159 protein-coding genes, 5 tRNA genes and 1 pseudogene (1 of these 165 running past the window's edge) are annotated in these 183,471 nt (G+C 65.5%); 75 read left to right on the forward strand and 90 right to left on the reverse strand.

Annotated elements, in window-relative coordinates; translation table 11 throughout:
- The 25 genes from rpsS to ACQKIE_RS12970 all read right to left on the reverse strand — a co-directional run.
- A protein-coding gene (rpsS, locus tag ACQKIE_RS12850; protein ID WP_029213892.1) for a 30S ribosomal protein S19 crosses the window boundary here: on the reverse strand, positions 1–39 show its 5' end (the start). 234 nt of this gene lie to the left of the window's left edge; only the first 39 of its 273 coding nucleotides appear in the window; it begins with the start codon at positions 37–39; its stop codon lies off the left edge, out of view.
- Between the two features lie 12 nt (positions 40–51).
- On the reverse strand, positions 52–873 hold the full coding sequence (gene rplB, locus ACQKIE_RS12855; RefSeq protein WP_072322773.1) for a 50S ribosomal protein L2: 822 nt from the start codon (positions 871–873) through the stop codon (positions 52–54).
- Positions 874–891: 18 nt separating this feature from the next.
- Positions 892–1,185: a 50S ribosomal protein L23 gene (gene rplW / locus ACQKIE_RS12860; protein ID WP_046967254.1), complete on the reverse strand. Its 294-nt coding sequence runs from the start codon at positions 1,183–1,185 to the stop codon at positions 892–894.
- Positions 1,182–1,784, reverse strand: a complete 603-nt coding sequence (gene rplD / locus ACQKIE_RS12865) for a 50S ribosomal protein L4 (RefSeq protein WP_427459657.1) — start codon at positions 1,782–1,784, stop codon at positions 1,182–1,184. The genes rplW and rplD overlap by 4 nt, the downstream gene beginning before the upstream one ends.
- 11 nt (positions 1,785–1,795) lie before the next feature.
- Positions 1,796–2,437: a 50S ribosomal protein L3 gene (gene rplC / locus ACQKIE_RS12870; RefSeq protein ID WP_306849865.1), complete on the reverse strand. Its 642-nt coding sequence runs from the start codon at positions 2,435–2,437 to the stop codon at positions 1,796–1,798.
- Positions 2,438–2,457: 20 nt separating this feature from the next.
- Positions 2,458–2,769, reverse strand: a complete 312-nt coding sequence (gene rpsJ / locus ACQKIE_RS12875) for a 30S ribosomal protein S10 (protein WP_014402136.1) — start codon at positions 2,767–2,769, stop codon at positions 2,458–2,460.
- 916 nt (positions 2,770–3,685) lie between these two features.
- Positions 3,686–4,579, reverse strand: a complete 894-nt coding sequence (locus ACQKIE_RS12880) for a DUF6402 family protein (protein ID WP_427459660.1) — start codon at positions 4,577–4,579, stop codon at positions 3,686–3,688.
- A 642-nt stretch (positions 4,580–5,221) separates the two neighbouring features.
- A complete protein-coding gene (tuf, locus tag ACQKIE_RS12885) occupies positions 5,222–6,412 on the reverse strand; it encodes an elongation factor Tu (protein WP_427459662.1) in 1,191 nt (396 codons plus the stop codon).
- Positions 6,413–6,462: 50 nt separating this feature from the next.
- Positions 6,463–8,592, reverse strand: a complete 2,130-nt coding sequence (gene fusA / locus ACQKIE_RS12890; protein ID WP_427459664.1) for an elongation factor G — start codon at positions 8,590–8,592, stop codon at positions 6,463–6,465.
- A 26-nt stretch (positions 8,593–8,618) separates the two neighbouring features.
- A complete protein-coding gene (gene rpsG / locus ACQKIE_RS12895; RefSeq protein WP_036115503.1) occupies positions 8,619–9,086 on the reverse strand; it encodes a 30S ribosomal protein S7 in 468 nt (155 codons plus the stop codon).
- A gap of 16 nt (positions 9,087–9,102) precedes the next feature.
- Positions 9,103–9,477, reverse strand: a complete 375-nt coding sequence (gene rpsL, locus ACQKIE_RS12900; RefSeq protein ID WP_036115505.1) for a 30S ribosomal protein S12 — start codon at positions 9,475–9,477, stop codon at positions 9,103–9,105.
- Positions 9,478–9,649: 172 nt separating this feature from the next.
- On the reverse strand, positions 9,650–13,861 hold the full coding sequence (rpoC, locus tag ACQKIE_RS12905; RefSeq protein WP_427459667.1) for a DNA-directed RNA polymerase subunit beta': 4,212 nt from the start codon (positions 13,859–13,861) through the stop codon (positions 9,650–9,652).
- A 25-nt stretch (positions 13,862–13,886) separates the two neighbouring features.
- Positions 13,887–18,056 carry a DNA-directed RNA polymerase subunit beta gene (gene rpoB / locus ACQKIE_RS12910; RefSeq protein WP_427459669.1) on the reverse strand — a complete coding sequence of 1,390 codons (4,170 nt, stop codon included), beginning with the start codon at positions 18,054–18,056 and terminating at the stop codon, positions 13,887–13,889.
- A 234-nt stretch (positions 18,057–18,290) separates the two neighbouring features.
- Positions 18,291–18,665 (reverse strand): 50S ribosomal protein L7/L12, encoded by a 375-nt coding sequence (rplL, locus tag ACQKIE_RS12915; protein ID WP_427459671.1) that lies wholly within the window; start codon positions 18,663–18,665, stop codon positions 18,291–18,293.
- Positions 18,666–18,716: 51 nt separating this feature from the next.
- A complete protein-coding gene (rplJ, locus tag ACQKIE_RS12920; protein WP_427459673.1) occupies positions 18,717–19,241 on the reverse strand; it encodes a 50S ribosomal protein L10 in 525 nt (174 codons plus the stop codon).
- Between the two features lie 342 nt (positions 19,242–19,583).
- Entirely contained in the window at positions 19,584–20,291 is a 708-nt protein-coding gene (rplA, locus tag ACQKIE_RS12925) for a 50S ribosomal protein L1 (protein WP_427459675.1), read from the reverse strand.
- 3 nt (positions 20,292–20,294) lie between these two features.
- Positions 20,295–20,723: a 50S ribosomal protein L11 gene (gene rplK, locus ACQKIE_RS12930; RefSeq protein WP_045829444.1), complete on the reverse strand. Its 429-nt coding sequence runs from the start codon at positions 20,721–20,723 to the stop codon at positions 20,295–20,297.
- 204 nt (positions 20,724–20,927) lie between these two features.
- The gene (nusG, locus tag ACQKIE_RS12935) at positions 20,928–21,488 is read right to left on the reverse strand and encodes a transcription termination/antitermination protein NusG (protein ID WP_427459677.1); all 561 of its coding nucleotides are present in this window, start codon (positions 21,486–21,488) and stop codon (positions 20,928–20,930) included.
- Positions 21,489–21,496: 8 nt separating this feature from the next.
- A complete protein-coding gene (gene secE / locus ACQKIE_RS12940; RefSeq protein ID WP_427459679.1) occupies positions 21,497–21,892 on the reverse strand; it encodes a preprotein translocase subunit SecE in 396 nt (131 codons plus the stop codon).
- A 13-nt stretch (positions 21,893–21,905) separates the two neighbouring features.
- Positions 21,906–21,981: transfer RNA gene (locus ACQKIE_RS12945), tRNA-Trp, on the reverse strand.
- Between the two features lie 94 nt (positions 21,982–22,075).
- A complete protein-coding gene (tuf, locus tag ACQKIE_RS12950; RefSeq protein ID WP_427459681.1) occupies positions 22,076–23,266 on the reverse strand; it encodes an elongation factor Tu in 1,191 nt (396 codons plus the stop codon).
- Positions 23,267–23,330: 64 nt separating this feature from the next.
- Positions 23,331–23,406, reverse strand: a tRNA-Thr gene (locus ACQKIE_RS12955).
- A 26-nt stretch (positions 23,407–23,432) separates the two neighbouring features.
- Positions 23,433–23,506 (reverse strand) — tRNA-Gly (locus tag ACQKIE_RS12960).
- A 17-nt stretch (positions 23,507–23,523) separates the two neighbouring features.
- A tRNA-Tyr gene (locus tag ACQKIE_RS12965) sits at positions 23,524–23,609 on the reverse strand.
- A 118-nt stretch (positions 23,610–23,727) separates the two neighbouring features.
- The gene (locus tag ACQKIE_RS12970) at positions 23,728–24,213 is read right to left on the reverse strand and encodes an acyl-CoA thioesterase (RefSeq protein WP_427459683.1); all 486 of its coding nucleotides are present in this window, start codon (positions 24,211–24,213) and stop codon (positions 23,728–23,730) included.
- 100 nt (positions 24,214–24,313) lie between these two features.
- Between ACQKIE_RS12970 and ACQKIE_RS12975 the strand changes: the two genes are divergently transcribed.
- The 4 genes from ACQKIE_RS12975 to ACQKIE_RS12990 all read left to right on the forward strand — a co-directional run bounded on the left by ACQKIE_RS12975 (position 24,314) and on the right by ACQKIE_RS12990 (position 28,703).
- A complete protein-coding gene (locus tag ACQKIE_RS12975; protein ID WP_427459685.1) occupies positions 24,314–26,227 on the forward strand; it encodes a SpoIIE family protein phosphatase in 1,914 nt (637 codons plus the stop codon).
- Positions 26,208–26,627, forward strand: a complete 420-nt coding sequence (locus ACQKIE_RS12980; protein ID WP_427459687.1) for an ATP-binding protein — start codon at positions 26,208–26,210, stop codon at positions 26,625–26,627. Before ACQKIE_RS12975 ends, ACQKIE_RS12980 begins: the two co-directional genes overlap by 20 nt.
- On the forward strand, positions 26,624–27,007 hold the full coding sequence (locus ACQKIE_RS12985; protein WP_427459689.1) for an STAS domain-containing protein: 384 nt from the start codon (positions 26,624–26,626) through the stop codon (positions 27,005–27,007). The genes ACQKIE_RS12980 and ACQKIE_RS12985 overlap by 4 nt, the downstream gene beginning before the upstream one ends.
- A 139-nt stretch (positions 27,008–27,146) precedes the next feature.
- On the forward strand, positions 27,147–28,703 hold the full coding sequence (locus tag ACQKIE_RS12990) for a hypothetical protein (RefSeq protein WP_427459691.1): 1,557 nt from the start codon (positions 27,147–27,149) through the stop codon (positions 28,701–28,703).
- Positions 28,704–28,705: 2 nt separating this feature from the next.
- On the opposite strand, the gene ychF is transcribed toward ACQKIE_RS12990, so the two are convergent.
- From ychF to ACQKIE_RS13030, 8 genes are all read right to left on the reverse strand, one after another.
- Positions 28,706–29,797 carry a redox-regulated ATPase YchF gene (gene ychF, locus ACQKIE_RS12995; protein WP_427459693.1) on the reverse strand — a complete coding sequence of 364 codons (1,092 nt, stop codon included), beginning with the start codon at positions 29,795–29,797 and terminating at the stop codon, positions 28,706–28,708.
- A 33-nt stretch (positions 29,798–29,830) separates the two neighbouring features.
- Positions 29,831–30,409, reverse strand: a complete 579-nt coding sequence (gene pth / locus ACQKIE_RS13000) for an aminoacyl-tRNA hydrolase (protein ID WP_427459695.1) — start codon at positions 30,407–30,409, stop codon at positions 29,831–29,833.
- A gap of 43 nt (positions 30,410–30,452) precedes the next feature.
- Positions 30,453–31,091: a 50S ribosomal protein L25/general stress protein Ctc gene (locus ACQKIE_RS13005; RefSeq protein ID WP_427459697.1), complete on the reverse strand. Its 639-nt coding sequence runs from the start codon at positions 31,089–31,091 to the stop codon at positions 30,453–30,455.
- 81 nt (positions 31,092–31,172) lie between these two features.
- On the reverse strand, positions 31,173–32,129 hold the full coding sequence (locus tag ACQKIE_RS13010; protein ID WP_427459699.1) for a ribose-phosphate diphosphokinase: 957 nt from the start codon (positions 32,127–32,129) through the stop codon (positions 31,173–31,175).
- A 52-nt stretch (positions 32,130–32,181) separates the two neighbouring features.
- Positions 32,182–32,258, reverse strand: a tRNA-Gln gene (locus ACQKIE_RS13015).
- Between the two features lie 66 nt (positions 32,259–32,324).
- Positions 32,325–33,710, reverse strand: a complete 1,386-nt coding sequence (ispE, locus tag ACQKIE_RS13020; protein WP_427459701.1) for a 4-(cytidine 5'-diphospho)-2-C-methyl-D-erythritol kinase — start codon at positions 33,708–33,710, stop codon at positions 32,325–32,327.
- A gap of 150 nt (positions 33,711–33,860) precedes the next feature.
- Positions 33,861–34,478: a lipoprotein insertase outer membrane protein LolB gene (lolB, locus tag ACQKIE_RS13025; protein ID WP_427459704.1), complete on the reverse strand. Its 618-nt coding sequence runs from the start codon at positions 34,476–34,478 to the stop codon at positions 33,861–33,863.
- A gap of 116 nt (positions 34,479–34,594) precedes the next feature.
- Positions 34,595–36,250 (reverse strand): tetratricopeptide repeat protein, encoded by a 1,656-nt coding sequence (locus ACQKIE_RS13030; protein WP_427459706.1) that lies wholly within the window; start codon positions 36,248–36,250, stop codon positions 34,595–34,597.
- A 192-nt stretch (positions 36,251–36,442) separates the two neighbouring features.
- Here ACQKIE_RS13030 and hemA point away from each other — a divergent pair, with 192 nt between their 5' ends.
- The 3 genes from hemA to ppk2 all read left to right on the forward strand — a co-directional run bounded on the left by hemA (position 36,443) and on the right by ppk2 (position 39,776).
- Positions 36,443–37,714, forward strand: coding sequence for a glutamyl-tRNA reductase (hemA, locus tag ACQKIE_RS13035; RefSeq protein WP_427459708.1), 1,272 nt, complete (start codon positions 36,443–36,445; stop codon positions 37,712–37,714).
- A gap of 108 nt (positions 37,715–37,822) precedes the next feature.
- Entirely contained in the window at positions 37,823–38,905 is a 1,083-nt protein-coding gene (gene prfA / locus ACQKIE_RS13040) for a peptide chain release factor 1 (protein WP_427459710.1), read from the forward strand.
- Positions 38,906–39,005: 100 nt separating this feature from the next.
- The gene (ppk2, locus tag ACQKIE_RS13045) at positions 39,006–39,776 is read left to right on the forward strand and encodes a polyphosphate kinase 2 (RefSeq protein ID WP_427459712.1); all 771 of its coding nucleotides are present in this window, start codon (positions 39,006–39,008) and stop codon (positions 39,774–39,776) included.
- Here the strand turns inward: ppk2 and ACQKIE_RS13050 are convergent.
- The 7 genes from ACQKIE_RS13050 to ACQKIE_RS13080 form a co-directional block, all read right to left on the reverse strand.
- The gene (locus ACQKIE_RS13050) at positions 39,770–40,627 is read right to left on the reverse strand and encodes a cytochrome c oxidase assembly protein (protein WP_427459714.1); all 858 of its coding nucleotides are present in this window, start codon (positions 40,625–40,627) and stop codon (positions 39,770–39,772) included. The genes ppk2 and ACQKIE_RS13050 overlap by 7 nt on opposite strands.
- Before the next feature lie 4 nt (positions 40,628–40,631).
- Positions 40,632–42,485 carry a GldG family protein gene (locus ACQKIE_RS13055; RefSeq protein ID WP_427459716.1) on the reverse strand — a complete coding sequence of 618 codons (1,854 nt, stop codon included), beginning with the start codon at positions 42,483–42,485 and terminating at the stop codon, positions 40,632–40,634.
- Between the two features lie 2 nt (positions 42,486–42,487).
- Positions 42,488–43,222 carry an ABC transporter permease gene (locus tag ACQKIE_RS13060; RefSeq protein ID WP_427459718.1) on the reverse strand — a complete coding sequence of 245 codons (735 nt, stop codon included), beginning with the start codon at positions 43,220–43,222 and terminating at the stop codon, positions 42,488–42,490.
- Positions 43,219–44,151 carry an ABC transporter ATP-binding protein gene (locus ACQKIE_RS13065; protein ID WP_427459720.1) on the reverse strand — a complete coding sequence of 311 codons (933 nt, stop codon included), beginning with the start codon at positions 44,149–44,151 and terminating at the stop codon, positions 43,219–43,221. The genes ACQKIE_RS13060 and ACQKIE_RS13065 overlap by 4 nt, the downstream gene beginning before the upstream one ends.
- Positions 44,152–44,242: 91 nt before the next feature.
- Positions 44,243–45,649 carry a polyketide cyclase gene (locus ACQKIE_RS13070; protein ID WP_427459722.1) on the reverse strand — a complete coding sequence of 469 codons (1,407 nt, stop codon included), beginning with the start codon at positions 45,647–45,649 and terminating at the stop codon, positions 44,243–44,245.
- Between the two features lie 250 nt (positions 45,650–45,899).
- Complete coding sequence (locus ACQKIE_RS13075) at positions 45,900–46,541, reverse strand: response regulator (protein WP_045829465.1); 642 nt, start codon at positions 46,539–46,541, stop codon at positions 45,900–45,902.
- Positions 46,538–47,809 (reverse strand): sensor histidine kinase, encoded by a 1,272-nt coding sequence (locus ACQKIE_RS13080; RefSeq protein ID WP_427459725.1) that lies wholly within the window; start codon positions 47,807–47,809, stop codon positions 46,538–46,540. Before ACQKIE_RS13080 ends, ACQKIE_RS13075 begins: the two co-directional genes overlap by 4 nt.
- 190 nt (positions 47,810–47,999) lie before the next feature.
- Between ACQKIE_RS13080 and ACQKIE_RS13085 the strand changes: the two genes are divergently transcribed.
- The 5 genes from ACQKIE_RS13085 to ACQKIE_RS13105 are packed head-to-tail and all read left to right on the forward strand — an operon-like array spanning position 48,000 to position 51,010.
- Positions 48,000–48,596, forward strand: a complete 597-nt coding sequence (locus ACQKIE_RS13085) for a GNAT family N-acetyltransferase (protein WP_427459727.1) — start codon at positions 48,000–48,002, stop codon at positions 48,594–48,596.
- The gene (gene minC, locus ACQKIE_RS13090; protein WP_427459729.1) at positions 48,593–49,360 is read left to right on the forward strand and encodes a septum site-determining protein MinC; all 768 of its coding nucleotides are present in this window, start codon (positions 48,593–48,595) and stop codon (positions 49,358–49,360) included. The genes ACQKIE_RS13085 and minC overlap by 4 nt, the downstream gene beginning before the upstream one ends.
- A gap of 36 nt (positions 49,361–49,396) precedes the next feature.
- On the forward strand, positions 49,397–50,209 hold the full coding sequence (gene minD / locus ACQKIE_RS13095) for a septum site-determining protein MinD (RefSeq protein WP_427459731.1): 813 nt from the start codon (positions 49,397–49,399) through the stop codon (positions 50,207–50,209).
- A 2-nt stretch (positions 50,210–50,211) separates the two neighbouring features.
- The gene (gene minE / locus ACQKIE_RS13100; RefSeq protein WP_427459733.1) at positions 50,212–50,496 is read left to right on the forward strand and encodes a cell division topological specificity factor MinE; all 285 of its coding nucleotides are present in this window, start codon (positions 50,212–50,214) and stop codon (positions 50,494–50,496) included.
- A 7-nt stretch (positions 50,497–50,503) separates the two neighbouring features.
- Complete coding sequence (locus tag ACQKIE_RS13105) at positions 50,504–51,010, forward strand: hypothetical protein (protein ID WP_427459735.1); 507 nt, start codon at positions 50,504–50,506, stop codon at positions 51,008–51,010.
- Positions 51,011–51,035: 25 nt separating this feature from the next.
- Here the strand turns inward: ACQKIE_RS13105 and ACQKIE_RS13110 are convergent, their stop codons facing one another.
- Together ACQKIE_RS13110 and ACQKIE_RS13115 are read right to left on the reverse strand one after the other, a co-directional pair.
- Positions 51,036–52,646 carry a hypothetical protein gene (locus tag ACQKIE_RS13110; RefSeq protein WP_427459737.1) on the reverse strand — a complete coding sequence of 537 codons (1,611 nt, stop codon included), beginning with the start codon at positions 52,644–52,646 and terminating at the stop codon, positions 51,036–51,038.
- Between the two features lie 201 nt (positions 52,647–52,847).
- Complete coding sequence (locus ACQKIE_RS13115; protein WP_427459739.1) at positions 52,848–54,116, reverse strand: multidrug effflux MFS transporter; 1,269 nt, start codon at positions 54,114–54,116, stop codon at positions 52,848–52,850.
- A gap of 112 nt (positions 54,117–54,228) precedes the next feature.
- Here ACQKIE_RS13115 and crcB point away from each other — a divergent pair, with 112 nt between their 5' ends.
- From crcB to ACQKIE_RS13135, 4 genes are all read left to right on the forward strand, one after another.
- Positions 54,229–54,618, forward strand: coding sequence for a fluoride efflux transporter CrcB (crcB, locus tag ACQKIE_RS13120; RefSeq protein WP_427459958.1), 390 nt, complete (start codon positions 54,229–54,231; stop codon positions 54,616–54,618).
- Positions 54,619–54,637: 19 nt separating this feature from the next.
- On the forward strand, positions 54,638–55,762 hold the full coding sequence (gene cfa, locus ACQKIE_RS13125) for a cyclopropane fatty acyl phospholipid synthase (RefSeq protein WP_427459741.1): 1,125 nt from the start codon (positions 54,638–54,640) through the stop codon (positions 55,760–55,762).
- A gap of 65 nt (positions 55,763–55,827) precedes the next feature.
- Positions 55,828–57,267, forward strand: a complete 1,440-nt coding sequence (locus tag ACQKIE_RS13130; RefSeq protein WP_427459743.1) for an MFS transporter — start codon at positions 55,828–55,830, stop codon at positions 57,265–57,267.
- A gap of 119 nt (positions 57,268–57,386) precedes the next feature.
- Complete coding sequence (locus ACQKIE_RS13135) at positions 57,387–57,596, forward strand: hypothetical protein (protein ID WP_427459745.1); 210 nt, start codon at positions 57,387–57,389, stop codon at positions 57,594–57,596.
- On the opposite strand, the gene ACQKIE_RS13140 is transcribed toward ACQKIE_RS13135, so the two are convergent.
- From ACQKIE_RS13140 to recQ, 9 genes are all read right to left on the reverse strand, one after another.
- Complete coding sequence (locus tag ACQKIE_RS13140; RefSeq protein ID WP_427459748.1) at positions 57,571–58,008, reverse strand: hypothetical protein; 438 nt, start codon at positions 58,006–58,008, stop codon at positions 57,571–57,573. The two genes, ACQKIE_RS13135 and ACQKIE_RS13140, sit on opposite strands and share 26 nt — an antisense overlap.
- Before the next feature lie 150 nt (positions 58,009–58,158).
- Positions 58,159–60,594, reverse strand: a complete 2,436-nt coding sequence (locus ACQKIE_RS13145) for a GH92 family glycosyl hydrolase (protein WP_427459750.1) — start codon at positions 60,592–60,594, stop codon at positions 58,159–58,161.
- A 13-nt stretch (positions 60,595–60,607) separates the two neighbouring features.
- The gene (locus ACQKIE_RS13150; protein ID WP_427459960.1) at positions 60,608–61,975 is read right to left on the reverse strand and encodes a glycoside hydrolase family 125 protein; all 1,368 of its coding nucleotides are present in this window, start codon (positions 61,973–61,975) and stop codon (positions 60,608–60,610) included.
- 53 nt (positions 61,976–62,028) lie between these two features.
- Positions 62,029–64,653, reverse strand: a complete 2,625-nt coding sequence (locus ACQKIE_RS13155; RefSeq protein WP_427459752.1) for a beta-mannosidase — start codon at positions 64,651–64,653, stop codon at positions 62,029–62,031.
- Positions 64,653–67,289, reverse strand: coding sequence for a TonB-dependent receptor (locus tag ACQKIE_RS13160; protein WP_427459754.1), 2,637 nt, complete (start codon positions 67,287–67,289; stop codon positions 64,653–64,655). The genes ACQKIE_RS13155 and ACQKIE_RS13160 overlap by 1 nt, the downstream gene beginning before the upstream one ends.
- Positions 67,290–67,815: 526 nt before the next feature.
- The gene (gene zwf / locus ACQKIE_RS13165) at positions 67,816–69,558 is read right to left on the reverse strand and encodes a glucose-6-phosphate dehydrogenase (RefSeq protein ID WP_427459756.1); all 1,743 of its coding nucleotides are present in this window, start codon (positions 69,556–69,558) and stop codon (positions 67,816–67,818) included.
- Positions 69,555–71,378 (reverse strand): glycoside hydrolase family 15 protein, encoded by a 1,824-nt coding sequence (locus ACQKIE_RS13170; protein WP_427459758.1) that lies wholly within the window; start codon positions 71,376–71,378, stop codon positions 69,555–69,557. Before ACQKIE_RS13170 ends, zwf begins: the two co-directional genes overlap by 4 nt.
- Positions 71,379–71,470: 92 nt before the next feature.
- Positions 71,471–73,135: a YbaL family putative K(+) efflux transporter gene (ybaL, locus tag ACQKIE_RS13175; protein ID WP_427459760.1), complete on the reverse strand. Its 1,665-nt coding sequence runs from the start codon at positions 73,133–73,135 to the stop codon at positions 71,471–71,473.
- A gap of 52 nt (positions 73,136–73,187) precedes the next feature.
- Positions 73,188–75,002 carry a DNA helicase RecQ gene (recQ, locus tag ACQKIE_RS13180; protein ID WP_427459762.1) on the reverse strand — a complete coding sequence of 605 codons (1,815 nt, stop codon included), beginning with the start codon at positions 75,000–75,002 and terminating at the stop codon, positions 73,188–73,190.
- A 174-nt stretch (positions 75,003–75,176) separates the two neighbouring features.
- Between recQ and ACQKIE_RS13185 the strand changes: the two genes are divergently transcribed.
- The gene (locus ACQKIE_RS13185; protein ID WP_427459764.1) at positions 75,177–75,467 is read left to right on the forward strand and encodes a hypothetical protein; all 291 of its coding nucleotides are present in this window, start codon (positions 75,177–75,179) and stop codon (positions 75,465–75,467) included.
- A gap of 2 nt (positions 75,468–75,469) precedes the next feature.
- Here ACQKIE_RS13185 and ACQKIE_RS13190 read toward each other — a convergent pair whose 3' ends face one another.
- Positions 75,470–75,838 (reverse strand): MGMT family protein, encoded by a 369-nt coding sequence (locus ACQKIE_RS13190; protein ID WP_427459766.1) that lies wholly within the window; start codon positions 75,836–75,838, stop codon positions 75,470–75,472.
- Between the two features lie 77 nt (positions 75,839–75,915).
- On the opposite strand from ACQKIE_RS13190, the gene ACQKIE_RS13195 reads away from it, so the two are divergent.
- Complete coding sequence (locus ACQKIE_RS13195; protein ID WP_427459768.1) at positions 75,916–76,320, forward strand: hypothetical protein; 405 nt, start codon at positions 75,916–75,918, stop codon at positions 76,318–76,320.
- Positions 76,321–76,352: 32 nt separating this feature from the next.
- Here ACQKIE_RS13195 and ACQKIE_RS13200 read toward each other — a convergent pair whose 3' ends face one another.
- Together ACQKIE_RS13200 and ACQKIE_RS13205 are read right to left on the reverse strand one after the other, a co-directional pair.
- Complete coding sequence (locus ACQKIE_RS13200) at positions 76,353–77,477, reverse strand: inorganic phosphate transporter (protein WP_427459770.1); 1,125 nt, start codon at positions 77,475–77,477, stop codon at positions 76,353–76,355.
- 13 nt (positions 77,478–77,490) lie between these two features.
- A complete protein-coding gene (locus ACQKIE_RS13205) occupies positions 77,491–78,120 on the reverse strand; it encodes a DUF47 domain-containing protein (RefSeq protein WP_306849739.1) in 630 nt (209 codons plus the stop codon).
- 114 nt (positions 78,121–78,234) lie between these two features.
- Here ACQKIE_RS13205 and ACQKIE_RS13210 point away from each other — a divergent pair, with 114 nt between their 5' ends.
- Together ACQKIE_RS13210 and ACQKIE_RS13215 are read left to right on the forward strand one after the other, a co-directional pair.
- Positions 78,235–79,554: a hemolysin family protein gene (locus tag ACQKIE_RS13210; protein WP_427459772.1), complete on the forward strand. Its 1,320-nt coding sequence runs from the start codon at positions 78,235–78,237 to the stop codon at positions 79,552–79,554.
- Positions 79,555–79,610: 56 nt separating this feature from the next.
- Positions 79,611–80,222: an exopolysaccharide biosynthesis protein gene (locus ACQKIE_RS13215; RefSeq protein ID WP_427459774.1), complete on the forward strand. Its 612-nt coding sequence runs from the start codon at positions 79,611–79,613 to the stop codon at positions 80,220–80,222.
- Between the two features lie 11 nt (positions 80,223–80,233).
- Here the strand turns inward: ACQKIE_RS13215 and ACQKIE_RS13220 are convergent, their stop codons facing one another.
- A complete protein-coding gene (locus ACQKIE_RS13220; protein WP_427459776.1) occupies positions 80,234–80,998 on the reverse strand; it encodes an RNA methyltransferase in 765 nt (254 codons plus the stop codon).
- Between the two features lie 134 nt (positions 80,999–81,132).
- Here ACQKIE_RS13220 and ACQKIE_RS13225 point away from each other — a divergent pair, with 134 nt between their 5' ends.
- Together ACQKIE_RS13225 and ACQKIE_RS13230 are read left to right on the forward strand one after the other, a co-directional pair.
- Entirely contained in the window at positions 81,133–81,936 is an 804-nt protein-coding gene (locus ACQKIE_RS13225) for an inositol monophosphatase family protein (protein ID WP_427459778.1), read from the forward strand.
- A gap of 131 nt (positions 81,937–82,067) precedes the next feature.
- Complete coding sequence (locus tag ACQKIE_RS13230) at positions 82,068–83,111, forward strand: metallophosphoesterase (RefSeq protein WP_427459780.1); 1,044 nt, start codon at positions 82,068–82,070, stop codon at positions 83,109–83,111.
- On the opposite strand, the gene hda is transcribed toward ACQKIE_RS13230, so the two are convergent.
- Genes hda through ACQKIE_RS13245 form a run of 3 tightly spaced genes read right to left on the reverse strand, consistent with a single transcriptional unit; the run spans position 83,108 to position 85,968 of the window.
- Positions 83,108–83,818 carry a DnaA regulatory inactivator Hda gene (gene hda / locus ACQKIE_RS13235; protein ID WP_427459782.1) on the reverse strand — a complete coding sequence of 237 codons (711 nt, stop codon included), beginning with the start codon at positions 83,816–83,818 and terminating at the stop codon, positions 83,108–83,110. The two genes, ACQKIE_RS13230 and hda, sit on opposite strands and share 4 nt — an antisense overlap.
- Positions 83,815–84,972, reverse strand: coding sequence for an AI-2E family transporter (locus ACQKIE_RS13240; protein WP_427459962.1), 1,158 nt, complete (start codon positions 84,970–84,972; stop codon positions 83,815–83,817). The genes hda and ACQKIE_RS13240 overlap by 4 nt, the downstream gene beginning before the upstream one ends.
- A gap of 9 nt (positions 84,973–84,981) precedes the next feature.
- On the reverse strand, positions 84,982–85,968 hold the full coding sequence (locus ACQKIE_RS13245; RefSeq protein WP_427459784.1) for a DUF2066 domain-containing protein: 987 nt from the start codon (positions 85,966–85,968) through the stop codon (positions 84,982–84,984).
- Positions 85,969–86,106: 138 nt separating this feature from the next.
- Here ACQKIE_RS13245 and purM point away from each other — a divergent pair, with 138 nt between their 5' ends.
- The 3 genes from purM to ACQKIE_RS13260 all read left to right on the forward strand — a co-directional run bounded on the left by purM (position 86,107) and on the right by ACQKIE_RS13260 (position 88,574).
- Positions 86,107–87,144, forward strand: coding sequence for a phosphoribosylformylglycinamidine cyclo-ligase (purM, locus tag ACQKIE_RS13250; protein WP_427459786.1), 1,038 nt, complete (start codon positions 86,107–86,109; stop codon positions 87,142–87,144).
- A gap of 6 nt (positions 87,145–87,150) precedes the next feature.
- Complete coding sequence (purN, locus tag ACQKIE_RS13255; protein WP_427459788.1) at positions 87,151–87,801, forward strand: phosphoribosylglycinamide formyltransferase; 651 nt, start codon at positions 87,151–87,153, stop codon at positions 87,799–87,801.
- Between the two features lie 71 nt (positions 87,802–87,872).
- Positions 87,873–88,574 (forward strand): DUF3108 domain-containing protein, encoded by a 702-nt coding sequence (locus tag ACQKIE_RS13260; RefSeq protein ID WP_427459790.1) that lies wholly within the window; start codon positions 87,873–87,875, stop codon positions 88,572–88,574.
- A 64-nt stretch (positions 88,575–88,638) separates the two neighbouring features.
- Here ACQKIE_RS13260 and murA read toward each other — a convergent pair whose 3' ends face one another.
- Entirely contained in the window at positions 88,639–89,898 is a 1,260-nt protein-coding gene (murA, locus tag ACQKIE_RS13265; protein WP_427459792.1) for a UDP-N-acetylglucosamine 1-carboxyvinyltransferase, read from the reverse strand.
- Positions 89,899–89,950: 52 nt separating this feature from the next.
- Entirely contained in the window at positions 89,951–90,190 is a 240-nt protein-coding gene (locus tag ACQKIE_RS13270) for a BolA family protein (protein WP_427459794.1), read from the reverse strand.
- Positions 90,191–90,364: 174 nt separating this feature from the next.
- Between ACQKIE_RS13270 and ACQKIE_RS13275 the strand changes: the two genes are divergently transcribed.
- The 12 genes from ACQKIE_RS13275 (at position 90,365) to ptsP (ending at position 100,345) form a co-directional block, all read left to right on the forward strand.
- Positions 90,365–91,378 carry a KpsF/GutQ family sugar-phosphate isomerase gene (locus ACQKIE_RS13275; RefSeq protein WP_427459796.1) on the forward strand — a complete coding sequence of 338 codons (1,014 nt, stop codon included), beginning with the start codon at positions 90,365–90,367 and terminating at the stop codon, positions 91,376–91,378.
- 56 nt (positions 91,379–91,434) lie between these two features.
- Positions 91,435–91,983, forward strand: a complete 549-nt coding sequence (locus ACQKIE_RS13280) for a KdsC family phosphatase (protein WP_427459799.1) — start codon at positions 91,435–91,437, stop codon at positions 91,981–91,983.
- Positions 91,984–91,985: 2 nt separating this feature from the next.
- Positions 91,986–92,579, forward strand: coding sequence for an LPS export ABC transporter periplasmic protein LptC (gene lptC, locus ACQKIE_RS13285; RefSeq protein ID WP_427459801.1), 594 nt, complete (start codon positions 91,986–91,988; stop codon positions 92,577–92,579).
- Positions 92,542–93,129 carry a lipopolysaccharide transport periplasmic protein LptA gene (gene lptA / locus ACQKIE_RS13290; protein ID WP_427459803.1) on the forward strand — a complete coding sequence of 196 codons (588 nt, stop codon included), beginning with the start codon at positions 92,542–92,544 and terminating at the stop codon, positions 93,127–93,129. The genes lptC and lptA overlap by 38 nt, the downstream gene beginning before the upstream one ends.
- Positions 93,130–93,133: 4 nt before the next feature.
- Entirely contained in the window at positions 93,134–93,853 is a 720-nt protein-coding gene (lptB, locus tag ACQKIE_RS13295; RefSeq protein ID WP_427459805.1) for an LPS export ABC transporter ATP-binding protein, read from the forward strand.
- Between the two features lie 102 nt (positions 93,854–93,955).
- The gene (locus ACQKIE_RS13300; RefSeq protein ID WP_427459807.1) at positions 93,956–95,443 is read left to right on the forward strand and encodes an RNA polymerase factor sigma-54; all 1,488 of its coding nucleotides are present in this window, start codon (positions 93,956–93,958) and stop codon (positions 95,441–95,443) included.
- A 119-nt stretch (positions 95,444–95,562) separates the two neighbouring features.
- On the forward strand, positions 95,563–95,910 hold the full coding sequence (hpf, locus tag ACQKIE_RS13305; protein WP_427459809.1) for a ribosome hibernation-promoting factor, HPF/YfiA family: 348 nt from the start codon (positions 95,563–95,565) through the stop codon (positions 95,908–95,910).
- A gap of 100 nt (positions 95,911–96,010) precedes the next feature.
- Positions 96,011–96,961, forward strand: coding sequence for an HPr(Ser) kinase/phosphatase (gene hprK / locus ACQKIE_RS13310; protein WP_427459812.1), 951 nt, complete (start codon positions 96,011–96,013; stop codon positions 96,959–96,961).
- A 31-nt stretch (positions 96,962–96,992) separates the two neighbouring features.
- Positions 96,993–97,874: an RNase adapter RapZ gene (gene rapZ / locus ACQKIE_RS13315; protein WP_427459964.1), complete on the forward strand. Its 882-nt coding sequence runs from the start codon at positions 96,993–96,995 to the stop codon at positions 97,872–97,874.
- A gap of 36 nt (positions 97,875–97,910) precedes the next feature.
- Complete coding sequence (locus tag ACQKIE_RS13320; RefSeq protein WP_427459814.1) at positions 97,911–98,303, forward strand: PTS sugar transporter subunit IIA; 393 nt, start codon at positions 97,911–97,913, stop codon at positions 98,301–98,303.
- Positions 98,296–98,565: an HPr family phosphocarrier protein gene (locus ACQKIE_RS13325; RefSeq protein ID WP_427459816.1), complete on the forward strand. Its 270-nt coding sequence runs from the start codon at positions 98,296–98,298 to the stop codon at positions 98,563–98,565. The genes ACQKIE_RS13320 and ACQKIE_RS13325 overlap by 8 nt, the downstream gene beginning before the upstream one ends.
- Positions 98,566–98,596: 31 nt before the next feature.
- Positions 98,597–100,345, forward strand: coding sequence for a phosphoenolpyruvate--protein phosphotransferase (gene ptsP / locus ACQKIE_RS13330; RefSeq protein ID WP_427459818.1), 1,749 nt, complete (start codon positions 98,597–98,599; stop codon positions 100,343–100,345).
- Positions 100,346–100,354: 9 nt separating this feature from the next.
- On the opposite strand, the gene ACQKIE_RS13335 is transcribed toward ptsP, so the two are convergent.
- Positions 100,355–101,068, reverse strand: a complete 714-nt coding sequence (locus ACQKIE_RS13335) for a FadR/GntR family transcriptional regulator (RefSeq protein ID WP_427459820.1) — start codon at positions 101,066–101,068, stop codon at positions 100,355–100,357.
- A gap of 354 nt (positions 101,069–101,422) precedes the next feature.
- Between ACQKIE_RS13335 and ACQKIE_RS13340 the strand changes: the two genes are divergently transcribed.
- The 4 genes from ACQKIE_RS13340 to ACQKIE_RS13355 all read left to right on the forward strand — a co-directional run bounded on the left by ACQKIE_RS13340 (position 101,423) and on the right by ACQKIE_RS13355 (position 108,005).
- Entirely contained in the window at positions 101,423–102,604 is a 1,182-nt protein-coding gene (locus ACQKIE_RS13340; RefSeq protein WP_427459822.1) for a 1,4-beta-xylanase, read from the forward strand.
- Positions 102,605–102,642: 38 nt separating this feature from the next.
- Positions 102,643–105,459: a TonB-dependent receptor gene (locus tag ACQKIE_RS13345; protein ID WP_427459824.1), complete on the forward strand. Its 2,817-nt coding sequence runs from the start codon at positions 102,643–102,645 to the stop codon at positions 105,457–105,459.
- Positions 105,460–105,526: 67 nt separating this feature from the next.
- Positions 105,527–107,056, forward strand: coding sequence for an exo-alpha-sialidase (locus ACQKIE_RS13350; protein WP_427459826.1), 1,530 nt, complete (start codon positions 105,527–105,529; stop codon positions 107,054–107,056).
- Position 107,057: 1 nt separating this feature from the next.
- Entirely contained in the window at positions 107,058–108,005 is a 948-nt protein-coding gene (locus ACQKIE_RS13355) for a glycoside hydrolase family 43 protein (protein WP_427459828.1), read from the forward strand.
- Positions 108,006–108,092: 87 nt separating this feature from the next.
- Here ACQKIE_RS13355 and ACQKIE_RS13360 read toward each other — a convergent pair whose 3' ends face one another.
- From ACQKIE_RS13360 to ACQKIE_RS13370, 3 genes are all read right to left on the reverse strand, one after another.
- Positions 108,093–108,542: a hypothetical protein gene (locus ACQKIE_RS13360; RefSeq protein ID WP_427459830.1), complete on the reverse strand. Its 450-nt coding sequence runs from the start codon at positions 108,540–108,542 to the stop codon at positions 108,093–108,095.
- A gap of 410 nt (positions 108,543–108,952) precedes the next feature.
- Positions 108,953–111,424, reverse strand: a complete 2,472-nt coding sequence (locus ACQKIE_RS13365) for an acyl-CoA dehydrogenase (protein ID WP_427459832.1) — start codon at positions 111,422–111,424, stop codon at positions 108,953–108,955.
- 5 nt (positions 111,425–111,429) lie between these two features.
- Positions 111,430–112,329, reverse strand: coding sequence for an alpha/beta hydrolase (locus ACQKIE_RS13370; RefSeq protein WP_427459834.1), 900 nt, complete (start codon positions 112,327–112,329; stop codon positions 111,430–111,432).
- A gap of 140 nt (positions 112,330–112,469) precedes the next feature.
- Here ACQKIE_RS13370 and ACQKIE_RS13375 point away from each other — a divergent pair, with 140 nt between their 5' ends.
- The 5 genes from ACQKIE_RS13375 to ACQKIE_RS13395 all read left to right on the forward strand — a co-directional run bounded on the left by ACQKIE_RS13375 (position 112,470) and on the right by ACQKIE_RS13395 (position 117,032).
- The gene (locus ACQKIE_RS13375; RefSeq protein WP_427459836.1) at positions 112,470–113,060 is read left to right on the forward strand and encodes a TetR/AcrR family transcriptional regulator; all 591 of its coding nucleotides are present in this window, start codon (positions 112,470–112,472) and stop codon (positions 113,058–113,060) included.
- 97 nt (positions 113,061–113,157) lie between these two features.
- A complete protein-coding gene (locus ACQKIE_RS13380; RefSeq protein ID WP_427459838.1) occupies positions 113,158–114,948 on the forward strand; it encodes a phosphoenolpyruvate carboxykinase (GTP) in 1,791 nt (596 codons plus the stop codon).
- A 147-nt stretch (positions 114,949–115,095) separates the two neighbouring features.
- Positions 115,096–115,683: an RNA polymerase sigma factor gene (locus ACQKIE_RS13385; RefSeq protein WP_427459840.1), complete on the forward strand. Its 588-nt coding sequence runs from the start codon at positions 115,096–115,098 to the stop codon at positions 115,681–115,683.
- Entirely contained in the window at positions 115,680–116,099 is a 420-nt protein-coding gene (locus ACQKIE_RS13390; RefSeq protein WP_427459842.1) for a hypothetical protein, read from the forward strand. The genes ACQKIE_RS13385 and ACQKIE_RS13390 overlap by 4 nt, the downstream gene beginning before the upstream one ends.
- A 24-nt stretch (positions 116,100–116,123) precedes the next feature.
- Complete coding sequence (locus ACQKIE_RS13395) at positions 116,124–117,032, forward strand: DUF4097 family beta strand repeat-containing protein (RefSeq protein ID WP_427459844.1); 909 nt, start codon at positions 116,124–116,126, stop codon at positions 117,030–117,032.
- A gap of 110 nt (positions 117,033–117,142) precedes the next feature.
- Here ACQKIE_RS13395 and ACQKIE_RS13400 read toward each other — a convergent pair whose 3' ends face one another.
- The gene (locus tag ACQKIE_RS13400; protein ID WP_427459846.1) at positions 117,143–118,096 is read right to left on the reverse strand and encodes a hypothetical protein; all 954 of its coding nucleotides are present in this window, start codon (positions 118,094–118,096) and stop codon (positions 117,143–117,145) included.
- 264 nt (positions 118,097–118,360) lie between these two features.
- On the opposite strand from ACQKIE_RS13400, the gene ACQKIE_RS13405 reads away from it, so the two are divergent.
- Positions 118,361–121,255 carry a bifunctional diguanylate cyclase/phosphodiesterase gene (locus ACQKIE_RS13405; RefSeq protein ID WP_427459849.1) on the forward strand — a complete coding sequence of 965 codons (2,895 nt, stop codon included), beginning with the start codon at positions 118,361–118,363 and terminating at the stop codon, positions 121,253–121,255.
- 4 nt (positions 121,256–121,259) lie between these two features.
- Here ACQKIE_RS13405 and ACQKIE_RS13410 read toward each other — a convergent pair whose 3' ends face one another.
- The gene (locus ACQKIE_RS13410; protein ID WP_427459852.1) at positions 121,260–122,180 is read right to left on the reverse strand and encodes an Hsp33 family molecular chaperone HslO; all 921 of its coding nucleotides are present in this window, start codon (positions 122,178–122,180) and stop codon (positions 121,260–121,262) included.
- A 106-nt stretch (positions 122,181–122,286) separates the two neighbouring features.
- Between ACQKIE_RS13410 and mtgA the strand changes: the two genes are divergently transcribed.
- The 5 genes from mtgA (at position 122,287) to ACQKIE_RS13435 (ending at position 126,184) form a co-directional block, all read left to right on the forward strand.
- The gene (gene mtgA, locus ACQKIE_RS13415) at positions 122,287–123,027 is read left to right on the forward strand and encodes a monofunctional biosynthetic peptidoglycan transglycosylase (RefSeq protein ID WP_427459854.1); all 741 of its coding nucleotides are present in this window, start codon (positions 122,287–122,289) and stop codon (positions 123,025–123,027) included.
- Between the two features lie 8 nt (positions 123,028–123,035).
- Positions 123,036–124,010 carry a glycosyltransferase family 2 protein gene (locus ACQKIE_RS13420; protein ID WP_427459856.1) on the forward strand — a complete coding sequence of 325 codons (975 nt, stop codon included), beginning with the start codon at positions 123,036–123,038 and terminating at the stop codon, positions 124,008–124,010.
- Positions 124,011–124,084: 74 nt separating this feature from the next.
- Positions 124,085–124,870 (forward strand): formyltransferase family protein, encoded by a 786-nt coding sequence (locus ACQKIE_RS13425; RefSeq protein ID WP_427459858.1) that lies wholly within the window; start codon positions 124,085–124,087, stop codon positions 124,868–124,870.
- Positions 124,816–125,709, forward strand: a complete 894-nt coding sequence (locus ACQKIE_RS13430) for a polysaccharide deacetylase family protein (protein WP_427459860.1) — start codon at positions 124,816–124,818, stop codon at positions 125,707–125,709. The genes ACQKIE_RS13425 and ACQKIE_RS13430 overlap by 55 nt, the downstream gene beginning before the upstream one ends.
- A gap of 46 nt (positions 125,710–125,755) precedes the next feature.
- Positions 125,756–126,184: a CBS domain-containing protein gene (locus tag ACQKIE_RS13435; protein ID WP_427459862.1), complete on the forward strand. Its 429-nt coding sequence runs from the start codon at positions 125,756–125,758 to the stop codon at positions 126,182–126,184.
- On the opposite strand, the gene ACQKIE_RS13440 is transcribed toward ACQKIE_RS13435, so the two are convergent.
- The gene (locus tag ACQKIE_RS13440) at positions 126,181–127,473 is read right to left on the reverse strand and encodes an NTP/NDP exchange transporter (protein ID WP_427459864.1); all 1,293 of its coding nucleotides are present in this window, start codon (positions 127,471–127,473) and stop codon (positions 126,181–126,183) included. The two genes, ACQKIE_RS13435 and ACQKIE_RS13440, sit on opposite strands and share 4 nt — an antisense overlap.
- 179 nt (positions 127,474–127,652) lie before the next feature.
- Between ACQKIE_RS13440 and ACQKIE_RS13445 the strand changes: the two genes are divergently transcribed.
- Positions 127,653–128,981, forward strand: a complete 1,329-nt coding sequence (locus tag ACQKIE_RS13445) for a serine hydrolase domain-containing protein (RefSeq protein WP_427459866.1) — start codon at positions 127,653–127,655, stop codon at positions 128,979–128,981.
- Positions 128,982–129,032: 51 nt separating this feature from the next.
- Here ACQKIE_RS13445 and ACQKIE_RS13450 read toward each other — a convergent pair whose 3' ends face one another.
- The 3 genes from ACQKIE_RS13450 to gcvH all read right to left on the reverse strand — a co-directional run bounded on the left by ACQKIE_RS13450 (position 129,033) and on the right by gcvH (position 131,765).
- Positions 129,033–130,055 (reverse strand): energy transducer TonB, encoded by a 1,023-nt coding sequence (locus ACQKIE_RS13450; protein WP_427459868.1) that lies wholly within the window; start codon positions 130,053–130,055, stop codon positions 129,033–129,035.
- A gap of 257 nt (positions 130,056–130,312) precedes the next feature.
- The gene (gene metJ / locus ACQKIE_RS13455; RefSeq protein ID WP_427459870.1) at positions 130,313–130,936 is read right to left on the reverse strand and encodes a met regulon transcriptional regulator MetJ; all 624 of its coding nucleotides are present in this window, start codon (positions 130,934–130,936) and stop codon (positions 130,313–130,315) included.
- A 433-nt stretch (positions 130,937–131,369) separates the two neighbouring features.
- The gene (gene gcvH / locus ACQKIE_RS13460; protein WP_427459872.1) at positions 131,370–131,765 is read right to left on the reverse strand and encodes a glycine cleavage system protein GcvH; all 396 of its coding nucleotides are present in this window, start codon (positions 131,763–131,765) and stop codon (positions 131,370–131,372) included.
- A 296-nt stretch (positions 131,766–132,061) separates the two neighbouring features.
- Here gcvH and ACQKIE_RS13465 point away from each other — a divergent pair, with 296 nt between their 5' ends.
- Positions 132,062–133,264 (forward strand): DUF3103 family protein, encoded by a 1,203-nt coding sequence (locus tag ACQKIE_RS13465; protein ID WP_427459874.1) that lies wholly within the window; start codon positions 132,062–132,064, stop codon positions 133,262–133,264.
- A 72-nt stretch (positions 133,265–133,336) separates the two neighbouring features.
- Here the strand turns inward: ACQKIE_RS13465 and gcvT are convergent, their stop codons facing one another.
- Positions 133,337–134,443, reverse strand: coding sequence for a glycine cleavage system aminomethyltransferase GcvT (gene gcvT / locus ACQKIE_RS13470; protein ID WP_427459876.1), 1,107 nt, complete (start codon positions 134,441–134,443; stop codon positions 133,337–133,339).
- Positions 134,444–134,560: 117 nt separating this feature from the next.
- Between gcvT and ACQKIE_RS13475 the strand changes: the two genes are divergently transcribed.
- Genes ACQKIE_RS13475 through ACQKIE_RS13490 form a run of 4 tightly spaced genes read left to right on the forward strand, consistent with a single transcriptional unit; the run spans position 134,561 to position 138,055 of the window.
- Positions 134,561–135,703 carry an MlaE family ABC transporter permease gene (locus tag ACQKIE_RS13475; protein WP_427459877.1) on the forward strand — a complete coding sequence of 381 codons (1,143 nt, stop codon included), beginning with the start codon at positions 134,561–134,563 and terminating at the stop codon, positions 135,701–135,703.
- Positions 135,700–136,488: an ABC transporter ATP-binding protein gene (locus ACQKIE_RS13480; RefSeq protein ID WP_427459879.1), complete on the forward strand. Its 789-nt coding sequence runs from the start codon at positions 135,700–135,702 to the stop codon at positions 136,486–136,488. The genes ACQKIE_RS13475 and ACQKIE_RS13480 overlap by 4 nt, the downstream gene beginning before the upstream one ends.
- 2 nt (positions 136,489–136,490) lie before the next feature.
- A complete protein-coding gene (locus ACQKIE_RS13485) occupies positions 136,491–137,429 on the forward strand; it encodes an MlaD family protein (protein ID WP_427459881.1) in 939 nt (312 codons plus the stop codon).
- The gene (locus ACQKIE_RS13490; RefSeq protein WP_427459883.1) at positions 137,426–138,055 is read left to right on the forward strand and encodes an ABC-type transport auxiliary lipoprotein family protein; all 630 of its coding nucleotides are present in this window, start codon (positions 137,426–137,428) and stop codon (positions 138,053–138,055) included. Before ACQKIE_RS13485 ends, ACQKIE_RS13490 begins: the two co-directional genes overlap by 4 nt.
- Before the next feature lie 25 nt (positions 138,056–138,080).
- Here ACQKIE_RS13490 and ACQKIE_RS13495 read toward each other — a convergent pair whose 3' ends face one another.
- Positions 138,081–138,680, reverse strand: coding sequence for an alpha-ketoglutarate-dependent dioxygenase AlkB family protein (locus ACQKIE_RS13495; RefSeq protein ID WP_427459966.1), 600 nt, complete (start codon positions 138,678–138,680; stop codon positions 138,081–138,083).
- A complete protein-coding gene (locus ACQKIE_RS13500) occupies positions 138,677–140,077 on the reverse strand; it encodes an amidase (protein ID WP_427459885.1) in 1,401 nt (466 codons plus the stop codon). The genes ACQKIE_RS13495 and ACQKIE_RS13500 overlap by 4 nt, the downstream gene beginning before the upstream one ends.
- A 147-nt stretch (positions 140,078–140,224) precedes the next feature.
- On the opposite strand from ACQKIE_RS13500, the gene ACQKIE_RS13505 reads away from it, so the two are divergent.
- The 3 genes from ACQKIE_RS13505 to ACQKIE_RS13515 are packed head-to-tail and all read left to right on the forward strand — an operon-like array spanning position 140,225 to position 146,079.
- Entirely contained in the window at positions 140,225–141,832 is a 1,608-nt protein-coding gene (locus tag ACQKIE_RS13505) for an electron transfer flavoprotein-ubiquinone oxidoreductase (RefSeq protein WP_427459887.1), read from the forward strand.
- Positions 141,833–141,834: 2 nt separating this feature from the next.
- Positions 141,835–143,991, forward strand: a complete 2,157-nt coding sequence (locus tag ACQKIE_RS13510) for a hypothetical protein (RefSeq protein ID WP_427459889.1) — start codon at positions 141,835–141,837, stop codon at positions 143,989–143,991.
- 48 nt (positions 143,992–144,039) lie between these two features.
- A complete protein-coding gene (locus ACQKIE_RS13515; protein ID WP_427459891.1) occupies positions 144,040–146,079 on the forward strand; it encodes a glycosyltransferase in 2,040 nt (679 codons plus the stop codon).
- 349 nt (positions 146,080–146,428) lie between these two features.
- Here the strand turns inward: ACQKIE_RS13515 and ACQKIE_RS13520 are convergent, their stop codons facing one another.
- Positions 146,429–148,252 carry an LTA synthase family protein gene (locus ACQKIE_RS13520; protein ID WP_427459893.1) on the reverse strand — a complete coding sequence of 608 codons (1,824 nt, stop codon included), beginning with the start codon at positions 148,250–148,252 and terminating at the stop codon, positions 146,429–146,431.
- 162 nt (positions 148,253–148,414) lie between these two features.
- Here ACQKIE_RS13520 and ACQKIE_RS13525 point away from each other — a divergent pair, with 162 nt between their 5' ends.
- Genes ACQKIE_RS13525 through ACQKIE_RS13550 form a run of 6 tightly spaced genes read left to right on the forward strand, consistent with a single transcriptional unit; the run spans position 148,415 to position 153,568 of the window.
- Positions 148,415–149,161 (forward strand): electron transfer flavoprotein subunit beta/FixA family protein, encoded by a 747-nt coding sequence (locus tag ACQKIE_RS13525; RefSeq protein ID WP_427459895.1) that lies wholly within the window; start codon positions 148,415–148,417, stop codon positions 149,159–149,161.
- A 22-nt stretch (positions 149,162–149,183) separates the two neighbouring features.
- A complete protein-coding gene (locus tag ACQKIE_RS13530; protein WP_427459897.1) occupies positions 149,184–150,125 on the forward strand; it encodes an electron transfer flavoprotein subunit alpha/FixB family protein in 942 nt (313 codons plus the stop codon).
- A 47-nt stretch (positions 150,126–150,172) separates the two neighbouring features.
- On the forward strand, positions 150,173–151,276 hold the full coding sequence (locus ACQKIE_RS13535; protein WP_427459899.1) for a DegT/DnrJ/EryC1/StrS family aminotransferase: 1,104 nt from the start codon (positions 150,173–150,175) through the stop codon (positions 151,274–151,276).
- Positions 151,270–152,220, forward strand: a complete 951-nt coding sequence (locus ACQKIE_RS13540; RefSeq protein WP_427459901.1) for a glycosyltransferase family 2 protein — start codon at positions 151,270–151,272, stop codon at positions 152,218–152,220. The genes ACQKIE_RS13535 and ACQKIE_RS13540 overlap by 7 nt, the downstream gene beginning before the upstream one ends.
- Entirely contained in the window at positions 152,217–153,158 is a 942-nt protein-coding gene (locus ACQKIE_RS13545) for a WxcM-like domain-containing protein (protein WP_427459903.1), read from the forward strand. Before ACQKIE_RS13540 ends, ACQKIE_RS13545 begins: the two co-directional genes overlap by 4 nt.
- Positions 153,155–153,568 (forward strand): GtrA family protein, encoded by a 414-nt coding sequence (locus tag ACQKIE_RS13550; protein WP_427459905.1) that lies wholly within the window; start codon positions 153,155–153,157, stop codon positions 153,566–153,568. The genes ACQKIE_RS13545 and ACQKIE_RS13550 overlap by 4 nt, the downstream gene beginning before the upstream one ends.
- Before the next feature lie 37 nt (positions 153,569–153,605).
- Here ACQKIE_RS13550 and ACQKIE_RS13555 read toward each other — a convergent pair whose 3' ends face one another.
- The 7 genes from ACQKIE_RS13555 to ACQKIE_RS13585 form a co-directional block, all read right to left on the reverse strand.
- Positions 153,606–154,904 (reverse strand): hypothetical protein, encoded by a 1,299-nt coding sequence (locus ACQKIE_RS13555; RefSeq protein WP_427459907.1) that lies wholly within the window; start codon positions 154,902–154,904, stop codon positions 153,606–153,608.
- Positions 154,901–155,962: an acyltransferase family protein gene (locus ACQKIE_RS13560; protein ID WP_427459909.1), complete on the reverse strand. Its 1,062-nt coding sequence runs from the start codon at positions 155,960–155,962 to the stop codon at positions 154,901–154,903. The genes ACQKIE_RS13555 and ACQKIE_RS13560 overlap by 4 nt, the downstream gene beginning before the upstream one ends.
- Positions 155,963–156,130: 168 nt before the next feature.
- On the reverse strand, positions 156,131–158,287 hold the full coding sequence (locus ACQKIE_RS13565; protein WP_427459911.1) for a hypothetical protein: 2,157 nt from the start codon (positions 158,285–158,287) through the stop codon (positions 156,131–156,133).
- A gap of 84 nt (positions 158,288–158,371) precedes the next feature.
- Positions 158,372–163,069 carry a glycosyltransferase gene (locus tag ACQKIE_RS13570; protein ID WP_427459913.1) on the reverse strand — a complete coding sequence of 1,566 codons (4,698 nt, stop codon included), beginning with the start codon at positions 163,067–163,069 and terminating at the stop codon, positions 158,372–158,374.
- Positions 163,066–164,415, reverse strand: a complete 1,350-nt coding sequence (locus tag ACQKIE_RS13575) for an ABC transporter ATP-binding protein (protein ID WP_427459915.1) — start codon at positions 164,413–164,415, stop codon at positions 163,066–163,068. Before ACQKIE_RS13575 ends, ACQKIE_RS13570 begins: the two co-directional genes overlap by 4 nt.
- On the reverse strand, positions 164,405–165,250 hold the full coding sequence (locus ACQKIE_RS13580; RefSeq protein WP_427459917.1) for an ABC transporter permease: 846 nt from the start codon (positions 165,248–165,250) through the stop codon (positions 164,405–164,407). The genes ACQKIE_RS13575 and ACQKIE_RS13580 overlap by 11 nt, the downstream gene beginning before the upstream one ends.
- Entirely contained in the window at positions 165,247–166,425 is a 1,179-nt protein-coding gene (locus ACQKIE_RS13585; protein ID WP_427459919.1) for a trans-sulfuration enzyme family protein, read from the reverse strand. Before ACQKIE_RS13585 ends, ACQKIE_RS13580 begins: the two co-directional genes overlap by 4 nt.
- Positions 166,426–166,587: 162 nt before the next feature.
- On the opposite strand from ACQKIE_RS13585, the gene rfbB reads away from it, so the two are divergent.
- The 5 genes from rfbB to ACQKIE_RS13610 are packed head-to-tail and all read left to right on the forward strand — an operon-like array spanning position 166,588 to position 171,434.
- Positions 166,588–167,637, forward strand: coding sequence for a dTDP-glucose 4,6-dehydratase (gene rfbB, locus ACQKIE_RS13590; protein WP_427459921.1), 1,050 nt, complete (start codon positions 166,588–166,590; stop codon positions 167,635–167,637).
- Entirely contained in the window at positions 167,634–168,518 is an 885-nt protein-coding gene (rfbA, locus tag ACQKIE_RS13595; protein ID WP_427459923.1) for a glucose-1-phosphate thymidylyltransferase RfbA, read from the forward strand. Before rfbB ends, rfbA begins: the two co-directional genes overlap by 4 nt.
- Positions 168,515–169,072 carry a dTDP-4-dehydrorhamnose 3,5-epimerase gene (gene rfbC / locus ACQKIE_RS13600; protein WP_427459925.1) on the forward strand — a complete coding sequence of 186 codons (558 nt, stop codon included), beginning with the start codon at positions 168,515–168,517 and terminating at the stop codon, positions 169,070–169,072. Before rfbA ends, rfbC begins: the two co-directional genes overlap by 4 nt.
- Positions 169,069–170,004 (forward strand): dTDP-4-dehydrorhamnose reductase, encoded by a 936-nt coding sequence (gene rfbD / locus ACQKIE_RS13605; protein ID WP_427459927.1) that lies wholly within the window; start codon positions 169,069–169,071, stop codon positions 170,002–170,004. Before rfbC ends, rfbD begins: the two co-directional genes overlap by 4 nt.
- A gap of 5 nt (positions 170,005–170,009) precedes the next feature.
- On the forward strand, positions 170,010–171,434 hold the full coding sequence (locus ACQKIE_RS13610; protein ID WP_427459929.1) for a mannose-1-phosphate guanylyltransferase/mannose-6-phosphate isomerase: 1,425 nt from the start codon (positions 170,010–170,012) through the stop codon (positions 171,432–171,434).
- 27 nt (positions 171,435–171,461) lie between these two features.
- On the opposite strand, the gene ACQKIE_RS13615 is transcribed toward ACQKIE_RS13610, so the two are convergent.
- On the reverse strand, positions 171,462–172,814 hold the full coding sequence (locus ACQKIE_RS13615; RefSeq protein WP_427459931.1) for a phosphomannomutase: 1,353 nt from the start codon (positions 172,812–172,814) through the stop codon (positions 171,462–171,464).
- 53 nt (positions 172,815–172,867) lie between these two features.
- Positions 172,868–174,469, reverse strand: a complete 1,602-nt coding sequence (locus tag ACQKIE_RS13620; protein WP_427459933.1) for a hypothetical protein — start codon at positions 174,467–174,469, stop codon at positions 172,868–172,870.
- A 120-nt stretch (positions 174,470–174,589) separates the two neighbouring features.
- On the opposite strand from ACQKIE_RS13620, the gene ACQKIE_RS13625 reads away from it, so the two are divergent.
- Complete coding sequence (locus tag ACQKIE_RS13625; protein WP_427459935.1) at positions 174,590–175,555, forward strand: glycosyltransferase family 2 protein; 966 nt, start codon at positions 174,590–174,592, stop codon at positions 175,553–175,555.
- Between the two features lie 26 nt (positions 175,556–175,581).
- Here the strand turns inward: ACQKIE_RS13625 and ACQKIE_RS13630 are convergent.
- From ACQKIE_RS13630 to ACQKIE_RS13655, 6 genes and pseudogenes are all read right to left on the reverse strand, one after another.
- A pseudogene (locus tag ACQKIE_RS13630) lies at positions 175,582–176,052 on the reverse strand (acyltransferase); the annotation flags it as partial.
- The gene (gene glmS, locus ACQKIE_RS13635; protein ID WP_427459937.1) at positions 176,049–177,878 is read right to left on the reverse strand and encodes a glutamine--fructose-6-phosphate transaminase (isomerizing); all 1,830 of its coding nucleotides are present in this window, start codon (positions 177,876–177,878) and stop codon (positions 176,049–176,051) included. The gene glmS and the pseudogene ACQKIE_RS13630, both read right to left, overlap by 4 nt.
- Positions 177,879–177,895: 17 nt before the next feature.
- Positions 177,896–179,266 (reverse strand): pyridoxal-phosphate dependent enzyme, encoded by a 1,371-nt coding sequence (locus tag ACQKIE_RS13640; RefSeq protein WP_427459939.1) that lies wholly within the window; start codon positions 179,264–179,266, stop codon positions 177,896–177,898.
- A 259-nt stretch (positions 179,267–179,525) separates the two neighbouring features.
- Positions 179,526–179,879, reverse strand: a complete 354-nt coding sequence (locus ACQKIE_RS13645) for a YdcH family protein (RefSeq protein ID WP_427459941.1) — start codon at positions 179,877–179,879, stop codon at positions 179,526–179,528.
- 275 nt (positions 179,880–180,154) lie between these two features.
- Positions 180,155–180,817 (reverse strand): DUF4398 domain-containing protein, encoded by a 663-nt coding sequence (locus tag ACQKIE_RS13650; protein ID WP_427459943.1) that lies wholly within the window; start codon positions 180,815–180,817, stop codon positions 180,155–180,157.
- A complete protein-coding gene (locus ACQKIE_RS13655; RefSeq protein WP_427459945.1) occupies positions 180,817–181,341 on the reverse strand; it encodes a DUF4398 domain-containing protein in 525 nt (174 codons plus the stop codon). The genes ACQKIE_RS13650 and ACQKIE_RS13655 overlap by 1 nt, the downstream gene beginning before the upstream one ends.
- A 94-nt stretch (positions 181,342–181,435) precedes the next feature.
- Here ACQKIE_RS13655 and ACQKIE_RS13660 point away from each other — a divergent pair, with 94 nt between their 5' ends.
- A complete protein-coding gene (locus ACQKIE_RS13660) occupies positions 181,436–182,545 on the forward strand; it encodes a PilT/PilU family type 4a pilus ATPase (protein ID WP_427459947.1) in 1,110 nt (369 codons plus the stop codon).
- A 96-nt stretch (positions 182,546–182,641) separates the two neighbouring features.
- Here ACQKIE_RS13660 and maiA read toward each other — a convergent pair whose 3' ends face one another.
- Positions 182,642–183,289 (reverse strand): maleylacetoacetate isomerase, encoded by a 648-nt coding sequence (gene maiA / locus ACQKIE_RS13665; protein ID WP_427459949.1) that lies wholly within the window; start codon positions 183,287–183,289, stop codon positions 182,642–182,644.
- Between maiA and ACQKIE_RS13670 the strand changes: the two genes are divergently transcribed.
- The coding region (locus tag ACQKIE_RS13670) for a hypothetical protein (RefSeq protein ID WP_427459967.1) at positions 183,288–183,471 on the forward strand (184 nt) is incomplete at its 3' end. The two genes, maiA and ACQKIE_RS13670, sit on opposite strands and share 2 nt — an antisense overlap.

Raw genomic sequence — 183,471 nt, forward strand, 5'->3', positions numbered from 1 at the left:
CAGGTCAACGAACGGACCTTTCTTTAGAGAGCGCGGCATGATCGTTTCCTATTACTTGCGACGACGCACGATGAACTGCTGGGTGCGCTTGTTGTTGCGCGTCTTGTAACCCTTGGTCGGCGTGCCCCACGGGCTGACCGGGTGACGGCCGCCGGAGGTACGGCCTTCACCACCGCCATGCGGATGGTCGACCGGGTTCATGACCACGCCGCGGACGGTCGGACGAATGCCCTTCCAACGCTTGGCGCCGGCCTTGCCGAGCTTGCGCAGGCTGTGTTCCGAGTTGCCGACTTCGCCGATGGTGGCGCGGCACTCGACCGGCACGCGGCGCATTTCGCCGGAGCGAAGACGCAGCGTGGCGTAGCCCTGCTCGCGCGCCACCAGCTGGACCGAGGCACCGGCGGAACGCGCGATCTGCGCACCCTTGCCCGGCTTCATCTCGATGCAGTGGATGGTGGAACCGACCGGGATCGAACGAAGCGGCAGGCAGTTGCCCGGCTTGATCGGCGAGTCGGAACCCGACACGAGACGGTCGCCCACCGCCACGCCCTTCGGCGCGATGATGTAGCGGCGCTCGCCGTCGGCGTAGCACAGCAGCGCGATGTGCGCGGTGCGGTTCGGGTCGTATTCCAGACGCTCGACAACGGCGGCGATGCCTTCCTTGTCGCGCTTGAAATCGATGATGCGGTAAGCCTGCTTATGACCGCCGCCGCGATGACGCGTGGTGATGCGACCGTAATGGTTGCGACCGCCGGTCTTCGACTGCGATTCCGTCAGGGGTGCGTAAGGCGCGCCCTTGTGCAGACCCTCCGTCCGCACGCTGACTGCGTCGCGGCGGCCCGGGGAGGTCGGCTTGTGAGTGATCAGTGCCATCTCAATTCAACTCCTGGCTCAGGCCTTGGCCGACACGTCGATCGTGTGACCGTCGGCGAGGCGCACGTAGGCCTTGCGCTTACCCTGGCGGTTGCCAGTGCGGAAGCGGAACGACTTGACCTTGCCCTTGGTGTTCACGAGGTTCACGTCCACGACCTTGACGTCGAAGAGGTGTTCCACAGCGGCACGGACATCGGCCTTGGTCGCCTCAGGCGCCACGACGAAAACGTACTGGTTGTTCTCAGCAAGGCGAGCCGACTTCTCGGAGATGTGCGGCGCGCGAAGCGTGTTGAGCGTGCGTTCGGTGCTCATGCGAGCCACTCCTCGACCTTCTTGACCGCGTCCACCGTCATGACGACGTAGTCGCTGCCGACCAGGCTGACCGGATTCAGGGCCAGCACGTCGACGACGTGGATGTACGGAATGTTGCGGGCGGACAGGTACAGCGCCTCGGTGGCGTCTTCCGACACCAGCAGCACGCGACCCTTCACTTCGAGCTCGGCGAGCTTGGCGATCATGCCCTTGGTGCTGGGCTTGTCGATCGACAGTTCCGTGACGACCTTCAGGCGATCCTGACGGTTCAGCTCGGCCATGATCGAACGGATCGCAACGCGGTAAGCCTTGCGGTTGACCTTCTGCTCGAAGCTGCGCGGCTTCGCCGCGAACGTCACACCACCACCGACGAAGATCGGGGCGCGATAGTCGCCGTGACGGGCGCCGCCGCCCTTCTGCTTCTTGAACTTCTTGGTCGTACCGGACATCTGGCCGCGAGACAGCTGGGCCTTCGTGCCGGCGCGGCCGGCCGCCTGGTAGGCGGTCACAACCTGGTGCACGAGGGCCTTCTTGTACTCGCCGCCGAACACGTCGTCCGACACGGTGAGCGCCTGGGCGCCAATAACGTTGAGTTCCATGGCGTCTCTCCTCAGCCCTTGGTCGTCGGACGAATCACGACGTCACCGCCCGGCGCGCCCGGGACAGCGCCCTTGACCGCGATCAGGTGGCGCTCGGCGTCGACCGTGACAACTTCGAGGCCCTGCTGGGTGCGGTTCACCGCGCCCATGTGGCCCGACATCTTCTTACCAGGGAACACGCGGCCCGGCGTCTGGCGCTGGCCGATCGAGCCCGGGGCGCGATGCGACAGCGAGTTACCGTGCGTGGCGTCGCCCATCTTGAAGTGGTGACGCTTGATGGTGCCCTGGAAACCCTTACCCTTCGACACGCCGGAAACGTCGACCGTCTGACCGACGGTAAAGACGTCGCCCGCCGAGATCTCGGTACCGATCGCGTACTTGCCTGCGTCTTCCGCGCTCACGCGGAACTCCCACAGACCGCGGCCCGGCTCGACCTTGGCGTTGGCGTAATGGCCCTTCAGCGGAGCCGTCAGGAGCGAGGCGCGCTTCGCGCCCGTCGTGACCTGCACGGCGCTGTAGCCGTCGTTTTCTTCGGTCTTCACCTGCGTCACGCGATTCGGGGTCGCTTCAATCAGCGTCACCGGAATCGAACGGCCGTCTTCGGTGAAGAGCCGGCTCATGCCGCACTTGCGGCCAACCAGTCCGATACTCATCTTCGTATCCTTTAGTCCGCTCAACCGAGCTTGATCTGCACGTCGACGCCGGCGGCGAGATCGAGCTTCATGAGCGCGTCCACGGTCTTGTCGTTGGGGTCGACGATGTCCAGAACGCGCTTGTGCGTACGAGTCTCGTACTGGTCGCGGGCATCTTTGTCGACGTGCGGCGACACCAGGATGGTGTAGCGCTCGATCTTGGTCGGCAGCGGGATCGGGCCGAGGACCGTGGCGCCGGTGCGCTTGGCCGTCTCGACGATTTCGCTGGCCGAACGGTCGATCAGACGATGATCGAACGCCTTGAGCCGAATGCGAATCTTTTGGTTCGCCATAAAACCGTGTCCTGTTTATCGAAAGAACGTTCTTGTGATTCGGAAGGGCTTCTCGCCATTCCGCACAACCCAAATTGCTTACTACGGGTACCGCAACGGGCCGCCCTGCAGCGGCTTACGCCACCCGGAACGACCCGAAAAAGTCGGGCAGACCGCATTAACGGCCTGCCCAGACAGAAAAGTATAGAATACGCAACAAGATGGGTCAACAGAGCTTCCGCCCCGTGGCCCGTTGGCACCCTATTCGGCATCCTTGCCTGCGAACTCGAAGCACATTCCTTGCGCCTCATTTCGCATGGTCCGGGACCTTATTGAGGCACCCGGGAGTCTTAGCCAGCGGATTATAGCTGGGCATCTTTCAGAATGGAAGACCCTACCGTGACTCGGCTGCGCTATCGCGCCCGCTCGTCGAGCCTATAAGCGGTGGTTCCTATCCACACACCGTTCTCGACCTTTACGGATACACCCCCCTTCCATTCCCCCCGCTCATAAGCTGCCTTCAATCGCGATAGCGTTTCCGGGCCAGCGCAGCGAGTCGTTGTAGCGAGAGGATACCTGGCCGATGAGATCACCCTGCGGCCTACGGAAGCCGGATCGCCCCAGTCAATGCCGTAATCGGCAAGAGCGGCGTCGTAAACGATCGTCTGTCCAAGCAATTCGCCCGTCGATCGCTCGTAGAGACGCTTGAAAACGGGAGAACCCCAATGTGATCCGTAACCTTCGTAGTAGCCGTCGGGATGAGGGACATTGTGAAAGAAGGACGGGAGTAGCCAGAAGGGTCGGTACGTGTCGACGCGCAAGCAACCATCAGGAGAGTCGAACGACTCGACATACGCCCCCGACGCCCTCTCCCACCATTCCGACGCGGCATACGTGCCGAACGCGAGAACGACCAAGGGTAAGGCGATTTGCCCTCTCACGACAGATCTATCGTCAGAGTAAATTTCTTCCAAAGCACGTTCGAGTACAAGATGAAGTCACCGCCCCATCCGGTTTGGGCGCGATACCTCCTGAAAGCCGCATTGTTGATCGCGCCGATCGGCTCGCCATGCCAATCGAAACCAAGTCCGTCAAAGAGAATGTTCGCCACTGCCTCGGTCTTGTTGAACACGCCAAATTCAGACCACGTCCCGAGGGGCTGCTCCCCGTTGAAGTCGTACGTGTCGCGGAGATAAAAGGCAATGTCCGATATCACGAATCGCTGCCGTCGAGTCGATGGATCGACCTCGGCTCTGCCTATGAAAGCCATCTTCATCGCAGCTTTCCCCAGTGCGCCATACATGTCGTCCACGGTGTTAAAGGGACCACCGAAGCTCACGAAATTGACCTGGCACATGTCGTCAAGCTGGACGGCTGACATGCTTGCGTGCCCGAGATGTAGCACCCCACTGCCGTTCCAGCCGGAATCCCTCAGGCGCCTTCTTAATTGATCGATGGTGGGGAACGAGCGGATCTTATTCATGAGCTCATCGATCGCCAACCTTGCACGCGGGAATCCCACGACCCACGCCATGGAGACGATCCGGGTATCGACATGAGCCAAGGAGAGCTGGGAGGCCTTGATGTCTGTTCCATCCTTCCAGCCGTTCGACAGGACCCATGCGCCGTGGGAAAACCAGCGGTCCATGAGATCCGCAGAAACGAACCACCCCATTTGACGCATCGCCGATGGAATGGCCTTGATGCGAGCCCGCGATTGCTGTTCGCTTGGTCGTGGCGGCTTGCTCGACTCAGTTCTTCCCTGGGTTTTTTCCGGCGCAGCCGAAACCTCCGATGATCCGTGGACGCGCGAAAAGCGCGATGCCTCCATTACATGTACCTCGCATCAGAAATCTGAGCACTCATAGGCGCCTCCGAGTAACAAGCTAGATAGTTACAGTAGAGGCTGCCGGCTCGACCTCATATGGGAGGTTTCTGAAAAAATCGCTGATTTGATCGAGCGCGGCAAAAACCACCGGTCCGACGCAGTCACCTTGGCACCCCTATCGGACGACACAGCACTTGCGATAGCTGTATTGCGCATCGGCAATGACCTAGCAGTTCCTGCGCAGGCCAGGCAGTTAAGACATTCGCCTCACCGGTGGGAGAGGCGGCGGGTGCCGCTCTCGGAACCGGTAGCGCAGGCGAGGCGCGTCACCGGAAAAAGCCCGAAGGGGGCTGGCCAGGAAGGCCAGCCGTTTTCGCTGAGCCATGGATGGCGAATCGAAAACCTCCGGTGGGGCACCGACCCGGCCGCAGGCCATTGATACACGGCCGCGCCAGCGGCCCTTCCTTGAGGGGTCGCCGGAGGCGTGGTCCCGAGGGCGGCACCCGCCGCCTCCTGCGGCGTAAATGAACGCGACGCCGAAGGCGAGCCCGCCCCAAGACAACAATTCCAAAGAACAAAAAAAAGCGGAGGCTTTCGCCTCCGCTTCTTTCGTACCTGGCAGGTCGCCCTGCCCGGTCGGTTTGCTTACTTGATGATCTTCGCGACCACGCCGGCGCCGACGGTGCGGCCACCTTCGCGGATGGCGAAACGCAGGCCTTCGTCCATCGCGATCGGGAAGCCCAGCGTGACGCTGATCTTCACGTTGTCGCCCGGCATCACCATCTCGGTGCCTTCCGGCAGCTTGATCGAACCGGTCACGTCCGTGGTACGGAAGTAGAACTGCGGACGATAGTTGCTGAAGAACGGCGTGTGACGGCCACCCTCGTCCTTGGACAGGATGTACACCTCACCCTCGAACTCGGTGTGCGGCGTGACCGAACCCGGCTTGGCCAGCACCTGGCCACGCTCGACGTCTTCACGCTTCAGACCGCGGACCAGCACGCCGACGTTGTCGCCAGCCTGACCCTGGTCGAGCAGCTTGCGGAACATCTCCACGCCCGTGACCGTGGTGGTCTGGGTGTCGCGCAGGCCCACGACTTCCGCCGCGTCGCCCACCTTGACGATGCCGCGCTCGACACGACCGGTCAGCACCGTGCCGCGACCGGAGATCGATAACACGTCTTCCACCGGCAGCAGGAACGGCTTGTCGATGTCACGCTGCGGCTCCGGGATCCAGCTGTCGAGCGCGTCGACCAGCTTGATGATCGAGGGCACGCCGATTTCCGACTGGTCGCCGTCCAGCGCCAGACGCGCCGAACCGTGCACGATCGGGGTGTCGTCGCCCGGGAACTCGTACTTCGACAGCAGCTCGCGCACTTCCATCTCGACGAGCTCCAGGAGCTCGGCGTCGTCGACCATGTCGGCCTTGTTCAGGAACACCACGATGTACGGCACGCCGACCTGGCGCGAGAGCAGGATGTGCTCGCGCGTCTGCGGCATCGGGCCGTCAGCGGCCGAGCACACCAGGATCGCACCGTCCATCTGGGCGGCACCGGTGATCATGTTCTTCACATAGTCCGCGTGGCCCGGGCAATCGACGTGACCGTAGTGACGGTTCGGCGATTCGTATTCCACGTGTGCGGTCGAGATCGTGATACCGCGCGCCTTCTCTTCCGGCGCCGCGTCGATCGAACCGTAGTCCTTGAACTCGCCGCCGAAACGCTCGGCGCCGATCTTCGTCAGCGCAGCCGTCAGCGTGGTCTTGCCGTGATCGACGTGACCGATGGTGCCGACGTTGACGTGCGGCTTCTTGCGCTCGAACTTACCCTTTGCCATGACTCAAAACCTCTGAAAGAACGTTGTATGTGTTGAAGAAGAAGTCCTTATCAGGACTTCTTCATGACCTCGTCGGCGATGTTCTTCGGTGCCGGCTCGTAATGGTCGAATTCCATCGTGAACGTGGCGCGGCCCTGGGTCTGCGAACGCAGCGAGGTCGCGTAACCGAACATTTCGCCCAGCGGAATCATCGCGTTGACGGTCTTGCCCGACGGGGTCTCTTCCTGACCCGTGAGCATGCCGCGACGACGGCTGATGTCGCCCATGACGTCACCGACGTAGTCTTCCGGCGTCACGACCTCGACCTTCATGATCGGCTCGAGCAGCACCGGGTTCGCCTTGGCGAAGCCCTGCTTGAACGCCATGGAAGCGGCCAGCTTGAACGCCATTTCCGACGAGTCGACGTCGTGGTACGAACCGAAGACCAGCTTCACCTTGACGCCGACGACCGGGAACCCGGCCAGCGGACCGGCGGTGATCGTCTCGCGCAGGCCCTTCTCGACCGACGGGATGAATTCCTTCGGAATCACGCCGCCCGTGATGTCGTTGATGAAGAGGAAATCGTCCTTGATACCCGCGGCGATCTTCTCGTCCGCACGGTCGGCATCGGAGATCGGCGACAGCTCGATCACGACGTGACCGTACTGACCCTTACCACCCGACTGCTTGGCGTGCTTGTAGTCCGACTTGACGTCCGACGCCTGGATCGTTTCGCGATAGGCCACCTGCGGCTTGCCGACGTTGGCTTCGACGTTGAACTCGCGCTTCATGCGGTCCACCAGGATGTCCAGGTGGAGCTCGCCCATGCCCGAGATGATCGTCTGGCCCGACTCTTCGTCCGTGCGGACGCGGAACGACGGATCTTCCGCGGCCAGGCGGCCGAGGGCGATACCCATCTTTTCTTGGTCCGACTTGGTCTTCGGCTCGACCGCCATCGAGATCACCGGCTCCGGGAACGACATGCGCTCGAGGGTGATGATCTTGTCCTGCGCGCACAGCGTGTCACCCGTCGTCACGTCCTTCAGGCCGACCGCCGCGGCGATATCGCCGGCGCGGACTTCCTTCAGCTCGTGACGCTCGTTGGCGTGCATCTGCAGGATGCGGCCGATGCGCTCCTTCTTCGACTTGACCGGGTTGTACACCTGGTCACCGGCGTTCAGCGTGCCCGAATAGACACGGAAGAACGTCAGCGCGCCGACGAAGGGGTCGGTCATGATCTTGAACGCGAGCGCCGAGAACGGAGCGTCGTCCTTTGCCTCGCGGGTGTCCGGCTTGTCGTCTTCGTCGATACCTTCGACCGGCGGACGGTCGACGGGCGACGGCAGCAGGTTGACCACCGCGTCGAGCATCGCCTGGACGCCCTTGTTCTTGAACGCGGTGCCGCAGAAGACCGGGATGATCTCGCTCTTCAGCGTGCGCAGGCGCAGGCCTTCGATGATCTCTGCCTCGGTCAGCTCTTCGCCGCCCAGGTACTTGTCCATCATCTCTTCCGTGGCTTCCGCCGCGGCTTCGATCATGGTGGTACGGTCTTCCTCGGCCTTGGCCTGGAGTTCCGCCGGGATATCGACGTACTCGAACTTCATGCCCTGGGACTCCATGTCCCACTTGATGGCCTTCATCTTGAGGAGGTCGACGACGCCTTCGAAGTTGTCTTCGGCGCCGATCGGCACCTGCATCGGCACCGGGTTGGCGGCCAGACGCGACTTCAGCTGCTCGACGACCTTGTAGAAGTTCGCGCCGGTGCGGTCCATCTTGTTGACGAACGCAAGGCGCGGAACCTTGTACCGGTTGGCCTGGCGCCAAACGGTTTCCGACTGCGGCTGCACGCCACCCACGGCGCAGAGCACGAACACCGCACCGTCGAGCACGCGGAGCGAACGCTCCACTTCGATGGTGAAGTCGACGTGTCCCGGGGTGTCGATGATGTTGAAGCGGTGCTCGGGCAGCGAACGATCCATGCCCTTCCAGAACGCCGTGGTGGCGGCGGAAGTGATGGTGATGCCGCGCTCCTGCTCCTGCTCCATCCAGTCCATCGTCGCCGCACCGTCATGCACCTCGCCAATCTTATGACTGACACCGGTGTAGAACAGGATGCGCTCCGTGGTCGTGGTCTTGCCGGCATCGATGTGAGCCATGATGCCGAAGTTGCGGTAGCGCTCGATGGGAGTGGTGCGTGCCACGGTCTTTCCTCAATCTGAAGCTGTTTTTACCAGCGGTAATGCGAGAAGGCCTTGTTGGCCTCCGCCATGCGGTGCGTTTCTTCGCGCTTCTTGACAGCGCCACCACGGGATTCCGAGGCTTCGAGCAGTTCGGCGGCCAGCTTGCGCGGCATGGACGTCTCGCCGCGCTTGCGCGCCGCGTCGATCACCCAACGCATGGCGAGGGCCATGCGACGGCCCGGACGGACCTCGACCGGCACCTGGTACGTGGCACCGCCGACGCGACGCGACTTCACCTCGACGGCCGGGGCGATGTTGCCCAGGGCCTTCTCGACGAGTTGCACCGGCTCGGCGTGCTTTTCACCGATGTGCTGCAGGGCGCCGTAGACGATCGATTCGGCGACGGACTTCTTGCCGGACTTCATCACCATGTTGATGAAGCGGGCAATCAGCTGGCTTCCGTGCTTCGGGTCCGGGAGGACGACACGGGCGGGATGGGAACCTTTACGCGACATAATTCTTGTCCTTTACTCAGCTCTTCGGGCGCTTGGCGCCGTACTTCGAGCGCGACTTGCGACGCTTGGTCACGCCGGCGCAGTCGAGACTGCCGCGAACCGTGTGGTAACGCACACCCGGGAGATCCTTGACGCGACCGCCGCGGATCAGGACCACCGAGTGCTCCTGCAGGTTGTGACCTTCGCCACCGATGTAGCTGATGACTTCGAAACCGTTGGTCAGGCGCACCTTGGCAACCTTACGCAGGGCCGAGTTCGGCTTCTTCGGGGTGGTCGTATAAACGCGCGTGCAGACCCCGCGGCGCTGCGGGCTGCTCTGCAGGGCCGGGGAGGCGCTCTTGTACGCCTTCGGGCTGCGGGATTTGCGCACCAACTGGTTGACTGTCGTCATGCGAAGCTATTCCTGAGAAACATAAAGGCAGACCGATAGATCGGCCCGCCAGAGAAGCGTTGTTGACGTGCGTCGCCCGCGAAGCGGGCTGCGCCCATCGTCCTTGAATCCGAACACGAGGCGCTTCCCTGCGCCTCATTTCGTATGTACGAGCAAAACCCGCGTACGGGCCTTACTCGGCGCTATCGTTGGACCCGGCGGGAGCCTCTTCGAACGTGACGGCCGGTGCCGAACCCGAGAGGGTTTCGAGCTCCGAGGCCGTCAGGCCGCCCTGGCTACGACGCGAAGCGTGGTATGCCAGACCCGTGCCCGCAGGGATTAGCCGCCCAACAATAACATTTTCCTTCAGGCCTCGCAACGTGTCGCGGGTACCACGGACCGCCGCCTCGGTAAGGACGCGGGTGGTCTCCTGGAACGACGCCGCCGAGATGAACGACTCGGTGGCCAGCGAGGCCTTGGTGATGCCCAGCAGGACCGACTCGAACTCCGTCGGACGCTCGCCACGGGCCACGGCCCTCTCGTTTTCCTCGTTGATCCGGACGCGCTCGACCTGCTCACCGCGCAGGTAGGTGCTGTCGCCCGCGTCGGTGATCTCGACCTTGCGGAGCATCTGGCGAATGATCGCTTCGATGTGCTTGTCGTTGATCTTCACGCCCTGCAGGCGATAGACGTCCTGGATCTCCTTCACGAGGTACGAGGCCAGCGGCTCGACACCCAGCAGGCGCAGGATGTCGTGCGGATTCGGCTCGCCGTCCACGACGGTTTCGCCCTTCTCCACGTGCTCGCCTTCGAACACGATGACCTGGCGCCACTTCGGAATCAGCTCCTCGTGCTCGTTGCCGTCCGCGTCCTTGATGATCAGGCGCTGCTTGCCCTTGGTGTCCTTGCCGAAGCTGACGATGCCCGAACGCTCCGCGAGGATCGCCGGCTCCTTCGGCTTACGGGCTTCGAACAGGTCGGCCACGCGCGGCAGACCACCCGTGATGTCGCGGGTCTTCGAGGTTTCCTGCGGGATACGGGCAACCACGTCGCCCACGCCCACTTCGGCACCGTTCTGGATCGACACGATCGCGCCTGCCGGCAGGAAGTACTGGGCCGCGATGTCGGTACCCGGCAGCTTGAGCTCACGGCCCTTGCTGTCTTCCAGGCGGACGATCGGGCGCAGGTCCTTGGCCTGCGTGCCGCGACGCTTCGGATCGGTGACCACCGCCGACTCGAGGCCGGTCAGTTCGTCCGTCTGCGACTGCACGGTCACGCCATCGATGAAGTCGATGAAGCGGACCACACCGGCCACTTCCGTGACGATCGGGTGGGTATGCGGATCCCAGTTCGCGACGGTCTGGCCGGCCTTGACCGGGTCGCCGTCCTTCACTGCGATCGTCGCACCGTAAGGCACCTTGTAACGCTCGCGCTCGCGACCGTTGGCATCGATGACGCTTACTTCGCCCGAACGCGAGACGGCAACCAGGTGACCCTGCGAATGCTCGACCGACTTCAGGTTGTTGAACTTCAGCGCGCCGGTGGTGCGGACGGTCACGTTATCCACGGCGGCAGCACGGGACGCCGCGCCGCCGATGTGGAACGTACGCATCGTCAGCTGGGTACCCGGCTCACCGATGGACTGCGCGGCAACCACGCCCACCGCCTCGCCCATGTTGACGAGGTGGCCACGGGCCAGGTCGCGGCCGTAGCAAAGGGCGCACACGCCGTGGCTGGCACGGCAGGTGATCGGCGAACGGACCTTGATCAGCTGCACGCCGCCCTTGTCGAGCTTGTCGACGAGGTACTCGTCGAGCAGCGTGTCGCGGGTCACGATCGGTTCGTCGTCGTCGCCCGGAGCGTAGACGTCCTCGACCACCACGCGACCGAGCACGCGCTCGCGCAGCGGCTCGACCACGTCACCGCCTTCCACGATCGGGGACATCAGGACGCCGTCTTCCGTGCCGCAATCGTGCTCGGTGATGACGACGTCCTGCGCCACGTCGACGAGACGACGGGTCAGGTAGCCGGAGTTCGCGGTCTTCAACGCGGTATCCGCGAGGCCCTTACGAGCACCGTGGGTCGAGTTGAAGTACTGCAGGACGTTCAGGCCTTCGCGGAAGTTCGCCTTGATGGGCGTCTCGATGATCGAGCCGTCCGGGCGAGCCATCAGGCCACGCATGCCTGCCAGCTGGCGAATCTGCGCCGCGCTACCGCGGGCGCCGGAGTCGGCCATGATGTACAGCGAGTTCATCGACTTCTGGTTGACCACGTTGCCGTCGGCGTCGGTCACCTTCTCGGTGCCGATGCCGTCGATCATCGCCTTCGCGACCAGTTCGTTGGTGCGCGACCAGATGTCGACGACCTTGTTGTAGCGCTCACCCGCCGTGACGAGACCGGACTGGTACTGCTCCTGGATCTCGACGACTTCCTTCTCGGCTTCCTCGAGGATGCCCTTCTTCTCCGCCGGGATCTTCATGTCGTCGATGCCGATGGAGATACCGGCGCGCGTCGCGAAACGGAAGCCGGTGTACATCAGCTTGTCGGCGAACACGACCGATTCCTTCAGGCCGAGCAGGCGGTAGCTCTGGTTGATCAGGCGCGAGATGTTCTTCTTGGTCAGCTCCGTGTTGACCAGCGCGAACGGCAGGCCTTCCGGGATGATCTCGGCCAGCAGCGCGCGACCCACCGTCGTGTCGACGAGGGTCTGGCGCTCCACGCGCTCGCCATCGACCGTCTCCACGCTGCGCACGCGCACCTTCACCTTGGCGTGCAGCTCGACGGCGCGGTTGTCGTACGCACGACGCACTTCGCCGATGTTCGCGAACACCATGCCGGCGCCCTTCGCGTTGATCAGCTCGCGGGTCATGTAGTACAGGCCGAGCACGACGTCCTGCGACGGCACGATGATCGGCTCGCCGTTCGCCGGCGACAGGATGTTGTTCGACGACATCATCAGGGCGCGGGCTTCGAGCTGCGCCTCGATCGAAAGCGGCACGTGCACGGCCATCTGGTCACCGTCGAAGTCGGCGTTGAACGCCGTGCAGACGAGCGGATGCAGCTGGATCGCCTTGCCTTCGATGAGCACCGGCTCGAACGCCTGGATGCCCAGGCGGTGCAGCGTCGGCGCACGGTTGAGCATGACCGGGTGCTCGCGGATCACGTCCTCGAGGATATCCCAGACCTGCGCTTCCTCGCGCTCGACGAGCTTCTTCGCGGCCTTGATGGTCGTGGCTTCGCCACGGGCCTGCAGCTTCGCGAAGATGAAGGGCTTGAACAGCTCGAGCGCCATCTTCTTCGGGAGGCCGCACTGGTGCAGGCGCAGCGTCGGGCCGACCACGATGACCGAACGGCCCGAGTAGTCGACGCGCTTGCCGAGCAGGTTCTGGCGGAAGCGGCCCTGCTTGCCCTTGATCATGTCCGCAAGCGACTTCAGCGCGCGCTTGTTCGTGCCGGTGATGGCACGACCGCGACGGCCGTTGTCGAGCAGCGCATCGACCGACTCCTGCAGCATGCGCTTCTCGTTACGCACGATGATGTCGGGCGCGGCGAGCTCGAGCAGACGCTTCAGGCGGTTGTTGCGGTTGATGACGCGGCGGTACAGGTCGTTGAGGTCCGAGGTCGCGAAGCGACCGCCGTCCAGCGGGACAAGCGGACGCAGGTCGGGCGGCAGCACCGGCAGGACGGTCATGACCATCCATTCCGGCTTGTTGCCCGACTCGAGGAACGCCTCGATCAGCTTCACGCGCTTGGTGAGGCGCTTCAGCTTGGTCTCGGAATTCGTCGACGAGATCTCTTCCTTCAGGCGGATGACTTCGCCCGGCAGGTCGAGGCTCTTCAGCAGCTCGTAGACGGCCTCGGCACCCATGCGGGCGTCGAACTCGTCACCGTGCTCCTCGGTGGCTTCCAGGTACTGGTCTTCGCTGAGCAGCTGGCCGCGCTCGAGCGCGGTCAGGCCCGGATCGATCACCACGAAGGCTTCGAAGTACAGGATGCGCTCGATGTCGCGCAGGGTCATGTCCAGCATGAGGCCGATGCGCGAGGGCAGCGACTTCAGGAACCAGATGTGCGCGGTCGGGCTGGCCAGCTCGATGTGGCCCATGCGCTCGCGACGGACCTTGGCCAGCGTGACCTCGGTGCCGCACTTCTCGCAGACGACGCCGCGATGCTTCATGCGCTTGTACTTGCCGCACAGGCATTCGTAGTCCTTGATGGGACCGAAAATGGCCGCGCAGAACAGGCCGTCACGCTCAGGCTTGAACGTGCGGTAGTTGATTGTTTCCGGCTTTTTGACTTCGCCGTACGACCACGACCGGATCAGCTCCGGCGAGGCCAGAGCGATCTTGATCGCGTCGAAATCCAGCGTCTGTCGCTGCTGGTTGAACAGATTGAGCAGGTCTTTCATGCGTAATCTCCGGTAGCCGCGACGATCACTTGATCTCTTCGAGTTCGATGTCGATGCCGAGCGAGCGGATTTCCTTCACGAGTACGTTGAAGGATTCCGGCATGCCCGCGGCCATTTCGTGGTTGCCGTCCACAATGTTCTTGTACATCTGGTTGCGGCCCTGCACGTCGTCCGACTTGACGGTCAGCATTTCCTGCAGGGTGTACGCCGCGCCGTAGGCTTCGAGCGCCCAGACTTCCATTTCGCCGAAGCGCTGGCCGCCGAACTGCGCCTTGCCGCCCAGCGGCTGCTGGGTGACGAGCGAGTACGGACCCGTCGAGCGCGCGTGCATCTTGTCGTCGACGAGGTGGTTCAGCTTCAGCATGTGCATGTAGCCGACAGTGACCGGACGATCGAACGCCTCGCCGGTACGGCCGTCGAAGAGCACCGTCTGGCCGGATTCCGGCAGGTCGGCGAGCTTCAGCATGTGCTTGATCTCGGACTCCTCGGCACCGTCGAACACCGGCGTCGCCATCGGCACGCCGTCGCAGAGGTTGGCGGCCAGGCCGATGATCTCCTGGTCCGACATCGACTTGAGGTCGACGTGGCGAACCGCGCCTTCCGCACCGGCATTGCCGTGGTTGTAGACCTCGTCGAGGAACTCGCGCAGCTTGGCGGGCTTCTCGTTGGCCTGGATCATCGCCTCGATCTTGTGGCCGAGACCCTTCGCCGCCCAGCCGAGGTGAACCTCGAGGATCTGGCCGATGTTCATACGCGAAGGCACGCCCAGCGGGTTCAGCACGATGTCGACCGGACGACCGTCAGCGGAGAACGGCATGTCCTCGACCGGCACGATCATCGACACGACACCCTTGTTGCCGTGACGGCCGGCCATCTTGTCGCCCGGCTGGATACGGCGCTTGACGGCCAGGTAGACCTTGACCATCTTGAGCACGCCCGGCGCGAGGTCGTCGCCCTGGGTGATCTTGCCCTGCTTCTCCTTGAAGCGCTTGTCGAAGTTCTCCTTGTGGCGCTTGACCTGATCGGCCGCGCGCTCGAGGAACTCGGAGACTTCCTCTTCCTTGACGTTGATCTTGAACCAGTCGTCCTTCTTCAGGCCGTCCAGGTAAGCGTCGTCGATGGTCGCACCACGCTTCAGGCCGGCCGGGCCGCTCATCGCCGTCTTGCCGACCAGCTGCGAGCGCATGCGGGCGTAGATCGCGCCCTCGAGGATGCGGTACTGGTCGTCGAGATCCTTGCGGATCCGCTTCAGTTCGGTCTCTTCGATCTGCTTGGCACGCTTGTCCTTCTCGATCCCGTCGCGGGTGAAGACCTGCACGTCGATGACGTTGCCGTCCATGCCCGGGGGCACGCGCAGCGAGCTGTCCTTCACGTCCGAGGCCTTCTCGCCGAAGATCGCGCGGAGCAGCTTCTCTTCCGGGGTCAGCTGGCTTTCGCCCTTGGGCGTGACCTTGCCGACCAGGATATCGCCGGCCTTCACTTCCGCACCGATGTACACGATGCCGGACTCGTCGAGGCGCGCGAGCGCCTGCTCGCCCACGTTCGGGATGTCCGCCGTGATTTCCTCGGCACCGAGCTTGGTGTCGCGAGCGATGCAGGTCAGTTCCTCGATGTGGATCGAGGTGTAGCGGTCTTCCTGGACCACGCGCTCGGAGATCAGGATCGAGTCTTCGAAGTTGTAGCCGTTCCACGGCATGAACGCGACGAGCATGTTCTGGCCGAGCGCGAGCTCGCCGAGGTCGGTCGAGGAACCGTCCGCCAGCGTGTCGCCCACCGCCACCACGTCACCCACGTTCACCAGCGGACGCTGGTTGAGGTTGGTGTTCTGGTTGGAGCGCGTGTACTTGGTCAGCGTGTAGATATCGACGCCGGCGTCGTCGTCGCCCACTTCGGCTTCGTTGACGCGCACGACGATACGGGCCGCGTCGACCTGGTCGATCACGCCGCCGCGACGGGCAGACACGGTCACGCCCGAGTCACGCGCCACGGCGCGCTCGATGCCGGTGCCGACGAGCGGCTTCTGGCTGCGCAGGGTCGGAACGGCCTGGCGCTGCATGTTCGCGCCCATCAGCGCGCGGTTGGCGTCGTCGTGCTCGAGGAACGGCACGAGCGCCGCCGCGACCGACACGGTCTGCATCGGCGAGACGTCCATGTAGTTGATCTCGGCCGACGGACGCAGCTCCGATTCGCCACGGAAGCGGCAGGACACGAAGTCCTCGATGAACTTGCCTTCCTTCGTGAGCGGCGAGTTCGCCTGCGCGATGACGTGGTCGCCCTCTTCGATCGCGGAGAGGTAATCGACCTTGTCGGTGACCTTGCCGTTCTCGACCTTGCGGTACGGCGTCTCGAGGAAGCCGTAGGCATTGGTGCGGGCGTACACGGCCAGCGAGTTGATCAGGCCGATGTTCGGGCCTTCCGGCGTCTCGATGGTGCAGACGCGACCGTAGTGAGTCGGGTGCACGTCGCGGACTTCGAAGCCGGCACGCTCGCGGGTCAGGCCGCCTGGTCCGAGCGCCGATACGCGGCGCTTGTGGGTCACTTCGGACAGCGGGTTGTTCTGGTCCATGAACTGCGAAAGCTGCGACGACCCGAAGAACTCCTTCACCGCCGCCGCAACGGGCTTGGCGTTGATCAGTTCCTGCGGGGTCAGGCCCTCGGATTCGGCCAGCGACAGGCGCTCGCGAACCGCGCGCTCGACGCGGACGAGACCGATGCGGAAGGTGTTCTCCGCCATTTCGCCGACCGAACGCACGCGGCGGTTACCCAGGTGATCGATATCGTCGACCGTGCCGGTACCGTTGCGGATGTCGATGAGCACGCGCAGCACGTCGAGGATGTCCGACGTCTCGCCCTGCTCGGCGACCAGACGCTGGGATTCCTCTTCCTTGCGCTCGGCGAAGTACTTGTGGTCGTACAGCACGCCCGGGCCGATGACGTCCTTGCGGCCGACACGACGGTTGAACTTCATGCGGCCGACGGCCGAGAGGTCGTAACGGTCGAAGGTGAAGAACAGGTTGAAGAACAGGTTCTGCGCGGCGTCCTTGGTCGGCGGCTCGCCCGGACGCATCATCCGGTAGATTTCGACCAGGGCCTCGAGCTGCGTGCGCGTGTTGTCGATGCGCAGCGTGTTCGAGATGTACGCACCGCGGTCGAGGTCGTTCACGTAGAGCGTCGGCACCGTTTCGATGCCCGCCTTGCGGAAGCGCTCGAGGTGCTCGAGGGTGAGCTCGTCGTTGGCCGCGGCGATGATCTCGCCGGTGTCCTTGTCGACCATGTCGATCGCGACGATGCGGCCGACCGGGTAGTCGTCCGGCACTTCGAGCGTGGCGATCTTCTCGTTGGCGAGCTGGCGGACGTGGCGCGCCGTGATGCGCTTGCCGGCTTCGACCAGCACCTTGCCGTCGATCATGAGATCGAACGAGAGGGTTTCACCGCGCAGGCGCTCGGCGACGAGGCCGAGCGTGACGGCGCCCTTCTTGCCCAGGTGGAACACGTTGTGCTCGAAGAAGATGCTCAGCATCTCTTCGTTCGTGTAGCCGAGCGCGCGCAGCAGCACCGTCACCGGCAGCTTGCGGCGACGATCGATACGCGTAAACAGCGCGTCCTTCGGATCGAACTCGAAGTCGAGCCACGAACCGCGATACGGAATGACACGGGCCGAGAACAGCAGCTTGCCCGAGCTGTGCGTCTTGCCGCGGTCGTGGTCGAAGAACACGCCCGGGGAACGGTGCAGCTGCGAGACGATGACGCGCTCGGTGCCGTTGATGATGAAGGTGCCGGTCTCGGTCATGAGCGGGATCTCGCCCATGTAGACCTCCTGCTCCTTCACGTACTTCACGGCCTTCTTGGAGGCCGGGCTGTCCTTGTCGTAGATGACCAGGCGGACAGTCGTGCGCAGCGGCGCGCCGAACGTCATGCCGCGGTTGCGGCACTCGCGCTCGTCGAACGCCGGCTCGCCGAGCCGGTAGTCCACGTATTCGAGGGCAGCGTTGCCCGAGTAGCTGGAAATCGGGAACACCGACTTCAGGGCGGCGTGCAGGCCCTTGTCCTCGCGCGCCTTGGGGTTCACCTGCTCCTGCAGGAATTCCTTGTACGAGTCGGTCTGGATCGTCAGCAGGTTGGGCACGCCCAGCACGGGGGGCCGCTTGCCGAAGTCCTTACGGATGCGCTTCTTCTCGGTAAACGAGTAGGTCATGGTGGGTACCGCCTCGGTTCGGTAATGGGTCGATCAAAGAACGGGTAAATCGAAAATCGGAGATCGGGATTCGTACCGCAGGACAAGACGCTGCCCTCGACTCCCGATGTCCCATTTCCGACGGAACGGAGCATGGAACGATGGAACATGGCCTATGGAACGGCCAAAGCCCGGGGGCTTACGCCCCCAGGCTCGCTTGACGCTATGTCGAACAACCGGCGCGCAAGGCGCCGATTACTTGAGTTCGACCGTGGCGCCGGCAGCTTCGAGGTCCTTCTTGAACTTCTCGGCATCTTCCTTCGAAGCCGCTTCCTTCACGACGCCACCGGCCTCGGTGAGGTCCTTGGCTTCCTTCAGGCCCAGGCCGGTGATGGCGCGGACGGCCTTGATCACGTCGACCTTCTTGTCGCCGGCCGACTTCAGGATCACGTCGAACTCGGTCTGCGCTTCGGCGGCCGGAGCGGCAGCGCCGCCGGCAGCGGCGACGGCAACCGGAGCGGCAGCCGACACGCCGAAGGTGTCTTCGATCGACTTCACCAGTTCCATGATTTCCGTCAGGGACTTGGCCTTGATGGCTTCAACGATCTGTTCGGTGGTCAGGGTGGACATTGTTTCTTACCTTCTGAAATGGGGTTTCGAATGAAAAAGTCGAGGCGCAGATCAGGCTTCGGCCGGGGCTTCGGCGGCGACGTCGCCACCGCCCTGCTTGTCCGCAACGGCCTTGATGGCGCGAGCGAACATCGTGACCGGCTCGGCCAGCACGCGGGCCAGCATGGCCAGGGCCTCTTCGCGGGTCGGCAGCGATGCGAGCACGTCGACGTGCGCGGCATCGAACAGCTTGCCCTCGATGGAGACGACCTTCGGCTTGAGCTTGTCGTTGGTCTTCGCGAATTCCTTGATCAGGCGGCCAGCGGCGCCCGGTTCCTCGGTCGAGAACGCATAGAGCAGCGGACCGACCAGGGCGTCTTGGACGACCTCGAATTCGGTACCGGCCACGGCACGTGCGGCGAGGGTGTTCTTGACGACTTTCAGGAACACACCCGACTCACGAGCCTTCTTGCGCATCGCGGTCATCTGGGTAACCGTGGTGCCCGCGTATTCCGCGGCGACCAAGGAGTGAGCCTTCGCGGCGACTTCTGCCAGCTCGGCGACTACTTCTTGCTTCTGGGACAGGTTAAGGGCCACATTGCACTCCTCTCTGTGAACTCCGCTCACGACTCCTGCCGCTTGCGGTCCTGGGCGACATCGTCCTGACGTCGGGGATGCGCGCATCCCGGGTGGTGGCCTTTCCAGATTCGAAACGAATACCAGAAGGGGCTGCACCATCTACGCAGGCTGGAGCCATGCAGGCCTCCGATTAAGCGAACCCGCTGCCGACGACGGCGTTTCCTTGCCAACACGAGCTCCCTGCCCGTCGTCGTCGCGCGCTTTTCGCGCCTACGGTCTTTGACGGCTGCCCCGATAACTAAACCAGGGCTGCCCTCAAAAACGTGCCCGCGCCGGCCGTGCCGGCGAGGGTCGTAACACTTACTTGGTCGAGGTGTTCACGGTCGAGGTATCGACCGGCACGCCCACGCCCATGGTGCTCGACAGCGACACCTTCTGGATGTACTGACCCTTCGCCGCGGAAGGCTTGGCCTTCAGCAGATCAGCGATCAGCGCATTGAGGTTGTCCGCCAGCTGGGCGGCTTCGAAGCTCGCCTTGCCGATGGTGGCGTGGATGATGCCGCCCTTGTCGTTACGGAACTTGACCTGGCCGGCCTTGGCGTTCTTGACCGCCGTGGCGACGTCGGCCGTGACCGAGCCATCCTTCGGGTTCGGCATCAGGCCGCGGGGACCGAGCACCTGGCCGAGCTTACCGACGACGCGCATGGCGTCCGGCGTGGCGATGACGCGACCGTAGTTGAGGTCGCCCGCCTGCATCTTCTCGGCGAGGTCGTCCATGCCGACGGCGTCCGCACCGGCCGCGAGGGCCGCATCGGCCTTCTCACCCGGGGGAACGAACACGGCGACGCGAACGGTCTTGCCGGTGCCGTGCGGCAGCAGCGAGGAACCGCGAACACCCTGGTCCGACTTCTTCGCGTCGATGCCGAGGCGGACGGAGACGTCCACCGACTCGGCGAACTTCGCCTTGGCGTTGTCCTTGACGATCTTCAGCGCCTCGTCGAGACCATAGGTCTTGCCGGGCTGCACGGCGGCCGTCGCGGCCTTCATACGCTTCGTGAGCTTTGCCATGTCTTAACCCTCCACTACCAGGCCCATGGAACGCGCGCTGCCGGCGATCGTACGCACGGCGGCATCCAGATCGGCAGCCGTGAGATCCGGCTCCTTCTGCTTCGCGATTTCCTCGAGCTGGGCGCGGGTGACCTTGCCCACCTTGTCGGTGTTCGGCTTCTGCGAGCCCTTGGCCACGCCCGTGATCTTCTTGAGGAGGATCGAGGCCGGCGGGGTCTTCGTGATGAAGGTGAAGGTACGGTCCGAGTAGGCCGTGATCACGACCGGGATCGGGAGACCCGGCTCGAGCTTCTGCGTGGCGGCATTGAACGCCTTGCAGAACTCCATGATGTTGAGGCCGCGCTGACCGAGCGCCGGACCGACCGGCGGCGACGGGTTGGCCTGACCGGCCTTCACCTGCAACTTGATGTAACCAATGACTTTCTTTGCCATGTAGCTTTCCTCGCGAGTGCTGGCGCCTTGCGGCTCCTCGCTGTAGACCGTCCCTGGAGGGTGGTAGGCCCGCGCCTGCGAACCCCTGAAACACGGACACGCCGGAGCACAAGACTCCAGCGTGAACCGGGCATTATAGGCTCCTCACACGGCGTATGCAAACGTCGTGCCGGAGGGCTGGCCGAGGCCAGCCAGAGGCCTTCGTCAGGCCTTCTCCACCTGGCCGAACTCGAGCTCGACCGGGGTAGAACGACCGAAAATGAGGACCGCGACGCGCAGGCGGCTCTTTTCGTAATTGACTTCCTCGACGACGCCGTTGAAGTCGTTGAAGGGACCTTCGGTGACGCGGACCATCTCGCCGGGCTCGAAGAGGACCTTCGGCCGCGGCTTTTCCACACCTTCGCGCACGCGGCTCAGGATGGCATCGGCCTCGGTGTCGCGGATCGGGTGGGGACGGTCGGCGGTGCCGCCGATGAAGCCCATGACCTTCGGGGTTTCCTTGACCAGGTGCCAGCACTCGTCGTCGATGCGAGGGGTCTTGCCGCTCGTATCGGTCTCGATCTGGACCAGGACGTAACCGGGGAAGAACTTGCGCTCGCTGCGACGCTTCTGGCCGCCGCGCATCTCGATGACTTCCTCGGTCGGAACCAGGATTTCACCGAACTTCTCTTCCATGCCCTCGCGCTTGACGCGCTCTTCCAGGGCCTTACGAACCTGCTGCTCGAACCCCGAATAGGCGTGAACCACGTACCAGCGCTTGCTCATGCCTTACCTCAATGTCCGAGCTTAAGCAGCCAATCGAGCACGATCGACTTCAACAACCAGTCGATGAGGCCCATCAGCAGCGAAAGAATGACGACAACCACCAGGATGACACCGGTGGTCTTCAGTGTTTCGTCGCGGCTCGGCCAGACGACCTTGCGCATTTCGAACTGCGACTCGGCGACGAAGCCACGCAGCTTGCGACCCGGGACCGTGAAGGCCGAGATGGCCAGCGCCGCCGCCACGGCGACGATAACGCCAGCAACCCGCGCAAACGACGGCACGCTCGGGTTGTCGCTGAAATAGTAGAAACCGACGATGCCGGCGACGAGCACGACCAGCGCAAGCGCCAGCTTGCCGAGATCGGCCGGGCCCATACCCTTGGCTTCTTGTGCCTTCGTATTCATGCGCACTCGGGAGTGGCACGCCAGGAGGGACTCGAACCCCCAACCTGCGGTTTTGGAGACCGCTGCTCTGCCAATTGAGCTACTGGCGTACAAGTGAAACAGTGGAACCGCGAGGGCGGGCGGTCGATGACCTGCCCGCCCCGCGACCGGCTGCCAGCCCCGAAGGACCGGCGTCGTTCTTTCTTACTTGATGATCTTCGCGACCACGCCGGCGCCGACGGTGCGGCCACCTTCGCGGATGGCGAAACGCAGGCCTTCGTCCATCGCGATCGGGAAGCCCAGCGTGACGCTGATCTTCACGTTGTCGCCCGGCATCACCATCTCGGTGCCTTCCGGCAGCTTGATCGAACCGGTCACGTCCGTGGTACGGAAGTAGAACTGCGGACGATAGTTGCTGAAGAACGGCGTGTGACGGCCACCCTCGTCCTTGGACAGGATGTACACCTCACCCTCGAACTCGGTGTGCGGCGTGACCGAACCCGGCTTGGCCAGCACCTGGCCACGCTCGACGTCTTCACGCTTCAGACCGCGGACCAGCACGCCGACGTTGTCGCCAGCCTGACCCTGGTCGAGCAGCTTGCGGAACATCTCCACGCCCGTGACCGTGGTGGTCTGGGTGTCGCGCAGGCCCACGACTTCCGCCGCGTCGCCCACCTTGACGATGCCGCGCTCGACACGACCGGTCAGCACCGTGCCGCGACCGGAGATCGAGAACACGTCTTCCACCGGCAGCAGGAACGGCTTGTCGATGTCACGCTGCGGCTCCGGGATCCAGCTGTCGAGCGCGTCGACCAGCTTGATGATCGAGGGCACGCCGATTTCCGACTGGTCGCCGTCCAGCGCCAGACGCGCCGAACCGTGCACGATCGGGGTGTCGTCGCCCGGGAACTCGTACTTCGACAGCAGCTCGCGCACTTCCATCTCGACGAGCTCCAGGAGCTCGGCGTCGTCGACCATGTCGGCCTTGTTCAGGAACACCACGATGTACGGCACGCCGACCTGGCGCGAGAGCAGGATGTGCTCGCGCGTCTGCGGCATCGGGCCGTCAGCGGCCGAGCACACCAGGATCGCACCGTCCATCTGGGCGGCACCGGTGATCATGTTCTTCACATAGTCCGCGTGGCCCGGGCAATCGACGTGACCGTAGTGACGGTTCGGCGATTCGTATTCCACGTGTGCGGTCGAGATCGTGATACCGCGCGCCTTCTCTTCCGGCGCCGCGTCGATCGAACCGTAGTCCTTGAACTCGCCGCCGAAACGCTCGGCGCCGATCTTCGTCAGGGCAGCCGTGAGCGTGGTCTTGCCGTGATCGACGTGACCGATGGTGCCGACGTTGACGTGCGGCTTCTTACGTTCGAACTTACCCTTTGCCATGAGCGCTAAACTCCGCTGGAGCCAATGAGATAGTAAAAAAAGGAACCGCCGCGGACGACGAAGATGGTGCTCATGACTGGAATCGAACCAGCGACCTCTTCCTTACCAAGGAAGTGCTCTACCGACTGAGCTACATGAGCACGTGACGCAACGCGCGTAGAAACAATGGAGCGGGAGACGGGAATCGAACCCGCACAATCAGCTTGGAAGGCTGAAGTTCTACCATTGAACTACTCCCGCACTGCGCGGAACTCGTCTGGTGGAGGAAGGTGGATTCGAACCACCGAAGGCGTAAGCCAGCAGATTTACAGTCTGCCCCCGTTGGCCGCTTGGGTATTCCTCCAACAAAGAACGCCTATTGTCGCGAGCGTCCGGGGGACTGTCAATAACTTCTGCACAAAGTTTGCCGCTTCATCGCTCCGCGGGCCTCTCGCCGCTATAGCGGCTCCCACAGTCCGATTTCAGGCGTCCCGCGTCGCGAGCACCAGCGGCTCCATCGCGCGCGACATCTCCATGAGCTTCATCGCGTATTCCTGGAGGCGAAGGTCCTTCTCTTCCACCGGCTTCCACGGCGGCACCGGCGTGGGCTTGCCCCCATCGGGCTTGTCCAGGGCCACGAAGACCATGACGCAGCTGGTGGCGAGGCGCTGTTCGCCGCTGCGGAGCTCCCGGGCGAGGACGTCCACGGCCAGGTGCATGCTCGATGTGCCGGTATGGATCAGACGGGCGCGGACGGTCACCAGGTCGCCGATGAGGATCGGCGCCAGGAACTGGATGCCGCTCACCGATGCGGTGACGCAATAGGCGCCACTCCAGCCGACGGCGCAGGCGTAACCTGCCTGATCAAGCCACTTCATGGCCATGCCGCCGTGGACCTTGCCGCCGAAGTTCACGTCGGTGGGCTGGGCCAGGAAACGGAATTCGACCTCGCGCTGGGTGCCGGGCATGGCGTGACCTTTCTGGAGAAAGTCTCATTATGACGGTCTGGCGGCTTGTCGGACTGCCCGGGGCGGCATAGATTCGCTGCATATAGCCGGGAGTGCCCCGATGGTCCTTCGCAGCGTCGCCACGCGACTCGCCCTGGGCGTTCTCCTGGGCTCGGCGCTCGTGCTGATCGTCACGGGCGGATTAATGCTGTCGCATACGCGGGAGCAGATCCTCGACCAGACCGAGCAGGAAGCGTCCGCCGTCTCCGGCTGGGCCGCGACGCGAATCCAGGGCCGGCTGGACAACGTGTCCAGGGTGCCTCGGGTGCTTGCCGGGCTGCTCGCCACGCGACGCGACGAGGCCCCTGCCCTCATCCGCGACACCCTCGCCGTCAATCCCGAGCTGGTCGACATCAGCGCCGCCTTCATTCCCCGGAACACGGCCGCCCCGCGCCCGGTCGATGCCCCGGTGGCCCGACGGGCCATCGACGGCGGCCTCAGCATGGGCAGCCGTCTCGACGATCCGGAGGTCTATTGGACCTCGCCCTGGTTCGTCCGCGGCCTGAACTGCGATCGCGGGTGCTGGCAGGCACCGTTCCACTCGGTCGGGCGCAGCGACACGTTGGTGAGCTACTCGGTGGCCATTCCGGGGACTGACCGCCCGGTGATCGGCGTGGCGGACGCGACCATCAGCCTGGGCTGGCTGCAGAAACTGCTGGGTGAGTTGAACAAGCCTGAACATGCCTCGGCCTTCGTCGTGGACGCCAACGGCGTCTTCCTTGCCCACGACTGGACGTCGTACGTAGGCACGCGCGGCAGCAAGCCCTTCCGCGCGGCGCTTTCCGAAGGACGTAATCCCGTGCGGATCACGCCGGAAATGGGCGGCCGGGTCAGCGAGCCTGTCTGGGTCTACTTCGTGGCGATTCCCGGAACGACCTGGACCTTCGGCCTGACCATGCCCGAACGCGAGGTGTTCGCCGATCTTCGCCGTACCTATTACGTCGATATCCTCCTGGGACTCCTCGCCCTGGCAGGCGTCTCGCTCATCGCGCTGATCATCACCCGGCGCCTGATGGCGCCCCTGGCGATCCTCTCCGACCGCGCGGACGACGTGGCGCGGGGCCACCTCGACTTCCCCCTGCCCCAGGTCCGGCGCAGGGACGAAGTGGGCCGGCTCACCCGGGCCTTCGACCAGATGCGCCACCAGCTCTCGGGCCATATCGACACGGCGAAGCAGATCGCCCGCGAGCAGGAGCGCATGGCCAGCGAGCTGGAGATCGCCCGGCAGATCCAGCTCGCCCTCATCCCCGAGCCGCATTGGCTGGCCGCCGACGGTCGGGTCGAGGTGCACGCGGCACTGCGTCCGGCGAGCGCCGTGGGCGGCGACCTGTATACCTACTTCACGCTCGGTGCGAAGCACGTGTGCGTGATGGTCGGCGACGTATCCGACAAGGGCATTCCTGCCGCCCTGTTCATGGCCCGCACGATCACCCTCGCCCGCACGCTCGCCACCCATGCGCGCTCGCCCAGCGAAATACTGGGCGCGCTCAATCGCGAATTGTGCAAAGGCAATGACACCTGCATGTTCGTCACCCTCCTCTGCGGCGTCGTGGAGACCGAGACCGGCCTCCTCTCCCTCGCCAGCGCGGGGCACGAGCAACCGGTCCTCCACGCGGGCGGCAGCGCCACCCTCGTCGATGTCGAAACGGGCCCGGCGCTCGGCCTGGACCCGGAAGCAAGGTACCCTGTGCGGGTACTTACGTTGCTGGGGGGAGACACCGTGCTCATGTACACCGACGGCGTCAGCGAGGCGCATGCCGCCAACCAGCGCCTGTACGGGACGCACGCCATCCTGGACAGCGTCTCGCGCATCGAGGAAGGCGCCACGCCCGACACGTACGTGGACCGGGTCCTAGGCGACGTCGATGCCTATATCGACGGCGCGCCCGCTTACGACGACATCGCGCTGCTCGTCCTCACCTGGCACGACACCGGCGCCAAGGGAGTCCGCTTCGATGCGGTTGCGCATTCCTAACCGGCTCGAGGACGTGTTCCTCGCGCTGGACAGGGCCGAAGGCACGCTCGATCGCGCCGAGGTCGACGCATCCTGTCGCGCGGATGTGCGCCTGGTGCTCGAGGAGCTCCTGGTGAACACCGTGCGGCATGGCTATCCCGATGGCAGGGACGGAAGCATCGAGATCCGGCTCGAGATCGCTGCCGACGTGGTGCACCTCGAATTGCGCGACGACGCGATGCCCTTCGATCCGCTGCAGCACGAACCGCCCGATTTGCCGGGAGACATCGCGCGACGCGAGATCGGCGGCCTCGGCCTCCACCTCGCCCGCAGCATCGCCAGCGATTTCCACTATGCACGCGACGCACACGGCAACCGTGTCGTCATCCGCTTCGACCCTTCCGACGAGCCAGCCACATGACCCTCATCGTCCGCAGCGAAAGCCCCACCACCGACCGCAGCACCGTGTGGCTGGAAGGCCGGCTCGACGCGGCGACCTACGCGGCTTTCGACGAAGCGCTGCGAGACATCACGCCACTCGTGGACAACGGCGGCACGCTGGTGATCGACCTGTCCGGCCTGGATTACATCAGCAGCGCGGGCCTGCGCAGCCTCGCCCAGTTACGCAGGCAGTTGCACGACCGCGACGGCCGCACCCTGCTCCTCAATCCGCAGCCGCAGGTGAAGAAGGTCTTCGACATCGTCAAGGCGGTGCCGGTCGCCGAGGTGTTCGCCAACGTGGGCGAACTCGACCAGTACCTCGACCACATGCAGCGGCAGATGACCTCGCCGGGCGGTTGAAGCAAAGACCGGAGCCATCTCCGCTGGCGGCCCAGGATGCGCCGCTCATCCCGGAAGACACGCCTCTGGCCCCGTTTTGGATGTGACCGCCTGGACGACCCCGGCAGAATGGCCCGGCATCGTCCATCGAGGGTCATTCATGCGATTCCCCGCGCCAATCGCGCTCTCCCTGGCCATCGCGGCCGCCCTTGGCCTCGCATCGCCGGTTCGCGCCGCGGCGGACAACGACGCGCATGCGCTCGTCGAGCGCGCGCTGAAGGCCATGGGCCAGCAGCACGACCTGCACCAGGCGGCCAGCCTGCGCACCGACACCATCAATGCATCGTGGGACATCGTCGAATTCGACCATGCCGACGCGCCTTACGTTTTCCAGGGTGCGTCGAGCGCCACGCAGATCGACGATCTTCGCGGCGGACGGCGCCTGACCGACGAAAGCCAGATCGGCGCCGGCGCGGCACCCGCATCGTTGCACACGCGCATCCTGCGCACGCCCACGGAGGAACGCACGGACCTGGTCTTCAACGGGCATCCTCCGCGGACCACGCGACTCGATGCGGCACCGGCCTGGAACATGGACGAACCCATCGCCGTCCTGCTCGCCGCGGTGAAAGCCCAGGACCTCGTGCGCGACGCCGATGCCTCGCCGCACGGCATCCCGCAGCATGTGGTGTCCTTCCAGGCCGGCGGCTACCCCGTGCGCGTCTTCATCGACGCGGTCACCGACCTGCCGAGCGCCATCGAGAGCACGCGCGTGCTGCGTCGCGCAACGGGGGAGGACATCGCCTATAACGCCCTCGGTGATATCCAGGACCGCACGGATTTCATGAATTACGCCGTGTTCGGTGGCGTTCGCTATCCCGTCCAGTCGGACCTTTACCGCAACGGCGTGCTCTTGCGGACGAGCGTTCGTGCGGACGTGCAGGTGGAGGATGCGCTCGACGCGAAGGCCTTCGACATGCCGCCCAGCGAGGTTGCCTTGTCGCATGTCACCGTCGACGACCTCGCTCTTGGCCAGCCCGTCGGTTTCGCTCCGAACCCGCACGCACCGATCTCGGAAATCGCTGCCGGAATCGTGCAGGTGCCTGGCTCGTGGTTCAGCACCATCGTGCGTCAGGACGACGGCCTCGTGATCATCGATGCGCCCATCTCCGACGCCTATTCACGCAAAGTCCTGGACGAGGCGTCGCGGCGCTTCCCCCACGTACCGGTGAAGGCCCTGGTCACCTCGACGGCGTTCTACTGGCACGTGGCCGGCGTGCGCGAATACGTCGCGCGGGGCATTCCCATCTATGTGCGCGACCGCAACGAGGCGACGATCCGGAAGATCCTTTCCGCGCCGCATACGCTCGTTCCCGACACGCTGGCCCTGCATCCGAAAACGCCCGACATCCGACCGGTGTCGACGGCCACCGCCATCGGCCGCGGCCACAATGCCATCGTCCTCTATCCCATCTCTCAGGGAGAGCAACCGATGGAGATGACCTGGATCGCCGACGCCCGCCTGCTGCACACGGGCGAGATGCTCATGCCCCTGGGACCGAACGGCGCGTTGGTCCAGCCGGAGGCGTTGTTCGAAGCCGAGCGCTCGATCGAAGCGACGCCGATCCCGACGAAGGGGCTGCGGATGATCGGCATGCACATGCGGCCGACTGATTGGGCAGTACTAGTGAAGGCCGTCAGCGACGCGGGCCTATAGGCTCAGACGTTGAAGCGGAAGTGCAGCACGTCGCCTTCCTTGACGAGGTACTCCTTGCCTTCCAGGCGCAGGCGGCCGGCTTCCTTCGCGCCCTGCTCGCCCTTGAACTTGATGTAGTCGTCGTAAGCGACCGTTTCCGCGCGAATGAAGCCGCGCTCGAAGTCCGTGTGGATGACTCCTGCGGCCTGCGGCGCGGTGGAACCCGCGCGCACCTGCCACGCGCGGACTTCCTTCTCACCCGCCGTGAAGTACGTCTGCAAACCCAGCAACCGGTAGCCGGCGCGGATGACACGGTTCAGGCCCGGCTCGTCGAGGCCCAGGTCCTTGAGGAATTCGTCGCGGTCGGCGTCGTCGAGCTGGGCGAGTTCTTCCTCGATGGCGGCGCACACCGGCACGACTTCCGCGCCTTCCTGCAACGCATGGGCGCGGACGGCATCGAGGTGCGGGTTGTTCTCGAAGCCGTCTTCCGCGACGTTCGCGATGTACATCAGCGGCTTCATGGTGATCAGGAACATGTCGCGGACCAGCGCCTTCTCCTCGGCGTCGAGCCCCGCGGAGCGGGCCGACTTGCCCTGGTCGAGCGTCTTCGCGAGCTTCTCCAGCACAGGCTTGCGCGCGAGCGCGTCCTTGTCGTTGGCCTTGGCCGAGCGCGTGGCGCGGTCCAGTGCCTTCAGCACGGACTCGAGGTCGGCGAGGGCGAGTTCGGTGTCGATGGTTTCGATGTCGGCGATCGGGTCGACCTTGTTCGCGACATGGATGACGTTGCCATCCTCGAAACAGCGCACGACATGCGCGATGGCGTCCGTCTCGCGGATGTGCGCGAGGAACTTGTTGCCGAGGCCTTCGCCCTTCGACGCGCCTGCCACGAGGCCCGCGATGTCGACGAATTCCATGGTGGTCGGAATCACCCGCTGCGGCTTCACGATCGCCGCCAGCTCGTCCAGGCGCGGATCCGGCACGGGCACGATGCCGGTGTTCGGCTCGATCGTGCAGAACGGGAAGTTGGCGGCGGCGATGCCAGCCTTGGTCAGCGCATTGAAGAGGGTGGACTTGCCGACGTTAGGCAGGCCGACGATGCCGCATTTGATGCCCATGGCGAATCTGTGTCCGAGTGGAGTGGAGGTGGGTCAGTCGACCGTGTGCAGGCGTTTCATCGCCTCTTCGAACTTGCCGTCCAGCGCCAGCGGCAGCACGTCGAACGCGCGCCCGATGCCGTGCATGATGGCGTCCTCGTCGGCCGCGCTCGGGCGACCGAGCACCCACGGGGTGACCTTGTCCTTGTGCCCCGGGTGGCCGATGCCGACCCGCAGGCGATGGAACTTGCCGTGGCCCAGGTGGGCCATGATGTCGCGCAATCCGTTCTGGCCACCGTGGCCGCCGTCGAACTTCATGCGAACGGTGCCGGGCGGGAGGTCCAGTTCGTCGTGGGCGACGAGGCACTCCTCCGGCGCGATCTTGTAGTAACGCAGCGCCGAGGCGACGGCGAGGCCGCTCTTGTTCATGAACGTGGCGGGCTTGAGCAGCCAGACGGTTTCGCCGGCGATGCGCAGCTTGCAGGTTTCCCCGTGCAGCTTGCCGTCGAAGGCCCAACGCTCCCCCTGGTCCATGGCCAGCGCATCGACGCACCAAAACCCGGCGTTATGCCGGGTCCTGACGTATTCGGCCCCGGGGTTGCCGAGGCCGACGATAAGACGAAGTGTCGCCATGATTCATGTGGGAGCCGCCATGGCGGCTCCCACAGGGTCCCTCTTACTTCTTTTCGTCGGTCGGGGCTTCGCCACCCTCGGCGGCTGCCGGATCGACTTCTTCCTGGATCGAGGCCACCGTGACGACGGCGACGTCGTGCTCCTTGCCAAGGCCCAGTTCCGGGATTTCCACACCGGCCGGCAGCTTGAGGTCGGACAGGTGGATGATGTCGCCGGCCTTCAGGTCGGCCAGGTCGAGTTCGATGAACTCCGGCAGGTTGCCCGGGAGGCAGGCGACCGTCACTTCCGTCAGGTTGTGCGAGATCACCAGACCGGCGGTCTTGCCGGCGGGGGACTTCTCCTGGTTCAGGAAGTGCACCGGAACGGCGACGCGGATGGTCTCGTTCTCGTTAACGCGCTGGAAGTCCATGTGCAGCATGAGCTGCTTGAACGGGTGCTTCTGCCAGTCCTTGATCAGGACCTTCTGGAGCTTGCCGTCGACGGTCAGGTCGATCACCGACGAGTAGAACGACTCATAGCGCGAGCCGAGCAGCACGTCGTTGTGGAGGACCTGGATCGCCTGCGGGGCTTCGCCCGCGCCGTACACGATCGCCGGCACGTAGCCAGCAATGCGAAGGCGGCGGCTCGCACCCTTCCCTTCCACACTGCGGCTCGTAGCCGTGAGCTGATGATTGGTAGCCATTGGTGTTGCCTCAAGTAAACCGCCTCGCGGCGGTGGGTAATGGACTCCCCCGCGACCAGGGGAGCCCGAAAAAGCGATGGGTCAGTCGATGTAGAGCGAGCTCACCGATTCGCCGAAGGCGATGCGGCGGATCGTCTCCGCGAGCAGTTCCGCGACCGACAACTGGCGGATTTTCGCACAGTTACGGGCGTTGTCGCGCAACGGCAGCGTGTTGGTCACCACCAGTTCGTCGAGCTGGGAGTGCTCCACGTTGTCGATCGCGGCTCCCGAGAGCACCGGATGGACGCAGTAGGCGACGACCTTGCGGGCACCCTTCTCCTTCAGGGCGACCGCGGCGGCGCAAAGGGTACCGGCGGTATCGACGATGTCGTCGACCAGCACGCAGGTCTTGCCTTCCACGTCGCCGATGATGTTCATGACCGTGGCCACGTTCGCCTTCGGGCGGCGCTTGTCGATGATGGCCAGGTCGGCGTCGTCGAGGCGCTTGGCGAGCGCACGCGCACGCACCACGCCGCCGACGTCCGGGCTGACCACGATCAGGTCGTCCATGCTGTGGTGACGCCAGATGTCGGCCAGGAGCACCGGCGAGGCGTACACGTTGTCCACAGGGATGTCGAAGAAGCCCTGGATCTGGTCGGCGTGCAGGTCGATCGTGAGCACGCGGTCGGCACCGGCCGTGGCGATCATCTTCGCCGCCAGCTTCGCCGTGATCGGCACGCGCGCCGAGCGCGGGCGACGATCCTGCCGGGCATAGCCGAAATACGGCATGACCGCGGTGACGCTGCCGGCCGAGGCGCGCTTGAGCGCATCCGTCAGCACCAGCAGGTCGAAGAGGTTCTCCGCGCTGGGCGCGCCCGTCGGCTGGATGACGAACACCTCCTGCTTACGTACGTTCTCCTCGATCTCGATCTGCGCCTCACCGTCGCTGAACCGGCCGATGAGGGCCTTGCCCAGCGGGATACCGAGACGGGCGGCGACATCGTCGGCGAGCGCGCGGTGCGCGTTGCCGCTGAACAGCATCGGGGTGGACGTATCCACGAGGGAACTCCTGGCGTCTAGAGTGGGTTGGTTCGTCATTGCCACCGCGAGGTGGCTGGGGCGGCAGGATTCGAACCTGCGCATGCGGGAATCAAAATCCCGTGCCTTAACCAGCTTGGCGACGCCCCAACAATTCGTTCCGGCGAGCCATCCGGCCCACCATGGCTTTGCCGCAGCCCGCGGCCCTACCCGTCCTTACGACACGATGTCCCTCGCCCCGATCCGGTTCCGCGCCAACAGCAGCGGCGACGGATCGACACCCGCCGCCACGTGGGCCGTGAAGCTCCCGGGGCAGCGCGAGGCGACGCCAAGCGCCGCCTCGTGGGTTCTCGTTTCCATGAAGACGCAGCCGCCGCTACCGGTCAGGCGCGCATGGCCGAAGCCACCGAGCCAGTCCAGCGCCGCGGCCACCCGCGGATGGCGCGCACGAACCACCGGTTCGAAGGCGTTTTCCGTCGTATCCCCGGAAACAAAGGACGAAATTGTCGCCCGCGGGGCAGTACGTGTCAATTCGGGCGCCGCGAACAGCGCGGCCGTCGGGACGTGTTCGTGGGGGTCCACGACCACGTACCAGCGCCGCGGGAGGCGCATCGGCGTGAGGCGTTCGCCCACCCCCTCGGCCCAGGCGGAGCGGCCGCGCACGAAGACGGCGACGTCGGCGCCGAGCCTGGCACCCATGGCCGCGAGCGCGTCCTCGTCGAGCCCGGTTTCCCACAGGGCATTGAGACCCACCAGCACGCTGGCGGCATCGGAGCTGCCGCCGCCGAGCCCTCCCCCCAGGGGGATGCGCTTGGCGACGGCTATCTCGGCGCCCAGGGGCGTCCCGGTCTCGGCGGCCAGCAGGCGGGCCGCGCGCACCGTCAGGTCGGCGTCCTCGGGCACCCCCGCGACGGGCGTCGGCCGTGCGATGACTCCGTCCGCGCGCACGCGCAGGCGAACTTCGTCGCCCCAGTCGAGGAGGCGGAAGACCGTCTGCAGGTCGTGGTAGCCGTCATCGCGGCGTCCGACGATGCGCAGGAACAGATTGAGCTTGGCCGGTGCCGGCCAGACGGTCCAGTCACCCTCGGCCAGCGGCACCAGCGGGCGGCTCATGAACACGCGCAGGTGGTCGGGAAAGCCATTCTCGCGGTCGCGCGCCAGGGCCTCCGCGAACCGCGGGGCGTGCTTGTCGACGACGACGAAGCCGTGCTTCGCATAGAACGGCGCGTTCCAGGGAACGTCGGCCAGGGTGCCGAGCGTGACTTCGGCATACCCCGCTTCGCGTGCCCAGGTGCAGGCATGTTCGAGGAGCGCCGCGCCGATCCCCCGGCCGCCGAACGCCGGCAGCACGTCGATCTCGGCGACGCCGATGACGTCGGTTCCTTCCGGGGAAAGACAGACGAAGCCGACCACGCCCTCGTCCACGGCGGCGACCCATACGAGGCCGCGCGATATCAGCTCGCGGACCGTGTCGACGGGCAACGCCATGCCCGAGTACGACGGCCACGCCTCATGCCCGCGAAAGAGTTCCACCGCGACGCGCTCGATGGCGCACAGGCGCTCGGCATCGTCGTCGCGGGCGCGGGTGATGGTGAAATGCATCGCGGAGAGCCAGAAATCGTAAGGCGCGGAGTATAGCGAGACAGCGCTGGCGGTCCGCGCTGCCCGGTGGGTCATTGCGACACGAATGCCCGCTATCGCGGGATCGCCGACAGGGTCGGCTCCCACCAGGCAGGGATCTGGATCTCAGGTCTAGTTGCCGAAGGTCCAGTCCTCGATCGAGAGGCGCACTTTGTAGGGCGCTTTCTCCGCGAACACCCGGGATGGCATGGGTGGCTGGCTCGTCGCGTCCCACTGCCGGTAGTCGACCGTCCAGCCGTCCTGCACGATGCGCGAGGGCAAGCGGTCGGCGCCGAAGGCGATGTCGGCGGCGCCACCGTCGGCACGGAGGCCTAGGACCCACCGCTTCAGTTCGACCATGGGGATCTGCCAACCCACCGCGCTCGCCATCAGCGACTCGGCATCCGGCCCGCGGCGAGGGCCGCCATCCAGTCCCTCGAGTTCGGCACCGTCCGGGCCGCCGGTGAGGCGAAAGCTGCGTCCGGTAACCGGTGCGCGCACGGTGAATTCGTAGCGCTCGCCATCCTGTCGCCAGGTGAGGCCGCCCGAGCCGGAGTCCTTGCCGTTGGAGACGGAGAGCCGGCCTTCCAGCGTCCAGTGGTCGGAGTCGGCCAGGGCTTTCTCGCGTTGTTCCTGCAAGCCGAGGGTTGCGGGGTCGCCGGCTTGGTGGATGGGGGGGCGGGTGGTCGCGCAGGCGGCGAGCAGGAGCACCGACAGGATGGCGAGGAGGCGATTCGTTCTACGGAGCATGAGGGTCCCATGGCGGCCGCGCTTAGCAGGAATCGCCGACAGGGTCGGCTCCCACCGAGCAAGCGCCGACAGGATCGGGTTCCAGCGGGCTGGAACCGGGGGCTTATAGGGATCGCTCAAGGCTGCAGTTTCCGCTCGGTCTTTTCCAGGGCGGCGTTTTTCGGGTCGATGCGGCGCACCTCGTTGAGCAGTTTTCGCGCCTCGTCGTGGCGGCCGCGGGTCCACAGCACCTCCGCGAGGTGCACACCGATGTCGCCGTCCTTGCGCTGGGCCCACGCGCTGCGCAAGGTGCTTTCCGCCTGGTCGAGCTGGCCCTGTCGGAACTTCAGCCAACCCCACGAGTCCGCAACGGAGGGATCGTCCGGCCGCGCCGCTCGGGCGGCCTGGATCAAGCTCTGTGCCTCGGTCAGGTCGCGATCGTTGTCCGCCAGGGTGTAACCCAGCGCGTTGCTCGCCTCGATGTCGCCGGGCTTGAGTTCCAGCACTTTGCGGAAGTCGGCGACGGCGGCGTCGACACGGCCGGCTTCCGCGTATGCGAGCCCGCGGCTGTACAACACGTCGGGGTCGTCAGCCTTCACCCGGAGCGCCTTGTCGTATGCGGCCGCGGCCGCGTCGAACTGGCGGGCATCCATGTACAGCTCGCCATCGAGCGCGAAGGCCTTGAGCAGCTGCTCGGGCCGGTCGGCGTACGTCGTCTGCAGCTCGGCCACGATCTCGTGGGCGTCATTGTCCTTGCCCTGCAGGTGCAGCACCACGGCACTGCGCACCGAGGCGTCGAAGATGCGCGGGTCGTCGTCGCCCACCGCGGCGTACCAATCCAACGCGTCTTCCTGCTTGCCGAGCAACTCCGCCAACTGACCGAGCGTGAAGGCGTTTTCCGTTTGCACGTCATCGGGGCGCCGGCGAATCTCGTCGTAGAGCCGGCGGATCGCCGGCTTGTCGTCGGAGTGAGCCGCGAGGCTGAGGCGCATCGCGTAGGTGTCGGTGTTCTGGGCGCCGGTGGAGAGGAGCTTCGTCGCCGCGGCCCGGTCGTCCAGCTGAACGAGCAAGGCCGCGTACGCCATGCGCAGGCGCGCGTTCTTCGGATCGCGCTCCACCGCGCGGGCGAACAGCTTCCTCGCCCCCGCCTTGTCGCCAGCCTGGAAGGCGCGCTGTCCGGCCCACGCGTAGGTCGTGCCGTTATGGAACCGGGCGAGTGCGGCATCGCCGATCGTCTTCGCGTAGTCGTGGCGACCCAGGTTCTCACCGAGCTCGCTCATCGCCAGCCAGGCGGAAGAATCATTCGGCAGCCGCTGCGGCGTGGCGATCCGCTCGAGCAGCAGGCCTGCCTGGGCAGAGTCGCGGCCGCTGGCGAGGATGCGCCCGAATTCCCGCCATGCATCAGGATCGCCGGTCGCCACCAGGGCCTCGAGCTGGCGCTGGGCTTCCGCGGTGTCGCCACGGTCGAGGGCCATGCGGGCCCGGGCCGAGGCCAGTTCGACCGGCCGGGCACCGAGCGCGGCCCAACGCGCCACCGCCGTGGCGGCGGCCGCCTGATCGTGCACGGCGAGGGCCAGTTCCGTCGCGCGGGCGGCCACCTTGGGATCGTCGCTAAGGACGGTGGCTCGGCCGTAGGCGTCCGAGGCGGCCTTGAGATCGCTGGCGGCCAGGGCGAAATCCCCCGCCATCAGCTGGGCCTGGAGGTCGCGCTCGGGCGGCACGATCGCCACGTTCAGGCGGTCCAGCGGCTGCACGCCCGTCCGGGTGGCCTTGGGCGCCTCGGTGGGCTGCATCGTGGCGCATCCGGCCAGCGCCGCCACCGCGGCCAGGACCACACATTGCCGCATTCGCTTGAACTTGGACCGACCGCTCAGCACACTACTCTCCATCTTTCCCGTTAGGCACCTGCAAGCGCCGGGCGCCTTGCAGGGGGCACAATGCGCCCTTAGCTTAGCCGACGCCACCCAAGCCGACCTCAGCCCGTCATGCCACTCATCGCCCTCGGGCTCAATCACCTCACCGCGCCGGTCAGCCTGCGCGAGCAGGTGGCATTCGACGCCGCGGTGGCACCCGAGGCGCTGGGCGACCTCACCCGCCAGCCGGGGATCGAGGAGGCGATGATCCTCTCCACCTGCAACCGTACCGAGCTGTACTGCAGCGTGGCGGAAGGTTTCGAGACGGTGCCGGGCCAGTGGCTGTCGCGCCAGCACCGATTGACCCCGCAACGCCTCGACGAGTTCCTTTACCGCCACGACGAACAGGACGCCGTGCGCCACATGTTCCGCGTGGCGACAGGCCTGGATTCGATGGTGCTGGGCGAGCCGCAGATCCTCGGCCAGGTGAAAGAGGCCTACCAGCAGGCCCGCTCGGCGCAGAGCCTGCGAGCGCCGATGGAGCGCCTGCTCCAGCACACGTTCGCGGTGGCGAAGCGCGTGCGCACCGATACCCGGATCGGCGCGCACACCGTGTCGGTGGCGTACACGGCCGTGCGGCTGGCCGAGCAGGTCTTCACCGACCTGCGCCAGGCCTGCGTGCTGCTCATCGGTGCCGGCGAGACGATCGAGCTCGCGGCGCGCCACCTCGCCGACAAAAACGTCCGCCGCCTCATCGTCGCCAACCGGACGCTGGAGAACGCGCAGGAACTGGCCGGCCGTTATGCCGGCTATGCCATTTCCCTGGCCGACCTGCCCCGGCACCTCGCCGAGGCGGACATCGTCATCACTTCCACGGCGTCGCGCCTGCCGGTGGTGACGCGGGCCATGGTCTCGGACGCGATCGCCGCGCGCCGTCGCAGGCCGATGTTCATGGTCGACATCGCCGTGCCGCGCGACATCGAGCCGGAGGTTGCGACGCTGGACGACGTCTACCTCTATGGCATCGACGACCTGAAGCAGGTCATCGACGAAAACCGCCGCTCGCGCGAACTGGCCGCCCGCGAAGCGGACGCCATCATCGACCTCCAGGTCGCGCGGTACATGGCCTGGCGCCGCGCCCTCAACCTGCGCAACCCCGCCGTGGACCTGCGCGTGGCCGCCGAGGCGCAGCGCGACGAGGTACTGGCCAAGGCGCAAGCCATGCTCGCGAAGGGCCGGCCCGCCGAGGAAGCCCTCGTCTTCCTGGCCAATACGCTGACCAACAAGCTGCTGCACACCCCCAGCGCGCGCCTGCGCGACGCCGCCATGGCAGGCGACCTCGAGCTGCTCCACGCCGCCGGCCGCTTGTACGGGCTGGACCCGGACGACGACGTTTCAGCATGATGTGCGGCCCCTTGTAGGAGCCGCCATGGCGGCGAGGGGAACCTACGCCACGGCTCCATGCCTCCGTTGGCTTCTCGCCGCTATAGCGGCTCCCACCATGTTGACCGAATGACTCCCTCGATCCGCCGCAAACTCGAAGCCCTCGCCGAACGCCACGAGGAGATTGGCCTGCTGCTCGCGCAGCCGGACGTGCTCGCCGACAGCCAGCGCTTCCGCGACCTCTCCCGCGAATACGCGCAACTCGAGCCGGTCGCGGCATCGCTGAAAGAGCACGACCAGGCAGAACGCGAACTGGCCGACACGCGCGCCATGCTCGACGATCCCGAGATGCGCGACATGGCCGCCGACGACATCGATCGCATCGAGTCGCACCTGGCACGCCTGGACGGCGAACTGCAGATCCTGCTCCTGCCGAAAGACCCGCGCGACGAAGGCAACCTCTTCCTCGAGGTGCGCGCGGGCACCGGTGGCGACGAGGCGGCGATCTTCGCCGGCGACCTGTTCCGCATGTACGCGCGCTATGCGGAACGGCAGCGCTGGCACCTCGAAATCCTCAGCGCCAGCGAGGGCGAGCACGGCGGCTACAAGGAAATCGTCGCGCGCGTGGAAGGCCGCGGCGCCTATTCGAAGCTGAAGTTCGAATCGGGCACGCACCGGGTGCAGCGCGTGCCCGAAACCGAGTCGCAGGGGCGCATCCATACGTCGGCTGCCACGGTAGCGATCCTTCCCGAGCAGGACGAAGTCGGGGACATCGAGTTGCGCGATGCCGACCTGAAGGTCGATACCTTCCGCGCCTCCGGTGCCGGTGGCCAGCACGTCAACAAGACCGATTCCGCCATCCGCATCACCCACCTGCCCACGGGCACCGTCGTGGAATGCCAGGACGAGCGCAGCCAGCACAAGAACCGCGCCCGCGCGATGAGCCTGCTGAAGGCGCGCCTTCTCGATGCCGAGCGCAGCAAGCAAAGCGCGGCGCAGGCGGAATCCCGGCGCCTCCAGGTCGGCTCGGGCGACCGCAGCCAGCGCATCCGCACCTATAACTTCCCGCAAGGCCGGATCACCGACCACCGTATCAACCTCACCCTCTACCGCCTGACCGAAGTGATGCAGGGCGACCTGGACGAATTGATCGACACCCTCACCCGCGAACACCAGGCCGACGAGCTGCAAAGCCTCACGTCCGGGGGCTGAGTCGCTCTGGTGGGAGCCGACCCAGTCGGCGATGAGTGCTCGCGCCGCCGTGACAGTTCTTGCCGCACAATGGCGGCACCCTCCGCCGGCGGACCCATCGATGGGCAAGAAAAAAGAATACGAAAAAGCGCTCGAAGACTTGCAGGTCGAACTGGTCGGCCTCACGCGCTGGCTGCGCCATACCGGCAAGCGCATGCTGGTGATCTTCGAAGGCCGCGACGCGGCCGGCAAGGGCGGGACCATCAAGGCGATCACCGATAAGCTCGACACTCGCGCGGCTCGCGTCGTGGCGCTCGGCAAGCCCAGCTCCGAAGAAGAAGGCCAGTGGTACTTCCAACGCTACGTCGCGCATCTGCCGAGCGCGGGCGAGCTCGTGCTGTTCGACCGCAGCTGGTACAACCGCGCCGTGGTCGAACCCGCCATGGGCTTCTGCACGGACGAGCAATACGACCGCTTCATGAAGGCGTGTCCCGTATTCGAGAAGATGCTCGTCGACGACGGCATCATCCTCCTCAAGTACTGGCTGTCGGTCGACCAGGCGGAACAGGAGGAGCGTTTCGCCGAACGCGCCGCGGATCCCCTCAAGCGCTGGAAGCTGTCGCCCGTCGACCTGAAGGCGCGCGAGAAATACGTCGAGATGGGGGACCTGCGTGACGCCATGATCCAGCGCACGCACACGACGGACGCGCCTTGGTTCGTGGCCGACTTCGACGACCAGAAGACGGGCCGCCTTAACCTGATCCGCCACCTGCTCGACCAGATCCCCGACAAGCTGAGCCCGGACGCCGAATTCGAGCTTCCGCCGCTGAAGGGCAAGCCGAAGAAGGACAAGGTGACCGCGAAGGCGGTGCGTGTGCCCGAGGTCTACTGACGCGCCACGACCTGTCGCCGCACCGGCAGCGGCCGACGCGACAACCGCCCATTGCGCGAGAGACGCAGCCACTGGCGTAGCGCCAGGAGGCCGCCGATCGATTCGATCATCGCCGCGGGCACCCACATGATGACGCCGCCGATCAGCTGGCCGGTGAGCACGTTCATCGTGAACGCGCGACCGCAGATCTCGAAGATCGGGTACAGGTCGGTCTTCGAAAACGTGACGATGGCGCCGGCCACGATCTGCGGCGTCATCGTGATCGCCGGTGACAGCACCCGCCAGCCCGGCGACATGCGACCCGGCGGCTTCGGCCGGTGGTCGAGCACGAGCCACCAGTACGACAGGCCGGACAGCACCATCGACCAGTTCATCGCACGGTAGATGCGCCAGTCCAGCATGGCGAGCGTCTGCATGTCCGTGATCAGCCAGACCAGGATGAGTGCGACGAAGAACAACGTGACGAAGGCGGGATTGAATACCACCGCGGCGAACGTCCGCCATGTGAGGCTCCGCCCTGCCCGGCGCACACGCGTGCGCCACGCGAGCGGCAGGCCCGCGCGTAGCACCGTGCCGGGATAAGCGGCGATGAGCAGCAACGGGGCCAGGTGGTGCAGCAGCACCTGCTGGATGCGATGCATGAAGAATTCATGCTCGGCGAAATAATCGAAGTACGTATGCAGCGAAACATAGACCATCGCCATGCCCGCCCAGAACGCCGCCTGCCGCGCTGGCGACACCTTTAGGCGCTGCGTTCCCCGGGCATACAGCCACGCCGCGCCGATGAAGGCGAGGAGGAACACCCAGGAGAATTCCCAGGGCACGATCCACTTCAGCACGGTATCGACCATGCCGTCAGACCACGCGCCGGCCGCGTCGCGTGCGCCGCCAGCCGTAGAGCAGACCGACCAGCGCCACGAGGCCCGGCACGAGCACGATGTTGATGAACTTCAGGCGCAGGCCGAGCGCGTCGATTTCCGCGTTGAGCTGGTGCTGTACGTCGCGCAGTTCCTTGCCGATGGCGAGCTTACGCTGCAGGTATTGCTCCACTTCGCGGCGTTGCTCCGCGGTCGCCGTGGTATTCGTCGCCGCGTTCTTGCCCAGCTGCAGCTCGGCGAGCCGCCGCTGCGTTTCGTACAGCTCGTTCTCCAGCTCGCGCTTCTTCACGAGGAACTTGCGGTCCGCTGCGGCCTGGAGCGCACGCACCTTCGTGAAAGGTCGCTGGGAGTTGACCCGCCCGCGAATCGACAAAAGGGCCGTCGAGCCGCCGAGGTTGTCGACGATGTTCGCCACGAAGTCGCCGTTGTTCGCGAACGGCGTGAGCTGCTGCTGGCCGAGCAGTGGCTGCACGTCGATCCACAACCGGTCCGACAAGAGGTCGGTATCCCCCACCAGCACCACTTCGCCCGGCGCCGCGGCCTGCGCCAGGTGGCCCTTATCGTTTCGCTCCGGGAACGCCGTCCGGAAGGTGTCGCGCAGGCGCGCCGCGAGCACATAGCGTTCGTGCGTCGGCACATAGTTGTCGAGGAGGGTCGACGGGTCCGACGCCGCATCGCGCACGCGCTGGGCTGGCACGACGGCGGCTTCGTCCGAGGTCTGCACCAAGGGAACGAGGCGCGCCTTCGTATCGGGCGCCAGTTCGAAGAAGCCGGCGCTCGAGAAGTTGACGCGCTGCAGGCTGGCCGTCACGACGTCGTCGTGGTTGAGGTCCTGGGAGCCGAGGCCGAGCATCGCAGGATGCGAGAGGCTGTTGCCGTTCAATTCGATCGTCAGCGCCTGGGACCGGTCGAGCACGACCTTGGTCGGGTCGTAGACGACGCCCCAGGCCTCGAACAACCGGCGCAAGTCGGAATCGTGGTCGTCCACGACCCCATGCGAATCGACCAGCGGCGAGTTGTCCATTTCCGCGTCGGGATCGACATAGACCACCAGGTGACCGCCTCGTAGCACGTACTGGTCGATCGCGTAGAGCGCGTCGTCCGATAGCCGCTTGGGGTGGATCAGCAGCACGACCTTGATCGCGTCGTCGATGTGCGTGAGGCCATCCGGATCGATGTTGGTTACGTCGGCCAGCTGGTCGAGCTGGCGCAAGACGGCCCACGCCGGTTCGCCGATCACGAGGTTGCCCTCCACCGGCAGTGTGCTGATCACGCCCAGACGCGGCTTCGTCGGCATGCCCAATTCATAGAGCAGCTTCGCGATGTCGTATTCGACGAAGGCCTCGCGGGCGGGATCGAAGAACGGAATGGCCTGTGGCGGCACGTCACCGGCGCCACCCATGCCGACAAGGCCGAAGAACACGCGCTCGCCGTTGCTTCCGCCACTGGCGGGCGACAGCCCATAACTTTCGGCGGCATCCTCGTCGTCCGAATACGGCACCGGATCGATCACCTTGAAGCGGATCCGTCCGTGCGCGCGCACGGCGATCTCGCGCAGCATCTCGTGCACGCGCTGCTCGTAGCTGCGCAGCTGCGGCAGGTCGCGGGTCGCGTGCTCGGAGAAATAGAGCGTAAGGGTCAACGGCTTGCGCAGGGCGTCGACGATCTTCTGCGTGCCGGGCGTCAAGGTGTAGATGCGGTCCGCGGTCAGGTCCATGCGCGCGGTGCGCAGCGACATCGAACTGATGGCGATCGCCAGGAGGAACAGCGCGGCGATGCCGAACAGCGAGAGGCGCAGCAGGAAGGGGCGCGAAATGGAGAAACTGCGCATCGTCAGCGCGTCCGCTTCAGGTCGAGCACGACGACACTGGCACCGAGCCAGGCGACTATCGTGGCGAAGAAGTACACGAGGTCACGGAGGTCCAGCACGCCGCGCGCGATCGCGTTCGCGTGTCGCGTGATGCTCAACTGGCCGATGGCACCGAGCAGCTTCGGCGGCACCGCGTCCTGGAAGAAATCGAGCACCTGCGGCTGGCCGACGAGCAACAGCAGGAAGCAGACTGCCGCCGTCAGGATGAAGGCGATGATCTGGCTACGCGTGCTGGTGGACATGCAGGTGCCGATGGCGATGAAGGCCCCAGCCATCAACCAGCTTCCCACGTAACCCGCCAGGATGACGCCGTTGTCGGGGTTGCCGAGGTAGTTCACGGTGATCCAGATCGGGAAGGTCAGCGCGAGGCAGATGCCGATGAATCCCCATGCGGCGAGGAACTTGCCGAGCACGGCCTGGGAGATCGACACCGGTAGCGAGATCAGCAGTTCCAAGGTGCCGGAGGCGCGCTCTTCCGCCCAGGTCGACATCGTCACCGCGGGCACGAGCACGAGGTACAGCCACGGATGCATGTCGAAGAAGGGTTGCAGGTCCGCAAGGCCGCGGTCGTAGAAGTCGCCGGTATAGAAGGTGAGCAAGCCGGCCAGGACCAGGAAGATCACCATGAAAACGTAGGCCACGGGCGTCACGAAATAGCCCCGCAGTTCGCGCCGCGCGATCGCCATCACCGCCTTCATGCCGGCACGCCACGCTGCGTGGTGATCTGGCGGAACACCTCGTCGAGGCGACCGCGTTCCAGCTGGATCTCCGATACCTCGAGGTTCTGCGTGCGCAGCAAGGCTTGAACGTCTTCGAGGATCGGTTGCCCCGCGCGGGGAAAGACGGTCACGCGTCCATCGAGCGGATCCACTTCCACCATCGCCACGCTGGGTATGCGCGCCAGCATCTCGCGCGAGACGCCGCTGCCCTGGGCGCTGAAGGAGACGGCGCCGTGGTACCGCGAACGCGCTTCCAGTTCGGCCGGCGTCGCATCGGCCAGCAGCTTGCCGTTGGCGATGATCGCCACGCGGTTGCACAGCGCGTGCACCTCCTCGAGGAGGTGGGTGGAAATGAGGATCGTGCGCTCGCGCGCCATCGCGTCGATCAGCATGCGCACGGAATGCTTCTGGTTGGGGTCGAGGCCGTCGGTGGGCTCGTCGAGCATGAGCACCGGCGGATCATGCAGGATCGCCTGGGCCAGGCCCACGCGGCGGCGCAGGCCCTTCGACAGGGTGCCGATGGTCTGGTCCAGCACTTCCTCCAGCTCGAGCCGCATCACCACTTCGTCGAAGCGCCGGAACGCCACGTCGCGCTCCAACCCACGCACTCGGATCATGAAGACGAGGAATTCGCGGATGGTCATCTCGCCGTAGCTGGGCGCGCCTTCCGGCAGATAGCCCAGTGCGCGCTTCGCCGCCAACGGCTCCTTGCGCACGTCGTGCCCGCAGACACGGGCCGTTCCCGACGTCGGCGTGAGGAAGCCGGCGATCATGCGCATCGCCGTGGACTTGCCGGCGCCGTTCGGCCCCAGCAAGCCAAGCACTTGCCCGGGTTCGGCGCGCAGGCTCAGCGAGTCGACCGCGATCAGCGGTCCGTAGCAACGGGTGAGTCGGTCGGTTTCGATCATCGCAACGCAGTGTAGCCAACTCGACGGCTTGCGGGCGCACCGCAAAAAAAAGCCCCGCCGATGGGCGGGGCTTCGTACTTGGGCGAGTTGCTTACTGCGCCGCGGTGCCGGCCGGGGCGGGCGCGGTGCCTGCCGGGGTCGGTGCCGTGCCAGCCGGAGCGGGCGCGGTGCCGGCAGGTGCCGGTGCCGTCGAGGAACCGGCCGGAGCCGCCTCTTCCAGGCCCGGCTGCTTCATGCCGGCTTCCTGTTCCGGCGTCTGCTCCGGAAGGTTGTCGCCCTGCAGCGGCAGGTAGATTTCGAACTTCTGCTCGTCGTAACCCTCGATGGTGCCCTTATTGTTTACCGGGGCCTTCACCTGGATGTCGTACGCGCGGTAGGTCACGTCGTCGAACTTGTAACCGTGGGTCTGCGAATACGCCGCCAGCATCTGGCGGGTCTGCGGCAGACCGGCGCCGGTGCCGTTCCACTCGGCCTTGAGGGCCTTGCCACCGAAGGCGAGCACGGCCTTCACGTTACCGTCGACGATCACGCGACCGAGCTTGTCCTTGCTGCCCGGCGTCGCGGCAGCAGCCGCGTCGGCAGGCGCGGCGGCGGTCGAGGCCTCGGCCGGAGCCGCGGCATCGAGCGTCGGACGCTGTGCCGGCGTGATCTCGACGTCCTGGCCGTTGATCTTCAGCGTGGTGGTGTCGATTTCAGCGGCGACGTCGAACGTGTAGTTCTGGTCGCCCCAGCTCGTGGTGAAGGTGATGCGCGGGCTGACGATGTTCACGCCCAGCTTCTTCGCCGCCGCCTGGATCTCGCCCATCGCCTTGTCCGAAGCAGCGTCGACGTCGTCGAGGGTGCGCGGGGCGGTGGTCGACACGAACAGCACCGGCTTGGCAGGCTGCTCGGCGATCGACGGAACCATCTTGCTGTAGTCGATGTTGGGGATCGACGCCATCAGGTTCTGCAGGTTGGACAGGCTGAACTGGATCAGCGAGTCCGGATCGCCGTGGATGTAGAGGTTGGAGAAGCGATTGATCAGGTTGAAGCCGTACGAGACGTCATAGGCCCAGTTCACCTTCACGAGCTTCTGGCTACGGCCAGCGCGCTCGAGCTTGATCGTGAACTTCTTATCGTCGCCACGCCAGCCGTTCTCGACGTTCCAGACGATCGTGCCCTTGCCCGCGTCGGAGATCTGGGCGAAGCCCGGATCGATCGAGGCGATCTCGAGCGAGCCATCGCCCACCTTCGGGTCGCTGGCCTTCCAGGCGATCTTCGCGCCCGGGCCGTAAGCCTTGCCGGAGAGCTCGAACTGCACCTTCGGGTCGAAGGAGCGCAGCACGGTGTAATCAGGGAAGCGACGGAAGTTGCTGAAAACGTCGTAAACCTGGCGCAAGTCCTTGCTGATAAGCATTTCGCGCTCGACGTGTCCCGTCGAGGGCATGGCCACGCCGACCACGACGCCGAGCACGGCGACGATGACGATGGCAACGATAAATTCTAACAGACGCGTCATTCCACGGATCTCCGAACGTCTTACGAACAGGCTCCACGCGCGGCCATGGACGCCGTGCGGTCACCCCTGAAGAATCGGCCCGTGGCAGGGGTTCGCCCGCGCCGAAAGAGCCGATGGTACTTGCTCGCGGCAGGGAACGCCATTGGGTCGCCTGCCCTTTTTTGCACTCGTGCACAAGCGGATTTTCGGCCGGAGTGCCCCGCGTCGCGCCGACCGGTCAGCCAGGGGTTACCCTCGGAGCCTCTTTCGCTCAGACGATGCCCAGTTCCAGGGCCTTCAGCACGGCCCGGGTGCGGTCGCGGACGCCCAGCTTGGAGAGGATGTTGGACACGTGGTTCTTCACCGTGCCTTCGGCAACGCGCAGGGAGTTGGCGATCTCCTTGTTGCTGTAGCCACCCGAGAGCAGCCGCAGGATCTCCGTCTCACGCTCGGTGAGCGGATCGGGCTGCTCCAGGCTGGAGAACTGGTTCTGGATGCGCCCCACGCCCGCCAGCAGGCGCTGGGTCACCATCGGCGCGACCAGCGAGCCACCCGCGGCCACCGTGCGCACGGCTTCCACGAGCTGGTCGAGCGACACGTCCTTCAGGAGGTAACCCCGCGCGCCGGCCTTCAACCCCGACAGCACCAGCTGGTCGTCGTCGAACGTGGTCAGGATGATCGTCGGCGGCAGCTCGTTGCGGCCGCCCAAGGCCTGGAGCACCTCCAGGCCGCTCATGTTCGGCATGCGCAGGTCGAGCAGCACCACGTCCGGCCGCACCTGCGGGATGGTCTGGACGGCTTGCGCGCCATCGGCGCATTCGGCCACGACACGGATGTCGCCGGCCAGGTCGAGCAAGGAGCGGATGCCCTGGCGGACCAGGTTCTGATCGTCAACGAGGCAGACGGAGATCATGGAAGATCCTCGGAAGGAACGGAGAGTTTGGCACGCGGCGCGTCCTCGGGCTCGTCGCCGAGAGCCCGGCCGAGTACCTGGCGAGGGGGTGCGTGGGCGAGCGAGGGTTCCTCGCCCAGCGGAAGGCGGGCCGTCAAGGCGAAGCCGCCGGCCGGATCGGTACGGAAAGAAACCGTGCCCCCAAACTCGGCGAGCCGCTCCTGCATGCCGGTAAGGCCGTTGCCGGGGCGGAATTCACCCGTGCCACCGCCGCGCCCGTCGTCGCGGGCGTCCAGGCAGAGCTCGTCCGGCCCGGTATGGCGGAACGTGAGCCAGAGGTGGCGGGCATTGGCGTGGCGGACGGTGTTCGTGAGGATCTCCTGCGCGCAACGCAGCAGCATCTGCGCCCGGCGCGGGTCCTCCACGCCGAAGCGCGGCGGCACGGTCAGGCGCACGTCCAGTCCCGGCACGCCCTCGGTAAGACTGCGCAGGGCCTGGGTAAGGTCGATGGCATCGTCCTGGCGCAGTTCGCTCACCACTTCACGCACGTCGGACAGCAGTTGCTTGGCGGTGCTCTGCGCCTTCAGCACGTGCTCGCGGGCGACGTCGTTCGTGAGGTGGCTGGCGACCTCGAGGTTCAGGCTCAACGCCGTGAGGTGATGGCCGACGAGGTCGTGCAGGTCGCGCGCGATGCGCATGCGCTCCGCGATACGGGTGGATTCGGCCAGCAACGCGCGCGTGGCGCGCAGTTCCGAGTTCAGGCGGCGGAGTTCTTCCCGTTCTTCCGCCTGCTGGCTGGCGACCATCGAGGCGACGAAGACCAGGGCGGAGAAGCCGAAATAGAGGCATGCCTGCATCAGGGCGCTGATGACACCCCAGCCCGGCACCTCCGCGAACACGGGCACCAGGGCCACGTGCGCCACCACCATCCAGGCGATGCCAAGCGGCAGGCTCACCAGCCAGGGCACCACGGTGGCGACGATGATCAGCAGCAGCGCGCCCACGCCGCTCTTGCTCAGTGCGCCGATGGCCAACGCCGTGCCCGTGAGGATCACCAGCACCGCCACCCGGGTCGCGCCGTTCAGCCGCGCGCCCAACTGGTTGGTCAGCAGCCAGTGGACGAGGCCGAAGACGAGGTAGCAGGCGGTCCAGGCCAGCAGCGCGACGTCGCCGATCGCCCCCGGGCCGCTGCCGGCCCGCTGCATCGACAACGGCAGCCCCGCGCAGAGGAACACGAAGTACGTCGCGTAGCGAAGCAGGCGGACGTGGTTGAACTGGACCTTGGACATGCTCGCATCATAGGGCTTCGGGCGGCCCGCACCACCTGACTGAAGTCACGTGCGCGCAAGCGGCAAACACCGGCTTTACAACGGTTTTACATGCGCGGATCGCTCCCCGGCGCGACCGGGGCATGCCATAATGCCGCGCATTGCGGCGGCCCGGGGGTCGCCTTCCACGATCACCCAAGCGGAGCAACGAATGGCCCTTGCCATCCGCGACGTGCGCGAGCACGACCTGGATGCCGTGCTGGCACTCAATAACGAGGCAGGCACAGGCATCCTCGCCACGGACCTCGACCGCCTGCGCCGTCTGTACGAGATCGCCCACTACTTCCGCGTCGCCGAAGAGGACGACCGCATCCTCGGCTTCCTCATCGCGATGCGCCAGGACGCCGATTACGCCAGCCCGAACTTCCGCTGGTTCCAGGCCCATTACGAAAGCTTCGTGTATATCGACCGCATCGTGATCGCATCGCAGTCGCGCGGTCATGGCCTGGGCCGGATCTTTTATTGCGATGTACAGAGTTATGCAGAGGTACGCGTGCCGCTTTTGACCTGCGAGGTGTTCCTCGAACCCCGCAACGACCAGACCGTGCTTTTCCACGGCACCATGGGCTTCCAGGAAGTGGGCCAGCAGAAGATGGGTGAAACGGGGCCGAAGGTGAGCCTGCTCGCCCGTGAACTGCCCAGCTTCCCGTTCGTCCGCGAGCGCTACCTCGACCATGGCGGTCTTCCGGCTGTGGCGTGGCTTGCGCAGCGCCAACGCCCCATCGACAGCACGGGGGCCTCCGCATGAGCGCCCGCGCCGAATCCCTCGAATCCGCCTGCGACCTCCGCTTCGGCCAGGTCGGCATCGCCTGCGTGCGCATCCGCCGCGTCGACGCCGCCGCGCTGGTGGAAGAATTGGAACGCCGCGTCCGCTCGGCACCGCAGATGTTCACGCGCGCCGCGGTGGTCCTGGATCTTTCGCACCTGTCGAAGCTGCCCGACGACGGCATGGTCGACGCGCTGCTGGAAGCGATCCGCAGCGCCGGGATGCTGCCGGTCGGCATCGCCTACGGCACCAGCGAGACGGAAGCGCTTGCCGAGCGCATGGGCCTGCCCCTCATCGCCAAGTTCCGCGCCCAGTACGAGCCGGCGCAGGGCGAGACGGCCACGCCGGTGCCCGCGCGGCATGAACCCGTGCGCGCCGCCGCGCCACTCGGCGAAGACACGTCCAGCGGTGCCACCGTGACTGCCCAGCACCATTCGGGTAGCACCGTGCGCTCCGGGCAACAGGTCTATGCACGCGACCGCGACCTCGTCGTGACCGCCGGCGTCGCCAACGGCGCCGAAGTGATCGCCGACGGTTCGATCCACGTTTACGGCAGCCTCCGCGGCCGCGCCATGGCCGGTGCGCAGGGTGACGAGTCGGCACGCATCTTCTGTTCCGACTTCCGCGCCGAACTGGTCGCGATCGCCGGGCACTATCGCGTGTTCGAAGACATGCCCAAGGAATTCGAAGGACAGCCGGTGCAGTGCTGGCTAGACAATGGAAAACTCATGATTGCGCGGCTCTAACAAGCCATCGTCGCTTGCAACACTCGGAGACATCTCTTGACTGAAATTATCGTCGTCACCTCCGGCAAAGGCGGAGTCGGCAAGACCACCACCAGCGCCTCCCTCGCGACCGGCCTCGCCATGCAGGGCAAGAAGGTCGCCGTCATCGACTTCGACGTCGGCCTGCGCAACCTCGACCTCATCATGGGCTGCGAGCGGCGCGTGGTGTACGACTTCGTCAACGTCGTGCATGGTGAAGCCACGCTCAAGCAGGCGCTGATCAAGGACAAGCGGCACGACACCCTGTTCGTGCTGGCCGCGTCGCAAACCCGCGATAAGGACGCCCTCACCCAGGAAGGCGTCGAGAAGGTGCTCGACGAACTGGCGAAGGAAAACTTCGACTACGTCGTCTGCGATTCGCCGGCGGGCATCGAGAAGGGCGCGCACCTGGCGATGTATTTCGCCGATCACGCCGTCGTCGTGGTGAACCCGGAAGTGTCCTCCGTGCGCGACTCCGACCGTATCCTCGGCCTGCTGGCGAGCAAGACCCGCCGCGCGGAGAAAGGCGAGGGTCCGGTGCAGCAGCACCTCCTCCTCACGCGCTACAACCCGAACCGCGTCGAGGCGGGCGAGATGCTCAGCGTGAAGGACGTCGAGGACATCCTCGGCATCTCCGTCGTCGGCGTCATTCCGGAATCGGAAAACGTGCTCGCCGCGTCGAACGCCGGCGTGCCGGTCATCCTCGACGACGATTCGAATGCCGGTGCCGCGTACAAGGACACGGTCGCCCGTATCCTGGGCGAAGAGCGTCCGCTCCGCTTCCTCGAGCCGGTCAAGAAGGGCTTCCTCAAGCGCGTCTTCGGAGGTTGAGCATGGGTATCCTCGATTTCCTGAAGCGCAAGCCAGAGCCGAGCGCCGGCGTCGCCAAGGAGCGCCTGCGCATCATCGTCGCCCAGGAGCGCTCGACGCGCGGCGGCCCCGACTACCTGCCGCTGCTGCGCAACGAGCTGCTGGAAGTCATCCGCAAGTACGTCAATGTCGACGTCGAGGCCGTGAACATCAACCTCGAGCGCGACAGCGGCCACGAGGTGCTGGAACTCTCCGTCGCCCTTCCGGAAGGAAAGGCGCCCGGTAAGCCGGCTGCCTCGGCGACCTGATCGCGTCATGAGCGACCTGTCCGCCGGAGCCGGCGAAAGCCCCTCCGGCACCGATCCCGCCGACGGCGTCATGCGCGTCGGCGAGATCGGATTCGACGCGCCGCGCGCCCTGCTCGCCCGCCACGGCCTCGCCCTCGTCGCCGTCGAGGACGGCATGGCTATCCCTGGTAGTTTCTGGGGCGACAGCGAAGCCGGCATCATCGGCACGACGGTCTACGCGCGCGCCGACACGCCGGTGCACTCGCTGCTGCACGAGGCCTGTCACCTCCTCGTGCTGCCCGAGGAACGTCGTGCCCTCGTGCACACCGATGCCACCGACTCCATCGAGGAAGAAGACGCCACCTGTTACCTGCAGATCGTCCTGGCGGAGCAGTTGCCGGGCGTGGGGTCGTCGCGTTTGATGGAAGACATGGACCGCTGGGGCTATACCTATCGCCTCGGTTCGACCCGCGCATGGTTCGAACAGGATGCGAGCGAGGCGCAGGCATTCCTGCGCCGGCGTGGTTTGTTGTAGGCGCTTCGTCGGTACGTCCAGCGCATCACAGCTGTATCCGTAACACTCGCGAGAACATGTAACGACTCCCGGCCTGGTCGCCCACCGCCACGGTGACCGACACCTTGCGGCCGGCATTCTCGGCCGCCCATGCGGCAGGCACGACAATCGTCTGAACACCGGCCTGTGTCACGTATTGCCGCGGCGCATCGCGTACGACGACACCCCACCAGCGCAAATTCAGATTGTGCACTCCCGCTTGCAAGGCGGGGGATGCGAAGGAAATCCGCGTGTGCGTCGCGTCGATCGTCGGCGCGGGGAACGCCGTCGGTTGCGGCTCCACCTGAAGATTGAGCGTTCCAGAAGTTTCAGTCGGGGCGCCGATGCCGCGCTTGACGGTGAACATGACGCGTACAGGCTGTCCGATGGCGTCGATCACTTCCGTTACGGGGATCGCGAAATCGATGGGGCCGCCCGCCAGGGCCGTCTTGATTTCCGTGTTGTAAGGGGTACTTCCAGCCCATGTGACCCGTACGGTATGGCCAGCCGCCATCGCCTGGTACTGCGGCACTTTGACGACAACCTCCTTGAGTCGGTAGAACGCGTCGATCGGCAGAGTCGTGCCCGTGGCTCCCTCCACAGTCGGCACGGCGGCGCTGATTTCCGGATACGTACCCTCCGGTAGCGGGACGGCCTGATCGGCCGGATTGAAGGTGAAGCGCGCCCGCCCGGCCTGCGACGTCGGGAGGGTCAGGCTCACGATTGGCAGTGCCTTATGGTACGCATCGAAGTAGCGTTTCTGGTCAGATAGCGCATCTTTCAACGCGACCGTATTCCCCGCGCGGTAGAAAAACGAATGGATCGGCATCCTGGCGCCCGAGCCTTTCACCCATGTCTTCAAGACGACTTCCGTGGTGAAGCGCCACTGCTCGGGCTGCAGGCCGGCCCGCGCGATGATGTTCTGCTGGAACCGGTCCGCCGTGGACGGACTTCCGATGCGCAGATCCCAGCCGCACTGATGCGAATGGCGCGCGTAGCCGGGTGTGTAGTAGTTGCTTAGCCACTGCTGGGCAGTATGGATGCCGATGTCCTGGCACGGACGACTCCGGTCCACGTTGCTCGGATGCGGGCCGCATCCTTCCAGCGATCGCCGGCTCCAGGTGTCGCCATCGAAGGGAAAGGCACATAGCACCTCGATCCGCACCGAGCCCGCGGGTGCCGCGGACGACGGAAAAAAAATGAATCCGTTCGCGCGAAATGTATCAGGGAAGTTGGTGTCGACCCGGAGCCAGGACGCGGAGAGCCCGCCTTTGAGGATGCCGTCGGGGCTCGGATCCCATGGAAGGAAGCCGGGCTTGGATGACGTCGCCCGCAACATCACGCCCGTGCACAGGAAGGCTGGGCGTGTGGCACCGCCGCAGTTAGCGTCGCGGCGCTGGTACCAACCGTCCAGTTGCGCCACCGCGATCTCTCCTGCGCCGACTCGAGGCGACGCGTCGGTGGCGGAGGCGATCGAGACGGACGCGGCGGTGGACGCAGGGGCGACAGCTTGATCGGCATCCTGCTGCCCGACCGGCCGCGGCCGCGGTGTCTGATGGCAGGCCGCCGAGAGGCAAACGACAAAAGCGAAAATCCCGTTCCTGACGAACCGCGTCATGGCGAACTCCCTTCGCGTGGTCATCCTTGCGAGTCATTCCTTGACTCTCGTGCCGCGCGAGCTTGTCGCGGGCGATCGCAGGATAGGCGCTTTCTTCGCCGGTGAGCAAGTTCGTTTTTTGTATGGAATTCCGTCGGTTGCGACGATCGCGGCGCTATGCGCGCCATCGCCGATGGGTGAGCCGCGAACTCCGCGACGGGATCAACCCGGCTCGTTGCGCTCGATCTGCGAGACCACGCTCGTGGCGGCGCCCGCTGTCGCCAGGGCAAGACGCCGGCGTTCCAGCTGGACGTACCAGATCCATCCGCCGAGGCCGATCGTGCACATCGCACTTGCGCCAAGTGCGAGCATTAGCATGCTGCCGGACAGTGCCGGCGATAGCACGCCCGCCACCAGCGCCGTGATCAAGAGGCTGAAGAACGCCTGCACCGACGACACGCCGCCGCGCTGTTCCGGGAAGCGGTCGAGCAACAGCAGGGTCAGCGTCGGGAACGCGAGCTGCACGCCGCAGCCGTAGAGCGCCAGCGGCAAGGTCGACCATGGCACGCGCGGCGTATCCAGTGTCAGTGCAAGGATCACGCTCAGCGCGCAGGACGACAGCATAGCGACGTAACCCCAGGTCACGGTCCTCGCCGCACTCACCCTCCCCGCCACGCGTCCCGAGATGAAGGCGCCAGTGACCATGCCCGTCACGACGGGGACGAACAGCCACGGGAAACCGTCGACGCCGAGGTGCAGGTGGTTGCGGATCACCTGCGGGGCCGATGCCACGTAAAGGAACAAACCCGAGAAGTTGATGGAACTGGAGATGGCCAACGGCCAGAACGGCACATCGCGGCCGATGCGCAGGTAACCCGCGAGGAGCGGACGCGGCCGGAACACGGTGCGACGTTCCGCCGGATGCGATTCCATCAGGAAATACGACACGCCGAGGGTGAGCAACAGCGTGAACCCTGAAAGCGCCCAGAAGATGCCACGCCATCCGTCGATACCGAGCAGCCACGCGCCGACGATGGGTGCGATGGCGGGCGCGATACCGAAGATCATCATCACCTTCGACATCATCCGCTGCGCTTCTTCGCCATGCATCGTGTCGCGGACCACGGCCCGGCCGACCACGATGCCGGCGCCACCGGAAAGACCCTGCAGCACGCGGCAACCAAGCAGGAAGGCGAAACTCGGTGCCATCGCCGCGCCCACGGAGGCCACGGTATAGATCGCCATGGCGATCACGATCACCGGCTTACGGCCGTAGGCATCGGACAGCGCACCATGGAACAGGCTCATCCCCGCATAAGCCAGCAGGTAGACGCTGAGCAACTGCTGCAGGGCCACGTCGCCCACGGTGAAATCGCGGCCGATGTCGGGGAATCCCGGGAAGATCGCGTCGATCGAAAACGGCCCGATCATGGACAGGGCGGCGAGCAACAGGGGGAGGTGGCGACGCGGGTCGCGGGTCGCGGAAGACATGGACCGGCAGGACCGTGGGGGGAAGGGGCGAAATTATATGCGATCGCCCGCGGCCTCGCCCTTCGCCCGGCGTGGCCTCATAATGGCTCCATCGTTCTTCCGCGGGGGTAACGTGGGTTACACCGGTTTCCTCGCCGTCGGCATCGGCGGCACGCTCGGCTGCTGGCTCCGCTGGTGGCTGGCCCTCGCCTTCAATCCCCTCTTCCCGACCGTGCCCCTCGGCACGCTGGCGGCCAACCTCACGGGTGGGCTGCTCATGGGCGTGGCCCTAGGCGTGTTCGACCACTTCCAGGCCCTGCCGGTCGAAGTCCGCCTGCTGGTCGCCACCGGCTTCCTGGGCGGACTCACCACCTTCTCGACGTTCTCCGCCGAAGCCTCTGCCCTCTTGCTGCGCGGGCAGTACGCGTGGTTCGCCGCGCACGTCGGGCTCAACCTCGCCGGCTCCATCGCCATGACCATTGCCGGCCTCGCCATCACCCGTGGAGTACTCAGGCACTTCTAGCCATAAGGATTAGCAATCGATGAGCCACGATTCTTCTTCTCTCAAGGCACGTGCACAGCAACTGCTCGAACACGCCGGCGTCACCATCGGCGGCAATCGCCCCACCGACATCGTCATCCATGACGAACGCACCTATGCCCGCGTCTTCGCGCACGGCTCGCTCGGCCTCGGCGAGGCGTACATGGACGGCTGGTGGGACGTCGTCGACATGCCCGGCTTCTTCGCGCGCGTCCTCTCGTCCCACCTCGACGAATCGCTGCGCACGCTGGACACGCTGATCGCGCACCTCAAGGCCCGCTTCCTCAACATGCAGCGCGGCGAGAACGCCTGGGAAGTGGGGCGTCAGCACTACGACCTCGGCAACGACCTGTTCGAGGCCATGCTCGGCAGGCGGCTGGTCTACTCCTGCGGTTATTGGGCCCACGCGGACAACCTCGACGACGCGCAGGAAGCCAAGCTCGACCTGATCTGCCGGAAGCTCCAGCTCCGGCCCGGCCAGCGCATCCTGGACATCGGCTGCGGCTGGGGCGAGGCGCTCAAGTTCGCCGCGGAGCGTTACGGCGTCAGCGGCGTGGGCGTCACCATCTCCAAGGAACAGGCGGCGTTCGCGCAGGAACTCTGCCGCGGCCTGCCCGTCGAGATCCGCCTGCAGGACTATCGCGAACTCGACGAACGCTTCGACGCCATCCTCTCGGTGGGGATGTTCGAGCATGTCGGCGGCAAGAACCACCGCAGCTGGTTCGAGGTGGCGCGGCGCTGCCTGCAACCCGGCGGCCTCGCCCTCCTCCACAGCATCGGCAGCAATGGCGCCCCCGGCAGGCCCGATCCGTGGATCGAGAAATACATCTTCCCCAACTCGGTCATCCCCGCCATGAGCCAGGTGGCGACCGCGCTGGAGGGGTTGTTCGTGGTCGAGGACTGGCACAACTTCGGCGCGGACTACGACCGCACGTTGATGGCCTGGCGGGCGAACTTCGATGCGGCATGGCCGCACCTCTCGGCGCGCTATGACGAGCGCTTCCGTCGCATGTGGCACTTCTACCTCGGCTGCTCGGCTGGCGTTTTCCGCAGCCGGCGCGACCAGCTCTGGCAACTGACGCTGTCGGCGGAAGGCGTGCCGGGCGGCTATCGCGTCCCTCGTTGACGCCGAGACCGTGGGAAGCGCGCCCTTGACGGAACGTGGGCGGCGGCTCGCTTAGGTTGAGGGGCATGAACCGGCCCGACAGCGCCTCCGGCGAACTGGTGGAAACCGACGTCCCGGCGCGGCTGGACCGGCTGCGCTGGGGGCGCTTCCATACCCTGGTCGCGCCGGCGCTTGGCATCACCTGGGTGCTCGACGGCCTGGAGGTGACGATCACCGGTTCGATCGCCGGCGCCTTGAAGTCGAGTCCCGTGCTGCACCTGACCGACACGCAGGTGGGACTGGCCGGCAGCCTTTACCTCGTCGGCGCCGTCGCCGGCGCGCTCTTCTTCGGCTGGCTCACCGATCGGCTGGGGCGCAAGAAGCTGTTCACCGTCACCCTCGGCCTGTACCTCACCGCCACCGCGGCCACGGCGCTTTCGCCCGATTTCCTGACCTTCGCCCTCTTCCGCCTGCTCACCGGTGCCGGCATCGGCGGCGAGTACGCAGCCATCAATTCCGCGATCCAGGAACTGATTCCGGCGCGCTATCGTGGCCAATCCGACCTGGTGATCAACGGCAGCTTCTGGCTCGGTGCCGCGGCTGGCGCGCTGGGCGCCGTCTTGCTGCTGGACACCGGGTGGGTCTCGGCGGAGATCGGCTGGCGGCTGACCTTCGGCCTGGGCGCCGTGCTCGGGCTCGGCATCCTGCTGCTGCGGCGGTGGATTCCGGAGAGCCCGCGCTGGCTGGTGCTGCACGGGCGCGTCTCCGAGGCGGAAGCCATCGTCGCTGAGATCGAACAGCGGCTCGGTTCGGCAGCTCCCCAGGAGCCGCTCGCACGCCTGCGCCTGCGCCCGCGCGGCCTCACCATGGCCGACGTCGCCTCGACGCTCTTCCGCGTGTACCCGAAGCGGACCGTGCTCGGCGTGGTGCTGATGGCGACACAGGCATTCTTCTACAACGCGATCTTCTTCACGTACGCCCTGGTACTCGGCCGCTTCTACGGCGTGGCCGATGCCGATGTCGGGCTGTACCTCCTGCCCTTCGCCGCCGGCAACTTCCTCGGGCCGCTCCTGCTCGGCCGCCTCTTCGACAGCGTGGGCCGCCGGCCGATGATCGTGGCGACCTATGCGCTCTCCGGCCTGCTGCTGTTCGCCACGGCGTGGCTCTTCGTCCACGGCTGGCTCGATGCGCGTTCACAGACCATCGCCTGGAGCATCGTGTTCTTCTTTGCGTCGGCGGCCGCCAGCTCGGCGTACCTCACCGTGAGCGAGAGTTTTCCGCTGGAGCTGCGCGCCCTGGCCATCGCCCTCTTCTATGCCTTCGGCACGGCGCTGGGTGGGGTCGCCGGCCCCCTCCTCTTCGGCAGCCTGATCGGAACGGGAGAACGGATGGCCATCGGCTGGGGTTACGCGCTGGGGGCGGCGCTCATGATCGTGGGGGCGGCGGCGGCTGCCTGGCTGGGCATTGCGGCCGAACGGCGGCCGCTGGAGGATGTCGCGACGCCGCTGGGGCAAGCGGACGAGTGACCTGGGTCTTGGAATGAACGAGGCGCCCGTCACGTGTCATCCGACGCCGACAGCACTTTCCGTCCCCACCGGCTAGAATGCCGGCCCGGTCATCAGACAGTTCACCAGGGAATCCAGGCGTGCAGCAACGTAATTTCGCCGTATCGGTGGTCCAGCCCGGCGGCAAGGTCGCCATCGAGATCGAGTTCAACGAGAAGGTCCACGGCCTGTCCGGCGACACCCTGTGGCTATCGCTCGAGGACGACACCAGCCTGGAAGACGCCGAGGCGCTCCGCGCACTGCTCGAGCGCATCGGTCATCGCGTCACGGTGACGAACGCACGCTCCTGACCGGAGCGGCGGCGGTCTCCTGCACGGCCACCGCCAGCGGCATGACCTGCGGCGAGAGCCGGTGGTGGTTCACGCCGTGCAGCTTTCCGCAGCCGAGGCAACGCCGCGTCATGCCTAACCCGCGCCGTGCCGCGCGCGGCGCGGCGAGCAGGCATCCGCAGACGTAGCAGCCAGGTACCGCCCCGCGATCCCACAGCCGGAGCCGCACCGTCTGCACGGCGGCGATGGCGAGAGCGACGGCGATCGCGCCGGCGAAGGCCAGGCTGGGAAGGTTTGAATAGAGCGAGAGCGTGCCGAGGTCACCCGGCGTCCCTTGCGCGGCCTTCAGGCCAGCCGCGCCGATGATGCCGCCTGCAACGACCAGCCCCGCCGGCAGGTACAGGCGGAAAACCATGCGTCCCACGTAAGACATGCCACTCCCCTTTCCCTTCCGGATCCTCCCGGCAGGAGGAGAGTGTCGGTACGGGGGTCTATCGATTGTGAACGGCAGCGGCGAAAACGTTTGCAGCCGCAATGACCGGGCACGCCAGCGCGGTGGGAAGCGCTGGCGCGGCCCCGGCCTTTACGCCTTGGCCGGTTCGCCGAAGGACGGCGGACGGTCGGCCGCGGCCTTACCGAAGTTCTCGTTCGGCGTATCGCCCATCACGAAGCTCAGCGTGCCGCCGGCGGCCAGGTCCTTGTGGGCGATCCAGCTCTTCGTCCACGGCATGCCGTTCCAGGTCACCGACTGGATGTACGGACGGCCGGGGCCGTTGTCCTTCGTCTCGATCACCAGCGTGCGGCCGTTGCCCACCTGCACTTCGGCGCGATCGAGCAGCGGACTGCCGAACACGTAATTCGTGCTGACCGGGTCGACGGCATACAACCCCATCGCGCTCATGACATACCATGCGCTCATCTGGCCGCAGTCCTCGTTACCGGGAAGGCCGTCGGGCTCGGGCAGGTACATCGTCTCCATGAGCATGCGCACGCGCGCCTGCGTCTTATGGTGTGCACCGGTGTACGCATAGAGGTAGGGCATGTGGTGGCCGGGCTCGTTGCCGAAAGCGTACTGGCCGACCATGCCGGCGATATCCGGCGGTGCATTGTCCGGCAACGTCGCATCGGCATTGAACAAACCGTCGAGCTTCTTCTCGAAGGCCTGCTCCCCGCCGAACAGCGCCATGTAGTTGTAGACGTCGTGCTGGTTGAGGAAGGTGGCCTGCCAGGCGTTCGATTCGGTGAAGTCGCGCCAGCGCTTCGAATGGCCGATGGAGATCGGGTCGAACGGCTCGATCCAGCTGCCGTCCTCCGCGCGGGGCCGCACGAACTGCATGTCCTTGTCGAACACGTTGGCGTAGTTCTTCGATTGCTTGCGCAAGGCCGCGGCATCGTCGGCATGGCCCAGTGCGTCGGCCATGCTCGCAACGGCCCAATCGTCGTACGCGTATTCGAGCGTCTTGCTGACCGCCTCGCCTTCCTTGTCGCTGGGGATGAAACCCATCTTCCGGTAATAGGTGAGACCGAAGTAATCGTCCTGCATCGCACGGCGGCGGAACACGGGCCAGGCCTTCGCGTAATCGATGCCGGTGAACCCCTTGGCCTGCGCCTCGGCCACCACGACCGCCGAGTGGTAACCGATCATGCAGACCGTCTCGATGCCCTGCAGCGGCCAGACGGGTGCGCCACTGGGGCTTTCCACGGCGTTGCGCACGATGCCGTCGACGAGGTCCGGCACGCGATCCGCCTGGTACAACGTGAGCAGCGGATGCTCCGCGCGATAGGTGTCCCACAGCGAGTAAGTGCTGTAGTTGTGCCGGCCTTCCGGCAGCGTGTGCACCGCCTTGTCCATGCCGCGGTAACGGCCGTCGATGTCGCTGAAGACGGTCGGCGCCAGCATCGTGTGGTAGAGCGAGCTGTAGAAGGTGCGCTTGATCTTGTCGGACGTGGAGTCGATGCGGATCTTCGAAAGCTCGCGCTCCCACTCCGCCTCGGCCGAGGCGCGCACGCCATCGAAGTCCCACGCGGGGATCTCCCCGTCGAGGTTGCGCATGGCGCCGTCGATGTCCACGCCGGATATGCCCACCTTCACCAGCAGCGGCTCCGACGATGCCTTGTCGATATGGAGCGCGGCCTTCAGGTGGTCGCCCTTGGCCGTGGTGCTGCCCTTGGGCAGCGCCTTGTCCTCGGCATAAAGCGTGACGCTCGACACCGGCCGGGAAAGCTTCATGGCGAAATAGATGACGCGCCCGCTGGCCCACTGCCATACCCGGCGGCCGCCCACGAGCGTGTCGTTTCCGACCAGCGTCAGTTCGGCGTCGGTGACCTTCGCCGGCTTGTCCATGGCATCGCCGTAGCCGTGCGCCAGGTCGATCAGCAGGTGCGCATCGCCGTCCTTGCCGAACGTATAGCGATGCATGCCCGCGCGCAGCGTGGCCGTCAGTTCGGCCAGGATGTCGAAACGCGTGAGCTTCGCGCGGTAGTAGCCGGGGTGGGCCTGCTCGCCGGTGTAGTGCGAGCGATACCCTTTCACACCAGTCTTGTAGCCCTTGGGCGCCTTGTCGCCGCTCACCTTCTGCGCGTCGAACCGGGAGACGTAGTTCACGCCGTCGAAATCGCGATCGCCCGGCTGCAAGAGCACCGGCCCCATCGAGGGCATGACGAGGAAATCGAGCATGTCGGCCGCGCCCGTACCCGAGAGATGGGTATGCGAGAAGCCCATGATCGAGCCGTCGCCCTGGTGGTAACCGGACGAGGCGTCCCACTGCGCGTTGTACGTGTCCGGGCTCAGCTGGACCATGCCGAACGGCCGGGTCGCACCGGGGAAGGTGTGACCGTGGCCGCCCGTGCCGACGAAGACGTCGACGTAACGCAAGACGCCCGCCCCGGCGGTGCCGCCGCCGGATGCGGGCGCCTTCAGGCCTTCGTTCACGCCGTGGGCCATTGCGGTGAGGGAGCCGAATTGACCAAGCGCCGTGACGGCGGCCATACCTTGCAGAAAGCGTCGACGGGTAACCATGGAACTCCCCTAGTTAGAGCGTATCGGGATGCTTGTCGGCGAGGTGGACCACCAATTCGCCGAACAAGGTGTTGGCCCAGGCGAACCACGAGCGGGTGAACTGCTTCGGGTCGTCCTGGTCGAAGGCCTCGTGCATGAAGCCGGTACCGGCATGCGTGGTCTTCAGCCAGTGCAGGCACTGGCGGATTTCCGCGCTGTCATCGGTGGTGAAGGCTTTCATCATGATCGACATGGGCCAGATCATGCGCAGACCTTCGTGGGGACCGCCGACGCCTTCGCCTGCGCTGCCCTTGAAGAAATACGGGTTGTCCTTGCTCCAGACCTTCGCGCGGGTGCGCGCGTATCGCGCATCGCGTGGCGTGCACTCGAGGTACGGCATCGCCAGCAGGCTCGGCACGTTGGCGTCGTCCATGAACAGGCGATTGCCGTAGCCGTCCACTTCGTACGCCCAGTACTCACCGGCGGGATCCGCGATGGTGCCGTACTGCTCCACGGCCGCGGCGACCTCGTCGGCCATGGCATGGCACTCGCTCGCGAAGCCTTGGTCGCCATAGAGCGTGGCGTGCATCTGCGCGAGGCGACGCAGCGTCACGACGGCGAAAAGGTTGCCGGGAATGTTGAATGCGTAGACGGTGGCGTCGTCCGACGGCCGGAACATCTCATGGATCATGCCGACGGGACGCGTCGGTTGACCGTAGCCCTTCAGGAACTGGCTCTCGGTCGGGTTAGGCGACGGCCGCTGGAAATGGTACGACCCGGGACCGTCCTTGCGCTGCTGCTCGCGGAACGTGGCGAGGATGCGATGCGTGGCGGCGCGCCACGCGTCATCGAACGGCTCGCGGTCACCCGTCGCCTGCCAATAGCCGTGCGCGAGGCGCACGGGGTAGCAAAGCGAATCGATCTCCCACTTCCGCTCGGCCACGCCCGGCAGCATGGGCAGGTCGGACTGGGCCCAGTCCAGCTTGCTCTTGCCCTTCGGGTCCGGCAGGAACGCATTGGCATAGGGATCGATCGAGATACAGCGCGCCTGCCGGCGGATCAGGCCGCGGAACAGCTTGCGCAGCGCCTCGTCCTTCGCCACGAGCGGCAGGTACGGCCACACCTGCGCCGAAGAGTCGCGCAGCCACATCGCGTCGATGTCGCCGGTGACGACGAAGGTGTCTTCATAGCCGTCGAGGCGGCCGACCTCGACCGTCGTATCGAGCGTATTCGGGAAGCAGTTCTCGAACAGCCAGGCGAGCTCGGGATCCTTGATCTTCTTCTTCGTCGAAGCGATCAGCGTCTCGACCGCCTCGCTGGTGAACTTGCGCTGGCCCACCGGCGGACGCTTGCTGGGAAAGCGTGGCGCGGCAGCGGCGGTCATGCTGACGGTGCCGAGCATCGCCGCGCCGGGCACGAGGGAAAGCCATTTCACGAGGTTGCGGCGATTGGGATTCACGGCGTGTTCTCCTTCAGGGCATCGACCAGTGAGCGTACCGTCAAAGCATGGCGAAGCGCATCGATGTCGACCTTGCCGTCGACCGCGATATCGACGCTCTCGCCGGGAAGCAGGTCGAACGCGTTCTGGGCGAGCCGGACATCGATGTCGCCGGTGTCGATCCAGACGGCTCGTGCCAGTCGCTTCGCGGAAACCGTGAGCACGAGGCCGTGCCCGTCGTCACGTAGGGACGTGGAAACCCCGGGCTTCGGCAAGTCGAGCGTCCGCGCGGCACCGAAATACAGCAGATGGTGCGCGACCGGCTTGCCCTGCTCGACCAGGTCGAACGACGCGACCGTGCGGCGCGGATCGGCGCCCTTCAGCAAGGTGGCGTCGTCGACCGTTACCGCCTTCGTGCTCGAGAGCGCCGCAGCGCGCACCGGCTGGTTCGTCTCGCGCAGCAACTTGCCACGCATGTCGTAGATGCGCGTGCGCAGCGTCGCCTCGAAATCCGCCATGCGATCGGAGACCGCGAAAACGTCCGTCTTTCCGTCGCGACGCAGCGGCACCACGTCCACCGGCGCATAGAAGCGCTTGGCATGGAACTGCAGGGCCTTCCAGCGATTGAAGTAATCGACGCTGGCCCACGAAGCGCCCGGCCACACGTCGTTCAATTGCCAGTACAGCGACCCCATGCTGCGCGGACGCGCGCTGCGCAGGTGCTCGGCGGCGAGCTCGATGCCTTCGGCCTGCATCACCTGGCTCAGGTAGACGAAGGACGGGAAATCCTTGGGCTCGCCGTATTCCTGGCGGATGTAGAGCAACAGGCGCTGGTTGCCGTCGCCGTTGGCGAACTTCTGGTGCGCCCGCATCACCTTCGATTCCGGCTGCATGTCGCCTTCCTCGGCGAAGGCCTTGATCGTCGCCATCACCGGGAAGGACTGCAGGCCGTATTCGGACTGGAAGCGTGGCGTGATGTCGAGGTAGTGGTCGATCGGCTCGGAGCCTGACCACACCTTCCAGTAGTGGACGTCGCCATCCGTCTCGACGTTGGCGGGGCCTTCGTAATCGGTGCTGGGCGAGCTGGCCCAGTAAGGGACCTGCGGCGACAGGTCGTCGACCACCTCGCGCAGTGTCTTGCCGAAGAGCTCGCGCATGCCTTCGTCGATGCGCTTCACTTCGTCCGCGTTGACGAACTTGCGGAAGTCCTGGCGGTCCGGCCAGTCGTCCCAGCCGGTCTGCACTTCGTTGTTGCCGGCCCAGAGCACGATCGACGGATGGTCGCGCAGGCGGGTGACCTGCTCGATCGCCTCGATGCGCGCGTTTTCGCGGAAGGCCGTGTCGTACGGCGTGATGGCACCGCCGTACATGAAGTCCTGCCAGATCATGATGCCGAGTCGGTCGGCGGCCGCGTAGAAGGCGTCGTCCTGGTAGGTGCCGCCGCCCCACATGCGCAGCATGTTCATGTTGGCGTCCTTCGCGGAACGCAGGAATGCCTCCAAGCGCTCGGGTGTCACGCGCGTGGGGAAGCTGTCGAACGGGATGAGGTTGGCGCCCTTGGCGAAGATGGGAACGCCGTTGACGACGAAGGCGAAGCTCCTGCCCCACTGGTCCTTCTCGCGCCGCAGTTCCACCGTGCGCAGGCCGGTCTCGCGATCGGCGCTCGCTACCGTGGCACCGTTGGCGACGACGCCGGCATGGAAGCGGTAGAGGTTGGGCTCGCCGTACCCCACCGGCCACCAGCGCTGCGGATGCGCGATCGCGACCGGGAGCGAGACATGGTTTTCGCCCTTCGCGAGCGAGACGCCGCGTTCTTCGTGTCCATGGCTGCCGTCGGGTGCCGTCCAGTCCACCTGGAGCGTCACCGGGCCGGCCTTGTCCGCGCGCAGGTCGAATTGCGCGTCGAGGCGTGCGTTGTCGGCGTCGACGTGCTGCTGGGCCACATGGAAATCGGCCAGGCGCGTGTCGTCCCAGCTTTCCAGGCGCACCGGACGCCAGATGCCGAGCGTGACGTAGCGCGGGCCCCAGTCCCAACCGTACTGGTAGTTCGCCTTGCGCACGTAGTTGGAGGTCTGCTTGCCCTTGGGTTCGTCGCCGAACGCCGAGTCGAACTCTCCCGGCAGCGAGTACGGCTGCTTCATCAACCAGGGCAGCAGGCGCGCGATGGGCGACTGCAGGTGCACTTCAAGGGTATTGCCGCCCTTGCGCAGGGCGCCCTTCGCCGGCACGCGCCACTGCCGGAACATGTTGTCCGCCGACAGCAGCTTCCTGCCGTTGAGCGTGACCTCGGCAAACGTGTCGAGGCCATCGAAAATAAGATCGACGTGGCCGCGCGCCAGGGTGGCCGCGTCCACGTCGAAGTCCAGCCGGTAGTCCCAGTTGGAAAGTCCGATCCATTGCAGGCCGGCCTCGTTGTCGCGCCAGAACGGATCGCCTATCCGCTTGGCCGCCAGGAGGCCGGTCTGGACGGCTCCCGGCACCTGTGCCGGGAGCCAGTCCTTCAGGTCTGCGTGCGCGTCCGCTTCCGTCCCTTGCGCGAGACGGAAGCGCCAGCCGGCGGAAAGGTCCCTCTCCACCGGCGGGCTGGCGCTGGCCGCTCCGGCGGCGAGCCAGAAGGCCAGTACCAGCGACGCGCGGCGCATCACAGCTTGAAGCCCAGCGTCAGCGTGTACGTGCGGCCATTCTTGTACGAGTACAGCGGCTGGCTCGGACGATCGTCATACACCTGGTAGGTCTCGTCGAGCAGGTTGGTGCCGTCAAGCGAAATGCGCATGTGATCGTTGACCTGGTAGCCGACGGACGCGTCGAGTTCCCTGAAGATACCCGTGATCTGCTGGGTCTGCAGCGCGGCGATCGAGGTGAAGTACGACGAACGCCAGCTGTAGGTCACGCGAGCGCTCCACGGACCCTGCTCGAAGAACGGCGACAGGTTGAACGAGTTCTTCGAGTTGTACGGCAGCGGGAAGTCGTTGCTGGTGTCCGCATCCGAGTACGTGTAGTTGGCCAGCATGCCGAAACCGCCACCGAAGTTCTGCTGGTAGCTGATCGAGGCGCCCTTGACCTTCGCCACGCCCGCGTTGATCGGTACCTGCATTTGGTACACGTCGTCACGCTGGTTGGTCAGGTTGTACTGGGTCTCCAGCACCTGGGTGTTGAGGATGTAGCCCGAGATGCGGCGGAAGAACAGCTCCGCGGCGAGCACACTGTTCTCGGAGAAGTACCACTCCGCCGAGAAGTCGTAGTTGGTCGACTTGTACGGACCGAGATCGGTATTGCCGCGCGAGCCGGTGAGGCTGCGGTCGTCGAGCGCGACGTACGGCGTCATCTGCTGGTAGCGCGGACGCGCGATCGTCTGGGCGTAAGCGAAGCGCAGCGTCAGGTCCTGCGCGGCGTCGTACGCGATGTTCAGCGACGGCAGCCAGTTGTGGTACGCGCTGCGCTTGTTCACCGGCGCGTAGGTGTCGGTACCGACGGAATTGAAGCCATCCACGGTGTCGCGGGTGCGGAAGTAGCGCACGCCGAGGTTGCCGCGGTAGTTGTCGCCGGAGAAGTCACCCTGCACGTAGAACGCGCGGTTCTGCTCCTGGATCGCGTAGGTCGCCTTCGGATCGACCGGCGAGCCGTACTGGTCGACCAGCGCGTTCACGCCGTCCTTCAGCGCGCCCTTGCTGATGGTCGTCCAGTTGGCCATGCTCGGCGTGCCGTTGAGGCCGCCCAGGTAACCGTCGGGGGTCTGTCCGCCCGCCCAGTCGGCCAGCGTCAGGCCGTCCACGCCCATCGCCGCGAGCGACGGGAAGCGCGAGGCATAGGCATCCTGGCCGTTGTAGTGGTTGGTCGCTTTCACGCCAACCTCGATCTGGTTCAGCGGCCCCCAGGCGACGTCGTGCGAGAAGTCGGCCTGGAAGTAGCGCTCGCGGTCGTAGGTCGGTGCGCGGCTGAAGCCCACGCCATTGGTGACCGCCTGCGACGGGCTGTCCGGCGTGTTGTAGTTGATCTGCGGATGCTCGCCGGCGAGGTTCCAGTCGTAGCCGCCCAGGCTCTTGAACTGCGTGTTCCAGATGCCCTCGGAGCCACCCGTCGAACCGGTGTAGCCGATCTGGCTCGACGCGGTCCAGCCGTCGCCGTACCAGTCGGCGCGCAGCTGCGCGGTGCCGGTGTTCACCTTGGACTCGCGCTCGTAGCCATCGAGGTAGGTGGGTGCGTTCGGACCATAGGAGGCGTTCGTGATCACGCCGTTGTTGATGCTCGCCGACGTCGCGTACGGCGCGGAGCCCGACCAGTCGCCGTAGCGGCTCTGGTTGTAGTTGTCGAACTTCTCGGTGACGTAGAGCCCGGTGAAGTTCAGTTCGAAGGCATCGTTCGGCTTCCACTGCAGGCCGGTGGACACGCCGTCGCGCTTGCGGCGCTGCTGGAACCACGCGGTGTTGATCGCGGTCGGATACGTGGGCTGTTGGCCGGCCGGCACGACGCCCGGGGCGAACTGGTGGTCCGGATTGGTGTCCGTCGGATCGTTCGCGCGCTGGTAACCGAAGATCTCGGTGCCCTGGCGGTCGATGATGCGGTCGGAGTGCATCAGCGAACCGAGCACGCCGAAGGTGTTGTCCTTGTTCTTCCAGCTGTACAGCACCGAGGCGTTCGGCTTGCCGGTGTCGGCGCGGTCGTTGTAACCGTAGCTCACGTTGCCCGTGAGGGTGTTCGCCTTGAGGTCCAGCGGACGACGCGTGTTGACGATGACGGTACCGCCGATCGAGCCCTCGTCGATGTTCGCCTGCGGGGTCTTGTAGACCTGGGCGTTACCGATGATTTCCGAGGTGAGCAGGCTGTAGTCGAAGGAGCGGCTGTCCGGGTTGTTCGGGTCGGACGTCCAGTTGGTCGACGCGAGCGTCTGGCCGTTGAGCAGCAGGCGGTTCAGGGCCGGGTCCGTGCCCAGGATGCTGACCTTGTCGCCTTCGCCGAAGTTGCGGTCCACGCTGATGCCGGGCAGGTGCGAGAGCGACTCGGCCACGTTGGTATCCGGGAACTTGCCCACGTCCTCGGCCGAGATGGCGTCGACGATGGAGTCGGAGTTGCGCTTGAGGTCGAGGGACTTCTGCAGGCTTGCGCGGATACCGGTGACGGTCACGCCTTCGAGGTTGGAAGCGTCCTGGGTATTGGCGGCGTCTTTCTTTGCGGTGCTGGCGGCCGGTGCGGGCGTGGCCGCGTCCTGGGCCGTCGCGGTGCCCGCGGCGAAGAGCCCGGCCAGGATGGCCATGGAAAGTGCACTGATGCGGTGGTTCACGTCGATCTCCTGGGGAAGGGGGAGGTTCTTTTTTTCGGAACGAACGCCACCGCGCAGGCCAAGGCCCGCGTTCGCTGCGTCGCTCCGTTTGCTGTGTTCTGGCCCTGCGACTCGCCGCAGCCGACCTGCCATGCCGGCAGGTCCCACTGCCATGCGGTCCACGTTGCAGTGGTATTACCGGGCTGATTCTCTGAGCCCGCTGACAACGTTGTCAACCGATTTTTAACTCGATCTAAAACCGTGAGTTCTTAGGCAACGCCTTGAAAACAAAGGACAAGTCGCCAAGAGAAAAATACTGCACTGCGGAAAATCTCACGTCCCGTTTGGATCGATCCATGGCGAACGCAAAGGTCGGGCGGGGAGCTTTAAACGATTGGCGCAGCATGAGTTTTCCTCCCGGCCGCGTGCCCAGGAGCAGGCGCCCGGCAAACGAAGCTGCCATGCTGCGACGCAGCGAAAATCTCCGGGCATTTCGCAGCACCTCCCGGCGTCAGCATGGCCGGAAGGCGCCGCGCGCGGCCCCTCCCTATTTCTTGCGGGGGCGCTTGCTCGCCGCCGGCGAACGCTTCGTCGGGGCTGCCTTGCGAGCCGGCGCCGCCTTTTTCAGGGACGTGCTGCGCAGGACCTTCTTCGCGGCGGCGCGCTTGCGGGCCGCGCGACGTTCCGGCGACTTCTCCGCCGGCGAAACGTCCGCCTTTGGCTTCGCCGTGCGGCGGGCGTTGAGCTCGTTCGCGGTATTCAGGGGACGCCACGAGCGGCCGCCCAGGGCCAGCAAGGTGTCCGCCGAGGCCGGCCCCGCGCTGCCCGAGGCGTAATTCGGGAAGTCGGCGGGCGTGCGCTGCGACCAGTCGTCGAGGATCGGCTGCACGGCGCGCCAGCACGCTTCGACCATGTCGGCGCGCTGGAACAGCGTGGCGTCGCCCGTCATGCAGTCATAGAGGAGCGTTTCGTAGCCCACGTTCGGCTCCGCCCGGAACCAGTCGGCGTACTTGAAGTCCATGCGCACTGGCGCGAGTTCCACGCGCGGGCCCGGACGCTTCACGTCGAACTGCAACGAGATGCCTTCGTCGGGCTGGATCTGGAGCACCAGCCAGTCGGGACCGAACGCGTCCATGCCCGTGCCGCGGAACGGGGCGAACGGCGCGGACTTGAAGCGGATGGCGATCTCCGTCGTGCGCCGCCCCATGTGCTTGCCCGTGCGCAGGTAGAACGGCACCCCGGACCAGCGCCAGGTGTCGATAGAGAGTTTCATGGCGACGAAGGTTTCCGTCACGGAATCCGGTGCCACGTCCGGCTCGTCGCGGTAGGAGTTGGCCAGTTGCCCGTTCACCGCACCCGGGCCGTACTGGCCGCGGACGGCATCCTCCGGCTGGACGGGGCGGATGGCGTCGATGGTTTCCGCCTTGCGCGTGCGCACGGCTTCCGCGTCGAAGGAACTGGGCGGCTCCATCGCCACCATGGCCAGGAGCTGGAACAGGTGGTTCGGCACCATGTCGCGCAGGGCGCCCGTCTGCTCGTAGAAGGAACCACGGCGCTCCACGCCCACGGTTTCCGCGACGGTGATCTGTACGTGGTCGATACGGTCGCGGTTCCAGATCGGCTCGAACAGGCCGTTGGCGAAACGGAACGCCATGATGTTCTGCACCGTTTCCTTCCCGAGGAAATGGTCGATGCGGTAGATCTGGTCCTCCCGCAGCACCTTCAGGATGCGCTCGTTGAGGGCGCGCGCCGAGGCGAGGTCGTGGCCGAAGGGCTTCTCGATGATCACGCGACGCCAGCATTCGCCGTTCGGGCCGCCGTCTTCGACGAGCCCGGCGTCGCGCAGCTTTTCGATCACGTCGCCGAAGAAGCGCTCGGGCGTGGCGAGGTAGAACAAGACGTTGCCCTTCGTGCCACGCTTGCGCTCCACCTCGCGCAGCCGCACGGCCAGGCTCTGGAATGCCGACAGGTCGTCGAAATCGCCGGCGTGGTAACTCATCTGGCCGCTCAACCAGTTCCAGGCCTCTTCATCGAGCTTGCCGCCCGAGTTGCCCACGAAGTGTTCCAGCCCCGTGCGCAGGTTCTTCTTCCACGCGTTGTCGGTCATCTTGCCGTGGTTGAAGCCGATGACGGAGAAATTATCGGACAGCAGCCCCGTGCGGCGCATGTTGTACAGCGAAGGCACGACGAGCCGGCTGGTGAGGTCGCCGGCGGCACCGAAGATCACGACGGTACAGGGATCGGCCGGATGAGCACGCGAGGTGGCGCGCTTCGGTTGGGCTTGGCTCATGCACGGGCTCCTTGGAGTGCTTCGTCGGGTGTGGCGTGGACATCGGCCGTCGCGCTGTAACCGTTCGCGAGGCTGAAGGCGGCATTTATCAACGCGACGTGGGAAAAAGCTTGGGGGAAATTACCCAGCAGCCGCTTCGAGCGGGGATCGTACTCCTCCGAGAGCAGCCCGAGATCGTTCGTGAGGCCGATGAGGCGCGTAAAAAGTTCGCGCGCATCGTCGAGGCGGCCCAGCAAGACGTAGTTCTCCACCAGCCAGAAACTGCACGGCAGGAACTGGCCCTCCCCCGGCGGGAGGCCATCGACGCCCGTGCTGGTGTGGTAACGGAGGACGAACCCTTCGACCAGGAGGTCGTCTTCGACGGCCTTGATGGTCGCCACCACGCGCGGGTCGTCCGGCGGCAGGAAGTCGGTGAGCGTCACCAGCAGGAGGCTGGCATCGAGTTCCTTCGACCCATAGGACTGGGTGAAGCAGCCGCGCTCGGGGTCCACACCCTTGGCGAGGATGTCGGCCTTGATCTCGTCGGCGACGGCACGCCAGCGCGCGGTGAAAGCCGTGTCGTCGCCCGCACGATCCTGTTCGGAGGCCCGTTGGAAGGCCAACCAGGCCATCACCTTCGAATGGACGAAGTGGCGGGGCTCGCCGCGGATCTCCCAGATGCCGTTGTCCGGCTGCCGCCAGATGCTGGCGAGGTGCTCGAGGAATACCGATTGCACGCTGTCCGCCGTCGGTTGCCAGACCACGCCGTGACGGACGGCGTGCGCGAACGCCCCGACGAGCTCGCCGAAGATGTCCAGTTGGAACTGCGTCGACGCGGCATTGCCGATGCGGACGGGTTGCGAGCCCTCGTACCCCTGTAACCAGGGCACCTCGAACTCCTCGAGGCGGCGTTCGCCCGCGAGGCCGTACAGCACCTGCAATTGTTCCGGCGACCCCGCGACGGCGCGACGTACCCAGTCGCGCCACGCGCTGGCTTCGTCGTGGTAGCCCGCGTTGACCAGCGCCGAGAGCACGAAGGTCGCGTCCCGTGCCCAGCAGAAACGGTAATCCCAGTTGCGCTCGCCGCCGATTTGCTCCGGCAGCGACGTGGTCGGCGCGGCGACGATGCCGCCGGTGGGGAGGTAGCTCAGGCCCTTCAGCACGACCAACGAACGCCGCACGATGTCGGACCATTCGCCCGCCCCGTTGCAGCGCTCGGACCAGCCCTGCCAGAACGCGAGCGAATCGCGCAGCGACGCCTGCGGATCCAGCGCTTCGGGCGGCGGCAGGTGCGACGGGCCCCAGGCCATCGCGAAGGGAATGACATCGCCCTTCCCCACCTTGAAGCGCGCGACGCTATGCAATCCCTCGCCTTCGACGGCGACCGGACTGCGCACGACGAGCAAGTCCGGCCCGGCGACGGCGGTAAGGGTGCTCTCGTCGACACGCGTCACCCACGGCACGGCGTTGCCGTAATCGAAGCGGATGGTGAGCACGGCTTCGAAGTCGACCCGGCCTTCCAGCCCCTCGACGATACGCGTGACGCCGACCTGCTCGCCGGCGAAGGGCATGAAGTCAGTGACCCGGGCGCGGCCGGTGGCGGTACGCCATTCGGTTTCCAGGACGAGACTGCCGTCGAGGTAGCGGCGTTGGCAGGTTGCTTCGGGATCGGCCGGTGCGATGCGCCAGCGACCGTTGTCTTCGCTGCCGACCAGCGCGGCAAAGCAGGACGCCGAATCGAAGCGTGGCAGGCACAACCAGTCGATGGACCCGTCCCTTGCCACGAGCGCCGCGCTCCGGCAGTTGCCGAGCATCGCGTAGTCCTCGATGCGGGATGCCATGAGTGTCTGCTCCGTCGGCGGCTATTCGTCCTACGGTAGCGGCCGGGTCGTTAGCGCGACGTGTGGAGGCGTGCGCAGGAACGCGCACTCGGTCAGTGTGACGGAGCGTCCCGTCGTGGCCGTGCCGCTTCGAACATGCTGCGCGCCACTTCCTGTTCGCCGTAGATCACTTCGCTGGCACCGAGCGCATCCAGGTGACCCACGCATTCAGGGGAATGGGCGCGGGCCACGATCGGCAGGTCCGGACGCAGGGCCCGCGCGGCGCGGACGATCTGCCCGCCTTCGAACGGATCGGAGACGGCGACGATCAGCGCTCGGGCCTGCAGGAGATTGGCCTCGGCAAGCACGGGCGCCGCGGCCGCGTTGCCGATCACCACTTCCACATCGCCGCGCTCGCGCATCTCGCGCAATTCGCGCACGGCATCTTCGTCGGACTCGATCAGCAGCGTGCGCGTACCCGTCGCCTGCAACTCCGCAAGCACACGGCGGCCGACGCGTCCATGACCGACCAGCACGGTATGTCCGGCAGGCATGTCCGGATGGTCCTCCGGCGCATCCGCGTCATGCCGGGCGACCCACCGGTCGAGCATGGCGAAGAGCAGCGGATTGACCAGGATGGAGACGATGGCCGCGGCGAGGAGGATGTCGCGCGCCTGGGCGCTCAGCAGTCCCAGCGTGACACCGAGGCCGGCGAGGATGAAGGAGAATTCGCCGATCTGCGCCAGGCTCGTGGCGATGGTCAGCGCCGTTTTCGTGGGGCGGCCGAACAGGCGCACGATGACGAAGGCGGCGAAGGACTTGCCGACGATGATGATGAGGCACGCGGCGAGGACGACCCAGGGGCTGTCGACCAGGATCTGTGGGTTGAACAGCATGCCCACGGAAACGAAGAAGAGGACGGCGAATGCGTCGCGCAACGGCAGTGTTTCTTCCGCCGCGCGCTGCGAGAGCTTGGACTCGCCCATCATCATGCCGGCGAAGAACGCCCCGAGTTCGAAGGACACGTCGAACAGGCGCGCGGCGCCGAAGGCCACGCCCAGCGCGATGGCGAGCACGGCGAGGCGGAACAGTTCGCGCGAGCCGCTGGCCGAGACAGCCTGCAACACCCACGGAATGGCTCGCTTCCCCACGATGAGCATCAATGCGACGAAGACCACGACCTTGCCAACCGTCCAGGCCACGGTCTCGATCAGCGCGGCGGCGGTGGGCGCGGGACCCTCGTGTCCGCCGCCGAGGAAGCCACCGATTGCGGGCAGCAAAACCAGCGCCAGCACCATCGCGAGGTCTTCAACGATCAGCCAACCCACGGCAATGCGCCCACGATCCGTGTCCAGCAGACGGCGCTCTTCCATCGCGCGGAGCAACACCACCGTACTCGCTACCGACAGGGCCAGGCCGAAGACGAAACCCTGCGCGAGCGGCCAGCCCAGCAGCCAGCCCAGCAACATGCCCAGACCGGTGCCGACGGACATCTGCACGGCGGCGCCGGGAATGGAGATGGACTTGACCGCCAGCAGGTCCTTCAGCGAGAAGTGCAGGCCCACGCCGAACATGAGCAGGATGACGCCGAGGTCCGCGAGCTCCTGCGCGATGTGCGCATCGGCGACATAGCCGGGGGTGAAGGGTCCGGCGACGACACCGGCCACGAGGTAGCCGGCTAGCACCGGCAAGCGAAGCCGGACCGCGAGTGCGCCGAAGAAGAACGCTAGGACGAGGCCACCGACGAGGGTGGCGATGAGCGGCGTGGCGTCGTGCACTGATTCTCCTCGTGGATGGCCCCCGTGCCGCGTGCGGCACGGACCAAGGCTATCACCCCGCCGCGGTCAGCACCGCCAGGAAATCCCTGCCGTAGCGCTTGAGTTTGTTCTCACCCACGCCACTGATCGACGCCAGTTCGTCCTCATTGGCGGGCAGCGCACGGAGCATCGCCAGCAGCGTGGCGTCATGGAAGATGACGTAGGCAGGGACGCCGTGTTGTTTCGCCAGCTCGGACCTGACGCGGCGCAGCTCATTCCATAGCGGCTCCTCGATGGCCTCGATGCCCAGCGACGCGCCCGCCACCGCGGGAGCCGAACGCGTCGCGCGACGCCCTTTCGCCGGTCGCGCGTCCTCGCGCAGCCATACCTTGCGCTCCCCCTTCAGCACCGGTCCGCTGCCGGCGGAGAGGCGCAGGGTGCCATAGCCCTCGGGATCGGCCTCGATGAGGCCCGCCGCGAGCAGTTGGCGGAACACCGAGCGCCATTGCGTCGCGTCCATGTCGGCACCGACGCCGAACACAGTGAGCTTGTCGTGGCCGAGATCGCGCACGCGGTCCGCCGCCTCGCCACGCAGGATATCGATGAGGTGCCCCGCGCCGTACCGCTGGCCGCTGCGATAGACGCAGGACATCGCCTTTTGCGCGGCGACGGTCGCGTCCCAGGTCTTCGGGGGCTGCAGGCAGTTGTCGCAATTGCCGCAGGACTCCGGGTAGACCTCCGCGAATGCTTCCAGCAGGAGTTGCCGACGGCAGCGCGTGGCCTCCGCGTAACCCAGCAGCGAATCGAGCTTCAGCCGCTCGACGCGCTTGCGGTCGTCGCCCGCTTCCGACTGCGCGATCATCTGGCTCATGGTGACCACGTCGCCGAGGCCGTAGACCATCCACGCCTCGGCGGGCAGACCGTCGCGACCGGCGCGGCCGGTTTCCTGGTAATAGCCTTCCATGCTGCGTGGCAGGTCGAGGTGGGCGACGAAGCGCACGTCGGGCTTGTCGATGCCCATGCCGAAAGCGACCGTGGCGACCATCACCACGCCTTCCTCGCGCAGGAAGCGCTGCTGGTGGCGCGTGCGAACGGCGCCATCGAGGCCCGCGTGGTATGGCAGGGATTCGATGCCGGCTTCCGAAAGCCAAGCCGCGGTCTCGTCGACCTTGCGCCGGCTGAGGCAGTACACGATGCCGGCCTCGCCACGATGCGCGTCGAGGAAATCGAGCAACTGGCGGCGCGCGTTCTGCCGCGGCGCCACGCGATACCGGATGTTGGGCCGGTCGAAACTCGAGACGAAGCGGCGCGCCTCGTGCAGGTTGAGCCGTTCGACGATTTCTTCGCGCGTCCGTTCGTCCGCCGTGGCGGTCAGCGCGATGCGCGGCACCTCCGGAAAGCGCTCGTGCAGGATCACCAGCTCGCGATACTCGGGGCGGAAATCGTGGCCCCATTGGGAAACGCAATGCGCTTCGTCGATCGCGAACAGCGCGACGGGGATGCGATCGAGCAGACCCAGGAAACGGCCAGTGAGCAGGCGCTCCGGCGCGACGTAGAGCATGTCCAGTTCGCCGGCGAGCAGCTGGTCCTCGACCTCGCGCTGGGTGCCGGCATCGAGGCTGGAATTGAGGTAGCGCGCACGCACGCCGGCTTCGCCGAGCGCATCCACCTGGTCCTGCATCAACGCGATGAGCGGCGACACCACGATGCCCGTGCCCTGGCGCATGAGCGCCGGGATCTGGAAGCAGAGCGATTTGCCGCCACCGGTCGGCATGAGGACGAGCGCGTCCTCGCCGGCGGCCACCGCCTCGACGATCGCCTGCTGCTGACCGCGGAAACCGGGATAACCGAAAACGGAGTGGAGAAGATCGAGAGCCTGGGACTGCATCCGCCCATGCTAGCAAACCGGGGGCACCGGACCCCGCGCGACGACGTCGTGAAGAAGGCGGACCTACGTCTTTTTGCGACGAAAGTCGTTTTCTTTCGGGTCGCGTTCGTAGCTAATGGAGCCGGCCCCGGCCCGGGACCCCAACTGGCTCTTCATCCTCAAAGGGGGGATGTCATGATCAGCGCGTTCGTTACCGCCGCCGTACTCGCGGGAAGCCTCCTCATCGCCGCTTCGCCGGCCTGTGCCGCCGGAGGACGCATCGCGTTCACCGGCTCCATCGTCGAACGGTCGTGCCCCGTGCGCGAAGGCCGGCTGGACTGCCCGGGAGACCACGACGTCGACGGCGCCGTCCGCACCGTCGACGGTCGTCGGACGCACGCCCTGGACCACGTCCCGCTCTACGAGTACGCGCTGCGTCGCGATCCCACGCGATCGTGGCGGCTCACCGAGGTCACGTATCGGTAGCCCTACGCCGGCAGGCCCCAGATGGCGCGATCGAGGTCGTGATCCAGCCCGAAGGCGCTCATCGGCACGCGACCATCCTTCACGATGACGCCTTCGGCCTTCAGGCGCCGGCACTGTTCGCGGAATCCGCGCGTGCCGGCCGGGATCCCGATGCGGCCGTCAGCGCGCAGCACGCGGTGCCAGGGCAGGTCCGGCCTGTTGGGCGCCTCACCCAGCACCTTGCCGATGAGCCGGGCGCGCCCGGGATAGCCGGCGCGCGCGGCGATCGCGCCGTAACTGGCCACGCGGCCTTTCGGGATGGCGGCGACCGCCTCGATGATCCGTCGCGCCCGGATCGCGCTGGCCTCGTCGGCGGCCATTTCATCGGTCATGGTCGTTTCCTGCATGTTCCGGAACGCCGTTGAGGGTACCATCCGCATTCCCAACGACGGATCGGTTGACGACAGCCATGCGACACTTCGAGGCGATACGCTCCCATGTCGGCGGCATCCATAAGCTCCGCCAGAACGAGCCTTACATCATCAGCTTCGATCTGGAACTGCCGGACGGGCGGCACCAGGGCATCTACCTCGCCGAACTCGAGGACGGCGACGGCCAGCGTTTCCTCCGCCTGTCGACACCGATCGGCCCGCTCGCCGGCGTGGACGCCCGTCGCTGCCTGCGCTTCAACTGGGAACAGCGTACGGGTTACCTCGCGGAGGCCGATCTGGACGGCTCACCGTACCTGCACCTGTGCGAGAACCGTCCGTACGATTACCTCGACGAGCGCGAGCTCGCCCGGCTGATCGAAGAACTGGGTGCGACGGGCGACCAACTCGAACAGCTGGTCAACGGCGAAGCCGACGCGCTCTGAATCTAGGAGCCGCTATGGCGGCTCCTACAGGATCAGAAGAACAGGTTACCGAGCCTCACCAGGCCGTAGCCGATGCCCGCGGTGATCGGCAACGTCAGGATCCACGCCCACACCATGCGTTCGACGATCGACCAGCGAATGGCGTTGAAGCGCTTCGCGGCACCCACGCCCATGATCGACGCGGAGACGTTGTGCGTGGTGGATACCGGCACGCCGAGCATCGATGCCGTGAGGATCACCGCGGCGGAACTGCCTTCGGCAGCGAAGCCGTTGATCGGGTGCAGCTTCACCATCTTGTGGCCGAGCGTCTTGATGATCCGCCAGCCGCCACCCGCGGTGCCGCCCGCCATGGTGAGGGCGCAGACCACCTTCACCCAGATGGGGATCGGGAAGCCGCCCGCCGCGGCCGGATCGTGCGGAATACGCAGGAATTCCAGGAACACCGGCAGGTGGTCGAACTGCCCTGCGGCCGTGGCTCCGGCCAGGGCGAGCGCGATGATGCCCATGCTCTTCTGCGCGTCGTTCATGCCGTGCGAGAGGCCCATGGCGCTCGCCGACACGATCTGCGCCTTGCCGAAGAAGCTGTTCACGAACGGCGTACGCCCGAAACGGCGCAGGGGACCACTGCGGCTGGAAAAGAATCCGAGCATCGCGTAGAGGCCGCCCATGATGAGGAACCCGATCGCGAAGCCGAGGAACGGCGACACGATCATCGGGACGATCACCTTCGGGATCACGCCCTTGCCGAGCCACCAGTGTGCCCCGCCCTGCCACCAGATGATCGCGTGGAAGTTGTCGCCGGCCGCGGCCAGCGCCGCGCCGCACAGACCGCCGACGAGTGCATGGCTGGAGCTGGACGGCAGGCCAAGCCACCAGGTGATGAGGTTCCAGATGGTCGCGCCCAGGAGCGCGCTGATCAGCAACTGCGAACCGACTTCGACGACGCCGGTGTCGATGAGGCCCGAGGCGATCGTCGCGGCCACCGCGGTGCCCCAGAGGGCGCCCGCGAGGTTGGTGACGGCCGCCAGGAGCACGGCCTGGCCCGGGGTGAGGACCTTGGTGGCGACCACGGTGGCGATGGAATTCGCCGTGTCGTGGAAGCCGTTGATATAGGTGAAAGCGAGGGCGATCAGGACGACCGCGATGACCATGCTCATGGGAGCCCCGCCGTCAGGAGTTCTTGAGCACGATGGAGTAGACGACGTTGCCGACATCGCGGCATTTGTCGACGGCTTTCTCGACGAGCTCGAAAAGGTCCTTGGCGAGGATGGCCCGCAGCGGGTCCGACGCTTCCGCGTAGAGCGTTCGATAGGGGTCCAGGAGCAGGCGGTCCGCTTCCGACTCCAGTGCCTGGAGCTGGTCGCGCAATTTCTTCACCGGATCGATCTTCAGGCCGTGGCGCAGCTGGCCGATCATGGCGACCACGACGTCCGCGGAACGCTCCAACAGCGCCGCGCGCTGGCTGAAATCGATGCCTTGCAAGCGTTCGGCGACGATCACGTAGCGCTCGGCGAACTTCTCGATCGTCTTGGGGATCTTGTACAGCGCCGAGTTCAGGGCCTCGATGTCCTCGCGGTCCAGCGCGGTCACGAAGGTGTTCACCAGTTCCTCGCCGATCTGCCCGTGCAGGGCTTTCTCGCGGGCGCGCGCCGTGCTGAAGGCGGCCATCACCGGAGTGCGGTCGGTCTGGGTCACCAGTTCATGCATGGCCCTGGCGCTCTCGCGGGCGGCTTCGGCGCTCGCCTCGAGCAGGCCGTAGAACTTGTCGCCCTTACCGAAGATCGTCTGTAGTGAAAACATGGGGTTGCCTGGAACGTGGGGGATTTGTGACCGGCATGTTACCGGACTGACGGGCGACCTGCCTCGCCGGAGCGCGGGCGCGCTTCGCACGGCCATCTGCTATATAAGCGCCCGATGTTCACCGAAATCCTGCTGGTCCTCGTCCTTTCCCTCGGCAACGGCTTCTTCGCCCTGTCCGAAATGTCCGTGGTCGCGTCGCGCAAGAGCCGCCTGAAGCAACTGGCCCGGGACAGCCGCCGCGCCCGCGTGGCCCTGCAACTGGCCGAGGCGCCGGAACGGTTCCTCTCCACCGTCCAGGTCGGCATGACCCTGATCATCCTGGTCACCGGTGCGGTCGCGGGCGACAGCCTGGGCGAACGCTTCACGGCGATCGTGCATGGCGGCGGCCCCGCCTGGCTGGAACCGTATGCCCGGATCGTCGGCTGGCTGCTCGGCTTCCTCCTGATGTCCCTGGTCCAGATCGTCGTCGGCGAGCTGGTACCCAAGCGGGCCGCCCTCTCGGCCCCGGAACGCATCGCCTGCCAGATCGCCGTGCCGATGCTTGTGGTCTCGCGTATCACGCTGCCCATGGTGTGGCTGCTCAACCATCTGTCCACCGGCATCCTGCGCGTGTTGCGACTGCATCGTGTCGGCGCCAACGCGGCGACCGAGGAAGAGATCCGCCTCCTCGTGGCCGAGAGCGCCGAGCAGGGCATCCTCGACAGCGACGAGCGCAACATGGTGAACCGCGTGCTGCGCCTGGGCGACCGCAGCGTGGGCTCGGTCATGACGCCGCGCATGAAGATCGCCTGGCTCGATATCGATGCCCCGCATGAGGACAACCTGGCCGTCCTTCGCGAGACGCAGTTCTCGCGCTACCCCGTCTACCGGCGGGATGAAAGCGAGGTGGTCGGCACGGTGGAGGTCAAGTCGCTGGTCGTGTCGCTCGAGCGCGGCCACGTCGCCTTGTTCGACCGCGTGTCGCGGCCGCTCTTCGTGCCCGCGGCGGCACGCGCGCTGGACCTGCTGGAAGCGTTCCGCGACGCCGACACCCAACTCGCCCTGGCCGTGGACGAATACGGCGACATCGAAGGCCTGGTCACCTTGAACGACCTGCTCACGGCCGTGGTCGGCGCCACCGCGCCGGCCGCGGACGACGACGACCAGGAAGGGCCGATCGTCCGTCGCGAGGACGGCAGCTGGCTGATCGACGGCTCGCTGCCCGCGGACGACCTTCGCGAACTGCTCCAGCTCGAGCGACTGCCCAACGAGGAAGCGCACGACTTCCGCACCGTGGCCGGCATGGTCACCACGCAATTCGGGCACATCCCGCGCGCCGGCGAAGCCTTCACCTGGCAGGGCCACCGCTTCGAAGTGGTGGACATGGACGGGGCGCGCATCGACAAGGTGCTGGTCAGTACGGTGGCGACGGACGACGTCGCCGTCGAGGAGTAACCCCCGCGGCGGCCCGGTTCAATGCCGGTTCAAGCCGCGACGGCCACATTCGAGCCATGACCCAGGACGACGAACCCCGCGAGGAAAAAACCGCCGCCCTCCTCAGGGCCGCGCTCATGGCCACGCCTGGCGAGCGCATCACGATCGAGCAACTGCTCGATCCGCTGCGGCGACGCGCCTTCGGCTTCCTGCTCCTGCTGCTCGCGATCCCGAACTTCATCCCCGTGCCGGTCGGCATCGGCGGGATCATGGGCGTGCTCGTGGTGGGCCTGGGGCTGGAAATGTTGATCGGCCTGGAGCATCCGTGGATACCCGGCTTCCTCCGCCGGCGCACGATGTCGCGCGAGGGACTGTTGCGCTTCCTCGACCGCATCGCGCCGATGACCCGGCGCCTGGAAAAGATCTGCAAGCCGCGCCTGCAGCGACTCACGCGCCGGCCTTTCACCTTCGTTTCCGGCGCGATCATGATCCTCGTGGGCATCCTGCTCGCCTTGCCGATCCCGTTCACCAACTACGTCTTCGGCGGCATGCTCATCGCCTTTGCCTTCGCCCTGGTCGAACGGGACGGCGCCTTGCTGCTCGTCGTCTGGGCGACGACGATCGCGATCGTGATCGCTTCCGCCACCTTCAGCCGCGCGCTGGCCGGATTCTTCCGCGACCTCTTCTGAGGCCGGCCGCGTCAGTCTTTCTTATGGGCGATGGCGGCCATGCGCTGCGCATCGGCGAGGACGCCGTGCAGGATGCGCAGCTCGCGCAGTTCCGGGCGGGCACGCAGGAACAGCTTGCGCAGCTTCAGCATGATCGTCGTGGGCGAACGGCCCTTGTGGAACTCGATGTCGTCGAGCGTCTCGCCCAGGTGGGTGAAGAAGCGCTCAAGCTGTTCGGCATCCGCGGGAACCTCGTCCGGATCGACGTCGGCAACGGGTGTCTCCACGACCTCGCCCAATGACGCGAGCCGGAGCTCGTACGCCACGACCTGCACCGCCTGCGAGAGGTTGAGCGAACTGAAGTCGTCCACACTGGGAATGCGGACCATCGCATGGCAGCGCGACAACTCGTCGTTCTCCAGGCCCGTGCGCTCGTTGCCGAACACCAGCGCCACCTGCTCACCACGTCGCGCGGCGGCGATCGCCTGCGCGGCGCCTTCGCGAGGGTCCAGCTCCGGGAGGTTCACGCCCCGGCGGCGTGCGGACAGGCCCAGGGCGAAGGTACTGCCGGCCAGACCGGAGACCAGGTCGTCGTGGATCGCCGCCTGGCCGAGCACATCGTCGGCCCCCGCGGCGAGCGCCGTGGCCTCGGGATCGGGGAAACGGTGCGGCGCCACCAGCGTTAGCCTGTCGAAGCCCATCGTGCGGATGGCACGCGCGGCCGACCCGATGTTCCCCGAATGCGAGGTGCGGACGAGGACGAAGCGGAGGCGGTCGTGGAGCTCTGAGAGGGCCATGGCTGGCGGTACGGTCGGGGGGAGGACCGGAAAGTCTACAACGGCAACGACTTGGGCGAGGCGGAACGGGGTGGTAAACTTCCCGGTCGATGCGGCTCCGACCGCTCTCCCGTTCTTTTGCCAAGCCGAGCCCCATGCCAAGACCCGCCGTCAACGTCGCGGCGCGCGCCGCGCGCTCCGCAGGAAACATCATCCTGCGTTACATGAACCGCATCGAGGGCCTCGCCGTCGTCGAGAAGCAGCGGATGGACTTCGCCTCCGAGGTCGACCGCCTGGCGGAAGCGGAGATCGTGAAGGAACTGCACCGCGCTTATCCCACGCACGCCATCCTGGGCGAGGAGACCGGCCAGATCGGCAAGGGGCCGCTCACCTGGGTCATCGATCCCCTGGACGGCACGCACAACTACTTGCGCGGCATTCCGCACTTCAGCGTGTCGATCGCCCTCGTCGAGAAGGGTGAACCGGTGTACGGCGTGGTGTTCGATCCGCTGCGCGACGAGCTGTTCACCGCGAGCAAGGGCGACGGTGCCTACCTCAACGACCGCCGCATCCGCGTGGGCAAGCGGGAAGGGCTGACCGGCGCGCTGATCGCCACCGGCTTCCCCTACCGCGTGCGCAACCACCTCGAATCGCAGCTCGCCATGACCGCCGCGTTGCTCAAGGAAGCAGAGGACGTCCGCCGCATGGGCTCCGCCGCGCTCGACCTGGCCTATGTGGCCGCCGGTCGCGTCGACGGCTACTTCGAGCCGGGCCTCAGCGTGTGGGACATCGCCGCCGGCGCCCTCCTCGTCCGCGAGGCGGGCGGCGTCTACGGCGACTTCGCGGGCCGCGAAGGCCTGCCGGAAAGCGGCAACATCATCGCGGGCAACCACAAGGTCGCCGCCGCCATGACCGAGATCATCGGCGCCAACGCGACGCCACGCCTGCTCGGGACATAACCCTACAAGCGCCCGGGGCAATGCCCCGGCGCTACTTCCGGTTTTCCTACATACCGCTCCGGGTTCGGCCGGTACCTTTCCGTCTGCGAACGGAAGGTTCGCGGACCGTATCCCCGACGGAAAGGAAAGCCATGACTCCCCCCACCACGCGCCACGGTCGCCTCGCTGCCGCTTTCGCGCTCGCCTTCGCGCTGGCCGGCCTCGCTCCGGCAAGTCACGCCGACGTACGCAGCATGGTCGTCACGTCCGACCCGCAGTACCCATGGACACCCGCGAGCGACGCGGACGAACCTGAGGGCGAGGACGCCCGCAATGCGCGTTCCGAGGCGCTGATCGAAGAGCAATACCGCAGCATCGCCGCCTACCGGGCGGCGCGTCCCGGCGAGGACATCCCCGTGTTCATCAACGGCGACATCACCGCCTATGGCCACGGCTGGCAACGCAGCGTGATGGCCCGACTGCTTCCGATCCTTGGTGAAAACGTGCACTTCGGCCTCGGCAACCACGATTACGAGAACAATATCCGGCAGGACGACGGCAGCGGCTGCTACAACAACGGCTGCGCGCGTGACAGCATCGACGACCTCGTGCGCCACGTCACACGGAAGCGCGAGAAGGTCTCGTTCGATTTCACGACCTACCCGGGCCTGCTCGGCAACGATCACGTGGGGAGCCTTGCCTACGCGGTGCGCGCGGCCGGCATGGAGCGTGTTTTGAACGTGCAGCTCAACAACCATCCCAGCTACGAGGTCGCGTTCGACTCGCTGATCGGTCTTCGCACGTCCAGCTATCGAGTCACCTCATCGCTTCCGTGGCTCGAGAACCTGCTCGACACGCAACTCAAGGTTCCCGCCTATGGCACGCCAGCGGACCGGCCCTTCGACTTCGCGATCGTGCACATGCACGATCCCGACTCCACCTATGGAGCACCCCTGGCGACCTTGCTGGCCGAACACGATGTAGCCGTCGTGTTCGCCGGGCATTATCACCAGACCCTCGGGTATTACCGCAGCATCGGCGGCGTACCGGTGTACCTGAGTGGCTCGGCATCGCAGCGCACGTACCTGATCGTCGAGCACGACACGGACGTGTCCGTCCTGCGCGTCTATGGCGTGCGTGACAACGATCCCGAGCGCAAGCGGCTGATCGGCACGGTGCGCATCCCGCAGGGCTAGTGTCCCGCCGAGGGTTCGCCCTTCAGCAGGTTGCGCAGGAAGGGCACCGTCACTCGCCGCTGCGCGGCGAGTGACGCCCGGTCCAGCGTATCGAGGAGGTCGAGCAGCGTGCCGAGATCGCGCGCGTGATGGACGAACAGCCAGTCGAGCACGGCGTCGTCGAGCTCGATGCCGCGCGCCGCGGCCTGCTCGCGCAGCACGTGCCTGCGCTCCGCGTCGTCCAGCGGTTTCAACACCGCCTGGGTCAGCGAACCGAGGCGCGAACGCAGGTCCGGCAAGGCGACTCCGAGGGAAGCGGGCGGTGCCAGGGCGGAGAACAGCAACGTGCAACCTTCGGCCCGATAGCGGTTGAAGGTGTCGAACAGCGCGTGCTCCGCTTCGCCCTCCCCGGCGACGGAGTCGATGTCATCGATGGCGAGCAGGTCGCTGCCGGCCATGCCGCGAATCGCCGCCGCGCGCGAGCCGCGCAGTCCGGCCAGCGGCAGGTACTGCACGGTGCGTCCGGCATCGATGGCGGCCTGGCAGGCGGCAACGAGGAGATGGCTGCGGCCGCTGCCCAGTGGACCTGCCATGAACACCCAGGGCGCCGCGGCGTCCGTCGCCGCGGCGCGCACGGCCTCCAGCGCGACGGCATTTTCGCCCGCCCGGAAGTGCTCGAAGCGCTGCCGACGCGGCCAGCGCAAGGCAAGCGGAAGCTGGCTCGTCATGGATCGACGTCGCGAGGAACCTGCGTCTGTCCCGGTGGCGCCGCCACGTCGACGTCCACTTCCACCTGGACGGACTCCACCGTCGCCCCCGCCGCCGGCTCCGTATAGAGGTCGCTCGCGCGGTAACGCGTGAAGGCGTAACGCATCAGCACCACCACGACCGACGCCGCGGGCAGCGCCAGCAGCACACCGAGGAAACCGAACAGGTGACCACCGGCCAGCACGGCGAAGATCACCGCCACGGGATGCAACCCGATCTTGCCGCCGACCAGGCGCGGTACGAGGACGTATCCCTCGAGCAACTGACCGACGGTGAACACAACGGCGACCAGGATGACGTGCGTCCAGTCGCCGTATTGCACGAGCGCCGCGATCAGCGCGGCGACGAAGCCGATCATGAAGCCGAGGTACGGCACGAAGCTGAGCAGGCCGGCCACCATGCCGATCAGCGGACCGATCGAGATGCCGATCACCGTGAGACCCAGGCCGTAGAACACGCCGAGGGCGAGCATCACCAGCAACTGGCCGCGAACGAAAGCGCCGAGCACCTGGTCCGACTCGCGGGCGAGGCGGACAACGGTCGGCTCGATCGAGCGTGGGAGCAGGCGCTGGATGTGCGCCATCAGCGTGTCCCAGTCGCGCAGCAGGTAGAAGGCGACGACGGGGATCAACACCGCATTGGTCAGCCACATGACCACGCCCATGCCGGACGCGGTGACCTTCGCCACCGCCTTGGCGGCGATGCCGCCAACCGACCCGATGTGCTCGCGGATCGTCGCCAGCAGGCGGTCGGTGTCGAACACGTTGGCGTCCAGGCGCAGCTTGGCCTGGATCCAGGGCAGCGCGGTGGTGCGCACCCACTCGACGTAATGGGGCAGGTTCTCGGAGAGGTTTTCGAACTGGTGCTGGATCAGCGGGATCAGCAGCAGGAGCACGCCGATGAAGACCAGAGAGATGACGGCGAAAACGATGCTCACCGCCCAGGTGCGGCCCATGCCGACGCGCTGCAGGCGATCGGCGAGCGGGTCGCCGAGGTAGGCGAGCATCGCGGCGAGGGCGAACGGCATCAGTACCGGCGCCAGCAGCCAGATCACGAAGATGATGACGGCCGCGATCGCCAGCAGCTGCCAGCGGCGCGAGGTGTCGTGGTTCATGGTCATGCGTCAGGGCACCCAGCGCACGGCGAGGTCCGCCCCATCGTGGCCGTCCGTCGCCAGGATGTGACCGCCTGCCGCGTAGCCGGCGATGAGCCGGGCCAGCGGTGCGTTCGCGGAGACGTTGAAGAGCACACCGTCGGCCGTGGCCGCGGCAGGGGCGATGGACTTGACCGCCGGGTCGTTCTGGAACGTCGAGAGCAGCCCGGCGTAGTCGGTGGCGGAGCGGAGCCCCGCCACCCACACCGTGCCGCTGGAGCTGCCACCCTGGGTAGCGGCGAACTGGCGGTCCAGCTTGTCGGCCATCGCGTTGGCACCGTTGGTCAGCAGGGCCGCGCGGGCTTCGCCGCTGTCCTTCCAGGTGGACGTCCGGCCGGCCGAGACGAGCGTCCAGTCGGTCTGGTCGTTGCCGATCTTGCCGACCAGCACGACCGCGGTGTTGTACTGCCGTGCCACCGTGGCGACCGCCGCCGGGTCTCCCGCGGCCAGCGCCGCCGGGTCCGGGATCGCGTCGCCCTTCGGCACCACGATCTGGTAGCCGCGGGTGTCGGCCATCTGCGCCAGGGGCACCAGGTCTTCCTGGCCGAGGAGTTTGCCGCCGGCGTCCCGCGCGACGACCAGCACGGGCGCCTTGGGCGCGGCGGCCGAGGCGTCGCCGACAGCGAGGACACGGCGGACCGCACCGGGATCGAAAACGATCTCCAGGCTCAGAGGCGCGCCATTGGCGCCGCCCGTGCGGGCGTAGTGGTATTGCTGGACGAGGCCGCCGGGCTGCTTCATGGCGTCGGCGTAGCCGGCCTTGCCACGCGGATCGGCCCCGTTCGAGGCCCTTGCCAGCACCTGGGTGAGGCCCGTGGCGAAGGCCTGGTCGCGTACCGCGGCGCTCGTGTCGGCCACCGGCACGGTGACCGTATAGATGGGCGTCTGGGCCCAGGCAGTGCCGAGGCTGGCCGCCACGAAGAGCATCAATGATGCGAGGAGTCGGACTGGGCGCATGGGCTTGGCATCGCTCGAGTGAAGGCGGGAGTCTGCCCAAACCGTGCCATGGCGTCCATCCAGGGGGTGTGCAGGGGCAAGGTGGAACAGCCGCTTGCTGCTAGAATGCGCGGTTTCCAATACGTGCCGGAACTGCTTATGTCCTCCGACCAGGGCTCCCTCACCTACCGCGACGCGGGCGTCGACATCGATGCCGGCAACGCGCTCGTCGAGCGCATCAAGCCGATGGTCAAGCGGACGTTCCGGCCTGAGGTGATGGGCGGGCTCGGCGGCTTCGGCGGCCTGTTCGACCTCTCCGGCCGTTACAAGGAGCCGGTGCTCGTCTCCGGCACCGATGGCGTCGGCACCAAGCTCAAGCTCGCCCAGCAGCTCGGCCGCCATGACACCATCGGCATCGATCTTGTCGGCATGTGCGTCAACGACGTGCTCGTGCAGGGTGCGGAGCCGCTGTTCTTCCTCGATTACTTTGCGACCGGCAAGCTCGACGTCGATACGGCCGCGGCCGTCGTCAGCGGCATCGCGCGCGGTTGCGAACTCGCCGGCTGCGCGCTCATCGGCGGCGAAACCGCGGAGATGCCCGACATGTATCCGCCCGGCGAGTACGACCTCGCCGGCTTCACCGTCGGTGCCGTGGAGAAATCCGCGATGAACGACGGCTCGTCCATCGTCGCCGGCGATGCGATCCTCGGCGTGGCGTCGTCCGGCCCGCATTCGAATGGGTATTCGCTGATCCGCCGTATCCTCGAACGCGCGGGTTCGCCCCTCGAGACCGACCTTGACGGCGTGAAGCTCGTCGATGCCCTCATGGCGCCCACGACCATCTACGTGAAGCCCATGCTCGAGCTGATCGGCGCAGTGGACGTGCACGGCATGGCGCACATCACGGGCGGCGGACTGAAGGAAAACATCATCCGCGTCGTGCCGGATGGTCTCGCCCTGTCGATCGATGCCTCCTCGTGGGAGCTGCCGCCGGTATTCGAATGGCTGCAGCGCGAAGGCAACGTCGCCGACGAGGAAATGTGGCGCACGTTCAACTGCGGCATCGGCTTCACCGTGCTCCTGGCCCCCGAACAGGTCCAGGCGGCACGTGCCCTGCTGGCGAACCACGGCCTCGAGAGCCAGGTCATCGGTCGCGTCGTGGCCGACGAAGGCGGCGATCGCGTCCACATCGCCTGACCCCCGATGACTCGTCCCCTGCGCGTTGCCGCGCTCGCTTCCGGGCGCGGCAGTAACCTCGCCGCGCTCATCGCCGCGCGCGATGCCGGTCGCCTGCCCATCGAATTCACCCTCGTGGGCAGCGACAAGAAGCAGGCGGGTGCGCTGGCGATCGCCGCAGCCGCCGGCATTCCCACGGTGTCGATGAATCCGAAGGATTACGCCACTCGCGCCGAGTTCGACGCGGCCTTGTTCGGTCGCGTCGCCGACAGCGGGGCCGAGCTGCTCGTGCTGGCCGGCTACATGCGCATCGTCGATGCCGCCGTGGTCGCCCACTGGGAGGGGCGCGCGATCAACGTGCACCCTTCCCTCCTGCCGAAGTATCGCGGCCTGCATACGCACCGGCGCTGCCTGGAGGCGGGCGACACCGAGCACGGCGCCAGCGTGCATTTCGTCACTGCCGAACTCGACGGCGGCCCCGTCGTCGCGCAGGCACGCATCCCAGTGCACCCGGGCGACAGCGAGGACGATCTCGCGACGCGGCTGCTGGTGGAGGAACACAAGCTGCTACCGGCCGTGGTGGGCGCCATCGCGATGGGTCGCCTGGGCTGGCAGGACGGTCCGGTCTTCGATGGGACCGCCCTGAGGCAACCGCTGGACCTCGCCGATTTCCTGTAGGAGCCGCTATAGCGGCTCCCACAGATAAGGCGCTCGCCCCGGATTCAGGCGGCTTGGATACACTCGGCGACATGACCAAAACCACCCTGTTCCGCGCCGGCCTCGCGCTGGCCCTCGCCCTGCCCGCCGCCGCGTTCGCCGTGGACGTGCCGCAGTCTTTCACGGCGACCTACCAGGTCCTCAAGGACGGCGGCCCGCTCGGCGAGGCCACCATCACCTTGAAGCCGGCCAGCGGCGGGCAATTCGAATACGCGAACGAGACGAAGGGCACCTCGGGGCTCGCGGCCATGCTCGGCGCCAACGTCTCGGAAACCTCGCGCTTCACCTGGGTGGGCCAGGTTCCGCAAGCGGTCAGTTACCACTACCAGCTACAGGCGGCGGTGAAGTCGAAGACGCGCGACCTGACGGTGCAGGGCGGAACCGTGCAGGTCCAGGACAACAAGAAGAGCTTCAGCTATCCCGCCGTGCCGGGCATGGTCGAGCGCAACACGCTTCCCCTCGCCCTCGGCCTCGCGCTGCGCTCGGGCAAGAAGGACGTGGCCTTTCCGGTCGCCGTGAAGCAGGAAGTCGAGAACCAGCAGTTCAAGGTATCGGCCACGGAGAAGGTCACCGTGCCGGCCGGGTCGTTCGACGCTGTTCGTGTGGACCGCACCGACGCCGACCGCGGCTTCAACGCGTGGTACGTGCCGTCGAAGTATCCGGTGCCGGTGAAGCTCGCACAGAAAGACGGCGGCGACCTGACGATGGAACTGGTGAAGTTCGAGGGTCGCTAAGAAACCATGTGGGAGCCGCTATAGCGGCTCCTACAGCCGCCATCGCGGCACCTACACAGGCCCCTCAGCCCGGCAGGCGGCGGATGCGCGCGCCGAGCACGCCGAGCTTTTCCTCGATGTTCTCGTAGCCGCGATCGATGTGGTACACGCGGTCGACGGTCGTGTCGCCTTCGGCGACGAGCCCGGCGAGCACCAGGCACGCGGACGCGCGCAGGTCGGTCGCCATGATCGGCGCGCCGCTCATCTTCGCCACGCCGGTGATGATGGCCGTGTTGCCTTCGAGGCGGATGTCCGCGCCGAGGCGCTGCAGTTCCAGCGCGTGCATGAAACGGTTCTCGAAGACGGTCTCGGTGATCACGCCGACGCCCTCGGCCACGCAGTTGAGCGCGGTGAACTGCGCCTGCATGTCGGTGGGGAACGCGGGGTACGGCGCGGTCGTCAGGTTCACGGCCTTCGGCCGGCGGCCCTGCATGTCGAGCTCGATCCAGTCCTTGCCGGTACTGATGTGCGCGCCGGCTTCCTCGAGTTTCTGGAGTACCGCGTCCATCGTGTCGGCACGCGCACCACGTGCGCGGACCTTGCCGCCCGTCATCGCGGCGCCGACGAGGAAGGTACCGGTCTCGATGCGATCGGGAAGCACCTCGTAATGCGCACCGTGCAGGCGCTCGACGCCCTCGACGATCAGTGTGGAGGTGCCGATGCCGTCGATCTTCGCGCCCATCGCGAGCAGGCAGTGCGCGAGGTCGACGACCTCGGGCTCCTGCGCCGCGTTCTCGATGATCGTGGTGCCTTCGGCGAGCGTGGCGGCCATCAGGATGTTTTCGGTGCCGGTGACGGTCACCATGTCCATGACGATGCGCGCGCCCTTCAGGCGGCCCGACCTTGCCTTGATGTAGCCGTTCTCCACGCTCACGTCGGCGCCCAGCGCCTGCAGGCCACGGATGTGCTGATCGACCGGACGGGAGCCGATCGCGCAGCCGCCCGGAAGGGATACTTCCGCCTTGCCGTAGCGCGCGACGAGCGGACCGAGCACGAGGATCGACGCGCGCATCGTGCGGACGAGGTCGTACGGGGCGACGCAGGAATTTTCGGGACGCGGATCGATGTGCATCTTCATGCGATCGTCGAGGACGACGCGCACGCCCATGCGGCCAAGCAGTTCGATGAAGGTGGTCACGTCGTGCAGGTGCGGCACGTTGCCGATGCTCACCGGTTCGTCGGCAAGCAGGCAGGAGGCGAGGATGGGCAGGACGGCGTTCTTCGCGCCGGAAATGCCGACCTCGCCATGGAGCGGCTGGCCGCCGCTGATCAGGATCTTGGCCATGGGTTGGGAGTGCCTTGAAGGAGAAATCGGCGAAGACGGCCTGGCGCGCGACTCAGCGGCGGCCGGCGGCTTCTTCGGGAGTGAGGGTCTTTAGGCCAAGCGCGTGGATGGCGCCGCCCATGAGGTCGCCGAGGGTCGCATAGACGAGGCGGTGGCGGGCCAGGGGCAATTTGCCGGCGAACTGTTCCGAGACGACTTCGGCTTCGAAATGGACGCCGTCGTCGCCTTGCACGGCCACCCGGGCGCCGGGCAGGCCGGCTTCGATCAATGCCTGGATGCGCGCAGCGTCCATGGATTCTCCGGTAGAGGGGGTCGCCGCGGGCCGGGGTTCCGAAACGGACCCTGAACCACCCGTCGATGGCAGCAACCATAAAATGAGAATATGTAATGGTAATGGAAATCCGGTGTCGCAGAAATGGACATCCCGGGTAACCAAGGGACTGCCCCACCCGGACTTCGAGGTCGCATGAACGCCCGCACCGCCCCGCCCGCCGACGCCCGCCTCGTGAACGCCGACACCGTCATACGGAGCGCTCGCAACGTCATCAAGACCGAAGCCGCGGCGATTCGCGCCCTGGAAGCCAAGGTCGACGCCGCCTTCGTCGAGGCCTGCCAGATGATCCTGGCCTGCAAGGGCCGGGTGGTGGTGTCGGGGATGGGCAAATCCGGCCATATCGGGCGGAAGATCGCGGCGACGCTGGCATCCACCGGCACCCCTTCCTTCTTCGTCCACCCCGGCGAGGCCAGCCACGGCGACCTCGGCATGATCCAGCCCGACGATATCGTGCTGGGGATTTCGTATTCGGGCGAAACCGACGAACTGCTCTACATCTTGCCGGCCATCAAGCGCCAGGGCATCGGCCTCATCGCGATCACCGGCAATCCGAAGTCGTCGCTGGCCACCCAGGCCGACCTCAACCTCGACGCGAATGTCGCATCCGAAGCCTGCCCTCACGGACTCGCCCCGACCGCCAGCACCACGGCGGCCCTGGTCATGGGCGACGCCCTCGCCGTTGCATTGCTGGAGGCCCGCGGCTTCACCTCCGACGACTTCGCCCGCTCGCATCCCGCGGGCAGCCTTGGTCGCCGTCTGCTCCTGCACATCTCCGACGTGATGCACTCCGGCGACGACGTGCCGCGCGTTCGCCTCGAGGCCACGCTCAGCGAAGCGCTGGTCGAGATGTCGCGCAAGCGACTGGGCATGACCGCCGTCGTCGACGCGGAGGGACGCCTCCTCGGCGTCTTCACCGACGGTGACCTGCGTCGCGCGCTGGACGACGATGGCGTCGACCTGCGCAGCGCGTCCGTGGCGCAACTCATGACGCGCGGTCCGAAGACCATCGGATCGGACAAGCTCGCCGTCGAGGCCGCACAGCTCATGGAACGGCACCAGATCAACGCCCTCCTGGTGATCGACGCGGACGGCTGCGTCGTCGGCGCATTGAACATCCACGACCTGCTTCGGGCCCGCGTCGTCTGAACAACCGTTCCCAGGCGCGCTTCCGGCGCGCCCCCTCCGTCCCCACATAGCGAACCATGGCCTACACGCATTACACCGAGATTCCCGCCGACGTCGCCGAGCGAGCGGCCCGCGTGCGCCTGGTCGTGTTCGATGTCGACGGCACCCTTACCGACGGCCGCCTCTGGTATGGCGAGGACGGTCGCGAAACCAAGGTCTTCCACGTGCACGACGGGCTCGGCCTCAAGGCACTGGAACGCAACGGCGTGAAGGTCGCGATCATCACCGCCAGGATCAGTCATCCGGTGTCGCTGCGCGCCGAGGAACTCGGCATCGCGCACGTCTACCAGGGCCAGAAGGACAAGCGGGCCTGCCTGACCGGGTTGCTCGACGCGCTCGGGCTCGCGCCGGAACAGTCGGCCTTCGTCGGCGACGACCTCCCGGACCTTCCCGCCATGGGTCTCGCCGGCCTGGCGGTGGCGACGGCCAACGCGCATCCCTGGGTTGCCGAGCGCGCCCACTGGCGCACCCGCCTCATCGGCGGTTATGGCGCAGCCCGCGAGGTCGCCGACATGATCCTCGCGGCGCAGGGCAAGGCCGAGGCCGAACGGGACCGCTGGCTGTGAGCGTGTTCAATCTCCTCAAGGACACGAGCGCCGCCGGCGTCGCGGGCATTCTTGCCGCGGTCCTGGGTGTCAGCGTGCTGCTGTATTACTGGACGGCGCCCGAGAAGAAAGTACAGGACTTCATCGGCCCGCCGCGTTCCGGTTATGTGCTGACCCACTTCGATCTCGATTCCTATAACGAGGAAGGCAAGCCCGCGTTCAAGCTGGTCGCGCCGCACCTGGAACGGCGCGAGGGCGACGAATCGCTGTACATCAACGCGCCCGACTTCGTGCTTCCGTCCACCAAGGAAGCGAACGTTCCGCCGTGGACCGGGCACTCCCAGTACGGGTGGGTGAACAAGGACGGCAGCCTGCTCAAACTGCAAGGCAAGGTCCATATGGACCGGGTGGCCTTCCAGACCAATCCGCCCGCCAGCATCGATACGTCGGAAGTCACGGCCTGGCCGAAGGAAAACCGCCTGGAAACCGCCGAGGCGGCGCGGATCGTCCAGGGAACCTCTACAATGCAGGGCGTTGGCATGCGCGCCAATCTCGACACCAAGCACCTGGAGCTCCTCGATGCAGTCCACACCGTCTACCAGCCGCGCAAGCGCTAAGGCCGTCGTCGCGGCGCTCGGCGTGGCGCTCCTGGCGAGCATGCCCGTCTATGCCAAGCAATCCGACCGCAACCAGCCAGCGGACGTCACGTCGAAGTCGTTCGATGGCACGCAGGCGCCGCAGAACGGCCAGCCCGGCAAGGTCATCTGGACCACGAACGTCGTCCTGACGCAGGGCACGCTCAAGATCACGGGCAGCAAGGCCACGGGTTACCTCGACGCCGACAGCCACCTCATCCGCGTGATCGTCGATGGCAACCCCGCCACCATCCACCAGCTGGACGACCAGGACCAGCCGATGGACGGAAAGGCCTCGAACATCGACTACAAGATCGAACAGGACTACGCGGTGCTCACGGGCAACGCGAAGGTCAACCAGCCGGCGAAGGGCAGCGCCGAGGGCGACAAGCTCACCTACAACACCAAGGACAGCACGATGACGGGCGAGAGCACCGGCGGCGCCCCCGTGCACATGACCTTCCAGCCGAAGAACAAGACGCCCGCGCCCGCCCCCGCGAAGCCAGCGTCCAACGACACGAAGAAGCCCTGACCCGATGCTTTCAGCCCAAGGCCTGCAGAAGCGCTTCCGCGCGCGCCAGGTAGTCCGTGATTTCGCCTTCTCCATCCGCGAGGGTGAAGTGGTCGGCCTGCTCGGCCCCAACGGCGCCGGCAAGACCACCTGCTTCTACATGGTGGTGGGCCTGATCCAGGCCGACGCCGGTTCGATCAAGCTCGACCAGCAGGACATCACCGGGCTGCCCATGCACTCCCGGGCGAAACTCGGCATCGGTTACCTCCCGCAGGAGGCGTCGGTGTTCCGCCGCCTCAGCGTGGCGGACAACATCCTGGCCGTGCTCGAACTGCGCGAAGGCATGAGCCAGAAGCAGCGCGAGGACGAACTGGAAAGCCTGCTCGACGAACTCAAGATCGCGCACATCGCCGAGCAGAAAGGCATCAGCCTTTCCGGTGGCGAACGTCGCCGCGTCGAGATCGCCCGCGCCTTGGCGGCCCGGCCGCGGTACATGCTGCTCGACGAACCCTTCGCGGGCGTCGACCCCATCTCGGTGGGTGAGATCCAGCGCATCGTCCGTCACCTGAAGGAGCGCGGCATCGGTGTCCTGATCACCGACCATAACGTCCGCGAAACCCTCGGCATATGCGATCGCGCGTACATCCTCAACGACGGCGAAGTCTTGGCGCGCGGTACGCCCCAGCACATCCTGGCGGACGAAAAGGTGCGTGAGGTGTACCTGGGACGTGAATTCAGGATATGACGGATGGACGGCGGTCGTGGGGGCTGCGTAGCCCACCCGGCCGCTGGTTTGGTCTGGCCTTTAGGGGTTAGGATGCTCCGGTAAACCCCACGCATCGAAGGCATGAAACCCGGACTCCAGTTTCGGCTCCACCAGCAGCTCACGCTGACGCCGCAGCTCCAACAGGCCATCCGCCTGTTGCAGTTGTCCCAGCTGGAGCTCGAGGCCGAACTCCGCCAGATCGCGGAAAGCAATCCGTTGCTCGAGTTCGCCGAAGATGCCGAATCCGAGCTCGACCCCGACGCACCCGAAGAGGACGGCTACGAGATCCCCGAATTCACGTCGCGGGACGAACCGCCGGCCAAGGCGTCCAAGGACGACGAGGAATCCACCGTCGCTCCTTCCGAGGAACTGGCGCCGGAGTGGGAAGACGACCGCTTCCATGGCGACTCCAGCGAATACGGTGGCTCGTCGTCGCGCACGGGAGGCGTGGACGAAGACGGCTTCGAGCCGCAGAACGCCGCGCCGGAGAGTCTCCAGCAACACCTGGAGTGGCAGCTCAACCTGTCGCAGTTCTCGCCGCGCGACCACGCGATCGCCACCGCGATCATCCATGCGTTGGACGAGGACGGTTATCTGCGCGACGGCACGGCAGCGGTGGAAGCCGCCCTGCCCTCCGAGATGCAGGCGACGGCGGACGAGATCGACGCGGTGCGCCAGCGCGTGCAGCGCTTCGATCCCACGGGCATCGCCAGCCTGGACCTCCGCGACTGCCTGTTTTGCCAGCTTTCCCAGTTCTCGCTCGATACGCCGCATCGCGAACTCGCGATCCGCGTCGTGAACGAGGAACTGGAACTGCTGGCGCGCAACGACGTCGCCAAGATCGCCCGCCGACTCAAGGCCGCCGAAGACCACGTCGCCGCGGCCGCCGCGCTGATCCGCAGCCTCGACCCGCGCCCGGGTGCGGCGCTCGATGCCACGCCGGTCGAATACGTCGCCCCGGACGTCTACGCGCGTCGGGAGAACGGCCGCTGGCAGGTCAGCCTCAATCCGGACGCCCAGCCGCGGCTGGGTCTTAACCAGCATTACTGCAACCTCATCGCCCGGGCGCGCGGCGACGACGCCACCTGGATGAAGGGACAGCTGCAGGAGGCCCGCTGGCTGCTGAAGAGCCTGCAATCGCGCGCTGAAACCCTGCAGAAGGTGGCCGACGTGATCGTCCGCCGGCAGAGCGCCTTCCTCGATTACGGCCCCGAGGCCATGCATCCGTTGGTTTTGCGTGAAGTGGCCGAGGAGGTGGGCATGCATGAATCCACCATTTCCCGTGTCACGACGCGAAAGTACATGCACACCCCCCGCGGCACCTTCGAGCTGAAGCACTTCTTCTCCAGCGGCGTGGCGACCGAAGACGGCGGCAGCGCCTCGGCGACGGCCATCCAGGCCATGCTTCGCAAACTCATCACGGCCGAGGACGCGCGGCGGCCGCTCTCCGACCAGGCGCTGGCCGAGGAGCTGCATCGACGCGGCATTCAGGTCGCCCGACGTACCGTGGCAAAGTACCGGGAAGCGATGCGCATCCCCAGTTCCAGCGAACGCGTCCGCGCCAACTGACGACGCGAAGGAACCCCACCGGAGGTCCACGGTCCAACCAGTTCAAGCTAGAGGAGCGACGCTCCGTCGCTCCGGTCTCGCCGCCACGAGGCGGCACCCTCAGCAAGAAGGAGGCGTCAATGCAAATCCAGATCAGCGGCCAGCACATCCAGATCACCCCCGCCCTGCGCGAGCGCGTGGAACTACAGATCGGTCGCTTCGAACGCCTTTTCGACAACATCACGGGACTCGACGTCGTCCTGTCCGTCGACAAGAACGAGCACAAGGCCAGCGGTACCCTGCATTGCTCCGGTACCCGCCTGCACGCGGACGGCATTGCGCGGCTCGAGGACGACAACAAGAACGACACCCTCTACACCGCCATCGACGCGATGGTCGGCAAGCTGGCCGACCAGCTCCGGAAGCATAAGGAAAAGCTCAAGGACCACCACAACAGCGAGGTCCGGGAGGCCCGCGCCGCCACCTGACGTCCGGGGCCACCCGGCAGCCCGCCCGCCCTTGATGGCACAATAGGACCCAGGCCGGCACGCCCCGCGTGTCGGCCTTTCCTTATCGAGAGGCCCCACCGTGGACCGGCTGACCGCCAGACAATTGTTCGACGGGGTACACGAGCGCATGGCCCTGCGCTGGGCCGCCGGCATGCGCGGCGAATCCCGTGTGCTCGAGCCCAATGCCAAGCAGAGCCGGCGGCCTTCGCTGGTCGGCTACCTCAACGTGATCTACCCCAACAAGGTGCAGATCATCGGCACCGAGGAGTTGAACTTCCTCGATGGCCTGGACTCGCGCCAGCGCTGGGAAGCCATCCACAAGATCGCCGCCTACCAGCCGGCCGCGCTCATCGTCACCAAGGACCAGTCGATCCCGTCCGACCTGCGCGAGGTCGCCGAGGAGACGGACACGCCGCTGTGGCAGAGCACGAAACGCGGCCATGAACTGCTGACCTACCTGCAATACCACCTGGCGCGCACGCTTGCGCCGCGGGTGACCCTGCACGGCGTGTTCCTCGAGGTGTTCTCCATCGGCGTGCTGATCACCGGCGAGCCCGGCTCGGGCAAGAGCGAGCTGGCCCTGGAACTCATCAGCCGCGGTCACCGGCTGGTGGCGGACGACGCCACCGAGTTCACCCTCATCGCTCCCGACGTCATCGACGGCGCCTGCCCGGAACTGCTCCAGGACCTCCTGGAAGTGCGCGGCCTGGGTGTGCTCAACATCCGCGAGATGTTCGGCCATACGGCGGTGAAGCCTTCGAAATACCTGCGCCTCGTCGTCCACCTGAAGCCGCTGCGCGACGGCGAGGAGCCCGACGCGATGACCCGCCTCACCGGCGACATCAGCCGGCGCAACGTACTCGACGTGGACGTGCCGAAGATCACGATCCCCGTCGCGCCGGGCCGCAACCTCGCAGTCCTTGTCGAGGCGGCGGTGCGCAACCACGTACTGAAGAGCAAGGGCATCGATCCCGCCCAGACCTTCATCGACCGCCAGGCGCACCAGATGCGCCGCTTCTCTCCATGGTGAACCAGGACATGCTCCCGTGATCGACGAAGTCATGAGCCCCATCGTCGAACCCGACGCGATCCACCTCGTCGTGCTGACCGGCATGTCCGGCGGCGGCAAGACCGTGGCCCTGCGGGCGCTGGAGGACCTCGAGTTCTATTGCGTCGACAACATGCCCGCGGAACTGATCCCGCAGCTGGTCGCCGCCGTCAGCCAGGGCGAGCATGGGCCGCGTCGGCGCATCGCCGTGGGCGTGGACGTACGCAACCGCCGCATCGACCTCTCGCGCATGCCGCACGTGCTGTCGGAGCTGTCCACGGCGGGCGTGCACGTCCACCTGATCTTCCTCGACAGCCGCGACGACGTCCTGATCAAGCGCTATTCCGAGACCCGCCGCCGCCATCCCCTGGCGGCGGAGAAGCTCTCGCTGGCCGACTCCATCGCACAGGAACGCAAGCTGCTGCGGCCTTTGGTCTCGATCGCCGAGAAGGTCATCGATTCCAGCGACCTGAACGTGCACCAGTTGCGCCGCCTGTTCGCCACCGGCTATGCCGCGGCATCGGACGGCACGACCCTGCTTTTCGAGTCGTTCGCCTATCGCCGGGGCCTGCCGTCGGACGCGGACTTCGTCTTCGACGCGCGCTGCCTGCCCAACCCGCACTGGGACCCGCGCCTGCGGCCGTTCTCGGGCAAGGACCTGCCCGTCCGGGAGTTCCTCGACGCCAACCCGCTCGTGGGCGAGTACTATGACGACGTCGCCCGCTGGCTCGACACCTGGCTGCCGCGCTTCGACGGCGAGGACCGCAGCTATGTCACCGTGTCGATCGGCTGCACCGGCGGACGCCATCGGTCGGTCTACCTGGTCGAGAAACTGGCGCAACATTTCCGCTCGGAACGCGGCAACGTACTGACCTTCCATCGCGAACTCGAGTGACATGACCCGCTTGCAGCCAACACGAGATTTCGGGCCATGACCGTCGGGGTCCTCCTCATGACGCACGAGGCCGTCGGCAAGGCGCTGATTTCAGCCGCGCGCCACGTGATGCCGAAACTCCCGCTGGACGTCGACGCGGTCGAAGTCCCGCCCAGCGCCGACCCCGACATCATGCGCACGCTCACCGCCCGCCATGCGCGGGAGCTCGACCACGGCGATGGCGTGCTGGTGCTGGCCGACCTCTACGGCGCCACGCCGTGCAACATCGGCCTGTCGCTGGGCGAACTCGGCGTGCACCTGCGCTGCGTGTCGGGCCTGAACCTGCCGATGCTGCTGCGCGTCCTCAACTATTCGGAAAAATCGCTTCCCGAGCTGGCCGAGATCGCGGCCAGCGGCGGTCGCGGAGGGATCTTCATCGACCATGCTTGAACGTGACATCGTGGTATCGAACCGGCTCGGCCTGCACGCACGCGCATCGGCCAAGCTCGTCCAGCTGGTCGCGGGGTTCAAATCGACGGTCTGGCTCGTCAGCAAGGGACGCGAAGTGAACGCGCAGAGCATCATGGGCGTGATGATGCTGGCCGCCGGCATGGGCACCGCCCTGACCGTGCGCGCGGAGGGCGAGGACGAGGCGGAGGCCATCGCCGCCGTCGTGTCCCTGTTCGAACGCAAATTCGACGAAGGCGCCTGAGCATGACACCCCGCCCGCGCATGGAGCCCCTATGAGAGTCGTGCTGACCGGTACACCCGCCGCCCGGGGCATGGCCCTCGGCCGGGCACGCCTGGTCCAGCCGAGCCTCCTCGCGGTCGACATGCGGATGCTCGAGGACGCCGAGGTCGGCGCCGAGATAGAACGCCTGCACAAAGCCATCGACACCGCCCGCACCGAACTGCACGAGCTGCGCGGCAAGCTGCACGGCGCGCTCGCCCGCGAAGTGGGCGACTTCATCGACGCGCACAGCCTCCTCCTCGACGACGAGGAACTGCTGCGCGGACTGGACGACCTCGTCGCCGTCGGCCATTACACGGCGAGCGCCGCGTTGAAGATGCAGCGCGACCGCCTCGCCGCCGTCTTCGACGCGATGAACGACCCGTACCTGAAGAGCCGCGGCGAGGACATCGACCAGGTCATCGGCCGGGTGATGTCGGCCCTCAACCAGCAGTCCAGCCGCGAGGAACGCAAACTGGCATCACGCGTAGGCGAAATCGTCGTCAGCGACACGATCGCGCCGGCCGACATGGCCGGGATGGCCGGCCAGGGCATGCTTGGCGTCATCGCGAGCGCGGGCAGCATCTATTCGCACAGCGCCATCCTCGCGCGCAGCTTCAACATTCCCATGCTGGTCGGCACCCGCGATGCGCTCGCCACCGTCAACGACGACGACCTCGTGCTGATCGACGCGGAGCATGGCGAGGTCATCGTCCACCCGACGGCACAGGACCTGGCGCGCTACCGGCAGTGGCAGCGCCAGGCCGCCGCGGAAGGCCGCCGCCTGGCCGCGCTCGCCACGGCACCGACGCTCACCCGCGACGGCGCGCACGTGCGCCTGTACGCGAACGCCGAATTGGCGGGCGACGTCACCCTGGCCCGCTCGCGCGGCGCCGACGGCATCGGCCTTTACCGTTCCGAATTCCTGTTCCTTCGCCAACGCGGCCTCCCATCGGAGGACGAGCAGTTCGCGGCCTACCGCGATGTCGTGCTCGGCATGGGCGGCCTGCCGGTGACGATACGCACGCTCGACCTCGGCGCCGACAAGGCCGACGCGGCCGGGCTGGCAATACGCGGCGAGGACAACCCGGCACTGGGCGTCCGTGGCATCCGCCTTTCCCTGCGGTATCCGGACATTTTCAGTGTGCAGTTGCGCGCGATCCTGCGCGCGGCCTGCTACGGGCGCGTACGTATCCTTGTGCCGATGGTGACGCACATCGGCGAGCTCACGGCGGTGCGCACGCTCATCAAGAAGGCGCGCGAGGACCTCTCGCGACAAGGCCAGGAACTGCCGGAGCGGCTCGACGTCGGCGCCATGATCGAAGTGCCGGCAGCGGCGATCGGGGTCAGTTCGATCCTCGCGAAGGCCGACTTCCTCGCGATCGGCACCAACGACCTCGCCCAGTACGTCCTGGCGGCGGACCGGAACAACGACGCGCTGGAAGGTATCTACGACCCGCTGCAACCGCCGTTCCTGCGCCTGATCGCACACGTGATCGCGAGCGCGCGCCGCGCAAAGAAACCGGTGAGCCTGTGCGGCGAGATCGCCGGCGACACGCAGTTCACCGCGCTCCTCCTCGCCATGGGCCTGGAAGAATTCAGCATGCACCCAGGGCAGCTGCTACAGGTCCGCGACCGCCTCACGGCCCTCGACTGCGGGGCGCTTCGCCGCGCGGCACCGCGCCTGTTCCGCGCACATACGCGCGACGAGGTCGAGGAACGCCTGCTGGAAGTCGTGGCGAAGCAAGACGGCTGCGCCTGAGGCGCACCGTCAAGCGGTCGATGCCACCGCCTGCGGATGCAGGTTTTTTTCGGAGTCGGCGATCATCGCAAGCATGGCGTCGCTCGCCGCCTTCGCGTCGGCATCCCGGATCGCGTGGAAAACCTGCTGGTGGTAAGGCAGCGAGTACTTGAAGTTGGCCGCCGTGCGCGCGGACAACACGAAGAAGGTACCGAGGGCGGTTTCGATCACGGTGAACAGCGACCACAGCAACTCGTTGCCCGTGGCGTGTAACACCGCATCGTGGAATTTCAGGTCGGCGTCAGCCCACTCGTCGAGAGTGCTCGAGGCCTCCATGAGGCCCAGTGCCGCCTCGATGCTGGCGAGCTGCTCCGCGCTGCGATGACTCGCCGCCGCGGCAGCGGCCGCCGGTTCGATGATCTTGCGCATCTGCACCAGCTTGTGGATGAAGTCGTCCGTGGGCATCGACGCGCAGCGCCATGCGAGCACGTCGGGGTCCAGTTGGTTCCAGTGCTGTTCTTCCATCACTCGCGCCCCCACTCCCGAGCGCGATTCGATAAGGCCCTTCGCCGATAACACCTTGAGGGCTTCACGCAACGCCGTCCGGCTGACCCGCAGGCTCCCCGCCAGCGTTTCCTCCGGAGGGAACACCTCGCCCGGCTTCACCTTGCCGCCGACGATCCGCTGTCCCAGCTCCTGCACGACGTGGCCATGCAGGTTGCGCGCGGTACCGGGTTTCTTCATTGCGATCCGCCCTGTGGAAGGAAGTTAGTCGTACAAACGGACTATATGCATAACGCGAAGCTTCCCGCCAGACGGCGCTATCGCCACTGATTGATGACGCATTGCGACAGGCGAGCCGGAAAATCACCGCCACGACGGCCAATCCTCAAAGCACTACCGATTGCCGCACTGCCGCAAAGAAAAATAAGCAAATTCGGACACTTGCGACTTTGTAGGACAATGTGTTTGACTGAGTTTCGGCCGGGACCAGGGGCCGCGAAGCGACACGATCATGAGCGGGCGCCCTCGCCGGACGCCCACGGGGAAGGCTTGTCCGCGTTCGGGTAGGCGCGGTCGTCGACGGGGTAAGGCAGCATGAGGAAGGCATGTCGGGCGCTGGCGGTCGGGGTGTTCGTGGCGCTAGTGGCGCCGGTGGTGTCGGCGCGCGATGGGGCGCAGTGGACACCCGCGGAGGCGCACGCGTGGTACGCGAAGCAGGCATGGCCCGTCGGCAGCAATTACATCCCCGCCAATGCGATCAACCAGTTCGAGATGTGGCAGGCCGATAGCTTCGACCCCGCCCGGATCGACAAGGAACTGGGCTGGGCGCAGACACTCGGCATGACGACCATGCGCGTTTTCCTGCATGACCAGCTCTGGCAGCAGGACGCCGCGGGCTTCAAGAAGCGCATCGACACCTTCCTCGCCATCGCCGCCAGGCACGGCATCAAGCCCATGCTCGTGCTGTTCGATTCCTGCTGGGATCCGGTCCCGAAGCCAGGTAAGCAGCACGCTCCCCTGCCGGGTATCCACAATTCCGGTTGGGTGCAGGGGCCGGGCGTCGCGATGGACGATCCGAGCCAGTATCCGCGCCTGAAGGATTACACGGTCGACATCGTCAAAACCTTCGCCAAGGACCCGCGCATCCTGGCATGGGACGTCTGGAACGAACCGGACAATCCCGGCGGCGGCAATTACACGACCAACCCGAAGGACAAGTTCGATCGCGTGGCCCAGCTGCTGCCGCAAGTGTTCGATTGGGCACGTAGCGCGTCGCCGACGCAGCCACTCACCAGCGGCGTGTGGCACAACGACGACTGGGCGCCGGGGGCGAAGCTCAACGCGGTGGAGACCACGCAACTCGAACGCTCCGACATCGTCACCTTCCACAGCTACGACTGGCCGGAGACGTTCGTGAAGCGCGTCGCGCAGCTGAAACCTTACGGCCGCCCCATGATCTGCACGGAATACATGGCCCGCGGCGCCGGCTCGACCATCGACGAGATCCTTCCGCTGGGCAAGAAGCTCGACGTCGGCATGATCCAGTGGGGGTTCGTCGAAGGCAAAACGCAAACCACCATGCCCTGGGACTCCTGGGACAAGCCATACATCCAGAAGCCGCCCGTGCTCTGGTTCCACGACCTGCTGCACACCGACGGTACCCCGTACCGCCAGCGGGAGGTCGACATCATCCGCATGCTTTCGAAAGCCCCGCGCGGCGTCGTGCCGCCCGACGCCGTCTCGTACCCGCTACAAGCCTTGAAGACCGCTCGTTGACCCGCTAGACGACACCTAATCTCTGAGGGGAGATTTCCATGAAGCGCTTGTCTGTCCCAACGACGCTCCTGGCGTCGATGATCGCTGCTGCCCTGTCGCCCGCCTTTGCCGCCGAAAGTCCAACAACGCCAGCACCCGCAGGCACGGTGGCCCAGGCGACGAACGCGGCCCCGCAAACGACCGGCGCCACGCCCGCGAAGGACGCGAAGAAGCCCGCGGCCACGGCACAGCGCGATGCGGCGGCCAATGCCGTCAACCTCAACGCCGTGACGGTCCAGGCGCTGCGCGAGAGCCTCGCCAGCGCGCAGCAGATCAAGCAGGACTCGCGCATGGTGGTCGATTCCATCGTCGCCGAAGACGTGGGCAAGCTGCCCGACAACAGCGTGGCGGACGCCCTGCAGCGCATCACCGGCGTGCAGGTGGCGCAGGGCTTCCAGGGTGAAACGACCTCCGTGGTGATTCGTGGCTTGCCCAACGTCGCCACGACACTCAATGGCCGCGAGATCTTTTCCGGCGTCGGCCGCTCCTTCGCGTTCCAGAACCTGCCGGCCACGGCGGTGAAGGCGCTGAATGTCTATAAGTCGAGCGAGGCCAGCATGATCGACGGCGGCATCGCCGGCGTCGTCGACATGCAGCTGTACCGCCCCCTGGATTTCGACGGTTCGCGCGTGGCGGCCACTTTCAACGAGACGCACAGCCACTACGCCGACAAGAACGACCCCGAGGGCAGCCTGTTGCTGAGCAACCGGTGGCGTACCGATGCCGGCGAGTTCGGCGCGCTGCTCAATGTGGGTGCCGGCGAGCAGCACTACGAGTACAACGCGGTCTGGGGCGACTACCCGCGCGTGCTCACGGGCGCGTCGGGCGATCCCATCCGCAGCAGCAACGGCGACCTCATCTCCGCGCCCAACGGCTTCGGGGCCGACTACAACATCGGCAAGCGGAAGCGCCAAGAAGCCAACTACGCCCTGCAATGGAAGCCTAACGACCAGACCGAGTTCTACGTCGAGGGCCTGTATGACTGGATGAACGATCGTTACAACCAGCCCTACTTCTTCAGCTTCCCCACGGGAGCCGTGGACCCCACGTCGGTCACGGTGTCCGATACCTGCTATGCCAACCAGCAGACCGGGTCTCCTTACTATGGCCAACGCATCTGCGACGCCAGCAATGCGACCTGGTCCGGCAACAGCTACGCCGCCACGAGCACCCAGGCGCACCAGCAGCGTGGCCACGACATCCAGAATTCGATCGGCGCGAAGTGGCACAACGACAAGCTGACCCTGTCGACGGATTTCTCGTGGAACTCGACGTCCTTCCACGAGCAGAACTTCATCATCGATACCTTCCTCAAGGGGCCGATCACCACGGTGTGGAGCGGCAACCAGGGCGATCACACGAACTGGGGCCTCGCGGGCAGTCCGGAAACGAACCCCGCCAACTACTACCTCAACGGCCTGTTCCAGACGTGGAATAACCAGAGCGCCAAGCAATTCGCCTGGCGTGGGGACGGCAACTTCGACTTTGCCGGCGATTTCTTCCAGTACGCCGATTTCGGCCTGCGCTATTCGAACCACAAGGCCGAGTACACCGGCAGCGTGGAGATCTCGACTCCGCCGCCGGGCGGTACCGGCGACATCCCGGGCAATCCGAATCCGGACAACCAGGTGATCGCGCGTTTCCCCACCGGCTACTTCACGGCCATGCCGAGCACGTCGGCGCTGCCCACCCATTGGCTGACCGGCTCCTACGATTACCTGATCGATAACGCCGATAACCTGCGCACATTGTACGGCCTGCCCACCGGCCTGGCCCCGCAGAACCCGGGCCGCTACTACCAGATCAAGGAGCAGGCCCTCGCGGGTTACCTGCAGGTGGCGTACGGCAACGATCTCTTCGGGATGCCGTACGACGGCCTGATGGGCGTCCGCGTCGAGCGGAACCTGCGCCGGCTCAATGCCTTCTCGTACGACGCCAGCACGAACGTCTACACGCCGATCTCGGCGGGAACCAACGCGCCCGTCTACCTGCCCAACGTCAGCTTCAACCTGCACATGACGGACCAGCTGCAACTGCGCCTGGTCGCGGCGAAGACGATCACGTATCCCGGCTTCGGCCAGCTCAACCCGTCGATCTCGCTCAACCCGCCCACCATCAATCGTGCGGGCGCGGCCGCCAGCGGCAACCCCAACCTGACGCCGATCAAGTCGACCAACTACGATGCGTCCCTGGAGTATTACTTCGGTCCGTCCAGCTACGTGAGCGCGAACGTGTTCTATCGCGACATCAAGGGCTACATCCAGAACTACGTGACGGACGTGGTGATCGGCGGTCTCCCGTACCAGCTCTCCTCGCCGCAAAGCGCGGGCTCCGGTCACCTCGACGGCAGCGAGGTGGCTTACCAGCAGTTCTTCGACTTCCTGCCAGGTGCGTTCAGCGGCCTTGGCGTCCAGCTGAACTACACGTACATCGAGGGCAGCACGCGTTCGCCGCAGTACATCGGCGGGCCCATCGTCGTCGCGCCGCTGCAGAACGTCTCGAAGAACAACGGCAATGCCGTGCTCATGTACGAGAAGTACGGCGTATCGGCGCGACTCGCGTACAACTACCGCAGCAAGTTCATCGACGGGTTCAACGCCGTGAACGTGGCGGGCGTGAACGACTATGTCAAACCGGCGAACCAGGTGGATTTCTCGCTGGCCTACGACTTCAACAAGAACCTGACCGGCGTGTTCAACGCGACCAATATCCTCGGGGCCAACCTGCACCAGTTCTTTGGCGAGGGCACCAGCCGCCCCCGGGATATCCGCTACCAGGATCGTACGGTGGGTGTCGGCGTGCGTCTCAAGCTCTGAAGTTTCCCCTGACGTATCGGGCAGCGCGTCCCGATACGTCTTTTTTTTCTTAAGGGACCAGGACATCATGATGTCTTTCAAGCGCACGACTTCCGGGCTTGCCCTGCTCGCCGTTGCGATGTGTGCAAGAGCGGCTGCCCCCGAGTCCGCGACTGTCGGAACCCACCTGGCCGACGGTTCCGGGTACGTCACCGTCACCCCGCTAGGCGAAGGCAACGACCGCCTGCTCATGGCTTTCGAACAGAAAGGCATGGCTGGCATCGCGCTCTGGCGCAGCGATGACGGTGGCGACCATTGGCAATCGGTAGGCAACGTCACGGACCAGGTCCATAAGGATCCCTCGTGGCAGCTGCGTTGGCAGCCGCACCTCATGCGCATGCCACGCGCCAGTGGTGGCCTCGCCGCGGGGACACTCATCCTCTCCGCCAACACTACCGGCAACAACGCCGACGGCCGGGTATCGGCCCAGGACCTCCAGGTTTACGCGTCGACCGACGGCGGCGCGACGTGGCACTACCGCGGGTCGGTGATACGCGGTGGAGGGCGCCCCGAGGACAAGGACAACAAGGGCGTATGGGAAACCAACATCCATGTCCTCGACGATGGGCGCATGGTGGCCTACTACTCCACGGAGCAGCACAAGGCCGACGGCTACAACCAGGCGCTTGCCCACAAGCTCTCGACGGACGGCGGCAAGACCTGGGGAGACGAGGTATTGGATGTTGCCATCCCCGGTGGTGTCGAGCGCCCGGGCATGGCCATCGTGACGCGATTGGGCGACGGTCGATACGCCATGACGTACGAGAATATCGACGGCCCGAACAACGGACAGGTGCATATCAAGTTCAGCCGCGATGGGCTGGATTGGGGCGATCCGCAGCGGCACGGCGTGCCCGTCGCGACCTTGTCGGGCGCATGGCCCTCGGCGTGCCCTGTCGTGCAGTGGTTTCCCATCGGCGGTCCCGAGGGGACGCTGGTGATCTCCGCCGAGCGGGCGGGCGGCGGTGGCGACGAGGGAGGTCGCTCGCTGTACTGGAACAACGCATCGGGTCGCGGTCCGTGGTGGGAGGCGCAGGCACCCGTGCAAAAGCGGACGGGCAATATCCATGCGGGTTGGACACAAGCGCTGATCCGCCGCGACGACGGCCGGTTCCTGCACGTGACCACGTCATCGTCACCGACGGAACCTACGTCCGAATGGGCGAACGAAGTGCTTTACCGCTCCGCACCGCTGGACTTCACTCGCTTCGAGGCCGAGGACGCGGCGCTGGAAGGCAGCGTGATCATCGGCGACGCCAAGGCCTCGAACGGCCGCAAGGCGCGACTGGGCGCCGGCCGCACTGGCCGGTTGGGATTCGAGGTGGCGAGTACAGGAGGCGCGCAGACGCTGCGTGTGCGCTTCGCCACCGTCGGGCTACCTGGCACGCCCACAGTGGTCGTCAACGGGGCGCGGCAACCGGCAGGTACTGTGCGCGACGATGGTGACGGGTGGTCCATGCTGGCGATCAAGGTGGCCCTGCTGTCGGGCATGAATGCACTGGCGATCGACGGCGGCGCGCATGCGCTGGACGTCGACTACGTGCAAGTGGAGCGCTGACATGCGACGACTTGTTGCCGCCGCTTTCCTCGGCGTGACCGTGGCAGCGCATGCCGCGGCCTTGCTGCCTTCGGGACCGGATCCCTGGGTGACCCAGCGGCACGGCGTGTTCTATTACATGAATACGATGGGCGACCGCATCGCGATACGGAAGACGACCGACATCCAGCGCCTGAGCGAGGCGTCGCCCGTCACGGTCTGGCGTCCGCCGGCCGAAGGCCCGAACTCTGCGTCGATCTGGGCACCGGAGCTGCACTTTCTCGACGGCAAGTGGTACCTGTACTACACGGCCGTGGACAAGGAGCACAACGATGACATGCACCGCCACGTCTTCGTCCTCGAGAACGCTGCTGCCGATCCCACCACGGGCAGCTGGGTGGACAAGGGCATGCTGGTCACGCACCACGCCGGCATCGACGGCACGGTATTCGAATACCAGGGAAAGCGTTACTTCGCCTACTCCGCATACGTCGGCGACCAGAGCGACCTGATCCTCGCGCCCATGACCAACCCGTGGACGATCGGCGAACCGCAGGTCGATATCGCCGGTCCGACGTACTCTTGGGAGATGCAGGGAGGTCGGAAGATCCTGGAAGGCCCCGAGTTCATCGAGGGGCCGGATGGCACGGCTTACCTCACGTACTCGGGCAGCGCGTGCTGGTCCGACAGTTACGCGATCGGCCTGTTGACCGCGGACAAGGGCGCGAATCTGCTCGACGCGGCGTCGTGGAAGAAAACGCCACGCCCGGTGCTGGCCACCTCGCCCGCAAATAACGTCTACGCACCGGGCCACAACGGCTTCTTCAAGTCCGCAGACGGCAAGACCGACTGGATCGTCTACCACGCCAACGGCGGCCCCGACTGGAAATGCACCGCGCGCCGCGCGCCCCACGCCCAGCCCATCCAATGGGACGCGCAGGGCAAGCCGGTCTTTCCTGAGCCGCGGTAGCTTCGGCATCGGCGGGCTCGGCTCGCGCCCTCGCGTCTTGCCGAGCATCTGGGACCGTATCGCCGGAGGCGCCGGGGTGCAGCTCCCTTAGCAGGTGACCGGCGAGGACAGGCGACGATTGGCCGGCCAATGGTCGGCGTCGAATTCCCCGAATCGAAAATCTATTCCCGTCACCCCATCTATCCGCTCCAGCAAGATCCAAAGCGCGTTGGTGATGTGACTATCGAAGTCGTCGAACTCCCCGCTCAAGGCCTCCGGACCGAGCCGCTCATCTACATTGATGACTACCAGGTTGGTGGCGGGGTCAAGGCTGACCTCTGCGCGCACAGGCAAGGGAACCTCGCTAAAGAAGTTCCTGCCGACCATCGCGTTGTCGAGTGCAAGCTGAAGATCGGCGACAAGAGCAAGGCGCTCACCCTCTGTCATCTCGATGACAGTCTTATTGGGAGTGTCTTGCGCAACGCAGTCAGAGGAGCACGCAAGAAAGCCGACGCAGTGAATGCTCCAGAGCAGTCGCTTACCTAGTGAAAGAAACATGATGAAAACTCATGCGGCACCGCGAAGCGCGGCAGCTCCATGGTGCTGGGTGCCCTCGCCTCCGATCAGACACTTCGGCCCGCGAACGGACGTCACCTATTTCCGCTTCGGCTGTGCGCGACCGCTCACCGTCAATCGGGGTGATGCTCGTCCTCGCTCTCAAAAGCGCGACACTCCTAGTCACTATCGAGCAACCTCCGTGGCCGGAGGAGTCGACGGGCGTCGCCCTGGGAGCGATTGCGCAGGGAGGCGAAGGCCGGACGAGCACCTAGCGAACGGGGTGGCGCGCGCCGGCTCCCCTGCCTCAGCGCCCGATCGAACACGATGGGGCAGCCGAGCCAGAAGGGGCGATCAAACAAAAAGGGCCGCGATTTCTCGCGGCCCTTCCGACAACGCTTTCGCGCGACGCGTTACGCGGCGCGAACGGACTTCGTCGTCTCCGGATTACGCACGACGTTCGCGCGCAGTTCATCGGTGTCGAAGTCGTCGACGGAGATGAACTCCGCCACGCCGTCGCGGACGCGCTGCAGGAGTTCGCGCTCGGCGGCGGTGATGGCGCCCAGCTTCTCCGCTTCCACCAACTGCTCGTTGTACGTGTGCGAGCGCAGCTGGCCGCCCTTGAAGGCCTTGAGGAACTTGCGTTCCACCGGCTCCGCCGCGATCACGTCGGGCAGGATCTGGTTCATGCGGCCCACCGTGTTGTTCGCGGTCGGCGTGAGGTAGCTCCACGTCGTGAGGCGGTCGCGCGCCTCGCTCGGTGCCGTGATGAGCGCGGCGACGCGACGGCCGAGGCGATCCGACGGCGGCACTTCGCGGCGGCCGAACGGGAACACCAGGGCACGCAGCAGCCACGCGACCGGACGCACCGGGAAGTTGCGGATGACGCCGTCCAGCGCCATCTGCATCTTCCACACGCACTCGTGAAAGGCCCAGGCCAGCAGCGGACGGTCCGCTTCGGGGCGGCCGGTGTCCTCGTAGCGCTTCAGCATGGCGCTGGCGATGTAGAGGTACGACAGCGTGTCGCCGAGGCGAGCCGACAGCTTCTCCTTGAACTTCAGCTTGCCGCCCAACACGCCCATGGCGACGTCGGCGCACAGCGCGAGCGCGGCCGAGTAGCGGTTGAGCTTGCGGTAGTAGCGGCGGGTGTAGGCGTCGCCGGCCGTATCGCCGATTTTCGCCGCCGTGATGCCGAGCACGAAGCTGCGCACCGCGTTGGAGAAGCCGAACCCGATGTGACCGAAGAGCGCGTCGTCGAAGGTCTTCAGGCGCTCACGGTAGTCCGCGATGTTCAGCGCCTGCATTTCCTTCAGCACATAAGGATGGCAGCGGATGGCGCCCTGCCCGAAGATCATCAGGCTGCGCGTCATGATGTTCGCGCCCTCCACCGTGATGGCGATCGGCACGCTCTGCCAGCCGCGGCCCATGTAGTTCTTCGGCCCGAGGATCACGCCCTTGCCGCCGTGGATATCCATCGCGTCCGACGCGATCTGACGGCACCACTCCGTGGCGTGATACTTCGCGATGGCCGACGGCACCGCCGGCTTCTCGCCGCGGTCCACGGCGGCGGCCGTGGCGCGCGACAGGGCCTGCGTGGCATAGGTGAGCCCACCGATGCGGGCGAGCGCTTCTTCCACGCCCTCGAACCGGCCGATGGCCAGACCGAACTGCTTGCGCATGCGCGCATAGGCGCCGGTCGCGGCGACCGCCATGCGCGACGCGCCGGTGGCGTTCGACGGCAGGGAGATGGCGCGACCCACCGACAGGCATTCCACCAGCATGCGCCAGCCCTGGCCCGCCATGTGCGGTCCGCCGATCAACACGGACAGCGGGACGAACACGTCCTTCGCATGGATGGGGCCGTTCTGGAACGGGTTGTTGAGCGGGAAGTGCCGGCGGCCGATTTCCATTCCCGGCGTTTCACGCGGCAGGAGCGCGAGGGTGATACCCATATCTTCCTTGTCGCCCAGGAGCTTGTCCGGGTCGTACATGCGGAAGGCCAGGCCGACGATGGTGGCGACGGGGGCGAGCGTGATGTAGCGCTTGTCGAAGGTCAGGCGGATGCCGAGGGTTTCCTCGCCATTCCACATGCCCTTCGTGACGATGCCGAAGTCCGGAATCGACGTCGCGTCGGAGCCGGCGTACGGACCCGTCAGCGCGAAGCAGGGAATCTCGCGGCCATCGGCGAGGCGCGGCAGGAAGTGGTTCTTCTGCTCGTCGCTACCGTAATGCATGAGCAGTTCGCCCGGCCCGAGCGAGTTGGGCACGGCAACCGTGGACGCCACGGTCTGCGACATGCTCGACAGCTTCTGCAGCACCGCGGAGTGCGCCAGCGCGGAGAAACCGAGACCGCCGTAGCTCTTCGGGATGATCATGCCGAAGAACTTGTTCTTCTTGATGAACTCCCAGACGTTCGGCGGAAGGTCCGCCAGTTCGTGAGTGATCTGCCAATCGTCGATCATTGCGCAGAGTTCTTCGACGGGGCCGTCGAGGAAGGCCTGCTCTTCGGTCGACAGCTCCGGCTTCGGCTGGCGGAGCAGTTCCGACCAGTCCGGTTTGCCCGAGAACAGCTGGCCTTCGAAGCCGACGGTGCCGGCTTCGAGCGCGGTCTGTTCCGTGTCCGACAACTTCGGCGTCACCTTCGCGAACAGCGACAGCAACGGCGCGCTGATCTTCTTGCGGCGGAAATCGACCATGAGCAACGGCACGGCGATCAGCGCCAGCAGGACGAGGAGCACGACGGTGGTGACCGGCGCACCGGCCAGGAACCCGACGACGAGGATCGTCGCCGCCGTGGCGATGGCCCACGTCTTCAGGGACGTGCGGTGGTAGGCACAGGCACCGGAGGCGATGAGCGCCGCCAGCACAACCAGGATCGCAGACATCGGTATCACCTCGTCACAGTCGGATTAGCAAGGGTAGTCAGGAAGCTCGCGATTTCGCGAGTGAACGCGTCGTTCGCGTCGCCGGCCACCATGTGGGTGGCATCGGCAAGGGCCACGTGGCGCGCATGCGGCACGAGGCGGAGGAATTCGTCGACGGTGTGGCTGGACACCACGTCGCTGCGCGCGCCGGACAGCAGCAGCACCGGCACCTTCACACGCGCGGCGGCGGCAAACAGGCGCGGCTGGTAGCGCTCGCTCTCCTGGACGAGGCCGTCGAGCAGCGCCGGATCCCAGTGCCAACGGAGACGGCCGTCCTCGTCCTGCCGCAGCAGCGGTTTCAACTGCGCTTCGGTCTTGCGCTCACGACGATGCGGCAGGTACGCCTCGATGGCCGAGGCCGCCTCGTCGTAACTCGCGAATCCTCGAGGATGGGCGCGCATGAAGCCGAGGATACGTTCGACACCGGCGGTTTCCCACCGCGGCGTGATGTCGACCAGGATGAGCGCCGAGAAAGGCGCCCTCCCTTCGTCCAACTCGCCCGCGGCGACGAGGCCGAGCAAACCGCCCATGGACGCGCCCACCAGGACCGGCGGCTGGCCATCGGGCGACACCGCCTCGCGACCGACCGTCGTCAGGTCGGCGACGAACTGCTCCATGTGGTAGTCGCCGCGCGGCATGTGCTCGCTTTCACCATGACCACGCGCATCGAAGGTGGTGGCGGCGAAGCCTTGTGCCGCCAGGGCCCGGGCCGCGCCGTTCCAGGCGTGGCGGGTCTGGCCGAAGCCATGGGCGAACAGGAGTGACGGCGATCGCTCGCCGTGCCAGCGCTCGGTGGCCAGGACGAGCCCGTCGAACGAGACGAGGTTCGTCCGGGCGGAGGCGACATGAAGGGGGGCTGCAACCATACGCCTGAGTATGTATGCCGCCATGAGGCGCGTCAATACGCTTGCGTACGGTCACGTAAGGGCTGGTAAGTCAAGGTCTTATGCAGCACAGGGCCCCTGTCACCGATTGCAAACCCTGAAGTCTCGGCTACCATGCGTCGATGAACGATGGTGCGAAGAACGAACGAGCCCGCCTGTCCGCCGAAGACTGGGAAGACGGCGCCCTTGCCCTCATCGCCGAACAAGGGGTCGGCGCCCTCGCCGTCGAGGCCCTTGCCCGGCGCCTCGGCGTCACCAAGGGTAGCTTCTACTGGCATTTCCGCACCCGCGAGGCGTTGCTCCAGGCCTCGCTCGAGCGGTGGGAAGAGTACGGCGAACGCGAGGTGCTCGCGGACATCGAGCGCATCGCCGATCCGCGGAAGCGCCTGCCGGAACTGTTCCGCCGTGTCGCCCACGAGCTGCAGCCGCACCGGGTCTATGCGGCCCTCTTGAAGGCCCTCGACCACCCCCAGGTGGTCCCGGTGATGTCGCGGGTGTCGCAGCGGCGCATCGACTTCCTCACCCGCATGTACACGGAAGCCGGGTTGGCCCCGCTGGTCGCCCTCCACCGCGCGCGGCTCACCTATGCCGCGTATGTCGGATTCCTGCAGCTGAACTTCACGCTGGGACTCCCGCGGCTGTCGCACGAGGAATTCGACGCCTACGTCGAACACATGATCGCCACGCTGACGCCCGCCAAGTCCAGCGACTGATCCTGAACGACAACCCCGATTTGCTGCGCCGTACCTTGCCAATACCAGGGATCGCAAACTACTGTCTCCGCTTGCGTTTAACTGGAGACCACCACGGATGCGTTCGCACGGCAGTTCACTGGAAGCGTTGAATCGATGGGTTGACGAGGTCGCCCGACTGACGGATCCCGCCGCCATTCATTGGTGCGATGGCTCGGATGCGGAGTACGCGCAGCTCGTCGAAACCATGCTCGCCAGTGGCGACCTCCTCCCGCTCAACCCCGAGAAGCATCCGGGCAGCTACCTCCATCGCTCGAGCCCCTCGGACGTCGCCCGTGTCGAGCACCTCACCTTCGTTTGCACGCCGAACGAAGAAGACGCCGGTCCGAACAACCACTGGATGGCGCCGGCCGATGCGCACGCGAAAATCGACGCCTTGTTCGCCGGCGCGATGCGCGGCCGCACGATGTACGTCATTCCGTACTGCATGGGCCCGATCGATTCGCCGCTCGCGCGCTGCGGGGTCGAGATCACCGATAGCCCTTATGTCGTCGCCAACATGCGGATCATGACCCGCATGGGCGCCCCCGCGCTTGCCCGCATCGAGCGCGACGGCCAGTTCGTGAAAGGCCTGCACTCCACGGGCGACCTCGATCCGGAACGCCGCTTCATCATGCATTTCCCCGAGGAGCTCTCGATCAAGTCGATCGGTTCCGGCTACGGCGGCAACGCCCTGCTCGGCAAGAAGTGCCATGCGTTGCGCATCGCCAGCCACCAGGCCCGTCGCGAAGGCTGGCTCGCGGAGCACATGCTGATCGTCGGCATCGAGAACCCGAAGGGCGAGAAGCACTACATCGCCGCGGCCTTCCCGTCGGCCTGCGGCAAGACGAACCTCGCGATGCTCATTCCGACCGAGGGCTACCGCAAGGCGGGTTGGAAAGTCTGGACGGTCGGCGACGACATTTGCTGGATGACCCCGGGCGAGGACGGCCGCCTCTGGGCGATCAACCCGGAAGCCGGCTACTTCGGCGTCGCTCCCGGTACCAGCGCCAAGACCAATCCCTCGGCCCTCGCCACCCTGGGCCACGATGCCATCTTCACCAACGTCGCGGTCACCGCCGACAACAGCGCGTGGTGGGAGGGCCTCGGAGAAGGCGAGCCGGTGACGGACTGGCAGGGTCGCCCCTACGATCCGGCGAACGGTCCCGCCGCGCACCCGAATGCCCGCTTCACGGTAAGCGCGAAGCAATGCCCGAGCTGGGCGCCGGAATCGGAATCCGCCACGGGCGTACCGATTTCCGCGATCGTGTTCGGCGGCCGTCGCCCGTCGCTCGTGCCGTTGGTGTTCGAGGCGAAGGACTGGGCACATGGCGTCCTGGTCGGTGCCGCGATGGGCTCCGAAACGACGGCTGCCGCCACCGGTGCGGTCGGCGTGCTCCGCCGCGATTCGATGGCGATGAAGCCATTCTGCGGCTACAACTTCGCGGACTACTTCGCCCACTGGCTGTCGTTCGACAAGCCCGGCGCGAAGCTGCCGCGCATCTTCCACGTGAACTGGTTCCGCAAGGACAGCGAGGGCCAGTTCATGTGGCCAGGCTACGGCGACAACCTCCGCGTGCTCGACTGGATGATCCAGCGCGTGGAAGGACGGGCGGAAGGCACCGAGACGCCCATCGGCATCCTTCCCGCGCGGGACGAGCTCAACGTCGAGGGCCTCGGCCTCACGCCGGGGACCCTGGACGAACTGCTCCGCGTGGACGTCGAAGGCTGGCAGGAGGAACTGCGCGCCATCGGCCTGTACCTGGACGGCTTCGGCCAGCGCATGCCGGAGAAGTTGAAGGCCGAGCGCCTGAGGGTGAGCAAGGCCCTGGACGCCGCCGTGATCCGCCCAGCCGCCAGCGTGGCCTGAGGTCGGCATCGCCCTGTAGGAGCCGCTGCAGCGGCGAGGGGATCGTGCCTCGCCGCTTCATCGTTCCATGGGCTTCCCGCCGCTATAGCGGCTCCCACATGGGCCGCCTTAAACCGTTTGTCCCCTGCCGGCATCCAAGCTGGCAAGATGAACGCCCTATGCCTCGCCGCCACCTCCTTCATGCAGCCTGAGCTGCCCGCCGCCTCGTCGGACGACGATGTCGTGCGCGCGGCGGTGGCCGGCGACCGCAAGGCTTTCGAAGTCCTCTACCGGCGGCATGCCGATCGCGTCTATGGCGCGGTATTGCGGCTCGCCGCATTCGACCATGCCCGCGCCGAGGACCTCACCCAGGAAGCCTTCGTGCGGGCCTGGCAGAAGCTGGAAGGCTTCCGCTTCGAGAGCGCCTTCGGCACCTGGGTCTACCGACTGGCGGTAAACGTGGCGCTGATGTCCATACGCGCCCGCAACGCCGATCCGGTCAGCATCGTGGGGGACGATAACCTCCCCGACATCACCGATATCGACAACCCCGTCCGCGCCTTCGAGCGCGAGGAACTGGAACAGGCCATCGCGGCATTGCCGCCCAGGGCCCGTGCCGTCCTCGTGCTGCACGACGTGGAGGGCTGGAAACACGAGGAGATCGCCGTCGAACTGTCGATGGCGGTCGGTTCCTCGAAAGCGCAGTTGCATCGTGCCCGCGGCCTGCTCCGCCGCGCGCTGGGAGACAAGCCATGAATGAACTCGACTACCTTCGCCGGATGCGCTCGCTCAATCGCGCGGTCACGCCGCATCGCGACCTTTGGGCCGGCATCGAGGCACGCCTCGACGAGGCCAAGGCCGCGCCCGCCGAGCGGCGGCATCGCGCACGGCCCTGGCTGATGGCCGCGGCCATCGCCGGGGTCGCGATACTGGGCGGCGGCATTGGCCTGCACCTGACGGCACCTGCCGGTAGCGACGCCGTCGCCGCCAGCACCCCGTGGAAACCCTCCGACCCGCGCCTCACCGGCGCGGCCGTGGAACTCGACGCCGCGCGCATGGAGCTGACCCAGGCCATGCAGGATTCCCCCGACTCGGCCGCCCTGCAGCGCCTGCTGCTCCGCACCGAACGCCAGCGCGACCGTCTGCGTAACCTCGACAAGCAAGCCAGCTAAACGCCAACAGCCAGGACATTCCCCATGAAAACGCTCTACTTCACTCCCCTGCTGCTGGCGCTGTCGATCGGTGAGGCCTTCGCCTCGACACCGATCAACCTGTCGAAAGACATCCGGCCCAACGCGCGGATCAGCATCGAAAACGTCAAGGGCGAAGTCACCGTGACCGCCTGGGACAAGAACCAGGTCCAGGTTTCGGGCACCCTGGGCGAGGGCGCGCGGCCGCTGCAGATCGAAGGCGACGAGCGCAACGTCGACATCCACGTCGAAGGCGACGAGAAGAAGGGCCGCTGGTTCAGCTGGGGCAACGATTCCAGCATGCAGGCGACCATCCTCAACGTGCGCGTGCCCAGGTCGGTCGACGTGCAGATCAATGTCGTCAGCGCGCCGGTCAGCATCGACGGGCTCGACGGTGGCCGCATCGACGTGGAATCCGTCAGCGGTCGCATCCGTGCCAACCTGCGCTCACCCGAGGTCAGCATGCAGACCGTCAGCGGCACCATCGATCTCGCCGGCCGCGCCGGTCGCGCCGACCTGCAGACGGTGTCCGGCGACATCACCGCGCCCGCGGTGGGAGAAAAGGTCGACGCACAGACGGTGTCCGGCCGCATGACCATCGGCGGCGGGCCTTGGAAGGAAGCGAGCTTCAGCACGGTGTCCGGCGACACCCAGGTCAACGGCGGTCTCATCAACGGCGGAAAGATCGACGTCGATTCGATGAGCGGCGACGTCCAGCTCCAGTTGCCCACCAACACGTCAGCCCGACTCGAGGCATCCACCTTCAGCGGCGACCTGCGCAGCGACTGGGGCAATACCTCGAACGGCGACGACGGCCCGGGCAAGGAACTGAAGACGACGATCGGCGCCGGCGACGGCTACATCCACGTCGAATCGTTCAGCGGCGACGTCAGGCTGCGCAACGCGGCGCGCTGATTGTCGAGCCGCTATAGCGGCGAGGCATCATGCCTCACCGCATCACCGCCCTGTTGGCTTCTCGCCGCTATAGCAGCTCCCACAAAAAAGCCCCCGCTGGGGGCTTTTTGTTAGAGGTCCTGGTGGTACTGCACGTACGGCGTACGTGACTGGTCCGGTTCGGGAAGCGCCGCGCTGCTGGGGGCGTTGCCCGACGACCACACGTTCTGCGCACCGACCGACAGTTCGCCGCGCCATGGCAGGCGCCACGTCACGCCGAGGTCGATGGCGCTCCAGCGGCGGTCGGGATTCAACCCGTTCACCGCATTGGCCTCGGGTTGCATGGTGCGACCCGTGATCAAGCCGGACAGCGGGCCGCGATCGACGCCGAAGCTGAGCGCCTTCTGGTCGACGGAGCCGATGCCGAGCAGGTTGCCCGGAAGCAGGCGGATCCGGCCGATGCTCGCGCCAAGATCGATGCCGCTGCGCGCGCCGAGGTCGACCCGGCCGTGCGCGTTCAATTCGGTGCTGGACGAAAGCGCGCCGACCGGCAGACCGGAGGCGGTGGACAGACCCGGCAGTACGCGAGGCAACGCGGCTCCCGTGCCGGTCGGGCGGCTGGAGCCAACCCCGACACCGACGCTGTAGCCGGTACCGCGATAGGTGGCGCCCACTTCGCTGCCGACGATGCGCGGCGGTGCGCCGGGCGAACTGCAACGGTCGCTCTTGGCCGCCGCGGCCCCGCAGGATTCCACGGAATTGATCCAACCTTGCCCGCTCACACTGGCATGGGCCTGGACGCGCGGACCCAGGTCGTACTGGAGGCCGCTGGAAAGGAAAGGACCCGCGCCGACAGGGTTGAGGGCAAGCGGTCGCGCCGGATCGGCACGATCATCGGCCTGGAGGCCCAGCGTTCGACCGTCCGGTGTCCGCGCGAGCGGCAGGCCGGAGGTCTCGGGCTGGTCGACGGCATCCGCGTAAGCGCCCAGCAAGGGCGACTTCGTCGCGTCCGAAATCACCGGCGCGGACTGTCCTGCCGCGGCGAGCGGCATAAACAGAAGCATGGTGAGTAAGGATCTGCGCATGAGTAGTCTGTCGGCAGCGGCTGATATTCCCCGAGGTCTCGTCCTCAGCCTGAACGGGAACGGGCTCAAGTATATCCCGTTTTACTTTTTACTAACACCCCTGGCATGGCCTCTTCAGGAAAAGAAACAGCTGCCGTTGACCACTTCCAGGGGAGGGCTAGCCGCATAGGCTCACGGCCCTTGAGACGGTATTCTCCGCGCCCATCGCGCGGCCGCGACAACGCAGATAGACTGATCCGAACACGACCGGAACCTCGTCAGGCGATGACCTTCGCTCCATCCCAAAGCCCGACTCTGCAGGCGCCCGGTCCGGGCGACGTCGAGCCGTTGCAGGACGCCGTCGAGCGGCTGCTTCGCGCCGCGGACGCCGAAGCCGTGCGCACCGAATGCGAGGCCTTCGTCCACTGCCTGCTCGCCGATGCAACGGTGACGTGGCGCGCGGATGCCGACGCGACGCTGGCACGGCCTGGATTGCTCGAGCTCGCGATCGATCCGCAGAACGAACGCAGCCTCGAGATCGCCGCGACGGCTGCCGATCTCGCCAGCTTCGCCGACATGCTCTCCTGGCTGGGCCGCCTGGCTTCCGCCCGCCTGCGCCAGCTCGCCGAAACCGCCAACCTGTACGAAGCCATCTCGCGGCTCGCCCTGGCCGAGCGTCTCCAGCGCGCGCTGTATGCGATCGCCGAGCAGGCAGGCGCCGAGCACAACATGAAGGACATGATGAGTGCGCTCCACGGCATCGTGGGCAGCCTCATGTATGCCGAGAATTTCTTCATCGTCCTGTACGACGCACAGAACCGCACGGTGCGCTTCCCCTACTTCGTGGATACCGAGGACCAGGACATCCCGGACCCGGAGGGCATCCGCACCATCGATGCCATCGAGAACACGCTGACCTGGCACGTCCTGCAGAGCGGCCGCTCGATGATGGGCGCCAGCAGCGACCTGGAGAAGAACCTGCCGGGACCGCGGGTGAACATCGGGCCGCCCAGCGACGACTGGCTCGGCGTGCCGATGAAGCGCGGCGAAGATGTCGTGGGTGCGCTGGTCGTGCAGAGCTATCGCGACGATACGCGATATACCGAGAACGACCGCGACCTGCTCACCTACGTGGCCCAGCACGTGCAGACGGCACTCGAACGGCGCCAGGCCCACGAGGAACTCGAGCGACGCGTCACGACGCGCACGGCCGCGCTGCGCGAAGCCAATCGCGTGCTGCGCCAGCAGGTCCTGCAACGCCAGCGCGGTGAGCGGCTGCAAGCCGCCCTCTTCCGCATCGCCGAACTCGCCAACACCTCGGACAGCATCGAAAACTTCTACGCCGCGGTGCACCGCGTCATCGGCGGCCTCCTGTACGCGCGCAATTTCTACATCGCGCTGCTGTCGGAAGACCAGAACAAGCTCACCTTCCCCTACTCGGTGGACGAACTCGACGGGACGCGCGAGCCGCGCGAATTGGGCCGTGGACTCACCGAATTCGTGCTGCGCAACGGCAAGGCCCTGCTCGCGGACCGCGACGAAATCGACCGACTCAACCGCGACCAGGTGCTTTCCACGAGCGGCGCGCGGTCCCTGCACTGGCTCGGCGTCCCGCTCATCTGGAACGAAAAGTCGATGGGCGTGCTCGCGGTGCAAAGCTACACGCCGGAGCACACGTATAGCGCGCGCGACCAGGAACTGCTGACCTTCGTCAGCTACCACATCGCCAACGCGCTGCAGCGCAAGTACACGACCGAATCGCTGAAGCAGGCCTACGCCAGCCTGGAGCGCCGCGTGACCGAGCGGACGCGCGCCCTGGCCTTGGCCAATCGCGACCTCCGCGAGCAGATCGCCGAGCGCGAGCGCGTGGAGCGCCGGCTCAAGTACGAGACCCTGCACGATTCGCTCACGGGCCTGCCGAACCGCACGCTGCTGCTGCAGCGGCTGGAGCAGGCGCTGAACCATTATCGGGAGAACCCCGGCGAACTGTTCGCCGTGCTGTTCATCGACCTCGACCGCTTCAAGGTCATCAACGATTCCGTCGGCCACCTGGTGGGCGACGATCTCCTCTTCCAGGTAGGCGGTCGTATCCGCGCCTGCCTCAAGACGCGCGATGTCGTGGCCCGCCTGGGTGGCGACGAGTTCGCGGTGCTGGTCGAGGGCATCGTCGATCCGCACGCGGCGACCCACATCGCGGAACGGATCATCGCCCAGTTGCAGACGCCGTTCCGCCTGGGCGCGAAGGAGATCTTCACCTCCGCGTCCATCGGCATCGCCTTGCCCACGCCGGATTACACCCGTCCGGAAGAACTCCTGCGCGACGCCGACTCGGCCATGTACCGGGCCAAGGACGAAGGTCGCCATCGTGCCGCCGTCTTCGACGATCGCCTGCGCCGCGAGGCGCTCTCGCTGCTCGAACTGGAAGGCGACCTCCGCCGAGCGCTGACCCGCAACGAGTTCGTGCCCTTCTTCCAGCCGATCGTGGAGCTGGAGAATGCGCGTGTCGTGGGCTACGAAGCCTTGCTGCGCTGGCGGCACCCGGAGCGCGGGCTACTTCCGCCGGGCGAATTCCTCGCGGTGGCCGAGGATACGGGGTGCTCCGAGGCGATCGACTGGCAGATCTTCGAGCAGGTGGCACGCCAGGCGAGCGCCCTCGTCGGCGACGAAGGCTTCATCAGCATCAACGTCTCCGGCAGCCACTTCCGCTCGCCCGACCTAGACCAGCGCCTGCTCGACCTCCTGGCGGAGCACAAGGTGCCCGCACGCTCGATCCGCGTGGAGGTGACCGAGCGCGCCCTGCTGGAGAACCCGGCACAGGTCAAGCGCATCCTCGAGAACCTGCGCGACCACGGCGTCGGCATCGCGCTCGACGATTTCGGCACGGGGTATTCGTCGCTGAGCTACCTGCACCAGTACCCCATCGAGACGCTGAAGATCGATCGCTCCTTCGTGATCGAGCTTCCCGCGGAAGACAGCGAGGCACATAGCACCGCCGTCGTCCGCGCCATCCAGGCATTGGCCGACTCCCTGCGCATGCAGGTCATCGCCGAGGGCATCGAGACCGAGTCGCAGATGCGCGCGCTGCGCCGCATCGGCTGCCGCTTCGGCCAGGGCTTCCTGTTCGCGCAGCCGGCACCTGCCAGCAAATGGCTGGGCTCACCGCTGTCGCTCGACGCCTGAGGGGTTACTGCAACGTCGAGGGCGACGGCGGCGTCTCGGACTGCGTCAACAGACGCTCCGCGTCCACGCGGTCGAAGATGTAACGCTTGGCGCAGAACTCGCAGATCACCTCGATCTCGCCGTCCCGATCCTCGAGGGTAGCTTCCACTTCCTTGCGCCCCAGCGCGCGCAGCATGCCTTCCACGCGCTCCTGCGAGCAGGTGCATCCGAAGGCGAGCGTCTTGGGCTCGTAGAGGCGCACCGTCTCTTCGTGGTAGAGGCGATAGAGCAGCTCTTCCGGGCGCGTCGCAAGCATCTCGCTGGCGCTCAAGGTCGCCGTGAGATGGCCGACACGGGCCCAGGCGTCCTCGTCTTCGTCGGCCGCGTTGCGCCCGCCTTCGCCCGGTACCGGCTGCAGCATCAGGCCCACCGCGTGATCGCCGTCGGCAGCCAGCAGGATGCGCGCGGGAAGCTGCTCGGAGCGCTCGAAGTAGTTCTCGAGCGCCTCGCCGATCGAGGCGGTGTCGTCGAGCTGCACGACGCCTTGGTAGCGCCCCCGCTCGGCATGGCCGATCGTGATCGCCAGCATCGCGTCGGGCAGGTTCGCGAGCTCGACCCGTGGCGGCAGCGCCTGGGCGTCGTAACGCGCCAGGCCACGGAGGCGGCCCTTGTCCGTGCATTCGGTGAACAGCAGGCGCAGGGCTCCCTGGCTCTTGAATTCCAGCGACAGGGCGCCTTCGAACTTGATATTGCCCGTGAGCAGCGCGCTGGCGGCCACGGCCTGGCCCAGCGTATCGCGCAGGTCGCTGGGGTATTCGGCACGCGAGGCGATTTCATGCCAGCTGGCGCCGAGCCGAACGAGCACGCCGCGCACGCCCGCTTTCTCGAGCATGAAGCGATGCAGCACGTCTTCGGACGCTAGGGTGTCGACGATCGAATCGGTCACGGCGGTCTCCTGGTGATCCGACGGAAGATGGGGACGGTCGCGGACACCGACAAGCCTGCGACGGTCCTGGCCCTTATACTGCGCCATCCTTCGCCAACGCGCCCCCATGAGTCCGACGCCCCGCTCGCCGATACGCCGGATCGCCCAGTTCCTGGGCCTGCTGCTCCTCGCGTGGCTGGGCCTCTGCTGCCTCGTGGTGGTCGTGTTCCGCTTCGTGCCGCCCTGGACCAGTGCCATGATGATGGAGCGCCGCGTGGAGGCGCTGGTGCAACGCGAAAGCGATTTCGATTTCCGTCATCGCTGGGTGGCATGGGAGCGGATATCGCCGCAGGTCGGCATCGCGATGGTCGCGGGCGAGGACCAGAAATTCCCGTTTCACCACGGCTTCGACGTCGACGCGATCCAGGATGCCATCGATGCCGCCGACGAAGGCAAGCGCCTGCGTGGCGCGAGCACGATCAGCCAGCAGGTGGCCAAGAACCTGTTCCTCTGGAATGGACGCAGCTTCGTGCGCAAGGGGCTGGAAGCCTGGTTCACCGTGCTGATCGAGACATTCTGGTCGAAGCAACGGATCCTCGAGGTCTACATGAACACGGTGGAACTCGGCGACGGCGTCTACGGCGTTGGCGCGGCCAGCGAAGCCTTCTTCCACACCACGCCCGACCGCCTCGGCATGGCCCAGGCCGCGCGTCTCGCCGCGGTACTGCCCAATCCCCGGCGCTTCCATGCCGATGCCCCCAGCGCCTATGTGCAACGCCGCGCCGCGTGGATCGCGCGGCAGGCTGCCCAACTGGGCGGCCCGGCCTACCTCGCCCGTCCGGCCCCCGTGTCCGGACGCGCTCACTGAGCCTCGCCATGTCGTTTTCCCTCGCCATCGTCGTCCCCGCCTACAACGAAGCCCAGGTGATCGGCAGCTTCCACGCCCGGCTCGGCGCCGTCCTCGATGGCATCGACGCGACAGCCCGCATCATCTACGTCGACGACGGCAGCAGCGACGACACCTGGCCGATGCTGGCGGCGCTCGCCGAGGAAGACGCACGCGTGGAGGCGTTGCGCCTTTCGCGCAATTTCGGAAAGGAGGCGGCGATGACCGCCGGGCTCGACGCGGCCGATGCCGATGCGGTGGTCGTCATCGACGCCGACCTGCAGGATCCGCCGGAGCTCATCCCGGAACTGGTCGCGCGCTGGCTGGACGGTTATGACGTCGTATACGCCACCCGGGGCGAGCGTGACGGCGAGACCCGCACGAAGAAATTCACTTCCGCCGCGTTCTACCGGGTGATGGAGCGACTCTCCGACACGCCGCTGCCTCGCGACACGGGCGACTTCCGCCTGCTCTCCCGGCGCGCGGTGGAGGCCCTGTGCGGGCTGCGCGAGCGGCAGCGCTTCATGAAGGGTCTGTTCGCGTGGATCGGCTATCGCCAGACGGCAGTCACCTACCACCGCGACGCACGCCATGCCGGAACCACGAAGTGGAACTACTGGCGGCTGACCAACCTCGCGGTGGAAGGCATCACATCCTTCTCGACGGCGCCGCTGCGCGTCGCTACCTGGCTCGGCGTCTCCGCCGCGACACTGGCGTTCCTCTATGGCCTTTGGGTGATGCTCAAGGTCCTGATCTGGGGCGATCCGGTGCGCGGCTACCCCACCCTGTTGGTGGTGATCCTCTTCCTAGGGGGCGCGCAGTTGCTGGCGCTGGGCGTGATCGGTGAGTACGTGGGCCGTACCTATGCCGAGTCGAAACGTCGCCCGCTGTACTACGTCGAGTCTCGCCGGGGCGGCCTATTGCCTTCGGCCGATCAGGTCCCCCGTGGAGTTGCACGGCGCTAGACTCCGCGCAACGCGGCAAGGCCGCCCTCGAGACGAGAACCGAACATGCCGCAGGTCCAGCCGGAGAGCGACCCATGCGCACGGTACTGATGTGCCACGCCGGCGACGCCTTCGATCGCGAAGGTCTCGCGGCATGGATGGCCTCGTTCTCCGACCTGGCCGGCGTGGTCGTCATCGACGAGACCGGCGTGCAGAAGCGCGCACGCATTCGTCGCGAATGGCGGCGCCTCGGGACGTGGCGCTTCCTCGACGTGCTGGCGATGCGCCTCTACTACCGCTTCAAGCTCGCGGCCACGGACCGGGCGTGGATGGACGCGACCCTCGCGAACATGCGGCGCCGGTTCGGCGACGTGCCCGGCGTGCCGGAACTTCGCGTCGCCGATGCCAACGCCCCGGAGGTGGCGGCGTTCCTGCGCGAGCGGAAGCCCGACATCATGATCGCCCGGAGCAAGCAACTCCTGGCGCGACGGATCTACCGGATTCCTCGCAACGGCTGCCTCGTGATGCACCCGGGCATCTGCCCCGAATATCGCAACGCCCACGGCTGCTTCTGGGCGCTTGCGGAACGGGACCTTGACCGGGTCGGATTAACACTCTTGCGCATCGACGCCGGTGTCGACACGGGCCCGATCTACGGCTATTTCACTTATGCCTTCGACGAGGCACGCGAATCCCATGTACGCGTGCAGTACCGCGTGGTGGTCGAGAACCTGGACGCACTGGCGCAACGGGTACGGGAGATAGCCGCCGGTGAAGCCGTTCCCATGGACGTCAGCGGGAGGCAGAGCGGCGTGTGGGGGCAGCCGTGGCTGAGCCGCTACGTCCGCTGGAAGCGCTCCGCACGGGCACTCGCCGGATGAGCCTGGTCACGCTCATGTACCACGACGTCGTACCGGGAGGGCGCTGGGACGACAGCGGCTTTCCGGGATCGGCAGCGGCGCACTACAAGCTGGACGACACGGCCTTCGCCGATCACCTCGGGAGCCTCCGCGCGAGCGGAGTTGTCTTCGCAGACCCGGACGCGGTGGCAAGCGGTCGACACGACGGCTGCCTGCTGACCTTCGACGATGGAGGTGCCAGCGCGAGTGCCATCGGAAAGACCCTCGCGCGCGCGGGCATTCGAGGATGTTTCTTCATCACCACCGCGCGCATCGGCACCCCGGGATTCGTCACTGCCGAGGACCTGCGCGCCCTTCGTCGCGATGGCCACTTGATCGGCAGCCATTCGCATACGCACCCGGCGAACATCTCGACCCTCGACGCACCTGCGCTGCACGCGGAATGGCGACGTAGCGTGGATGTCCTCGAGGAACTCCTGGGCGAGCCGGTGCGCACGGCGTCGGTGCCGGGTGGCTTCCTGTCGCCGTCCGTGCGGCGCGCGGCCGAGGCCGCGGGCATCCGCACGCTCTTCACCTCCGAGCCCACCACGCGTCCGACGCGCGGCCTGTCCTGCGTCTTGCTGGGCCGCTACGCCCTGCTGCGGGAGTCGCCGGCGGCCGAAGCGGTGGCGCTCGCCACGGGCGGCGGCGGCACCCGGTGGCGGCAGTGGGCGAAGTGGAACGCCAAGAAGCCGCTGAAGCGATGGGCAGGCCCCGTTTATCGCTTCACGCGCGCCACTCTCTTGCGGCGTCGCAGCGACGCCATCGCCGAGGATCCTCCTTCATCTGCTCGTGACTCCGCCGGGCCACCGCGGGAGTAGACTGCATCCACCGCGGCGGCGGCCGCGCCCATCCCGGGAGTCGAGCATGCAGCAGGTCAAGCATCTCCTTGCAAGCAAGGGCAACGCTGTCTACGCAGTAGCACCGGATGCCACGGTCTACGAGGCCATCCAGCAGATGTCCGAGAAGAACGTCGGCGCGCTGGCCGTGATCCGCGGCGACCAACTGGTCGGCATCGTTTCCGAGCGCGACTACGCGCGCAAAGTCATCCTGAAGGACCGCTCGTCACGGGACACGCCCGTGGCGGAGATCATGACGCCGAGTGTCGTGACCGTCGCGCCGGACGCCAGCGTCGACGACTGCATGCGGCTCTGCACCGACGGTCGCCTGCGCCACCTGCCAGTACTGGATGGGGGTCGCGTGGTGGGCATGGTCTCGATCGGCGACCTGGTGAAGGCCACGATCTCGGAGCAGAAGGAAACGATCAACCAGCTGGAAAGCTACATCGTCGGCTAGGCGTCGTCGTCCGCGACATCCTGCGATTCGGGCGCGAGGTCCGGCGACGAGGCCGCGCGCCGCGCAACCTCCGTCGCGATGGCCGCAAGGCCCGCGCAGATGAGCCCGATGCCGGCGATGCCCACGCCCACGGCACGCAAGCCGTTCAGGCCCGTGGTGACCAGCAGGTCGCCGAAGCGCCATACCGTCGTTTCGATGAAGTTCTTGCCCTTGTAGCGCGCCTCGCGCGGCATGCGGGTGTACAGCGCGTCGGCCGCCGGCTTCGCCATGCCGAAGGTGAAACCGCGCGTGCCTACCTGCACGATGGCCACCAGCGGTACGGCGAAACCGAACAGCATGGCGTCGCCTGGCCCATGGACGGCGAGCCAGCCCAGGAGGCAAAGGTTCACCACCGACGGCAGTACCAGCGCCCAGGCCGTGCCGAGGCCACGCAGCAAGAGTGGGGTGAGGGTGAGTTGCAGCAAGGCGCCCAGGCCGTTGATCCACAGGTCCAGGTCGGCATAGAAGGCCGTGCGCGCGGCGTTGTCGACAAAGTGGGCCTTCGTGTAATCGGCCATCAGGGCGTACGCCATGGTGGCGATACCATCGCTCAGCAGCATCAGCACGGTCATGTAGCGGAGGAACGGCTGGGCGAACGCCGCCTTCGCGCCTTCGAGGATCGAGCCGCCCAACGGCGCGGCGCTTGCGCCGTCCCTCGCCTCCTCACGCGTCGACAGCGACAGTAGCGCGGCCAGGGCCAGGAGGAGCATGACCGCGGATACCACGAGCATCGCCGGCACGCCGAGACGGAGCACGAGCAGTCGGGTCAGCAGCGGACCCGCGAGCGCACCCGCCATCCCACCGAAGGCGATGAAGGGAAACATCAGGCGCGCATCCCTGCTGCGGTAGACGTCCGCCATGAAGCTCCAGAAAAGGGACACCACGAACAGGTTGAAGACGCTCACCCAAACGAAGAAGACCCGCCCGAGGGCCACGGCGCCGATGCGGTCCTGTGCGACGAAGGCCGGGACGAAGGCGACCAGGCAGATGACGAAGGACAGATAGCTGACCATGATCATCCGGCGACGCGGGAATCGCGCGACCAACCAGCCGAACACGGGCGTCAGCGCCAGCATCACCACGAAGACGATGGCGTAGAACACGGGGAGCGACGACGAACCCGCAGCGCCCACCAGCTGGTCGCGGACCGGCCGGAGGACGTAATAGGAAGTCAGTATCAGGAAGAAGGAGATGACCGAGAGCGCGAGGGTCGCTCCTCCGCTGCGGGCGGCATTCGGGCGCGGGTTCACGTTGGCCGGATATCCGGTTGAGGCGGCGTGCGAAGCCTAGCACGGCCGTGTGGCTCGTTCAGGGTCGTCAACATCCCATCCGTTGTCGCCGGACGGGAAGTAAAAGACAATGCCGGGAGCCGGGCCCTCCGGTGTCCCTGTCCCGTGGCGTCTCCCACGCCTCGATCCGCGAGAAAAGCATGTCGTTTCGTTCCGCGTCCCTGCTCGCCTGCACGCTCGCCTGCGCCGTCGCCGCTCCCTTCGCGTTCGCCGCGACGCCACAAAAACCGCCTGTCGTCCACGTGGACCCCACGTCCGCGAAACTGCCCCCGGAGCGGGTCAAGGAAACGGTCGAGAATTACAAACGCTGGCTGGACGCCCTCGAAGCGCGCGATGCCGCGCCAGCGGTCGTCACCGCGATCATCGTCGACGACAAGGTCGTCTACGAACGGGCCATCGGCTACGCCAATGCCAAGACGAAGGAACCGGCCACGCCGGAAACGGTCTTCCGCCTGGCGTCGCTGTCGAAAGCCTTCGCCACGGGCGTCACCGCCGTGCTGGTGCGCGCTGGCTTCCTCAGCTGGGACACCAAGCTGATCGACACGATCCCCTACTTCAAGCTCAAGGACATGCAGGCGGCCCAGCAGGCCACCGTGCGCGACATCCTCGGGCAACGGCTCGGCCTGCCGCGCAACACGTACGACGCGATGCTCGAGGCGGACGCGCCCTACGAGGAACTGGTGCGCAAGCTCGACGAGGTCGACCTGTCCTGCAAGGTCGGCGAGTGCTATGGCTACCAGAACGTCGCCTTCAGCATGATCGGCGACGTGATCTTCGCGCAGACCGGCGATTATTTCTTCCGCCAGGTGGAGCGGCGCATCTTCACGCCCCTGGGCATGAACACCGCGAGCTACGGCCGCGACGCCCTGGAGTCCAGCAAGAGCTGGGCGCGTCCGCATCGCGGCACGCCGCACCACTGGACTCCTTACGAACCCAATGACAGCTACTACCGCGTCGCGCCTGCGGCCGGCGTGAATGCGAGCCTGCGCGACATGGAACAGTGGCTCATGGCGCAGATGGGTGGTCGCCCCGATGTCCTGCCCACGCCTTTGCTCGACGTACTGCATGCGCCGGAAGTGGCGACGCCCTCCGAGGAGCGTTCGCAGCCCTGGCGACGCGCCCGCGTCACCGACGCGCACTACGCGCTGGGCTGGCGCGTGTTCAAGTACGCCAACGAGGACCTCGTCTACCACGCTGGTGCCGTCTCCGGTTACCGCACGATGATCGGCTTCTTCCCCAAGTACCACGCTGGCGTCGTCACAATGTGGAACGCCGCCGGTCCCGTCCCCGGCGGACTGATGCCGATGGTGTTCGACAGTCTGCTCGGCCTGCCGCACGTCGACTGGGCGGGCGTGGAAGGGCCGGTACGGGCCGCGCCGGTCGCGAAGGCGGCGAAGGCCGCTCCCGTGAAGACGAAGGCCTCGAAGAAGAAGACGGCGTCCAAGGGCAAGAGCAAGAAGAAGCCCTGAAGCCTGACCCGACCTCGACCAAGAAAAACGGCCCTCGCGGGCCGTTTTTTTTTACCTGCCGAGGTTGAATTGCAACCGTCGCCGCAGCGTCACCGCCATCGGCTCGCCGTTGCGCGTCGCCGGCTTGTACTCCCAGCGACTGACGGCGTCGATCGCGGAGCGATCGAAGACATGCTTGGGTTGGGAATCCACCACGGTGACGTTACCCACGGCGCCATCGGTGCCTACCGTCAGTTCGACGTCCACCCAGCCCTCCTGGTTCGCGCGCATCGCAGCCGTTGGATAACGCGGGCTCACCTGACGGACAAGCACCGCGTCGCTGATCGCGTCGGCTTCCGCGGCCGCCGCCCGGGCGGCGGGTGCCGCGGGGCGGTTGGCAGTGGGTGCCGGTGCCTGCTGTTGCGCGACGCGGGCCGCCTGTTCGCGCGCAGCCTGCAAGCGCTGCGCCTCGGCCGCCTGCTCGGCCTGCTGCTTCGCCGCTGTCGCCGCGTTCTGCTGGGCAAGCTGCTGCGCCTTCTGCGCGTCCACCGCCTGCTGCTGTTCGCGGTCGAGCGTCTTGCGCTGGGCGTCCAATTTGGAGCGCAGGATCGTCAGCGTGTAGTTCTCCGGATCCGCCTTGGCGAGGAGATCGATCTCCCGCTGCGCCTCGTTGAACTCGCGCTGGTTGATCGTCTGCTCGGTCGCGGCGGCGCCGTAGGAGAAGGTTTCGCGCAAGGCGTCGGCCGCAACCTGGTTGCCGGGCTGCTTCTGCAGCACCTTCATATAGAACTCGAATGCGTTGTTGCCGGCCGGCGCCACCAGGCGCTGGTCGTTCATCGCCGTGCGCGCCTCGGCCAGCAACTGGTCGACACTCAGCGCATCGACGTTCGCGGGCGGAGCCTCGCGGATCGCCGCGGCCTTCTGCGCCGCGGTAGGCACCGGCGTCACGCCGGCGGCAGCATCGCGATACGGCTTGATGATCAGGAACCACGCCGCGACCGCGAGTGCCACCACGATGGCGACGACGGCGAGGGTGACGGGATTGACGGCGCCGCGTACGAAGCGACGCGAGGAAAGGCGATGACGGTTATCCATGGCGGTTCGGAACGGACTCCGCAGGCGCGCGCCCCTGATTGGCTTGACGCGGAAGACCCCCCGTCCCCCGCAGCGCGATGTGGCGACAAGGTAACCGTAATGGGCGCGTGAATCCAGTTCGGCGGCCTAGGAGCTTTTCCCGACCCCGGAAACGAACGACCCCGGCAAGGCCGGGGTCAAGTCTTCGAAGTGACTCCCCGCGCTGGGCACCGCGGGGAGCTAATTCGCAAAACGTACTTTCTTATTGGAAGTAAAGCTTACTTGGCCTTGGGGGCCCTCGGTGCCTTCGCGGTCTTGGTCGCGCGAACGACCTTGGCGGCGGCGACCTTCTTCGAAGCAGCCTTGCGCGGCGAAGCCTTGCGCGTGGCCTTCTTGGCGGCGGTCTTCTTGGCAGGCGCCTTACGGACAGCCTTCTTCACCGCCTTCTTGGCAGCGACCTTACGGGTGGACGCCTTGCGAGCGCCCGTCTTCTTCGCAGCGGCCTTCTTCGCCGGCGACTTGCGGGTAGCAGCCTTACGGGTCGCGACCTTGCGGGTCGAGGCCTTCTTCGCCGGCGACTTGCGGGCGGAGGTCTTCTTGGCGGTGGACTTGCGGGTCGCCTTCTTGGCGGCGGATTTCTTGGCAGTGGATTTCTTGGCAGTGGCCATGGTTCGTCTCAGCTCCTCATCAGTTGGCAGTGGTTGCCCAGTAAAAGCGTGGAGGAACGCTTCGACCAGCAGGTCGCTGTTCGTCGCGTGCCTCAAATTGTTCACCTGGCGGCGAGTACGTTCATCGGAAAGCAGGCGGAGCACATGCAGCGGAATCGAGACTGTGATCTTTCGAACCGACCCTGCTTTTGAACCATGCTCCACATACGGCCTGATGAATTTTCCTGTTTCCATTCCGGGTTCCCCGTCAATTGACGCAAAAGCTATTCCTGAACATTTCCGCTGTCAATAAATTTTGGCACTAAATTGAAGACCTTGCGGTCGGATAGCGGCGACTTCGACGAAGTCCGGAGGGGCCGATGTCGACCTTTGCGAAGCCTCTCTGAATCGCGCGCACTGCATCGACTAAACACACGCACGCGCAAAACGGGTTCAGCAAACACCTTAAATCAAGGCATATTTCGTTCGTCTCCAACGAGCGTCCGCGCAAGCGGCAGCGACAGTCGTCGCGTGTCCGTCGTCTCCGATGACGTACCGGATAACCCCGATTCCGGGGATGAACGGCGTTCAACTGGCGGCGAAAAAAAATTTCGCCGCGACCCCCTTCCGGACAAAAAAAATGCCGGTCGAGGACGACCGGCATCGATTCGGAGCTTGCCGAAGAGGATCAGTGACTGTCGTCTTCGGCGACTTCGGCGTACTCGTCGGGCGTGAGGAGACTGTCGAGTTCCGACTTGTCGTCGAGCTTCAGCTTGAAGATCCAGCCTTCGCCATACGCGTCTTCGTTGATCGTCTCCGGCTTATCGGAGAGTGCCGTGTTCACCGCGATCACCTCGCCCGACAGGGGAGCGTAGATATCCGAGGCGGCCTTCACGGATTCGACGACGGCCGTGCCGTTGCCCGCCTGCACCGAGCTGCCCACTTCAGGCAGTTCGACGTAGACCAGGTCGCCGAGCGACGACTGCGCATGGTCGGAGATGCCGACGGTGACGGTGCCGTCTTGCTCGACGCGAACCCATTCGTGGGACTTCGCAAATTTCAGATCGCCAGGGATGTCGCTCATGGGTCAGGCCTCGTTCGTTTCTGTACGGGGTGCAGGGATGGGTCGGCCGATTGTACCGGTTAGCGCGCGGCGGGAAAGCGTCGCAGCCGGGGTTCCGGCCCTGTCTAGCTCCATGCACCGGCGGGGAACACGGCCTTTCCCCCACACGCCCCTAGGCCGGCACCGGCAGAACCTCGCGGGCGCCGCGACTACCTTGTAGCTGCGGCGCGATCACATGACGCCGCGCCGGTCGCCTCTCCCTTCTGTGGCGCGCCGGTTCCATGCAAGCCATCGCATCACCCACTCAAGGATCCCCCATGAAACGGATGCTCAACACCACAATCATCGCCAGCGCACTGGCGCTCGCCATTTCCAGTCCGCTGATGGCCCGGGACGTCGCGTCAGTCTCCGAAGCCCGCCAGGAGGCCGCGCGCAGCGTTGCATCGCTCGTCAACGATCCGGCCTTCGAGGAAGCGTTCCGCGCCCAGATGGGTAAGGACAGGGCCCGGCTCGCCGACGTGTTGGCCAGCTACACACCTGCCAAGGCTCACGCAGCCTCCGATACCACGGCGACGCTCCGGGATCTCGACCGGCAGGCCATCCACTTGCGCGGCCTTGACGGCGCCGTTGGCTCGTTACTCGACCTTCATCTCTCCGGCGACGTCGGTGGGCAGCCGGTCGCGAGCACGCGCGACATCTGGACCGCTACGATCGTGAAGAACATGGCGTCGGGCCAGCGTGAACTCGTCGCCTACGATCCGGCGGGCGCCGAGCACCGTTACCCGGCCAACGCGGCCCCGGCCGTGCCGATGCTCATGGTCGGGTCAAAGAACCGCGAAGCAACGGGCGCCGGCATCCGCCTGATGAACGAGACCATGCGCCGCGGCGGCGTGCAGTCGGTCTCGCCACTGATGACGGCCCGCAGCGCATCGGCGGTCGAAGAAGTCACAGTGCTTACCGACATCTACCTCACGGACGACCACGAGCCGAATACGGCGGGAGACGCCGACGTCTTCGCCGTGGTGTCCGGCGTGAACCGGGAGGGCAAGGTCGAACTCGTCAATGTCGACATGCCGTACCTGGACCATGACAAGCAATGGTATACGCCGGGCCAGGACCTGGTCACCTGGCGAAGCTTCGCCGGCAACTACGTCAACATCCAGCTCTTCGAGGACGACGGCGATACGGATTGGCAGAAGATCGCCGTAACGATCATCAACACCGTCGGCGACCTGTCACTGATCATTGCGCCAGGAGACCCCCTCACTGGCGCACTCTCTAAGATTGCCGCGAAGGTCATCGAGGCCATGCCAGGGAAGATTTGGCAGAACTCGGTCGACTATATCGACTCCTTCTACCTGGTTGATCGCCGCAGCCATTACACGCAGAAAAATCCGAACATCGGCGCGCGAAAACAGGCAAGAATCGGCCTCGAGCTGCGCACGTTCGGCGGGCAGTCGGTGAAGGACTCCGTGGACAAGACCGGGAACGCAGGGAACGGTGGCGCGAAGGGTCTCTGATCCAGAACGATTCGTGGTCTGACGAGAAAGGGCGGCCGTGGCCGCCCTTTCTCTACACATATATATATGTCGTCAGCCGACGATGCCCGGCATCGGCTGGCCATCACGCACGAACGGGAACTTGACCACGCGCACCGGTACCTCGCGGCCACGGATGTCCACGCGCACGTCACCAAGGTCGCCCGCGGGCACGCGAGCGAACGCGATCGACTTGCCGAGGGTGGGCGCGAAGCCGCCGGAAAGAATCTCGCCGTCACCGGCTGCGGTAAGCACCTTCTGGCCGTGCCGCAGCACGCCCTTGTCGTCCATCACCAGCCCGACCATGACCCGCGGCACGCCCGCGGCCTTCTGCTTTTCGAGCGCCGCGCGCCCGATGAAGTCCCGGCCCTCGTCTAGCGAGATCGTCCAGGCGAGCGACGCTTCCCATGGCGTGACCGACTCGTCCATGTCCTGTCCGTAGAGATTCATGCCGGCCTCGAGGCGCAGGGTGTCGCGCGCGCCCAGTCCCGCCGGCGCCACGCCTGCTTCGCGAAGGAGGTTCCACAACGTCACCACGTGCGCGTTGGGGACGACCACCTCGAACCCGTCTTCGCCGGTATATCCGGTGCGGGCGAGGAACAGCGGCATGCCGTTCGGCCCCTCGATGTCGATGGCCGCGAACTTGCCCAGCTTCCTTGCTTTCTCGCGCAGGGTTTCCGGCAGGAGGCCGATCAGCTTCTCGCGGGCGTTAGGGCCCTGCACGGCGATCATGCCGAACTCCGGACGCTCGCGGACGGTGACGCCGAAGGCTGCCGCCTGCTTTTCGATCCAGGCCAGGTCCTTCGCGCGGGTGGCTGCGTTCACCACCAGGCGGAAGAAATCTTCGCGCAGGAAGTAGACGATGAGGTCGTCGATGACGCCGCCGTTCTCGTCGAGCATGCAGGTGTAGAGGGCCTTGCCCGTCTTCGCCAGCTTGTCGACGTTGTTGGCCACCAGCTTGCGGAGGAACTCGCGCGTCCGCTCGCCCTCGAGGTCGACAACGGTCATGTGCGACACGTCGAACATGCCGGCGTCCTTGCGGACGGCATGGTGTTCCTCGATCTGCGAGCCATAGGCGATCGGCATGTCCCAGCCGCCGAAGTCGACCATGCGGGCGCCCAGCTCGCGGTGGCTGGCATTGAGTGCGGTCTTGTCGGTCATCGGCGTACCTTGCAGGGGGTTGGCGGCGGGAACAGCCTCCCATTATCGCGGCGCCGGCCCCGGAAGGCCAATGCAGGCCAAGACAAGGCGACGCCGAGTCCTGCTAGCCTTCCTTCCATGGCGACGGCATCTTCCCCCGGTTCGGCGACCCTGACCCGCGATGCGGGCGGCACGCGGCTGGCCCTGGCGGGCGATTGGACCCTCCCCTACTACACCGCGCTGCAACGGCGAGCGGGGGAGCTGGGCGGGACCATCGACGGCGACGTCACCGTGGATACGGGGCAACTTGGCGCGATGGATACCTCCGGCGCCTTCGTCATCGCCGAACTCCTGGGCAGCGCGCGCACCCAGGCGCTCGCCCAGGACGAAGCGTTGCCGCCGGCGCGACGGGCGCTCCTCAAGACGGTCGGGGACGCCATAGATACGTACTGCACGGGCGTGAGGCGGCCGCGGGATGCCGGCTTCGTGGTGATGCTGGAGCGCATCGGGCGGGCCATGGAGGGATTCTGGAAACAAACGGCCAAGCTCCTCGCGTTCATCGGCATCACGTTGCAGGGGTTCCTCGCGACGGCATGGCGGCCGAGCCGCTGGCGGGTGACCTCGCTGGTGTCGCACATCGAGCAAACGGGCCTCGACGCGGTGCCGATTCTGGCCCTGCTCTCCTTCATGGTCGGCTGCGTCGTCGCCTTCCTCGGCTCGACCGCCCTGGCGAGCTATGGCGCCAGCGTGTTCACGGTGGACCTGATCGGCTTCGCCTTCCTACGTGAGTTCGGCGTGCTGCTCACGGCCATCCTGCTGGCCGGCCGCACGGCGAGTGCCTTCACGGCGCAGATCGGCTCGATGAAGTCGCGCGAGGAGATCGACGCGATCCGCACACTCGGGCTGGACCCGGTCGAGCTGCTGGTCTTGCCGCGCGTGCTCGCCCTGCTGATCGCCCTTCCCCTGCTCACCTTCCTCGCGATGGTCGCGGGCATCGTCGGCGGCGCGGTGGTTTGCATGGCCGTCCTGAAGATGTCCCCTTCGATGTTCCTGACGATGTTCCAGGCGGACATGTCGCTCGGCCAGTTCCTGGTCGGGATCGCGAAGGCACCCGTGTTCGCCTTCATGATCGCCGTGATCGGATGCATGGAAGGCTTCAAGGTCTCCGGAAGCGCGCAGTCCGTGGGCGAGCACACCACCTCGGCGGTCGTCCAGTCGATCTTCGTGGTGATCCTGCTCGACGCCATGGCCGCCCTCTTCTATATGGAGATGGGCTGGTGAACGAGACCGTCATCGAAGTCCGCGGCCTGGTCAACCGCTTTGGTTCGCAGACCGTGCACGAGAACCTCGACCTCGATGTCTATCGCGGCGAGATCATTGGCATCGTCGGTGGATCGGGCACAGGCAAGTCCGTGCTGTTACGAACGATCGTCGGTTTGGTGAGACCCGTGGCGGGCGAGGTGCGGGTGTTCGGCGAGAACCTGCTCGCCCTGCCGGAGGAACGCCGGTCACGCGTGGAGCGTCGCTTTGGCGTGCTGTTCCAGAGCGGCGCGCTGTTCTCCTCACTGACGGTGGCGGAGAACGTGGCCTTGCCCCTGGTCGAACACGCCGGTCTTCCCCGTGTGGACGCGCAACGGCTGGCCGGTGTGAAACTCGCGCTTGCCGGCCTGCCCGTGGATGCCGGGCGCAAGTATCCATCGCAATTGTCCGGCGGCATGGTCAAGCGTGCCGCGCTGGCCCGTGCACTCGCGCTGGACCCGGAGATCCTGTTCCTCGACGAACCGACCGCCGGGCTGGACCCGATCAGCGCCGCCGCCTTCGACAGCCTCATCGTCACGTTGCGCAACGCCTTGGGACTCACCGTGTTCCTCGTGACCCACGACCTCGACACCCTCTACTCCACCTGCGATCGCGTCGCCGTGCTTTCGCAGAAGCGCGTGCTCGCCGCCGCACCCATCGACGAAGTGGCGCGCACCGACGATGCATGGGTGCAAGCCTATTTCAACGGACCGCGCGGCCGCGCGGCCACCCTCGCCGCCCACCAGGGCAAGGACCAGGGAGCCTGATCATGGAAACCCGCGCCCACCATATCCTCATCGGACTGTTCACCGTCCTTGTCGTCCTCTTCGGCCTCGGCTTCGGCGTCTGGCTCGCCAAGGCGCACTCCGACCAGGAGTGGAATTACTACGACGTGGTCTTCAACGAAGCCGTGACTGGTCTCTCGCGCGGAGGCGGCGTGCAGTACAACGGCATCCGACTCGGCGACGTGATGCAGCTGCGCCTGGATCCGGAGGACCCCCGGCGCGTGCTCGCCCGCATCCGCGTCGCGGGAGACACGCCGTTGCGCAGGGATACGCATGCCAAGCTCGCGCTCACCGGCGTCACCGGGGTGGCGATCATCCAACTTTCCGGCGGCTCGCCGGGGAGCCCCCTGCTCGTCGGGCATGACGGGGAAGTGCCGGTCATCATCGCCGATCCCTCGCCCCTCTCGCGCATCCTCGCCAACGGCGAAGACCTCATCACCAACATCAACCAGGCCGCGGCACGCGCCAGCCAGCTGTTGTCGAAGGAGAACGTGCATGCGATCGAGCGCACGCTCGACCATCTGGAAAAAACGACCGGGGTGATCGCCGATGAGCGGGAGGACATCCGTGCGTTGATCGGACAACTGACGGCGGCGACGCGACAGGCCAACGAGACGCTGGCCGAGAGCCGTGCGCTGGTGCACAACGCCAACGGGCTCGTGGAAGGCCAGGGCAAGGCCACGCTCGAAAGCGCCCAGCGAGCGATGGCTTCGCTGGAACATTCGACGGCGACGATCGACCGTCTGCTCAACGACAACAACGATGCGATCAACGGTGGCGCCGCCAGCCTGGGGCAACTGGGACCCGCGCTGCACGAACTGCGCGACACGCTGGGCTCGCTGCGGTCCATCACCCGCCGTCTCGACGAGAATCCCAGCGGCTACCTGTTCGGTCGTGAGAACACAAAGGAGTTCACCCCATGAGCCGCCCTTCCCTCCCCCGGCGGAGCATCGCCTGCGTCGCCGCGCCACTGGTCCTCGCCCTGCTGTCGGCATGCTCGATCCTGCCCAAGGCGGAGACGCCGCACGTCTATACGTTGCCCGCAGCACCTGGCGGCAGGCCCATGGCGACAACGCCGGTGACCTGGGCATTGCGCCTCGCCGCACCGAACGCGCCGCGTGCGCTCGACAACTCGCGTATCGCCGTCGTGCCGGAAGCGAACACCATCACGGTGTACGCCGGAGCACGCTGGTCCGATGCGATGCCCAAGCTGTTCCGGGACAGGTTGGCGAACGGGTTCCGCGACAATGGCCGCGTCGCCGCGCTCAGTACGGACGAGAGCGACCTTGCCGCCGACTATGAGCTCGGCGGTGGCCTGGGTGCGTTCCAGACGGAATATGCCGGCGGCAAGCCCGAAGTGGTCGTTCGCTTCGACGCGGTGCTCGCCGACACGCACAAGCATCGCATTGTCGGCAGTCGTCGCTTCGAGGTGCACGAAGCGGTCGATGGCAAAGCGGTTCCCCAGGTGGTGGAAGCGTTCGGCCGGGCGATGGACAAGGTGACGGCGGATGTCGTCGCGTGGACGTTGCAGACCGCGCCATCGCGCTGATTCAGGCGCTCGATGGGAGCCGAGCCTATCGGCGATGTGCTTCGATCTGGCGGAAGGTCAGGTTGATGCGGGGACCGTTCACCCGCTTCCTTACCGGCAACTCGTGCTTGTAAAGACGCTGCGTCGCGCCGGCCATGCGCAGCAAGCTGCCATGCCCTAGTTCGATCGCCACCGGCTCGCCTCCCGATTTTGCCCGGAAGCGAAAGGTCCGCGCCGCACCCAGGCTCAACGAGGCGATCACGGGCGCGGGTCCCAGCTCCGCTTCGTCGTCGCTGTGCCAGCCCATGCGGTCGCTGCCGTCGCGATACAGGTTGGCGAGCACGCTGTTGAACGCCGTGCCGCATGCGTCGGCCACGCGATCGCGCAACGCCAGGAGCAGGGGCGTCCAGGGATGGGGCACGAAGCGCGCGCCCGAATAGCGATACGTCGCGTCGTCGTCGCCGATCCACGCGCTCAGCCGCGGTGAATCCACGAGTCGACCGAACATTCGCAGGCGGTGCACTTCCCACGGCAAGTCGTTGCTGAGGCGCGAGAGCACGTCGTCGGCCTCCGCAGGCTCGAGCCAACCCGGCGCGAACGTGACGTCCGCGCCGGGCAGTTCGATCCGGGACCAGCGGACGGTCAGGGTGGTTCGACCGGATAGGCCGGTTCGGCGTCGAGCGACGACGCGCAGACGCCGGCAAGCTCCAGCAGGCGCAGATCCGATCCACGGGCACCCACCAGCTGCAACCCGATCGGCATGCCATTCGGCAACGTACCCATGGGAATGCTCACGGCCGGACAGCCGGCGAGGCTGGCGAAGCCGCAGAGGTCCGCCTGCGACGAAGGCACGGGGCCATCCAGCGGAAACGCGCCCTGCGGCGTGGTCGGAAGGACCAGCACGTCGACCTGCGCGAAGAGGCGGCGCATCTTGAGCGTGGCAGCGTCCAGGACACCGTCCGCGGCCGCGTAATCGGCCGCCGATTTCTTCGCGGCGAAATCCACCATGTCCCTGAAGCCGGATGACACCGGATACGCCTCGTCCGACAACTCGGTGGCGAACGTGTTGAGCATCTCCGCCTCCATCAACAGGAGCCCGGCGCGGCGGGTGCGGGCGAAGTCCCAGTCGGAGAAGTCGACGGTGCGCCGCTCGCCCAGTTCACCCGTCAACTTCGACAGGGCCGCGTCGAACACGTCGATAACGTCCTTCTCCACGCCGACCGCGGCCAGGTCGGGCAGGAAACCGGCGCGCAGGTTGCCCGGCTCCCAGTCGGGCGGCGAGAAGGCGACGCGGCGACGGCGCGACCGCGCATCGTCCGCGTCGTAGCCCGCGAGCGTCTGCAGCAACACGGTGAGGTCGTCCACGCCGCGGGCCAGCAAGCCCACCGCGTCGAGGCGGCGCGCGGCGGGAACGAGGCCGCGGGCCGATATCTCGCCATGCGTAGGCTTCAACGCATACACGCCGCAATAGCTCGCCGGGACGCGGATCGAACCGAGCGTGTCCGAACCGATCGCCGCGACGGCGAGACCGGCAGCCACGGCCGCGGCCGCCCCGCCGGACGAACCGCCCGCGGTATAGCCGAGGCGATGCGGATTGTGCGTCGCGCCATGGAACGGGTTGTTCGTGACGAGGCCGAGGGCGCCCTCGTCCATGTTGGTCTTGCCCAGCAGCACGGCGCCCGACGCCCGCAGGCGGGCCACCGCATGCGCGTCCTGGCTCGGGACGACCGTGCGACGCCGCATGCCGGCACGCGTGGGCACGCCGGCGACGTCGAAATTGTCCTTGATGGCGATCGGCAGCCCGTCGAGGCGGCCGATGACGCCGTCCCGCCGGCGGCGATCCGCCGCCAGGGCCTGCTCCTGGATCAGCGACACGCTGTAGTCGACGTAGGCATTGATGCGGGGGTTGAGGCGCTCCATCGCGCCCTGGTACACGTCGGAAAGGGCTTGAGGCTGGACCCGTCCTATGGCTAGCCAATGCAGGATCTGCAGCAGTGTGGCGCGGCGCATGTCGACATCGGCGACCGGCGGCATCGTATTCATGAACTCTCCTTGCGCTTGCGCCGATTATGAACGCGACATGTGAAGATCGTGCAACCCCGGGTCGTTTGAAACAGCCATTTGCCCCGCTACCGGCGAAACCGGACAATACCGGGTTGATTCCGTAGCCAGCCGTTGAGTGAGCCAGCCATGAGCGAACGCGAAACCATGGAATACGACCTCGTCGTCGTCGGGGCCGGCCCCGCCGGCCTCGCGTTCGCGATCCGTACGAAGCAGCTCAATCCGGACGTATCGGTCTGCGTGATCGAGAAGGCGTCGACCATCGGCGCGCAGATCCTTTCCGGCGCGGTGATCGAGCCCGCACCACTGGACCGGCTGCTGCCCGAGTGGCGGAAGGCGCCACCGCCCATCTGCGTGCCGGTGACCAAGGACGAATTCTGGTTCCTTTCCAGTCCCACCGCCGGCATCAAGAGCCCGGTGACACCGCCGCAGATGCACAACCACGGCAACTTCATCGTCAGCCTGGGCGCGCTCTGCGCCTGGCTGGCCCCGCAGGCCGAGGCGCTGGGCGTGGATGTTTTCCCGGGCTACGCGGCCGCGGAGGCGCTCTTCGACGACAACGGCGCGGTCGCCGGCGTGCGCATCGGCGACATGGGCATCGCGCGTGACGGCACGCACAAGCCGGGCTACACGGAAGGCATCGACATTCGCGCGAAAGTCACCGTGATGGCGGAAGGCTGCCGCGGACACATCAGCAAGACGCTGATCAAGACCTTCGACCTCGACGCCAACAGCGACCCGCAGACCTACGGCATCGGCCTGAAGGAACTCTGGCAACTGCCGCCGGGCCGTGGCACGCCCGGCAAGGTGGTGCACACGGTCGGCTGGCCGCTGCCGAGCGACGTCTACGGCGGCAGCTTCCTGTACCACATGGATAACGACCGCGTGGCGGTCGGCTTCGTCGTGGGGCTGGATTACCCCGACCCGAACTTCTCGCCGTTCGAGGCGTTCCAGCAGTTCAAGCACCACCCGAACGTGAAGGGCCTCCTCGAAGGCGGCACCATCGTCTCGGCCGGTTCGCGCGCCATCATCGAGGGCGGGTACCAATCGCTGCCGAAGGTGGAGATGCCGGGCGCCATCCTGATCGGCGATGCCGCCGGGCTGGTCAACGTGCCGAAGATCAAGGGCACCCACCAGGCCATCGCATCGGCGATGCTCGCCGCCGAGCACCTCATGGCGACGAACTTCGACCCGGCCGGCTGGGACGCGAAGCTGCGCGCCTCCGCGGTCATGACGGAGCTGAAGAAGGTGCGCAACATCCGGCCCGGCTTCAACAAGGGGCTGTGGTGGGGCCTTGCCAATGCGGCCGTGGAAACGGTCACCTTCGGCCGTTCGCCATGGACGCTGAAGAACCACGCGGACTGGTCCGCGCTGGGCAAGCTCGACCGGTACGAGGCGCCGAAGAAGGATTACGTCGACCGCACCCTCGCGCCACGCGATCGCCTCGCCAGCGTCTACTTCGCCGCAACCGAACACGACGAAGACCAGCCGGTGCACCTGAAGGTGGCGGATACCACCATCTGCATCGAGCGCTGCACGGTGGAGTACGGGAATCCTTGCCAGCGGTTCTGTCCTGCGGGCGTCTACGAGATCGTGCAGGACGAGGGCGGCCGGCGGCTGCAGATCAACGCCGCGAACTGCGTGCATTGCAAGACGTGCGATATCAAGGACCCTTACCAGATCATCACCTGGGTGACGCCCGAGGGTGGGTCTGGGCCGAACTACCAGAACCTCTGAGCATGCGCGTACGCCTGGGATGGCTCGCCTGGTTGGTCCTCGTCGCGGCATGCATCTGGCTGCCGTGGCACGCGCTGTTCGAAGGCACCGGTCCGTTCGTTCGCCAGCTTTCGCGCTCGCTGGCGTGGAAGAGCCTCGCCGAATGCCTGCTGTTGCTGGGTACCGTGTATGGGAGCTTGCGACTGCGCCGGCACGGCATCGTGCTGGCGGCCCTCTGCGCCGAGGTATATGCGCGGCGTCATGGCATAGACATCACGGTGCTCCTGCTCGCGCTTTACCTCATGGGCATCGTCGCCCTCGGGCGCTGCGGAGCGGCCGCGCTTCGGATGCCGACCGCGCCCTCGCTTGATACGTTCCTGCGTGATGCTGTCCTCGGCGTACTCATGTGGTCCGCGGCGATCTGGACCGCGTCGCTCCTGGGCACCGGGAGCCTTCCCGCCTTGCGCATGCTGGCAATCGCCATCCTCGGCGGCGCCCTCGCTTTCGCGTCCTGGCGTTGGCATCGGCAGGTCGTCGCGCCGACACCTCCGTCCACCCGGGCCGGCGCCTTCCTGGTCGCCAGCGTCGTGACGATCGTCCTCATGTTGTCCGCCAAGGCCGCTGTCGCCGTGGACAGCGACGCGCTCTGGTATGGCCTCAACGCGGACCGCGTCCTGTTCGGCGACGGTGGCCTCTTCCAGGCACAGGGGCTGATCGCGCACGTGCATTACTACCCGAAGCTGGCAGAGTCGTTGCAGGCACCCTTCCTGGGCCTGGGCAGCGCCAGCCTCGTAACAGGTTTCAGCCTGCTCTGCTGGATGCTGTTGGTGGCCACCGCGCGTGAAGTGCTGCGCGAACTCGGCGTGGAAGGCCTTCCCGCATGGTTCGGCGCGGTATTCGCGTGCGTGGTGCCGGCCGTTGCGGCATCGGCCGCCACGCCGAAGGGCGAGCTCCTCGCGGCCTGGTTGTGCGTTTCGGGCTTGCTTGCCGGTCTGCGCCTTCGTCACGGCGATACCCATCGGCACTGGCTTGGTGTCGGATTGACCGCGGTGCTGGTCGCTCCGCTCGCCCGGCTGACGGTTCTTCCCTATGCCGCGGCCATCTTCGTCTTCATTGTCGCCGTGGCGGCGGTGAGGCGCCCGCGACTGGACGGGCGGATGGGCATCCCCCTGGGGCTCGGGCTCGTTGTGGTCGCGTTGGTCTGCCTGCGCACGTTCGAGCAGGCCGGTGTCGCGCTCGCTTCGCCGGATGTGCTGGTGCACCTGCAGGGCCTGTTCGGCTGGGAGCTGCACGAGGACATCGGGCGCTATGAACCGACGTTCCGGACACCCTTTCCGGCCGGTCTGCTGGACTCGCTCTTCGGTCCCGCCGCCTATATCCACCAGGCCCTGTTCTGGATGGGCAACGGCTGGTTACCGCTGCTCGTCGTCGCCCTCGCGCTGCGCGGCTGGCGCTGGATCCTGCAGCCTGCGACGCTGTTCATGCTCCTCGTCGGCGTGTCGATGTACGCCTTGCTCTATGCCTATCGCTACGGCAACGACGGCGCCGATGGCAATTACTTCATCGTGCCCATCGTGTTGCTGCACCTGGCGGCATGGACAGGGATTTTCGTCGGGGCCCGCGCCGTGGTGACTCCGCGCCCCTTCCTATGGGGCGCGACGGCGATGGCCGCTTTCTGCCTCTTCCTGGTGGTGACGACAGGCAACTGGTTCCCAGGCACCGGACGGCTGGACGCGCGCTTCGACAGGACACCGTTCGGCGAACTGCGCACGCTGGCCGATGCGCGGTTCCGCGTGAGCGGCATGGGGCCGTTGGCCGACGCGCTGGAAGCATGGCCGCGAGGTACCCGCATGCTCGGCGACATGCCCGCCGACGACGGCGGGTATTTTCCTGTCCGCTATGAATCGATCGGCACGATTTCCTGGGCCCGCGGCACCCTTTTGGAGAATGAACAGGCGATCCTACGTATGTTCCGAGATCACGGCATCCAGTTGGTGGCCCTGTCCCACAACCCCGTGGCAGCCGTGGACTCCCGCATCCGCCCGGTGCTGGAGGCCATGGCGCTCCGTGGCGAGGCCCACAAGCTGAACGTGATTGGCGACAAGGCCGACCTTTGGCGACTGGACCTGGCCCAAGGGGACGGCCAGCCCGGTAACATGAGCGGCCGGACCCGGAGGTAAGCGGCAGTGTCGACTCCCTTTTCTTGGCGTTATAAGCGCTTCCTGAGCATGACGCGACGCGTTCGCGCCAGCATTGCGCTGCGCGGGTGGAAGGGGACGATTGGGCGGATTTCGCAGGATCTGGCTCGGCGGCCGGATGTGGATGATTCGCTGAGTTTGTTGCCGTTGGAAGCAGCTTTCACGTCCCTGTCCTTGCCCACGTCAGCGACCCCTCGCGTCAGTGTCGTGATTCCGGTGCACGGGAAAATCGAATACACCCTGGCCTGCCTGCGATCCATTGCCAATTTTCCGCCTAGCGACCCCTTCGAGGTTGTCGTTGTGGACGATGCTTCGCCGGACAACACGGCGTCGGTGCTGGCGGAAGTATCGGGCGTCCGCCTGCTCTGCAACGAACGCAACCTCGGTTTTGTCGGCAGTTGTAACGCGGGTGCGGCGGCGGCACGTGGTGAGTACCTGGTCTTCCTGAATAACGATACGCAGGTCACGCCGGGCTGGACAGAAGCCTTGCTGCGCTGCTTTGCGCTGCGCCCCGACGCAGGCATTGCGGGGAGCCAGCTTGTCTATCCCGACGGCCGCCTGCAGGAAGCTGGCGCATGGGTGTTCTCCGACGGCTCGGCGTGGAACATTGGACGCTTCTCTTCGCGGAAAGACCCTTCGCTCCGATATGCGCGCACGGTGGACTACGTCTCCGGTGCCTCGCTGGCAATCGCTCGCGACTTTTTCCTGTCGCTTGGCGGCTTCGACCTGCGCTACGCGCCGGGTTATTACGAAGACACTGATCTTGCGTTTGCGGCGCGGGCAGCGGGCCGCTCGGTCTGGTACGTGCCGGACAGTCTGGTAATTCATGCGGAGGGGGTCAGTTCCGGCGGTGTCGTCGAAACGGGCATGAAGCGATTTCAGGGGGTCAACCAGCGGAAGTTCGTGGAGAAGTGGGCTGATGCGCTGCGCGGGCAGCCATCAGCGGGTACACCGCTGGCTGCGGTGGATCGCGCGCGACGCCGCGGTACCGTACTGGTGGTGGATACCGTGACCCCGGACGCTTCGCGCGACTCCGGATCCCTGCGACTCATCGGCATAATGAAATTATTGCTGCAGGACGGCTGGCACGTGGTCTTTGCACCCGACGACGGACATGCCGAAGACCATATCGTTCGTGAGCTTGGCGGACTCGGCATCGAGATGCTGATCAAGCCCTGGGTCCGCAGCCTTCCCCATTGGTTAGAGGCAATAGGCGACGCGCTGCAAGCAACCATTCTCTGTCGTCATACCGTTGCGAACCAATACGAAGCGCTCGTGAGGCGGCACGCACCAGCGGCAAAGCTGATCTTCGATACGGTCGATCTCCATTTCCTTCGCGAAGAAAGGGCCGCGGAGCAGAGTGGTAACGCCGCCCTCGCGCGACAGGCTGAGAGAACCCGGAGTCAGGAACTGGCTTTGATTGAAGCTGCGGACACCGCCTTCGTCGTCAGCGAATATGAACGCGAGATGCTGGCGCATCTGCTACCGACAGCCACTGTCCGCCTTCTCTCGAACATCCACGAAGTCTTCGGACGTAAGGCCGGATTCGCTGGCCGGCGTGACCTCCTCTTCATCGGCGGCCACGGGCACCCACCTAACGCCGACGCGATGCACTGGATGGCGGCTCAGATTCTGCCGGCACTCCGGCAGCATGATCCTAATGTTCGAATCTTCGTTGCTGGGGACGTGCCAGAGGGTGAGCGTCGGATCTTGGAAGCCGCGGGCCTGGACATGCTCGGGCGGGTGGCAGACCTCGCGCCGTTGATGAACTCAGTCCTCGCATCCATTGCGCCTCTGCGCTTCGGCGCGGGAGTGAAGGGCAAGGTCAACATGGCCATGAGCCATGGCGTTCCAGTGATCGGCACGCCAATCGCCGTCGAAGGAATGCGGTTGACGGATGGGATCGATGTGCTGATAGCCGAAACACCGGACGACTTCGCGGCCGTGTACGCACGCCTGGCTGCGAATGCGGCGCTTTGGACGGAGCTTTCCGATCGCTCCTTGCTGCATGTTGCCAAACATTTCTCAGCAGACGCCGCGCTCCATAGCCTGAGGCTAGCGGTAAGCTGACTAGCTACCTCAAGCTGGGCAGACAATGGACTCAACAGTTTTCCGGGCGAGTGGTTTCCCGCTCCCGTCGGTGATCATCAGCGTTGTTCCGTCACCTATCCAGGGTCCCGTCCTGGCTTCGCCTTTGGAGCCGCCCATCGTCCACAATCGAGGGGCTTCGCCCAGTTGATAGATGAATATCTTAACGACGTCCGTGCGCGGTGCCCGCCACGTAACGTTGATTTGAGCAGGCACATTTGGACATGTCGTGATCTGATTCGGCGTCAGTTCCAGTTTCACTACCAGGAACCTATGAGCGAAGCTGGCTGCGATCACTAACACGACAGTTGCAGCGAGCAAGTGCCAACGTCTATTTCTCACCGGACTGCTCCCTGTAAAAGGCGCTGAACCGCCCCGATAGGCGCATCCGCGCGGCAGAGCGAAGACCAGCTCGTGTCTGATCGGCGCTCGCGCCATGTTCCGCATCTAGCATCCTGCCAACGTTGCCGACGAAACGAAGGTAATTGGGCTCATGGACTCCCGCGCGACGGAGAATCTCGTCCGCCAACATCCAAGAATAGATGTGCTCGGTTGAGCCATTGGAGGGCGATTCGTGGCTGCTTAGCAAGACCCAGGGAACACGTTGCTCCCATGCAGCCTTTCCATTCTCGAACGCAACCGCGTCATAGACGAGTTCGAAACCGGGCAGATGGTCCCCGTAGAAGACAAGGAGGAACGGACGGTCTCGCTTCTTCAGGTAGTCCCAAAGACGCCCCAACTCCGCGTCAGCATGATGGATGTGGTATGCGTAGGTGCGAAATTCGTCCGCTGCTTTCGCGGGCCAATTCGTCGGCACGGTCAGTCCAGCCCGTTGCGCCTCGTCCTTCACCGGCCCATGTCGGTATGGGCCGTGTGCTTCGATGCTTATGGCGAAAACGAATGTTGGTCCCGGAGCCTGCTCAAGCGATCGGATGATCTGCGAGGTCATCGAGTGGTCCGACATGTAATAGCCGTCCCGGTAAGCCGTGGACGGAAACTCATCGATAGTCTGAAAGTTCTGGAAACCCAGGGATTGAAATGTTGCCCGGCGGTTCCAAAATTCCCCGCCGTTGGGATGAATGGCCGTAGTGGAATAACCTGCTTTGTCTAGCGAAGTCACGATACTCGATATCCGCGGCTGCGATATCTGCACGTACGGAAACTGAAGGTCTGGATAAGCTTCGAGCGGAATTCCAGTAAGTATCTCGAACTCCGTTCGCAATGTTCCGCCACCGAAGGTGGGTACGCTCATTGTGCCAAAGCCGCTTTCGCCTTGCGCGCGATGCAGATTGGGAAGGAGTTCCGTCGTGTCGACGCTTCGCATGATCGACGGATCGAAGAACGATTCGCTCTGGATCACCACGATATCGGGCTTTTCGACGTGCCCCGCATCCACCGACGCAGGCAGTGACGGAAAGCGCGCCCGCTCCATCTTGACCACCCGCGCGACAGCGGCTGGGTCAGGCGCCACATCCATCGCCCGTTGATTTGCCAGGTTGGTGTAGACAAGCGTGCTGAGCAGGCCCGCATGCAGTTGGCTCACGACGGGGGAGTAGGCGATCTGAAGCGCGACAGGATTGTAGATTCGCTCCACAAGCCAATTCCCGGGCAGCAGCAGCCAACCCAACAATAGGCTGACGCTCAGGCCCGCTGCCCGCACAGCGAGGCGGCCCCGGAAGGCAGGCGGCTCATAGCGCAATAAGAGGCCGATCGCCAAAAGTGACGCCGCGATGGCTGCGCCCGCCGCGGGAAGATTGATGTAGTGCTGGAACAGGCCCAAATTGGAAAGACTCACGCCCCGGACGAATGTGTAGTCCGCGGGGACCAGAGGAGTGTGCAGATACTCCATTTTCTTCGCGTTCGCGACAAACAGCCCCGCGACCATTGCGCCGCCCAGCAGTACGGACAGGCCGGCTCGACCCGTGATTGACAAAAGAACTCCGTAAGCGGCCAGCAACGGCAAGGCGCTGGCGAAAAATCCCGGCGAGAAAAGATAGGTATCCCACTCGAGGTGCAGGGAGTGGCGGTCAAGCGCCCACGAGGTCACGACCAGAAGGAGGAATCCCCCGGTTGTCGCTGCAACCGATTTCACGGCCAATCGCATGTACTCCACCCCTGGCAACTGCCCGTTGCGCCGGATGAGCCGGCTTGTCATATGAGTGCCATATGACAATAACAGATATATGATAGACGCGCCCATGAAGTGGAATCCCGCTTCCCGCGCTGCGGCAAACGCAGGAATGAAGATTCGCTAGAATGACGGGTCAACTTCAGAGGCGCCCGCGGTCGCGTGCGTCACAATGAACAGGAACCCCGAATGAAGATTCTGGTCGGCTATAAGCGCGTCGTGGACTACAACGTTCGCATTCAGGTGAAACCGGACGGCACCGGTGTCGTCACCGATGGCGTGAAGCTATCCGCCAATCCTTTCGACGATATCGCGCTGGAGGAAGCCCTGCGCCTTAGGGAGAAGGGAGTCGCCGAGGAAGTCGTGGTCGTGGGCATTGGTCCGGCCGACCTGACGGCCCACCTACGCAACGGCTTGGCCATGGGTGCCAATCGCGCCATCCATGTCCAGACGGCTGACGCCATCTCTCCGCTCACCGCCGCGCGGACGTTCTTGAAAATTGTGGAGAAAGAGCAGCCCGGACTGGTAATTCTGGGCAAACAGGCCATCGACGACGATGCCAACCAGACGGGCCAGATGCTCGCCGCCCTTTGGGACCGCCCTCAGGCCACGTTCGCAAGCAAGGTCGAGGTTGCCGACGGCAAGGCCACGGTGACCCGCGAGGTCGACGCCGGCCTGGAGAAGATCGAGGCCGAATTGCCTGCCGTGGTCACGACGGACCTGCGCCTCAACGAGCCCCGCTTCATCAAGCTTCCCGACATCATGAAGGCCAAGTCGAAGCCTATCGACGTGATCGAGCTTGCCTCGCTGGGTGTCGGCGCAGCGGACCATATCAAGACCACCCACTACGCCGCCCCAGCCAAGCGCAGCAAGGGGACCATGGTGAAGGACGCCGCCGAGCTCGTCGCGGCCCTCAAGCAGAAGGGCCTGCTGTAAGGCAGCCGACCGGAGAATCCACATGAGCAAAATCCTCGTTATCGCCGAACACCTCGACGGCAAACTCAACGGCTCCACCGCCCGCGCCGTGAGCGCGGCTGCCGCGGTCAATCCGGAGTCCATCGATGTGCTCGTGCTTTCCGATGCCCCGGACGCCGTCGCCGCGGAAGCCACCCGAATCGATGGCGTGAGCAAGGTGCTTACCATCGCCCGCAGCGAGAACGCCCATCCGCTGGCCGCGGTCCTCGCGCCGCAGATCGCGAAGGTCGCGGCCGGTTACACGCACGTATTCGCGCCGTCCACCACCTTCGGCAAGGACGTCGCTCCGCGCGTCGCGGCCTTGCTCGGCGTGTCGCAGGTCAGTGACGTGATGTCCGTCGAGGGTCCGCACAGCTTCGAGCGCCCGATCTACGCCGGAAATGCCATCGTGACGGTCGAGGTGGACGCGTCATCCATCGTTGTGGCCACGATCCGCACAGCCTCCTGGCCCGCGGCGGCGGCAAACGGTTCGGCGACCGTCGAGGCCCTGTCGCTTGACGTCACGCTGCCCACGCATACCCGGTTCATCGGCCTGCAGCAGGGCAAGAGCGACCGGCCTGACCTCCAGGGTGCGCCGAAGGTCGTCTCCGGCGGGCGCGGCGTGGGCTCGAAGGAGAACTTCGAGATCATCTACAAGTTCGCGGACAAGATCGGCGCGGCTGTCGGCGCGTCGCGCGCCGCCGTCGACGCCGGCTATGTGCCAAACGAGATGCAGGTCGGCCAGACCGGCAAGATCATCGCGCCAGAGCTCTACATCGCCATCGGCATTTCGGGGGCTATCCAGCACCTGACCGGAATCAAGGATGCCGGCACGATCGTGGCGATCAACAAGGACGGCGAAGCACCGATCTTCGAGATCGCGGACATCGGCCTCGTCGGCGACCTGTTCAAGATACTGCCCGAACTCGAAGCCGCCCTCGGTTAACTCCCGGGAGGCCGGATGGCCTCTCGCTTTCCACGCTACGGAATCCCATGACTACGACCGTCCCCGTCAACGCACTCGACCGTCACATCGCCCCAATCGCCAGCCAGCTCGAGAAGGTGGCAGCCGAGGTGATATCGAGCGGATACTTCGTGCTTGGCCCCAATGTGAAGGCATTCGAGAACGAGTTCGCCGCCTGGTGCGGTGTATCCGACTGTGTCAGCGTCGCTAACGGTACCGAGGCGCTCGAGCTCGGACTTCGCAGCTTGGGTGTCACGTCGGGCAAAAGCGTGGCGGTGGTCGGCAATGCCGCCATGTATGGGACCACCGCGGTCCTCGCCTGCGATGCCGAGCCTGTTTTCGTGGACATCGACCCTGTGACCTGCACGATGGACCCGAACGCGCTCGAGGTTATCCTCGCGACGCGCCGCATCGATGTGGTAATCGTGACTCATCTTTACGGCAGGCTTGCAGACATGCCGGCCTTCACCGCTCTCGCCGACAAGTATGGCTTCGCCATTTTCGAGGATTGCGCCCAGGCGCACGGGGCTCGGGACGCACAGGGAAAAAAGGCCGGATCTTTCGGTAGCGCAGCCAGTTTCAGTTTTTATCCCACGAAGAACCTCGGCGCCCTGGGTGACGGTGGTGCCGTCACAACCAACGATGCCGGTATCGCCGATACGCTGCGCAAGCTTCGCCAGTACGGCTGGTCCGCCAAGTACAGCAATGAGCTTTCAGGCGGCCGTAACAGCCGGCTTGACGAAATCCAAGCCGCGTTCCTGCGAGTGATGCTGCCATCGCTCGATGCCTGGAACGCGAGGCGGCGTGAGATCGCCAATCGCTATTCGGACGGGATCCGACATGCAAGGATCGGAGTTCCACCTCAAGGCGGCGATGAGTTCGTAGGCCACCTCTACGTGGTGCACACCGAGGATCGTACCGGATTGCAGAGCCACCTTGCGGCCAGCGGTGTGAAAAGTGAAGTGCACTACCCAGTACCCGATTATCGCCAGCCCCTGTTCGCCGGCCAGTTTTCGTCCACGAGCTTGCCAAACACGGATCTTTCCTGTGCCTCTGTGCTCACCCTCCCCTGCTTCCCCGAACTCACCGATGACGAGGTGACGCGGGTGATCGAGGCCTGCAACCGGTGGTAAAGCCACGCTACTCTGTCGTCATCCCCGTCTATAAGAACGAGGGATCAATAGCGCCTCTGCTCCAGGCACTCGACGACCTGGCAGGCACGTTGGACGCGCCCATGGAAACGGTGTTCGTCGTCGATGGAAGTCCGGACGCCAGTTTTGCGCGGCTTGAAGAGGGTCTTCGCGGCGTATCGTTTTCCTCCCGACTCGTGTTGCTCTCTCGCAATTTCGGTGCGTTCGCGGCGATTCGCTGCGGCTTGGCCGAGGCTCGCGGGGACTTTATCGGTGTAATGGCTGCCGATCTTCAGGAACCGCCTTCCTTGATGCTCGACTTCTTCAAGGCGCTAGCCTCGAAGCCGCTCGACGTTGCGTTCGGCCAACGTCTGGGCCGGCACGATCCGGGGTTCAGCAAACTCGCGTCCAACTTGTTCTGGAAGATCTACCGACGCTTAGTGCAACCCGATGTGCCCGAAGGCGGTGTCGACGTGTTCGCCCTCACCGCCAGCTTCCGAGACCGTCTGGTGGCGCTCGGCGAAGCCAACAGCAGTCTGCTCGGCCTGTTGTTCTGGCTTGGCGGCCGCCGTGAATTCATTGGCTACACCCGCCTCGAACGGGAGCACGGCAAGAGTGCCTGGACCATAAAGAAGAAGGTGACCTACCTCCTCGATAGCGTCTTCGCATTCTCGGATCTTCCGGTGCGGGTCCTGATGGGCGCCGGCCTCGTAGGCCTTGGCGTGGCGGTGCTGCTAGGGTTGATCGTCACAGCCGCACGCATTTTCGGTACCTATGAAGTGCCCGGTTATGCGGGCTCCATGCTAGCGATCCTTTTCTTCGGCGCGCTGAACACGTTTGGAATCGGCATCGTGGGCAACTATGCCTGGCGCGCTTATGAGAACACCAAGCAGCGGCCCCTCAATGTGGTTTCCCTCCGCATCGACTTTCCTGGCAAGGACCTATGAAATTCTTCGTGCATGAAAAGGGACTCTGCGAGTCCACCCGAATCGGCGAGGGAACGCGCATCTGGGCGTTCGCCCACGTACTACCGGGGGCTACCATCGGTGGCGGTTGCAATATCTGCGACGGCGTGTTCATCGAGAATGATGTCAGCGTGGGCGACAACGTCACCGTGAAGTGCGGTGTGCAGCTCTGGGACGGGGTAACACTTGAGAACAACGTGTTCGTCGGGCCGAACGCCACGTTCACCAACGACATCCGTCCACGCAGCAAGGTCTACCCGGACCAATTCCTCCGAACGATCGTAGAGGAGGGTGCTTCCATCGGTGCGAATGCCACCATACTCCCGGGAGTCCGCATAGGTCGTAACGCGATGATCGGCGCCGGCGCGGTGGTGACCCGCTCCGTCCCCCCCAATGCCATCGTCGTAGGCAATCCCGCGAAGATCATTGGCTATGCGGGTACTGGTACCGTGTCCGCAAGTGACGAAGAACCTGCATCCGCTCCTGGCAAAGGCGTGCGCGCATCCACTGTAAAGGGCGTGCAACTACACACCTTCAATGCCATTGCCGATATGCGCGGAAACCTCTCCGTTGGTGAGTTCGAACGCGAGATACCTTTCGCGCCGAAGCGCTACTTCCTGGTCTATGACGTGCCTACCGCGGAGACTCGCGGCGAACACGCCCACCTCGAGTGCCACCAGTTCCTCATCGCAGTTAAGGGTTCCGTGCACGTCGTGGCAGACGATGGCGAGCGCCGCGAGCAGTTCGTCCTCGACCGGCCGAACATCGGCCTCTACTTACCTCCGATGACGTGGGGCATCCAGTACAAGTACTCCGAAGATGCCGTACTGCTCGTCTTTGCATCCCATTACTACGACCCTGCTGACTACATTCGAGAATATGGCGCCTTTGTAGAGAAGGTTGGCGCCAGGAACGCATGATGCGCGGCATTGCGGATCGCGCGCGCGCCGCGGTGGCAGCGTCCAGCTTCCTTCGCTTTCTCATTTCTGGTGGAGCGAATACCGCAGCCACCTATCTCTTGTACCTAGCACTCATCCAAGTGATGGGCTACAAGATCGCCTACACGATCGCTTATCTTTTCGGCATCGTGCTTGCTTTCGTGATCAACCGATTCTTCGTGTTCCAGACCCATCGTGGCTGGCGGTCGATGCTGCTTTTTCCCTTCGTCTACCTAGCGCAGTATTTGGCAAGCATGTTGGTGCTTCGGCTATGGATCGACGAGTTTCATCAGTCGAAAGAGGCGGGGCCAATCATTGCGATCATCGTCACCGTACCGCTCACCTATGCGCTGTCTAGGCTCGTGTTCCATGGGCGCCGACCCCCGAACTAGCTCCAGTCGGCCAGCCCAAACGTGACCGTCCGCATGGTCATCCACGTCGATACTGCAAAACACGCGGCATAAAATCCGCGATTCCCAGCCCCGCCAACGGACGACGCTTCAACTGCCTGCCGAACTCTTCGAACCCGAATTGAGATGCGACGCAACCGTACAAAACCAGGTGTGCAGGCAAGAGGAATCGCGTTTCGACTGCCCCGGGAATGATTAGGATCGCTGGCAAGAGCAGTAAGAAAATCGGCAAGACCTTCACGCTGCGCCAGGGTACAAGTAAGAGCATCGTAACGGTGGCTAGCCACAAGAAGGCGAAATGCACAGCGGACCACACGTCTCTATCGCCTGAGCGAACCGTCACGTAAACAGTACCATCGCGAACATCTAGACCTCCTATCGCATGCCGCAGAAAAGCGAGCAGAAAATATACAGGCTCGTGCAGGGCGATATTCAGGTACTTCCCGACGGTTGGTTCGACATTGAAATCACGATTCGACTCGAGGATGGCCCGGCCGCCAGGCGATAGATACACTACCTGGGGACTCGGATCGGATGGACTGATAGATGTCTCGTACTTATCGATCGCTATACCGTGGCGCAGCTGTGAGGCCATAAGTGATGACTTACCAAACGTCGCGACCCAAGGCGAATTCACACCGTAGAGATGATTGTTGATCAGCACCTGGGGAACCGCCAGCACGCCTGCCCCCGCCAGAAAGAGCGCGGCGGCGACAGCGCGACATCCGGCCCCTCTTGCGTTCAACGTTAGAAATGTACCAAGAACCAGGGACGGAAACAGGTAAATCGTGCGGACATTGTAGGCCGCATAACAGAGCGCTCCAATCACCGCATAGTGAAGTACTGAGCTAGGGCGTTTGCCGCCTGCTAGCGAAATCGCCGCAATGATCAACAGCAGAGCGGGCAGATCCGAAAGTGGGTAGAGAAGCAAGCCCGGAAAGATGAGCGCGACGAGGACAGGCACAACAAGACGGCGAGCCACGGTCGCCTCGCCCTTGAATACGCGCAGAAAAAATGTCGTCACGAATCCAGACAAGGCGATGCCGTAGACAAGCGAGGATGCGATACGGTATGGAATTTTCGATCCGTGCATTACCTGCGACAGCCAATTGACCGGCGCAAGCAGCAAGGGATAGAGGTATCCCCGTCTTCCAGGCGGTATTTCAGCGAACGGCCTGAATTCGCTGAGCGACCAATATTGGCCCGAGTCGTAGTGGAACTCGGTCACGTCGGCCAACTGCTGAATTATCAGAATAACCAGCACGGCGACAAAACCGGCGATACAGCTATCCCTTGTGCGCGGGTGCAAACCGATCATTGCGCGCTCGTCTGTCCAAACTTGAAAATGGAATGCACACGCATCTTCAAGCGCATGGCCGGCTTCTCGATCGAATGCCACGAGAGATAACCGAGCACGAGAGAGGCAGCGCCGGCCGCCAGCGCGCAGCCATAAGGATGCCCGGGCCCCACGAACTGCGCGAACGCTTGGGAGGCTGGCCATCCCCAGAGGTAAGTACCATACGACGGATCGCCGAAGCGCTCGATACGCGGCAACTTCAGTCTGTATGCGAACCAGAAGCAGAAGTAGGTGATCGCTAGCGCGACGAGAATCGGATATATCCAGACAGCCCGCGAAAGGAATGCGAGGTAGACAAGGGCTGCAAGGATATCGGTACGAACAGGAATGTCGTCCTTGTACATGAAGGCCAACACGCCCAGCGCAAAGTACCCCGACATCTTGATCCAACCATCGAACAGGGGGAGCTGCCAGGGCACCACCGCACCAGCGATGAAGAGAACGAGCAAGATAACGGACGCAACCCGACGTGATCGGAAGAATCCGAGCACACCGAAAATGGCGAGAAAGACATACATCCGCATCTCGGCCGGGATAGTCCAGAGGCTTCCGTTTACCGTGTCCTTCACAGCATTGGTCGTGAATACGCCCGGCAGCAGGTAACTCTGTCGCGAGGCGAACTGCAGATTCCACTTCACGAATCGCCGCGGCAGCTTACTTGCGAAGTAGGAGTGCGAATCCAGATTGGAAAGCACTGGCCCAACTACGTATGCCAGAAGAACAAGGCAGACGAGGAGCGCAGGAATCAGGCGCAGGATGCGCGCGGTCATGAAGTCGACCCAATCGGGACGACGCATGAAGCTACCCGACACCATGAAGCCACTCAGCGCAAAGAAAATGTCCACGGCGATCTCGCCGCTATAGGTGCGCCACGATGCAAACAGGTCTGTCACGCCCGGACTCGGCGAAATGATCAGCGAATGCCCGTAGATGACCATAAGAGCCGCGATGATACGCAGCCACAGGAAATTATCCTGGCGAGCCCGCAGCCCATCACCGATCCTCATCACGCTATGCATTTTTCCATTTGCTGCAGAGTCCCCATTAGCCATGTCGGTCAGCCCGCCGCTTCGGCTGGCTTGCGACCACCCTCGGCGCTACAGCCGGACATTACGCTTGCAAAAACGACCATTAACGCGAGAATCAGCATCAAAGCAAACCGACGCGAATAAGATGAGTTCATCAAGTTATCTCCCCCCTTCGATGACGATCTCATAAGTTCCTGCCTCAGGGATCACGAACGCACTCTGAAAGCCGTTAAGTGCGACCCCCTTCTGGATTACATGATCGATATAAGCGGACCACGAACCCTCGGGATCCTCATTCAAGACAAGAATACCAGCGGATGCTGTTGTGACCACAGCACGGATTCGTGTCGCGGTGTTCTCGAGTATTTCCGGGGTCACGATTCCCGGACCGCTCTCAGGCAAGCCTGAAAGCCTCGGGTCGATCCCGACCTTATCGCTAACAAAGTCGCGCATGGCTTCATCACCGCTTTCCTGGAGCACGGCCTCGGCCGGCACTTTAGCCAAAGTGGGTTTGACGGCTCGGAAATACAGCCTAGGCCGCGCGCCATCGAGCTCTTCCCACCGCAAGTCGGTGTCTCCAGCCTTCGACGCCTTAACCGTGTACCGCACACCGAAAAGCTTCTGCACTCTTACATTCGGGAAATAAAGCAGTTCGAATTTCGAGAAGAGTTGCGGATGAATATCCCCGCGAATCATTCGCAATCCTTCGTTCGCCAGCATGTGCGTCAGGACCTTGAAGTCGGGTACCTGGGGATCGACGGCCGCCCTATAGAGCCCCCTCTGCGCAGGTGGCAAGCCGTTCGCCAGATTCCTGGCCTCATGGCGCAATTGCAGGTTCCGAGGGTTGAAGAAATAGGAATTCGAAACGTCACTATGGGGAAGGACGTAAGCCGCGGGCGCAAATGTAACCGCCGCGAGTATCGGAGCAACCGCCGCTGCCGCGTAGAGGCGGCTACGCCCCGAGGCAGCGAGGAGCAAGACGGCGCCTGCCATGGCGGCGGTCAGAACCGCGCCCGTGCGAGACATCGAATGATCCACCACGGCAACAACCGCCGCCGTGGCCACGATGACTGCTGCGATTGAAATCGCGGAGCGGCGCGAGAAAGCCCCGTCCCTCGCATCGGCGGCGAGCATCGTTGCCCCGCGCGCCGCGAGCGGCACCACAGCGATCACCCATAGGCAGGACCACCAATTCAATTCACGGATCTTGTTGATCAACGGAATCCAATATGTGACCGGAACAATCAACCTGCAGCAGAGCACCAGCGCCACGAGCGCCACGATGCCTAACGAACGCACGAACGCCTCGCGTGCCCGCAGCACTGCGTAGGTCGACACTGCCACCAATGAAATTCCGACAAAGAGGTTTCCTGGCTGACTGGAATACTCGGGCCTGAATGAAAAAGCGGAAATCATGTCGCGTGGCGAGACGGCAAATTCCCGTAGCGCGTCCACCGGAACCCGTTTGGCGCCAATAATCTGGCCGAAGGCTCCCAACCAACGGATGCTTTCGCCTTGAAAATGGACGAGCCGCGCCAAGTAGTACCCGCAGGCAACAAGCACAAGCGCGACGGCGGCTGCCAACCCCAGGATTACTGAAGACGGATTACGTAGGTCGGTGCGATCCTGTCGATCCCTCCACAGGCGGCAAAGGGGCACCACCCAAAGAATGCCGCTGGCAAACGCGGCAATCACCAGGTTCTGCGCAGGTTGCGCGTACACCAGGAGAATTGTCGACATCGCCAGCGTCAGGGTCGCCGATGTATCGAACCGGTCCGAACGCGCCATACGGACCTGAGCCGCCAACACCCACGGGATCCATGCCAGCGAAGCAAGAATATGCGGCCAGCCGAATGTCGTCTGGACTGCCGGCATCCAGGGCAAAATCAATGCCGCGAAGAAAGACGCCCAGCGACTGGCGCCCAACTCCCTCGATAACCAGTAGCCCCCCAAGGCCAGGATGACCATGTGCAGCCGCACGACGAACTCAAGCCGGAGCAGGGTATCGAACGTCGTTTGGTCGGAGCCCATCCAGTTGAAGAAAAATGGATAGAGCGGGCTGTAATTCGCGTTCAGCCAGTGAGAGTATCCCGCCAGCAGATTCGGGTCGAACAACATGGCGCTCACGCCGTGGTTCCTCGCCGCCTGACTACTGTCGAAAGCCATCGTCAGGAAGATGTCTACGGCGTCAGGATTACTGACAAGGGCGTCGTGGCCGAGTATCCAATGAATCAACAGGCAGAGCGCCGCGATTAGTGAAGCGACCGCAGCCGCGCCGGCGACCTTGCCTCGCCGTATTCCCATGAGATGCTGCATTCACGATACCCCTTGCTCGGTGCTTCTTGCTCCACGCTTCCGGCACAGATTCGCCGCCGGGAGTGCCTTCCTTCAATACGTTACCTAACTGCCCAGCCCCTGGCCAATGACGGCATACACCGCCTTGGTCGAGAATCGGCGACAGATGAATTCCTGCCCCGCAGCCGAGCGCTTTAACCATTCGACATCGTCGTTTAGCAGTCGAAGCACATCCGCCGCGAATGCTTCGGCATCGTCGCTCGCAAACGTGAAGTCAGCGGCATCAGCCAATCCTTGCAACCCGGTTGACGTAGTCACCAGTGGCAATCCGTTACGCATGGCTTCGAGCACCTTACCTTTCATGCCCCCGCCGAAACGCAATGGGGCGATCGCAACTCGCGACGCGCGGTAAAGCGAAGCAAGGACGTCGTCGCTGACAAACCCTGTCACGACAATGCCGTCGTTCGCCAATGCCAGCACATCATCAGACGGATTCGATCCGGCTAGCGTGACGCGTATGCCGGGGTACGCACGGCGTACGTGCGGGAGCACGCTGTTTACGAACCAAGCCGCACCATCCACGTTCGGCGGGTGACCAAATCCGGCGACGAAGAGAATCCCCTCTCGATCTGCCAGATTATCCCGCGCCCCCTCAGGAACGCCATCGTAGGCATAAAGGGGAATCGTGAACGCGTTGATATCGGCATGCCTGTCGGCCGCCCACTTATTCACGTACTCGGTTTCGAGGCTCGAGGGATAGTAGATGGCATCCATCCGTGACCATAGCGATTCCTCCATGGCACGGAATCGCTCCATGTCCATCCTGACCTCTTCCGATGGGCGGACCTTGAGTTCCTCAGCCAAGCGGAGGTGATGGATGTCGTGGCCATAATAAAGACGTCGCGCGTTGCTGTGCGCCGCGACCGCATCGATGAAATTTACGCTCACATGCGGGCGGCTAAAGATGACTGCGTCTATTTCGCCACCGTTGTCGCGAATCCACCGTTCAAACTGCCCCACGTACTCTCCGCCATACAGAACCTCCACACCTGCGTCCTGTAGGGGTCGCGCATACTGAGCATCGTGCCAGAGATTCTCCGGCCATAATTTCACCGAGTAGCCGTTGCGGACCAGAAGCATGAGCAATTGGTAGATGGCGCGGGAACCGGCGTCTCTATCGGGCTGCGGGATATAGTGGTCGATCACAAGCACGATCTTTCGGAGTTGGCTACGTTCCCGGGCAAGGAACGGTCTGTCCGCATTGTCGAGATGGTCGCGTTGCAGTACTTCCTTCCAACGCTCCCGAAACTTCTTCTGATTCTCGACCTGGTAAGCCTTGATGCCTGTCCCCGTATCCGTGCCGTGGGACACGCCCTCGAAGTGCACAACCACCGACTTTGGTTCGTACACTACTTGCAGACCGGCCGCGCGAACCTTGAACGCGAGATCGGTGTCTTCGAAGTACGCCGGCAGGTACAACTCATCAAAGCCGCCGAACGACTCCCACAGGCTTCGCTCGAGCAAGATAGACGCGCCCGAGATGTAGTCAGTCTCCCGCGTGTAGTTGTAGATGCTACGCGAAGGATCATCGAGGCGACCGTAGTTCCACGCGCTGGCGTCTTTCCACACAATGCCGCCGGCCTCTTGCTGACGACCGTCGGGGTACACCAGTTTGGACCCGACCATGCCGCACTTCGGCCAGCGGCGGATGGTGTCGACCAACGCATCCATCCAGCCGGCCGTGACCTGGGTGTCGTTGTTGAGGAAGTAGACGTACTGTCCTTTCGCCTGCTTCGCGGCGTGATTGCAGGAACGCAGGAAGCCCAGGTTGACGGGGTTCTCGTAGTACCGCAGCCCCGGCACCTTCGCCAGTTCACCGATTTCCGTATCGCCGGAAGCATCCTCCGCCACGATGACCTCCACCGGCACGGCCGGCAGGTGGTCGAAGATCGAGCGAACACACGCACCTGTGTGATCCAGTCGGCCGTAGGCGGGAATGATGATGCTCACAACCGGCGACTCGACCACTGGAAAAGCCACGCCCTCGAGCAACTGGCGCGGATCCACGTTCTCCGTGCCGATGAGGCCGGGCGGCGGTGCGATTGCTGCGGATCGGCGCATGAGGAAACGTTTCGCAGGTCCTCGTATGATGCCCAGCGCCCTGGATTGGGTCCAGGCGCGACCGCGCAGGGACTCCGTAAGCCCGGCCCAATCCCCACGCAGGATCCGCATGCCGAAGCGCAGGGGGCGCGTCAGGCGCCACGATTGCGATTGAACCACGACATCCAACTGTGCTCGTGTGGAAGCAAGCTGCCGCTCGACCTCGCCAAGGCGGGCGAGCGCCGCGGCAAGGTCTTCCGCCGTGCGCTTCTCACGCGAGCGTGCCGAGTTGGCCTGTGCTGTCGCGTTCGCCAACTCGGCCTGCAACGCATGCAGATGCTCCGGGGCCAGGGTGTCCAGGGGATTCGAGGTATCTTCGGCAGCCGCTTGGGGCTGCGCGCTCGTCAACGTGCGGCGAAGCCGACTCAGCTCCCGCTCCAGGCCATGGAGACGCTCCCGCGCTTCGCCGAGGGAAACCTGGAGCGTCTCGTTCTCCGTGGATAGCTCATGGATGCGCGCTTCAGCCGATCCGACCTGGACGCGCAGCTCGCCGGTGGCTTCCGAACTGGAGTGGACGCTTCGTTCGATGGCAGCAAGGTCAGCCGCGAGTCGATCCGCGCGCCGCTTCGCCAGTCCGTAGTTCCGCCGCAAGGTGGTGACTTCCACCATGTACGCGCCAAGCGTCGCCGTCTGGACGTCACCATCGTCCTCGGCCAGCTGGACCAGTGCGTCCAGGCGCTCGGTCGCCACCTGGACCTGATCGTCCAGGCCCTTCGCCCATCCGGAAACCTCTTCGTGCTCTCTCACCAGATTCGCATAGCGCTCATGTAATTCGCGAAGCTCGCCGTCGATACCGTGCGCCCACTCGGCCACCTTATCGTGCTCGGCAAGCAGGTCGTCATGGTGCTGCTGAAGATTGGTGAGATGCTCGGCAAGCTCCCGGGATTCCGACTGCGCGGGAGACAGCGCCCCTTCCACCTGGCTGGCAAGCGAGATCGGCAGGCGCGACGCGCGATATGTTTCGAGGGAAAGCTCGGGCTCACGGCCCGACACAGCCCGCTGGAACCGACGCTCCATGTCGATGTATCGCTCGAGATCCGTATCCAGGGGCAAAAGTTCGCTGCCACAATGGCGCATCGCATCGGCGATGAACTGATCGACACCTGCGTGCCGCTCGTCGTAGGGCCGCGCGACCGACACGCAGCCGCTCACGACTTCCAGCAGACCGCGGAAGGCGACATAACCGAGCGGCAGCAGATTCGGAGTGCGCCACTCAAGATCGATGAAGCGAGGTTCACCGGACGCGTCTTGGACCAGGTTGTGCGGCACGAGGTCGATGGCGTCACCAGGCAGCATCACTTCGGCGCTGTATGACGAGCGGCGCAACGTCTCAAGGTCGATGCCAACGTGCATGGCGACTGCATCGAGCCACCGTCGGGTCCAAGCTCCCACATCCTCGATACGCCAGCCGTCCTGGAGAAGCAACTCGTGGAGATCCGCCGTGATCGCCTCGCCATGCACGTATGCTTCGTCCCCGGGATTGCATTCGACACTGGCGTTCTCACGGGACGCCGCGTCCATCAGGAACCGCCGGCGCACCCATGCCCCACCGTCGCCGTGCTCGAACGTCGCGAGCTTCGCGAACATTGGCGAGCGTTCGGTGGAGAAGTGGTATCCCGAAATGTTCGTATTGCTACGGCCGAATGGTGCGCTGGTCTTCGACGTATGCGCCACAGCGAGAAATGAGTTGCTCACCTCGGTGAGCAGGTCATTTTCCGCCACCACGTGCCAGGCGCGGTCCAAGGCGAAGAGTGGCGGACGACCGATCTGCGGGTCCTTGGTCACGCTGGCGGCGGCCAACGCCGCGCCACCGTCGAACCCAGGCATCGCATCGTTTCCGCGTGCCAGCAACACTGACGTGGGCAGCTTGTAGTCGGGGAACGGAAGGGCGAATGCGGTCTCGGCGAAACCCGCATCAACCAGAAGGCCTTCCAATGACGCACGGCCATAGGTGCGTGCGCCGCTCGTCCCGTAGAGGTCGGCCAGCCCAAGCATCGGCCGGCCCAGGTGGTCCTCTGGCGCGCCGGCAAAGTATTTCAGGCCGAGCTGGTTCTCAATCGCGACGAGCAGCACGCCGCCTGGTTTCAACAGGGCGCGCGCGCAGCGCAGCCAGTGCGATGCAGCGTCGGGACGGTTGGCGAAACGCTCCGCATATTCTAGAACGCCGATAAGCGTTACCACGTCGAACTTCGCCGACGTGTCGAACGCCTCAAGGTTGTCGACCACCACCTGCACGCCAGGCAGATCCTCGCAGCGCTTCGCCGCGACGCGAGCGCGTCGTGGTGACGGCTCGATCGCTACAACCGAACGTGCGGTCTCGCCCAGGTAGCGCGTGATCGCGCCGCACCCGGCGCCGATCTCCAGGACGTCCCCGCGAAGCATCTCCTCGAGCGGCCGAAGCAAGTTTGCGCGGCGCGAACTGAAGTAATAGCGTGTCGGCCAATCGGTGATTTTTTCCGCGAGCTCTGCGGACAGGACCGACCGATCCGAACAGTCGGCCACAAGGCGGTACAGGTTCTCCTCGACGGCCTCGCCGTCGGAGTAGGCCCAATCGTGGACGGCGTCCTTGCGCAGCCAGCACAGGGAATCGCCGTCGTAGCGGTACGCGGCAAGGGACAGCATCTGATCGTTAGGCGCGTTCATAGGAATTCCAGCCTGGCACCCAAATCCGCGAGACCGACGAACGGGATGTCGGGCTCGACGCAGACGTGGATGGAATCATATCGGCGGTCATGCGGCACGGCTTCGCCCGAGCCATCGCGGCTGGCGATGCCGACGGAGATGAAGTAGTCCCCCGGTGCGCAGCGGAGGCTGAACTTGCACAGTGCCACGCCCGAGCGCCCGGCTTCCCCGGAAGGGAATGCTTCGTCCATGAGCGCCATTTCAGTATTCGTGCCATAGACGGTCAGGCCTTCCTTGGTCTTCAGGGTGATGCCGAGGATCGGCCGAAGGATGTCCGCCTTGAATCGATAACGCACGTAAAGCGCAACCTCACTGCCGGAGCGGATGACGGGCGGGAATGCCTCGTCGCCCGAGAACACGGCGAAATCCATAATCTCGGCGCAGCCGTCGCCCCAGCGATGCTCGTACTGGTTGTAGGCCGGGCGCTGGTCGAACATCGGGTCGTGGCGCTCGCCAAACAATGGATCGAAGCCGCCCAGTTGGTCGTTGACCGGTGCGTCGCCCGCGTGCTCCACCCCTCGGGCAATGGGAGCGATTCGCTGCCTGCCATAGAGAAGGTCGAGGTAACGGTTCACCACGGGCCGCGGCTCTCCGTCGTCCAGTTTCTCTCCCCGCTCGATGAGGATCGCGCGATCGCAATGCGTCACCACCTGCTCCGTGGAGTGCGTCACCAGGAGAATGGAGGTGCCCTGCTCACGTAACGCCTTGAGGCGGCCAAAGCACTTCGCCTGAAAGCGGGCATCGCCCACGGCCAGGGCCTCGTCGACGATGAGCACGTCCGGGTCGATCTGTGCCTGCACGGCGAACGCAAGCCGTACGGTCATGCCGCTGGAATACGTCTTGACCGGCTGGTGCACGAATTCGCCGATGTCGGCAAAGGCGAGGATGTCGTCCAATCGGGCATCAACGTCTTCCCGCGAGAGCCCGAGCAGCGACGCGTTGAGGTAGACGTTCTCGATGCCGGTGAACTCGGGATTGAAGCCGGAACCGAGTTCGAGCAGCGCGGCGATCCGTCCCGCGACGGATGCCGATCCCGACGTGGGAGACACCGTGCCCGCAATGATCTGCAACAGCGTGGACTTCCCCGAACCGTTCCGGCCGATGATCGCCACGCACTCGCCCCGACGCACATGCAGGGATATATCGTGAAGCGCCCAGAACTCCCTGAAATAGCGGACTTCACCCCCCGGCAGCACGCGACGGACGCCTGACGCCAGCATTTGCTTCAGCCTGTCGGCGGGCTTGGCGTAGATCTCGTAGCGTTTGCTGACGTTGCGGACGTCAATGACGAAATCGTCAGATGACATCGGCAAACCCCTTGCGCGTTGCATTGAAGACCAGCCAGCCGAGCCACGCAACCAGCAGGGACACCACGAGGTAGGTCAGGGCGGAGGTGGCGCTGGGCAGCCGGCCCCAGAGGATGAGGTCGCGCGACGTCTCGACGACGAAGGTCAGCGGGTTGAGCGAGAGCAGCCACCGGTACTGCTCCGGGAGGCTGCTACGCGGATAGAAGATCGGGGCGAGGAAAACGAGACACGTCGTCAGGACCTGCATGATCTGCTGCGTGTCCCGGAAGTACACGCCAATCGCTGAGAACAGCCACGTCACGCCGGCGACCATGGGCAAGAAGACCAGCAGTGCCAGTGGAAAAAGCGCGGCGAGCGGCGACACGGCAGTACCCGTCGCGACCAGCGCGACGATGAGGACGATCGTGCTGATCAAGGCATGGAACAGGCCCGTACCCACCGTTACCCAGGAAAGGGTTTCGAGCGGGAAGATGACTTTCTTCACGTAGTTCGGGTTTGCCGTGATGAGCACCGGCGCGCGATTGAGGCACTCCGAGAAGAAGTTGCTGATGATCAGGCCGATGAACAGGATGATGGCGAAATTCACATGGCCGGATTCCGCGGCGGTCCAGCGCGACTTGAAGATGTAGCCGAAGACAAACGAATAGATCGCCAGCATCAGCAGCGGATTGAGGAAGGCCCAGAACATGCCACCCATCGAGCCGCGGTAACGGCCCGATACATCGCGCTTGGACAGCTCCCATACGAGCCTGCCGTGCCGTGCCAGTGACACGTAGGGCCCCAGCGGATGCAGGGGGATGCGCAGCGCAGCCGCCCTGACTGGGACACCCGTCATGCCAGGACAGACTCGAGTTCGTTGCGGAGGTCGGCAAGGTCTTCGACGCCGACAGACAGGCGGATAAGGCCATCCGAGATACCCAGGCGCTTGCGCGTGGCAGGCGGAATGGACGCATGGGTCATGATGCCCGGATGCTCGATGAGGCTTTCCACGCCACCGAGCGACTCGGCTAGCGCAAAGAGTTCGCAACGCTCCAGGACGCGCTTCGCGCGCGCCTTGCCGCCTTTGACCTCCACCGAAATGATGCCGCCGAAGCCGTCCATCTGCTTGCGCGCGAGGGCATGTTGCGGATGGCTGCGCAGGCCTGGGTAGATCACCCGTTCCACCGCCTTGTGCTTTTCCAGCCAAGCGGCGAGCGCAAGCGCACTCTCGCAGTGCTGGCGCATGCGCAGGTGCAGGGTTTTCAGGCCGCGCATCGCGAGGAACGCGTCGAATGGCCCGGCCACGGCGCCGATCGAGTTCTGCAGGAAGCCCATCTGCTCCGCCAGTGCCTCGTTCGCCGCCACGACAATGCCGCCGACAATGTCGGAATGCCCATTTAGGTACTTCGTGGCAGAGTGGAGCACGAGGTCGGCTCCGTACTCGATGGGACGCTGCAGCATCGGCGAGCAGAAGGTATTGTCGACGACGAGGATCAGTCCGTGCTTCTTCGCGAAAGCGGACACCTTGGCCAGATCGACAAGCTGAAGCATCGGATTGGTCGGCGTTTCCGCCCAGATCATCCGCGTATTCGGCTTCAGCGCGGCCTTGAGGGCTGCGGGGTCATTGAGGTCGATGAAGTCGAACTCGAGGCCGGCGGTACGGCGGCGTACCCGCTCGAAGAGCCGGTAGGTGCCGCCGTAGAGATCGTTCATGGCGATCACGTGGCTGCCGGCGTCGAGCAGTTCGAGCGTCGTGGAGGCTGCGGCGAGTCCGGAAGCGAAGGCGAACCCTGCAACGCCCCCCTCGAGCGAGGCAACGCAAGCCTCGTATGCCATCCGCGTGGGGTTCTGTGTACGCGAGTACTCGTAGCCCTGGTGCTTGCCCGGGCTGGCCTGCACGTAGGTCGAGGTGGCGTAGATCGGCGTCATGATCGCGCCGGTCGACGGATCCGGCGATTGCCCCGCATGGATCGCGCGGGTGCCAAGTCCATGGGCGGAGCGAGCGTTCTTTGCGTAACCGATTGTCTTCACAGGAATTTATCTCTTGGATTCATACACCGTTCAATCGCGATCCCTCGCAAACGGCGCTACATATTACACTTGACGCCCTATACGCTGCGGGCGCGAGAGCCCACAGGCTACGCAAGCGTACCCTCGCAGTCATGAACACGAATACGGACGACCAGAGGTTCTATGAAAACACTGTTGGTGACGGGCGGAGCCGGCTTCATCGGCGCCAATTTCGTACTCCAGGCCATTGCCGACGGATTGCGGGTCGTGAACCTCGACAAGCTGACCTATGCGGGCAACCTTGGCACGCTGGCATCCCTGGAAGGTAACGACCGGCATGTCTTCGTGCAGGGCGACATCGGCGACCGCGCACTGGTCGGCCGCCTCATGGCCGAGCACCGGCCTGATGCGATCGTCAATTTCGCCGCCGAATCGCACGTCGACCGTTCCATCGACGGTCCGGCTGCGTTCGTGGAGACGAATGTGGTCGGCACCCTCGGCCTGCTCGAGGAGGCCAGGGACTTCTGGCGCGCGCTCGAAGGCGCGGAGAAGGAGGCGTTCCGCTTCCTGCACGTGTCGACTGACGAGGTCTACGGCTCCCTCGGCGCGGACGGCAAATTCACCGAAACGACGCCGTATGCGCCGAATTCGCCGTACTCCGCCAGCAAAGCCGCGTCCGACCACCTGGTCCGGGCCTTCCACCACACCTACGGCCTGCCCGTCCTCACCACGAACTGCTCGAACAACTACGGCCCGTTCCAGTTCCCCGAAAAGCTGATTCCGCTCACCATCCAGAAGGCATTGAAGGGGGAGTCACTCCCCGTCTATGGCGATGGCAGGAACGTCCGTGACTGGCTCTTCGTGGTTGATCACTGCTCGGCGATCCGCCGCGTGCTCGATCGTGGCCGCGTCGGCGAGACTTACAATGTCGGCGGTAACGCCGAGCGAGAGAACATCCACGTCGTGAAGACGATCTGCCGCATCCTCGACGAGCGCATGCCGTTGGCGGGTGGGCAGTCCAGGGAGTCGCTCATCACCTTCGTACGTGATCGGCCTGGCCACGACCGCCGGTACGCCATCGACGCGAGCAAACTGAAGGACGAACTCGGCTGGTCGCCGACGGAGACCTTCGAGTCCGGCATCGAAGCGACAGTGGCCTGGTACCTCGACAACCAGCCATGGGTGACATCGATCCTCGACGGCAGCTACCGCATGGAGCGCCTGGGCGCATGACGACCAAGGGCATCATCCTCGCCGGCGGTTCCGGCACCCGGCTTTATCCCATCACCCAGGCCGTCAGCAAGCAGCTGCTCCCTGTGTACGACAAGCCGATGATCTATTACCCGCTGGCGACCTTGATGCTCGCGGGCATTCGCGATGTACTGATCATCAACACACCACACGAGCAGGCCCTGTTCCAGCGCCTGCTCGGCGACGGCTCGCAATGGGGCATTGATATCTCCTACGCCGTGCAACCGTCGCCGGATGGCCTCGCCCAGGCGTTCCTCATCGGCCGCGACTTCATCGCCGGCCAACCGAGCTGCCTCGTGCTCGGCGACAACATCTTCTATGGCGAAGGGCTGACCGAACGGCTGAAGCGTGCGGCGTCCCGTCCCACGGGCGCTACCGTCTTCGGCTACTGGGTACGTGACCCGGAACGTTACGGCGTCGCCGAATTCGACGGCGAGGGGCGCGTGGTCGGCCTGGAGGAAAAGCCAGCGAAGCCGAAGTCGAACTACGCGGTGACCGGCCTCTATTTCTACGACGGTCGCGCATGCGATTTCGCCGCCAGCCTTAAGCCGTCGCCACGTGGCGAACTGGAAATCACCGACCTCAACCGCTGCTATCTCGAGGACGGATCCTTGATGCTCGAGCAGCTCGGTCGCGGTTTCGCGTGGCTGGATACCGGAACCCATGCATCGCTCATGGAAGCCGGCAACTACATCGAGACGATCGAAAACCGCCAGGGCCTGAAGGTCTGCTGCCCGGAAGAAATCGCTTTCTACAACAAGTGGATCGACGCAGAGCAGGTGCTCAACCTGGCGAAGCCGCTCGCCAAGACCGGGTACGGCGAGTACCTCCAGAACCTCGTCGGACACGGTCTCGTTAAATGAAGTGCACCCAGACATCCCTGCCCGGCGTGCTCGTGATCGAGCCCAGGGTTTTCGGCGATTCGCGCGGTTTCTTTTACGAGAGTTATAACGAGAAGGCCTTTCACGACCTGGGCATCGACCGGCGCTTCGTCCAGTCCAACGTGTCTCGATCGTCGCGAGGCGTGCTGCGTGGGCTTCATTACCAGTGGCCGCGACCGCAGGGAAAGCTGGTTAGCGTGCTCGAGGGCGAGGTCTACGACGTCGCCGTCGACATTCGCCGCGGCTCGCCGACCTTCGGGCAATGGGCCGCCGCCATGCTCACGGCGGAAAACCACCGACATTTCTGGATCCCAGAGGGTTTCGCCCATGGGTTTTGCGTCGTTTCCGACTTCGCCACGTTCTCGTACCAGTGCACGGAGCTGTACGACGGGGCCGCGGACGCGGGCGTCGCCTGGAACGACCCGTCATTGGCCATCGACTGGCCGATAAGCGCGCCGATACTCTCGGATAAGGACATCAAGGCACCCGTGCTGTCCGACGTCGCCCAGGAGCGCCTCCCGGAGTACCTCCCGTGAAATTCCTCGTGCTGGGCGCGACGGGGCAACTCGGCCGCACGTTCCTCACCGACGGGGGCCTCGCCCGCCGGGGCGTGGTCGTTGCGGCGAGCCGCGACGGGCTGCTTGCCGGCGGCGAATCCGCGCTCGTCGCCGACCTTGCACAACCCGATTCCCTCATTCCGCTGCTGGAAGCGGAGCGTCCCGACGTCATCGTGAACGCCGCCGCCTATACCGCGGTAGACAAGGCCGAAACGGAAGCGGCGATAGCCGAGCGAATCAACGGCGACGCACTCGCCGTCCTGGGAGCATGGGCGGCACGGCATGGCGCTCTGGTGGTCCACTACTCGACGGACTACGTCTTCGATGGCGGTGCGAGTAGCCCCTATACCGAGGACGCGCCGACCAGCCCGGCCAGTGCTTACGGCCGCAGCAAGCTGGCCGGCGAAGACGCGCTGCGGCGCAGCGGGGCGCCGCATTACATCTTCCGCACGGCCTGGGTGTATTCGTCCGTGGGCAACAACTTCCTGCGCACCATGCTCAGGCTCGGTGCGGAGCGCGGGGAACTGCGCATCGTCGCCGACCAGCGGGGCACGCCGACCAGCACTTCGCTCATCGTGGCGGCCACGCTCGGTGCCATCGACGCCTGGCTGGCCCGGGATGCGGCGAGACGGGCCGAACTGCAGGGTACGTACCACCTGACCGCGAATGGTGAAACCACCTGGCACGGCTTTGCCGAATATCTGCTACGCCGGGCCGCGGAACAGGGATTACTGCCCCGCTTGCCGAAGATCACACCCATTGCCACGGCGGACTTTCCTACCCCGGCGCGCCGTCCCGCCTATTCGGTCCTCGCCACCGGGCGCTTCGCTCGAACGTTCGGCTTCGACGTCCCGGCGTGGCAGACAGGCGTAGATGACGTCTTGACCCTCCTCTCCGAACACGCGGAATAACGGCCATGCTCATTCCCCTCATCCTCAGCGGCGGCAGCGGCACGCGCCTGTGGCCGATCTCACGGCGCAACCTGCCTAAGCAGTTTCTGACGCTCACGGGTAGCGAGACGCTGTTCCAGCAGACGATCCGCCGGGCAAGCAAATTGCCCGACACGGGCGCGCCGATTATCGTGGCGAGCGACGACCACCGCTTCCTGGCGGCCGAGCAGTTGCAGGAGCTCCAGGTGGACGGGGCCAGCATCCTGCTTGAACCCGTGGCGCGGAACACCGCCCCCGCGATCGCCGTGGGCGCCCTGCGCGCGCTCGAGCGGTCGGCGGACGCATTGATCCTCGTCTTGCCTGCGGACCACCTGATCGGGGACGACGGCTCGTTCTCAGACGCCGTGGCCAAGGCCCGCCCGCTGGCTGAGCAGGACTGGCTGGTGACCTTCGGGATCCGGCCGGAGCGACCGGAAACCGGCTTCGGTTATATCCAGCGTGGCGAGCCGATCGGCCAGCAGGGCTTCCGCGTGAGCCAGTTCGTCGAGAAGCCGCAGTTGGGCGTGGCGGAAGGATATGTGTCCAGCGGCAAGTTTGACTGGAACTCCGGCATGTTCCTGTTCCGTGCCTCTCGCTATTTGGACGAGCTGGCTCAACACGCGCCGGCGATGCTCGAAGCCGCACGTGCCGCCTATGAGCGCGCCAACGTCGACCTCGATTTCGTTCGTCTCGACACGGAAGCCTTCGCCGCCTCGCCGAGCGATTCCATCGACTACACCGTCATGGAGAAAACGTCGCGCGCCGCGGTCGTTCCGGTGAGCTGCGGCTGGAGCGATATCGGCTCCTGGGACGCTCTGTGGATGGCCGCTGAGAAGGACGCCAACGGCAACCATAACGAAGGCGACGTCATCACGATCGACACGCACGGCTCCCTGATCCGTTCGCACGACCGGCACCTCGTGGCCACCGTGGGGCTGGACGATGTCGTGATCGTCACGACGCCCGACGCCACGCTTGTCGCGCGACGCGACGCCTCGCAGGACGTCAAGCGCATCGTCGACGAGATCAAGGCCGCCGGCCGGACCGAGCACGATCTGCATCGCGTGGTTCGCCGCCCCTGGGGTTTGTACGACTCCCTGGAGAACGGCGAGCGGTTTCAGGTGAAGCGGATCGTGGTCAAGCCGGGTGCGGCCCTCAGCCTGCAGATGCACCACCATCGCGCGGAACACTGGATCGTGGTCAAGGGCGTCGCGGAGGTTACCTGCGACGATAAGGTGTTCCTGCTCGCCGAGAACCAAAGCACGTACCTACCGCTGGGCAGCAAGCATCGCCTGCGCAATCCCGGTAAGGTGCCCGTGGAACTCATCGAAGTGCAGTCGGGGAGCTACCTGGGTGAAGACGATATCGTGAGGTTCGACGACGTCTACGGGCGGGCGGGCACCGTCGGTTAATCCGGTGCCCAACCTGGCGGAAAGCTCTTAGCCTCCGCGGCCATCGATGATGCCTGCCAGTTCGGCCGTCTTGGCCTTCATTAGCGCAGTATCGCCGCGGGACTCCACATTCAGGCGAAGAAGGGGCTCCGTGTTCGACGAGCGCAGGTTGAAGCGCCACGCACCGAAGTCGGCGCTGGTGCCATCTACGTACTCCAGCGCAGGCGCATCGTTCTCGTAGTAGGCGAGGACGCGCGCCACCGCCGCCTTCGCGTCATCCACGACGAAATTGATCTCGCCGCTGCACGGATACGCGACCATGCGCTCGGCCAGCATGTCCGCGAGGCTGACACCTGTCCGCGACAAACGCTCGGCCACGAGCAGCCAGGGGATCATTCCCGAGTCGCAGTAGGCGAACTCGCGGAAGTAATGATGCGCGCTCATCTCGCCGCCGTAGATCGCGTCCTCCGCACGCATCCGCTCCTTGATGAATGCGTGGCCCGTCTTGCTTTCGATGGGGATGCCACCCGCCTCCTCCACCATGTCGATCGTGTTCCAGGTCAGCCGCGGATCGTGAATGATCTTCGCGCCCGGGTGCTTCTCCAGGATCTGCGCAGCCAGCAGGCCGACGATGTAATAGCCCTCGATGAACTCGCCGCGAGCGTCGAATAGGAAACAGCGATCGAAATCGCCGTCCCAGGCGATGCCAAAGTCGGCGCCGTGTTCCCGCACGGCATCGGCCGTGACCGAACGGTTCTCAGGCAGGAGAGGGTTGGGGATGCCATTCGGGAAGCTGCCGTCCGGCTCGTGGTTCACGCGCACGAACCGCAATGGAAGGTGTGCCTCGAGCAGGTCGACGATCTGGCCCGCGCCGCCGTTTCCTGCGTTTACGACCACCTTCAAAGGCGTGAACGCATTGGGGTCCACATAACCCAGCAGGTGTTCGATATAGGCACTCTTGTCGTGATCCTGGAGCACGCCTCCGCGCGCGCCCGTTGGCTCGCCGAAAACGTTCTCCTCGACCATGCGCTCGATGTCGCGCAGACCGGTGTCGCCACTGATCGGTCGCGAGCCCTCGCGCACCAGCTTCATGCCGTTGTAGTCGATGGGATTGTGGCTGGCGGTGACCATGATCCCGCCGGCGAGCTGGCGATGGAAGGTCTGGAAATAGACTTCTTCCGTGCCACAGAGTCCGATGTCGACGACATCGCGACCTTCGTCGTTCAGCCCGCGGACGAGGGCCTCGGCTAGCCCGGGGCTGTCACGCCGGATGTCGTAGCCGACGGCGACGGCCCCCTTCCCCACCGTCCGCGCAAAGGCACGACCGAGGCGATACGCGATGTCTTCGTTCAGTTCGTCCGGCACGCGGCCGCGGATGTCGTAGGCTTTGAAGCACTTCATGAGCGTTGTCCCAGCGAGTCAGCGGTCCATTCTCACCGGACGCGGCCCGTCCCTCAAGGTTGAGGCCCGCCATCCACGAAGCCACGCAACCAATGAAAGGCGGGTTGGCCCTCCCGCGACAGGAAGGTACGCGGCTCCACGGAAGATACACCGCTGTTCTGCAAGGCGCGGCGATAGCGGCCTTCATCGCCTGCATCCCAATAAACGAGGCGAAATTCCGTGATGCCGTCTTTCTTGAGGTGCTCTATCGTGCCGGGCTCGATATCCACGCTGTAACGCACGCGATTCCCCGTGAGGAAGGCAAACGAGGTGAAGAATCCCCACTCCGGAAACAAGTAGGCAACATGCGTCGGGACGCTGCGCGCCTCGACGGCGAGCGTCGTCAGCGCATCGCTGCTGTGGCCCCGGCCACCCGTCTTGACCAGCCATCCGTGGAAGTGGGCCTGCTGGACCAGGTTGCCGCCGACTACCCCGAGCGTGAGCATCACGAGTGCGGCGACCCGTACGCGAGGGCTCGATCCGCGAAGCATCGCCGCCGCCTGTGCCAGGAGCAACGCGGGCAACAGATAAACGAATGGCAGCAGCACGCTGAAATGGTGGGCTCCGAGGCGATGACCGAACAGCGAAGCGACAGCGAGGAAGGAGAGCGGCATCAACGCCGGCAGCATCACCGTCGTCGCGCGTGGCTGGTGCCTCAGCGCACGAACGACACCGATCATGAGCAGACCGAGGACACTCGCAGCCAGCCACCATGCCTTGCTCGCGCCCCAAAGGCCCGACACCCGCTGACCAAAGATCATGCCCTCGTTGGCGAGATCGCTCGTCGCCAGTCCGATCATGTCCCACGCGTAAACCAGGTTATTCCCGGAAGCACCACTGGCCTCGAAAGGCTTCAGTTGGCCCAGCATCCCCCGCACGAATTCGAGGGTCGGTTCCAAGCCGTGCTTCTTCGCCAGCAGCGACAGGAATCCGAGGAGGAACGGACTGACGCCAACCACGGCACCCGCTACCCAGCGCCCCCAGTCGCGGCGAGGTATCCAGCATGCGACCAGGAGAGCCATGGCGGGCGCAAAGAACGAAAGGACGAAGTACCCATAGCTGGCGAGGCCGAAACAGACACCTGACCAGAAAGCTCGCCGGCGTACGACTCGCGAGTCGGGCTCTGCCGGAAGTGCCAGCAGCATCGAGAGGATGAACCATGCCGCTCCGCCGAGGACAATGTAGAACTGTGTACGGAACGAGGCGGTGAAGGCGAGTTCGGTCGCGAGGCCGACTCCCACGGCCACGGCCAGCCCGCGCGATGACGTGAGCCGGCGGGTCAGGTGGTATAGCGCCAGGAGCAGGATCGCACCAAACACGGCCTGTTCGAGCCGAAGCGACGTGACGCTGAAGCCTGCCACGGCGAAAAAGGGCAGGCCAAGGTAGGCGTTCTGCATCCCGTGGTAGAAGCTGCCGAGTATGGGAAAGATTTTCGATGGGATGCCCGCACCCGGATTATGGCCATGGTGCAGCCAGCGCGCCGCGAGGAAGTCCGGGTTCGCCGCATCCATGTAGATGCCTGGCAAGTCCGCATGGAGGAGGACGAGGGCCAGGAACATCGCCAACGGCAGCAGCCAGGCCAGCCTCGGCACCCATGCGTCCTTCCAGTCAACCAAGGCGATCCCCTCGTCTGTCGCGCCCCGGCGGCGGCGCCGGCGATTATACAATTGCCGGATTGCCGCGCTGGCCCTCCACGACAGGCACACCGCCCGATCCCGCTGAAGGATGAACGCCACATGCAGACAGTTGCCCCCGACCATGGTCCGGACGTCGCCGTACTCATTCCCTGCTTCAACGAGGAGCTGGCCATCGCACGCGTGATCCAGGAGTTCCGGGCCGCCCTGCCGCATGCCCGCGTCCACGTTTTCGACAACGCGTCCACGGATCGCACGATTGACGTGGCACGGGATGCCGGAGCGGCCGTGCGTACGGTGGGGCTCCGCGGCAAGGGCAATGTGGTACGGCGCATGTTCGCTGACGTGGATGCGGATATCTACGTCCTTGTCGACGGCGACGCGACCTACGACGCGTCCAGTGCTCCCGCGATGATCGAACGACTGCTGCGCGACGGCTCCGACATGGTCGTCGGCGTCCGCAAGGACGACAATCTCGTGGGCGCCTACCGGAGCGGCCATCGGGTAGGAAACCGCATTCTCACTGGCTGTGTGGCCATGATATTCGGTGGCACATTCACGGACATGTTGTCCGGCTACCGCGTCTTTACCCGCCGCTACGTCAAGTCGTTTCCTGCCCTGTCGGCTGGTTTCGAAACAGAAACGGAACTGACGGTGCATGCCCTGGAACTGCGCATGCCGTGGAGCGAGATGGACACGCCCTACTCAACGCGACCCGAAGGCTCGGAGAGCAAGCTGTCGACATACAAGGACGGGCTGCGCATTGTGCGGATGATCCTGCGCCTCTTCGTCGCGGAACGGCCCCTGCACTTCTTCGGTCTGATAGGCGCGCTGTCCCTCATCGTCGGCGTCGTCATCGCCGCGCCATTGCTGACCACCTACCTCACGACACATGAAGTGCCGCGACTTCCGACGGCACTGCTGTCCACCGGACTCGCGCTAGTCGCGGCGATCTCACTAGTGTGCGGCCTGATCATGGACGCCGTCACGCGCGGACGGAGGGAATTGAAGCGCCTGTTCTACCTGGCGATTCCCGGACCGGTGGAACCGAGCGATCCCCTGTCCTAGACAGTGTCACCGTCATCGGGTGGCACTTCGTCGGTGTAGCCGATCACGTGGGCGGGGTTACCAACGACGATCGCCCGCTCGGGCACGTCGTGTGTCACCACCGCCCCGGCCCCGACCATGGCTCCGGAACCGATTTCGAGCCCCGGCAGGATAGTCGCGCCGCCACCGATCGAGGCGCCGGAACGGGCCACCGTCTGGAGGAAAGGATGCGTGTGATCGCGCGACCGCGGAACACGGTCGTTGGTAAACGTGACATTCGGCCCAACGAACACATCGTCCTCGAGCCGCACGCCATCCCACAGCTGAACCCCGCTCTTCACCGTCACCCGGTCCCCCACCACGACATCGTTCTCGATGAAGCAGTGCGAGCAGATGTTGCAGTCTTCGCCAATCGAGGCGGCGGGGAGAATCACGACAAACTGCCACACTCGCGTGCGCTGGCCGATGTGCAGCGTCTGCACGTCGGCCAGCGCATGGATGAACGGCTCGTCACTCATTCAACCGTAACCGACTTCGCCAGGTTGCGCGGCTGGTCGACATCGGTACCGCGCTGCACGGCCACGTGGTAAGCCAGCAACTGCATCGGCACGGTGAACACGGCCGGGGCGATCAGGTCGCCGCCGCCGTCGACGCGCACGGTGGCGATATGTGCCGTGTCCGCGTCCATCTCAGCCCGCTGGTCGGCGAATACGATCAGCTCGCCACCACGCGCCCGCACTTCCTGCAGGTTCGACTTCAACTTGTCCAGCAGCGGCCCGTTCGGCGCTACCGCCACGATGGGCATGTTCTCGTCCACAAGCGCCAGCGGACCGTGCTTCAGTTCACCGGCCGGATAGGCTTCGGCGTGGATGTAGGAAATCTCCTTGAGCTTCAGGGAGCCTTCCAATGCGACGGGGAACTGGGCTCCGCGCCCCAGGAACAATGCGTGCTGCTTGTTGGCGAAGTGGTCGGCGATCTTGAGGATCTCCGGTTCGCTCTGCAGGGCGTTCTCGATGTAGCGGGGCAGCGATTGCAATTCCTTGCAGTGCTCGAGGTACCGCGCGTTGTCCAGCCCCCGTCGCCGCCCGAGATCCAGCGCCAGCAGTGCGAAAGCGGCAAGCTGGGTCGTGAACGCCTTGGTCGAGGCGACGCCGATTTCCGGACCCGCGCGCGTCATCAGGCGGAGGTCCGACTCGCGCACCACCGAGGACTCGGGCACGTTGCAGATGGCGAAGGTGGCGAGGTAGCCCCGGCGACGCGATTCGCGCATCGCGGCCAGCGTGTCGGCCGTTTCACCGGACTGGGATACGGCCACGAAGAGCGTGTTCTCGGGCACGACCACGTCGCGATAGCGGTATTCGCTCGCCACCTCGACCACGACCGGAATGCGGGCCAATTCCTCAATCCAGTACTTCGCCACCATGCCGGCGTGATAGCTGGTGCCGCAGGCGACGATATGGATGCCGCGCGTCTTGTCGAGGATGGGATCGGCGTCGATACCGAAGATGTTCGGCAGCACGCCATGCGGCCCGATGCGGCCCTCGAGCGTATCCGCGACGGCGCGCGGCTGCTCGAAGATTTCTTTCTGCATGTAGTGGCGATACTCGCCCCGCTCCACCGAGTCGGCACTGATCTCGCTCTCGTGCGCGGTACGGTCAACGGGTTGGCCGTCGAGCCCGAAGACGGCGACGCTGTCGCGGGTGATCTCGACGACGTCGTCCTCCTCGAGGTACATCATCCGGTTGGTCACCTTGATGAGTGCCTGTGCATCGGAACCGAGGAAGTGCTCGCCGATGCCGATGCCGACCAGCAGGGGGCAGCCGCGGCGGGCGCCGACGATGCGTTCCGGCTCGTCGAGGCTCATCACCGCGATGGCGTAGGCGCCTTCGAGTTCGCGGACGGCGGCCGTGACGGCTTCGCGCAGCGGCTTGCCGGCCTTCACATGTTCGTCGATGACGGCACCCATCACCTCGGTGTCGGTCTCCGAATGGAAGGCACGGCCGTTGGCCTTCAGGGAATCGCGCAGGGAAGCGTAGTTCTCGATGATGCCGTTATGCACGATCGCGATACGGCCCTGCACGTGTGGATGCGCGTTCTTCTCGCTGGGCACGCCATGCGTGGCCCAGCGGGTATGGGCGATGCCCGTGCCCCCCGGCACCGGGTCGGCGTCATACAGGGCCTCCATCTCGCGCACCTTGCCCTTGGCGCGCACACGACGGATCTCCCCGCCGTCGGCGATGGCCATGCCCGCGGAGTCATACCCGCGATACTCCAGGGCCTTGAGCCCGGCGATGAGGATGGGCGCGATATCACGCTGCGCGACAGCGGCGACGATTCCACACATGACGCTTCCCCTGTTCCTTAGTTGACTTTGCGACGCAGGTAATTCAGCAGATCGATCCGCGTGATCAACCCGAGGAACTGCTCCCCATCGACCACGATAGCGACGTGACCTTTTTCGAACACCGGCAACAACGCCTCGATGGGCGCCTTGACCTGGAGCATCTCCGGCGAGGCGATCATGGCGGTGGACACCGGATCGCGGAATTTCGCGCTGTCGGCATGCACGTGTAGCAGCACGTCGGACTCGTCGAGGATGCCGACGATGCGATCGCCGTCCATCACGGGCAGCTGTGACACGTCGTACAGCTTCATGCGGTTGTAGGCGGTGATCAGCATGTCCTGCGGCTTGACCACCACGGTGTCGCGCTGCGCGTACGGGCGAAGGATGAGGTCACGCAGGTCGCCGAACTGCTCGCGTTCGATGAAGCCGTTGTCCAGCATCCAGTAGTCGTTGTACATCTTCGACAGGTACTTGTTGCCGGTGTCGCAGACGAGGGTGACGACGCGCTTCGGTGTCGTCTGCTCACGGCAGTACTTCAACGCCGCGGAGAGCAGCGTTCCCGTCGACGAGCCGCCAAGTACGCCCTCCTTCGCCAGGAGTTCGCGCGCGGCCAGGAAGCTTTCCTTGTCGCTGATCGCGTACGCCTTCTTCACCATCGAGAAGTCGCTGATCGACGGCAGGAAATCCTCGCCGATGCCTTCGACCATCCAGCTGCCCGACTTCTCGGACAAGGTGCCTTCGTTGATGTACTGCGCGAGGATCGAGCCGACGGGATCGGCCAGGACGATCTCCGTGTTCGGCGAATGCTCGCGGAGGTAGGCGGTAAGTCCGCTCATGGTGCCGGACGAGCCGCAGCCGACGACGATCGCATCGACCTTTCCGTCCAACTGCTCGAGGATTTCCGGCCCCGTGGTTTCCACATGGGCGAGAGGGTTGTCGGGATTGCCGAACTGATTGATGAAGTAGGCGCCCGGGGTCTCTCGCGCGATGCGCTCGGCCATGTCCTGGTAGTACTCGGGGTGCCCCTTGGCCACGTCCGAGCGCGTGAGGACCACCTCCGCGCCCATGGCCTTGAGGTTGAAGATCTTCTCGCGGCTCATCTTGTCGGGCACGACCAGGACCAGCCGGTAGCCCTTCTGCTGGGCGACCAGGGCAAGTCCGAGGCCGGTGTTGCCGGCGGTGCCCTCGACGAGCGTGTCGCCCGGCTTGATCTTCCCGGCACGCTCGGCGCCTTCGATCATCGAACGGCCGATGCGGTCCTTGACCGAGCCGCCCGGGTTGGCGCTTTCCAGCTTCAGGAACAACTCGCAACAGCCCGTATCCAGGTGCTGGGCACGCACCATCGGGGTGCGGCCGATCAGTTCGAGGACGCTGTCGTGAACACTCATTGGAACTCCATGGTCTTGATCCGGCGCGGTCCCTCGACCGCGCCCATTGGGCCTACATGATAAAGGGTGCGCCACTGAACCGATGCCCGGCTTCTCGGCCGAGCCAAAACGGTGTATGGACCTGCGAATTGGCCGGCAGGTTCCGTAGGGAGGCGTGGCCTGGCCGATCGTGGAGGCGTGGCCTGGCCGATCGTGACGACCGATTAAAAAAAACGGGCGCTTCGCAGCGCCCGTCTTCTCGATCCGGCCCGGTGGGGCGTCAGTGTCGCGATTGCTGCCAGCGGTCCCACATTCGCTGGAGTTGCACCTTGGCCTGCAGCTTTTCCCGCTTCATCTGGGTGAGGGCCTCGTCGCCTAGCGCCAGGCATCCGCGGCCGGCGTCTTCAAGCTTCGAATCGAGTTCCTTGTGGCGGAAATAAAGACGGCGAGTCTCGGCATCGGCGTGGATGAACTTCTCGACGTCGTCATGCTGCTGGTTTTCGAACATATCGATCTCCTCGCGGTGGGATCGGTCCGCGGTGCGGACCGGTCGTGAGGGGAGCCATGCGGGCACCATCCGCGCATCGGCGGCAGGGAGAATGGCGATGCTATGTGCCTGGGTGAACGTACGCATGCTCCGGCAGGACCGTCACGTGTTTTTTCCGTGACGGGAGGTCCAAGCTACTCCGCTCCCGAGGGAGCCGCAAGAGCGATACTTCTCAAAAAATCGCTAAAAAATAGTTGCTAGCGCAACGACTTACCCGGCAGGTGCCGAGGTTTTTGGAGCTAGTGGATCGGCGCCCTTACGCCTTAAGCGGGGCCAGCGCCGGCGATTTGCCGGGGCTCGGGTGCCATGGTCAGGGCACGTGCTCGGTGGGAGCCGAGCAGGCCCGTGACGGGGGCGGGCGGTTAGTGCCCGCCCTTCTTCGTCTTCTTCGGGGCCGGCGTGGCCGGCGTCGAGGCCGGTGCCCCACCGTCCGAGGAGTTGATGTCGCGCATGGCGCGAGCGGCTGCCTCGGCAAGAGCGGCCTGCTTCTTGGCGGCATTGGCCACGCGGGCCTGGGCGGCGGCGACCTGCCGGGCCTTCTCGCCCTCGGCCTTCGCCTGTTCCAGGGCCTCCGAGTACTCCACACCCTGCTGCTGCAGGCGGGCCGCCTCTTCCTGGATCATCTGGTTCTGCATGCGCTGCTGCTCGAGCTGGCGACGGGCCATCTCGGCGTCGAGGCGGCTGGCCTCGAGGAGGATGGCGTCATGCTCGCGATCCAGCTGAGCACTCTTTACCTGCGCATCCTGGTACTGGGCCATCGCCTTGGCGATGTCGACACGGCGCTCGGCGATATACAGGTAATGGCCGTGCTCCTTCTCCTTGGGCTTGAACTGCGCCATCTGGCTGATCGCCTCGCGGGCGCGTGCCTGCTCGGCCTGCGCGTAGCCGCCCAGGGTGGGGTCGGACGAGAGCTGGTCCAGGCTCGAGGTGAGGCGGCGGGCATCGAGGTCGTCGGTGGCGGCGACGGCCGCACCCGCGGAAACGGCAAGGACGAAGGCCGAGAGGAAGATCGTTGAGCGCTTCATCACTGGCCTCCCTGGTTGTTCAGCGGCTGGGTCTCGCCACCGGCGGGCGGCGGCGTGGTGTCGGTGGGTTCCGGCAGGACCGTCTCGGACTCCTGCACGTTGCTCGGAATGGGCACGGTATCGTTGGCGTGGTTGTCGATCATCTCCACGCGCATGCTGGAGTTTTCCTTGCTCTTGGCGGTGTTCTGCGCGCGCGCGGCGCCCAGCCGCGCCTTGGCACGGGCCAGCTCGCTGTCCGCGCGGGACTCGTCGGCCAGCATGGCGGCCTCTTCGTACTTGCGGCTGGCCATGGCGGCCTGGGCCTGACGGAACTTGCTCTGCGCGTAATCCAGGTCGACCGGCGCATAATCGGCGGCGCCGGCGTCGCGCGCAGCCTGCAGCTGGGCGAGTGCCTGGTTCATGGCACCGTCCGGTGGGGGCACGCTGGCACAGCCAGCGAGGGTGGCGATAGCCAGGGCCAGGGAGGCCAGGCCGACGAGCCGGCGGCCCCGGGAAAGGGCTTTCGACTGCAAGTTGTGCACCATCACTCGTTCCTCGTACAGATTTGCGAGATATTGTCGATATAACAGGTCAGTGAGACCGTCTTCTCGATTGTAATGCGATTGCCCGGGGGTTTAGGTGGATATCGGTTATTTCCTGAAACTGATGGTGGACAAGGGCGCGTCGGACATGTTCCTGACGACCGGCGCCCCGGTGAACATCAAGGTGGAGGGCAAGCTTTACCCGCTCGGAAACACCGGCCTGCCGAGCGGCATGGTCAAGAAAATCGCCTACTCCCTGATGGACGAGGGCCAGGTGCCGCAGTTCGAGCGGGACCTCGAACTGAACATGGCCCTGGCCGTGAAGGAAGCCGGCCGCTTCCGCATCAACGTGTTCAAGCAGCGCGGCGAGATCGGCATGGTCATCCGTGCCATCAAGAGCGAGATCCCCTCCCTCGAGGAGCTTCGCCTTCCGGCCATCTTCCGTGACCTGATCATGGAGCCCCGCGGGCTGATCCTGGTCGTGGGCGCCACGGGTTCGGGCAAGTCCACCACCCTGGCGGCCATGCTCGACCACCGTAACAGCAACAGCTCCGGTCACATCCTCACCATCGAGGACCCGATCGAGTACCTGCACCGGCACAAGCGGTCCATCGTCAACCAGCGCGAAGTGGGGCTCGATACGCACAGCTACCACGAGGCGCTGAAGAACGCGATGCGCGAGGCGCCGGACGTCATCATGATCGGCGAGATCCGCGACACCGACACGATGGAAGCGGCCATTTCGTTCTCGGAGACGGGCCATCTCTGCCTCGCCACCCTGCACTCCAACAACGCCGACCAGACCCTCGAGCGTATCCTCAACTTCTTCCCGGAGTCGGCGCACAAGAACGTGCTGATGAACCTCGCCCTGAACCTGCGCGCAGTCATCAGCCAGCGCCTGGTCATCGGCAAGGACGGCCGCCGCATGCCGGCCACGGAAGTCCTCCTCAACACCCCGTTGATCCGCGACATGATCCGTCGCGGCCAGATCCACGAGGTGAAGGACGCCATGGACCGCAGCCTGCAGGAAGGCATGCAGACCTTCGACCAGTCCCTGTACCGCCTCTACAAGGAAGGACAGATCACGCTCGAGGAATGCCTCAACAAGGCCGATTCGCGCGATGGACTGGCCTTGAAGATCCGTCTGTCGGAAGGCGCGTCGGGGAACGAGTTCGCGTCGAGCGATCCGTACGGGATCGGGGTCTGAGGCAAGACCCGTCGCCGACACGGCCGGCTCCCACCGAGCGCGCGCCGAATCAGGGACGCGCTAGCCTGGTGGGAGCCGACCCTGTCGGCGATGCTTTTACGGGGCGTCCGGTTGCGCCTCGGGGGCTGCCTTCTTGAAGGCCGCCAGTGCCTGGCACGCCTCGACCACGCGGCGGATTGTCGGGTACGGCGTCAGGTCCACCCCCCAGCGCACGGCGTTGTAGTACTGCGGCACCAGGCACGCGTCGGCGAGGGTCGGCGCGTCGCCGTAGCTGAAGCGCCCAGCCACGCCTTCGGCCAACAACTTCTCCAGCCCGTCGAAGCCGAGCCCGATCCAGCGCCGCGACCAGGCCTCCTTCACCGCCTGGTCGGCGCCGAACTCCGCCTCGATGGCCTTCAGCACGCGGAGGTTGCCCACGGGATGGATATCCGTGCCCACCGCCTGCATGAGCTCGCGCACCTTCGCCCTCCCCGCCGCGTCCTTCGGCATCAGGGCTGGCTCGGGGCGCGTTTCGTCGAGGTACTCCAGGATCGCCATCGACTGACGGACGACGCGCCCATCGTCGATCAACGTCGGCAGCTGGGCTTGCGGCGACAGAGCGCGGTAATCCGGCTTCAAGTGTTGCCCGCCCTCTTCGACGAGGTGCACGGGACGCGCTTCATAATCGAGCCCCTTCAGGTTCAGCACGATGCGGACGCGATACGCGGAACTGGAGCGCCAGTACGTATAGAGAACGAGGGACATGCAAGCCTTCCTTCGGGAGGGTTATTCCTCAGAACAAGGTATCGCAACCGTTGTGACGCCAGGAAGAGCGGCCAAGGCTGTGGGAAGCGCGCTGGCGCGCGAAGGCGGGGCCAAGCTCTACGAGATCGGCGCGGGCACGAATGAAATCCGCCGCATGTTGATCGGCCGCGAATTGTTCCACG

Origin of the sequence: Luteibacter sp. NPDC031894, from assembly GCF_050273135.1 — a bacterium.
Classification (GTDB): domain Bacteria; phylum Pseudomonadota; class Gammaproteobacteria; order Xanthomonadales; family Rhodanobacteraceae; genus Luteibacter.

Coding starts and splice junctions, on each gene's coding strand:
- rplB (WP_072322773.1), bottom strand. CDS start 873: ATGGCACTGATCACTCACAAGCCGACCTCCCCGGGCCGCCGCGACGCA.
- rplW (WP_046967254.1), bottom strand. CDS start 1,185: ATGAGCACCGAACGCACGCTCAACACGCTTCGCGCGCCGCACATCTCC.
- rplD (WP_427459657.1), bottom strand. CDS start 1,784: ATGGAACTCAACGTTATTGGCGCCCAGGCGCTCACCGTGTCGGACGAC.
- rplC (WP_306849865.1), bottom strand. CDS start 2,437: ATGAGTATCGGACTGGTTGGCCGCAAGTGCGGCATGAGCCGGCTCTTC.
- rpsJ (WP_014402136.1), bottom strand. CDS start 2,769: ATGGCGAACCAAAAGATTCGCATTCGGCTCAAGGCGTTCGATCATCGT.
- ACQKIE_RS12880 (WP_427459660.1), bottom strand. CDS start 4,579: ATGGAGGCATCGCGCTTTTCGCGCGTCCACGGATCATCGGAGGTTTCG.
- tuf (WP_427459662.1), bottom strand. CDS start 6,412: ATGGCAAAGGGTAAGTTCGAGCGCAAGAAGCCGCACGTCAACGTCGGC.
- rpsG (WP_036115503.1), bottom strand. CDS start 9,086: ATGTCGCGTAAAGGTTCCCATCCCGCCCGTGTCGTCCTCCCGGACCCG.
- rpsL (WP_036115505.1), bottom strand. CDS start 9,477: ATGACGACAGTCAACCAGTTGGTGCGCAAATCCCGCAGCCCGAAGGCG.
- rpoC (WP_427459667.1), bottom strand. CDS start 13,861: ATGAAAGACCTGCTCAATCTGTTCAACCAGCAGCGACAGACGCTGGAT.
- rpoB (WP_427459669.1), bottom strand. CDS start 18,056: ATGACCTACTCGTTTACCGAGAAGAAGCGCATCCGTAAGGACTTCGGC.
- rplL (WP_427459671.1), bottom strand. CDS start 18,665: ATGTCCACCCTGACCACCGAACAGATCGTTGAAGCCATCAAGGCCAAG.
- rplA (WP_427459675.1), bottom strand. CDS start 20,291: ATGGCAAAGCTCACGAAGCGTATGAAGGCCGCGACGGCCGCCGTGCAG.
- rplK (WP_045829444.1), bottom strand. CDS start 20,723: ATGGCAAAGAAAGTCATTGGTTACATCAAGTTGCAGGTGAAGGCCGGT.
- nusG (WP_427459677.1), bottom strand. CDS start 21,488: ATGAGCAAGCGCTGGTACGTGGTTCACGCCTATTCGGGGTTCGAGCAG.
- secE (WP_427459679.1), bottom strand. CDS start 21,892: ATGAATACGAAGGCACAAGAAGCCAAGGGTATGGGCCCGGCCGATCTC.
- tuf (WP_427459681.1), bottom strand. CDS start 23,266: ATGGCAAAGGGTAAGTTCGAACGTAAGAAGCCGCACGTCAACGTCGGC.
- ACQKIE_RS12970 (WP_427459683.1), bottom strand. CDS start 24,213: ATGCCCGGCACCCAGCGCGAGGTCGAATTCCGTTTCCTGGCCCAGCCC.
- ACQKIE_RS12975 (WP_427459685.1), top strand. CDS start 24,314: ATGGTCCTTCGCAGCGTCGCCACGCGACTCGCCCTGGGCGTTCTCCTG.
- ACQKIE_RS12980 (WP_427459687.1), top strand. CDS start 26,208: ATGCGGTTGCGCATTCCTAACCGGCTCGAGGACGTGTTCCTCGCGCTG.
- ACQKIE_RS12985 (WP_427459689.1), top strand. CDS start 26,624: ATGACCCTCATCGTCCGCAGCGAAAGCCCCACCACCGACCGCAGCACC.
- ACQKIE_RS12990 (WP_427459691.1), top strand. CDS start 27,147: ATGCGATTCCCCGCGCCAATCGCGCTCTCCCTGGCCATCGCGGCCGCC.
- ychF (WP_427459693.1), bottom strand. CDS start 29,797: ATGGGCATCAAATGCGGCATCGTCGGCCTGCCTAACGTCGGCAAGTCC.
- pth (WP_427459695.1), bottom strand. CDS start 30,409: ATGGCGACACTTCGTCTTATCGTCGGCCTCGGCAACCCCGGGGCCGAA.
- ACQKIE_RS13005 (WP_427459697.1), bottom strand. CDS start 31,091: ATGGCTACCAATCATCAGCTCACGGCTACGAGCCGCAGTGTGGAAGGG.
- ispE (WP_427459701.1), bottom strand. CDS start 33,710: ATGCATTTCACCATCACCCGCGCCCGCGACGACGATGCCGAGCGCCTG.
- lolB (WP_427459704.1), bottom strand. CDS start 34,478: ATGCTCCGTAGAACGAATCGCCTCCTCGCCATCCTGTCGGTGCTCCTG.
- ACQKIE_RS13030 (WP_427459706.1), bottom strand. CDS start 36,250: ATGCAGCCCACCGAGGCGCCCAAGGCCACCCGGACGGGCGTGCAGCCG.
- hemA (WP_427459708.1), top strand. CDS start 36,443: ATGCCACTCATCGCCCTCGGGCTCAATCACCTCACCGCGCCGGTCAGC.
- prfA (WP_427459710.1), top strand. CDS start 37,823: ATGACTCCCTCGATCCGCCGCAAACTCGAAGCCCTCGCCGAACGCCAC.
- ppk2 (WP_427459712.1), top strand. CDS start 39,006: ATGGGCAAGAAAAAAGAATACGAAAAAGCGCTCGAAGACTTGCAGGTC.
- ACQKIE_RS13050 (WP_427459714.1), bottom strand. CDS start 40,627: ATGGTCGATACCGTGCTGAAGTGGATCGTGCCCTGGGAATTCTCCTGG.
- ACQKIE_RS13055 (WP_427459716.1), bottom strand. CDS start 42,485: ATGCGCAGTTTCTCCATTTCGCGCCCCTTCCTGCTGCGCCTCTCGCTG.
- ACQKIE_RS13060 (WP_427459718.1), bottom strand. CDS start 43,222: ATGAAGGCGGTGATGGCGATCGCGCGGCGCGAACTGCGGGGCTATTTC.
- ACQKIE_RS13065 (WP_427459720.1), bottom strand. CDS start 44,151: ATGATCGAAACCGACCGACTCACCCGTTGCTACGGACCGCTGATCGCG.
- ACQKIE_RS13070 (WP_427459722.1), bottom strand. CDS start 45,649: ATGACGCGTCTGTTAGAATTTATCGTTGCCATCGTCATCGTCGCCGTG.
- ACQKIE_RS13075 (WP_045829465.1), bottom strand. CDS start 46,541: ATGATCTCCGTCTGCCTCGTTGACGATCAGAACCTGGTCCGCCAGGGC.
- ACQKIE_RS13080 (WP_427459725.1), bottom strand. CDS start 47,809: ATGTCCAAGGTCCAGTTCAACCACGTCCGCCTGCTTCGCTACGCGACG.
- ACQKIE_RS13085 (WP_427459727.1), top strand. CDS start 48,000: ATGGCCCTTGCCATCCGCGACGTGCGCGAGCACGACCTGGATGCCGTG.
- minC (WP_427459729.1), top strand. CDS start 48,593: ATGAGCGCCCGCGCCGAATCCCTCGAATCCGCCTGCGACCTCCGCTTC.
- minE (WP_427459733.1), top strand. CDS start 50,212: ATGGGTATCCTCGATTTCCTGAAGCGCAAGCCAGAGCCGAGCGCCGGC.
- ACQKIE_RS13105 (WP_427459735.1), top strand. CDS start 50,504: ATGAGCGACCTGTCCGCCGGAGCCGGCGAAAGCCCCTCCGGCACCGAT.
- ACQKIE_RS13110 (WP_427459737.1), bottom strand. CDS start 52,646: ATGACGCGGTTCGTCAGGAACGGGATTTTCGCTTTTGTCGTTTGCCTC.
- ACQKIE_RS13115 (WP_427459739.1), bottom strand. CDS start 54,116: ATGTCTTCCGCGACCCGCGACCCGCGTCGCCACCTCCCCCTGTTGCTC.
- cfa (WP_427459741.1), top strand. CDS start 54,638: ATGAGCCACGATTCTTCTTCTCTCAAGGCACGTGCACAGCAACTGCTC.
- ACQKIE_RS13130 (WP_427459743.1), top strand. CDS start 55,828: ATGAACCGGCCCGACAGCGCCTCCGGCGAACTGGTGGAAACCGACGTC.
- ACQKIE_RS13140 (WP_427459748.1), bottom strand. CDS start 58,008: ATGTCTTACGTGGGACGCATGGTTTTCCGCCTGTACCTGCCGGCGGGG.
- ACQKIE_RS13145 (WP_427459750.1), bottom strand. CDS start 60,594: ATGGTTACCCGTCGACGCTTTCTGCAAGGTATGGCCGCCGTCACGGCG.
- ACQKIE_RS13150 (WP_427459960.1), bottom strand. CDS start 61,975: ATGCTCGGCACCGTCAGCATGACCGCCGCTGCCGCGCCACGCTTTCCC.
- ACQKIE_RS13155 (WP_427459752.1), bottom strand. CDS start 64,653: ATGCGCCGCGCGTCGCTGGTACTGGCCTTCTGGCTCGCCGCCGGAGCG.
- zwf (WP_427459756.1), bottom strand. CDS start 69,558: ATGAGCCAAGCCCAACCGAAGCGCGCCACCTCGCGTGCTCATCCGGCC.
- ACQKIE_RS13170 (WP_427459758.1), bottom strand. CDS start 71,378: ATGGCATCCCGCATCGAGGACTACGCGATGCTCGGCAACTGCCGGAGC.
- recQ (WP_427459762.1), bottom strand. CDS start 75,002: ATGCAGTCCCAGGCTCTCGATCTTCTCCACTCCGTTTTCGGTTATCCC.
- ACQKIE_RS13185 (WP_427459764.1), top strand. CDS start 75,177: ATGATCAGCGCGTTCGTTACCGCCGCCGTACTCGCGGGAAGCCTCCTC.
- ACQKIE_RS13190 (WP_427459766.1), bottom strand. CDS start 75,838: ATGACCGATGAAATGGCCGCCGACGAGGCCAGCGCGATCCGGGCGCGA.
- ACQKIE_RS13195 (WP_427459768.1), top strand. CDS start 75,916: ATGCGACACTTCGAGGCGATACGCTCCCATGTCGGCGGCATCCATAAG.
- ACQKIE_RS13200 (WP_427459770.1), bottom strand. CDS start 77,477: ATGAGCATGGTCATCGCGGTCGTCCTGATCGCCCTCGCTTTCACCTAT.
- ACQKIE_RS13205 (WP_306849739.1), bottom strand. CDS start 78,120: ATGTTTTCACTACAGACGATCTTCGGTAAGGGCGACAAGTTCTACGGC.
- ACQKIE_RS13210 (WP_427459772.1), top strand. CDS start 78,235: ATGTTCACCGAAATCCTGCTGGTCCTCGTCCTTTCCCTCGGCAACGGC.
- ACQKIE_RS13215 (WP_427459774.1), top strand. CDS start 79,611: ATGACCCAGGACGACGAACCCCGCGAGGAAAAAACCGCCGCCCTCCTC.
- ACQKIE_RS13220 (WP_427459776.1), bottom strand. CDS start 80,998: ATGGCCCTCTCAGAGCTCCACGACCGCCTCCGCTTCGTCCTCGTCCGC.
- ACQKIE_RS13225 (WP_427459778.1), top strand. CDS start 81,133: ATGCCAAGACCCGCCGTCAACGTCGCGGCGCGCGCCGCGCGCTCCGCA.
- ACQKIE_RS13230 (WP_427459780.1), top strand. CDS start 82,068: ATGACTCCCCCCACCACGCGCCACGGTCGCCTCGCTGCCGCTTTCGCG.
- hda (WP_427459782.1), bottom strand. CDS start 83,818: ATGACGAGCCAGCTTCCGCTTGCCTTGCGCTGGCCGCGTCGGCAGCGC.
- ACQKIE_RS13240 (WP_427459962.1), bottom strand. CDS start 84,972: ATGAACCACGACACCTCGCGCCGCTGGCAGCTGCTGGCGATCGCGGCC.
- ACQKIE_RS13245 (WP_427459784.1), bottom strand. CDS start 85,968: ATGCGCCCAGTCCGACTCCTCGCATCATTGATGCTCTTCGTGGCGGCC.
- purM (WP_427459786.1), top strand. CDS start 86,107: ATGTCCTCCGACCAGGGCTCCCTCACCTACCGCGACGCGGGCGTCGAC.
- purN (WP_427459788.1), top strand. CDS start 87,151: ATGACTCGTCCCCTGCGCGTTGCCGCGCTCGCTTCCGGGCGCGGCAGT.
- ACQKIE_RS13260 (WP_427459790.1), top strand. CDS start 87,873: ATGACCAAAACCACCCTGTTCCGCGCCGGCCTCGCGCTGGCCCTCGCC.
- murA (WP_427459792.1), bottom strand. CDS start 89,898: ATGGCCAAGATCCTGATCAGCGGCGGCCAGCCGCTCCATGGCGAGGTC.
- ACQKIE_RS13270 (WP_427459794.1), bottom strand. CDS start 90,190: ATGGACGCTGCGCGCATCCAGGCATTGATCGAAGCCGGCCTGCCCGGC.
- ACQKIE_RS13275 (WP_427459796.1), top strand. CDS start 90,365: ATGAACGCCCGCACCGCCCCGCCCGCCGACGCCCGCCTCGTGAACGCC.
- ACQKIE_RS13280 (WP_427459799.1), top strand. CDS start 91,435: ATGGCCTACACGCATTACACCGAGATTCCCGCCGACGTCGCCGAGCGA.
- lptA (WP_427459803.1), top strand. CDS start 92,542: ATGCAGTCCACACCGTCTACCAGCCGCGCAAGCGCTAAGGCCGTCGTC.
- lptB (WP_427459805.1), top strand. CDS start 93,134: ATGCTTTCAGCCCAAGGCCTGCAGAAGCGCTTCCGCGCGCGCCAGGTA.
- ACQKIE_RS13300 (WP_427459807.1), top strand. CDS start 93,956: ATGAAACCCGGACTCCAGTTTCGGCTCCACCAGCAGCTCACGCTGACG.
- hpf (WP_427459809.1), top strand. CDS start 95,563: ATGCAAATCCAGATCAGCGGCCAGCACATCCAGATCACCCCCGCCCTG.
- rapZ (WP_427459964.1), top strand. CDS start 96,993: ATGAGCCCCATCGTCGAACCCGACGCGATCCACCTCGTCGTGCTGACC.
- ACQKIE_RS13320 (WP_427459814.1), top strand. CDS start 97,911: ATGACCGTCGGGGTCCTCCTCATGACGCACGAGGCCGTCGGCAAGGCG.
- ACQKIE_RS13325 (WP_427459816.1), top strand. CDS start 98,296: ATGCTTGAACGTGACATCGTGGTATCGAACCGGCTCGGCCTGCACGCA.
- ptsP (WP_427459818.1), top strand. CDS start 98,597: ATGAGAGTCGTGCTGACCGGTACACCCGCCGCCCGGGGCATGGCCCTC.
- ACQKIE_RS13335 (WP_427459820.1), bottom strand. CDS start 101,068: ATGAAGAAACCCGGTACCGCGCGCAACCTGCATGGCCACGTCGTGCAG.
- ACQKIE_RS13340 (WP_427459822.1), top strand. CDS start 101,423: ATGAGGAAGGCATGTCGGGCGCTGGCGGTCGGGGTGTTCGTGGCGCTA.
- ACQKIE_RS13345 (WP_427459824.1), top strand. CDS start 102,643: ATGAAGCGCTTGTCTGTCCCAACGACGCTCCTGGCGTCGATGATCGCT.
- ACQKIE_RS13350 (WP_427459826.1), top strand. CDS start 105,527: ATGATGTCTTTCAAGCGCACGACTTCCGGGCTTGCCCTGCTCGCCGTT.
- ACQKIE_RS13355 (WP_427459828.1), top strand. CDS start 107,058: ATGCGACGACTTGTTGCCGCCGCTTTCCTCGGCGTGACCGTGGCAGCG.
- ACQKIE_RS13360 (WP_427459830.1), bottom strand. CDS start 108,542: ATGTTTCTTTCACTAGGTAAGCGACTGCTCTGGAGCATTCACTGCGTC.
- ACQKIE_RS13365 (WP_427459832.1), bottom strand. CDS start 111,424: ATGTCTGCGATCCTGGTTGTGCTGGCGGCGCTCATCGCCTCCGGTGCC.
- ACQKIE_RS13370 (WP_427459834.1), bottom strand. CDS start 112,329: ATGGTTGCAGCCCCCCTTCATGTCGCCTCCGCCCGGACGAACCTCGTC.
- ACQKIE_RS13375 (WP_427459836.1), top strand. CDS start 112,470: ATGAACGATGGTGCGAAGAACGAACGAGCCCGCCTGTCCGCCGAAGAC.
- ACQKIE_RS13380 (WP_427459838.1), top strand. CDS start 113,158: ATGCGTTCGCACGGCAGTTCACTGGAAGCGTTGAATCGATGGGTTGAC.
- ACQKIE_RS13385 (WP_427459840.1), top strand. CDS start 115,096: ATGAACGCCCTATGCCTCGCCGCCACCTCCTTCATGCAGCCTGAGCTG.
- ACQKIE_RS13390 (WP_427459842.1), top strand. CDS start 115,680: ATGAATGAACTCGACTACCTTCGCCGGATGCGCTCGCTCAATCGCGCG.
- ACQKIE_RS13395 (WP_427459844.1), top strand. CDS start 116,124: ATGAAAACGCTCTACTTCACTCCCCTGCTGCTGGCGCTGTCGATCGGT.
- ACQKIE_RS13400 (WP_427459846.1), bottom strand. CDS start 118,096: ATGCGCAGATCCTTACTCACCATGCTTCTGTTTATGCCGCTCGCCGCG.
- ACQKIE_RS13405 (WP_427459849.1), top strand. CDS start 118,361: ATGACCTTCGCTCCATCCCAAAGCCCGACTCTGCAGGCGCCCGGTCCG.
- mtgA (WP_427459854.1), top strand. CDS start 122,287: ATGAGTCCGACGCCCCGCTCGCCGATACGCCGGATCGCCCAGTTCCTG.
- ACQKIE_RS13420 (WP_427459856.1), top strand. CDS start 123,036: ATGTCGTTTTCCCTCGCCATCGTCGTCCCCGCCTACAACGAAGCCCAG.
- ACQKIE_RS13425 (WP_427459858.1), top strand. CDS start 124,085: ATGCGCACGGTACTGATGTGCCACGCCGGCGACGCCTTCGATCGCGAA.
- ACQKIE_RS13435 (WP_427459862.1), top strand. CDS start 125,756: ATGCAGCAGGTCAAGCATCTCCTTGCAAGCAAGGGCAACGCTGTCTAC.
- ACQKIE_RS13445 (WP_427459866.1), top strand. CDS start 127,653: ATGTCGTTTCGTTCCGCGTCCCTGCTCGCCTGCACGCTCGCCTGCGCC.
- ACQKIE_RS13450 (WP_427459868.1), bottom strand. CDS start 130,055: ATGGATAACCGTCATCGCCTTTCCTCGCGTCGCTTCGTACGCGGCGCC.
- metJ (WP_427459870.1), bottom strand. CDS start 130,936: ATGGAAACAGGAAAATTCATCAGGCCGTATGTGGAGCATGGTTCAAAA.
- gcvH (WP_427459872.1), bottom strand. CDS start 131,765: ATGAGCGACATCCCTGGCGATCTGAAATTTGCGAAGTCCCACGAATGG.
- ACQKIE_RS13465 (WP_427459874.1), top strand. CDS start 132,062: ATGAAACGGATGCTCAACACCACAATCATCGCCAGCGCACTGGCGCTC.
- gcvT (WP_427459876.1), bottom strand. CDS start 134,443: ATGACCGACAAGACCGCACTCAATGCCAGCCACCGCGAGCTGGGCGCC.
- ACQKIE_RS13475 (WP_427459877.1), top strand. CDS start 134,561: ATGGCGACGGCATCTTCCCCCGGTTCGGCGACCCTGACCCGCGATGCG.
- ACQKIE_RS13485 (WP_427459881.1), top strand. CDS start 136,491: ATGGAAACCCGCGCCCACCATATCCTCATCGGACTGTTCACCGTCCTT.
- ACQKIE_RS13490 (WP_427459883.1), top strand. CDS start 137,426: ATGAGCCGCCCTTCCCTCCCCCGGCGGAGCATCGCCTGCGTCGCCGCG.
- ACQKIE_RS13500 (WP_427459885.1), bottom strand. CDS start 140,077: ATGAATACGATGCCGCCGGTCGCCGATGTCGACATGCGCCGCGCCACA.
- ACQKIE_RS13505 (WP_427459887.1), top strand. CDS start 140,225: ATGAGCGAACGCGAAACCATGGAATACGACCTCGTCGTCGTCGGGGCC.
- ACQKIE_RS13510 (WP_427459889.1), top strand. CDS start 141,835: ATGCGCGTACGCCTGGGATGGCTCGCCTGGTTGGTCCTCGTCGCGGCA.
- ACQKIE_RS13515 (WP_427459891.1), top strand. CDS start 144,040: ATGACGCGACGCGTTCGCGCCAGCATTGCGCTGCGCGGGTGGAAGGGG.
- ACQKIE_RS13520 (WP_427459893.1), bottom strand. CDS start 148,252: ATGACAAGCCGGCTCATCCGGCGCAACGGGCAGTTGCCAGGGGTGGAG.
- ACQKIE_RS13525 (WP_427459895.1), top strand. CDS start 148,415: ATGAAGATTCTGGTCGGCTATAAGCGCGTCGTGGACTACAACGTTCGC.
- ACQKIE_RS13530 (WP_427459897.1), top strand. CDS start 149,184: ATGAGCAAAATCCTCGTTATCGCCGAACACCTCGACGGCAAACTCAAC.
- ACQKIE_RS13535 (WP_427459899.1), top strand. CDS start 150,173: ATGACTACGACCGTCCCCGTCAACGCACTCGACCGTCACATCGCCCCA.
- ACQKIE_RS13545 (WP_427459903.1), top strand. CDS start 152,217: ATGAAATTCTTCGTGCATGAAAAGGGACTCTGCGAGTCCACCCGAATC.
- ACQKIE_RS13550 (WP_427459905.1), top strand. CDS start 153,155: ATGATGCGCGGCATTGCGGATCGCGCGCGCGCCGCGGTGGCAGCGTCC.
- ACQKIE_RS13555 (WP_427459907.1), bottom strand. CDS start 154,904: ATGATCGGTTTGCACCCGCGCACAAGGGATAGCTGTATCGCCGGTTTT.
- ACQKIE_RS13560 (WP_427459909.1), bottom strand. CDS start 155,962: ATGCATAGCGTGATGAGGATCGGTGATGGGCTGCGGGCTCGCCAGGAT.
- ACQKIE_RS13565 (WP_427459911.1), bottom strand. CDS start 158,287: ATGCAGCATCTCATGGGAATACGGCGAGGCAAGGTCGCCGGCGCGGCT.
- ACQKIE_RS13570 (WP_427459913.1), bottom strand. CDS start 163,069: ATGAACGCGCCTAACGATCAGATGCTGTCCCTTGCCGCGTACCGCTAC.
- ACQKIE_RS13575 (WP_427459915.1), bottom strand. CDS start 164,415: ATGTCATCTGACGATTTCGTCATTGACGTCCGCAACGTCAGCAAACGC.
- ACQKIE_RS13580 (WP_427459917.1), bottom strand. CDS start 165,250: ATGACGGGTGTCCCAGTCAGGGCGGCTGCGCTGCGCATCCCCCTGCAT.
- rfbB (WP_427459921.1), top strand. CDS start 166,588: ATGAAAACACTGTTGGTGACGGGCGGAGCCGGCTTCATCGGCGCCAAT.
- rfbA (WP_427459923.1), top strand. CDS start 167,634: ATGACGACCAAGGGCATCATCCTCGCCGGCGGTTCCGGCACCCGGCTT.
- rfbC (WP_427459925.1), top strand. CDS start 168,515: ATGAAGTGCACCCAGACATCCCTGCCCGGCGTGCTCGTGATCGAGCCC.
- ACQKIE_RS13610 (WP_427459929.1), top strand. CDS start 170,010: ATGCTCATTCCCCTCATCCTCAGCGGCGGCAGCGGCACGCGCCTGTGG.
- ACQKIE_RS13615 (WP_427459931.1), bottom strand. CDS start 172,814: ATGAAGTGCTTCAAAGCCTACGACATCCGCGGCCGCGTGCCGGACGAA.
- ACQKIE_RS13625 (WP_427459935.1), top strand. CDS start 174,590: ATGCAGACAGTTGCCCCCGACCATGGTCCGGACGTCGCCGTACTCATT.
- glmS (WP_427459937.1), bottom strand. CDS start 177,878: ATGTGTGGAATCGTCGCCGCTGTCGCGCAGCGTGATATCGCGCCCATC.
- ACQKIE_RS13640 (WP_427459939.1), bottom strand. CDS start 179,266: ATGAGTGTTCACGACAGCGTCCTCGAACTGATCGGCCGCACCCCGATG.
- ACQKIE_RS13645 (WP_427459941.1), bottom strand. CDS start 179,879: ATGCGTACGTTCACCCAGGCACATAGCATCGCCATTCTCCCTGCCGCC.
- ACQKIE_RS13650 (WP_427459943.1), bottom strand. CDS start 180,817: ATGAAGCGCTCAACGATCTTCCTCTCGGCCTTCGTCCTTGCCGTTTCC.
- ACQKIE_RS13655 (WP_427459945.1), bottom strand. CDS start 181,341: ATGGTGCACAACTTGCAGTCGAAAGCCCTTTCCCGGGGCCGCCGGCTC.
- maiA (WP_427459949.1), bottom strand. CDS start 183,289: ATGTCCCTCGTTCTCTATACGTACTGGCGCTCCAGTTCCGCGTATCGC.